Below are 223,789 nucleotides of genomic sequence, written 5' to 3' on the forward strand. Positions count from 1 at the left end.
GCCGGGTGGCCAATGGGCTCTTGGGGGGCCTGTGTGGCCCCCGCGCCGCGTCCGCCCGCAAATTGACCCCCCCCCCCCCGCGGCGGGCCGCGCCCCCGCAACCGGCCGCGCCCCGGCGGTCCGAGAAGGACCGCCGGGCCGCCGGACGGCAGGGGGAGGAGCGACCGCGATCAGCGGTAGTTCACGAACTGGATCGCGAAGTCGAGGTCCTTGCCCTTGAGGAGGGCCTGGACGGCCTGCAGGTCGTCACGGCTCTTGGAGCTGACGCGCAGCTCCTCGCCCTGGACCTGGGCCTTGACGCCCTTGGGACCCTCGTCCCGGATGATCTTCGCGACCTTCTTGGCGTTCTCCTGGGAGATGCCCTCCTCGATCGAGGCGAAGATCTTGTACTCCTTGCCGGACAGCTGCGGCTCGCCGGCGTCGAGCGCCTTCAGCGAGATACCGCGCTTGACCAGCTTGGTCTCGAACACGTCGAGGACGGCCTTGACGCGCTCCTCGGAGTTCGCCTCCATCAGGATCTTCTCGCCGGACCAGGCGATGGTGGCGCCGGTGCCCTTGAAGTCGTAGCGCTGCGAGAGTTCCTTGGCGGCCTGGTTGAGGGCGTTGTCGACCTCCTGCCGCTCGACCTTCGAGACGATGTCGAAACTGGAGTCGGCCATGTGCTGTGGCTCCTTGAAGTCGGCTGTCATTGCCCCGGAGGGCGCGGCCGGACATCCCCGGCCCGCTCGGCAAAGCCTAGCCACCGCGCCCGCCCCCGGTGCTGATCAATCCGGTGGCGAAGCACCCCCGAGCATCGGGTATCGTTTACGTCGTTGCCAGGGAGCACCGCCGAGAGGCGGAAAAATGGCAGCGATCATGGCGGTGTGCCCGAGTGGCCAAAGGGAGCAGACTGTAAATCTGCCGGCTCAGCCTACCCAGGTTCGAACCCTGGCGCCGCCACGCGAGTGAGACCCCCGTTACTGCGGAAGCGCAGTGGCGGGGGTCTTTTCGTACGGCCGCCGCATCGTCCGGCTCCCCTGTTCGTTCTCCGGACGTGAACTTCATTTCTGACACGCGCGGCAGGGTCGGCGGCGGAGTGCTCCTCGCCCTCCTCGGAGCCGGCATCCCGGCCCTGGTCGGCGCGGCACTCCACAGCCACGTGGGCCAGCCCTACCAGGAGACCACCCTCTACTTCGGCACCGAGCGCCCCGGCGGCCGGGCTCCCGTCGCGGAGCGGGATTTCATGGACTTCCTGGACCGGGAGATCACCCCCGCCTTCCCCGAGGGGCTCACCCTCCTGGACGGGCACGGCCAGTGGCAGCGCGCCGGCAAGGTCATCCGCGAGACCTCGTACGAGGTCGTGCTGCTCTACCCGGAGAAGGAGGCCGAGGAGCGCAGCGCGCGCATCGAGCGCATCCGGCAGGCCTACGAGGACCAGTACCAGCAGGACTCCGTCGGGCGCTCCGACGACAAGGTGACCGCCGAGTTCTGAACCTCAGTTGCCCGCGACGGCCTTGACGGCCACCTCGACCGGGGTCGACCCGTCGACCAGCTCCAGCGTCAGGCCGGCCGTCGCCGGGGTCTCGACCAGCTCCGCCAGCACGGCCGCCACGTCGTCCCGCGACACCGCTCCGCGGCCCGTCCGCGCCTCCAGCCGCACCTGCCCGCTCCCGGGGTCGTCGGTCAGCGAGCCGGGCCGCAGGACCGTCCACTCCAGGCCCAGCCGCGTCCGTACGTGGTCGTCCGCCTCACCCTTCGCCCGCAGGTAGAAATCGAAGACGTCGTCGCCCTCGTGATGCGCGTCCGCGCCCATCGAAGAGACCATCAGGAAGCGCCGCACCCGCGCCCGTTCGGCCGCGTCCGAGAACAGCACCGCCGCGCCCCGGTCGACGGTGTCCTTGCGCGCCACACCGCTGCCGGGGCCCGCGCCGGCCGCGAACACCGCCACGTCCGCGCCCTGCAGAATGCCCGCCACGTGCTCGACCGAAGCCGACTCCAGGTCGCAGAGCACCGGTTCGGCGCCCACCTCCCGCAGGTCGTCGCCCTGCTCCGGGTCGCGGATGATGCCCGCGACCTCGTACCCGCGCGCGGCGAGCAGCTGCTCCAGCCGCAGCGCGATCTGACCGTGTCCACCCGCGATGACGATGCGCATGCCCCGACCGTACGACGAGCCGGGCGCCCCCGCCCGCGATGGTGACCGCCACCGGCCCGGCGAAGGCTCAGGGGCCGGGCTCCACACGGCCCTGTCGGGGCAGGTCCAGGGCCACCGCGACCGCCGAGTCGCAGTACTCCCGTACGGCACTCGTCCGGGCTACCACCCGGCCGCGGTGGATCACGATCCGGCTGTACGCCAGGGACAGCACGCCCGCGATCCGGTCCCCCCGCACGGCCAGCAGCTCCGCCGGGAACCCGGCCTCCACCCGGACCTCCGGCAGGCCCATCGCCTCCCGGGCCGCGGCGCTGACCGAGGCGTAGGCCTCCGGCGCCCGCAGCCCGCCCTGGGAGGCCAGCAGGAAGGCGGCCTCGAGCGGGTCGCCCCGGCCGACCGGGTTCCCGGCGTCCCGCAGCGCCCCGCTCCCGGCCGCGACCCGGACCCCGGCGGCGCGCAGCAGCCGTACGGGCGCGGTGCGCAGGCCGCGCCGCTCCAGGGCCGCGCAGTCGCCCTGGGGCAGGCAGGTCACCTGTACGCCGGCCGCGGCCAGCTGGTCGGCGGCCCGGTGCGCCACGTCCAGCGGGAGCCGCGACAGGCCGCCGCAGGGGCCGATCGTCACCCCCGGGCGCAGCCCGCCGGCCATCGCGGCGAGCCGGGCCAGCCGGCCGGGGTCGTCACCGTCCGTGTGCAGGTCCACGGGGCAGCCGTGCTCGGCGGCGAGCTCCAGGACGGCTTCGAGGAAGCCCGTCGGGTCGGGGTCCAGGTCCGGGCAGCCGCCGATGACGGAGGCGCCCATCTTGACCGCGTCCCGCAGCATGGCGAGCCCGTCGGCGCCGGCCGCGCCGGTGAGGAGGCGGGGCACGGCGACGGCGGTCAGGTCGGTGAGCCCGCGCAGTGAGCGGCGGGCCTGGAGCACGGCCTCCAGGGGGCCCAGGCCGTGCACGTCGCCGATCCGGACGTGGGAGCGCACGGCCGTGGCTCCGTGCCCGAGCTGGAGCAGGGCGGCCTCGGTGGCCCGGCGCTGCACCTCGTCGGGGGTGTACGAGACGGGCCCCTCCCCGTCGGCCGTCAGGGCGGTGTCCCCGTGGGCGTGCGGTTCGGCGGGGGCGGGGAGCAGCAGGTAGCCGCCGAGGTCGACCCGGGCGAGCGCGGGGGAGGGCAGGCTGCCCGCGGTGCCGACGGCCTGGATCCGGCCGCCGCCGAGCCGGACGTCGACCGTGCGGCCGTCCGTGAGGCGGGCCCCGGCGAGCAGCAGCGTGGTGGACTCGGCGGCGGACGCGTTCGCCTTGCCGGGCGGGCGCCGGGGCCCGTGGCCGCCGCCCTCACCCCGGCCCCCCGGCGGGAAGGGGGACGGCTGCTGCGGCTGGCTGTCGGACATCGCGCTCCTGCGGTGGCTCGGGCGGTTCCTGGGCCGAGTGGCCGCGGCTCGCGGCCCAAGATCACGCAGCGTGCTCAGAGCCTAGGGCGCGGGGCTCCCCGCTTCGCGGAAGAGCGCAATAGTCGTACCGGTGTGGTGCCCGCGCGCCGCGGCGCCCGCCCGCGCGCCGGGCCGGGCGCGGGTGCTTCCTCGTCGCGAGCGCCGCTTCGGGCGGGATCGGGGTGCTCGGAGTGTCTCGCGGGGCCGCCGGGAATGTGAGCCCGGCCACAATCCGGCCCGAAATGGGCCCCGATGGCACCCGGGGGTCGATCGGGAAAGGCCGGGCCGCCCCCTCGGAGGCCAGTCGCCGCAAAGGATTTGGGCGATGGGCGGGCAACCGTGTAATGTCTTCATCGCTCGCCCCAATAGCTCAGTCGGTAGAGCGTCTCCATGGTAAGGAGAAGGTCTGCGGTTCGATTCCGCATTGGGGCTCTGGTGAGAGAGGTTCCCCACCCTCGGGTGGGGAGCTGATCACATCAAAGCGGCGTAGCTCAGTCGGTAGAGCAAGCGGCTCATAATCGCTGTGTCACCGGTTCAAGTCCGGTCGCCGCTACCCACAGTAGCCGATTGCGGGGTCGGTCTCCCGATCGGCTACTCTTTTATGCGTTCATCCGTCCCATAGTCCGTCAAGGAGCACTCACGTGGCTGCCACCGACGTCCGCCCGAAGATCACGCTGGCCTGCGTGGAGTGCAAGGAGCGGAACTACATCACCAAGAAGAACCGGCGTAACAACCCGGACCGCATGGAGATGAAGAAGCACTGCCCGCGCTGCAACTCGCACACCGCGCACCGCGAGACCCGCTGACCCCAGCGAAGTCTCGAATAACAGGCACCGTCATGAGGTCGTCCCCTTCTTTGGGGGGCGGCCTCGTGTCGTTTCCGTGATCGCCGGTCTGTGATCGTTTTCCTCATGTGACCGACTTTTTCCAACAGGAGGTAGGGAGCCATGGCGCTCGACCAGTCCTTCGTGGGTCGGAGCTACCCGCCCACCGATCCGTACGAGGTCGGCCGGGAGAAGATCCGCGAATTCGCGGTCGCGGTGGGTGACTCGAATCCCGTCTACACCGACCCCGATGTCGCCAAGGCGTTCGGCCACCTGGACGTGATCGCCCCGCCGACTTTCGTGTTCGCGATCACATTCGCGGCCGCGGGCCAGGTCGTGGAGGACCCGCAGCTGGGTCTGGACTACAGCCGCGTCGTGCACGGCGACCAGAAGTTCGCGTACTCGCGGCCCGTGCGGGCCGGTGACCGGCTGTCGGTGACCTCGACGATCGAGGCCGTGAAGTCGATGGCCGGCAACGACATCATCGACATCCGCGGCGAGGTCCACGACGAGACCGGCGAGCACGTGGTGACGGCGTGGACGAAGCTCGTCTCCCGCGCCCCCGAGGAGGCCTGAGATGACCGCGCAGATCAAGTACGCCGACGTCGAGGTCGGCACCGAGCTGCCGGCCGGCTCCTTCCCGGTGACGCGCGCCACGCTGGTGCGGTACGCCGGTGCCTCCGGTGACTTCAACCCGATCCACTGGAACGAGAAGTTCGCCAAGGAGGTCGGACTGCCGGACGTGATCGCGCACGGCATGTTCACGATGGCCGAGGCGATCCGCGTGGTCACCGACTGGGTCGGCGACCCGGGCGCGGTCGTCGAGTACGGGGTCCGCTTCACGAAGCCGGTCGTCGTCCCGAACGACGAGACGGGCGCGCTGATCGAGGTCACGGCCAAGGTCGCGGCGAAGCTGGACGACAACCGCGTACGGGTGGACCTGACGGCGATGAGCGCGGGTCAGAAGGTCCTGGGCATGTCCCGGGCCCTGGTGACCCTGGCCTGAGCCCGGCGCGCGCCGAGTCCGGCGCGTTGCCAAGTCCGGTGCAAGCCGGGTCCGGCGCATACGCCGGGCCCGGGCGCGTACGCCGGGTCCGGCGCGCGGCCGGGCCGGGCGTGAGCGGGACGCATCCCGCTCGCGCCCGCTCAGCGCGTGCCGATGCCGTGGGCGGTGCCCGCCGCGACGGCCCGGAGCTTGTCGGGGTTGGCGACGTTGTGGACGGCGGTGATGCGGCCGTCGGCGCCGAAGTCGAAGGTGACCGTGGCGACCACCCGGTCCGGTCCGCTGAACACCATGCCCGGGCCGCCGTTGATCTCGACGAGCTCGGCCTTCATGTCGGCCGGGTCGATGCCCTGGTAGGTGACCGTCCCGATGGCGGCGAACCAGGCGGCCACCGTCTGCGCGCCCACGACCGGGCGCATGGCCTGGCGGACCTTGCCGCCGCCGTCGGTCCACAGGGTGACGTCCGGGGACAGCACCTCCATCAGGGCGTTGACGTCCCCGCCGGTCGTGGCGGCGAAGAACCGCTCGGTCACCTCGCGCTGCCGCGACCGGTCGGCCGTGAAGCGCGGCCGCCGGGCCCGTACGTGCTCGCGGGCGCGGTGGGCGGCCTGCCGCACCGCCGCTTCGGAGCGTTCCAGCGCCTCCGCGATCTCGGCGTGGCTGAAGTCGAAGACCTCCTTCAGCACGAACACCGCACGCTCCAGCGGACTGAGCGTCTCCAGTACGACGAGCACGGCCATCGACACCGACTCGGCGTCCAGGACGCTCTCGGCGGTGTCACCCGTGGTCAGGATGGGCTCGGGCAGCCACGGACCGACGTAGGTCTCGCGCTGGTGCCGGGTGGACCGCAGCCGTGCCAGCGCCACGTTCGAGACGATCCGCGTCAGGTACGCCTTGGGCTCGGCCACCCGGGAGCGGTCGGCGGCCGACCACTTGATCCAGGCGTCCTGGACGGCGTCCTCCGCGTCGGCCGCGGTGCCCAGGATGCGGTAGGCCACCGAGAACAGCAGGTTCCGGTGCCGGTGGAACACCTGCTGGTCGGGGTCGGCGGACGGGCCCGTCATCGGAGCGCCCCGTTCCGGGTGAAGCGGCCGCCGCGGGGCCACAGGGCCCCCGAGGCGGGCATCTTCTTCATGCGGCCGTACGTCGGCCAGGGCGCGGCAGTCACCGTCTCCTTATACCGGGCCGCCACGCGGCCGGTCAGGTAGATGCGGCGCGGGCTGTCGTCGGGGCGGGTGAACTGCACCACCGCATCGTGCCGGCCCAGGCTCACCGGCGTGTGGTAGTAGCCGAAGCGGAACGGACGGGGCCGCTTGCCCTTCAGGGCACGGGCGATCGAGACCGCGGCGTGCACACCGGTCGGCATGCCGCTCTGGCAGGTGCCGTGCATGACGCCGTAGCCCTGGCGGATCGCCGCGGCGTCGCCCACGGCGTACACCTGCGGGTGCGAGACCGACCGCAGCGCGGTGTCGGTGACGATGCGACCGCGGTCGTCGACGGCCAGCCCGGCGGCGGCCGCCAGCGGCGACACCCGGGTACCGCCGGTCCACAGGAGCGCGTCGGCGGGCACCCGCTCGCCTCCCGCCAGCACGACCGCGTCGGGCAGCACCTTCACCACCTCGACCCCGCTGCGCACCGTCACGCCCAGGCGGTCGAGCGCGGCCCGCACATGGGCCCCGGCCTTCGGGGCCATGGCGGCGCCGGGCTCCTGCCGGCCCAGCAGGACGACGTTCAGCCGCGGGTGCCGCTCGGCGATCTCCGCGGCGGACTCGATGCCGGTCAGGCCGCTGCCCGCGACGACCACGCTGCCGCTGCCGCTGCCGCTGCCGCTGCCGCTGCCGCTGCCGCTGCCGCTGCCGAGCCACGCCAGCCGGTCGGCCAGCACCTCGGCGTCCTCGGCTCCGTTGAGGGTGTGGGCGTGCTCCTCGGCGCCCGGCACCGCCGCCAGGTCGGCCACACCGCCCAGCCCGTACACGAGCGTGTCGTAGTGCAGGACCCGGTCGTCATCGATCCGGACCGTCCGCGCGTCCGCGTCCACCGCCGTCACCCAGCCGCGGACGAACCGTACGCCCGTACCCTCCAGCAGCTCCGGGATGCTCAGTCCGGCGAGCTGCTGCCCGGTGGCCCTCATGTGCAGCCGCAGCCGCTCGGTGAACCGTTCCTGCGCGTTCACCAGGGTCACCTGCACGTCCCGGCGCCGCCCCACCCGTGCTCCGAGCTGGACGGCCGCGGACATCCCCGCGTAACCCGCCCCCAGGACCAGGACGCGGTGGGTGGCGGCCGCGCCGTCCGCTCCGTGCTGTGCGCTCATCGGTTCGCCTTCCTGCATTCGCTGTTGACGACCACGAGATGCAAGCTGCCGCCCGGTTCGTGACACAGGTCCGATGTGACGCGCGACACAGCGGCCCTCCCGGGGCGCCCGGCCGCCCGGGCCGCCCCGGGAGGGCCGTAGCCGGCCGCCCCGGGAGCACAGGGGGTTGACTCGGTTAGTGATTGAGCACTAACTTCGAACCATGGCAAGGATGAGTGCGGAAGAGCGGCGCGAGAGCGTCATCCGTGCGGCGATGCACGAGTTCGCCCGCGGCGGCTACCACGGGACCTCCACCGAGGCGATCGCCAAGCGCGTGGGCGTCTCCCAGCCGTACCTGTTCCGCCTCTTCCCCAACAAGTCGGCCATCTTCCTCGCCGCCGCCGAGCGCTGCCTGCGCGACACCCGCGAGGTGTTCGCTGCCGCCGCCGAGGGGCTGGAGGGCGAGGCGGCCGGGCTCGCCATGGCGAACGCCTACGCCCGACTCATCACCGAGGATCCGGACAAGCTCCAGATGCAGCTCCAGATGTACGTCACCGTCGGCGCCGCCGAGGCCGCCGGGGACCACGAGCTCGGCGAGCTCGTCCGCAAGGGCTGGATGGAGCTCTGGGACACCGTCCACGTCCCGCTCGGCGGCGATGTGAACGAGACCACGACCTTCATGGCCTACGGAATGCTGATCAACAACCTGGCCGCCATGGGCTTCCCGCCCGGGCACCGGGTCTGGGAGGGGCTGTACCCCTCCACCCGCGTCGGCGGCGAGGGCCGGCCGGGGGAGTGAGCCCCGGGTGTCCCGTACGGCCCATTTCCATGGGCGCGAAAGTTAGTCAGTGATAACTAACAAACTGTCCTCACCATCAGGGGGAATCGTGAACGGCACGCACGACCCACAAGACACCGCGCTCCGCGGCCCCGCCGTCTGGGCGCTCGTCCTCACCTCCGTCGCCGGCTTCATGGCCGCCCTCGACAACCTGGTCGTCACCACCGCCCTCCCCGCCATCCGCAAGGACCTCGGCGGCGCGCTGGAGGACCTGGAGTGGACGGTGAACGCGTACACGCTCACCTTCGCCGTCCTCCTCCTGTTCGGCGCGGCCCTCGGCGACCGCTTCGGACGGCGCCGCCTCTTCATGGCCGGCCTCGCGGTGTTCACCGGTGCCTCCGCCGTCGCCGCCCTCTCGCCCGGCATCAACGAACTCATCGCCGCCCGCGCCGTCCAGGGCGTCGGCGCCGCGGTCATGATGCCGCTCACCCTCACCCTGCTCACCGCCGCCGTCCCGCCCGCCCGCCGCGGCATGGCCCTCGGGATCTTCAGCGCCGTCGGCGGCCTTGCCGTCGCCAGCGGCCCGCTCGTCGGCGGCACCCTCACCGAGCACATCTCCTGGCAGTGGATCTTCTGGCTGAACGTCCCGATCGGGCTGGCCCTGATCCCGCTCGCCCGCCTCAAGCTGGCCGAGTCCACCGCCCCGAACGCCCGTCTCGACGTACCGGGAACGCTCCTCGTCAGCGGCGGCCTCTTCGGCATCGTCTACGCCCTCGTCAACGCCAACGCCCACGGCTGGACCAGCGCCCCCGTGCTCACCGGGCTCATCGCCGGCTCCGCGCTCGTCGCCGCCTTCGTCGTCCACGGCTTCCGCAGCGCGAACCCCATGCTGCCCATGCGCCTCTTCCTGAACCGCGGCTTCCTCGGGATCAACACGGCCAGCCTGCTGATGTACCTGGGCATGTTCGGCTCGATCTTCCTGCTCAGCCAGTTCCTCCAGGGCGTCGCCGGCTACTCGCCCACCCAGGCCGGCGTGCGCATGCTCCCCTGGACCGCCATGCCGATGGTCGTCGCCCCGATCGCGGGCATCCTCTCCGACCGGATCGGCGGCCGCCCCGTCGTCGCCGCCGGGCTCGCGCTGCAGGCCCTCGGCCTCGGCTGGTTCGCGATGATCCTGAGCACCGACGTCTCGTACGCCGCCCAGCTCCCCGCCCTGATCCTCAGCGGCATCGGCATGGCCCTGTACTTCGCCCCCGCCTCCAACATCCTGATGTCCACCGTGTCCGCCGCCGACCAGGGCAGGGCCTCCGGCGCCAACAACGCCCTGCGCGAGGTCGGCGGGGCCCTCGGTGTCGCGGTCCTGGCCTCGGTCTTCTCGGCCCAGGGCGGCTACGAGTCCCCGCAGGCCTTCACCGACGGGACCGTGCCCGCGCTGTGGATCGGCGCCGCCGCGGTGGCCGTCGCGGCGGCCTTCGCCCTCCTGGTCCCGGGCAAGCGGAACCGGAAGACCCCCGCACCGGTCGCCGTCGCGAACGCCTCCGACACCGGGTACGCGGCCCCCGCCAAGGTCCCCGCCACCCCCTGACCGCCCCGAACGGCCCCACCCCGTACGGCCCCACCGAAAGGAGCGCACACCGTGCCCGACGTGCCCTGGTCCACGCCCACCCCGCCCGCTCCCGGCGCCGAGGTCCACGTCATGGCCTCCCGCTTCGAGACCCGGACCCTCGCCGGCGCCTTCCGGTTCTTCCTCAGGTCGCCCGGCATCATCCTCCAGATCCGCAAGGCCCCCGGTGCCCACGGCGTCGCCCTGCGCGCCCGCGTCCTCGGCCGGACCTTCCTCACCCTCTCCGCCTGGGAGGACCGCGACGCGCTCTACCGCTTCGCCCGCAGCGAGCCGCACCGCTCCGGCTCCCGCGCCGCCGCGGCGTTCATGCGCGAATCGGTCTTCACCTTCTGGAGCGCCCCCGCCTCCGCCCTCCCCATCACCTGGGACGAAGCCGAGCGCCGGCTCGCGGAGGAGGCCGCGCGCTCGTGACGTACGGTCCGTGGCCCCGCAGGGATGCGAGGGGTACGGACCGTACTCTTGTCCACGTGCAGGAACTCCACGACGCCCCCCTCGCCCCCCTGACCACCTTCCGCCTCGGTGGCCCCGCCTCCCGTCTGGTCACCGCGACCACCGACGCCGAGGTGGTCGAGGCCGTCCGCGCCGCGGACGAGAGCGGCACCCCGCTCCTCGTCATCGGAGGCGGCAGCAACCTGGTCATCGGCGACCGCGGCTTCGAGGGCACCGCCCTGCGCATCGCGACCACCGGCTTCCACCTCGAGGGGACGCGGCTGGAGCTCGCCGCCGGCGAGAACTGGAGCGACGCCGTCGCCCGCAGCGTCGAGGCGGGCCTGGCCGGCATCGAGTGCCTCGCCGGGATCCCCGGCTCCGCCGGTGCCACCCCGATCCAGAACGTCGGGGCGTACGGCCAGGAGGTCTGCGACACCATCACCGAGGTCGTCGCCTACGACCGCACCACCGGCGAGACGGTCACCCTGACCGCCGCCGAGTGCGCCTTCCGGTACCGCAACAGCACCTTCAAGGACCAGCCCGAGCGCTACGTCGTCCTGCGCGTCCGCTTCGCCCTGGAGGACGCCGGCGGCCTCTCCGCGCCGATCAAGTACCCCGAGACCGCCCGCGCGCTCGGCGTCGAGGCCGGCGACCGGGTCCCGGCCGCCCGGGCCCGCGAGACCGTCCTGCGGCTGCGCGCCGGCAAGGGCATGGTCCTCGACCCCGCCGACCACGACACCTGGTCCGCCGGCTCCTTCTTCCACAACCCGATCCTGACCGACGAGGCGTACGCCGCCTTCCTCAGCCGCGTCCAGGACCGGCTCGGCCCGGAGACCGCCCCGCCCGCGTACCCCGCCGGCGAGGGCCGTACGAAGACCAGCGCGGCCTGGCTGATCGACAAGGCCGGTTTCACCAAGGGCTACGGCACCGGCCCCGCCCGGATCTCCACCAAGCACACCCTCGCGCTGACCAACCGCGGCGAGGCCACGACGGAGGACCTCCTCGCCCTGGCCCGCGAGGTCGTCGCGGGCGTCCACGCGGCCTTCGGCGTCACCCTGGTCAACGAGCCGGTGACGGTCGGCGTCAGCATCTGAGGAGTCCCGGCCGCCATGCTCTGTCCACTGCACGGGGCCGGTACGGACCCCACCCGCCTGGTGGGGCGCACGATCAGCAGGATCGTCGCGTCCTGGCACGTCTACGAGGGCGAACGCTCCGAGGCGCCGCTCGACGTCTGGCTGATCGACAGCGAGGGCGAGTCCACCAGGATCAGCACCGGGTCCGACTGGTGCCTCATCGTCGAGTCCGCCGTTCCGCACGAGCCGTACGACATGGGGGAGTGGGGCCGGATCGAGGTCGGCGAGGACCTCGGCGACCACCCCTTCCTGCGCCACCTCGGGGACACGGTGGCCTCCGTGGCCGAGTTCGCGGCGCCGGAGACCGGGCGCACGCAGCTGGAGATCGGCTTCCCCGACGGCGACCGGGTGCGGGCCGACTGCTGGGAGGGCGACCTGCGGCTCACGCGGTGAGTCCGCGACGGGAGTCTCAGGTGGCCAGCCAGTGGTCGATCCCCGCCAGCAGCTTGTCCTGCACGTCCTCGGGCGCGGCGCTCCCGCGCACGGACTGCCGGGCCAGCTCGGCGAGCTCCGCGTCCGTGAAGGCGTGGTGGCGGCGGGCGATCTCGTACTGCGCCGCCAGCCGGGACCCGAACAGCAGCGGGTCGTCCGCGCCGAGCGCCATCGGCACCCCGGCCTCGAAGAGGGTGCGCAGCGGGACGTCCTCGGGCCGCTCGTAGACCCCGAGGGCCACGTTCGACGCCGGGCAGACCTCGCAGGTGATCTGCCGGTCCGCGAGCCGCTTCAGCAGCCGCGGGTCCTCGGCGGCCCGTACGCCGTGGCCGATGCGGGAGGCGTGCAGATCGTCCAGGCAGTCGCGGACGGAGGCGGGGCCGGTGAGCTCACCGCCGTGCGGGGCCGCGAGGAGGCCGCCCTCGCGGGCGATGGCGAAGGCCCGGTCGAAATCGCGGGCCATGCCGCGGCGCTCGTCGTTGGAGAGGCCGAAGCCGACGATGCCGCGGTCGGCGTAGCGGACGGCCAGGCGGGCCAGGGTGCGGGCGTCGAGGGGGTGCTTCATGCGGTTGGCCGCGATCAGGACCCGCATGCCGAGGCCGGTCTCGCGGGAGGCCGCCTCGACGGCGTCGAGGATGATCTCGACGGCCGGGATCATGCCGCCGAGCAGGGGGGCGTAGGAGGTGGGATCCACCTGGATCTCCAGCCAGCCGCTGCCGTCCCGTACGTCCTCCTCGGCGGCCTCGCGGACCAGGCGGCGGATGTCGTCGGGCTCGCGGAGGCAGGAGCGGGCGGCGTCGTACAGCCGCTGGAAGCGGAACCAGCCGCGCTCGTCGGTGGCGCGGAGCTTGGGCGGCTCGCCGGCGGTCAGCGCGTCGGGCAGGCGCACGCCGTACTTGTCGGCGAGCTCCAGGAGGGTCGAGGGGCGCATCGACCCGGTGAAGTGCAGGTGGAGGTGGGCTTTCGGCAGAAGCGTGAGATCGCGTACGTGCTCCATCCGGTGATCCTGCCGTACTTGTCACCCGTTCGGCAGCCCGATTCCCTGAACGGGACCTTGCCCGAACGCAAAAACGACGGTGGGGGCGGTACCCGTTCGGGTACCGCCCCCACCGGCCGGACCTAGGCCTAGGCCTTCGCCTCGGCCAGGAGCTTCTGGATGCGGGACACGCCCTCGACCAGGTCCGCGTCGCCCAGGGCGTACGACAGGCGCAGGTAGCCGGGGGTGCCGAAGGCCTCGCCCGGGACGACCGCGACCTCGGCCTCGTCCAGGATCAGCGCGGCCAGCTCGACGGAGGTCTGCGGGCGCTTGCCGCGGATCTCCTTGCCGAGCAGTTCCTTGACCGACGGGTACGCGTAGAACGCGCCCTCGGGGGTCGGGCAGAAGACGCCGTCGATCTCGTTCAGCATCCGCACGATCAGCTGGCGGCGGCGGTCGAAGGCCGTGCGCATCTCGTGGACGGCGTCCAGGTTGCCGGAGACGGCGGCGAGCGCCGCGACCTGGGCCACGTTGGAGACGTTGGAGGTGGCGTGCGACTGCAGGTTGGTCGCGGCCTTCACCACGTCCTTCGGGCCGATGATCCAGCCCACGCGCCAGCCGGTCATCGCGTACGTCTTGGCCACGCCGTTGACGATGATGCACTTGTCGGCGAGCTCGGGGACGATCGCCGGCAGGGAGACGAACTTGGCCTCGCCGTAGACCAGGTGCTCGTAGATCTCGTCGGTCAGGACCCACAGGCCCTTGTCGGCGGCCCAGCGGCCGATGGCCTCCGCGTCGGCCTCGGAGTACACGGCGCCGGTCGGGTTCGAGGGGGAGACGAACAGGACGACCTTGGTGCGCTCGGTGCGGGCGGCCTCGAGCTGCTCCACGGAGACGCGGTAGCCGGTGGTCTCGTCGGCGACGACCTCGACCGGGACACCGCCGGCGAGGCGGATCGACTCGGGGTAGGTGGTCCAGTACGGAGCCGGGACGATGACCTCGTCACCCGGGTCCAGGATCGCGGCGAACGCCTCGTAGATCGCCTGCTTGCCGCCGTTGGTCACCAGGACCTGCGACGCGTCGACCTCGTAGCCCGAGTCGCGCAGCGTCTTCGCGGCGATCGCGCTCTTCAGCTCGGGAAGGCCGCCGGCCGGCGTGTAGCGGTGGTACTTCGGGTTGCGACAGGCCTCGACCGCCGCCTCGACGATGTAGTCGGGGGTCGGGAAGTCGGGCTCGCCGGCACCGAAGCCGATCACCGGGCGCCCGGCGGCCTTGAGGGCCTTGGCCTTGGCGTCCACGGCGAGGGTGGCGGACTCGGAAATGGCGCCGATGCGGGCGGAGACACGGCGCTCGGTGGAAGGCGTTTCAGAGGTCATGGGGCCAATCGTCCCAGACGCCTCAGAGGCCCCGCACGCCGTTTCAGTCATCGGACGGACCACTCGGGAATGTGCTCTGTTAGATGTCAGGTCCAGGGCTACGTTCGACGTCAGGTCCAGGAACACGTACACTCACCTGTCGTTGGCCCCTGCCGGTCACTCCAGAGCGTGAGCACTCCGTGCACTCGTCCGGATGCGGTAGGTTGGGGGACGCAACAAAGGGTCGTAGCTCAATTGGTAGAGCACTGGTCTCCAAAACCAGCGGTTGGGGGTTCGAGTCCCTCCGGCCCTGCTCCACACTCCTTCTCGGACGTGTGCGCAGGTACGTACTTCGATGCAACGCCGTGCGGCGCAACCGGGCGCGGCTACGGCCACGACCCGGATTCAGGTGAGAGACGTGACGGACGCCCTGGGCTCCATCGACATGCCTGACGCCGAGGATGACACCCGCGAGAAGAAGGCCCGCAAGGGCGGCAAGCGCGGGAAGAAGGGTCCTCTGGGTCGGCTCGCGCTGTTCTACCGCCAGATCATCGCGGAACTCCGCAAGGTCGTCTGGCCGACGCGCAATCAGCTCACGACGTACACCACCGTGGTGATTGTCTTCGTCGTCATCATGATCGGTCTGGTGACCGTGATTGACTATGGGTTCCAGGAAGCCATCAAGTTCGTCTTCGGCTGATCCCCGCGGAGGGCGGCGCCTTGATGGGTGCCGCCCGTTTTCGCATGTTCGACCACCTTTTGTATCCAGGAAGAAGCAGCCACCGTGTCTGACCCGAACCTGAACGCGAGCCCCGACTCCGTCGAGTCCGTCGAGGACGCGCTCGACATCGTCGAGGCGGCGGACGCTGTGGACCCCGACGAGGCCGAGCTGGCCGACGCCGAGGCCGGCGTCGCCGCCGAAGAGGCCGCGCTCCACGTCGAGGACGAGGCTGACGAGGTCGCGGACGACGCAGAGGCCGGCGAGGACGCCGACGAGGATGCCGTCACCGCCGAGGCCGGCGACGTCGAGGACGAGGTCGAGGCCGACGAGGACGCGGAGGAGGCCGAGGAGGCCGCCGACGCCGAGCCCGTGGACCCGATCCAGGCCCTGCGCGACGAGCTGCGCCTCCTGCCCGGCGAGTGGTACGTGATCCACACCTACGCGGGCTACGAGAAGCGCGTGAAGGCCAACCTGGAGCAGCGCGCCGTCTCGCTGAACGTCGAGGAGTTCATCTACCAGGCCGAGGTGCCCGAGGAAGAGATCGTCCAGATCAAGAACGGCGAGCGCAAGAACGTCCGGCAGAACAAGCTGCCCGGCTACGTTCTCGTCCGCATGGATCTGACGAACGAGTCCTGGGGCGTCGTCCGCAACACCCCCGGTGTCACCGGCTTCGTCGGCAACGCGTACGACCCGTACCCGCTGACGCTGGACGAGATCGTCAAGATGCTCGCCCCGGAGGCGCAGGAGAAGGCCGCCAAGCAGGCCGCCGAGGACGCCGGTCTGCCGGCCCCCGCGGTCAAGCGCACCATCGAGGTCCTGGACTTCGAGGTCGGCGACTCGGTCACCGTCACCGACGGCCCGTTCGCGACGCTGCAGGCGACCATCAACGAGATCAACCCCGACTCGAAGAAGGTCAAGGGCCTCGTCGAGATCTTCGGTCGCGAGACCCCGGTCGAGCTCAGCTTCGACCAGATCCAGAAGAACTGACGATCTTCTGAGCCAACGCTTCCGGACAGGTCAGATCGCCCCGTGAAGGGCGGTCTGACCTGCTCGGTTTTTAGCCCCGCTCCGATACCCGTTATCGTGGTGCGGTATGCCTCCATCCGGATGACCGGATTGGCGGCGAAAAACTCTCACTAGGACCCGGAGAGAGCAATGCCTCCCAAGAAGAAGAAGGTCACGGGGCTTATCAAGCTCCAGATCAAGGCCGGTGCGGCCAACCCGGCTCCGCCGGTCGGCCCCGCGCTCGGTCAGCACGGCGTCAACATCATGGAGTTCTGCAAGGCCTACAACGCCGCGACCGAGTCGCAGCGTGGCATGGTCGTGCCGGTGGAGATCACGGTCTACGAAGACCGCACCTTCACCTTCATCACCAAGACTCCGCCGGCCGCGCGCCTCATCCTGAAGGCCGCGGGCATCGAGAAGGGCTCCGGCGAGCCCCACAAGACCAAGGTCGCCAAGCTCACCGGCGCCCAGGTCCGCGAGATCGCCGAGCTGAAGATGCCCGACCTCAACGCCAACGACGTCGACGCCGCGATGAAGATCATCGCCGGCACCGCGCGCTCGATGGGCGTCACGGTCGAAGGCTGATCCAGCCACCCCCCAGCACCACCAGTGGTAGGACCAAGCGCTGGTCCGCACCACGACTCCATGCCTGAAGCCGAAATACAGGAGCAGAAGTGAAGCGCAGCAAGACTCTCCGCGCTGCGGACGCCAAGGTCGACCGGGAGAAGCTGTACGCCCCGCTCGAGGCCGTCCGTCTCGCCAAGGAGACCTCCACGACCAAGTTCGACGCCACCGTCGAGGTCGCCTTCCGCCTGGGTGTCGACCCGCGCAAGGCCGACCAGATGGTCCGTGGCACCGTGAACCTCCCGCACGGCACCGGTAAGACCGCCCGGGTCCTGGTCTTCGCGACCGGTGACCGTGCTGCGGCCGCGGAAGCCGCCGGCGCCGACATCGTCGGCGACGACGAGCTGATCAACGAGATCGCCAAGGGCAACCGCCTGAACGAGTTCGACGCGGTTGTCGCCACTCCGGACCTCATGGGCAAGGTCGGCCGCCTCGGCCGCGTGCTCGGTCCCCGTGGCCTGATGCCGAACCCGAAGACCGGCACCGTCACCATGGACGTTGCCAAGGCTGTCACCGAGATCAAGGGTGGCAAGATCGAGTTCCGTGTCGACAAGCACTCGAACCTGCACTTCATCATCGGCAAGGTCTCCTTCACCGATGAGCAGCTGGTCGAGAACTACGGTGCGGCCCTGGACGAGATCCTTCGTCTGAAGCCGTCCGCCGCGAAGGGCCGCTACGTCAAGAAGGCCGCCCTGAGCACCACGATGGGCCCCGGCATCCAGCTGGACTCGAACCGCACCCGGAACCTCCTCGTCGAGGAAGACCCGGCCGCTGTCTGAGCTCCGCTGAGCCCCCGGCTCACCTGAGTGGCTGAAACGGGCCCCTCGCCCCCTTCACAGGGCGGCGGGGGGCCCGTTTTCCGTGTTTCGGACCACATATTCCGAACTGGGCGGTAACCGGCGCGCGGCGGCCCGACGGGGGAACGTAGGGTCGGCGTGAAAACCAACGATCACACAGGGGTGGGGATCTCCATGTCTGCATACCGCGCTGCGTACCGGAAGAAGGCAGCCGGGGCGACGCTGGCCGCCGTACTGCTCGTGGGCGGGGCCACCGCGTGCGACAACGGCAAGAAGGAAGACTCCGGCAAGGCCGCCGGCGCGGCCTCCGCGCAGCCCTCCGCGCCCGTGGCGGCCGGTTCGGCCACCGAGGCCCTCACCGCGGCCTACAAGAAGACCTCGGCCGCCAAGTCGGCCAAGGTGCGCATGACGATGAAGATGTCCGGCGCGCTCGGCGGCGAGAGCATCGAGATGACGGGCGTCCAGGGGTGGGACCCGCAGGTCATGGACATCACCATGAAGGGCGGGCTCGGCACCACCGGCGTCGACTCCATGCGCATGGTCATGGCCAAGGACGTCATGTACATGGAGATGCCGACCGACTCCCCGCTGTCCGCGGGCATGGACGGCAAGCGCTGGATGAAGCTCGACATGAAGGCCGCGGCCGAGGCCTCGGGAGACGCCGAGGCGCTGAAGAAGCTCGGCGGCGTCGGCGGCATGGGCGGCATGAGCGGGATGGACCAGAACCAGGACCCCGCCAAGCAGCTGGCCCTGCTGCTCGCCTCGCCGAACGTGAAGCTGGTCGGCTCCGAGAAGGTCGAGGGCGCCGACGCCCAGCACTACAAGGGCACCCTGACCTTCGAGGAGATGCTCGCCGCGAACGAGGGCTCCAAGGCGCTGCCCGAGGCCGACCGCGCGAAGCTCACCGAGGCCATGAAGAAGGCCGGCATCAAGGGCTACGACATGGACGTCTGGGTGAACAAGGACGGCTACCCGGCCCGCATGAAGGTCGCCATCGGCACGCCCGGGGGCTCCCTCGACCTGGACGCCTCGTACTCGGACTACGCCGCGACGGCGACCGTCCAGACCCCGCCGGAGAACGAGACCCTCGACCTCTTCGCGATGCTCAAGGACCTCGGCGCCGACGGCGCCGGAGCGGGCATCTGAGCCCGACCGGCCGCGGGGCCTTTCGCAACACCAGAACTACCAGAACCACCAGAACCACCCATGGGGGAACACCGATGAACACGGCCGTACTGACCCGGGCCGGCGTCGCGGCGGCGGGGGCCGCACTGCTCGTGGGCGGCCTGACCGCCTGCGGGACCGACAAGGCCGAGGGGAAGGCCGACGCCAAGACGGCGGCGAAGGCGGAGACGCCGGCGGACGCGGTGAAGGCGTCCTACGCCAAGACGGTGGCCGCCAAGTTCGCCAAGTACGAGATGACCATCACCCCGAGCAGCGGCAAGGCCGAACAGCTCACGGGCACGAAGGGCTGGTACCCGTCGGCCACCGGCATCGACGCCAAGGGCGACGGCGCCAACCAGGTCATGATCGGCGACGTCATCTACACCCACTCGGACAAGCCCCTGGAGGGCAAGTCCTGGATGAAGATGAACCTGAACAAGGACGGCAAGCCCCGCTCCCGGTTCAACGACGACCCGGCCGACTACCTCGCCGTGCTCCTGGGCCAGCAGAAGCTGACGCTGGTCGGCACCGAGCAGATCGACGGCGCGGAGGCCAAGCACTTCAAGGCCGGCCTCACCAACGCCGACCTGCTCGCGGCGGACGAGTCCACCAAGGTGATGGAAGCGGCGAACCGGCAGTACCTCCACGAGGCGCTGAAGGAGTACACCACCCTGGACGTGGACCTGTGGATCGGCAAGGACGGCTACCCCGTCCGCGTCGAATCGGCGCAGGGCACCAAGGACGGCACGACGAAGCTCTCGGCGAAGTTCTCCGGCTTCGGCACGACCGCACCGGTCACCGCGCCGCCCGCCGACCAGGTGGCCGACTTCGACGACGTGATGAAGGGCATCGACGACAAGCTCAAGGGCGTCGACGACACGCTGAAGGAGGCCGACCAGACCCTGAAGGACGCGGGGCTGGGCGGTCTCGGCGGCTCCTGAGCCCCGGGGGAGCGCCCGGGATTCCCGGGCGCTCCCCCGGCTGCTCACCGGCCGCTTCCGAGGCGATTTGCCTCGGGTCGGCCGGTTCACGTACTCTTCCGGAGAAGCCAAAGACCGCTGGTCGTTGTCGTGCCCGTGAGGGTGCGACGGCCGAAGGATCCGCCAATTGCGGACGTCCTGCGCAGGTGACCTTGGATTGTTCCCGGAATTCATTCCGGTTGAGCTACGCCCTGGCGCCTGCGCCGGGGCGTTTCGTATGTCAGCCCCTTCTGAGCGGTCCTCATCACCCGGAAGGAGGCGAACGCACCATGCCGACGCCCAACAAGGCTGCATCGGTAGCCGAGCTCAAGGACGCGTTCCAGAGCTCGAACGCCGCCGTGCTGACCGAGTACCGGGGTCTCACCGTCGCGCAGCTCAAGACGCTGCGTCGCTCTCTCGGTGAGAACGCCCAGTACGCCGTGGTGAAGAACACGCTGACCAAGATTGCGGCCAACCAGGCCGGGATCACCGCGCTGGACGAGCACTTCGCTGGTCCGACCGCGGTCGCCTTCATCACCGGTGACCCGGTGGAGTCGGCGAAGAGCCTGCGTGACTTCGCCAAGGAAAACCCGAATCTCATCATCAAGGCGGGTGTCCTTGATGGCAAGGCGCTCACCGCCGATGAGATCAAGAAGCTTGCGGACCTCGAGTCCCGCGAGGTTCTGCTCAGCAAGCTGGCCGGCGCGTTCAAGGGCAAGCAGTCTCAGGCTGCCTCGCTCTTCCAGGCGCTGCCGTCGAAGTTCGTCCGCACCGCGGAAGCGCTTCGCGTCAAGCTCGCCGAGCAGGGCGGTGCCGAGTAATTCGGCTCGCGCACTGATCCACGCCGCCTAGTGCGTGGGTCGTAGCGGGCCGTTACGCCCGCCTCTATATACATCCGGCACCTGCCGAATTAGTGGAAGGATCGCCCATCATGGCGAAGCTCTCTCAGGACGACCTCCTCGCCCAGTTCGAGGAGATGACCCTCATCGAGCTCTCCGAGTTCGTGAAGGCCTTCGAGGAGAAGTTCGACGTCACCGCCGCCGCGGCCGTCGCCGTTGCCGCCCCGGGTCAGGGTGGTGGCGACGCCGCCGCCGCCGAGGAGGAGAAGGACGAGTTCGACGTCATCCTCACCGGTGCCGGCGACAAGAAGATCCAGGTCATCAAGGTCGTGCGCGAGCTGACCTCCCTGGGTCTGAAGGAGGCCAAGGACCTCGTTGACGGCGCCCCGAAGCCCGTCCTCGAGAAGGTTGCCAAGGACGCCGCCGAGAAGGCCGCCGAGGCCCTCAAGGGCGCCGGTGCGGCCGTCGAGGTCAAGTAACACCTCTGGGGCCCTCCTGAGGCCCCATCCAAGGGCGATCACCCGTAAGGGTGGTCGCCCTTTGGCGTACCCGCAGTGCCTGACTTGCCCTGGTCTCGTTGGGGAGTAGGGTGATCATCGTTGCCCCGCAGCCGGGTCCGGAGCTGATCCGCACGGAGCAGGGGGCCTTGACGAACGGCACGCGGCGCGCAATTCTCAGTCCCGTTGTGGGATCGATCGGACCCGTGCGGGACCGGTCGGAGATCCGCGGCACGGATCGAGGATCCGAGGCATGGATCGACTACGAAGAGGGCAGTACTGATACGCGCTCTGTGTGCGAGAGCCATGAGGGCCGCGTGTTGGACGCAGGGTCGCAGGGTTGGTTTAAACGACATGGGGAAGGCCTGTTGCCGGTTTCCGGAAACCTGGTCTGGACATCAGTGAGCCAAGTGGCTACACTGACCCTTTGCGCTGCCTGTTAGCTGCCCCCTGCCCGTCGCCAGGGGCATGCCCACGCTCGAGCACACTTGATCGATACGCCCTGACCAGGTCTTTTCGACCGAATCAGGCGGGCCGTCTTCTGTGTCAGCTGGGACCGGTACGCGCGTAGTGAGTCCGAGCCCTCGGAAGGACCCCCTCTTGGCCGCCTCGCGCAACGCCTCGACCAATACGAACACCGGTGCCAGCACCGCCCCGCTGCGCATCTCCTTTGCAAAGATCAAGGAGCCCCTCGAGGTTCCGAACCTCCTGGCGCTGCAGACCGAGAGCTTTGACTGGCTGCTCGGCAATGCAGCCTGGAAGTCTCGCGTCGAGTCGGCGCTCGAGAGTGGACAGGACGTTCCCACCAAGTCCGGTCTGGAAGAGATCTTCGAGGAGATCTCGCCGATCGAGGACTTCTCCGGTTCGATGTCGCTGACGTTCCGCGACCACCGGTTTGAGCCGGCGAAGAACTCCGTCGACGAGTGCAAGGAGCGCGACTTCACGTACGCGGCGCCGCTCTTCGTCACGGCCGAGTTCACGAACAACGAGACCGGTGAGATCAAGTCTCAGACGGTCTTCATGGGCGACTTCCCGCTCATGACCAACAAGGGCACCTTCGTCATCAACGGCACCGAGCGTGTCGTGGTGTCGCAGCTCGTCCGTTCCCCCGGTGTCTACTTCGACTCCTCCATCGACAAGACGTCCGACAAGGACATCTTCTCCGCCAAGATCATCCCGTCCCGGGGTGCCTGGCTGGAGATGGAGGTCGACAAGCGCGACATGGTCGGTGTCCGCATCGACCGCAAGCGCAAGCAGTCCGTCACCGTCCTCCTGAAGGCTCTCGGCTGGACCACCGAGCAGATCCTCGAGGAGTTCGGCGAGTACGAGTCCATGCGCGCCACCCTGGAGAAGGACCACACCCAGGGCCAGGACGACGCGCTGCTCGACATCTACCGCAAGCTGCGCCCGGGCGAGCCGCCGACCCGCGAGGCCGCTCAGACGCTGCTCGAGAACCTCTACTTCAACCCGAAGCGCTACGACCTCGCCAAGGTCGGCCGCTACAAGGTGAACAAGAAGCTCGGCGCCGACGAGCCGCTGGACGCCGGTGTGCTCACCACCGACGACATCATCGCGACGATCAAGTACCTCGTGAAGCTCCACGCGGGCGAGACCGAGACCACCGGTGAGTCGGGCCGTTCGATCGTCGTCGAGACCGACGACATCGACCACTTCGGCAACCGTCGTCTGCGCAACGTCGGCGAGCTCATCCAGAACCAGGTCCGCACGGGTCTGGCTCGTATGGAGCGCGTCGTCCGCGAGCGCATGACCACGCAGGACGTCGAGGCGATCACGCCGCAGACCCTGATCAACATCCGGCCGGTCGTCGCCTCCATCAAGGAGTTCTTCGGCACCAGCCAGCTGTCGCAGTTCATGGACCAGAACAACCCGCTGTCGGGTCTGACGCACAAGCGTCGTCTCTCGGCTCTGGGTCCCGGTGGTCTGTCCCGTGAGCGGGCCGGCTTCGAGGTCCGTGACGTGCACCCGTCGCACTACGGCCGCATGTGCCCGATCGAGACCCCTGAAGGCCCGAACATCGGTCTGATCGGCTCGCTCGCGTCCTACGGTCGCGTCAACGCGTTCGGTTTCGTCGAGACCCCGTACCGCAAGGTCGTCGAGGGCGTCGTCACCGACGAGGTCGACTACCTGACCGCCGACGAGGAAGACCGCTTCGTCATCGCCCAGGCCAACGCCGGCCTGAACGACGAGATGCGCTTCACCGAGAACCGCGTACTGGTCCGCCGTCGTGGCGGCGAGATCGACTACATCGCCGGCGACGACGTCGACTACATGGACGTCTCCCCGCGCCAGATGGTGTCCGTCGCGACCGCGATGATCCCCTTCCTCGAGCACGACGACGCCAACCGCGCCCTCATGGGCGCGAACATGATGCGCCAGGCCGTTCCGCTCATCAAGGCGGAGGCCCCGCTCGTCGGCACCGGCATGGAGTACCGCTGTGCGGTCGACGCCGGCGACTCGATCAAGGCGGAGAAGGACGGTGTCGTCCAGGAGGTCTCGGCCGACTACATCACCGTCGCCAACGACGACGGCACGTACACCACGTACCGCGTCGCCAAGTTCTCCCGCTCGAACCAGGGCACCTCGGTCAACCAGAAGGTCATCGTCAACGAGGGCGACCGGATCGTCGAGGCCCAGGTCCTCGCCGACGGCCCGGCCACCGAAGAGGGCGAAATGGCCCTCGGCAAGAACCTGCTCGTCGCGTTCATGCCGTGGGAAGGCCACAACTACGAGGACGCGATCATCCTGTCGCAGCGCCTCGTGCAGGACGACGTCCTCTCCTCGATCCACATCGAGGAGCACGAGGTCGACGCCCGTGACACCAAGCTGGGCCCCGAGGAGATCACCCGGGACATCCCGAACGTCTCCGAGGAGGTCCTCGCCGACCTCGACGAGCGCGGCATCATCCGCATCGGTGCGGACGTCGTCGCCGGCGACATCCTCGTCGGCAAGGTCACGCCCAAGGGTGAGACCGAGCTGACCCCCGAGGAGCGCCTGCTCCGCGCGATCTTCGGTGAGAAGGCCCGCGAGGTGCGTGACACCTCGCTCAAGGTCCCTCACGGTGAGATCGGCAAGGTCATCGGCGTCCGCGTCTTCGACCGCGAGGAGGGCGACGAGCTTCCCCCGGGCGTGAACCAGCTGGTCCGCGTCTACGTCGCCCAGAAGCGCAAGATCACCGACGGTGACAAGCTCGCCGGCCGCCACGGCAACAAGGGTGTCATCTCCAAGATCCTTCCGATCGAGGACATGCCCTTCCTTGAGGACGGCACGCCGGTCGACATCATCCTGAACCCGCTGGGTGTCCCGTCCCGAATGAACCCGGGACAGGTCCTGGAGATCCACCTCGGCTGGCTCGCCAGCCGCGGCTGGGACGTCTCCGGCCTGGCGGAGGAGTGGGCCGAGCGACTGAAGGCCATCGGCGCCGACCGCGTCGAGCCCGGCACCAACGTCGCCACCCCGGTGTTCGACGGTGCCCGCGAGGACGAGCTCGCCGGCCTGTTCGAGCACACGATCCCGAACCGCGACGGCGACCGCCTGGTCCTCCCGTCCGGCAAGGCGCGTCTGTTCGACGGCCGCTCCGGTGAGCCGTTCCCGGACCCGATCTCGGTCGGGTACATGTACATCCTCAAGCTCCACCACCTGGTCGACGACAAGCTCCACGCGCGGTCGACCGGTCCGTACTCGATGATCACGCAGCAGCCGCTGGGTGGTAAGGCGCAGTTCGGTGGCCAGCGCTTCGGTGAGATGGAGGTGTGGGCGCTCGAGGCTTATGGCGCCGCTTACGCCCTCCAGGAGCTGCTGACCATCAAGTCCGACGACGTCACCGGCCGAGTGAAGGTCTACGAGGCCATCGTCAAGGGCGAGAACATCCCCGAGCCGGGCATTCCCGAGTCCTTCAAGGTGCTCATCAAGGAAATGCAGTCGCTCTGCCTCAACGTGGAGGTGCTGTCCTCGGACGGCATGTCCATCGAGATGCGCGACACCGACGAGGACGTCTTCCGCGCGGCGGAGGAGCTCGGTATCGACCTGTCCCGGCGCGAGCCGAGCAGCGTCGAAGAGGTCTGACGGGCCTGACGGGGGGCTCGCTCAAGAGCCCCCCGTCATCCCCGGGACCGTTCAGACCATGATTGAGACTCGACCCCGAAAGAGGGATTGACGCACAGTGCTCGACGTCAACTTCTTCGACGAGCTGCGGATCGGCCTTGCCACCGCGGACGACATCCGAACCTGGTCGCACGGCGAGGTCAAGAAGCCGGAGACCATCAACTACCGCACCCTCAAGCCCGAGAAGGACGGACTCTTCTGCGAGAAGATCTTCGGTCCGACCCGGGACTGGGAGTGCTACTGCGGCAAGTACAAGCGTGTCCGCTTCAAGGGCATCATCTGTGAGCGCTGTGGCGTCGAAGTCACGCGCGCCAAGGTGCGTCGTGAGCGGATGGGCCACATCGAGCTTGCCGCTCCCGTCACCCACATCTGGTACTTCAAGGGCGTCCCGTCGCGCCTTGGCTACCTGCTGGACCTCGCGCCGAAGGACCTCGAGAAGGTCATCTACTTCGCCGCGTACATGATCACGTTCGTGGACGACGAGCGCCGCACCCGCGACCTCCCGTCGCTGGAGGCCCACGTCTCCGTCGAGCGCCAGCAGATCGAGAACCGCCGCGACGCGGACCTCGAAGGCCGTGCCAAGAAGCTCGAGACCGACCTGGCCGAGCTCGAGGCCGAGGGCGCCAAGGCCGACGTGCGCCGCAAGGTGCGCGAAGGCGCCGAGCGCGAGATGAAGCAGCTCCGTGACCGCGCCCAGCGCGAGATCGACCGTCTGGACGAGGTCTGGAACCGCTTCAAGAACCTCAAGGTCCAGGACCTCGAGGGCGACGAGCTGCTCTACCGCGAGCTGCGCGACCGCTTCGGTACGTACTTCGACGGTTCGATGGGTGCCGCGGCGCTGCAGAAGCGCCTGGAGTCCTTCGACCTCGAGGAGGAGGCCGAGCGCCTCCGCGAGATCATCCGTACCGGCAAGGGCCAGAAGAAGACCCGTGCGCTCAAGCGCCTCAAGGTCGTCTCCGCGTTCCTGCAGACCAGCAACAGCCCCAAGGGCATGGTGCTCGACTGCGTGCCGGTCATCCCGCCGGACCTGCGTCCGATGGTGCAGCTGGACGGTGGCCGCTTCGCGACCTCCGACCTGAACGACCTGTACCGCCGCGTGATCAACCGCAACAACCGCCTGAAGCGCCTTCTCGACCTCGGTGCCCCCGAGATCATCGTGAACAACGAGAAGCGCATGCTCCAGGAGGCGGTCGACGCCCTCTTCGACAACGGCCGTCGTGGTCGCCCGGTCACGGGCCCCGGCAACCGTCCGCTGAAGTCCCTGAGCGACATGCTCAAGGGCAAGCAGGGTCGATTCCGTCAGAACCTCCTCGGCAAGCGCGTGGACTACTCCGCGCGTTCCGTGATCGTCGTCGGTCCGCAGCTGAAGCTGCACCAGTGTGGTCTGCCCAAGGCCATGGCGCTGGAGCTCTTCAAGCCGTTCGTGATGAAGCGCCTGGTCGACCTGAACCACGCGCAGAACATCAAGTCGGCGAAGCGCATGGTCGAGCGCGGCCGCACGGTCGTGTACGACGTGCTCGAAGAGGTCATCGCCGAGCACCCGGTCCTGCTGAACCGTGCGCCCACGCTGCACCGCCTCGGCATCCAGGCCTTCGAGCCCCAGCTGGTCGAAGGCAAGGCCATCCAGATCCACCCGCTCGTCTGCACCGCGTTCAACGCGGACTTCGACGGTGACCAGATGGCCGTGCACCTGCCGCTCTCCGCGGAGGCGCAGGCCGAGGCCCGCATCCTGATGCTGTCCTCGAACAACATCCTCAAGCCGGCCGACGGCCGTCCGGTCACGATGCCGACCCAGGACATGGTCCTCGGTCTGTTCTTCCTGACCACCGACGGTGAGCTGCGTGACACCAAGGGCGAGGGCCGTGCGTTCGGCTCCACGGCCGAGGCGATCATGGCGTTCGACGCCGGCGAGCTCGCGCTGCAGTCGTCCGTCGACATCCGCTTCCCGGTGGGCACCATCCCGCCGCGCGGCTGGGTGCCGCCGGTCGCCGAAGAGGGCGAGCAGGAGTTCCAGCCGGGCGACAGCTTCCGTCTGAAGACCTCGCTGGGCCGTGCGCTCTTCAACGAGCTGCTGCCCGAGGACTACCCGTTCGTCGACTACTCGGTGGGCAAGAAGCAGCTCTCCGAGATCGTCAACGACCTGGCGGAGCGCTACCCCAAGGTCATCGTGGCGGCGACGCTCGACAACCTGAAGGCGGCCGGCTTCCACTGGGCGACCCGTTCGGGCGTCACCGTGGCCATCTCCGACGTCGTCGTGCCCGAGGCCAAGAAGGCCATCGTCGCGGGCTACGAGGCGATGGACGAGAAGGTCCAGAAGCAGTACGAGCGCGGTCTGATCACCAAGGACGAGCGCACGCAGGAGCTCATCGCGATCTGGACCAAGGCGACCAACGAGGTTGCCGAGGCGATGAACGCGAACTTCCCCAAGACGAACCCCATCTTCATGATGGTTGACTCGGGTGCCCGAGGAAACATGATGCAGATGCGACAGATCGCCGGTATGCGTGGTCTGGTGTCGAACGCGAAGAACGAGACCATCCCGCGTCCGATCAAGGCGTCCTTCCGTGAGGGCCTCACCGTTCTGGAGTACTTCATCTCCACGCACGGTGCCCGTAAGGGTCTGGCGGACACCGCCCTGCGTACCGCCGACTCGGGTTACCTGACCCGTCGTCTGGTGGACGTCTCGCAGGACGTGATCATCCGCGAGGAGGACTGCGGCACCGAGCGCGGCCTGAAGCTGAAGATCGCCGTTCGCGGCGAGGACGGCGTGCTGCGCAAGGCCGACGACGTCGAGACGTCCGTCTACGCCCGCATGCTGGCCGAGGACGTCGTCATCGACGGCAAGGTCATCGCGCCGGCCAACGTCGACCTCGGTGACGTCCTGATCGACGCCCTGGTCGCCAACGGCGTCGAGGAGGTCAAGACCCGCTCGGTCCTGACCTGTGAGTCCGCGGTCGGCACCTGTGCCTTCTGCTACGGACGCTCGCTCGCCACCGGCAAGCTGGTCGACATCGGCGAGGCGGTCGGCATCATCGCCGCCCAGTCCATCGGTGAGCCCGGTACCCAGCTGACGATGCGTACCTTCCACACCGGTGGTGTGGCCGGTGACGACATCACGCAGGGTCTGCCGCGTGTCGTCGAGCTCTTCGAGGCCCGTACCCCGAAGGGTGTCGCCCCGATCTCCGAGGCCGCCGGCCGCGTGCGGATCGAGGAGACCGAGAAGACGAAGAAGATCGTCATCACGCCCGACGACGGCAGCGACGAGACGGCGTTCCCGATCTCGAAGCGCGCCAAGGTCATCGTGCACGAGGGCGACCACGTCGAGGTGGGCCAGAAGCTCACCGCGGGTGCCACCAACCCGCACGACGTGCTGCGCATCCTCGGCCAGCGTGCCGTCCAGGTCCACCTGGTCGGCGAAGTCCAGAAGGTCTACAACTCGCAGGGCGTGTCGATCCACGACAAGCACATCGAGATCATCATCCGGCAGATGCTCCGCCGCGTGACGATCATCGAGTCCGGCGACGCGGAGCTCCTGCCGGGCGAGCTCGTCGAGCGCTCGAAGTTCGAGACCGAGAACCGTCGTGTGGTCACCGAGGGCGGTCACCCCGCCTCCGGCCGTCCGCAGCTGATGGGTATCACCAAGGCCTCGCTGGCGACGGAATCCTGGCTGTCGGCCGCCTCCTTCCAGGAGACGACCCGAGTCCTGACGGATGCGGCGATCAACGCCAAGTCCGACAGCCTCATCGGCCTCAAGGAGAACGTCATCATCGGTAAGCTCATCCCGGCCGGTACGGGCCTCGCCCGCTACCGCAACATCCGGGTCGAGCCCACCGAGGAGGCGAAGGCCGCGATGTACTCGGCCGTCGGCTACGACGACATCGACTACTCGCCCTTCGGCACCGGCTCCGGCCAGGCGGTCCCGCTGGAGGACTACGACTACGGCCCGTACAACGGCTGACAGCTCGTATGAGGAAGCCCCCCGCAGCTCCGAGAGGAGCGGCGGGGGGCTTCTTCGTGCTCCCGGGCCCCGGGGTTGCCCCGGGGCCGCGGGGGATGCCGTCAGGCGCGGCGCCGGCGGCGGAAGCCGGTGAGGGTGACCGAGGTGAGGGTCAGGAGGGCCAGGGCGGCGGCGGCCAGGCCGGGGGTGAGGCCCTTGGGGGTGAAGGTGCAGGAGACCTTGTCGGTGCCCGCGGGGAGGTCCACGGAGACCAGGCCGTGGAAGCTCTTCACCGGGGCCGTGCACTGCCAGCCCGGGACGTCGGTCATCGCGAAGACCGCGGTGCCGGTGGCGCCCTTCGGGAGGGTGGCCCCGATGGAGTGGCCGCCCGCGGTGACCTCGGTGGCGCCCGTGGACTTCAGGGAGGCGATCGCCGTGTCCAGTGCGGCCCGGTCCAGGCAGCCGACGGGGTGCTCGCCCGCCGTCGCGTCCTTGGTCCGGGTGTGGACCGTCACCGCCACCTTGCCGTCCGCGGGGACCTTGCCCAGGCGGATCACGCCCGTCATCCGGTCTTCCAGGGGGCGGGGCGTGCCGGCGTGGGTGAGGGTGCCGTAGAGCTCGGGGGAGTACCAGTAGGCCTCGGAGCCCGGGGTGCACTGGGCGGCGTACGTCTGCTCCGTGGCGGTGCCCCCGCGGGTGACCTGCGGGACCTGGTGGACGGTGGCGCCCAGGACGTTCTCCTGGCGGGCGTAGACGCTGTCCGCCGGGTTCGGGGAGGTGTAGGGGGCGCTGCGGACCGTGACCAGGGGAGGGGCCGCGAACCGCGCGGCCGTCCAGCTGTTCGGGGCGGCTCCCGGGCGGACCCGGGCACCGATCGAGAAGATCGCGTCGAGCACGGGGTCGTCGGCGCCGAAGAAGGTCCGGCCGTCGTTCTTGAACCCGTAGCCGAGGGGCTCCAGGGCCCGGTACGTGGCTTCCGGCAGGTAGCTGCTGTAGTACTGCGGGCCTTCCGCGCGCAGGGCGAGGGCGTCGTTGTACGAGCTCTGCGGCGCGCCGGAGTCGGTCCGGTACGCGGGCCAGCCGTCCACCTGCCGGACGGCGTCGAAGTGCGCGTCGATCGAGCGGTTCGAGGTGGCCACCGGCTTCGCCCAGCGTTCGCGGCTGCGGCGGGAGTCCGCGCCGGCGGCCGCCACCGTGGACTCGGCGAAGACCACGCCGACCATGAGGACCGCGGCCACCGGGATCAGGTACCGCCGCTTCTCGCCCAGTGCGAGGAGGACGAGGGCCAGCAGCGAGACGCCCCCGCCGACCAGCACGGCCGGCCAGGTCCAGCCGCCGAAGTCGTCGGCGCGGCGCAGTACGAAGGTGGCCGCCACCAGCAGGGCGGCCGTCAGCCCCAGGTGCAGCGGGCGGGGGCGGTGGGCCAGGGCCAGCCAGGCCAGGACCACCACCATGCCGCTGAAGACGAAGGCCTCGCGGTACGGATTGCCGTTCGGCACCGCCAGCCCGTGCCACACGTACTGGGTCGGCGGGAACTGGAACGAGGCGAGGACGAGCAGCGTGGCCGCGGCCCACACCAGGCGGGTCCGGCGGGCGATGGCGGCGTTGAACAGGAACGATCCGGCGAGGATCAGGCCGAGCGAGGCCACGTACAGCCGCGGCCGGCCGCCCCACAGGTGGGTGGCCGGGAGCATCCCGGCCAGGAAGAGCTCGATCCGTACGGGCTCGAAGGCCCCGGCCTGGGTGGGCTGGGCGGAGCCGCTGGAGAGGAACGACGGCAGGAGGAGCGGGAGGGTCAGCAGGATGCCCGTGCCGGCGGCCGTCGCGGCCCGCCACAGGGCGCGCAGCCTCTGCCGGCCGGTCATGTCCCGGGTGATCAGGCGGATGGCGAGCAGCACGCAGGCGGCCATCGTGGCCATCATCGCGGTGTAGAAGTTGCCGAACCAGGCGAGCGCGACGAACAGCGCCACCCCCGGCCAGCGGCGCTCCTCCAGGCACCACTCGACGGCGATGCCGAGCAGGGGGAGCGCGACCAGGCCCCACAGCCACATCGGGATGTACGAGGCGTCGCTGAGCGCCCAGCCGCAGAGCCCGTAGCAGGCGCCGAGGACCCCGCGCTGCCACCAGGGGCCGGGGTGGAGCTTGCCGAGGTAGACCGTCATGACGGCGGCGGCGGTGCCCATCGTGACCGGGGTGATCGCGAAGACGGCGAGGTCGACGTGGTCGCGCGGGACCAGGACGGCCAGCCAGGAGAACGGGTTGCCGAGGTAGGTGTAGTAGTCGGACAGGAACTGCTGGCCGAAGCCGCCGCGCCAGGTGAAGAGCACGTCACCGGCGGCCTGCCCGTGGACCAGGTCCCAGAGCGCGCGGTGGAAGGGCACGTACTGGTTGGCCTGGTCGTTGATGGCCCGGCCGGTGTTGCCGAAGGGGAAGGTGCCGCGGGCGGCCCAGGCCGAGCAGAACGCGGCCGAGGTGATCAGGAAGGCCAGCAGGGGCCCGTACAGGCGGCCGCGCAGCCGGGCGGGTCCGAGGACGAGCCGCAGGGGGCGGCGCCGGGGGGACGGAACGACCGGACGGTCCGTCGCCGTCGTCTCCGAGGTGACCGTCCGCAATGTCCCGCTCCCTGAGTGCTCGTGGATGCTTGTGGTTGCCCGTGGATGCCCGTGCCGTTTCGGGACGAATCAAGTGAATCGCTGGGGCAGTTTAGTTCGCGGGGGCGGCCGCTCCTTCCGGCGCCGCTTAGCACGCCTTTACCACATGCGCGCGTCGGCAGGGCCACACCGGGCTCTCGCCCAAGCGGCACATGACCGGCGGCGATTCGCGCTCGTCCCGCGCGGGCCTTTGTTTTGACCGGATGGGATGCGGTAGGTACGCTCAGACCTTGTGCCTGGGGTGTGCCTGGGCTCCTGTGCGTGTCCATCAACCGCATGAGAGCCGGATCAGCCACCGCGATCCATGCGTTTCCGTGCTTGCGCGGAGTCCCGCCGGATCCGACACACCCGACCGCGTGGGTCGGCAAAGTTCCAGGTTAGCTTCACTACACGGCACACAGAAACCGGAGAAGTAGTGCCTACGATCCAGCAGCTGGTCCGTAAGGGCCGGCAGGACAAGGTCGAGAAGACGAAGACGCCCGCGCTTGAGGCTTCGCCCCAGCGCCGCGGCGTCTGCACGCGTGTGTTCACGACCACCCCGAAGAAGCCGAACTCGGCGCTCCGTAAGGTCGCGCGTGTGCGTCTGACCTCCGGCATCGAGGTCACCGCTTACATTCCGGGTGAGGGACACAACCTGCAGGAGCACTCGATCGTGCTCGTGCGTGGTGGCCGTGTGAAGGACCTGCCGGGTGTTCGTTACAAGATCATCCGCGGTGCGCTTGACACCCAGGCTGTCAAGAACCGCAAGCAGGCCCGCAGCCGCTACGGCGCCAAGAAGGAGAAGTAAGAATGCCTCGTAAGGGCCCCGCCCCGAAGCGCCCGGTCATCATCGACCCGGTCTACGCATCTCCTCTGGTGACGTCGCTCATCAACAAGATCCTCCTGAACGGCAAGCGCTCCACCGCCGAGCGCATCGTTTACGGCGCCATGGAAGGCCTCCGCGAGAAGACCGGCAACGACCCGGTCATCACGCTGAAGCGCGCGCTGGAGAACGTCAAGCCGTCCCTCGAGGTCAAGTCCCGCCGTGTCGGTGGCGCGACCTACCAGGTCCCCGTCGAGGTCAAGCCGGGTCGCCAGTCGACCCTGGCCCTCCGCTGGCTCGTGGGTTACTCCCGCGCCCGTCGTGAGAAGACCATGACCGAGCGCCTCATGAACGAGCTGCTCGACGCCTCCAACGGTCTTGGCGCTGCCGTCAAGAAGCGCGAGGACACGCACAAGATGGCCGAGTCCAACAAGGCCTTCGCGCACTACCGCTGGTAGTCCCAACCCACATCGAGACCGAGAGAAGACTGAGCCGATATGGCTACCACTTCGCTTGACCTGGCCAAGGTGCGCAACATCGGCATCATGGCTCACATCGACGCGGGCAAGACGACCACCACCGAGCGCATCCTGTTCTACACCGGTGTGTCTTACAAGATCGGTGAAGTCCACGACGGCGCTGCCACGATGGACTGGATGGAGCAGGAGCAGGAGCGCGGCATCACGATCACGTCTGCCGCGACGACCTGCCACTGGCCGCTCGAGGACGTCGACCACACCATCAACATCATCGACACCCCGGGTCACGTGGACTTCACGGTCGAGGTGGAGCGTTCGCTCCGCGTCCTCGACGGTGCCGTCACCGTGTTCGACGGTGTCGCCGGTGTGGAGCCGCAGTCGGAGACGGTGTGGCGTCAGGCCGACCGTTACGGCGTGCCGCGCATCTGCTTCGTCAACAAGCTCGACCGCACCGGCGCCGAGTTCCACCGCTGCGTCGACATGATCAAGGACCGCCTCGGTGCGGTTCCGATCGTCATGCAGCTCCCCATCGGTGCCGAGGCCGACTTCCAGGGTGTCGTCGACCTCGTCACGATGAAGGCGTTCGTCTGGTCCGCCGAGGCGACCAAGGGCGAGATGTACGACATCGTCGACATCCCGGCCACGCACACCGAGGCTGCTGAAGAGTGGCGCGGCAAGCTGGTCGAGACCGTCGCCGAGAACGACGACGAGATCATGGAGCTCTTCCTGAACGGCGACGAGCCGTCCGTGGAGCAGCTGCACGCTGCCGTCCGTCGCATCATCCTCGGCTCCGGCAAGGGCAAGGGCGAGCCCACGATCACCGCGGTGTTCTGTGGCACGGCGTTCAAGAACAAGGGTGTTCAGCCCCTGCTCGACGCCGTCGTCCGCTACCTGCCGTCGCCGCTGGACATCGAGGCCATCGAGGGCCACGACGTCCGCGACGCCGAGGTTGTCGTGAAGCGCAAGCCGTCCGACGAGGAGCCCCTCGCGGCGCTGGCGTTCAAGATCATGAGCGACCCGCACCTCGGCAAGCTCACCTTCGTCCGGGTTTACTCGGGCCGCCTGGAGGCCGGCACCTCGGTGCTGAACTCCGTCAAGGGCAAGAAGGAGCGCATCGGCAAGATCTACCGCATGCACGCCAACAAGCGTGAAGAGATCGACGCGGTGGGCGCCGGTGACATCGTCGCCGTCATGGGCCTGAAGCAGACCACCACCGGTGAGACGCTGTGTGACGACAAGCAGCCCGTGATCCTGGAGTCCATGGACTTCCCGGCTCCGGTCATCCAGGTCGCCATCGAGCCCAAGTCCAAGGGTGACCAGGAGAAGCTGGGTGTCGCCATCCAGCGCCTGGCGGAGGAGGACCCCTCCTTCCACGTTCACTCGGACGAGGAGACGGGCCAGACCATCCTCGGCGGTATGGGCGAGCTGCACCTCGAGGTGCTGGTCGACCGTATGAAGCGCGAGTTCAAGGTCGAGGCCAACGTCGGCAAGCCGCAGGTCGCGTACCGCGAGACCATCCGCGGCACCGTGGAGCGTCACGACTACACCCACAAGAAGCAGACCGGTGGTACCGGTCAGTTCGCCAAGGTGCAGATCGCGATCGAGCCGATCACCGAGGCCGACGGCCCGGCGTACGAGTTCGTGAACAAGGTCACCGGTGGCCGCGTGCCGAAGGAGTACATCCCTTCGGTCGACGCCGGTGCGCAGGAGGCCATGCAGTTCGGCATCCTGGCCGGGTACGAGATGACGGGCGTCCGCGTCACGCTTCTCGACGGTGGCTACCACGAGGTCGACTCCTCCGAGCTCGCCTTCAAGATCGCCGGTTCGCAGGCCTTCAAGGAGGCCGCGCGCAAGGCGTCCCCCGTGCTCATGGAGCCGATGATGGCCGTCGAGGTCACCACGCCCGAGGACTACATGGGTGACGTCATCGGCGACATCAACTCCCGCCGTGGCCAGATCCAGGCCATGGAGGAGCGTCACGGCGCTCGCGTCGTGAAGGGCCTCGTGCCGCTTTCGGAGATGTTCGGCTACGTCGGCGACCTCCGCAGCAAGACCTCGGGTCGCGCCAGCTACTCGATGCAGTTCGACTCCTACGCCGAGGTTCCCCGGAACGTCGCCGAGGAGATCATCGCGAAGGCCAAGGGCGAGTAACTCTTCCGAGTACACGCTTTAGGCTTGTCACCGGCAGCCTCTGGGGCAACAGGATTCACTCCCGTTGCCCCGGGGACCGGCCGGCTTTCCAGCAAAGATCACCTGGCGCCGATCTGTAAGGCGTACAGAACCACTCTCCAGGAGGACCCCCGTGGCGAAGGCGAAGTTCGAGCGGACTAAGCCGCACGTCAACATCGGCACCATCGGTCACATTGACCACGGTAAGACGACCCTCACGGCCGCCATTACCAAGGTGCTGCACGACGCGTACCCGGACCTGAACGAGGCCTCGGCCTTCGACCAGATCGACAAGGCTCCTGAGGAGCGCCAGCGCGGTATCACCATCTCCATCGCGCACGTCGAGTACCAGACCGAGGCGCGTCACTACGCCCACGTCGACTGCCCGGGTCACGCGGACTACATCAAGAACATGATCACCGGTGCCGCGCAGATGGACGGCGCGATCCTCGTGGTCGCCGCCACCGACGGCCCGATGCCGCAGACCAAGGAGCACGTGCTCCTGGCCCGCCAGGTCGGCGTCCCCTACATCGTCGTCGCCCTGAACAAGGCCGACATGGTGGACGACGAGGAGATCCTGGAGCTCGTCGAGCTCGAGGTCCGTGAGCTGCTCTCCGAGTACGAGTTCCCGGGCGACGACCTGCCGGTCGTCCGCGTCTCCGCGCTGAAGGCCCTCGAGGGCGACAAGGAGTGGGGCGAGAAGCTCCTCGGCCTCATGTCCGCCGTCGACGAGGCCATCCCGACCCCGCCGCGTGACACCGAGAAGCCGTTCCTCATGCCCGTCGAGGACGTCTTCACGATCACCGGTCGCGGTACCGTCGTCACCGGCCGTATCGAGCGTGGTGTCCTGAAGGTCAACGAGACCGTCGACATCATCGGTATCAAGGAGACCAAGACCACCACCACGGTCACCGGTATCGAGATGTTCCGCAAGCTGCTCGACGAGGGCCAGGCCGGCGAGAACGTCGGTCTGCTCCTCCGTGGCATCAAGCGCGAGGACGTCGAGCGCGGCCAGGTCATCATCAAGCCCGGTTCGGTCACCCCGCACACCGAGTTCGAGGCCCAGGCCTACATCCTGTCGAAGGACGAGGGTGGTCGTCACACCCCGTTCTTCAACAACTACCGTCCGCAGTTCTACTTCCGTACCACGGACGTCACGGGTGTCGTCACCCTGCCGGCCGGCACGGAGATGGTCATGCCGGGCGACAACACCGAGATGACGGTCGCGCTGATCCAGCCGGTCGCCATGGAGGAGGGCCTGAAGTTCGCCATCCGTGAGGGTGGTCGTACGGTCGGCGCCGGCCAGGTCATCAAGATCACGAAGTAATTCGTGCTCTGACCTGGTAGCTCGCGCGAGCGGGCACCATGTTTGACAGAGGGGCCCCTTCCCCACCGCTTCGGCGGCGGGGGAGGGGCCCTTCGTCGTACGGACGACGTGCAGGACGTACGGCGTACGGGCGTACGGACGTGCAGGACGTACGGGCATCGGAAGAGGGCCGCACCCCCGATCACGGGGTGCGGCCCTCTCGTGCCCTGCGGGAAGGCGTCAGCCGGTCACGCGCAGGGACTCGGTGAACTCCTTGCAGGCGGCGTAGTCCGGCAGCAGGCCCGACTCGATCGCCTCGGCCAGCGTCGGCGCGGCCTCGTCGCGGGCGGACAGCAGCGGCACGTCCGCCGGCCACTCGATGCCCAGGTCCGCGTCGAGCGGGTGAACCGAGTGCTCGCCGGTCGGGTTGTACGTCTCCGAGCAGAGGTACGAAAGCGTGGCGTCGTCGCTCAGCGCGCAGAACCCGTGGCCCAGGCCCTCGGGGATGTAGACCGCGCGGCGGTCCACGTCGTCCAGGCGGACGCCCTCCCACTGGCCGAAGGTCGGGGAGCCGACCCGCAGGTCCACGATGACGTCGAGCACGGCACCGCGCACGCAGGTCACGTACTTGGCCTGGCCGCGCGGGACGTCCGCGAAGTGGATGCCGCGGACCACGCCGCGCGAGGACACCGAGAGGTTCGCCTGCGCCAGGTTCAGCGGGTGGCCGACGACCTCGGACAGCTTGTCGAAGCGGTACCACTCGGTGAACAGGCCGCGCGGGTCGCCGTGCAGCTGCGGGGTGATCTCGTAGGCGCCCTCTATCGAGAGCTGGCGGAACTTCACCGGGAGGACTCCTCTTCGAGCAGGCCGATCAGGTAGTCGCCGTAACCGCTCTTGAGCAGCGGCTGGGCCAGTTCGCGCAGCTGCGCGGAGTCGATCAGGCCGGCCCGCCAGGCCGCCTCCTCGATGCAGCCGATCTTGAAGCCCTGGCGCTCCTCGATCACGCGCACGAACTCCGAGGCCTGGACCATGGAGACGAAGGTCCCGGTGTCCAGCCAGGCGGTGCCGCGGTCGAGAATGGTGACATTCAGCTCACCGGCCTGGAGGTACGCGTCGTTGACCGCGGTGATCTCCAGTTCGCCGCGCGCGCTGGGCTTCAGGTTCCGGGCGATCTCCACGACGCGGTTGTCGTAGAAGTACAGACCCGGCACCGCGTAGCGGGACTTGGGCTTGACCGGCTTCTCCTCGATGGAGATGGCCTGGCCGTTCTCGTCGAACTCGACCACGCCGTACGCGGTCGGGTCGGCCACCGGGTACGCGAAGACCCGGCCGCCCTTGGAATCGGTGTGCTCCGCCAGGCGCGTGCCGAGGCCGCTGCCGTGGAAGATGTTGTCGCCGAGGATCAGGGCGACGGACTCGTCGCCGATGAAGTCGGCGCCGAGTACGAACGCCTGGGCGATGCCCTCGGGGCGCTCCTGGACCGCGTACTCCAGCCGGATGCCGAACTGGGAGCCGTCGCCGAGCAGTCGCTCGAACTGCGCACGGTCCTCCGGCGTGGTGATGACGAGAATCTCGCTGATTCCGGCCATGACCAGGGTGGAGAGCGGGTAGTAGATCATCGGCTTGTCGAAGACGGGGAGCAGCTGCTTCGAGACTGCCCGGGTCAGCGGCCAGAGTCGGGATCCGGTGCCACCGGCCAAGAGAATTCCACGCATGGGCCCAACCCTATGCGAGAGCGCGGGGGGCGCCGCGGGCCGGGCCGGGTGGGTGGTGTACGAGCGGCTAGACTCTTCGTATTATGCGCATCCTCGTGACCGGCGGCGCCGGCTTCATCGGTTCAGAATTCGTCCGGCAGCAGCTCGGTGCAGACGCATCGGCCCAGATCACGGTCTTCGACAAGCTGACCTACTCGGGCGTCGAGGCCAACCTCGCGCCCGTCGCCGGCCACTCCGGTTACAAGTTCGTCAAGGGCGACATCTGCGACGCCGAGGCCGTCGACCAGGTGATGCCCGGGCACGACGTGGTGGTGCACTTCGCGGCCGAGTCCCACGTGGACCGCTCGATCGCCGGCGCGGGCCCGTTCGTGATGACCAACGTCGTGGGTACGCAGGTGCTGCTGGACGCGGCCCGCAAGCACGGCGTCGGCCGCTTCGTCCACATCTCCACCGACGAGGTGTACGGCTCGATCAGCGAGGGCTCCTGGACCGAGGAGTGGCCGCTGGTGCCCAACTCCCCGTACTCCGCCTCCAAGGCCTCGTCCGACCTGCTGGCCCTGGCCTACGCCCGGACGCACGGCATGGACGTCGTGGTCACGCGCTGCTCCAACAACTACGGGCACTACCAGTTCCCGGAGAAGGTCATCCCACTGTTCGTCTCGAACCTGATGGACGGCAAGAAGGTCCCGCTGTACGGCAACGGCGGCAACGTGCGCGACTGGCTGCACGTCTCCGACCACTGCCGCGGCATCGACCTGGCGATGCGCAAGGGGCGCGCGGGCGAGGTCTACAACATCGGCGGCGGCACCGAGCTCACCAACAAGGAGCTCACCGGCGTCCTGCTGGAGGCCGCCGGCCTCGGCTGGGAGATGGTCGAGCAGGTCGAGGACCGCAAGGGCCACGACCTCCGCTACTCCATCGACATCAGCAAGATCGGCTCGGAGCTCGGCTACGCCCCGCAGGTCACCTTCGAGGACGGCATCAAGGCCACCATCGAGTGGTACCGCGAGAACCGTGCCTGGTGGGAGCCGCTGAAGGCGAAGGCGGCCCTGCAGAAGTGAGCGCGCACGGCACGAACTCCGCCGCGGGCCGCTGGGTCGTCACCGGCGCCGCCGGGATGCTCGGCCAGGACGTCCTGGCCGTCCTGAAGGACGCCGGGATCGAGGCCGAGGGCCTGCGCCGCGCCGACCTCGACATCACCGACCCGGCTTCCGTCCGGGCCGCTGTCGAGGGCGCCGCCGTCGTCGTGAACTGCGCCGCCTGGACCGACGTCGACGGCGCGGAGACGGCCGAGGAGGCCGCCACCGCCGTCAACGGCACGGGCGTGCGCGTCCTCGCCGAGGCCTGCGCCGCGGCCGGTGCGCGCCTGCTGCACGTCTCCACCGACTACGTGCTCCCCGGCGACGCCACGGAGCCCTACGCCGAGGACGCGGCCACCGGACCGCTCAACGCGTACGGGCGCTCCAAGCTGATCGGCGAGCGGGCCGTCGCCGAACTGCTGCCGCAGGACGGCTACGTCGTGCGCACCGCGTGGCTGTACGGCGAGCACGGACCGAACTTCGTCGCCACCATGCTCAAGCTGGCCGCCCAGCGCGACACCCTCGACGTGGTCGACGACCAGCACGGCCAGCCCACCTGGTCGTACGCGCTGGCCCGGCGCCTCGTCGAGCTGGGCCTGGCGGCACTGGCGGGCCGGGCGCCCGGCGGCGTCTACCACGGCACCGCGAGCGGCCGCACCACCTGGTGGGGGCTGGCCCGCGAGAGCTACCGGCTGAGCGGGCTCGACCCGGAGCGCATCCGGCCGACCACCTCCGCGGCCTTCGTCCGCCCGGCCGCCCGCCCCGCCTTCAGCGTGCTCGCGCACGACCGCTGGGCCGAGGCCGGCCTGGCCCCGCTCGCCGACTGGAGCGAGCAGCTCGCCGAGGCCCTGGCCGCCCCGGCGTTCTCCGCGCTGGGCGAAGCCGCCAGGAACCGCGCCGCGAACGGCAGTACGGGATGAAGTCCCTGCTGAGCAGGCTCACCGCGGCGCTGCCGCCGGGCACCGTCGCGGTGGCCGGCGGCACTGTCGTGCTCGGTGCGGCCTCGTACGTCCACCTGGGCGTGGCCGGCCACAGCCTGTCCACGGACGCCATGGCGAACGTCTCGGTGCTGTGGACGATCGTGATGGCGCTCGGCCTCGGCATCTTCTTCCCCATCGAGCAGGAGCTGACCCGGATCGTCGCCGCGCGCGTGGTGCACGGCCAGGGCGCGGCCCCCGTGCTGCGCCGGGCCACGCTCCTGACCGCCGGGATCCTCGGCTCGACCCTGCTCGTCCTCGCCGCCGGCGCGGGCCCCATCGCGGACCTGCTGTTCCGCGGGGACCGCGCTCTGGTGGCGGCGCTCGGCGGCGCGTTCACGGGCATGGCCGTCTGCTACCTGACCCGCGGGGTCCTGGCGGGCCTCGGCCGGTTCGGCGCGTACGGCACCCAACTCGCCGTCGACGGCGGGCTGCGCATCGCCCTCGCCTTCGGCTGCGCGGTCGCCGGGCTGCACTCGGCGCTCGCCTTCAGCCTGGTCCTCGCCGTCGCGCCGATCGCCGCGACGCTGGTCACCCTGCCGACGCTGCTGCGTGCCGTGGAGCCGGGCGAGGAGATCGCCTGGCGTGAACTGACCGCCGGGCTCGGCCTGCTGATCTGCTCGACCCTGCTGTCCCAGGTCGTCGTCAACGCCGCGGTGATGAGCACCAAGCTGCTCGCCCCCACCGACAGCGTGCTGATCGCGGCGCTGCTCAACGCACTGGTCCTGGCCCGGGTGCCGCTGTTCGTCTTCGGCTCGCTGCAGGCCTCGCTGCTCGGCGGGCTCACCGCCGCCTACACCGCCGGCGACCGGGCGGCGTTCTCCGCGATGCTGCGCCGGATCGGCGTGGTCGTCGGGGCGCTCGGGCTGCTCGGCGGCGTGCCCGCGACCGTGCTCGGCCCGTGGCTGATCAAGGTGCTGTTCGACGCCGGACCGGTACTGGGCCGAGTCGACTTCTTCCTTTTGTCCGCCGGCACCGTGGCGTACATGTTCGCGATGGTCCTGGGTCAGGCGCTGATGGTATTCAAGCGGCACAACCTGCAACTGCTCTGCTGGGCCGCCGGCACCGTCGTCCTGATCGGTGTCACCTTCGCACCGGGCGAAGTGGCCCTGCGCGTCATCCTGGCCTACGCTCTCGGCTCTCTCGCCACCGTGCTCGGTATGCTGGCGGTGTTGAGGCTGAGGTTCCCCGGAGCGGCTCCGGGCGCAACCGAAGGACCCGGGCACAAGGTCGCCGCAAGCCCCATGGGCGCCGGAGCGGTCGGGGAGTGACCATGCCGGCTTCCGACGTCCCACCGATCACCGAGCACGCGCACGTGCCACATTCCGCTGGAGCTACCGTGTCCCAATACGACGACGTCTGGCTGGTCATCCCGGCCTACAACGAGGGCCAGGTGATCGCCGATGTGGTCGAGGGAGCGCGCAAGACCTTCCCGAACATAGTCGTCGTCGACGACGGCAGCTCCGACAACTCGGCCGAGCACATCGCGACGACCGGCGCCCACCTGGTGCGCCACCCGGTCAACCTCGGCCAGGGCGCGGCCCTCCAGACCGGTCTCAAGTACGCCCTCGCGCAGCCCGGTGCCCGCTACTTCGCGACGTTCGACGCGGACGGCCAGCACCAGACGCACGACGTCGAGAAGATGGTCCGGGTGCTGCGCGACGACGAGGCCGACGTGGTCCTCGGCTCGCGCTTCATCGAGCAGAACGGCCAAGTGCCGTGGATCAAGCGCGTCGTGCTGCGCACGGCCGCGTCGGTCAGCCCGACCGCCCGCAAGCTGAAGCTCACCGACTCGCACAACGGCCTGCGCGTGCTCAGCCGCAAGGCCGCCGAGCAGCTGAACATCACCATGAACGGCATGGCGCACGCCTCGGAGATCGTCGGCTTCCTCGCCGGGTCCGGCCTGCGCGTCACCGAGGTCCCGGTGGACATCCTCTACACCGAGTACTCGCGCGCCAAGGGTCAGTCCCTGATCAACGGCGTCAACATCATCTTTGACATCACGATGCGGGAGCGAAGCCGCTGATGAAGTACTTCTGGATCCAGCTGCTGCTCATCGCGGGCTCGGTGTCGATGGCCCTCATGTTCATACGGACGTGGGGCCAGGCGAAGAACCGCGCCTGGAAGCGCATCGCGTTCTCCCTGTTCGTCATCGTCAACGTGTACGCCGTGCTCCGCCCGACGGACGTCACGTGGGTGGCGCACCAGCTCGGCGTCGGCCGCGGCACCGACCTCGTCCTGTACGTCATGGTGCTGGCGATGGGCTTCCTGACCCTCAACACCTTCCTCCGCTTCCGCTCGTTGGAGAAGAAGCTCACCGACCTGGCCCGGACCGTGGCCCTGGCCGAGGGAACACGCCACAACGACGCGCGCCTCGGTTCGCCGGCCGTCCCCGTCGTGGCGGAGGTCGTCGTCGCCGAGGTGAAGCCCGAGCCCGCCGACTCCGACTCCGTGAAGGCCTGACGTCCCGTGGTGACCTTCGACTTCATGCTCCCCTACTACGGGGACGTGCAGCTGATGCAGGACGCCGTCCGCAGCGTCCTGGCCCAGACGGACCCGGACTTCCGCCTCGTCGTCATCGACGACGGCAAGGAGCCGGAGGTCCCGGGCTGGTTCGAGGCCCTCGGCGACGAGCGGGTGCACTACAGCCGCAACGAGCAGAACCTCGGCATCACCAAGAACTTCCAGAAGTGCGTACGGCTCTCCGAGGCCGACTACGTCGTCATCATGGGCTGCGACGACCTGCTCCACCCGCACTACCTGGAGACCGTCCGCGGCCTCATCGCCGACAACCCGGGCATCGGCATGGTCCAGCCCGGCGTCGAGGTGATCGACGGCTCCGGCGCGGTCGCGTACGGGCTGGCCGACCAGACCAAGCGGCGGCTGTACGCACCGCAGGTCAAGGGCCGGCGCCTGATGGGCGGCGAGGAGCTGGCCACCAGCGTGCTGCGCGGGAACTGGCTGTACTTCCCGTCCATCTGCTGGCGCGGCGAGGCCCTGCGCGGGGTCAACTTCCGCGACGAGTACTCGGTGATCCAGGACCTGGCCCTGGTGGTCGACCTCCTCGAACTCGGCGAGCAGATGCTGATCGACGAGTCCACGACGGTCTTCAAGTACCGCCGCCACGCGGTCAGCGAGTCCTCGGTGCAGGCCTTCTCCGGCACCCGCTTCACCGAGGCCGAGCGGTACTTCTCCGCGGTGGCCGACCGGATGGACGCCCGGGGCTGGCCCAAGGCAGCGCGCGCCGCCCGCTTCCACAGCGCCTCCCGCTTCCACGCCATCACCATGCTCCCCGGCGCGCTGCTCCGCGGACACCGCGAAGGCCTTCGTACGCTCGCCAAGCACGCATTCACCGCGGGTCAGCGCGCCGACTGACCCCGGAGCACGACAGACAGCGGCCGACGGGCCCCGCCCCGCGGTGACACCCGCGACCGAATTGGACTGAGATGACACACCTGGCCCCCGAGGTCGTCGGAACATCCGGCACGGCGCACAGCCGGACCGGTACCGGGACCGCGGACGCCGGACCGGTCTCCTCTCCTTCGGGGGCCCGCCGCCCCTGGACCTCCCGGCGCCGCGTGCTCGCCGTCGCCGAGGGCGTCGTCAGCCTCACCGCGGCCCTCGGCTACATGCTGCTGAGCCGCCGCATCGACGTGAACCCGATCGTGCGCCTCGGCCAGGTCAGCGGCCTCGCCACGCTCCAGATGTACGCCGCGCTCATCGGGCTGCCGCTGCTCGGACTGCTGCTGTACACCGCCCACCGGGGCGCGGCCCGGCGCCACCAGCTGGTCAAGCGCCTGGTCTGCGCGGCCCTGGCCGGCCTGGCCACCGGCGTGATCGCCGGCGGAATCGTCGTCGCCCTGCACGGCACGCCCCACCCGCTCGGCGGCCAGGAGGGCGACCCGGGCGTCCTGATCGACATGGCCAACTCGTTCCTGCACCACGAGGGGATGTCGGGCATCTACCCGCCCGCCTTCCCGGCCCTGATGGCCCTCTGGGCGAAGATCCGCTACAACGGCCGCGGCGAGACCGGCTTCGCCCTGCACGACCTCCAGATCTTCTTCACCGCGGTGGCCGGCCCGATGGCCTACCTGGCCTGGCGGATACTGCTGCGGCCCTTCTGGGCGCTGCTGATCGCGGTCCCGGCCACGGTGCTCTTCCTCGACCCGATCCGCCCGTACAGCCACATCGTCATGATCGTGCTGCTGCCGCTGCTCGGTTACTGGCTGCGCGAGATGCGCCTGGCCGGCCGGCGCGCCACGCGGCACCTGGTGGTGCGCGGCATCGTCCTCGGCGTGACCTTCGGGGCGCTGTTCCTCTGGTACTCCGGCTGGTACATCTGGGCCGCGCCGGGCGCGCTGGTGGCCGCGCTGTGCTTCTTCCCGTGGCGCCAGGGCGCGGCCACGGCCAAGAAGGCGGGCGTGTACATAGGGGTCACGCTGCTGTCGGCCGGCATCGTCGGCGCCCCGCTGATCTACCAGATGGCCCGGCTGGGCTCGGAGAACCCCGACCGCTACGCCTTCCTCGCCGTGTACGCCGACCCCGGTTACGTCCTCGGCTGGGTCTCGGACCGCTCCGGGACCCTCACGTACCAGACCTGGCCGGTGGCCGGAGAGATGGCGGGCCAGAGCGGCTTCGCCCTGCTGCTGCTGTTCGCGGTGGGCCTCGGCCTCGGCCTCGGGCTGCGCAACATCATGGTGCGCACCGCGGCGGCGGTCCTGGCGGGTGCCTGGCTGGCCCGGTTCTGGTTCGCCGGGCACATGGCCCAGGACAAGGCCATCCAGCTCTACCCGCGCACCACGTGGATCATCATGTACTGCCTGATGATCCTGGCCGTGCTCGGCATGATGGCCGTGGTCGACCGGGGCACGGGGTGGATCGAGCGCACGCTGGGCCGCCGCGCTGCCGGAGCCGGTTCCGGTTCCGACTTCGCTTCCGTTTCCGGTTCCGCTTCCGCGGCCGGGCTCGCCCGGGTCATCCCGCCGCGGGTGGTCCGCCAGCTCGCCGCCGGGATGGTGTGCGTGGTCGCGCTGTTCGCGACCATGGGCGCGTCCTGGTCGGTCAACCGCTACATGCCCTCGTCCGACGTCGACACGATGGGCATCGACGCGTACCGCGCCCACGTCATCAAGCAGCGGGACGGCAGCTGCCCGCGCTTCTCGCCCCGCGAGAACTGCTGGGACATCGAGAAGGACGACTGGAAGCCCGGCCCCATCCAGGACTTCATCTGGTGCGCCGGCATCGTGGCCGACGACTGGCCCAGCGTCTGCGGGATGAAGGCGCCCAAGCGCGTGCGCTCGCGGGCGGACATCGAGCGTGACGCCGAGGCCGATCGGCAGGCCCGCAAGGAGGCCGACCGGACCGGCAAGGAAGTCCAGCAGAGGTGACGGCGGCGCGGTCCGGTGGCCCCGGGACGCCGCGTCGGCCGGTTCTTTCATGACCCCGCCTTTACCAACTGTCGGAACCGACCAGTAGCATCCGCCCCGACAGTCGTGTCGCATTGCGCGCAAGCCACAGGGGTGGGGAACAGACGTGAGACTGAGTCGTGTGCGCGGTACCGCTCTGGCGGCCGCGCTCGGCGCCGCAGCGGTGCTGGGCATTCAGGGAATGGCCGGGGGAGCCGAACTGGCTGCCCCGGGTGACGGGGGGACGGCGAAGCCGTACAGCGCCGGCGCCAAGGAGACCGGACCGGTCGAGGGCGAGGTGCACAAGCTCGCCCTCCAGCCCAAGGGCTCCGGCGAGGCCGTGCTCTCCCAGCGGGGAACGGAGCCCTTCGGCCTGCTGGGCGTGTCCTGGACGGACCCCGCGGCCGAGGTGAAGGGCACCATCGAGGCCCGCGCCCGCGACGCCAAGACCGGCGCGTGGTCGAAGTGGATCGCCCTCGACCCGGTGAAGCCGGGGATGGACGGCGTACGCCCCGGCGCACACGGCTCGACGGAGCCGGTGTGGGTCGGCGCCTCCGACGGTGCCGAGGTACGGATCAGCGGCGGCGGCGCACTGCCCGCGGGGCTGGAGCTGAACCTGGTGGACCCGGGCGGCTCGGCCGCCCCGGCGAAGCAGGGCGGCGCGAAGGCGAAGAAGAACGGCGCCCGGCAGAGCGGCGACGCGCGGACGGCCACCCTGAACGCGGCCCCGGCCGCCTCGGCCGCCACCACGGTCGACCCGGGCCCGGCTTCCACGGCCCCCCAGCCGAACGTGGTCTCCCGCGTCGCGTGGGGCGCCGACGAGTCGCTGAACAACGAGGGCCCGCTCTACCAGACCAGCGGCAGGATCAAGGCGGTCTTCGTCCACCACACCGCCGACACCCAGCCGTACGACTGCTCGCAGTCCGCGGCGATCGTCCGCGGCATCCACGTCTACCACGTGAAGACCAACGGGTGGCGGGACCTCGGCTACAACTTCCTCGTCGACAAGTGCGGCACGATCTTCGAGGGCCGCCAGGGCGGCATCGACCAGGCGATCCTGGGTGCGCACACGTACGGCTTCAACACCGATTCCGAGGGCATCGCCGTCCTCGGCGACTACAACGCCGGGGGCGCCTCGGCGGCCGCCCAGGACGCCATCTCCCGGATCGCGGCGTACAAGCTCGGCCAGTACGACGGCGACATGAACGGCACGACGACGCTGACCGCGGCCGTCGCGCAGACCAACTACTTCGGCACCGCGTTCGAGGCCGGCAAGCAGTACCCGTTCAGGACGGTCTCGGGCCACCGGGACGGCTTCAACACCGAGTGCCCGGGCAACCAGCTGTACGGCCAGCTCGACTCGATCCGCACCTCCGGTCCCGCCGCGCAGCTGAAGATCGGCACGGTCAACGGCGTCCCGGTCCAGTCGGGCGTCGACGCCACCTCCGACGGCGTCCTGACCGTCGGCTGGTCGACGAGCACGACGAGCGACCGGATCGGCTCGTTCGAGGTCCTGGTCGACGGGGTCCCGGCCGCGACGACCTCCGGTACGGCCCGTACGGCGACCTCGATCGTGACCAGCGGCACCCACCAGGTCCAGGTCAAGGCGAACGCGGTCAACGGCAAGACCTCCACCACCCTGCCCGTCAAGGTCGTCTCGGAGGTGAAGCCGGCCAAGTTCACCCCGGTCACCCCGAAGCGGCTGATGGACACCCGTGCGGGCCTCGGCGTGCCGCAGGCGAAGGTCGGTGCGGGCGGCGTCGTGACGCTGCCGGTGGCCGGTACGAACGGCGTCCCCGCGGCCGGTGTGACCGCCGTGGTCCTGAACGTGACCGCCACGAACCCCACCGAGCCGAGCTTCGTGTCGGTGTTCCCCAGCGGTACGACGCGTACGAGCGCCTCGAACCTGAACTTCACCCCCGGCCAGACGATCCCGAACCTGGTGGTCGTCCCGGTGGTGGACGGGAAGGTCAGCTTCTTCAACAACCAGGGCACCGTGGATATGATCGCGGACATCACGGGCTACTTCACCTCGGCCGGTGACGGGGCCTCGCACACGAACATCGGCCCGAAGCGGCTGATGGACACGCGTGCGGGTCTGGGTGTTCCGCAGGCGAAGGTCGGTGCGGGCGGCGTGGTGACGCTCCAGGTGGCGGGTACGAACGGCATCCCGGCGAGCGGGGTCACCGCGGTGGTCCTGAACGTGACGGCGACCAACCCGACGGAGCCGAGCTTCGTGTCGGTCTACCCGAGCGGTACGACGCGTACGAGCGCCTCGAACCTGAACTTCACCCCCGGCCTGACCATCCCGAACCTGGTCGTGGTCCCGGTGGTGGACGGGAAGGTCAGCTTCTTCAACAACCAGGGCACCGTGGACCTCATCGCGGACATCACGGGCTACTTCACCTCGGCCGGTGACGGGGCCTCGCACACGAACATCGGCCCGAAGCGGCTGATGGACACGCGTGCGGGTCTGGGTGTTCCGCAGGCGAAGGTCGGTGCGGGCGGTGTCGTGACGCTCCAGGTGGCGGGTACGAACGGCATCCCGGCGAGCGGGGTCACCGCGGTGGTCCTGAACGTGACGGCGACCAACCCGACGGAGCCGAGCTTCGTGTCCGTCTACCCGAGCGGCACGACCCGTACGAGCGCCTCGAACCTGAACTTCACCCCCGGCCAGACGATCCCGAACCTGGTGGTCGTCCCCGTGGTGGACGGGAAGGTCAGCTTCTTCAACAACCAGGGCACCGTGGACCTCATCGCGGACATCACCGGCTACTTCAGCAAGTAGCAGCAACGTTTCAGCGGGGCTCCCGGGACCTGGTCCCGGGGGCCCCGTCCTTTCAGGGGCGGGACATGGGACAGAACGACAACGACGGCAGACCGGAGCTCTCCGACGAGGAGTGGGCCCGGTTCATGGAGCAGGCCCGGGAGGGCGCCGGCCAGGCGCCGCAGGAGCCCTCGGCCCGGGCCCGCATGGTCACCGCGCGGCTGCGCGCCGAGTCCGCCGAGCCGCCCGGCTGGCGCACCGGCCCGGCCTGGCAGGAGATGCGGGCGCGGGGCAGGGGCAAGCGGCGGCTCAAGGCCGCGGCGGCGGTGGTCTTCATCGCGGCCCTCGCGCTGATCGCCGTACGCCCGGAGCTGGTCATCGACCGGGTCACCGGCAAGGCCGGGCGCGATGCGCAGGCCCGTGAGCCGCTGCCCGCCGAGACCGCCCGGCCCAGCGCCGCGCCCTCGGCCCTCGACCCCGACCGGCCGACGCTCAAGGAGCCCTTCAAGGGCTCCCCGGCCCTCCAGTGGGCCGACGGGGCGGCCGGCATCGAGCTCCCGGAGGCCCAGGCCGTCGGCGGGATGAGCAAGGAGCAGGTCGCCGACGCGCTGGAGAAGACCAAGCGGTTCCTGGTCGCGGCCAACCTGGACCCGGCGACCCTGCGCGGGGAGCGGCCCGCGGCGGCGCTGGAGCTGCTGGACCCGAAGCTGGCGGACGAGCTGAGCCGCGTGGAGGCCTCGCTGACGGCTCCGACGAAGGAGAACGACCCGCTGCACCTGTTCACCCGGGTCAAGCCGGCCGAGCTGAAGCCGGCGGGCGACGTGGTCAAGGTCCGCGGCCGGATGTGGGTGGAACCGGGCAAGGAGGCCGGCCAGGCCAACGTGCAGGCCGACTACACCTTCGTCTACCCGTTCGTGAAGGCGAAGCCGGGCGCGGAGGAGGTGGAGCGCACCATCGTGCGGCGCGAGATCACCTTCTCGATCGCCGACCCGCGCAAGTGGCAGGCCACCGTCGGCAGGATCTGGCTGGAGAAGTACAACGTCGACCTCGCCAACAGCGCCTGCGAGGTCCACGACGGATACCTGCACCCCGTCTTCTCCGACGACGCGCGCACCGGTCCCGCCCCCTCGGGCACGCCCGTGGACCCGTACGACCGGAGCAAGAGCATCGACTCCGGCGTGCCGGAGGGCTGCGGGAGTCTTTCGCGCACCTGAGGCGCGTGGGGCGGCCCGGGCGGACCCCAAGCGGGGCCCGGGCCGTTCCACTGCGTGGCGCGGTTTGACCACTCACCGGGGAGGGGTATTCTCTTCGGCCCGATTGGCGCAGTACGTGTCTTGTATGGCAGACTACTCAAGTTGCTCGGCTGAGTGCCGATGCTGCGCGCCTCCCGCCGGGAGGACCGGAAGCGAGTCCCACAGTACTCGTCGCCTTTATCTGCCTTTCGGGGCAGCAATGGGGCGGACGTACGGGAATCTTCTGGGAAGCGTCAGCACGGTGCCCGCCAGGCGCTCGGTGGGTGTTTCTCCCCCGAACCGCGGTCTTGGGACCGCACCCCCTTGGACGAGGGAATTTCCGTATGGGAATTTTCTGTAGAGGGAGTGCGACACGCCCGACCGCGTGGGTCGGAGAGAAGCGGTGGAGAGATCCACAGCCGCCCGAGGGCCAGAGCGTTTCCACAACAGACAGGACTACGGAGTAGCCATGGCGGGACAGAAGATCCGCATCCGGCTCAAGGCCTACGACCACGAGGTCATCGACTCCTCGGCGAAGAAGATCGTCGAGACGGTGACCCGCACTGGTGCGTCGGTCGCAGGCCCGGTGCCGCTGCCCACTGAGAAGAACGTGTACTGCGTCATCAAGTCGCCGCACAAGTACAAGGACTCGCGCGAGCACTTCGAGATGCGCACGCACAAGCGCCTGATCGACATCCTCGACCCGACGCCCAAGACCGTTGACTCGCTGATGCGCCTGGACCTTCCGGCCGGCGTTGACATCGAGATCAAGCTCTGAGAGGCGTCGAGAAGATGGCAAAGCAGATCAAGGGCGTCCTGGGCGAGAAGCTCGGCATGACCCAGGTCTGGGACGAGAACAACCGTGTCGTCCCGGTGACCGTCGTCAAGGCCGGGCCCTGCGTCGTTACCCAGGTCCGTACGAACGACATCGACGGCTACGAGTCGGTCCAGATCGCCTTCGGCGAGATCGACCCGCGCAAGGTGAACAAGCCCCTCAAGGGCCACTTCGCCAAGGCCGACGTGACCCCCCGCCGCCACCTGGTGGAGCTCCGCACCTCCGACGCCAGCGAGTACACGCTCGGCCAGGAGATCACTGCCGAGGTGTTCGAGTCCGGCGTCAAGGTTGACGTCACGGGCAACAGCAAGGGCAAGGGCTTCGCCGGTGTCATGAAGCGGCACAACTTCCGGGGCCTCGGCGCCGGTCACGGTGTGCAGCGCAAGCACCGCTCCCCCGGTTCGATCGGTGGCTGCGCCACCCCTGGGCGTGTCTTCAAGGGCATGCGCATGGCTGGTCGTATGGGCAACGAGCGCGTCACCACCCAGAACCTGACCATCCACGCGGTAGACGCGGAGAAGGGTCTGCTCCTCATCAAGGGCGCAGTCCCCGGTCCGAACGGCGGCCTCGTCCTGGTCCGTACCGCGGCCAAGGGGGCTTGAGGTTAATGAGCACCATTGACATCCTTTCGCCGGCAGGCGACAAGGCCGGTACCGTCGAGCTCCCCGCGGAGATCTTCGACGCGAAGACCAGCGTTCCGCTGATCCACCAGGTCGTCGTCGCTCAGCTGGCTGCTGCCCGTCAGGGCACGCACAAGACGAAGACCCGTGGCGAAGTCCGTGGTGGTGGCAAGAAGCCTTACCGCCAGAAGGGCACCGGCCGCGCCCGTCAGGGTTCGACCCGCGCTCCGCAGTTCGCCGGCGGTGGCGTCGTCCACGGCCCGCAGCCGCGTGACTACTCGCAGCGGACCCCCAAGAAGATGAAGGTCGCCGCCCTCCGCGGTGCCCTGTCGGACCGTGCGCGTCACTCCCGCATCCACGTCGTCACCGGCGTGGTCGAGGGTGCCGCCTCCACGAAGGCCGCCAAGACGCTGTTCGGCAAGATCTCGGAGCGCAAGAACCTGCTCCTGGTCGTCGAGCGCGCCGACGAGGCCGCGTGGCTGTCCGCCCGCAACCTGCCCCAGGTTCACATCCTGGAGCCGGGCCAGCTGAACACGTACGACGTGATCGTCTCTGACGACGTGGTCTTCACCCAGGCCGCGCTGGAGTCCTTCGTGTCTGGCCCCAAGGCCGACGAGACCGAAGGGAGCGACGCCTGATGTCTGAGGCGACCGTTACCAGCAAGACCTTCACTGACCCGCGCGACCTGCTGATCAAGCCGGTTGTCTCGGAGAAGAGCTACGCGCTGCTGGACGAGAACAAGTACACGTTCATCGTCGCGCCCGGCGCCAACAAGACCCAGATCAAGCAGGCCGTCGAGGCGGTCTTCTCGGTCAAGGTCACCGGGGTCAACACGATCAACCGTCAGGGTAAGCGCAAGCGCACCAAGACCGGTTTCGGCAAGCGCGCTGACACCAAGCGCGCCATCGTGACCCTCGCTGAGGGCGACCGTATCGACATCTTCGGCGGCCAGGCCTCCTAACGGAGGTCTAGTCGTCCGGAATCGGACGAGGACTGAGAAATGGGTATCCGCAAGTACAAGCCGACGACCCCGGGCCGTCGTGGCTCCAGCGTCGCCGACTTTGTCGAGATCACGCGGTCCACGCCGGAGAAGTCGCTGGTTCGCCCGCTGCACAGCAAGGGCGGCCGTAACAACACCGGTCGGATCACTGTTCGCCACCAGGGTGGTGGACACAAGCGCGCCTACCGCGTGATCGACTTCCGTCGTCACGACAAGGACGGCGTGCCGGCCAAGGTCGCGCACATCGAGTACGACCCCAACCGCACTGCGCGCATCGCGCTCCTGCACTACGCGGACGGCGAGAAGCGCTACATCATCGCTCCCCGCGGTCTGAACCAGGGCGACCGGATTGAGAACGGCCCCACGGCCGACATCAAGCCCGGCAACAACCTGGCCCTCCGCAACATCCCGGTCGGTACCACGATCCACGCGATCGAGCTCCGTCCCGGTGGTGGCGCCAAGTTCGCCCGTTCCGCGGGTGCCTCCGTGCAGCTGCTGGCGAAGGAGGGCACGATGGCCCACCTTCGTATGCCGTCCGGTGAGATCCGCCTGGTCGACGCGCGCTGCCGCGCGACGGTCGGCGAGGTCGGCAACGCCGAGCAGTCGAACATCAACTGGGGCAAGGCCGGCCGCATGCGCTGGAAGGGCGTTCGCCCCTCCGTCCGCGGTGTCGCGATGAACCCGGTTGACCACCCGCACGGTGGTGGTGAGGGCAAGACCAGCGGTGGTCGTCACCCGGTCTCCCCGTGGGGTCAGAAGGAGGGTCGTACTCGCTCGCCGAAGAAGGCTTCGAGCAAGTACATCGTCCGCCGCCGCAAGACGAACAAGAAGCGCTAGGAGCGGGTTTAGATGCCGCGCAGTCTCAAGAAGGGACCCTTCGTCGACGGACACCTCGTGAAGAAGGTGGACGCTCAGAACGAAGCTGGTACCAAGAACGTCATCAAGACCTGGTCCCGTCGCTCGATGATCATCCCGGCCATGCTGGGTCACACCATCGCGGTGCACAACGGCAAGACCCACGTCCCGGTGTTCGTCACCGAGTCGATGGTCGGCCACAAGCTCGGCGAGTTCTCGCCGACTCGCACCTTCCGCGGCCACGTCAAGGACGACCGGAAGTCGAAGCGCCGCTAAAGGCGGGGTGGTAACGACTATGACTTACACCGAAGGGACAACCATGGAAGCCAGGGCCCAGGCGCGGTACATCCGCGTCACGCCCATGAAGGCCCGCCGCGTGGTGGACCTTATCCGTGGCATGGATGCCACGGAGGCTCAGGCGGTCCTGCGTTTCGCCCCGCAGGCCGCGAGCGTGCCGGTCGGCAAGGTGCTGGACAGCGCCATTGCCAACGCCGCACACAACTACAACCACCCGGACGCCTCCACGCTGGTCATCAGCGAGGCGTACGTGGACGAGGGCCCGACCCTGAAGCGGTTCCGTCCGCGTGCCCAGGGCCGTGCCTACCGGATCCGCAAGCGGACCAGCCACATCACCGTGGTCGTCAGCAGCAAGGAAGGTTCCCGGTAATGGGCCAGAAGGTAAACCCGCACGGGTTCCGGCTCGGCATCACCACCGACTTCAAGTCGCGTTGGTACGCCGACAAGCTGTACAAGGACTACGTCAAGGAAGACGTCGCCATCCGTCGGATGATGACGTCCGGCATGGAGCGCGCCGGCATCTCGAAGGTTGAGATCGAGCGCACCCGTGACCGCGTGCGTGTGGACATCCACACCGCTCGTCCGGGCATCGTCATCGGCCGCCGTGGCGCCGAGGCCGACCGCATCCGCGGTGACCTCGAGAAGCTCACGGGCAAGCAGGTCCAGCTGAACATCCTCGAGGTCAAGAACCCCGAGCTCGACGCTCAGCTGGTTGCCCAGGCCGTTGCCGAGCAGCTCTCCTCCCGCGTCTCCTTCCGTCGTGCCATGCGCAAGAGCATGCAGGGCACGATGAAGGCCGGCGCCAAGGGCATCAAGATCCAGTGTGGCGGTCGCCTCGGCGGCGCCGAGATGTCCCGCTCCGAGTTCTACCGCGAGGGTCGTGTGCCGCTGCACACGCTGCGCGCGAACGTGGACTACGGCTTCTTCGAGGCCAAGACCACCTTCGGCCGTATCGGTGTGAAGGTCTGGATCTACAAGGGCGACGTCAAGAACATCGCCGAGGTTCGCGCCGAGAACGCTGCGGCCCGTGCGGGTAACCGCCCGGCCCGTGGTGCCGGCGCTGGCGACCGTCCCGCCGGCCGTGGTGGCCGTGGTGGCGAGCGCGGCGGCCGTGGTGGCCGCAAGCCGCAGCAGGCTGCTGGTGCCGAGGCCCCCAAGGCCGACGCTCCCGCCGCCGCTCCGGCCGAGAGCACCGGAACGGAGGCCTGACCGACATGCTGATCCCTCGTAGGGTCAAGCACCGCAAGCAGCACCACCCGAAGCGCAGCGGTATGGCCAAGGGCGGTACTGAGGTCTCGTTCGGCGAGTACGGCATCCAGGCGCTCACCCCCGCCTACGTGACGAACCGCCAGATCGAGGCGGCTCGTATCGCGATGACCCGTCACATCAAGCGTGGCGGCAAGGTCTGGATCAACATCTACCCGGACCGTCCGCTGACGAAGAAGCCGGCCGAAACCCGCATGGGTTCCGGTAAGGGTTCTCCTGAGTGGTGGATCGCGAACGTGCACCCGGGCCGGGTCATGTTCGAGCTGTCCTACCCGAACGAGAAGATTGCTCGTGAGGCGCTCACCCGCGCTGCTCACAAGCTTCCGATGAAGTGCCGGATTGTTCGGCGCGAGGCAGGTGAGTCGTGATGGCGACGGGAACCAAGGCGTCCGAGCTGCGTGAGCTCGGCAACGAGGAGCTCGTTGGCAAGCTGCGCGAGGCCAAGGAGGAGCTGTTCAAGCTCCGCTTCCAGGCGGCCACGGGTCAGCTGGAGAACAACGGCCGGCTCAAGTCCGTCCGTAAGGACATCGCTCGCATCTACACCCTGATGCACGAGCGTGAGCTCGGTATCGAGACGGTGGAGAGCGCCTGATGAGCGAGAAGAACGTGACTGAGACGAACGAGCGCGGCTTCCGCAAGACCCGTGAGGGTCTCGTCGTCAGCGACAAGATGGACAAGACCGTCGTCGTCGCCGTCGAGGACCGCGTCAAGCACGCGCTGTACGGCAAGGTCATCCGCCGTACGAACAAGCTCAAGGCTCACGACGAGCAGAACGCTGCCGGCGTCGGCGACCGCGTCCTCATCATGGAGACGCGTCCGCTGTCGGCGAGCAAGCGCTGGCGCATCGTCGAGATCCTCGAGAAGGCCAAGTAATCACCTGAGGGGTTTCCCTCAGGTCAGTTCCGCCAGGCTCGGCGAGGGGTTCCGGTGACGGACCCCTCGCCGGGAACCGGCAGACAAATCAGGAGATAGACGTGATCCAGCAGGAGTCGCGACTGCGTGTCGCCGACAACACTGGTGCCAAGGAGATCCTTTGCATCCGTGTTCTCGGTGGTTCGGGTCGCCGCTACGCGGGCATCGGTGACGTCATCGTCGCCACCGTCAAGGACGCGATCCCCGGTGGCAACGTGAAGAAGGGTGACGTCGTCAAGGCGGTCATCGTTCGCACCGTCAAGGAGCGCCGCCGCCAGGACGGCTCGTACATCCGCTTCGACGAGAACGCCGCTGTCATTCTCAAGAACGACGGCGACCCTCGTGGCACCCGTATCTTCGGCCCCGTGGGCCGTGAGCTGCGCGAGAAGAAGTTCATGAAGATCATCTCGCTCGCGCCGGAGGTGCTGTAAGCATGAAGATCAAGAAGGGCGACCTGGTCCAGGTCATCACCGGTAAGGACAAGGGCAAGCAGGGCAAGGTCATCGCGGCCATGCCCAGCGAGAACCGCGTCCTCGTCGAGGGTGTCAACCGGGTCAAGAAGCACACCAAGGCCGGTCAGACCGCTGGTGGTTCGCAGGCCGGTGGCATTGTGATCACCGAGGCCCCGATCCACGTCAGCAACGTTCAGCTGGTTGTGGAGAAGGACGGCCAGAAGGTCGTTACCCGCGTCGGTTTCCGCTTCGACGACGAGGGCAACAAGATCCGCGTTGCCAAGCGGACGGGTGAGGACATCTGATGGCTACCACTCCGCGTCTCAAGACGAAGTACCGCGAGGACATCGCGGGCAAGCTGCGTGAGGAGTTCTCCTACGAGAACGTCATGCAGATCCCCGGTCTCGTGAAGATCGTGGTCAACATGGGTGTGGGCGACGCCGCCCGCGACTCCAAGCTGATCGACGGCGCCATCCGCGACCTGACGACGATCACCGGTCAGAAGCCGGCCGTCACGAAGGCCCGCAAGTCCATCGCGCAGTTCAAGCTGCGTGAGGGTCAGCCGATCGGCTGCCACGTCACCCTCCGTGGTGACCGCATGTGGGAGTTCCTGGACCGTACGCTGTCGCTCGCGCTGCCGCGTATCCGTGACTTCCGTGGTCTGTCGCCGAAGCAGTTCGACGGCCGTGGCAACTACACCTTCGGTCTCACGGAGCAGGTCATGTTCCACGAGATCGACCAGGACAAGATCGACCGTACCCGGGGTATGGACATCACCGTGGTCACCACGGCGACCAACGACGCTGAGGGCCGCGCGCTCCTTCGTCACCTCGGCTTCCCCTTCAAGGAGGCGTAAGCGAGATGGCGAAGAAGGCTCTCATCGCGAAGGCTGCCCGCAAGCCCAAGTTCGGTGTGCGTGCGTACACCCGCTGCCAGCGCTGCGGTCGCCCCCACTCCGTGTACCGCAAGTTCGGCCTGTGCCGCGTCTGCCTTCGTGAGATGGCTCACCGTGGCGAGCTGCCGGGCGTGACCAAGAGCTCCTGGTAATTCCCGCAGGTCCGCAAGGACTTGGGAAGTTCCAGAGACTCTCGGTAAGCATCTGGTCGGTGGGTGCCCTGCTCCGCATGCCGTAGGCTTGTGGGGTTGGGCGTCCGCCGTCCATAACGACTTACTACGCCGTAGGTCCCCGCACCGCACCCGTCCCGCCACTGAGTGGGGAGAGGGATGGCGCATACAGGAAACCCCGGCGAGAGAGGCCGAAGGCCACTTCATGACCATGACTGACCCGATCGCAGACATGCTGACCCGTCTGCGTAACGCTAACTCGGCGTACCACGACACCGTCGTGATGCCGCACAGCAAGATCAAGTCGCACATCGCGGAGATCCTCAAGCAGGAGGGTTTCATCACCGGCTGGAAGGTCGAGGACGCCGAGGTCGGCAAGAACCTCGTCCTCGAGCTGAAGTTCGGGCCGAACCGTGAGCGCTCCATCGCGGGCATCAAGCGGATCTCGAAGCCCGGTCTGCGCGTGTACGCAAAGTCCACCAACCTGCCGAAGGTCCTCGGCGGCCTGGGCGTGGCGATCATCTCCACGTCCCACGGTCTCCTGACCGGCCAGCAGGCAGGCAAGAAGGGCGTAGGTGGGGAAGTCCTCGCCTACGTCTGGTAGTCGGGAACGGAGGAAAAGCAATGTCGCGAATCGGCAAGCTCCCCATCCAGGTTCCCGCCGGTGTGGACGTCACCATCGATGGCCGCACGGTCGCGGTGAAGGGCCCCAAGGGTCTCCTCTCGCACACCGTCGCCGCGCCGATCGAGATCGTCAAGGGTGAGGACGGCGTTCTGAACGTCACCCGCCCCAACGACGAGCGTCAGAACAAGGCCCTGCACGGCCTGTCCCGCACGCTGGTGGCGAACATGATCACCGGTGTGACCACGGGGTACGTCAAGGCTCTCGAGATCAGCGGTGTCGGTTACCGCGTCGCCGCGAAGGGCTCCGCTCTGGAGTTCCAGCTTGGTTACAGCCACCCGATCCTGATCGAGGCGCCCGAGGGCATCTCCTTCAAGGTCGAGTCGCCCACCAAGTTCTCGGTCGAGGGCATCGACAAGCAGAAGGTCGGCGAGGTCGCCGCCAACATCCGCAAGCTGCGGAAGCCCGACCCGTACAAGGCCAAGGGTGTCAAGTACGCCGGCGAGGTCATCCGCCGCAAGGTCGGAAAGGCTGGTAAGTAGCCATGGCATACGGTGTGAAGATCGCCAAGGGCGACGCGTACAAGCGCGCTGCCAAGGCTCGCCGCCACATCCGCATCCGCAAGAACGTCTCGGGTACGGCGGAGCGTCCGCGCCTCGTCGTGACGCGTTCCAACCGCAACATCGTTGCTCAGGTCATCGACGACCTCCAGGGTCACACCCTGGCGTCCGCGTCGACCCTGGACGCTTCGATCCGCGGTGGCGAAGGCGACAAGAGCTCGCAGGCCCAGGCTGTCGGCGCGCTCGTCGCCGAGCGTGCCAAGGCCGCGGGTGTCGAGACCGTCGTGTTCGACCGCGGTGGCAACCGATACGCCGGGCGCATTGCCGCTCTGGCTGACGCCGCCCGCGAAGCCGGGCTGAAGTTCTAAGCCCCGGTTCCGGGACTCACGGACGTAACAGAGAGAGGTAATCCAATGGCTGGACCCCAGCGCCGCGGAAGCGGTGCCGGTGGCGGCGAGCGGCGGGACCGGAAGGGTCGCGACGGTGGCCCTGCCGCCGAGAAGACCGCTTACGTTGAGCGCGTTGTCGCGATCAACCGCGTCGCCAAGGTTGTCAAGGGTGGTCGCCGCTTCAGCTTCACCGCGCTGGTCGTGGTGGGCGACGGTGACGGCACTGTAGGTGTCGGTTACGGCAAGGCCAAGGAAGTTCCCGCGGCCATCGCCAAGGGTGTCGAGGAAGCCAAGAAGAACTTCTTCAAGGTTCCCCGCATCCAGGGCACCATCCCGCACCCGATCCAGGGCGAGAAGGCGGCCGGCGTTGTCCTGCTGAAGCCTGCTTCCCCCGGTACCGGTGTTATCGCCGGTGGCCCGGTGCGCGCCGTTCTGGAGTGCGCCGGCGTTCACGACATCCTGTCGAAGTCGCTCGGCTCCGACAACGCGATCAACATCGTGCACGCGACCGTGGAGGCCCTCAAGGGCCTGCAGCGTCCCGAGGAGATCGCGGCTCGCCGTGGTCTGCCCCTCGAGGACGTCGCTCCCGCGGCTCTGCTCCGTGCGCGTGCGGGGGCGGGTGTCTAATGGCTCGCCTCAAGATCACGCAGACGAAGTCGTACATCGGTAGCAAGCAGAACCACCGCGACACGCTGCGTTCGCTCGGGCTCAAGCGCCTGAACGACGTGGTCGTCAAGGAGGACCGCCCCGAGTTCCGCGGAATGGTTCACACCGTCCGCCACCTCGTGACGGTTGAGGAGGTTGACTAATCATGGCTGAGAACAGCCCGCTGAAGGCCCACAACCTCCGTCCCGCCCCCGGCGCCAAGACCGCGAAGACCCGTGTCGGTCGTGGTGAGGCGTCGAAGGGTAAGACGGCCGGTCGTGGTACGAAGGGCCAGAAGGCCCGTTACCAGATCCCGCAGCGCTTCGAGGGTGGGCAGATGCCCCTCCACATGCGTCTGCCGAAGCTCAAGGGCTTCAAGAACCCGTTCCGCACCGAGTTCCAGGTTGTCAACCTGGACAAGCTCGGCGCTCTCTACCCCGAGGGTGGAGAGGTCACGGTGGCCGACCTGGTCGCCAAGGGCGCGGTGCGCAAGAACAGCCTCGTCAAGGTCCTGGGCCAGGGCGAGATCTCCGTGGCGCTGACGGTTTCGGTTGACGCCGTTTCCGCCTCCGCCAAGGAGAAGATTGCCGCTGCCGGCGGCACCGTCACCGAGCTCGTCTAAGACGACCTTTGTGACAAATAGCGAGTAAAACCCGACCGGGGATGCCTCACAAATGGGGCATCCCCGGTTGGTCGTTCCACGGGGGGCGCAGTCGCCGGTAAGGTGGCCTGCACCTTTGCTTGTACGTATTCGTCGATCCCTCAGACCGTCACCTCTGACGCAGTAGCGCGGGGGTCGCAGGAGGCACCGTGCTCACCGCGTTCGCCCGGGCGTTCAAGACGCCCGACCTGCGCAAGAAGCTGCTCTTCACGCTCGGCATCATCGTGCTGTTCCGGCTCGGGTCCCACATCCCGGTACCCGGCGTGAGCTACAAGAACGTTCAGATCTGTGTCGACCAGGCCGGGAGCAGCAACAGCCTCTTCGGTCTCGTCAACATGTTCAGCGGCGGTGCGCTGCTGCAGATCACGATCTTCGCGCTCGGCATCATGCCGTACATCACGGCGAGCATCATCCTGCAGCTGCTGACCGTGGTCATTCCGAAGCTGGAGAACCTCAAAAAAGAGGGTCAGTCCGGCACCGCGAAGATCACTCAGTACACGCGCTATCTGACGGTCGCACTCGCGATCCTGCAGGGCACCGGCCTCGTCGCCACCGCCCGCACTGGTGCCCTGTTCCAGGGTTGCCAGGTCGCCAGCCAGATCGTTCCGAACCGGTCGATCTTCACCACCATCGTCATGGTCGTCACCATGACCGCGGGTACCTGTGTCGTCATGTGGCTCGGTGAGCTCGTGACCGACCGCGGCATCGGCAACGGCATGTCGATCCTGATGTTCATCTCGATCGCCGCCGGCTTCATCGGCGCCCTGTGGCAGATCAAGCTCCAGGGCAAGATCGCCGACGGCTGGGTCGAGTTCGGCGTGGTCATCCTCGTCGGCCTGGCCATGGTCGCGCTCGTCGTCTTCGTCGAGCAGGCGCAGCGTCGGATTCCGGTCCAGTACGCGAAGCGCATGATCGGCCGCCGTGCGTACGGGGGCACCTCGACGTACATCCCGCTCAAGGTGAACCAGGCCGGTGTCATCCCGGTCATCTTCGCCTCGTCGCTGCTGTACATCCCGGCGCTGATCGTGCAGTTCAGCGGTTCGACCGCCGGCTGGGCCACCTGGATCCAGAAGCACTTCGTCAAGGGCGACCACCCGTACTACATCGCGGCCTACTTCCTCCTGATCGTCTTCTTCGCGTTCTTCTACGTGGCGATTTCTTTCAACCCCGAGGAAGTTGCAGACAACATGAAGAAGTATGGTGGGTTCATCCCGGGTATCCGCGCCGGTCGACCCACCGCCGAGTACCTGAGCTACGTGCTCAACCGGATCACCTGGCCGGGGTCGCTGTACCTGGGTCTCATCGCTCTTGTGCCGACGATGGCGTTGGCCGGCTTCGGAGCGAACCAGAACTTCCCGTTCGGCGGGACGAGCATCCTCATCATCGTGGGTGTGGGTCTGGAAACCGTGAAGCAGATCGAGAGCCAGCTCCAGCAGCGCAATTACGAAGGGTTCCTCCGCTGATGCGAATCGTCCTCGTCGGACCGCCCGGTGCGGGCAAGGGAACGCAGGCCGCGTTCCTTGCGAAGAACCTGTCGATCCCGCACATCTCCACGGGCGACCTCTTCCGGGCCAACATCAGCCAGAACACCGAGCTGGGCCAGCGCGCGAAGGCGTTCATGGACGCCGGTGACCTCGTCCCCGACGAGATCACCATCGGCATGGCCAAGGACCGGATGGAGCAGCCGGACGCCACGGGCGGCTTCCTGCTGGACGGCTTCCCGCGCAACGTCTCCCAGGCGGAGGCGCTGGACGAGATGCTGCAGGCCGCGAGCATGAAGCTGGACGCCGTCCTCGACCTGGAGGTCGAGGAGGACGAGGTCGTCAAGCGCATCGCCGGCCGCCGGATCTGCCGCAACGACTCGGCGCACGTCTTCCACGTCGTGTACGCGGCGCCGAAGGCCGAGGGCGTCTGCGACACCTGCGGCGGCGAGCTGTACCAGCGCGACGACGACTCCGAGGCGACCGTCCGCAACCGGCTCGAGGTCTACCACACGCAGACCGAGCCGATCATCGACTACTACAAGGCCCAGGGCCTGCTGGTGACGATCCCCGCCCTCGGCGAGGTCGCGGACGTCACGCAGCGTGCGATGGACGCGCTCAAGAAGTAGCGATCCTTGTGGTGAGCAGTAAGGCCGCGGTGTCCCCAGGACCCCGCGGCCTTACTGTTGAGACGACCGGCACGCCGGCATGAACGCAGTCCGAAGTCCGAAGGTGGAAGGCACTACCCATGGTCCAGATCAAGACCCCCGAGCAGATCGCGAAGATGCGCGAGGCAGGGCTGGTCGTCGCCGCCATCCACGCGGCGACCCGTGAGGCGGCCGTGCCGGGCGCCACGACGCGGGATCTGGACATGGTCGCGCGCAAGGTCATCGCGGACGCCGGGGCCAAGTCGAACTTCCTCGGCTACGGCGGCTTCCCCGCGACGATCTGCACGTCCGTGAACGAGGTCGTCGTCCACGGCATCCCGGACGACAAGACGGTCCTCAAGGACGGCGACGTCATCTCCATCGACGCCGGCGCGATCGTCGACGGCTGGCACGGCGACGCGGCGTACACGGCCTTCGTGGGCACCGGGCACGCTCCGGAGCTGATCGAGCTCTCCCGGGTGACCGAGGAGTCGATGTGGGCCGGCATCGCCGCGATGAAGCTCGGCAACCGCCTGGTGGACATCTCCAAGGCGATCGAGGGCTACATCCGCCGCCAGCCGCGGCCGGCGACCGGCAAGTACGGGATCATCGAGGACTACGGCGGCCACGGCATCGGTTCCGAGATGCACATGGACCCGCACCTGCTGAACTACGTCTCGCGCAAGCGGGGCAAGGGCATCAAGCTCGTCCCGGGCGTCTGCCTGGCCATCGAGCCGATGGTCTCCCTGGGCACCCCCCAGACGGAGGTCCTGGCGGACGACTGGACGGTCATCACCACGGACGGCACCTGGTCCTCGCACTGGGAGCACTCCATCGCCCTGACCGAGGCCGGGCCCATCGTCCTGACGAGCCCGGACTGCGGCAAGGCCAAGCTGGCCGAGTACGGCGTGACGACTGCGCCGGACCCGCTCGGTTAATGATCTACGCTGTGGGGCAAACTTTCCGGATTCGTCTTTCTGGGTGCCCTGACGTAGACTGACTCGTCGGCTCCTTTGCACCCGCATGTCCTCATGCGAAGCAGGGAGCTGATCAAGGTAGCCGATTCGAAGGGCGAAGCGTGGCCAAGAAGCAAGGTGCCATCGAAATCGAGGGCACCGTGATCGAGTCCCTCCCGAACGCGATGTTCAAGGTGGAACTGCAGAACGGTCACAAGGTCCTCGCGCACATCAGCGGCAAGATGCGTATGCACTACATCCGCATCCTCCCGGATGACCGGGTCGTTGTGGAGCTGTCTCCGTACGACCTCACGCGTGGCCGGATCGTCTACCGATACAAGTAGATCTTGTCCTCACTCCTGCCTGGGCGCACGTCCCGGTGCGGGTGGTGGCACTGACCCGGAGAACCTCACCAACATGAAGGTCAAGCCGAGCGTCAAGAAGATCTGCGACAAGTGCAAGGTGATCCGCCGTCACGGTCGGGTCATGGTCATCTGCGACAACCTGCGCCACAAGCAGCGCCAGGGCTGACGCACGCCGACCGACCTGCCTTCCGCAGTTCTTCGCGCGACGTAAGAAAACGTACATACGCAGAGCCCGCCCAGCCCTGAGAAGGGCCGGCGGCACCTCCGGCGGGGGCCGGGGACCCGGACGTACCACCACCCATCAGGTGTGGTCGGCGGTCGGGAGTGGTTCTGCGGAAGACCCCCGAACACACAGGAGCCATTGAATGGCACGCGTTTCCGGTGTTGACATCCCGCGCGAAAAGCGCGTGGAGATCGCACTCACCTACGTCTTCGGTATCGGGCGCACCCGGTCCAAGGAGATCCTCGCCTCCACCGGCGTGAACCCGAACACCCGCGTTCGTGACCTGGCCGAAGAGGACCTCGTCAAGATCCGCGAGTACGTGGACGCCAACCTCCGTACCGAGGGTGACCTCCGCCGCGAGATCCAGGGCGACATCCGCCGCAAGATCGAGATCCAGTGCTACCAGGGCATCCGCCACCGTCGTGGCCTGCCGGTGCACGGTCAGCGCACCAGCACGAACGCGCGTACCCGCAAGGGCCCGCGTCGCGCGATCGCCGGTAAGAAGAAGCCGGGCAAGAAGTAGTCCTGTTCAGCGGTCTTGCGCTGTAGGACCGACCACCTCCCGTAGGAGATTTAGATGCCCCCCAAGGGTCGTCAGGGCGCTGCCAAGAAGGTGCGCCGCAAGGAAAAGAAGAACGTCGCTCACGGGCACGCCCACATCAAGAGCACGTTCAACAACACGATCGTCTCGATCACGGACCCCTCGGGCAACGTGATCTCCTGGGCCTCCGCCGGCCACGTCGGCTTCAAGGGCTCGCGCAAGTCCACCCCCTTCGCCGCGCAGATGGCCGCCGAGTCGGCCGCCCGCCGCGCGCAGGAGCACGGCATGCGCAAGGTTGACGTCTTCGTCAAGGGTCCGGGCTCCGGCCGCGAGACCGCGATCCGCTCCCTCCAGGCCACCGGCCTCGAGGTCGGCTCGATCCAGGACGTCACCCCCACCCCGCACAACGGCTGCCGCCCGCCGAAGCGCCGCCGCGTCTGACGCAGCGGACGCACCTGTGCGTCTTTGAGTGTCCGGGCGGTGCGTTCCTCCTACGGGGGGACGCGCCGCCCGTACCCTTGCAGTACCTGGCTTTACCCGTCGGGCGTCAAATAGTGGGCGTCCACGACTGAAGGAACACACATGCTTATCGCTCAGCGTCCTTCGCTGACCGAAGAGGTCGTCGACGAGTACCGCTCGCGGTTCGTGATCGAGCCGCTCGAGCCGGGCTTCGGCTACACCCTCGGCAACTCGCTGCGCCGCACGCTCCTGTCCTCGATCCCGGGTGCCGCTGTCACCAGCATCCGCGTGGACGGCGTCCTGCACGAGTTCACCACCGTGCCCGGTGTCAAGGAAGACGTCACCGACATCATCCTCAACATCAAGCAGCTGGTCGTCTCCTCGGAGCACGACGAGCCGGTCGTGATGTACCTGCGCAAGCAGGGTCCCGGCCTGGTCACCGCTGCCGACATCGCGCCCCCGGCCGGTGTCGAGGTGCACAACCCGGACCTCGTCCTCGCCACGCTCAACGGCAAGGGCAAGCTGGAGATGGAGCTGACCGTCGAGCGCGGTCGCGGCTACGTCTCCGCCGTCCAGAACAAGCAGCTGGGCCAGGAGATCGGCCGCATCCCGGTCGACTCCATCTACAGCCCGGTCCTCAAGGTCACCTACAAGGTCGAGGCGACCCGAGTCGAGCAGCGCACCGACTTCGACAAGCTCATCGTCGACGTCGAGACCAAGCAGGCCATGCGCCCGCGCGACGCCATGGCGTCCGCCGGCAAGACCCTGGTCGAGCTGTTCGGTCTGGCGCGCGAGCTCAACATCGACGCCGAGGGCATCGACATGGGCCCGTCCCCGACGGACGCCGCCCTGGCCGCCGACCTGGCCCTGCCGATCGAGGAGCTCGAGCTCACCGTTCGGTCGTACAACTGCCTCAAGCGCGAGGGCATCCACTCCGTGGGTGAGCTCGTCGCCCGCTCCGAGGCCGACCTGCTCGACATCCGCAACTTCGGTGCGAAGTCGATCGACGAGGTCAAGGCGAAGCTGGCCGGCATGGGCCTGGCCCTCAAGGACAGCCCGCCCGGATTCGACCCGACCGCCGCCGCCGACGCCTTCGGCGCCGACGACGACGCGGACGCCGGTTTCGTCGAGACCGAGCAGTACTGAGCCTCCGGGCTCATCCCGTAGCACTTTCCCGGGGCAGCCGCCCCGGGGGAACTGACACCGGTACCTGACACGGCCGGTGCAGATATGAAGGAGTAACACCATGCCGCGTCCCGCAAAGGGTGCCCGTCTGGGCGGTTCCGCCGCGCACGAGAAGCACCTTCTCGCGAACCTCGCGAAGGCGCTCTTCGAGCACGGCCGCATCACCACCACCGAGGCCAAGGCCCGCCGCCTGCGTCCCTACGCCGAGCGTCTGGTCACCAAGGCCAAGAAGGGCGACATCCACAACCGTCGCCTGGTGCTGCAGACGATCACGGACAAGAGCATCGTGCACACGCTGTTCACCGAGATCGCCCCGCGCTACGAGAACCGCCCCGGTGGTTACACGCGCATCACCAAGATCGGCAACCGTCGTGGCGACAACGCCCCGATGGCCGTGATCGAGCTGGTCGAGGCCCTTACGGTCGCCCAGCAGGCCACTGGTGAGGCCGAGGCCGCCACCAAGCGCGCCGTGAAGGAGGCGGAGGCCGCCGAGGCTCCCGCCGCCGAGGAGACCAAGGAGGCCTGATCCCCTCCGGGATCACGCTGAACGGCTCTGAACGGGCCCGCCCCCTCCGGGGCGGGCCCGTTCTGCATTGGTTGGAAAGACGCAGCTGAGAGGATCGGTCACGTGAGTGACGAGGTGGAGCCCGGGCACGTCCGGGTACGGCTGGACCTGTCGTACGACGGGAAGGACTTCTCCGGCTGGGCGAAGCAGCGCGTGCTGCGGACCGTCCAGGGCGAGCTGGAGTCGGCCCTGCAGACCGTGATGCGGCTGCCGGACCCGGTCGAGCTGACCGTGGCCGGGCGGACCGACGCCGGCGTGCACGCGCGCGGGCAGGTCGCGCAGTTCGACGTGCGCGACGAGGTGTGGGCCGAGCACCACGACAAGCTGCTGCGCCGCCTCGCGGGCCGGCTGCCGCACGACGTACGGGTGTGGAAGGCCGCCGAGGCCCCCGAGGGCTTCAACGCCCGGTTCTCCGCCATCTGGCGCCGCTACGCCTACCGCGTCGGCGACCACCAGGGCGGCGTCGATCCGCTGCGCCGCGGGCACGTGCTGTGGCACCAGTGGCCGCTCGACGTGGACGCCATGAACGAGGCCGCCGCCGCGCTCCTCGGCGAGCACGACTTCGCCGCCTACTGCAAGAAGCGCGAGGGCGCCACGACCATCCGCACCCTCCAGCAGCTCAGCTGGGAGCGCGCCGAGGACGGGATCGTCACCGCGACCGTCCGCGCCGACGCCTTCTGCCACAACATGGTCCGCTCGCTGGTCGGCGCCCTGCTGCACGTCGGGGACGGCCACCGGCCGACCGACTGGCCGGGGAAGGTCCTGCGGGCCGCCGTACGGGACTCCTCGGTGCACGTGGTGAAGCCGCACGGGCTCACCCTGGAGGAGGTCGGCTACCCGGCGGACGAACTGCTGGCCGCCCGCAGCAAGGAAGCGCGCAACATGCGCACCCTCCCGGGCGCCGGCTGCTGCTGAGCACCGGGTAACCCGGTTGGGTGGATCGCCGCGCGACCGGGAGAATGCCCCGCATGGGACATCTCGAAGCCAGCCACCTGGAGTACTACCTTCCCGACGGGCGGGTCCTGCTCCCCGACGTCTCCTTCCGCGTGGGGGAGGGGTCGGTCGTCGCCCTCGTCGGGGCGAACGGCGCCGGCAAGTCCACCCTGCTGAAGCTGGTCTCCGGTGAGCTCCAGCCGCACGGCGGCGGGGTCACCGTCAGCGGCGGCCTCGGCGTGATGTCGCAGTTCGTGGGCTCCGTACGGGACGAGACGACCGTACGGGACCTGCTGGTCTCGGTGGCCCAGCCCCGGATCCGGGAGGCGGCGAAGGCCGTCGACCACGCCGAGCACCTGATCATGACGGTGGACGACGAGGCCGCCCAGATGGCGTACGCGCAGGCGCTCAGCGACTGGGCCGACGTCCAGGGCTACGAGGCCGAGACCCTGTGGGACGTCTGCACCATGGCCGCGCTGGCCATCCCGTACGACGCCGCCCAGTTCCGCGAGGTGCGCACGCTCTCGGGCGGCGAGCAGAAGCGGCTCGTACTGGAGGCGCTGCTGCGCGGGCCGGACGAGGTGCTGCTGCTCGACGAGCCGGACAACTACCTGGACGTCCCGGGCAAGCGGTGGCTGGAGGAGCAGCTGAAGGCCACCCGCAAGACGGTGCTCTTCGTCTCCCACGACCGGGAGCTGCTGTCCCGGGCCGCCGAGAAGATCATCAGCCTGGAGCCGAGCCCCACGGGCACGGACGTATGGGTGCACGGCTCGGGCTTCGACACCTACCACGAGGCCCGCAAGGAGCGCTTCGCGCGCTTCGAGGAGCTCAAGCGGCGCTGGGACGAGGAGCACGCCCGGCTGAAGGCGCTGGTCCTGCGGCTGCGCAACCAGGCGGCGAGCAGCCCCGACATGGCCTCGCGCTACCGGGCGATGCAGACGCGCTTCCAGAAGTTCGAGGAGGCCGGCCCGCCCCCGGAGCCGCCGCGCGAGCAGGACATCAAGATGCGGCTCAAGGGCGGCCGGACCGGCGTGCGGGCGCTGACCGTGGAGAACCTGGAGCTCACGGGGCTGATGAAGCCCTTCTCCCTGGAGGTCTTCTACGGGGAGCGGGTCGCGGTCCTCGGCTCGAACGGCTCCGGGAAGTCGCACTTCCTGCGGCTGCTGGCCGGCGAGGACGTCAAGCACACCGGTGATTTCAAGCTGGGCGCCCGGGTGGTCCCCGGTCACTTCGCGCAGACGCACGCCCACCCCGAGCTGTTCGGCCGCACGCTCGTCGACATCCTGTGGACGGAAGCCGCGAAGCCGCTCGGCCCCGCCATGGCCGTGCTGCGCCGGTACGAGCTGGAACGCCAGGGAGAGCAGCCGTTCGAGCGGCTGTCGGGCGGCCAGCAGGCGCGTTTCCAGATCCTGCTGCTGGAGCTGGCGGGCACCACGGCGCTGCTGCTGGACGAGCCGACGGACAACCTGGACCTGGAGTCCGCGGAGGCCCTCCAGGACGGTCTGGAGTCGTACGAGGGCACTGTGCTGTGCGTCACGCACGACCGGTGGTTCGCGCGGACATTTGACCGTTTCCTGGTCTTCGGTTCCGACGGTGTTGTGCGAGAGACTCAGGAACCCGTCTGGGACGAACGTAGGGTCGAGCGGAAGCGCTAGGGGGAGACCGCCCCCTCGGCCGGAGTGAGGGGGAGGCGTTGTGGGCCTGCGGCCTGGCATCTGGCTCATGAAGCGGGCGGACCTCCGTCTGGCCGACCGGCTGCTCGACTGGCTGCTGCGGCCCGCGTCCCGGCCCTGGCAGCTCCTCTCCCTCGCGGTGGTGCTGGGGGTCTGCGTCTCCACGAGCCTGCGGGAGAACTGGGGCTCCGACAACGCCTTCGTGGTCAAGGCGGCGCAGACGCTGTTGGCCGGCGGTTCGCCGTACGAGGACAAGCGCTTCCTGTACCTGCCCAGCGCGGTCCTCATGGCCGTTCCCGAGGCGCTGCTGCCGACGCCGGTGCTGCGCTGGAGCCTGCCGGTGGCGATGTCCGGGCTGCTGGGCATCGGGTGGCTGGCCGCGCTGCGGATGTTCTCGGTGCCGCTGCGCTCGCGCTTCGCGGTCGTCGGGTTCCCGCTGCTGGCCCTGGGCTACAAGCCGTACGTGAACCTCGTGCTGATCGGCAACTGGACGGCGATCTCGGCGGCCGCGCTGCCGGTGGCGCTGCTGCTCGCGCAGCGGCGGCGCTGGGGGGCGGCCGGGCTGGTGGTCGGGCTGGCGATCGCCTGCAAGCCGATGCTCGTGCCGGTCGGGCTGGTGTTCGTGATGGCGCGGCGGTGGCGGGGTCTGGCGGCGGCCGTGCTGGTGCCGCTGGGGCTCTCGCTGGCGGGCGCGCTGCTGATGCCGAGCCCGTCGTTGTTCTTCACCAAGACGCTGCCGTTCCTGCTCCAGGGGCAGGACGCGTACGCGCTGCCCTGGGACGCCTCGCCCATCGCGGTGCTGCCCCGGCTGGGGGTGCCGGAGCCGGTGGCGGTGCTGGTGGCCTTCGCGGGGGCCGGGGCCGGGCTGTGGGCCGCCTGGACGCGGTGGCGGCGCACGGGGGAGGAGACGGACGGGGGAGAGCTGCGGCTCGTGGAGACGGCCTGCATGGTGATGCTCACCGCATTCCTGGTCTCGCGGCCGTCCTTCGACCACTACCTGCTGGTGGTGCTCCCGCTGCTGCTGGCCTCGGCGGTGCGGCCGGGGTCGATGCCCCGCTCGCCCTGGTTCTGGCTGGCCTTGACGCCCCAGGTGGCGCTGGTGCCGTGGCCCTCCGAGCTGGCCCACAAACGGCGCGCGTTCAAGGACTGCGCCACCCTGTGCGGGCTCGCGATCCTGCTGGTGCGTCGTGCGGCGCGCTCGGTTCGGGTTACTCTGGAGCCCGTAACAACTGCGGGGTCCCCACCCAGGACCGAACCGGAGTGCGCCGCGACGCCAGCAGAATCGGCATCGCGGACCGCGTTTTGACCCGTACGGGTCTGCTTGGGTATCCTGCTGGTTTGTTATGCGTATTGGCTTTCTCATTCTCACGTGAAAGGCCTTACGCCGGTCCACCGGACCGATGACCAGCGGTTCACACGGGTTGCGTCCCCGATGTGAACGAGGGCTGTCGTGATCGTCCGTGGTGACCCTGTCAGGACCTTCCCGTGGGGGCTTGCGCCCTTGGGATACCACCACTGAAGAAGCGAAGGCATACGCGTGCGTACGTTCAGCCCCAAGCCCGGCGACATCTCGCGCCAGTGGCTCGTCATCGACGCCCAGGACGTTGTCCTCGGCCGTCTGGCGACCCAGGCAGCTGCCCTCCTGCGCGGCAAGCACAAGCCGACCTATGCGCCTCACATGGACATGGGCGACTTCGTCGTCATCATCAACGCCGACAAGGTTCACCTGTCCGGCAACAAGGCGTCCCAGAAGATGGCGTACCGCCACTCCGGCTTCCCGGGCGGTCTCCGCTCCGTGCGCTACGACGACCTCCTGGCGAACAACCCGGAGAAGGCCGTCGAGAAGGCCGTCAAGGGCATGCTCCCCAAGAACACCCTGGGCCGTCAGATGCTCTCGAAGCTGAAGGTCTACTCGGGCGACCAGCACCCGCACGCTGCCCAGCAGCCGGTGCCGTTCGAGATCACCCAGGTCGCGCAGTAGTTCCGGCCACCCCCTAAGACGTAGAAAATTCTGAGGAGCATCGTGGCCGAGACCACCGCCGAGACCCCCGTCGAAGAGTTCGAGGGCGTCGAGGAGTACACCACCGAGTCTGAGGTCGTCGTCGAGGGCGACTACACCTCCGAGTCCCTTGCCGGCCGCTTCGGCGACCCGCAGCCGGCCGCCGGCCTGGGCCGTCGCAAGAACGCCATCGCCCGCGTCCGGATCGTTCCGGGCACCGGCAAGTGGAAGATCAACGGTCGCACCCTTGAGGACTACTTCCCCAACAAGGTGCACCAGCAGGAAGTCAACGAGCCGTTCAAGCTCCTTGAGCTCGACGGTCGCTACGACATCATCGCCCGCATCGCGGGTGGCGGCGTCTCCGGTCAGGCCGGCGCCCTGCGCCTCGGCGTGGCCCGTGCCCTGAACGAGGCCGACGTCGACAACAACCGCCCGGCGCTGAAGAAGGCCGGCTTCCTCTCCCGCGACGACCGTGCGGTCGAGCGCAAGAAGGCCGGTCTCAAGAAGGCCCGTAAGGCTCCGCAGTACAGCAAGCGTTAATCTGCGCCTGCTGTTCAGCAACAACCGCCCCGGCAGCACTCTCCGTGCTGCCGGGGCGGTTCGTTTACCGCCACAAGCGGCAAATACATGTCACAAGCGGTCACAAACGAAGTGTGAACTCGGGAGGACAACAGTGGGACAACTCTTCGGGACGGACGGTGTACGCGGCGTCGCCAACGCGGATCTGACGGCTGAGCTCGCGCTCGGCCTCTCCGTGGCAGCTGCCCACGTACTCGCCGAGGCGGGCACCTTCGCGGGCCACCGCGCGACCGCGGTCGTCGGCCGCGACCCGCGGGCCTCCGGCGAATTCCTGGAGGCCGCGGTCGTCGCCGGCCTCGCGAGCGCGGGCGTGGACGTCCTGCGCGTCGGTGTGCTGCCCACCCCGGCGGTGGCGTATCTCACCGGTGCGCTGGGTGCCGACCTCGGCGTGATGCTCTCCGCCAGCCACAACGCGATGCCCGACAACGGCATCAAGTTCTTCGCCCGCGGCGGCCACAAGCTCGCCGACGAGCTCGAGGACCGGATCGAAGCCGTCTACGAGGAGCACCGCACCGGCGCCCCCTGGGACCGGCCCACCGGCGCCGGCGTCGGCCGTGTCTCCGACTACGACGAGGGCTTCGACAAGTACGTCGCGCACCTCATCGGGGTCCTCCCCAACCGCCTCGAAGGCCTCAAGATCGTCCTGGACGAGGCGCACGGCGCGGCCGCCCGCGTCTCGCCCGAGGCCTTCACCCGGGCGGGAGCCGAGATCGTCACCATCGGTGCCGAGCCCGACGGCCTCAACATCAACGACGGCTGCGGCTCCACCCACCTGGAACTCCTCAAGCAGGCCGTGGTCGAGCACTCCGCCGACTTCGGCATCGCGCACGACGGCGACGCGGACCGCTGCCTCGCGGTCGACGCCACCGGCGCCGAGATCGACGGCGACCAGATCCTCGCGGTGCTGGCCCTGGCCATGCGCGAGGCCGGGCAGCTGCGCGGCAACACCGTCGTCGGCACCGTGATGTCCAACCTCGGCTTCAAGCTGGCCATGGAGGGCGAAGGCATCGACGTCGTGCAGACCGGTGTCGGCGACCGGTACGTGCTGGAGTCGATGAAGGAGAACGGCTACGCGCTCGGCGGCGAGCAGTCGGGCCACGTGATCATCCTCGACCACGCGACGACCGGCGACGGCACGCTCACCGGCCTGCTGCTCGCGGCGCGCGTCGCGGCCACGGGCCGCTCGCTCGCCGAGCTCGCGGGCGTCATGCGGCGGCTGCCGCAGGTGCTGATCAACGTCCCGGACGTGGACAAGTCCCGGGTCGCGACCTCCGGCGAGCTGGCCGCGGCCGTCGCCGACGCCGAGCGCGAGCTGGGCACCACCGGGCGCGTGCTGCTCCGTCCGTCCGGTACCGAGCCGCTCGTACGGGTGATGGTCGAGGCCGCCGACATCGAGCAGGCCCGCGCGGTCGCCGGCCGGCTGGCGGACGCCGTGAAGTCGGCGCTCGGCTAGTCCTGTTCCACCGCTCGGCCCCGCCCCCTCGATCAGGGGGCGGGGCCGACGGCGTTCCCGGGACCGCTCAGGTGGTCTTGGGGCGGCGGGACCAGCGGCCGCGCTGGGTCCGCCACAGCGCCTTCTGTCCGTACAGGGTCAGGACACCGGCCAGCATGATCCCGCCCAGGTTGATCAGCAGCTGCTCGACCGATCCCCACATCTGGGCGAGGTCCCCGTAGCTGAGGGCCACGGCGGCGTTCGCGCCGGCCGGGACGGTGGTCACGGAGATGGCCACGCCGACCAGCGCCCCCGACTTGGCGGAGGTCAGGGACAGTACGCCCGCCATGCCCGCGAGCACCGACACCACGAAGGACAGCGGGTCCGGCTGCCAGATGAAGCCGGTGTTGGGGCGGGGCCGCTCCAGCATCTCCGCGTGGAACTGCCCGATCGCGTCCATCCCCAGGCTGAACACGGTGGTGGCGATGATCGCCGAGACGAAGCCGATCAGCAGCGCGCCCAGGGAGCGCAGGGCGTGCCGCGGCTCGCGCTGCACGACCGCGGTGCAGACGCCCGCGAGCGGCCCGAACTCGGGGCCGACCGCCATCGCACCCACGATCAGGACGGCGTTGTCCAGCACCACGCCGCAGGCCGCGATCATCGTCGCGAGGATCATGAACGCGGCGTACGTGATGCTGAGCGTGGACTCCTCGTGGGTGACCTCGGTCAGCTGCTCCCACAGCACCGCGTCGGCCGCCTCGCCCGGGGCCTCCTCCTCGGCCGCCTCGGCCCGCCGCGACAGGACGAGGTCGATGTTCTCGACGGCGATCGAGCCGTCCCGCTCGATGCTGAGCTCCCGCAGCTTGCGCAGCAGCTCGTCCCCCGCCTCCCGGGCGACGTCGCACAGCACCAGGTCGCCGCGGGGCTCGCGGGCGGCGCCCGGCAGGACGACCAGATGGGTGGTGCCGACCATCGACTCGATGGCCGAGACCACGGCGTCGGTCCGGTCGCCCGGCGTGATCAACCGCAGGTGCAGCATGGCCGCACCCTAGTGGCGAGGGGGTCAGAGCTTGCGGAGGCTGAGCTTCTGGACCTTGTGGTCAGGGCCCTTGCGGACGACGAGCGTGGCGCGGCCGCGGGTGGGCGCGACGTTCTCCAGCAGGTTGGGCTTGTTGATCGTGCGCCACATCGTCTGCGCGTACTCCATGGCCTCCTCCTCGGAGACCTGGGTGTACTTGCGGAAGTAGGAGAAAGGATTCTGGAACGCGGTCTCGCGCAGCTTCCGGAACCGGTTGAGGTACCAGCGCTCGATGTCCTCGGGCCGGGCGTCCACGTACACGCTGAAGTCGAAGTAGTCGGCGAGCGCGACGCGCGTGCGGCCGTCCTTGCCGGGCAGGGCCGGCTGCAGGACGTTGAGCCCCTCGACGATCAGGATGTCCGGGCGGCGCACGACGAGCTTCTCGCCGGGGACGATGTCGTAGATCAGGTGCGAGTAGACCGGGGCGCTGACCTCGTCCTTGCCCGCCTTGATGTCCGCGACGAAGCGGGTGAGCGCGCGCCGGTCGTAGGACTCCGGGAAGCCCTTGCGGGAGGTCAGCCCGCGCCGCTGGAGCTCCTTCATGGGGTAGAGGAAGCCGTCGGTGGTGACCAGCTCGACGCGCGGGTGCTCGGGCCAGCGGGCGAGCAGGGCCTGGAGCAGGCGGGCCACGGTGGACTTGCCGACGGCGACGGAGCCGGCGACCCCTATGACGAACGGGGTCCCCTGCTGGGCGCCGTGGCCGTTGCCGGCGTCGCCGAGGAAGGTGTTGAGGGTGCCGCGCAGGTTGCTCGTGGCGCCGACGTAGAGGTTGAGGAGGCGGGAGAGCGGCAGGTAGACGTCCCGGACCTCGTCGAGGTCGATGACGTCGCCGAGACCGCGCAGCCGCTCGACCTCCTCGGCGGTGAGGGGCAGCGGGGTCCGCTCGCGCAGCGCGCTCCACTCGTCGCGGGTGAGGTCGACGTACGGGGAGACCTCGGCCCGGCGGTGGGGTCGCTCGGGGCGTTCGGGGCGCTCCGTCGCGCTGTCCGGTTGCGTGCTTCGTGGCGGCGAAGTGATCACAGGGCCATTGTCGTGGCTCGGGGCCGGTTGTGGGTGGTGGGGTCGGTCACGTGGTGCGGGGCCGGGCGGGTGCGGAGGGTATCGCCCCGGTCACGATTGGCGGCATGCCGCGGAAAAGGCGCGGACCTTGATCGGATCGCCCCGTAGATTTGCCCGGGCGTTGCGGTCTTTTTGCAGGCCGCCGCCCTTTTCATTGGTGTGTTCTCTGGGGGAGATCCTTCGTGCGTAGCACCCTTGTCCGTCGTTCCGTCCTGACCGCTTCCGCGGTCTCCCTGGTCCTGCTGTCCACCGCCTGTGGTTCCGACAAGGCGGACGACAAGGTGGGCGGCGCCACGCCGACCCCCTCCGGCGCGGCGACGTCGGCGGCGCCGGCGGCGAAGGCGAAGACCGACGCCGAGCTGGTCGCGCTGCTGGTGACGCAGGCCGAGCTGCCGACCCACGCGGTCCGGGCGGCCACCCCGGCCGAACTCGCGGCGGCGGCGAGCGCCGGGAGCGACAAGCCCGAGTGCCTGCCGCTGGTCAAGGCGCAGTCCACGGCCCCGGTCGGCACCCCGGTGGGCAGGGCGGGCACCAAGGCGGTCGCCCTGCCGAAGTCCGCGGGCGACGTCCTGGGCGCCACCGTCACGTCCATCGCCCTCGCCTCGTACGAGGGCAAGGGCGCCGACGCGGCCTTCGCCTCCGTCAAGGCCGCGGCCACGGCCTGCGCCGGCGGTTACACCGGCAGCCAGGCCGGCGACTCCCTCAAGATCTCCAAGGTGGTCCCGGGCGCCGCGGTCACCGCGGGCGACGAGGCGCTCGCCTACACCGCCGTGGCGGACGTGGACGGCGAGAAGGCTTCCACGGAGCTCGTGGTCGTGCGCAAGGGCAACATCATCGCCACCTTCTCGGCCGTGAGCCCGAGCGGCTCCGCCGAGCAGCCGAAGGCCGTCGTCGAGATCCAGACCAAGAAGCTCGGCTGACCGTTCGAAACATGCGTCAACCCGCTCCGGCGCATTTCGCCGGGGCGGGTTTTTCGTCTTGTTCAGGTACGGGGCACGGAGCCGACATCCGCGTACGCTGCGCCGTATGTGCGGAATTGTGGGTTACGTGGGAGCGCAGTCGGCGCTCGATGTGGTCATCGCCGGACTGAAGCGGCTGGAGTACCGCGGCTACGACTCGGCGGGCGTCGCCGTGCTCGCCGACGGGGGGCTGGTCGCCGCCAAGAAGGCCGGAAAACTGGTCAATCTGGAGAAGGAGCTGGTCGGGCATCCGCTGCCGGCCGGTTCCACGGGACTCGGGCACACCCGCTGGGCCACCCACGGCGGGCCCACCGACGTCAACGCCCACCCCCACCTCGACAACGCGGGCAAGGTGGCCGTCGTCCACAACGGCATCATCGAGAACTTCGCCGCGCTGCGCGCCGAACTGGCCGAGCGCGGGCACCGGCTGGAGTCCGAGACGGACACCGAGGTCGTCGCGCACCTGCTGGCGGAGCGGTTCGGGGCCTGCGGGGACCTCGCGGAGGCCATGCGGCAGGTGTGCCGACGGCTGGAGGGCGCGTTCACGCTGGTCGCGGTGCACGCCGACGCGCCCGACGTGGTGGTCGGGGCCCGCCGGAACTCCCCCCTGGTGGTGGGCGTCGGGGAGGGGGAGAACTTCCTCGCCTCGGACGTGGCCGCGTTCATCGCCCACACCCGGTCGGCGATCGAGCTGGGCCAGGACCAGGTCGTCGAGCTCCGCCGCGACGGGGTCACGGTGACCGACTTCGCCGGCGCGCCCGCGGCCGTGCGGGCGTACCACGTGGACTGGGACGCCTCCGCGGCCGAGAAGGGGGGGTACGACTACTTCATGCTCAAGGAGATCGCCGAGCAGCCGAAGGCCGTCGCCGACACCCTCCTGGGCAGGATCGACGCGAGCGGCTCGCTGAGCCTGGACGAGGTGCGCATCCCCGTCTCGGTGCTCAGGGAGGTCGACAAGGTCGTGATCGTGGCCTGCGGTACGGCGTACCACGCGGGCATGATCGCGAAGCTGGCCATCGAGCACTGGACCCGCATCCCGTGCGAGACGGAGCTGGCGAGCGAGTTCCGCTACCGCGACCCGATCCTGGACCAGCGGACGCTGGTGGTCGCGATCTCGCAGAGCGGCGAGACCATGGACACCCTGATGGCGCTGCGGCACGCGCGCGAGCAGGGGGCCAAGGTGCTGGCCATCTGCAATACGAACGGGTCGACGATCCCGCGCGAATCGGACGCCGTGCTCTACACGCACGCCGGCCCCGAGGTGGCCGTCGCCTCGACCAAGGCCTTCCTGACGCAGCTGGTGGCCTGCTATCTCGTCGCGCTGTACCTCGGGCAGGTGCGGGGCACCAAGTGGGGCGACGAGATCGAGGCGGTGATCCGCGAGCTGTCCGACATCGCCGGGGCCGTGGACACCGTACTGGAGACCATGGAGCCGGTCCGGGAGCTGGCGCGCTCGCTGGCGGACAAGAACACCGTGCTGTTCCTCGGCCGGCACGTGGGCTACCCGGTGGCGCTGGAGGGCGCGCTCAAGCTCAAGGAGCTGGCGTACATGCACGCCGAGGGCTTCGCGGCGGGCGAGCTCAAGCACGGGCCGATCGCGCTGATCGAGAAGGACCTGCCGGTGGTCGTGGTCGTGCCGTCGCCGCGCGGGCGCTCCGTGCTGCACGACAAGATCGTGTCGAACATCCAGGAGATCCGGGCGCGCGGGGCCCGGACCATCGTCATCGCCGAGGAGGGCGACCAGGCGGTCGTCCCGTACGCCGACCACCTGATCCGGATCCCGGCGACGCCCACGCTGCTCCAGCCCCTGGTGGCGACGGTGCCGCTGCAGGTCTTCGCCTGCGAGCTCGCGACCGCGCGGGGCAACGAGGTGGACCAGCCGCGTAACCTCGCAAAGTCGGTAACGGTGGAGTGAGCGAAGCGGGTTGGCGTTGTGATCATCGGAGTGGGAATCGACGTTGCCGAGATCGAGCGGTTCGGTGAGTCGCTGGCCCGGACGCCGCAACTGGCGCGGCGGCTGTTCGTCGATTCCGAGTTGACGCTGCCGAGCGGCGAGCGGCGCGGGACCGCCTCCCTCGCCGCCCGGTTCGCAGCCAAGGAGGCCCTCGCCAAGGCGCTCGGCGCGCCCGGCGGGATGCTCTGGACCGACGCCGAGGTGTACGTCGAGGAGACCGGGCAGCCGCGGCTGCGGGTGTCCGGGACGGTCGAGGCCAGGGCGGTGGCGCTGGGCGTGAAGTCCTGGCACATCTCCCTGAGCCACGACGCGGGCATCGCCTCGGCCGTGGTGATCGCCGAGGGCTGAGCCCCCTTTTCGGGCAGGCTGGTGCCATGCGTACTGCTTACAGCGTGGAGACCGTACGGGCCGCCGAGCGCGAGCTGATGGCCCGGCTGCCCGAAGGCGCCCTGATGCAGCGCGCGGCGGCCGGGCTGGCCGCCGTCTGCGCCGGACTGCTGGGCCGGGTGTACGGGGCGCGCGTCGTGCTGCTCGTCGGCCCCGGGGACAACGGCGGCGACGCGCTCCACGCGGGCGCCCGGCTGGCCCGGCGCGGCGCGGGGGTGACGGCCGTCCCGATGGATCCGCAGCGGGTGCACGCGGGCGGGCTGCGGGCGCTGCTGGCCGCCGGGGGCCGCGTCGCGCAGGCCGTCCCCGGCCGGGCGGACCTCGTACTGGACGGGCTCGTCGGCATCGGCGGCCGGGGCGGGCTCCGGCCGGCCGCGGCGGCGCTGGTGGAGCGGATCCCGGCCGGAGCCGCCGTGGTGGCGGTGGACCTCCCGAGCGGGGTCGACGCGGACACCGGCGAGGTGGCCGGAGCGGCCGTCCGCGCCGATGTCACGGTGACCTTCGGGGCGTACAAGCCGGGGCTGCTCATCGACCCGGGGGCCTCGCGCACCGGGGCGCTGCGCCTGGTGGACATCGGCCTGTCGCTGCCGGACCCGGACGCCGAGGCCCTGCAGCACGCCGATGTCGCGGCGCTGCTGCCGGCCCCGACGGCGTCGAGCGACAAGTACCGCCGGGGTGTGGTCGGCATCGTCGCCGGGTCGGTGCAGTACCCGGGCGCGGCGGTGCTCGCCGTCGCGGGGGCGCTGCGCGGCGGCGCGGGCGCGGTGCGGTACGTCGGCCCGGCGGCCGACGCCGTGCTGGCGCGCTACCCGGAGACGCTGATCGGGCGGGGCCGGGTGCAGGCGTGGGTGGTCGGTCCGGGGCTGGGCGAGGGCCGGGCGGCGGAGGTCGCCGAGGCCCTGGCCGACCCGGTGCCGGTGCTGGTGGACGCGGACGGGCTGCGCGGGCTGGAGCCGGCGGTGCTGCGGGCCCGGCCGGCCGAGACCCTGCTGACCCCGCACGCGGGAGAGGCGGCGGCGCTGCTCGGGGTGGACCGGGAGGCGGTGGAGTCGGGCCGGCTGTCGTCCGTGCGCTCCCTGGCGGCGCGGTACGGGGCGACGGCCCTGCTGAAGGGCTCGACGACGCTGGTGGCGCGCCCGGGGGGCGGGCCGGTCCGGGTCAACCCGACGGGAACCCCCTGGCTGGCCACGGCCGGCAGCGGCGACGTCCTGTCGGGCCTCGCGGGATCCCTGCTCGCCTCGGGCCTGGCGGCGCAGGACGCCGCGTCGGCGGCGGCGTACGTGCACGGCCTGGCGGGGCGCCTGGCCGCCCGCGGGGCCCCGCTGCTCGCCGGGCGGATCGCGGAGTCGCTCCCGGAGGCCTGGCGCGACATCCGCGAGGAGGCCGACCGCCCTTGATACGTCATCAGGGGTGAAAAACATCCAATATGTCGCCGTGCGAACGGCGGTCGCGCAGGCCACGGCCTCGCTCTGAGAGACTGGGGGCGATGAACGAGACACCGACGCGCGTGTACGCCGAGATCGATCTTGACGCCGTACGGGCGAACGTACGCGCCCTGCGCGCGCGGGCACCCCGGGCCCAGCTGATGGCCGTCGTCAAGGCGGACGGCTACGGCCACGGCGCGATCCAGTGCGCCCGAGCGGCCCAGGACGCCGGTGCCACCTGGCTCGGAACCGCCACCCCCGAGGAGGCGCTCGCCCTGCGCGCCGCCGGGATCGAAGGACCGGTCCTGTGCTGGCTGTGGACCCCGGGCGGGCCCTGGCAGGCAGCCGTCGAGGCCGAGGTGGACATCTCCGTCAGCGGCGTCTGGGCCCTCGACGAGGCGCGCAAGGCCGCGCTCGCCGCCGGCCGCACCGCCCGGGTCCAGCTCAAGGCCGACACCGGCCTCGGCCGCGGCGGCTGCCAGCCCGCCGAGTGGACCGAGCTCGTCGGGGCGGCCGTCGCCGCCCAGGCCGAGGGCACCGTCAAGATCACCGGCGTCTGGTCCCACTTCGCCTGCGCCGACGAGCCGGGCCACCCCTCCATCGCGCTCCAGCTGGCCTCCTTCCGCGAGATGCTGGCGTACGCCGAGAAGGAGGGCCTGGAGCCCGAGGTCCGGCACATCGCCAACTCGCCCGCGACCCTGACCCTGCCCGAGAGCCACTTCGACCTCGTGCGCTGCGGCCTCGCCGTCTACGGCGTCTCCCCGGCCCCCGAGCTCGGCACCGCCGAGGAGCTGGGCCTGCGCCCCGCCATGACCCTCAAGGCCTCCGTGGCGCTGGTCAAGGCCGTGCCCGCCGGCCACGGGGTGAGCTACGGGCACCACTACGTCACCGAGGCCGAGACGAACCTCGCCCTCATCCCCGCCGGGTACGCCGACGGCATCCCCCGGCACGCCTCCGGCAGCGGACCCGTCCTCGTCGGCGGCAAGACCCGCCGTGTCGCGGGCCGCGTCGCCATGGACCAGTTCGTCGTCGACCTGGGCGATGACCTGGTGCGCGCCGGGGACGAGGCCGTCCTCTTCGGCCCCGGCGAGCACGGCGAGCCCACCGCCGAGGACTGGGCTCAAGCGGCACACACGATCGCCTATGAGATCGTCACCCGTATCGGGGTGCGCGTTCCCCGGGTCTACCGGGGCGGCTGAGGGCTGAGTGAGGACGGCGTGAGCGAGAACTGGCGCAAGGCGGGGTGGGCCGGCGCCGCGATCGGCGTGATAGCCGCAGGCGCGGCGGCCGGGGTCGCGGTCGAACGGATCACGGTCGGGCGCGGCATGCGCCGCAAGGCGCGCCTCGCGCTCGACGCCACCGGCGACTACGGCTCCCTGCGCGGGACCCCCGGAGCCTGCTACGCCGAGGACGGCACCGAGCTCTACTACGAGGTCGACGAGCCGCCCGAGGGACCCAAGAAGCGGGGCCGGCTGCGCCGCAAGGACCCGGCCGCGCCGACCGTCGTGTTCTGCCACGGCTACTGCCTCGCCCAGGACTCCTGGCACTTCCAGCGCTCCGCCCTGCGCGGACTGGTCCGGTCCGTGTACTGGGACCAGCGCAGCCACGGCCGCAGTGCGCGCGGCTTCGCCCAGGCCGACGGCGAGCGGGTGACCATCGACCAGCTCGGCCGCGACCTGAAGACCGTCATCGAAGCCGCCGCGCCCGAGGGCCCGCTGGTCCTCGTGGGCCACTCGATGGGCGGCATGACGATCATGGCGCTGGCCGAGCAGTTCCCCGAGCTGATCCGCGACCGGGTGATCGGCGTGGCCCTGGTCGGCACCTCCAGCGGCCACCTCGACCAGGTGACGTACGGGCTGCCCTCGGTCGGCATGGGCGCCGTGCGCCGCATCCTGCCGCCCGTGCTCAAGGCGCTCGGCTCGCAGGTGGAGCTCGTCGAGAAGGGCCGCCGGGCCACCGCCGACCTCTTCGCGGGCATGATCAAGATGTACTCGTTCGGGGCTCCGCGCGAGGTGGACCCGGGCGTCGCGCGCTTCGCCGAGCGGCTCATCGAGGCCACCCCGATCGACGTGGTCGCCGAGTTCTACCCGGCCTTCCAGATCCACGACAAGAGCGACGCCCTCCAGAGGTTCGCCGACATCCCCGTCACCGTCATCGCCGGCGACCGCGACATGGTCACCCCGGCCGCGCACAGCCAGGCCATCAAGGACGCGCTGCCGGCCGCCGAGCTCGTGGTCCTGGAGTCCGCCGGGCACCTGATGATGCTGGAGTACCCCGACACGGTGACCGGGCTGCTGACCGACCTGCTGGCGCGCACGGGTGCGGTGCCCGCAGCGACTAACGTTGGCGGGCATGGAAGAAGTACCGCTGGAAGCGCCACGAGCACCGCACCGTCAGGCACCGCAGCAGGCACCTGAGGCGGCCGACGCGCAGGCGCGCATCACCGTCGACTCGCCCGAGGCCATGCAGGAGCTGGGCCGCACCCTCGCCGGCCTGCTCCGCCCGGGCGACCTCGTCCTGCTGACCGGGGAGCTCGGCGCGGGCAAGACCACGCTGACCCGGGGCCTGGGCGAGGGGCTGGGCGTACGGGGCGCCGTGACCTCGCCGACCTTCGTGATCGCCCGCGTCCACCCCTCGCTGCGCGGCGGGCCGGCGCTGGTCCACGTGGACGCGTACCGCCTCGGCGGCGGCCTCGACGAGATGGAGGACCTGGACCTCGACGTCTCGCTGCCCGACTCCGTGGTCGTCGTGGAGTGGGGCGACGGCAAGGTCGAGGAGCTCTCCGACGACCGGCTGCACGTGGTGATCGCGCGGGCGGTCGGCCACGAGGAGGTCCTGGACGACGTACGGGAGGTTTCGGTGCGCGGGATCGGGGCGCGCTGGGCGGCGCCGGGCGCGCTGGCGGCTCTCTAGAGCCGTGTCCCGCCGGCCCGGAGGTGACGTCCCGGACCCGCGGCGGGGAAAAGGTACCGACAACTCGTCGGCAAGATATTGCGCCGATGGAGTCCGGCGTGGTCACATGGTACAGAGGGCTGGTTAGGTATACCTAAGTACGGGCCGCCCCGAGCCAGGAGGAGCCATGTCCGCAGCAGGAGTGCAGCGCGACCCCCGCCCGTCCGTCGTCTCCATGGGGGCGCTGCTCGCCGCGGGCGCGGCCGCCACCGCCGTCTCGACGCCTCCCGCGCGGGAGGACTCGGACGCGCCGGGCGCCGACCCGGTGGACGTACGCGAACAGGCCGCCCCGGAGTCCGAGGCGGCCTGAGGACCCGCGTGTCCCGTCTGCCGCGGTAGCCCGTACGGGTGAATCCGCGACCTCGGTCCGAGCACGTCGGTCAGGGGACGACGACGACCTTCGAGTTGATCGTCGCGAAGGCCCACATGGCATCGCCGTCGGCCCGGGCCATCCGGATGCCCCCGGTCTTCTTGCTCTGGTCGGGCTCCGGCATCTCGCCGTCGACCCGGGCGCTGAACCCGACCACGACCCCGTCCGCCGTGGCGAACCGTACGACGTGCTCGATCGGCACCCCGTCAGAGCCGGTGACGGCGCCCGAGCGCGAGTTCACCAGGTACGTGCCCGGCTTCGGGTGCGCCGTGCTGGGCTTGACCGGGAACGACTTCGGCTCCTGGCCGTTCTCGCCGACCAGCCACACCCGCTTCTGGCCAACCGAGTACACGACGCGCGAGCCGGTGCCCGACTCGGCCGGCACGGCCGCCGGCTTCGCCGCGTCGGCCGCCTGCGCGGACGGGGCGGGGGAGGGGGCCGCGGGCTGCTGGGCCGAGGCCTTCGGGGGATGCGCGGGCGCGGTCGCGGAGGCCTGGTAACCGAGGAAGCCGACGGCGGCGATCGCCACCACGGTGAGCCCGGCCACGATTCCCGAGCTGCTGCGTGCCACCTTGCTCCACCTCTCCCGTGCTTCCCCTGTGCCGAAATGCGCCCGCCGGGCGCTTGCGCGCGCCCCGGCCCGCGGCTCGGCCGATACCTGGGTCGAAGGTAGCAGCCGGGGTGCCCCGCGACCGGCCGCGAGGGCCCGGCCCCCCGGAGTCGTAGGCTGTTCGCGTGCTCTTGCTCGCTGTAGATACCGCCACGCCCGCCGTCACCGTCGCCCTGCACGACGGCGAGTCCGTCCTCGCCGAGTCGAACCAGGTCGACGCCCGCCGCCACGGGGAGCTCCTGCTGCCCTCCGTCGACAAGGTCCTCGCGGAGGCCGGGCTGAAGCTCGACGCCCTCACCGGCATCGTCGTCGGCGTCGGCCCCGGCCCCTACACCGGGCTGCGCGTCGGACTCGTCACCGCCTCCACCTTCGCCACCGTGCTCGGCATCCCCGTCCACGGCCTGTGCACCCTCGACGGCCTCGCGTACGCCGCGGGCGCCGCCGGGATCGAGGGCCCCTTCACCGTCGCCACCGACGCGCGGCGCAAGGAGGTCTACTGGGCCCGGTACGAGGACCCGCGCACGCGCGTCGGCGATCCCGCGGTCGACCGCCCGGCCGACATCGCCGAGCGGGTCGCCGGAGTGCCCGCGGTGGGCCAGGGCGCGCTGCTGTACCCGGACGTCTTCACGGACGCCCGCGCCCCCGAGCACCAGAGCGCCGCCGCGCTCGCCTCCCTGGCCGTGGAACGGCTCGCGGCGGGGGCCGGGTTCCTGCCTCCGACGCCGCTCTACCTGCGCCGCCCCGACGCGCAGGTGCCCAAGAACTACAAGGTGGTCACCCCGCAGTGACGGCACCGACAGCGGTACTGCGCGAGATGCGCTGGTGGGACATCGAGCCGGTGCTGGAGCTGGAGCGCGAGCTGTTCCCCGAGGACGCCTGGTCCGCGGGGATGTTCTGGTCCGAGCTCGCCCACGCCCGGGGCCCGCACGCCACCCGCCGCTACGTGGTCGCCGAGGTCTTCGCCGACGGCGACCCCGCCACGGGCGGCTCCGGCCGTCTCGTCGGCTACGCCGGGCTGGCCGCCGCCGGCGACCTGGCCGACGTACAGACCATCGCGGCCGCGCGGGACCAGTGGGGGACCGGGCTCGGCGCCCGGCTCCTCACCGACCTGCTGCGCGCCGCCACCGCCTTCGAGTGCGCCGAGGTGCTGCTGGAGGTACGGGTGGACAACACCCGGGCCCAGAAGCTCTACGAGCGCTTCGGCTTCGAGCCGATCGGCTTCCGGCGGGGCTACTACCAGCCCGGCAACGTGGACGCGCTCGTGATGCGCCTGACCGACCCCGCACAAGCGACGACTGAAAGCACTGAGAGCAATGGCTGACGAACCGCTCGTCCTCGGCATCGAGACCTCCTGCGACGAGACCGGCGTCGGCGTGGTCCGCGGTACGACCCTGCTGGCCGACGCGATCGCCTCCAGCGTCGACGAGCACGCCCGCTTCGGCGGCGTCGTGCCGGAGGTCGCCTCCCGGGCGCACCTGGAGGCGATGGTCCCGACCATCGACCGCGCGCTGAAGGAGGCCGGGGTCAGCGCCCGCGACCTCGACGGCATCGCCGTCACGGCGGGCCCCGGCCTCGCGGGGGCCCTGCTGGTGGGCGTCTCGGCGGCCAAGGCGTACGCGTACGCGCTCGGCAAGCCGCTGTACGGGGTGAACCACCTGGCCTCGCACATCTGCGTGGACCAGCTGGAGCACGGGCCGCTGCCGGAGCCGACCATGGCGCTGCTGGTGTCCGGCGGGCACTCCTCGCTGCTGCTGGCCCCGGACATCACCTCCGACGTACGGCCGCTGGGCGCGACCATCGACGACGCGGCGGGCGAAGCTTTCGACAAGATCGCGCGCGTGCTGCAGCTGGGCTTCCCCGGCGGCCCGGTCATCGACCGGCTCGCGCGCGAGGGCGACCCGAAGGCGATCAACTTCCCGCGCGGGCTCACGGGGCCGCGCGACGCCGCGTACGACTTCTCCTTCTCCGGGCTCAAGACGGCGGTCGCCCGCTGGATCGAGGCGAAGCGGAACGCGGGCGAGGAGGTGCCGGTGCGCGATGTGGCGGCGTCCTTCCAGGAGGCCGTGGTGGACGTGCTCACCCGCAAGGCGATCCGCGCCTGCAAGGACGAGGGCGTCGACCACCTGATGATCGGCGGCGGCGTGGCGGCCAATTCCCGGCTGCGCTCGCTGGCGCAGGAGCGCTGCGACGACGCGGGGATCATCCTTCGGGTGCCGCGGCCGAAGCTGTGCACGGACAACGGCGCGATGGTGGCGGCGCTGGGCGCGGAGATGGTCAAGCGGAACCGTCCGGCCTCGGACTGGGACCTGTCGGCCGACTCCTCGCTGCCGGTGACGGACCCGCACGTGCCGGGTACCTCGCAGGCGCACTCCCACGCCCATGCGCACTCCCACGATCACGACCACGTGCACGAGTTGAGCAAGGACAACCTGTACTGATGAGCACCGTCGCGCTGATGTGGGAGGCCCGGGCCGCCGCCGGGCGGGGCAACGAGCTGCTGGAGTGGGCCCGTTCGCAGGTGCTGGAGCGCGAGCCCGTGCGCCGCGAGCTGCTGCGGGCCCCGCAGGAGAGGGTGTTGGTCGTCACCTGGTGGGAGACGGCCGAGGGCGTGGCGGCGCAACTGCCCGAACTCCCGGAACCCGCGGCCGATCTGATCACCCGTCCGGTGCACCGCTGGCGGTTCGAGTCGGTGGAGACCAGCGGGACCTGACACACGAGGCGTGCTCCAGCGGCTCGTGAGCGGGACTCGGGTCCGCTGCCGTTATCGTCATGAGCATGCCTCGCCGTGACCTGCCGCCTCCACCGCCTCCGGCCCACTTGCGCGACTGGCTGGACGAGAACGCCGTACGCGCCGACCGCGCCCGTTTCCTGAAGGACCTCGGCCGGCGCAGCCTGGGCCTGGGGCGGCTGCTGCTGCTCTGGGCCGTCGCCGCCGTCTTCGCGCTCGGCTGGTCCTTCGTCGCGATGGCCCTGATGTCCTTCGAGACGCCGGGCGACCCGCTCTCGTACGTCTTCGGCCTGATCTTCGGCCTGCTCGGCGCGGGGGTGCTGATCCCGGCGGGGTTCTGGTTCGCCCGCGGCGCCCGGCGCGACCGGCTGGTCCACCAGCTGCTGTGCGCCTGGGCCGAATCGGACCGCGACCCCGCCGCGGACGCGCGCGTGCGCGCCCCGGGGCTGAGCCTGACCTGGCTGCTGGCCTCCTTCGCGCTCGGCGCGTTCGGGCTGTACGTGACCTTCGGCTCGGCGGCCGCGGCCCGCCCGGGCGTCACCACGTACGGGGAGGTCACGTACTACATGGGCCTCGGCATGATCCTGTGGATCACCGGCCTGCTGGGCCTCGGCAAGGCCGGCGCGCACTACCGGTGGGCGGTGCGCGCCTTCCGCGGCGGCGCCACGGCGCGCTGAGGGACGCTGCGGCGCGCTGAGCGCGCCGACGGGCGCTACGGCGCGGAGACGGGCGAGCCGATCAGCATCGACGGGGCTCCCGCGACCCGGGTCAGGAAGACGGTCGCGGAGTGCGGCCCCTGCGGCTTGACCTTCCTGCGCAGCTCCTCGGGCTCGATGGCCGACCCGCGCTTCTTGACGGTCAGGATGCCGACCCCGCGCTCGCGCAGCAGGGCCTTCAGCTTCTTGAGGCCGAACGGCAGCACGTCGGTGATCTCGTACGCGGTGGCGTACGGGGTCGCGCGCAGCTCGTCGGCGGTGACGTACGCGATGGTCGGGTCGATGAGCCGGCCGCCCAGCTGCTCGGCGACCTCGGCGACGAGGTGGGCGCGGATCACCGCGCCGTCGGGCTCGTAGAGGTAGCGGCCGACCGGGCCGGCCTCGGGATCGGGCAGCGGATCGGCGGTGTGCAGGGTGCGCGGGCCCGGCAGCAGGGTGGCCCGTACGGTGCCGGGCGCGGTCCCGAACCACAGCACGGCCTCCTTCACGTCCCCCTGGTCCGAGATCCACTCGGCCTCGGCCTCCGCCGGCACGGCCTCGTGCGGGATCCCGGGGGCGATCTTGACGGCGGCGTACTCGGCCGTACGGGCGGCCTCGACGGCCCACGACAGCGGCGGCGAGTAGCTCTCGGGGTCGAAGATCCGGCCGCGGCCCCCGCGCCGGGCCGGGTCGAGGAAGACGGCGTCGTACCCGGAGGTATCGACGTCGGTCACATCCGCCTCGCGGACCTCGATGAGCTCCGCCAGCCCCAGCGCCTCGGCATTGGCGCGGGCGACGGCGACGGTCAGCGGGTCGCGGTCCACGGCCAGGACGCGGATGCCGAGCCGGGCCAGGGCGAGGGCGTCCCCGCCGATGCCGCAGCAGAGGTCGGCCACGCTGCGCACCCCGAGGTCCGCGAGGCGTTCGGCGCGGTACGAGGCCACCGAGGCGCGGGTGGCCATCTCGCCGCCGCCGGGCGTGAAGAACATCCGGAACGCGTCCTCGGCCCCGAACTTCGCCACCGCGCGCTGCCGCAGCCGGGCCTGCCCGAGCGCGGCGGAGACCAGTGCGGCGGGGTGCTCGCGGCGCAGCCGGGTGGCGACGGCGATTTCCCGGGCCGGGTCGTAGTCGCGGATCGAGTCGAGGAGGGCGCGGCCCTCGGGGGTGAGGAGCGCGGCGAAGTCTTCGGGGGTCACGCCCCCATTGTCGGCTCCCTCGCCGGCGGCGGTGCCTGTGGGCCGGTCGGAGGAACGTGGCGGCGCGGTGCGCGGTGTCGTCCGCGTGGCGTGCGCGTCGGGTGCCAGGATGCGCTGCTATGCAGCTAGTCGGACAAACGGAACATAAGACGCTTCATGGTCACCGGTCCGCGGCGGGTCCGCGCGGCCGCGTCGGGGTGGCGCTGGCCGCACTGCTGGTCGCCGCCCTCGGAACGGGATGCGGCTCCGCCGCCGACACCGCGCCCGCCCGCAAGGGCGGCAAGGCCGCGGACGCGCCCGCGGGCGCGGCGGGTGCGGTCGCGAACCCCGCAGAGCAGCAGAAGGCCGCCCGGCAGGCCGTGATCGCCGCGGCGAAGAAGTGGAAGCTGGCCAAGCCGCCGCTGGCCGCACCGGCCGCCCCGACGACGAAGCCGGAGATCACCACCCGAGAGGGCTTCGAGGTCGAGGGCCAGGACGAACTCCCCCCCGTCTTCACCACCGTCCCCACGGAGGACAAGGTCGTCTTCCTGACGATCGACGACGGCGCGGAGAAGGACCCCGAGTTCCTGAAGATGATGCAGGAGCTGAAGATCCCGTACACGGCGTTCCTCAGCGACTACCTCGTCCGCGACAACTACCCCTACTTCAAGCAGATGCAGGCCGCCGGCGTCTCGCTGAACAACCACACGCTCAACCACCGCTACATGCCGGCGCTCTCCTACGAGGAGCAGCACGAGGAGATCTGCGGACAGCAGGACACGATCCAGAAGCAGTTCGGCAAACGGCCGACACTCTTCCGGCCGCCGTACGGCAACTACAACCAGGACACGCTGCGCGCGGCGAAGTCCTGCGGCATCAAGGCGGTCCCGCTGTGGAACGCGGAGGCCTTCGTGAACCGCATGGACTGGCGGGAATGGGACCGGGACCTCCACCCTGGAGACATCATCCTGACTCATTTCCGAGGGCGGGAGGACTGGAAGGGCACCATGCCTGACATGATCCGTCATGTCATGAAGACCGTCACGGACAAGGGGTACGCCGTGGCCCGCCTGGAGGACTACTTGTGAGGTACGCGCGCCGGTTGACAGCCGGAACGCTGGCGGCCGGCGCGCTCGCGCTGTCCCTGACGGGGTGCGGGGGCAGCGTGGACCCGGTCGAAAGACTGGGCACGAAGACACCGGAGGCGACACGGCCGACGACGACCGCGTCGCCCTCCCCGTCCGGCGTACCGGGGGACGAGGCCTACCGGAAATGGGGCCTGAAAGCCCCCCTGGAATTCGCCCCGAAGCCGGCCCAGAAGCCCGTCCTCCCCCCGGCGGCCCCGGGCAAGGCCCAGGTGGTGGACCGAATACCCGTCCCGCCCGCCGACAAGGTCGTCTTCCTGACCTTCGACGACGGCGCGGAGAAGGACCCCGAGTTCCTGAAGATGGCGGCCGACCTCAAGCTGCCGATCAGCATGTTCCTGACGGACAACATCGCCTCCTCGGACTACGGGCACTTCGAGAAGCTCCGCGACAACGGCTCCGGCAGCACGATCAACAACCACACCCTGACGCACCCGAACCTCCGGACCCTGCCCTTCGCGGCGCAGAAGAAGGAGATATGCGGCCAGCAGGAACACCTGGAGAAGCGCTTCGGCGCCAAACCGGTCCGCTTCCGCCCGCCGTACGGCAACTACAACGACGACACCCTGAAGGCCGCCGCCGAATGCGGCATCTCGCAGGTGGTCCTGTGGCGCGTGTCGATGCAGATCAACAACTTCCAGTACGCCGAGGGCTCCGCCCTCAAGCCGGGCGACATCATCCTGGCCCACTTCCGCGGCCCCTCCGAGCTCAAGGGCTCGACGGAGATCCAGATGACCACCCGCATGCTCCAGCGCATCCAGGAGCAGGGCTACCGCATAGGCCGCCTGGAGGACTACCTCTGACGGTCCTCAGCCGACGCGGCGCAGGGTCCAGCGGCGCGAGGGGTGGCTGTCGCAGTCGAACTGGACGAGCGGGTGGTTGTTGTCCGTGGTGGTCCCGCCGGCGACCGTGGCGCACTTGCCGGTCTGGGCGTTGACGAGTTGGTAGAAGCCTTCGGAGATCACGGCGGGCCCGTCGCGTGTGACCGCCTGTCCGGTGGCGGGGACGGGCAGCAGCAGGACTCCCGCTCCCGCGAGGACCGTCGTGGCATTCAGCAGACGTCGTATCCGGGCGTTCTTGCGCATGGCGTACTCCTCGTGCTGACTCCGCAGAGGCGGAGTGTCGTGGAGGAACGTCGAGGTGAGAGAGGAAGGCCCCGCCGGCGGACTGCCCGTCCGGCTCAGGGGCCCCTCCACTGTCGGAGCGGGTGCCCGACCCCGCAACCCGCCGCTGCCGCGCCTACCGCCGATCCCCGCCCGGCAGGGCGTTCTCGGGCTGTTGCGGTACGGCCATTGGAGTGATCGTCGTTTCCGCCGGGCCCCGGGCGTCTGCCTCGCGTTGGCGCTCCGCGCTGTCGCTGATGCGCAGGAGGAGCGCGATCATGATCCAGTTGGCCAGGAGGGACGAGCCGCCCTTCGCCAGGAACGGCAGCGCCTTGCCGGTCAGCGGGATCAGGCCCGTCACGCCGCCCGCCACCACGAAGACCTGGAGCGCCAGCGCCGCCGACAGGCCCACCGCCAGCAGCTTCCCGAACGGGTCCCGGGCGCCCAGCGCCATCCGCAGCCCGCGCTGGACCAGCAGCGCGTACATCAGCAGCACCGCCATGACCCCGGCCAGCCCGAGCTCCTCGCCCACCGTGGTCAGGATGAAGTCGCTGCGCCCCGCGAAGCCGATCAGCTCCGGGTGCCCCATCCCGAGCCCCGTCCCGGACATGCCGCCCGTGCCGAAGCTGAACAGCGCCTGGGCGGACTGGTCCGAGATGACCCCCGGCGGCCGCTCCTTCCAGTAGTACGACAGCGGCTCCAGCCAGGCGGCCACACGCCCCTTCACGTGCGGCTCCGTGGAGCCCACCACGAAGGCTCCGGCCCCCGCCATGAGCAGGCCCGTCACGATCCAGCTCGTGCGCTCGGTGGCCACGTACAGCATCACCACGAAGACACCGAAGAAGATCAGCGACGTGCCCAGGTCCCGCTCGAAGACCAGCACCAGCAGCGACACGATCCACACCGTGATGATCGGCCCGAGCTGGCGCATCGGCGGCAGCCGCATCCCCAGGAACTTCCGGCCCGTCAGGGCCAGCGAATCGCGGTGGATGACCAGATAGCCCGCGAAGAAGATCGAGATCATGATCTTCACGAACTCGCCCGGCTGGAGCGAGAACCCGAACAGGATGATCCAGCGCTTCGCGCCGTAGGTGTCCGCGCCGAAGAACGCCGGCGCGATCAGCAGCACCAGCGCGACCGCCATCGTGATGTAGATGAACCGCTGGAGCAGCCGGTGGTCGCGCAGCAGCGCCACCACCGCCAGGCACGCGGCCACGCCGATGACCGTCCACTGCAGCTGCCCCGGAGCGTTCGCCTCGCCGCCGTACCGCGCGATGTACGACTGGTCCAGCCGGTGCAGCAGCACCAGCCCCAGCCCCGAGAGCAGCATGGCGAGCGGGAAGATCAGCGGATCCGCGTACGCCGCGAACCGGCGCACGCCCAGGTGCCCCACCAGCGCCAGCAGCGTCATGCTGATCGTGAAGCCGGTGAGGTTGGCGGGCAGCTCGCCGTTCATCGCCAGGCCGGCGCTCGCGTGGCCGAAGACGGTGAGGGCGACGACGAAGACGAGGAGCAGCGCCTCGGTACGGCGGCGCGCGCCCGCCGTCGTCAGCGGTCTCAGTCCACGCACGGGATGCCGCCACCGTCGATGGCGGGGGCCGGGCCGTCCGCGCCCGCGCCGGACCCCGTGCCCGGGTCCGTGCTCGCCGAAGGAGGCGCCTGCGGTGCGTCGCTCGGGCTCGGAGCGGACGCGGAGGCGGAAGCCCCCGGTCCGATCTGCTCGGCAATGAGGCGCTTTATCTTCATATCGTCTACGACGTTTATGTCCTCGCCATGGTTCCTTCCGAACCGCTCGACGGGCAGTGTCGTGAACACCACCTTCCCGCCCGACAGGTTCTTGGCCTGCTTCACGAACGACAGCAGATCCCAGCCCTGGTCGGTCACGACGTCCTGTTTCGCGGTGTCGATCAGCTTCATCAGCTTGACCGGATCGGTGAAGGTCCCGGCCGAGTTCAGCTTCTGCGTGGCACCCGCCAGGAAGGCCTGCTGCCGCTTGGTGCGGTCCAGATCGCCCATGTCCAGGCCGTGCCGCTGGCGTACGAAGGCCAGGGACTGCCGGCCGTTCAGGGTCTGGCGGCCCGCCGGGAAATCGGCGCCCGAGTACGTGTCCCGCACAGGCTTCTTCAGGCACACCGGTACGCCGCCCAGAGCGTCCGCCAGGTGGTGGAAACCGGCCAGGTTGAGCTCGGCGAAGTGATCGATCGGGACGCCCAGGAAGTTCCGCACCGTCTCGATCTGCGCCTTGCGGCCCGCCTCCCGCCCCGCGCGCTCCAGCTGCCGCGGGTCCTTGACCCCCTGGGCCGAGAGCCGCTCCTCCTGCTTGGCCTTCGCCAGCCCGTACGCCTTCTTGATCTTGTCCTTGCCGGGGCCCGGCGCGCCCGGCCCGCCCGATATCTCGACGAAGTCGTCGCGCGGGACCGAGAAGGCCTTCGCCCGACTGCCGTCGCCGGGGACGTGGAGCAGGATCAGCGTGTTCGCGTTGTAGCCGCCGATGTCGGAGCTGCCGGCGTGCAGTTCGTCGAGGACCTCCTGCGGCAGTTTCTCGCCGTTCTGGTCGCGGCGGCTGTCCAGGCCCATCAGCAGGATGTTGGTGTCGCCGTACTTCGACTTCTCGGCGCCCTCCAGGGCCTTGGAGCTGCCGATGCTGCCGGCGAGGTCCCGGTACGCGTACCAGGCGCCGGCGGCGGCCATGACGGCCAGCGCGCAGACGGCGACGAGCAGGGTGCGGGCGACCCGGGCCCGGCGGGGCCGGGGGTGGCGGCGGGGCCGGCGGGCGGGTTGGCTGGACTTCCTCCGGTGCGCGCTCATGCCAGTCGATGGTGGGGGAGGGGGCCTGAAGGAGTCCTGAGAGTCCTGAAGGGCCGTTCAGGACCGGTCGGCCGCGGACCGGTCGGACGCCCCCTAGGGCCCGCCGGCCGGCACGCGCAGGACGAGGCGGATTCCCGAGCCGCCGCCACGCGAGGGCAGCGCACGCGCCTCGCCGCCGTGCGCCCGGGCGATCTCGCGGACGATGGCGAGGCCCAGGCCCGTGCCGCCGCCCGCGCGCCCGCGGTCCGGGTCCAGGCGGACGAACCGTTCGAAGACCCGGTCGCGGTCCGCCGCCGGTATGCCGGGCCCGTCGTCCTCGACCTCCAGCACCGCCCAGCCGCCGCCCGCACGGCCGTCGGCCGGCGGCGCCGACTCGGTGGCCGCCCGTACGACGACCCCCGTACGGGCGTGCCGCAGCGCGTTGTCCACCAGGTTGGCCAGCGCCCGCTCCAGCCGCGCCGGATCCCCGGCCGCCGGTACGGGCGCCTGCGCGTCGAGCCGGAGCGGGACCCGGGGGCCGGGGCGCCGGGCCAGGTCCTCCGCGGCCAGCAGCGCCAGGTCCACCGGCTCGGTCCGGGGTACGGGGCCGCCGTCGAGGCGGGCGAGGAGCAGCAGGTCCGCCGCGATGCGCTGGAGCCGCTCGGTATCGGCCAGCGCGGCCGCGACCGACTCCCGGTCGGGGTTGCCCTGGGCCAGCGCCACCTCCAGCCGGGACCGGACCGCGGCCAGCGGATTGCGCAGCTCGTGCGAGGCGTCCGCGGTGAACTGCCGCTGCCGGGCGTCGGACCGCTCCAGCCGGTCGAGCGTGTCGTTGACGGTCCGGGCCAGCCGGGCGATCTCGTCCGCCCCGCCGGGATCCGGAACGCGGCGGTCCAGCTCGCTGGCGGTGACCGCCGCGAGCTCGGTACGGATCGCGGTGACGGGGCGCAGCGCATGGCCCGTCACCCACCAGGCGAGTGCCGCCGCGAAGCCGATCAGCGGCGGTGCGCCGGCCAGCAGGCCGAGGGCGATGGCGCGGGTCGCGTCGTCCACGTCGCCGAGCACGGTGACGGCGTACACCTCGTACCCGCCCGGCGCCTCGACCGCGACCACCGCGCGCCGTTCCGCGCCGGGTCGCGCGGGCGGGAGCACGGCGGAGCGGGAGTCCTCGCCGGACGCGCCCGGCGCTCCGGGCCCCGGCGGGCGCAGGCCGCCCAGGTCGGGGGCGTCCCCGAGGTCCCCGGTGGAGGCGACGGTCCGCCCCTGCGCGTCCCGCACGAGGACCAGGTCCACCCCGCTCTCCGGCGCGGGCAGCCGCCCGCCGGGGGCGGCGTGGCCGTCGAGCTGGGCTGCGGCCTTGCGGGCGGCGAGCTCGGTGCGGCCGGTGGTGTTGTCGAGGAGGTTGGCCCGGAGCAGGGTGTAGAGCCACAGCCCGCCGGCGCCCAGGACGGCGGCCATGGCGAGCGCGGCGGCCAGTGCCGCCCGGCGCCGGAGCGGCCCGGGCCGTGTCTTTCGGATCATGCCGGGCCCGCGGCGCAGCCACCGTCGGGGGCCATGCGGTACCCGGTCCCGTGGACGGTGAGGATCGAGCGGCGGCCGAAGGGGGCGTCGATCTTCTTGCGCAGCGAGGAGACGTACACCTCGACGATGTTCGGGTCGATGGCGTGCGGGGCGTCCCAGACCTCGTCCAGGATGTCCTGCTTGGCGACGGCCCGGCCGGGCTGCTCCATGAGGCAGGCGAGGACGCCGAGTTCGCGGGCGGTGAGCTCGATGTCGTGCGTGCCGCGGCGGCAGCGGCGGCCGGCGGGTTCGAGGACGAGGTCGCCGGCCTGGAGGGTGTGGCGGGGGCCGGCGGCCCCGGCGGGCCCGGCCGCCCGGCGGGCGAGGGCGCGGAGCCGGGCGGCCAGCACCACGAACGAGAACGGCTTGGTGAGGTAGTCGTCGGCGCCGGAGTCGAGGCCCTCGGCCTCGTCGTACTCGCCGTCCTTGGCGGTCAGCATGAGGACGGGGGTCGGGTCGCCGTCGGCCCGCAGGCGGGCGCAGATCTCGTAGCCGCTCAGGCCGGGCAGCATCAGGTCGAGCAGGACGGCGTCGTACGAGCCGGTGCGGGCGAGCTCCAGCCCGCGGTGGCCGTCGTGGGCGATGTCGACCCAGTGGCCGTCGGCGCAGAGGCCGCGCCGCAGGGACTCGGCGAGGCCTTCTTCGTCTTCGACCACGAGAATGCGCACGCCCCCAACTGTCACATACCGCGCACCCGGGGCCTGGGGGCCCGGCCCCCGGGCGGGGCGTCGCGGGGGCGCGGGGACCCCCCGATCCGGACGACCCGGCGGAGCGTGTTGGCACTCCGCTTGACCGAGTGCTAATCGCCGGAATAGTCTCGCACCTGGCACTCGCCACCGGTGAGTGCCAACACAGCGACGGGCAGGTCCGGCACCCGCGACGACGGATCCACCTGGTCGCCACCTCAGACAGTTAGCCCCGTGAGATCTCCGAAGGGGGAGGTCGGATCGTGACGACCACCAGCTCCAAGGTTGCCATCAAGCCGCTCGAGGACCGCATCGTGGTCCAGCCGCTCGACGCCGAGCAGACCACGGCTTCCGGCCTGGTCATCCCGGACACCGCGAAGGAGAAGCCCCAGGAGGGCGTCGTCCTCGCCGTGGGCCCGGGCCGCTTCGAGGACGGCCAGCGTCTCCCGCTGGACGTCAGCGTCGGCGACATCGTGCTGTACAGCAAGTACGGCGGCACCGAAGTGAAGTACAGCGGCGAGGAGTACCTCGTCCTCTCGGCTCGCGACGTGCTCGCGATCATCGAGAAGTAATTCACCGAAGCATTGCTTTGAGCTGCGCCCCTGGTCACCCCGCTGATTGCCGGGCGGCAAGGGGCGCAGTTCGTTAAACCCGAGTTTTCGAGAGGGCTGAACCGCTCCCATGGCGAAGATCCTGAAGTTCGACGAGGACGCCCGTCGCGCCCTCGAGCGCGGCGTCAACAAGCTGGCCGACACGGTGAAGGTGACGATCGGCCCCAAGGGCCGCAACGTCGTCATCGACAAGAAGTTCGGCGCCCCCACCATCACCAACGACGGTGTCACCATCGCTCGCGAGGTCGAGCTGGACGACCCGTACGAGAACCTGGGCGCGCAGCTCGTGAAGGAGGTGGCGACCAAGACCAACGACATCGCGGGTGACGGCACCACCACCGCCACCGTGCTGGCCCAGGCGCTGGTCCGCGAGGGCCTGCGCAACGTCGCCGCCGGCGCCTCCCCGGCCGCCCTGAAGAAGGGCATCGACGCCGCGGTCAAGGCCGTGTCCGAGGAGCTCCTCGCGACCGCCCGCCCGATCGAGGATAAGTCCGACATCGCCGCCGTGGCCGCGCTCTCCGCGCAGGACCAGCAGGTCGGCGAGCTCATCGCCGAGGCGATGGACAAGGTCGGCAAGGACGGTGTCATCACCGTCGAGGAGTCCAACGCCTTCGGCCTGGAGCTGGAGTTCACCGAGGGCATGGCCTTCGACAAGGGCTACCTCTCGCCGTACATGGTCACCGACCAGGAGCGTATGGAGGCCGTCCTCGACGACCCGTACATCCTGATCAACCAGGGCAAGATCTCCTCCATCCAGGACCTCCTGCCGCTGCTCGAGAAGGTCATCCAGGCCGGCGCCTCGAAGCCGCTGCTGATCATCGCCGAGGACGTCGAGGGCGAGGCGCTCTCCACCCTCGTCGTCAACAAGATCCGCGGCACCTTCAACGCGGTCGCCGTCAAGGCCCCCGGCTTCGGCGACCGTCGCAAGGCGATGCTCCAGGACATGGCCACCCTCACCGGTGCCACCGTCATCGCCGAGGAGGTCGGCCTCAAGCTCGACCAGGCCGGTCTGGACGTGCTCGGTTCCGCGCGCCGCGTGACCATCTCCAAGGACGACACGACCATCGTCGACGGTGGCGGCAGCCACGACGAGGTCCTCGGCCGCGTCAACCAGATCAAGGCCGAGATCGAGTCCACCGACTCGGACTGGGACCGCGAGAAGCTGCAGGAGCGCCTGGCGAAGCTCGCCGGCGGCGTCTGCGTCATCAAGGTCGGCGCCGCCACCGAGGTGGAGCTCAAGGAGAAGAAGCACCGCCTCGAGGACGCCATCTCGGCGACCCGCGCCGCGGTCGAGGAGGGCATCGTCTCCGGCGGTGGCTCCGCGCTCGTCCACGCCGTGAAGGTGCTGGAGGGCAACCTGGGTCTGTCCGGCGACGAGGGCACGGGTGTCGCGGTCGTCCGCCGCGCCGCCGTCGAGCCGCTGCGCTGGATCGCCGAGAACGCCGGTCTCGAGGGTTACGTCATCACCTCGAAGGTCGCCGAGCTCGACAAGGGCCAGGGCTTCAACGCCGCCACCGGCGAGTACGGCGACCTGGTCAAGGCCGGCGTCATCGACCCGGTCAAGGTCACCCGCTCCGCGCTGGAGAACGCCGCTTCCATCGCCTCCCTGCTGCTCACGACCGAGACCCTGGTCGTCGAGAAGCCGGCCGAGGAAGAGGCCGACGCCGGTCACGGCCACGGTCACGGGCACAGCCACTGATCGCGCCCCACACTGAGAAGGCCCCGTTCCGCATCGGCGGAACGGGGCCTTCCCGTAGGCGGGGTGACGTCACATCGCGCCCAGTTCCCTCATCAGGCGCATGGCGTCGTAGTGCCACCAGCCTTCCTTGATCATTCCGTCCTCGCACCGGAAGACCGTCGTGCCGGTCATCGTGCAGTCCTTGCCGGTCGGGGCGATCCCCATGAACTCGCCCGTGTGCCGTCCCCGCCAGGTCCACATCGTGGTGACGTAGTCGTCCTGCGCCATCTGGGCGTCCTGGGTGAAGGTGAAGTCGAAGGCGGCGCGCCACATCCCGACGTCCTCGCGGATACCCTCGCGGCCGATCTTGTCCACGGGGTTGCTGATGTCGTGGTCCAGGTAGTCCGCCGCGAAGATCTCGTCCACGACGGACATGTCGCCCTTCACGGCGACCTCGTCGAACATGCGGCTCGCGAGCAGTGTGTTGAGGTGCTCGTCGCGGACGACGTCCAGGTTGGTGAACCGGGGCATCCCGTCGCAGAGGGCCATCATCTCCTGGAACATCGTGTCCGTCTCGGGGAGGTGAGAGTTCTTCATGGCCGCTTCGTACGACGGGAATTCGACGATGTCGAGGAAGTGGGTGTCGGATTCCCGGTCCCGGCCCACCACCGAGTGGGACACGGTGCGCTTGCCCTTCGTCTTCGCCAGGTACCGGTCGATGACCTCGTTGACGGCCTCGGGCTTGCTGGTCTCGTAATCGACTATTTGTACGAATGTCATGGCGTACTCCCGCGCTGGATGGGACACGTCCAGTTTAGGGAGATTTCACCCGCTCGGCCGGTTTCGAGAGCGGCCCAGCCGCCCGTCGCCCGGATTTCCGGGGATCCGCCGGGTGTCCACGGGGATCCGCCGGGCGTCTACTGGGGGCCGTACTTGCGGCCCGTGCGCGAGGACACCCCGCCCAGCAGCCCGCGCGGGGTCAGCTTCACGAGACCCATCAGCGCCTTGTATCGCGGGTCCGGGATCGAGACCGTCTTCCCGCGCGCCAGGTCCTCCAGCGCCGCCGCCACCAGCTTGTCCGCGTCCAGCCACATCCAGTTGGGGATGTTGTCCGTGCCCATGCCGGCGCGCTGGTGGAACTCGGTGCGGACGAAGCCGGGGCACAGTGCCATCAGCCGTACGCCCGATCCGGACAGGTCCCGCGCCGCGCCCTGCGTGAACTGGACGACCCAGGCCTTGCTCGCCCCGTACGTCCCGCGCGGCACGAAGGCCGCCACCGAGGCCACGTTGACGACGCCGCCGCGGCCGCGCGAGCGCATCGACTCGGTGGCCGCCGAGGTCAGCCGCAGGACGGCCTCGATGTGCACCTTCAGCATGGTCAGCTCGTCGGTCATGGAGACTTCGAGGTAGCGGCCCTTGTTGCCGAAGCCCGCATTGTTGACCAGCAGGTCCACCGGGTGCGTACGGTCGCCCAGGCGCCGCTCGACCGCCGCGATGCCCTCGTCGGTGGACAGGTCGGCGGCCAGCACCTCGGCCTCGATGCCGTGCCGGTCGTGCAGCTCGGTGGCCTGCTCGCCGAGCCGCGACACATCGCGGGCCACGAGCACGAGGTTGTGGCCCTGGGCGGCGAGCCGCCGGGCGAATGCGGCGCCGATGCCCGCCGTGGATCCCGTAATCAACGCAGTCGTCATAGGCGCAACCTAGCCGCCCCCGGCGACAGCTCAAGGGGAGCCCGCCGGGCGGTACACCTTCGTGATCGTCGGCGGCGCGCACCGTCGCTTCCCGCTGCGGAACCGCTACTTCCGGCTACGAAAGCCCCTGCTCGTGGCCGTGTGCGCCGCTACTTCCGTCCTACTGCCCGTACTTCTCCAGGTGGGCGAGGGCCATCTCGTGCCACTGCGGAGCCATCGCCGCGCCCGCCGCACGCGTGCGCGCGAGCAGCGACCGCTCGGTGGTGAAGGCCCGGAACCAGAGCTCCACCGTCACGTCGTGGTCCGGGCGGTGGACGATCTCGACGCGGTCGCCGGGGGAGACCGGCCCCTCCTGGACCACGCGCAGGTACGCACCCGGGCGCGCGGCCCGCGTGTACCGCTTGACCCAGCCCTTCTCGCCGAGGGCGCCCTGGAAGGTGCGGCACGGGATGCGGGCCGAGGCCACTTCGAGGACGAGCCCGCCCGAGCCGACCCGCCAGCGCTCGCCGAGGCGCGCGCCCGTCAGCTCCAGTCCCGAGGTGGTGAGGTTCTCGCCGAAGAGCCCGGCGGGCAGTTCGCGGTCCAGCTCGCCCTCCCACCAGTCGAGGTCCTCGCGCGCGTAGGCGTAGACGGCCTGGTGGTCCCCGCCGTGGTGGCGCAGGTCGCAGACGGCGTCGCCCTCGAGGCCGCTGGCGCCGATGCCCTTGGGCCCGGGCGGGAACACGTGGACCGGACCGGGGACGGGGCGCTTGCCGATGCCGGTCAGCCCGCCCTCCGCGTCGGTGTGGTCGACGGCCGTCGCACGGCCGAGGTTCACGGAGACGATGCGCGGGGCGGCAGCGGGCGCGCCGGGAGCAGTGGGGGCCATGCGGGCCACGGTAATCCAGCCTCCTCAAAGAGGCGAGGGAATATTCGCGCTTCGCTCAAAGCCTGGCTTATGCTCAAAGGATGATCGAGGCACGTCATCTCCGGGTGCTGCGCGCCGTCGCCGGCACCGGCTCCTTCTCCGCCGCCGCCCGCGAGCTCGGCTGCACCCAGCCCGCCGTCTCCCAGCAGATGAAGGCGCTGGAACAGTCGGCCGGCACCCCGCTGCTCGTCCGCGCCGGCCGCGAGATGCGGCTGACCCAGGCCGGTACGGCCCTGGTCCGGCACGCCGCCGGGATCCTCGCCGGGCTGACCGCCGCCGAGGAGGAGGTCGCCGCCATCGCCGGGCTGCGCGCGGGCCGGGTCCGGCTGGTGTCCTTCCCCAGCGGCAGTTCCACGCTGGTGCCGACCGCGCTGGCCGCGATGCGCGCCGAGCATCCCGGCACCCGGATCTCGCTGGTCGAGGCGGAGCCGCCGCGGTCGGTGGAGATGCTGCGCGAGGGCGACTGCGATCTGGCGCTGGCCTTCCGGTACGGCTCGGTGTCCCCGGCGGCCTCCGGTTCGGCCGCCGAGGGCGAGTGGGAGGACCTCGTGGTGCGGCCGCTGCTCACGGACCGGCTCGTCGGGCTGGTCCCCGAGGGGCACCGGCTGGCGGGGGCCGAGCGGGTGGGCATGGCGGAACTGGCCGACGAGCCCTGGATCGCGGGCTGTCCGCGCTGCCGCCGCCACCTGGTGGAGGTGTGCGAGGAGGTGGGCTTCACCCCGCGCATCGACTTCGCGACCGACGACTACCCGGCCGTGGTCGGCCTGGTCGGCGCCGGGCTCGGCGTCGCCGTGCTGCCGGAGCTGGCGGTGGAGTCCGTACGGGCCAAGGGCGTGAGCACGGTGGCCGTGGAGCCGGCGGTGGAGCGGGAGGTCGTGGCGCTGACCCTGCCCGACCTGGCGCGCGTACCGGCCGTGGCGGCGACCCTGGCCGAGCTGGAGCGGGCCGCCACGCGCTGACCGTACGGCGCACGGCGTCGACTCGACGTGGCGCGGTACGGCCGATCGCGTGACGTTCCCGGTCGGTTCGGCTCCGCGAGCAGGCTGGTGAAACGTTCCTTCGTACGTTTCGTCGCCTCGCGGATCAGTGCGGCGGAAGGGGTCCGATCGTGCTCGAAGCGGGGATCAGGCGGTGGCGCGCGCGTCCCATCAGCTCTTCGCGCTCATCCTCGGTGAGACCGCCCCACACCCCGTAGGGCTCGCGGACGGCCAGTGCGTGCGCGGCGCATTCCGAGCGCACCGGGCATCTCATGCAGACCTCTTTAGCCGAGGCCTCGCGCGCACTCCTCGCCGCGCCCCGCTCGCCTTCCGGGTGGAAGAAGAGGGAGCTGTCGACCCCCCGGCAGGCGGCCAGCAGCTGCCAGTCCCAGAGGTCGGCGTTCGGTCCGGGGAGGCGGGAGAAATCTGCCATGGGTAGTCCTCTTGGTGCCGGTACTGAGACGGATACGGTCCAAGTCTCCACACCTACTGTCGTAGTAGATGTAAATATGACTCATTGGGAATCTAGCCTCAGACACGTGCCAAACGGAAGAAAAGCCGCCAAATAGGGCATAGCTCCAGATGGAGGACACGCCGAGAGTGGCACCCGCGTCGTGATCGCTTCCTCACGTAGAGTGCCGAAGGTGTCCGTCCGACCCGTAACTCTTTCGAGTGACCATCGTTGAGAGTGCGAAGGCGGTTGAACCAAGAAGTTCTCGGACAGGTGTCCGGGGGCATCGACCGCACAGGTGACGATACGTACCAGCCTGGAGGCTCAAGGTGACGCGCATCAGCAGCTGCGGAGGGCGGTCATGACTTCCGTCCTCGTCTGCGACGACTCCCCGCTTGCCCGAGAGGCGCTCCGTCGCGCGGTTGCCACCGTGCCCGGCGTCGAGCGTGTGACGACGGCTGCCAACGGCGAGGAAGTCCTCCGCCGCTGGGGTGCCGACCGCTCCGACCTGATTTTGATGGATGTACGGATGCCGGGGCTGGGCGGTGTGGAGACGGTGCGCCGGCTGCTCTCGGCCGATCCGGGCGCCCGCATCATCATGCTGACGGTCGCCGAGGACCTGGACGGGGTGGCCCTCGCGGTCGCCGCCGGAGCCCGGGGCTATCTGCACAAGGACGCCTCGCGCGCCGAACTGCGGGCCACGGTCACCCAGGCCCTCGCCGACCCGACCTGGCGACTGGCCCCGCGCCGGCTCCGCTCGGCCGAGATGGGCGCCGCGCCCACGCTCACCGCGCGCGAGATCCAGGTGCTGGAGGGCATGAGTCACGGTCGGTCCAACGCGGAGATCGGGCGAGAGCTCTTCCTCTCCGAGGACACGGTCAAGACGCACGCCCGCCGGCTGTTCAAGAAGCTGGGCGCCTCGGACCGGGCGCACGCCGTGGCGCTCGGGTTCCGCTGGGGCCTGGTCCGCTGACCGCGAGGCCGCAGGCCGGACGCTGAGAGCGGTCCCGTCCGCCACCGGCGGGCGGGGCGGCGCGCGGTGCGCCCGGCCGCCTGCGGCCGTCCCCGGCCTTCCCCGCGCGTGCCCGTCGTGCGCCCGCCGCGGCGTCGTCCGATTCCGTCCCGCCGTACCCGGTGCGTACCCGGGGACGGGCGGGGCACAATCGGGGGACGTGTCGCTTCGCGCGCGATGCCGCATGCTTGAGGTGTGGCGCATTTTCTGGGATGGGGCCTCGGGGAGTATTCGGTCGAGCGGGAGGGGAGGGTGCAGTGACGAGCTCAGGCGCACCCGCTCATAACGCTTCGACGCACAACACGGGCCGTGGCGGCGCGAATGCTCCGGCGCCAAGGCACCATGGATTGATGCGCGACGACGAGGCCCAGGGGTCACCCACGGCCACAGGCTCCACCGGCGCCGCCAAAAGCGGCAGCGCCGGGGCCGTCAGCGCGCTCGTACGCCGAGCGGTCGAGGGTGACGAGCAGGCGACGCACGACCTGCTCGCCTTCGTGCACCCGCTCGCCATCCGCTACTGCAGAACCCGGCTCTCGCGGCTCCCGGGCGACGCCCGCCACTTCGTGGAGGACCTCGCGCAGGAGGTCTGCGTCGCCGTCCTGATGGCGCTGCCGCGCTACCGGGACACCGGCCGGCCCTTCGAGGCCTTCGTCTTCGCCATCGCCGCGCACAAGGTCGCCGACCTGCAGCGGGCCGCCATGCGCCATCCGGGCAGTACGGCCGTGCCCTCCGACGAGATGCCGGAGCGGCCGGACGACTCGCTGGGCCCGGAGGAGCGGGCGCTGCTGAGCAGCGACGCCGCCTGGGCCAAGAAGCTGCTGGCCAACCTTCCGGAGAACCAGCGCGAGCTCCTCGTCCTGCGGGTGGCGGTCGGCCTGACGGCCGAGGAGACCGGGCAGATGCTCGGGATGTCCCCCGGCGCGGTGCGGGTGGCGCAGCACCGCGCGCTCAGCCGGCTGCGCGCGCTCGCCGAGCAGTGAGATTCGTAGGAACAGACGAATCTTCTGCTTGACCTTGGTCGTGGAATGAGACGCGTCGGGATCCCGTTAGCATGGACATCCGCGCTGAGCAAGACCATTTGGGAAGGTGTCATGACCGCCGACGGAGTGCCCGACAAATTCGCCACGCTCGGACTGACCTACGACGACGTCCTGCTGCTGCCGGGCGCGTCGGACATGGCGCCCGACGAGATCGACACCTCTTCCCTCATCTCGCGCAACGTCCGCGTGAACGTCCCGCTGCTGTCCGCCGCCATGGACAAGGTCACCGAGGCCCGCATGGCCATCGCGATGGCCCGCCAAGGCGGCGTCGGCGTACTGCACCGCAACCTGTCGATCGCCGACCAGGCCAACCAGGTCGACCTGGTCAAGCGCTCCGAGTCCGGCATGGTCACCGACCCGATCACGGTGCACCCCGACGCGACGCTCCGCGAGGCCGACCAGCTCTGCGCGAAGTTCCGCATCTCCGGCGTCCCGGTCACCGACTCCGCGGGCAAGCTGCTCGGCATCGTCACCAACCGCGACATGGCCTTCGAGTCGGACCGCAGCCGCCAGGTGCGCGAGGTCATGACCCCGATGCCGCTGGTCACGGGCAAGGTCGGCATCTCCGGCGTGGACGCCATGGAGCTGCTGCGCCGCCACAAGATCGAGAAGCTGCCGCTGGTCGACGACGCGGGCATCCTCAAGGGCCTCATCACGGTCAAGGACTTCGTCAAGGCCGAGAAGTACCCGAACGCGGCCAAGGACAAGGACGGGCGCCTCCTGGTCGGCGCCGCCGTCGGCGTCGCCGGCGACGCGTACGACCGCGCCCAGGCGCTGATCGAGGCGGGCGCCGACTTCATCGTCGTCGACACCGCCCACGGCCACTCCCGCCTGGTCGGCGACATGGTCGCCAAGATCAAGTCGAACGCCTCCGTCGACGTCATCGGCGGCAACGTCGCCACCCGCGACGGCGCCCAGGCGCTGATCGACGCCGGCTGCGACGGCATCAAGGTCGGCGTCGGCCCCGGCTCCATCTGCACCACCCGCGTCGTCGCCGGCATCGGCGTCCCGCAGGTCACCGCCATCTACGAGGCCTCGCTCGCCGCGAAGGCGGCCGGCGTCCCGGTCATCGGCGACGGCGGCCTGCAGTACTCCGGCGACATCGCGAAGGCGCTCGTCGCGGGCGCCGACACGGTGATGCTCGGCTCGCTGCTCGCGGGCTGCGAGGAGTCCCCGGGCGAGCTGCTCTTCATCAACGGCAAGCAGTTCAAGTCCTACCGCGGCATGGGCTCGCTCGGCGCGATGCAGTCCCGCGGCGACCAGCGCTCCTTCTCCAAGGACCGCTACTTCCAGGAGGGCGTGGGCGGCGACGACAAGCTCATCCCCGAGGGCATCGAGGGCCAGGTCCCGTACCGCGGCCCGCTCTCCGCGGTCGTGCACCAGCTCGTCGGCGGCCTGCGCCAGTCGATGTTCTACGTCGGCGGCCGCACGGTGCCGGAGCTCCAGGACCGCGGCCGCTTCGTCCGCATCACCTCGGCGGGCCTCAAGGAGAGCCACCCGCACGACATCCAGATGACGGTCGAGGCGCCGAACTACAGCCGCAAGGGCTGAGCCCACAGCGAGCGAAGGGGGCGGGTCCGGCCGGACCCGCCCCCTTCGCGTTGCGTCCGTACAGCGGTCACCGGAACGCGGGGCGCCGGGGTTCGGGGATACTGGACGGGCAGACCCAGAGGAAAGGCCACCACACGTGACTGAGATCGAGATCGGGCGCGGCAAGCGCGGCCGCAGGGCGTACGCGTTCGACGACATCGCCATCGTCCCGAGCCGGCGTACGCGGGACCCGAAGGAGGTCTCGATCGCCTGGCAGATCGACGCCTACCGCTTCGAGCTCCCGTTCCTCGCCGCCCCCATGGACTCGGTCGTCTCCCCGCAGACCGCCATCCGCATCGGCGAGCTCGGCGGCCTCGGCGTGCTGAACCTCGAAGGCCTGTGGACCCGGTACGAGGACCCGCAGCCGCTGCTCGACGAGATCACGGAGCTGGACGAGGACGCCGCCACGCGCCGTCTCCAGGAGATCTACTCCGCCCCGATCCAGGCGGACCTGATCCGCCGGCGCATCAAGGAGGTCCGCGACTCCGGTGTCGTGACCGCCGCCGCGCTCTCCCCGCAGCGCACCGCCGAGTTCTCCAAGGCCGTCGTCGACGCGGGCGTGGACATCTTCGTGATCCGCGGCACCACCGTGTCCGCGGAGCACGTCTCCGGCGCCGCCGAGCCGCTGAACCTCAAGCAGTTCATCTACGAGCTCGACGTCCCGGTCATCGTCGGCGGCTGCGCCACCTACACCGCGGCCCTGCACCTGATGCGCACCGGCGCGGCCGGCGTCCTCGTCGGCTTCGGCGGCGGCGCCGCGCACACCACGCGCAACGTGCTCGGCATCCAGGTCCCGATGGCCACCGCCGTCGCGGACGTGGCCGCGGCCCGCCGCGACTACATGGACGAGTCCGGCGGCCGCTACGTGCACGTCATCGCCGACGGCGGCGTGGGCTGGTCCGGCGACCTCCCCAAGGCCGTCGCCTGCGGCGCCGACGCCGTGATGATGGGCTCCCCGCTGGCCCGTGCCACCGACGCGCCCGGCAAGGGCCACCACTGGGGCATGGAGGCCGTCCACGAGGACGTGCCGCGCGGCAAGAAGGTCGACCTGGGTACGGTCGGCACCACCGAGGAGATCCTCACCGGGCCGTCGCACACCCCGGACGGCTCGATGAACCTCTTCGGCGCGCTGCGCCGCTCGATGGCCACCACGGGCTACAGCGAGCTCAAGGAGTTCCAGCGGGTCGAGGTCACGATCGCGGACTCGCAGCACAGCCGCTGACCCGTACGCCGTACGTGCGCGAAGGGCCGGCTCCTCGGATCGGGAGCCGGCCCTTCGGCGTTCGGTTCAGTTCAGGCCCTGCTTGCGGCGGCGCACGAGGATGCTCCAGGGGATCACGAACACCGCCGAGAGGATCAGGCAAGCGAACAGGAAGCGCGCGTCCTCGGCGGGGATGCCTCCGTCCCCGGCGGTCCGGGTCGCCACGTAGGCGAGCAGCGCGGTGAAGCCGCCCACCAGGACCGCGGGGATGCCGAGGACCCACAGCAGCACGGTGAACCAGGTGTGCCGGGCCGTGCCGGGCTCGGCCTTCGGGGCGGTCTTGCGCGGCTGCGGGATGCGCTCCGGATCGCGCGGCGGCATGCGGACCACGGAGGCGGCCGGGACCACGCGGTCCAGCGCGGCGAGTTCGGCCGCGGTGACGTGGAACAGGGTCGGCTCGATGGTGAGGGTGAAGCCGTCGGCGCCCACGAGGTGGCGGGCGCCGTCGGGGTAGACCTGCATCAGCGTGCAGTCGGCGTACGGGATGGTGACCTGGCCCCGCGGCGCCACGAGGCTGATGCCCTCCCTCCCGAGGAGCAGGGAGCCGTTGCCCTCATTCACGGCGGAGTAGCGCCGTCCGGTGGCGATCCCGGCGGACTCGGTGGGCGCTGCCGCCAGGCCCGCCCAGTCCACGCCCCGGCCGGGCACCTGCATCAGGGCGTCGTCCCACACGGCGCGCGCGACCCGGTGGAGGTCGGCGACGGTGACCGCCTCGATCTCGGCCCTGGCCTCGGCGGCGGTGAGGTTGCGGTGGCGCAGCAGCAGGTTCATGGCGTGCCCGGGAAGCAGGCAGGCGGCGAGCTCCGGCGTGTCGAACTGCGCCAGCGCGGAGGCCCGTACGGCGTCCAGGTCGGCCTGGTCGATCCGGCCGGCCCGCAGCTTCGCGAACACGTCGATGAACGCGCCGACCAGGGCGTCCTGCTTCTGCGGGAGGGCGTCGGCCATCGCGGTGACGGTCGCGGAGTCGGTGTCGCGGGAGGAGTAGTCGGCGGTCGCGGTGTACGAGTAGCCGCTCTTCTGGCGCAGCTCGCGGAACAGCTCCTTGCCCAGGACCTCGGCGAACAGCCCCGCCTCGGTGGAGCGGGGCACGACGGCGGTCAGGACGACCCCGCCGTCGTCGCCCTGGAAGTAGGCGGGGGTGACGGGCAGCGCGGAGGTGGCGGCCGGGGCCGGGTGCCACGCGCCGGTCGGGAGCGTGAGGTCGAGGCCCTCGGGGACGCGGTCGCCGGTGATCCACAGGACGGCGTTCTCGGCGGTGAACCGGGTCCGCGCCCACGCGCGGACGTCGTCCGCGGTCAGGCGGTGCAGGCCCGCCTCGGCGTAGCCGACGAGTCCGTACGAGCGGGATCCGTAGCGCCACAGGGCGGCGGCCTGGCCCGGGCCGTGGCTCCTGCCGGCGGCCTCGGTGCGCAGGATCTCCTTCTCGGTCTCCAGCCGGTCCATCGGCAGGTCGCGCAGCGCCGCGCACACGCCGTTGAGGTACTCGACCACGTCGGCGGGGGTGCCGGTGACGTGGAAGTGGGTGTACGTGGCGGCGGTGGCCCCGTTGTAGTGCAGGTCGCCGAGGCCGTGCCGGTGCAGGGCGAGGTGCTCGACCAGATGGGTGATGCCGCTGGTGGCGAGGGTCTCGTCGGCGCGTCCGACGCGGAAGAGGAGCCCGGCGGTGAGCAGTCCCGAGCGGGGGGCGAGGACGGTGCGGATGCCGTCCACCGTGGTTTCGGTGATGCCGTCGGTGTCGGTCGCGGAGGCGGTTTCGTGCGTGGTCATGGTGTCCCTCGGCCCTTCGCCAGGGCGGTCTTGCGGTGGCGGACGAATTCGGCTTCGTGGTCGTAGCCGCCGAGGTAGCCCCACGGGAACTCGCTCGCACGGTCGCCGAGGGCGCGGAAGTGCGGAGCGGCCTCGGCGTGCCGGCCGGCCGCGCAGTGGGCGGCGGCGAACGCGCTGTGCGCGCCGACGAGCTGGAACGCGTCGGCGCGGGCGGCGGGGTGCAGGACCGAGCGGGCGGCGGCGTCGAGGAGGGCCTGGTGGGCGTCCGCACCGCGCAGATACGTTTCTGCGACCTTGTCGCCCTGCTTCTCCCGCAGCTCCAGGTAGTGCTCCATCTGCGCGATGGCGACCAGGGCGCCGTTCGGGCCGCCGGGCGGCGCGGCCTTCGCGCACTCCTCGGCGAAGCCGTGCGCGGACTCCCAGCTGCCGCCCCACTTGGGGCAGATCTGCTGGAGCAGCTGCTGCTGGCCGCTGTAGTGGTGCGGGTGGTGCTCGGCGAGCCGCTCGTAGCGGCGCCGGGTTTCGCCCGCGCCGAGTTGGAGGCCGCGCGAGGTGATGACGCGCAGGTACCAGGCGAGGGCGTGGTCGGGGTACTCGGCGCAGACGTCGATGAGCAGGATCTCGGCGCGCCGAAGGAAGGCGTGGAACTGCTGGAACTGCTCCCGCGAGACGTGCTGGGCCCGGTGGCCCGTGCGGATGCCCCAGCCGATCTGGATCAGCCGGTCGGCGAGCAGGGTCCGGGCGAGCGGATCGCGCGGGTCGCCGGCCATGGCCTGGTTGAGGAACGGCTCGGCGTTCTGCTGTTCGGCGACGACGCGGCAGGCGAGGGCACGGTCGTCCTCGTCGGTGAGCGCGGCGAAGGAGCCGGCGACGGCGTCCCAGTTCCGGCCGTGGACGTGGCCACGCAGGGTGGTGAGGGCGGGGATGCGGTCGGCGGGTTCGAACACGGGCCGGCCGAGCGGAGGATGAGCGGACACGCGGCGGATCATATGGCCGGTGATCAAGCCGTCAACAGGGGTTTGATCGCGATCGTGCCTGCTCAGCGCTGTGCGGCGGGCCGGCCGCACAGCCGGCCGACGGGCATGGCCGCGACGCCGGGCGGCCGCGCTGCGGCCGGTCCGGCGTCGTCGGTCGGGCGGAGCCTCAGTCGCTGGCCTTCTTCGCGGCGCCGAAGGCCACGAAGCCGCCGATGGCGAGGAAGACGTAGTCCATCGCGTCCGCGCCCTCCTGCCAGATGTCGTTCAGGCCGCCGACGCCCGCCTTGTCGAGGACCTCGCCGAGGCCGACGTTGCCGTAGTCGGCCAGGGCCAGCGCGATGAAGAACAGCTGGCCGAGGTAGACGGCGCCGAGGGAGAGGACCGCGCCGACCACGGGGAGCACCGGGTTCCGGCCGCCGAGCTTTCCGGCGGCGAAGCCGATCAGCAGGCCGACGCCGACCGCCGCGTAGCCGACCTGGCGGTCGATCGCGTTCATGATCCCGCCGTACGCGGCGGCCGCGACCAGGGCGGCGACCACGGCCGCGGCGATGCCCAGGCCGATGTTGCCCGTGCGGGCGGGCTCGGCGGGGTACGGGACGGCGGCGTCCGGGATCGCGGAGCCGGCGGCGGCGTCGGACTCGGGCGCGGGCGGCTGGATGTGCTGGCTCATGGTGGAAATCCCCCCCAGGGATTCGGGCATACGGGTGTCCGCGGAGGTCGGCCGGGGACGTATGGATGAGATAAGTCGCCGCAGGCTAGCAGGCGGCTCCGACATCCGCTGACGCCTTTTCCGGGCGGGGTCCGTCCCGGTCAGAGCCGGTGGGCCGCCCCCGCCGGGCTGGCCCCGCGGGTGTCGAGCAGCAACTGTGCCTTCACCGCGAGGCCTTGGAGGTCGTAGGTGCGGTGGTGCTGCAGCAGGATCGTCAGATCGGCGTTCGCGGCGGCCTCGTACAACGATTCGGCACGGGGCACGGGCCGGTCCCTGACGCGCCATCCGGCGACGTACGGGTCGTGGTAGCTGACCAGCGCCCCGAGGTCGAGCAGCCGGCTGGCGATCTCGCGGGCCGGCGAGCCCTCCTGGTCGCCGAGGTCCGGCTTGTACGTGACGCCGAGCAGCAGGACCCGGGCGCCGCGGGCCGATTTCCCGTGCTCGTTCAGCAGGGTGGCGGAGCGTTGGATGACGTACTGGGGCATCCGGCCGTTGATCTCCTGCGCCAGGCCGACCATGCGCAGGGGGTGGCCCGGGGTGCGGGTGGTGTGGGGGAGGTAGTTGGGGTCGAGGGGGACGCTGCGGCCGCCGACCCCCGGGCCGGGCCGGAAGGCCTGGAACCCGTACGGCTTGGTCTCGGCGCAGCGGATGACGTCCCAGAGGTCGACGCCGAGGTCGTGGCAGAGCACCGCCATCTCGTTCATGAGGGCGATGTTGACGTGCCGGTAGTTGGTCTCCAGCAGCTGCACGGTCTCGGCCTCGCGCAGGCCGCGCGCCCGGACCACCTTCTCTGTGAGGCGGGCGTAGAAGGCGTGCGCGGACTCGGTGCAGGCGGGGGTGAGGCCGCCGATCACCTTGGGGGTGTTGGCGATGCCGTGCGTCCGGTTGCCGGGGTCGAGGCGGCTGGGGGAGTAGGCGAGGTGGAAGTCCCGGCCGGCGCGCAGGCCGGAGCCCTCCTCCAGGACGGGGCGCAGGTAGTCCTCGGTGACCCCCGGGTGCGCGGCGGATTCGAGGATGACGGTGGTGTGCGGGCGCAGCCGGGCGGCGAGCGTGCGGCCCGCCTCGCCGACAGCGGAGAGGTCGAGCGCGCGGTCGGCACCGAGTTGGGTGGGGGCGCAGATGACGGCGGTGCGGACCCGGCCGAGTTCGGCGGGGTTGGTGGTGATCCGGAAGCCGGCGGCCGACATGCGGCGGATCTCGGCGGCGGTGAGGGTGGAGTCCGTGGCGGCGGCCGTGGCCCCGGTGGGTCCCGTGGCTGCGGCCGTCGCCGGACCGCTGTCGTAGCCGACCGTCTCGATTCCGGCGGCGACGGCCGCTTGGGCCAGCGGGAGGCCGAGGTGGCCGAGTCCGATGACGGCGAGATCTGCGGGCATGGGGTGCCGTCCCTTCCCTGACATGCATGAGGGGGCTGGGTGCGCAACTCCTGTGGACCGTGCAGGTGGAGTGTGGAGCTGGCGCGATGTCAGACTAGGCGTATATATGACCGATGTGTCGTATTACGGGGTGATGGTCACCGTTGTGTTGTCCACAGGCGGTGGCTGATGTCGGTACGGCGGGTCAGAATCGTGAGCGGGGGATGTGAGCGGGGTCACCCGCACCGAGCGGGAAGGACCTGCGCCGAGCGGGGACGACCCGCACCGAGCGGGGATGACCCGCACCGACGGGAGGCAGCCGTGAGGACAGCGACACTGGGGCCGATCCAGCGTGAAGAGGCGCTCGCCCGGATGGCCGAGCGGGAACTGGACGTGCTGGTGGTGGGCGCGGGCGTGGTCGGCGCCGGCACCGCGCTCGACGCCGCGACCAGAGGGCTCTCGACGGGGCTGGTGGAGGCCAGGGACTGGGCGTCCGGCACCTCCAGCCGGTCGAGCAAGCTGATCCACGGCGGCCTGCGCTATCTGGAGATGCTCGACTTCGCCCTCGTGCGGGAGGCCCTGAAGGAGCGCGGCCTGCTCCTGGAGCGGCTGGCTCCGCACCTGGTGAAGCCCGTGCCGTTCCTGTACCCGCTGCAGCACAAGGGCTGGGAGCGCCTCTACGCCGGATCGGGCGTCGCGCTGTACGACGCGATGTCGGTCTCCAGCGGGCACGGGCGGGGGCTGCCGGTGCACCGGCACCTCTCCCGCAAGCGCGCGCTGCGGGTCGCCCCCGCGCTGCGCAAGGACGCGCTGGTGGGGGCCCTGCAGTACTACGACGCCCAGATGGACGACGCGCGGTACGTGGCCACGCTGGTGCGGACGGCGGCGGCGTACGGGGCGCAGTGCGCCAACCGGGCGAGGGTGGTCGACTTCCTGCGCGAGGGCGAGCGGGTCGTCGGGGCGCGCGTGCGGGACGTGGAGGGCGGCGGCGAGTACGAGATCCGCGCGCGCCAGATCGTGAACGCGACAGGGGTGTGGACGGACGACACGCAGGCGCTGATCGGGGAGCGCGGGCAGTTCCACGTCCGGGCGTCGAAGGGCATCCATCTGGTCGTACCGAAGGACCGGATCCACTCCTCGACGGGGCTGATCCTGCGGACGGAGAAGTCCGTGCTGTTCGTCATCCCGTGGGGCCGCAGCTGGATCGTGGGGACCACGGACACGGACTGGGACCTGGACAAGGCCCATCCGGCGGCGTCGAGCGCGGACATCGACTACCTGCTGGAGCACGTGAACTCGGTGCTGGCGGTGCCGCTGACGCGGGACGACGTCCAGGGGGTGTACGCGGGCCTGCGGCCGCTGCTGGCCGGGGAATCGGACGCGACGAGCAAGCTCTCGCGCGAGCACACGGTGGCGCATCCCGTACCGGGGCTCGTGGTCGTGGCGGGCGGCAAGTACACGACGTACCGGGTGATGGCGAAGGACGCGGTGGACGAGGCGGTGCACGGGCTGGACCAGCGGGTCGCCGAGTGCGTGACGGAGGATGTGCCGCTGGTGGGGGCGGAGGGGTACCGGGCGCTGTGGAACGGGCGGGCCGGGATCGCGGCCCGGACGGGCCTTCATGTGGCGCGGGTGGAGCACCTGTTGAACCGGTACGGCTCGATGACGGACGAACTGCTGGACCTGATCGCGGCGGACCCGGGACTGGGGCAGCCGCTGGGCGGGGCGGACGACTACCTGCGGGCGGAAGTCGTGTACGCGGCCTCGCACGAGGGGGCGCGGCATCTGGACGACGTGCTGACGCGCCGGACGCGGATCTCGATCGAGACGTTCGACCGCGGGACGCGGTCCGCGCGGGAGTGCGCGGAGCTGATGGCTCCGGTTCTGGGGTGGGACAAGCAGCAGATCGAGAAGGAAGTGGAACACTACGAGAAGCGGGTGCAGGCGGAACGGGAATCGCAGCGCCAGCCGGACGACCAGACGGCGGATGCGGCGCGGTTGGGGGCGCCCGACATCGTTCCGTTGTAACTCCGGGACGCGGAGGGCGGAACCGCGGACCCGGGGCGCCCGTCCGTTGCGGAGTGAGGAACAATGAGGGTTCTGCCGGGGCGGGTTACCGCACGGGTTCTCCCGGAGCGGGCCACCGGGGTTCCCGGGGGCAGCAGGCGGCACGATCGCAGAGGGGACGCATGTCGAAGCCGGAGCACACCGAGTCGCCCGCCGAGTCGCCTGCGGCGAAGCAGGAGGCTGCGCGTGCGGCGAAGCCTGCCGTCTCGCCCGTGGCGGAGCCGGCCGTTCCGTCGGCGGTGAAGCCGGGCCCCGAGAAGCCTGACGCCGCGCCCGCGGCGGGCCCTGACGCGGCGAAGCCCGACCGGGACGAGTCCGCCGCGGCGACTGCCGGGTCGGCGGAACCGAAGGACGAGGAGCCGGCTGCGGCCAAGGCCGACCTGGCCAAGACCGGTGCGGGCAAGCCCGAGCCGGACAAGGCCGACATGGTCAAGCCCGATCCGGCCAAGGCCGAGCCGGCCAAGCCCGACCTGGCCAAGGCCGGTGCGGGCAAGGCCGAGCCGGACAAGGTCGACGTGGTCAAGGCAGACCTGGCCAAGGCCGGCGCCGCCGACTCGGTGGCCGGCGCGGGTAGAGCCGGGGAGTCCGCGTCCGAGGGCGGGAAGCGCGCGGCCGCGGCCGCGGCGAAGCCGGACCTCGGCAAGCCTGCCGCCGAGGCGGTGGAGGACAAGAGGCCCGCCGCGGGCAACTCCGTCGTCGAGAAGGCCGATGCCGTCGCCGCCGCCGTCAAGGCCGCCGCGGCCAAGGCCGCCGAGGGCGGGCAGGACGAGGGGCGCCTGCTCGCGCGGCGCTACCGGCTGCGCGAAGTGCTCGGCAAGGGCGGCATGGGCACCGTCTGGCGCGCCGAGGACGAGACCCTCGGCCGGACCGTCGCCGTCAAGGAACTCCGCTTCAGTACCGGTGTCGACGAGGACGAGAAGCGCCGCCTCATCACCCGTACCCTCCGCGAAGCCAAGGCCATCGCCCGGATCCGCAGCGGCGGCGCCGTCACCGTCTTCGACGTCGTCGACGAGGACGCGCGCCCGTGGATCGTGATGGAGCTCATCGAGGGCCCCTCGCTCGCCGAGTTCATCCGTGAGAACGGCCCGCTGACCCCCCACCGCGCCGCCGAGGTCGGCCTCGCCGTCCTCGACGTGCTCCGTGCCGCGCACGGCCAGGGCATCCTGCACCGGGACGTCAAGCCGTCCAACGTCCTCATCGCCCGCACCGGCCGGGTCGTGCTCACCGACTTCGGCATCGCCCAGGTCGAGGGAGACCCCTCCGTCACCTCCACCGGCATGCTCGTCGGCGCCCCCTCGTACATCTCCCCCGAGCGCGCCCGCGGCCAGAAGCCGGGCCCGCCCGCCGACATGTGGTCCCTCGGCGGACTGCTGTACGCCGCCGTCGAGGGCGTGCCCCCGTACGACAAGGGCTCCGCGCTCGCCACCCTCACCGCCGTGATGACCGAGCCGGTGGAGCCGCCCAAGAACGCCGGCCCGCTGACCGAGGTCATCTACGGCCTGCTGGCCAAGGACCCGGCCCGCCGTCTCGACGACGACCGCGCACGGGCGATGCTCACCGCCGTCGTCAACGCGCCGGAGCCGGTGGCCGCCCCGGTCCTCGCCCCGGCCGTCGAGGAGACCCGGCAGATCTCGCTGGCCGACGCCAAGGAGGCCGTGGCGAAGGCCGCCGCCGAGAAGGCGGCCGAACGGGCCGCGGAGAAGGCCGAGAAGGCGGAGAAGAAGGAGCGCGAGCGGCTCGAGCGCGAGCAGCGCGAACGGGCCCGCGCGGCGCTGAAGGCGACCCGCAAGGCCGCGGCCGCCGCGGCGGCGGCCACGGCGGCCACGGCCGCCGAGTCCCCCGTCCCCGCGCCGAAGCCGGGCCGGCCCTCGCCGGTGGCGGCGCCGCTCACCGACGTCATGTCCCGCCGTACGATCGCCCTCGCGATAGCGGGCGTGGTCGTCGCGCTCGCCGTGATCGGCTCGCTCATCGCCTACGCGTTCAGCGGTGACGACGCGCCGGACAAGAAGAAGGAAGAGGGCAAGGGCGGTCCGGCCACGACGGTCTCCGGCAGCCCGAACCCGTCCCCGTCCGCCAAGACCGGCGAGACCAACGCCACGACGGGCAAGGGCGGTACCGGCAGCGCAAGCGGCGAGCCGAGCCAGGGGCAGTCCCCGGGCGGGCAGCAGGGCCAGAGCCAGGGTCAGGGCCAGAACCAGAGCCAGGGCCAGGGCTCGGCTCCGGGCGGTCCCGGAGCCGGGCTCCCCGACGGCTACGCGAAGGTGACGGACCCCGGCTTCCACTTCTCGATGGCGATGCCTTCGGGCTTCAAGGTGACGGGCATAGCCGGCGAGAACTCCGGCGCCATATACAGCCGCGACGGCGGTTTCCCGCGCATCCAGGTCGACTACACCAACAGCCCCGGCAACGACGCCCGCGCCGCATGGGCCGAGGCGGTCGCCGGAACCGCGAGCTCCAGCACGAACTACCGGACGATCCGGATCGACCCGACGGAGTACAACGGCTACCCGACCGTCGCGGACTGGGAGTTCGAGCGGGAGCAGAAGGGCATCAAGGTCCGCGTGCTCAACCGCGGCTTCAAGGTGGACGCGAAGCACGGATACGCCATCATGATCAGCTGCCAGGCGGACCAATGGGACGCCCCGGAGTGCACGACGATGCGCAACACGGCGTTCCAGACGTTCCAGCCCCTGGGCTGAACCGCCCCGCCGGATCGACGGGTGACGCGCCGCCGCGTCCGCCGCGGTGGCGGCCCTCGCACTGACGGGTGACGAGCCTTTCCAGGCCCGGGACGCGGGCGGCCTGCGCGACGTATCGTGGCAGTGGGGCCATGGGGGACGTGCGCCCCGGCACTCGGGGGAGGCGAAGTGGAGGACTACGCGGGCCGGATCCTGGCCGGCCGCTACCGTCTGCCGCTGCCGCCGTCGGACGAGTACGAACTGGTCGAGACCCGCGCCTTCGACACGCGCAGCGGGCAGGAAGTCCTGGTACGGCAGGTGCCGTTACCGGAGATCGTGGACGCCGAGCTGCCGGACGGGCGGACGCCGGGGCCCCCGGCGGCCGCCGGGGGAGAACTCCCGGCCGTGCGCCGGGCGATCGCCGCCGCGCAGGCGGCCGCGTCCGTGCCGGACCATCCGCGGCTGGACCAGGTCTTCGACGTGTTCGCCGAGGGCGGGTCCCTGTGGATAGTGAGCGAGTTGGTCCCCGCGCGTCCGCTGGCCGCGCTGATCGCCGAGGAACCGCTGAGCCCGTACCGGGCGGCGGAGGTGGCGGCGGACGTGCTGACCGCCCTGCGGGTCCTGCACGCGCACGGGTGGACGCACCGGAACATCACGGTCCGGACCGTGTTGATATGCGATGACGGCCGGGTCGTTCTGACGGGCCTGGCGGCGGGCGCCGCGGAGGACGCCCTGTGCGGCTACGACCCGGTGCCCCCGGAGTCCGCGTCGGCCCCTGCCGAGGCCTGGGACGCCCCGTCGCCCCCGGTCAAGGGCTGGGTCCGGGAACCGAGTTCCGTTGCCGGTCCGGGCGGGGCCGGGGCCACGGCCACCGCGGGCGGTGCTCCGGGGCGGGACGCGGCGCCCGGGCCGGTACCGAACTCCGGCGGGGCCGCCCGGGACCGGGACGCGGCTCCCGGTGCGGGGCTCGCCGCACGGACCGGGTCGGCGGGCGACGGGGCGGAGGGCGCTCCGGGCGCGGGCGGTTACGCGCCGCTCGTGGCGCCCGGGTACGACACCGGCCCGCGGTACTCCGACCACATCACCCCCGGGTCGGCGCAGGAGCGGCCCGACCTGAAGGCCGCCGCCCGGGCCGGGGCCATCGCCGCGTACCGGGCCGGGGCGCAGGCCGCCGCCGCGCGCGTCACCGAGCAGCGCAGGGGCGGCTCCGAGCCGGCGCCGGAGCCGAGGCCGCAGGGGTCGAACCTCCCGCAGGGGTACTCGTACCCGTACGGAGGGCCGGCGGGCGGTACGAGTGCGCCGTGGCACGGGGCCACACCGCGTCGGCAGGCCGCACTGCCGCCGGCCGGGCCGTCGGAGCCGGCTCCGGAGCCCGTACCCGAACCGGCGCCCGTACCCGAGCCGGCACCGGACCCCGAGCCGCGGCCCGAGCCGTCGCCGCAGCCCGAGTCGCGGCCCGAGCAGGCGCCGGCCCGTCCCGCGCTGCCCGCACAACTGGCCCTGCCCGAGGGCTACCGCCAGGCCGAGGCCCCGGAACCGGCCGCGGCGCCGTACGCCCTGCCCGGGCAGCCCGGGCAGCCCGGGCAGCCCGGGCAGCCCGGGCCGCAGGGCGCCGAGGGCCCGACCATGGCCTCGTACCTGCCGTCCGGCGACCCCGGCCGGCCCCTGCCGAACGGCTACGGCACCCCGGGCCCGGCCCCGTACGTGCTCCCCGGGCGGCCGGATGACCGGCAGGGCCCCGGGCAGGGCGCGCCCCGGGGCGCCGGAGGCCCGGAAGCCCCGTCGGCCGACCAGGTCCGGCCCGGTCGGCCCGGTCGGCCCGGGGCGTCGGGCGAGGGGTGGGGCGGGGGCGAGGGCGAGGGCGGGCTTCGCGGGCTGGGGGCCGAGCGGGCCCGGCTGACCCGGATGGCCGTCGTCGGAGCCGTCACAGAGCGGTGGGCTCCCGAGCAGGCCGGGTCCGTCACCGGCCCCTGGCAGCTGGCCGCGCCCGTCGGGCCCGCCACCGACCTCTGGGGGCTCGGCGCGCTGCTGTACCGCGCCGTCCAGGGGCACGCCCCGTACCCCGAGGACAGCGTCACCGAGCTCGTCGACATGGTCTGCGCGGAATCCCCCGCCTTCGCCGAGGAGTGCGGCCCGCTGCGTCCCGTCGTGGAGTCGCTGCTGCGCCAGGACCCCACCGAGCGCCCCGACTTCGAGGAGCTGCGCGGCTGGCTGCGCTCGCTCGTACGGTCCGCCCCCGAGCCGGACGGCGGCTCCGGCGCGCTCCCGATGCCGGAACCCGATCCCGCGCGGCTGCCCGTCGTACGCCGGCGCGGCGACCTGCACGGCCGCCACCGCAATCCCGCCGCCTCCCGCAAGCCCCGCTCCCTGGGGCGCAGCCTGCTCCTGGGCGTCCTGGCCCTGCTCGCCGGAGCCGTCGCCTACGCCCTCCTCTTCCTGCCCGAGCGGTCCGAGCAGCAGCCCGCCGCCGCCAAGACCCCCACGCAGGCGCCGTCCGGGGCGCCTTCGCCCTCCGCGTCGCCGAAGCCCTCGCCCAGCCAGCCCCCGGCCGCCACCGCCGCACCCGCCTCCGCCCCGCCCGGTTACACCACCCAGCAGGACCCCGAGCACTTCGAGATCGCGGTCCCGAGCGGCTGGGAGCGGCGCGGGATGAACGAGGCGGGGCAGGTCCGGTACACCGACGGCCAGTACGTCCTGACCGTGGTCCCCGGCCGGGACAAGGTCGAGGGCAATCCCGACCCGGCGACGTACCAGAAGGACAAGGAGCCGGAGCTGGCCCCCTACCGGTCCTCCACCTGGGCCAGCGGCGGCGACGTCAAGACCACCAAGGTCGGCGACCAACTCCGCGTCACCGGACGCTATACGTGGATCGACGGCAACGGCCGCAGCGTCGTCGCCCGGAATTTCGTCGTGGCGCTCGGCGGCAGCTACCACGTGGTCATGGTGACCGGTCCGCAGGACGGGGAGGGCAAGGTCACCGAGGTCTTCGAAAAGGCCACGGGGAGTTACAAATCGGGCGGCTGAGGCCGACTGACGGTGACTCAGTACGGCGATTGCGTCACAGTGCTGCCGGAACCGCGCCTTCACGGTTCCAGGAGCCCCGGGCGCTCCGTAATCTGGCCCGAAGTGCACAGAGTGGCGGGGTTTCGTGGAACAGCAGACAGGTGCGGGCGCGGTGCTCGCTGGCCGGTACCGGCTCGTGGAGCCCATCGGCAGCGGCGGCATGGGCAAGGTGTGGCGCGCGCATGACGAGCTGCTGCACAGGACCGTCGCCGTCAAGGAACTGACGGCGGGTCTGTACGTGGCGCAGGCCGACCGGGAGGTGCTGCACGCCCGGACCCAGAAGGAGGCCCGGGCCGCGGCCAGGATCCAGCACCCGGCGGTCGTGGTGGTCCACGACGTACTGGAGCACGACGACCGGCCGTGGATCGTCATGGAGTACATCGACGGGCCCTCCCTCGCGGACGCGGCCAAGGCGGCCGGCCGCATCGAGCCCCCCGAGGCGGCCCGGATCGGCCTTCACGTCCTGGGTGCCCTGCGCGCCGCGCACGCGGTCGGCGTCCTGCACCGGGACGTCAAGCCCGGCAACGTGCTGCTCGCCAAGGACGGCCGGGTCCTGCTCACGGACTTCGGGATCGCCGCGATCGAGGGCGACTCCTCCATCACGCGGACCGGCGAGATCGTCGGCTCCATCGACTACCTGGCCCCGGAGCGGGTCACCGGCGGAACCCCCGGCACCGCGTCCGACCTGTGGTCGCTCGGCGCGACCCTGTACACGGCGGTCGAGGCGCGCTCGCCGTTCCGCCGCACCTCGCCCATCTCCAGCCTCCAGGCCGTCGTCAACGACGAGCCGCCGGCGCTGCGCCAGGCGGGTGCCCTGGGCCCGGTCATCACGGCGCTGCTGCGCAAGGACCCCGACGGGCGGCCCTCGGCGCAGGAGACCGAGCGGATGCTGATCGAGGCGATGGAGGGCCGGCAGCCGAAGGCGGCGCAGGCGTACGTGCCCACGCGCGCGGTGACCCCGGAGGAACTCGCCGACGCCTCCGACGCCGAGGAGGCGAAGCCGGAAGCGGCGCCCGCCCCGGCGCCCGCCCACGCTGCCGCGCCCGACTCGGCGCGCACCGCGGCTCTGCCCGAACAGCCCGGCCCCGCGCCAGCGGCCCCGGGCGGCGGCTGGATCAAGCGTGCCGCCGCCATCGCCCTCGTGGCGGCGCTGGTCGGCGGCGGCGCCGTCTTCGGCGTCCTGAAGTTCACCGGGGACGATGCGGGCAACGGCGGCGGCGACAAGAACGCGAGCGCCCCGGGCCGCCAGGACGGGGCCGACGAGCCCGCCCCGCCCGCCGGCTACACCAAGGTCGTCGACCCCCTGGCCGGCTTCACGCTGTTCGTCCCGGACGGCTGGACGCGCAAGGCGAACGGCGACCAGATCGACTACACCCCGGACGACGGGAAGCACTTCATCCGCATCGCCGCCGACCCCACCCCGGACTACCGGGACCCGTACGCGCACCTGCTCGACCTGGAGACGCAGGTGGCGAAGCGGATGGACTACAAGAAGGTGCGGCTGAACCAGAACACCTTCCGGGACAGCACCCGGGCCGCGCTCTGGGAGTTCACCTACACGGAGAAGCAGACCTACCCGGGTCCGCGCCGGGCGAAGGAGCAGATGTACATCGCCCCGGACGGCACCGAGTACGCGGTCTACATCTCAAGCCCGACCGCCGACTGGGCCACGATCGAGCAGCAGTTCGACGTGGCGCTCAGCGGCTGGAAGCCGCCCGCCGCGAAGCCCTGATTCCGCCACCCTGCCAGCGATCGCTGGCAGAAATGGCAAAATCCGGTTACCGACGGGTACCCAAAGCCCCCCGGGCGGAATACGCTCACCGCCATGACGGACTCGCAGGCCCCGGCCCCCCTCCGCAGCGCACCGCAGCCCACCAACCCGGTCGCCCCGGCCCCGGCCGGTGCCCGCACCGCCGCCGACGTGGTGACCCCCGACCTGGTCGCCCGGCTCACCCGCGGAGTGCTCGGCTCCGGCCGGACCGCCAACCACAGCCCCTTCACCGGGGCCAAGCTGGCGGACCTCCCCGAGGCCACCCCCGAGGACGTCGCCGAGGCCTTCGACCGGGCCCGCGCCGCACAGGGCGCCTGGGCCGCCGTACCCGTACGCAAGCGGGCCGCCGTACTGCTCCGCTTCCACGACCTGGTCCTGGCCCGCCAGGCCGAGGTGCTCGACCTCATCCAGCTGGAGACCGGCAAGGCCCGCCTGCACGCCCACGAGGAGGTGCAGGCCGTCGCCGTCGCCGCCCGCCACTACGGCCGCAAGGCCCCCTCGTACCTGCGCCCCAAGGGCCACACGGGCGCCATCCCGACCCTCACCAAGGTCACCGAGCTGCGCCAGCCGCGCGGGGTCGTCGGCCAGATCGCCCCCTGGAACTACCCCCTCGAGCTCTCCGTCGGCGACGCGCTGCCCGCCTTCGTCTCCGGCAACGCCGTCGTCATGAAGCCCGACACCGAGACCGCGCTCACCGCCCTGTGGGCCCGCGACCTGCTGATCGAGGCCGGACTGCCGGCCGAGGTCTTCCAGATCGTCCTCGGCGACGGACCCGTCGTCGGACCCGAGGTGGTCCGCCACGCCGACTACGTCTCCTTCACCGGCTCCACCCGCACCGGCCGCGAGGTCGCCCAGGGCGCGGCCGCCCGCCTGGTCGGGGTCACCCTCGAACTCGGCGGCAAGAACGCCATGCTCGTCCTCGCCGACGCCGACGTGGAGAAGGCCGCCGCGGGAGCCGTCCGCGCCTGCTTCTCCTCCGCAGGCCAGCTGTGCATCTCCATCGAGCGGCTGTACGTCCACGCCTCGATCGCCGACGCGTTCGTCGAGCGGTTCGCCGCCCGTACGAAGGCCATGCGGCTCGGCGCCTCCCTCGCGTACGGCGCCGACATGGGCTCGCTGGTCGGCGAGCGCCAGCTGGAGACCGTACAGCGGCACGTCGACGAGGCCGTCGCCAAGGGCGCCACCCTGGTCGCGGGCGGCACAGCCCGTCCCGACATCGGCCCGCTCTTCTACGAGCCCACCATCCTCGACGGGGTCGAGGCGCCGATGGCGGTCTGCGGCGAGGAAACCTTCGGGCCGGTCGTCTCCGTCTACCGGTTCACCGACGAGGACGAGGCGATCGCGCAGGCCAACTCCACCGCGTACGGCCTCAACTCCAGCGTCTGGACCAAGGACGCCCGCCGCGGCCACGCCGTCGCCGCCCGCCTGCGCACCGGCACGGTCAACATCAACGAGGGCTACGCCCCCGCCTACGGCAGCGCGCAGGCCCCCATGGGCGGCATGAAGGACTCCGGCCTCGGCCGCCGGCACGGCTCCGAGGGCATCCTCAAGTACACCGAGGCCCAGACCGTCGCCCACCAGCGGCTGCTCCCGATGGCGCCCTCGCTGGGCATGGACGACGAGAAGTACGCGGCGTTCATGACCCGCAGCCTCAAGGTCATGAAGACGCTCCGATTCCGTTAGGCACCACCGCTCGGGAGGCACCGCAGTGTCGGACAACACCGACGAGTACGACAGCGAGAACGCGTACGACTACGACGTCATCGTCATCGGATCGGGCTTCGGGGGATCGGTCTCGGCGCTGCGGCTGACCGAGAAGGGCTACCGGGTCGGCGTCCTGGAGGCCGGGCGCCGCTTCACCCGCGAGAGCCTGCCGCGCAACAGCTGGGACCTGCGCAACTACCTGTGGGCCCCGGCCCTCGGGCTGTACGGGATCCAGCGGATCCACCTGCTCGGCAACGTGATGGTGCTCGCGGGCGCCGGGGTGGGCGGCGGCTCGCTCAACTACGCCAACACCCTGTACGTGCCGCCCACCGCCTTCTTCGAGGACCGGCAGTGGGCGTCCATCACCGACTGGCGCGAGGAACTCGCCCCGTACTACGACCAGGCCAAGCGGATGCTCGGCGTACGCCTCAACCCGACGATGACCCCCTCCGACGTCCACCTGAAGGCCGCCGCCGAGAAGATGGGCGTCGGGGACTCCTTCCACATGGCCCCGGTCGGCGTCTTCTTCGGCGACGGCGCCGACGCGGAGGGCGGCCGCACGGCCCGCCCCGGCGAGGAGGTCCCCGACCCCTACTTCGGCGGCGCCGGCCCCACCCGCAAGGCCTGCACCGAGTGCGGCGAGTGCATGACCGGCTGCCGGCACGGCGCGAAGAACACCCTCAACGAGAACTACCTGCACCTCGCCGAGCGCGCGGGAGCCGTCATCCACCCGATGACCACCGTCACCGCGCTCGCCGAGCACCCCGAGGGCGGCTTCCGCGTCCGCACCGTCCCCACCGACGCCCGCCGCCGGGGCGTCACCAGGGAGCTGCGCGCCCGGTACGTGGTCGTCGCGGCGGGGACGTACGGCACCCAGACGCTGCTGCACACGATGAAGGACAACGGGCTGCTCCCGCGCCTCTCGGCCCGGCTCGGCGAGCTGACCCGGACCAACTCCGAGGGGCTGGTCGGCGCGCAGACCGACGACCGCCGCTACCGCAGGCGGCACGGGCACGGGAACGGCCCGGGCGGGGAACGGCGGGCCGACTTCACCCGCGGCGTCGCGATCACCTCGTCCGTGCACCCCGACGCCGACACCCACATCGAGCCCGTCCGCTACGGCAAGGGCTCCAACGCGATGGGGTTCATGACCGTCCTGCAGGTGCCGTACGCCAAGAACCGGGTACGGGCCTGGTTCGCCCGGACCGCCAAGCACCCGGTGCAGCTGGCGCGCTCGCTCTCCAACCGGCGCTGGTCGGAGCGGACGATCATCGGGCTCGTGATGCAGTCGCTGGACAACTCGCTGACGACGTACCGCAAGCCCGGCGGCCTCGGGAAGGGGCTGCTCACCGCCCGCCAGGGGCACGGCGCCCCGAACCCGGTGCAGATCAAGGAGGCCACCGAAGCCGCCACCCTGCTGGCCGAGGAGATCAACGGCTTCCCCGGCAGCAACATCGGCGAGCTGATGGGCACCCCGCTGACCGCGCACTTCCTCGGCGGCTGCCCGATCGGCGCCTCCGCGGAGGACGGCGTGGTGGACCCCTACCACCGGCTGTACGGACACCCGGGCATCTCGGTGGTGGACGGCTCCGCGGTCTCCGCGAACCTCGGCGTCAACCCGTCGCTGACGATCACGGCACAGGCGGAGCGGGCGATGTCGTACTGGCCGAACAAGGGGGAGCGGGACCCGCGGCCGGAGCAGGGCGCGGCCTACATCCGCCTGGCAGCGGTGGAACCGGCCCGTCCGGCGGTGCCCGAGGAGGCCTTCGGCGCCCTGCGGCTGCCGCTCCTGCTGCCGGTGCCGGAGGTTCCGAAGAAGGCCTGACGGCGGTCGGCCGGGGCCGCCCGACACATGTCGCGGCGGCGGGTTCTGCGCTCCCCCTCCGAGCGCAGAACCCGCCGCCGCGTACATAAGTGACAGGTGATCAGTCCGGATGGTTGCATGTGATGCCCGTCACCCTCCGAAGGGGGCAACCGAGACCCCTACTCGGCGGTCTCGATCTTCATGGACAAGCGCATCTCCCTTATGGCCGCTACGGGCTTGGCGGCGCTGAGCCTCGGCGCAGCCGCCCCCGCGCTCGCCGCGGAACCGGTCTTCCCCCTCGGCGGCCCCTCCGCCCTGGTGCTCCAGCCGTACCCGGACGCGGGCTCCCCGAAGGAGCGCAGCCTTCACTACCAGCTGGACTACGTGGGCCCCGGGAACAGCTTCCCGGGCGAGTTCACCGTCACCGTCGACCTGACCAAGGTCGCCGGGACGGCGTCGGTCCGGCTCGACCCGGCCAAGCCCCGGCCGAACTGCACGACGAGCGCCACCGCGATCGTCTGCAGGCAGCAGGGCCTGTCGGTCGCGAACGGCGTGAACGCCAACCGCTTCGACCTGCTCGTCTCGGCCGCCAACGGCAGCAAGAACGGCGCGAGCGGCGAGATCGCGGTCACCGCCCGGGTGGCGGGCGCGAGCGTCACGCCGGTCACCACCAAGCTGACCGTCGGCGGCCCCGACCTGCACCTGGGCGAGCTGCGTCTGGGGTCCGAGGTGACGGCCGGCCAGCAGCAGGACCTCCCGCTGGCCTTCGCGAACCGGGGCACGCTGCCCGCCAAGTCGGTGGCGCTCGAGCTGGACACCTCGGCCGGCGTGGAGCCGGCGGAGACGTACGACAACTGCCGGCGCCAGGACCACGGGGGCATGGGCGCCACCACGGTCTGCCGCGTCGAGGGCGAGTTCCTGCCGGGCGAGTCCTACCAGCTCGCCCCCGACTCCCCGCTGCACCTCAAGACGACCGAGCGCGCCTACCAGGACCGGCTGCACTACGGGGTCGTCCCCGACCCGGCGCCGGGCAAGGACGCGCCCGAGGGCAAGCCGGCCACCGGCAAGACGCTGAAGCTGGTCAAGGCCGCGGCCGCGGTGCCGGTCACGGACTCCAACGTGGACCCGAAGAACGCCCGCCGTGCCGAGGACACCGACCTCAACCCCGGTGACAACGAGCGCGGCTTCGAGTTCACCGCCCGGGGCGCCCGGGCCGACTTCGAGGCGGTCACCGCCTCGCCCTCGGGCAAGGCGGGCGACACGGTCGTGGCCGAGCTCGGCTTCCGCAACAAGGGCCCGGCCGTGATCAGCCACCTGCGCTCGGGCGAGAGCGTGGCCCGTACCGACATCGTGATCCCCGCCGGGGTGCAGGTCACGGACGTGCCCCGGAACTGCCGGGCGGTCAACGCCGACGGCAGCGACCGCGCGGAGCAGCAGGGCGCGCCGCGCTACTTCTGCGACGGCGGGGTGTTCGCGGACGCCCCGGGTACGTACACCAGCCGGTTCTCGATGAAGATCGAGAAGGCCGTGGCGGACGCCAAGGGCTCGGTCACCGTCGGCGAGCCGGTCGCGGGCGGCACCAGGCCGCTCTCCTTCGACCCGGTCGCGGCCAACGCCAAGGCCGTGTTCGCGGTCGAGGTCAAGGGCGGTACGAGCCCGAGCCCCTCCGGCTCGGCCTCCGCGTCGCCGTCCCCGTCGGCCTCCGCCTCGGCTTCGGCGTCGGCCTCGCCGAGCACGTCCGCGTCCGCCAACGGCGCCGCGGGCGGCAACCTGGCCTCGACCGGCAGCTCCGTCGGACCGATCGCGCTCGGCGCGCTGGGTGCGGTGGCCGTCGGCGGTGCGCTGTACGTGGGGGTGCGCCGCCGGTCCGGCGGGCACGCGTAAGCGGCCGGGACACACGGAACGGCCGGCTCGGGGCGTCCCCCGGGCCGGCCGTCCTTTTCGGGGTGACCGGGCTGCTGTCCCCTGCCGTCCGGTCACGCGAAGGAGCGAGGTCCCACGACGTACCTCCCGAGGGGCCGTACGTCTCATCGCTCCCGAAGAGCCACGCGTGGTGCTGCGGTCCCGCGCCTGGCTGACGCGGCCATCCACACCAACGAAGGGTGCCGGGGCCGGTCACGGTCCGGACGAGTGAAGAACAGGCGTGAGACCCGAAGGGGCCCCGGTCCCGGAACGGCCTCAGACCCGGCCGCGGCACAGCTCCAGCAGCGTCATCGCGAGGGTGGTGCCGGGCTTGCCGAGGGCGTCGCTCCAGTGCGCGAGCACCTCCATCTCCCGGGAGAGGTGCACCCGGCGGCCGCCCGAGGCGATCCGGGCCTGCTGGATGACGGTCGAGACGGCCATCCGCTCCTGGATCAGTCCGATGATCCGGTCGTCGATGGCGTCGATCCGCTCGCGGGACTCGGCGATCAGCTGCGCGGGGGTGGTGGTCACGGTCATTTCCTACTCCTGTGGTTCGTGCCGGCAGGAGCGGAAACGCCAGAGCGCCCCGGTCCTGTCGGACCGGGGCGCTCTGGGAAGTCAGCGGCTCAAGCGAGCATCACACGGACCCATGGCGACCGGACCGGCCGGTGCCATAGGTAAAGAGGAAGCTCAGCTGCTTGCGCATGGACAGGATTATGGCCGCCCGCCCCTTCCCGAGCCAACCCGGCCCGGATCGTGAGACGTGGGCCTCGGATGGTGCGACAAAGTGGCGGCCTGCGCCACCGGTAGAATCGACAAAACAGCCACCCTCTTCCGCCGGAAGGCCGCCCCGTGCCAGAAGCACCCTCCGCCGCCCACGACAGCGCCCCGGACACGGTTCTCGTCGTCGACTTCGGCGCCCAGTACGCCCAGCTCATCGCCCGCCGCGTCCGCGAGGCACGGGTCTACAGCGAGATCGTCCCCAGCACGATGCCGGTGGCCGAGATCCTCGCCAAGGACCCCAAGGCGATCATCCTCTCCGGCGGCCCGTCCTCCGTGTACGAGGAGGGTGCCCCGCGCCTGGACGACGCCCGCGCGCTCTTCGAGTCCGGCGTTCCCGTCTTCGGCATGTGCTACGGCTTCCAGCTGATGGCGACCACCCTCGGCGGCACCGTCGACAACACCGGCGCCCGTGAGTACGGCCGTACGCCGCTCGCCGTCTCCAAGGCCGGCTCCACCCTCTTCGAGGGCACCCCCGAGAACCAGTCGGTGTGGATGTCCCACGGCGACGCCTGCTCCGCCGCCCCCGAGGGCTTCACCGTCACCGCGTCGACGAACGTCGTCCCGGTCGCGGCCTTCGAGAACGACGAGAAGAAGCTGTACGGCGTGCAGTACCACCCCGAGGTGATGCACTCCACGCACGGCCAGCAGGTCCTGGAGCACTTCCTGTACCGCGGCGCCGGACTGGAGCCCACCTGGACCACCGGCAACATCGTCGAGGAGCAGGTCGCGGCCATCCGCGAGCAGGTCGGCGACAAGCGCGCCATCTGCGGCCTCTCCGGCGGCGTGGACTCCGCGGTCGCCGCGGCCCTCGTACAGAAGGCCATCGGTTCGCAGCTGACCTGCGTGTACGTCGACCACGGCCTGATGCGCAAGGGCGAGACCGAGCAGGTCGAGAAGGACTTCGTCGCCGCCACCGGCGTGCAGCTGAAGGTCGTCGACGCGCAGGAGCGCTTCCTGAACGCGCTGGCCGGGGTCTCCGACCCGGAGACCAAGCGGAAGATCATCGGCCGCGAGTTCATCCGCGTCTTCGAGCAGGCCCAGCTGGAGATCCTCCAGGAGGACGGCCCCGCGGTCGCCTTCCTGGTCCAGGGCACCCTGTACCCGGACGTCGTCGAGTCCGGCGGCGGCACCGGCACCGCGAACATCAAGTCCCACCACAACGTGGGCGGCCTGCCCGACGACATCGAGTTCGAGCTCGTCGAGCCGCTGCGCCAGCTGTTCAAGGACGAGGTCCGGATGGTCGGCCAGGAGCTCGGCCTGCCCGAGGAGATCGTCCAGCGCCAGCCCTTCCCCGGCCCGGGCCTGGGCATCCGCATCGTCGGCGAGGTCACCAAGGAGCGCCTGGACCTGCTCCGCGAGGCCGACGCCATCGCCCGCCACGAGCTGACCGCGGCCGGCCTGGACCGCGAGATCTGGCAGTGTCCGGTCGTCCTGCTCGCGGACGTCCGCAGCGTCGGCGTCCAGGGCGACGGCCGCACCTACGGCCACCCGATCGTGCTGCGCCCCGTCTCCTCCGAGGACGCGATGACCGCGGACTGGACGCGCATGCCGTACGAGGTGCTCGCGCGGATCTCCACCCGCATCACCAACGAGGTGCCGGACGTGAACCGCGTGGTCCTCGACTGCACGAGCAAGCCCCCGGGCACCATCGAGTGGGAGTAGTCCCCACCGTTCGCACGTACATGGTCGAAGCCGCCGCTCCCTCCGGGGAGCGGCGGCTTCGCCGCGTGTATGGCCACTTCGCGCGGCCGCCGGTACCTTGCGCGGCGAGCCGAAGGAGGGGGCCATGCCGGACCAGCCCGAACCCGTACCCGCACCGGTACGCGCACCCGCACCCGCACCCGTGCCGGTGGACCGGCTAGGGTTCGCGCTGCCGCCCGTCCACGCCGACCCTGCCGAGGAGCGCGCGTACCGCAAGGAGCGGCTCGCCGGGGCGCTGCGGCTGTTCGGCCGCCTCGGGTACGAGGACGGGGTCGCCGGGCACATCACGGTGCGGGACCCGGAGTTCGCGGACTGCCACTGGGTCAACCCGTTCGGGCAGGCCCTGTCCGCCCTCACCGCCGCCGACCTGCTGCTCGTCGACGGGGACGGGCGCGTGCGCGAGGGCGCGCGCCGGGTCAACGAGCTGGCCTTCGCCGTGCACGCCGCCGTGCACCGGGCCCGCCCCGACGCCGTGGCGGTGGTGCACGCGCACGCCCCGTACGGCAGGGCGCTCGCCGCGCTCGGCGAACTGCTCGCCCCGATCAGCGAGGAGGCTTGTGCCTTCTACGAGGACCACGCCCTCCTGGACGGGTTCGCCGGGCCGCAGGACGCCGGGCGGATCGCCCGCGCCCTGGGCCCGTACAAGGCGCTGGTCCTGCGCAACCGCGGGCTGCTCACCGTCGGCGACTCCGTGGACGCGGCGGCCTGGTGGTTCATCGCGGCGGAGCGCGCGGCGCAGGTGCAGCTGATCGCGCGGGCCGCCGGGAAGCCGGTCCCGGTCGACCACCGTGCGGCGCTCGCCGCGCGGGAGCGTTTCGGCTCGGATCTCGCCGCCTGGGTCAGCTACCAGCCGCTCTGGCAGACCGTCGCGCCCTGAAAGCACCGGGCCGGGCGGGTGGCGTCAACATCATGAACGGTTAATCACCTGCTCTGACATCGTGCGCAATCCGGAGCACTGTCGCAGTGGTGCACAATTCGCTGGCATTGCACCGTAGTTCAGAGAGGCGGCACGCACGTGGCTGTCCAAGAGATGTCCCGAAGCACCCACGGCGGCGGCTGCACCTGCGACGACTGCCCGCACGGCGCGCAGGAGGGGCACCGCCGCGCCGTCGCCGCGTTCACCGAGAAGCGGGACGAGTTCGCGGCCGGGCAGGGGCTGCCGGCCGCGGTGGCCCGCTCCGCCGGGGCGTCCCGGCAGTGGGTCTCCGACGAGCTGACCCTCTCCGCCCGTACGGTCGCCGACCGGGGCCGGGAGGCCGGCAACTCCTGGCTGTACCTGTTCTCGCGGCGGGCCGTCCTCGCCGTGTGGATCGCTGCCGGGGTGCTGCTGCTGGTGCAGGTCGGCACCGCGCTCGGCACCGGCTGGTCGACCGCCCGCACCGCCGGGCTGCTCGCGGCGGTGGTCCTGGCCGGGCTGCTCACGGTCGCCGCCCGCGCCCAGTCGCTGCGCGGCGGGCTGCTCGCCCCGCTGGTCGGCGAGGACAACCGGCTGTCCACCTCGAAGGCGGTGCCGAGCGCCTGGGTGGTGCTGACGGCGTTCGCCGCGCTGCTGCCCGCGCTGCGGCTGGCGGCCTCCCCGCCCGGCCCGCAGCGGCAGGCCCTGTACGCGGGGCTCGCGCTCGGACGCGCGCTGCCGCTGCTGGCGGTGGTCGCGCTGACCTCGGCCGTGGCGGTGCTGGTGCGCCGGGTGGTCACCGTACGGATCATGGGCCAGCGGATGCAGAAGCTGCCGGCGGACCGGCCGCGCGGGGTGGACCTGCTGACGGACGACGCGGGCCGGGGGAGCTTCCCGGACGCGCAGTACGTGCTGGTCTCCACGGTGGTGCTGGCCTTCGCGGCGGTGTCGATGGCCCGGTTCCCGGACCGGCTGCCGCGGCTGCCGTGGGCGCTGGCCATGCTGGTGGCCCTGTCGGCGGCGGTGTACCTGGCGGCGAAGTACGCGGAGGTCACCCGCCCGCTGATCCTGTCCGTGGTGCGCAGACGGGAGCCGGGCGACCTCGACGCGGCCATCCGGCCGGGCGACGACATCGAGATCCGCGGGGTGGGCTTCGTGCCGCCCGGGGCGCAGACCCCGGAGATGCTGGCCCGACTGGTCGTACGGGTCGGGGCGGTCCACGTGCACGTGCCGCTGGTGCCGGTCGCCGGCGGGTTCACCAACCCCTCGGACTCGGCCCTGACGGTGCCGGTCCCGGCGGAAGTGGAACCCGGGCGCATCGAGGTGCAGGTGGTGACGGCCGCCGGAGTGGAATCCAACCGCTGCACCATCGACGTGGCCGAGTGAACCGGGGTACACATGGGACGTGACCCGAACTGACGTCCCTTCCGCCGGTTCTTCCGGCGCTTCCGGTCCCGCCGGCCCTTCCGGCCCGTCCGGACTGCGGGAACAGGCCGCCCGGTACGCCCTGCTGCCGCTGCGGATCTTCCTCGGCGTGACCTTCGCCTACGCGGGACTGGACAAGCTGACCGACTCCGCGTTCCTGCACGCCTCCGGCGCGGGCTCCATCGGCGAGCAGATGCACGGCGTGCGCGACACCGCCGCGATCCCCGCCCTGGTGGACTGGGCGCTGCTCTCGCCCGTCGGGTTCGGGGCGGTGCTGGCCATCGGGGAACTCCTGGTGGGCCTCGGCGTGCTGGCCGGCCTGCTGACCCGGGTCGCGGCCACCGGCGGAGCGCTGATCTCGCTCAGCCTGTGGCTCACGGTGTCCTGGCAGGTGACCCCGTACTACTACGGCAACGACCTGGTGTACCTGATGGCCTGGATCCCGATGATCATGGCCGGAGCGCCCTATCTCTCACTGGACTCGCTGATCCGGTCCCGGCGGTCCCGCCGGATCGCATAGGTCACGATGCCCACCAGCGCGGCCAGGCAGAGCCCGCCCACGGTCATCGGGATGACCAGGAACCAGGGCAGGTCCGCCTCGCCGGTCGCGTCGAGCAGGTACAGCACGCCCGCCGCCACCAGGATCAGGCCGGCCAGCAGCCGCCCGGGCTGGAACTCATGACGCGGCACGGGCCACCTCCACCTGTCCGAAATCTGCGCTCAGGTCCAGCTCGATCGTCCCCCCGGCCTCGGTGCCGGCCGCGGGCTTCAAGGTCGCCTGTCGGGTTTCCCCGCCGCTCTTGATCCGTACGTCCTGGCTGGTCTCGCCGGGCATGTGGATGTCGCCCAGCTTCACCGAGACGTCCGCCTGCGCGGTGACCTCGCGGGGCACGATCACCTTGAGCCGGCCCGCCTCCACGGAGGCGCGGACGGACAGCGTGGTGCCCTTCGGCACGTCCAGCCGGCTGAGGTCCAGCGTGGCCAGCCCGGTACCCGCCGTGTAGACGGGTCTGACGTCGGCCACCGCGGCCGGCCGCCATTCCACGGACTTCCAGTCGGTGCCGATCTCGCGGGGCAGCGCGGAGGCGCCGGCCAGCAGCCCGGCCGTGATCACCGCCAGCAGGACGGTGCCGAAGCCGGTGCGGCCCCTGACCGAGCTGACCGCGAGGCCCATCCCGAACACGGCGAGCGCCGAGGCCAGGCCGATCTGCAGCGCGTGCGAAAGGGTGCTGCCCTGCCAGACCGCGGCCGTGGCGCCGCCCCCGGCCAGCAGGGCCAGGACGAACACCCGGCCGCCGATGCCGCCGCGCGGGGCCCTGGGGGCGGCGGACCGCTCGGAACCGTCCTCGACGCGGCCGCCCCCGATGTTCCGGGCGGCGTTGGCATCGGCCGAGTCGTCCGGCCCCCACAGGTACCCGGTGGATCCCACCGGGCCGGTCGTACCGTCCTTGACCAGCGGATCCCGCCACCAGGACGGGCTGCCGGGCACGGGCGGAGCCTGGGTCTCCGGCGGGGCGGGGGCCGGACGGTGCACCGCCTGCGGCTCCGCCTCGGGAGCGGCCGCCTTGCGGCGGCGCTGCGACCAGTACCCGGCCCCGCCGAGGGCCAGGATGACCAGGACGGAGAACACGGCCAGCCCGCCGTTGTCCAGCATCGACAGGAACAGCGCGCAGCCGACCAGGGCCGCGAACACGGCGGCGAGGGTGGCGCCCTCGACCCGGCCGGTCAGCAGCTTCTTCGCCTCGCTGTCCTCCTCGCCCTCCACCGGCAGCAGCAGCCAGGCGAAGCCGTAGAAGATCAGGCCGACCCCGCCGGTGACCGCGAGGACGCCGAGCACGATCCGGAAGATCACCGGGTCCAGGTCGAAGTACCGGCCGAGGCCGCCGCAGACGCCCGCGAGGACCTTGTCTCGCTTGCTGCGGCGCAGCGGCGGCCGCTCGGCGGCGCGGTCCGCGGGCCGGTCCGCGGGCCGGTCTGCGGGCCGGTCGCCGGGCGGCGGCGCGGTGGCACCGGCCGGCGAAGGCGGGGAGTCGTGCTTGGTCATGGCTCCATGGTGACAACCCGTCGCGCCCCGCGGCACCGGGCCCGACCCTGGCACAACCCTGATATCCCCCCGACGGAACTGGGGGGCTGCCCTGATGTCCCCCACCCCGCCCGCGTGTGACCATCAATGGCATGCCCGTCTCCGCCGCCCCCCGTCCCCCGCACACGACAGACGCCGACGAACCGCCGCAGCGCAAGCTCTACCGCAGCGCCGACGGCCGGATGCTCGGCGGTGTCGCGCGCGGTCTCGCCGGGCACCTCGGGCTGCCGGTCGTCTGGGTCCGGCTCGCCTTCCTCGGCCTGTTCATGTGGGGCGACGGGCTGGGCGTGCTGCTCTACGCCGCGTTCTGGGTCTTCGTACCGCTGGGCGTCGGCGGCCGCACCGGCCACCGCTCCTTCTTCGAGACCCTGGCCGACGGCAGCCGCCGCCTGCGCAAACCCGACCGGGGGCAGATCACCGCCCTCATCGCCCTGTGCATCGGCGCCGGCATCTTCATCTCCAAGGTCCAGCTCGGCGGCACCTCCGGCCGGTACGTGTGGCCGACGCTGCTGGTCGGCGCCGGCGTGGTCCTCGTATGGCGCCAGGCCGACAACGCCCGCCGCGCCCACTGGGGCGCCGCCGCCGGGCGCAACGCCCGCCTGCTCCAGATCGCCCGCGGCTTCGCCGGGGTCGCCCTGGTCGGCGTGGGCCTGACCGTCTTCATCGTCGTGCGCGGCTCGGCGGCCCAGCTCGGCAACGTACTGACCGCCGCCCTCGCCGTCCTGGTCGGCATAGCCCTGCTCGCCGGGCCCTGGCTGATCCGGATGACCCAGGACCTCTCCGAGGAGCGCCTCATGCGCATCCGGGCCCAGGAGCGCGCCGAGGTCGCCGCCCACGTGCACGACTCGGTGCTGCACACCCTGACCCTGATCCAGCGCAACGCCGAGGACGTGGGCGAGGTGCGCCGCCTCGCCCGCGCGCAGGAGCGGGAGCTGCGGAACTGGCTCTACAAGCCGGAGGGCACCGGCAAGGACGAGGCCGAGGAGCCCGCCACCCTCGCGGAGGCCGTCAAGAAGACGGCCGCCGAGGTCGAGGACCACCACGGGGTCCCGATCGAGGTCGTCGTGGTCGGCGACTGCCCGCTCGACGAGAGGCTGGGCGCACAGATCCAGGCCGCGCGCGAGGCGATGGTCAACGCCGCCAAGTACGGTGGCGAGGGCGGGCCGGTGCAGGTGTACGCCGAGGTGGAGGGGCAGACGGTGTTCGTGTCCGTACGGGACCGGGGGCCGGGCTTCGACATCGACGCGGTACCGGACGACCGCATGGGCGTACGAGAATCGATCATCGGCCGGATGCAGCGCAACGGCGGGACCGCACGACTGCGGTCCGCGCCCGACGGCGGCACGGAAGTCGAGCTGGAGATGGAGAGGGCGGCGAACGCAGCATGACCGAAGAGACGACCGGCAGCGCGGCAGTGGGCAGGCACGTCCGGGTGGTGCTCGTCGACGACCACCGGATGTTCCGCACGGGCGTGCAGGCGGAGATCGGCGAGACCGCCCGGACCGGGGTCGAGGTCGTCGGCGAGGCCGCCGATGTGGACCAGGCCGTCACCGTCATCACCGCCACCCGGCCCGAGGTGGTCCTGCTCGACGTGCACCTGCCGGGCGGCGGCGGGGTCGAGGTGCTGCGGCGCTGCGCCCCGCTGATGGCGGCCGCCGAGGACCCGGTGCGGTTCCTGGCCCTGTCGGTGTCGGACGCCGCCGAGGACGTCATCGGGGTCATCCGGGGCGGCGCCCGCGGGTACGTCACCAAGACCATCACCGGGACCGACCTGGTGAACTCGGTCTTCCGGGTGCAGGAGGGGGACGCGGTGTTCTCGCCGCGGCTGGCGGGCTTCGTGCTCGACGCCTTCGCCTCGACGGACGCGCCGCCGGTCGACGAGGACCTGGACCGCCTCACCCAGCGCGAGCGCGAGGTGCTCCGGCTGATCGCGCGCGGGTACGCGTACAAGGAGATCGCCAAGCAGCTCTTCATCTCGGTGAAGACCGTGGAGTCCCACGTCTCGGCGGTGCTCAGGAAGCTCCAGCTCTCCAACCGGCACGAGCTGACCCGCTGGGCGACGGCGCGCCGCCTGGTGTGAGCGCCGGTATGACGTCTGATCAGGCGTGATGCGCGCGCAGATGTGACCCACGCCGCAGGGGGAGGGGGCAACCGCGCGGCGCTGCGGCGCCCTCTTGGGTGGCGTGATGAGCTTGACGGGGTTCCCCCTGTTCGTGACGGCGATCGCCCTGACGGCGATCGCCGTTCTCCTGCCGCTGTTCGTGTGGAGCAAGGTGCGCGGCCCCGCCGTCGTACGCGTGTCCACCCGGGCCCTGATGGTGGTGTTCGCCCAGGTCACCGCCGTCGCCCTGGTGTTCATCTCGGTGAACCGCGAGGAGAACTTCTACGCCTCGTGGGGCGATCTGCTCGGCACCGGCAAGTACGTCACGGCCGCCCCCGACCTCGGCGCGGACGGGCTCGGCGGGAAGAAGGCGGCGGAGGTCAAGGCGGAGCCGAAGGTGCTCCAGGAGTTCCAGCCGGTCGAGGGCCTCGGCGGCCGGGTCAAGAAGACCGAGCTCGACGGCAAGATCTCCGGGGTCAAGGGCGACGTCATGGTGTGGCTCCCGCCGCAGTACGACGACCCGGCGTTCAAGAACAAGAAGTTCCCGGTGGTCGAGCTGATCCCGGGCATACCGGGGACGGGCAAGTCCTGGTTCCAGGGGCTCAAGGCGGCCGAGGTGCTGGAGCCGCTGATGAAGAGCGGCAAGGTGCAGCCGTTCATCCTGGTCTCGCCGCGCGCCATGCTGCTGGGCAACGGCGACACCGGATGCGCGAACATCCCGGGCAAGGTCAACGCGGACAGCTGGTTCAGCGTCGACGTCCGCAAGATGGTCACCGACAACTTCCGGGCCTCCGACGAGGCCCGCACCTGGGGCGTGGCCGGGTACTCGGCGGGCGCGTACTGCGCCGCCAAGCTGGCGATCCTGCACCCCGACCGCTACAGCGCGGCCGTCTCCCTCTCCGGCTACAACGACCCGGGCCAGGAGCCCACCTCGCTGGTCGCCCAGGACCCGGAGATGCGGCGCACCCACAACCTGAAGGCCCTGCTGAAGGCCGCGCCCACACCGCCGGCGGTCGCGCTGTGGATGTCGGGCGCCGAGCAGGACGGCTACCTGTCCGGCACGGACCTCAAGGCCATCGCGCAGAGCCCGACCACGGTGCACGCGGAGAAGGTCACCGGCGGGCACAACCTCGACTCCTGGTCGAAGCAGCTCCCGCAGGCCTTCGGCTGGCTGACCATGCAGGTCAAGGCGCCGTAGGGCTCTCGCGCCCCCGGCTCACGCCGGGCGGGAGGCGCCCGCCCAGGGCATGGAGTCGATCGGGGCCACCCGGACCGTCGACCCGGGGCGCGGGGCGTGGATCATCTGGCCGTTGCCGATGTACAGGCCGACATGGGTGACCCCGGAGTAGAAGAACACCAGGTCACCGGGGGCCAGCTGATCGCGGGAGACCCGCTGCCCGGCATTGATCTGGGTGTAGGTGGTGCGGGGGAGGGAGACCCCGGCCGAGCGCCAGGCCGCCTGGGTCAGTCCGGAGCAGTCGAAGGAGCCCGGTCCCGTCGCGCCCCAGACGTACGGCTTGCCGATCGCCCCGTACGCGAAGGCCACCGCCCGGGCCGCGCGCGTGCCGTCCGAAGGCGGCGCCGGGGTCGTGGTGCGCGGACCGGCCGGGGCCGCGCCGCCCGACTGGGCCTCGTACGCGGCCCGCTCCTCGGCGGTGAGCTTGGCCAGCAGCCGCTTGGCGGTGTCGAGCTTGGCCTCGACGGTGGCCTTGTACCCGGCGAGCTCGCCCTCGCGGGCGCGCAGGTCGGCGAGCCGGCCGGCGGCCTTGTCCCTGAGCTGCCCGACCTCGTCGAGCTGACGCCGTACGGAGGAGACCTCGGCGGCACTGCGGTCGCCGGTCCGGGTGAGGAACGAGGCCTGGTCCAGGTAGTCCTGCGGGTCCTCGGCCAGCGCCAGCCGCATGGCGGGCCCCAGGCCGCCCGTGCGGTACTGGCCGGCTGCCAGGGAACCGAGCGCCCGGCGGGCGGTGTTGAGCCGGTCGGTCTTGCGGGCGGTCTCGTCGCGCAGTGCGTCGAGCGCGCGCTGGGCCTCGTCGGCCTGCTCCTTCGCCCCGTTGTACCGCTCGGCGCTCTCCTCGGCCTCCTCGTAGAGCCGGTCCACCTCCGCCTTCACCTGGGAGGGCGTCTGCTGGGGGTCGGCCTGCGAGGTGCCTTCGAAGGCGGTGGCGGTGGCAGCGCCCGCGAGGGCGAGTGTCGCGGCGGTCCGCACGGTGCCGCGGGAGAGCGGGTGGAGCGGGCGCTGCCTGGGCTTTCGGTGACTGGCCACGAGGGCCTCACGTCCTTCCTCGCTCGGGGCTCGGTGCTTGGAGGAGGACGCTAGACCGGAAGGTAACGGCCGGATGACGAGATGATCGTAAGTGCCCCGACGTGAACTGATGTGGCCGGATGTGGCTGTTGTGGTTCGGTACCGGGATCAGTGCCAGAGGACGGCGATGAAGATATTGACCACGGTCAGCCCGCCGACCGCGCCGAACAGCGCCTTGTCCACGTGCTCCTCGTCCCGCTTCACGTAGACGAGCGCGAGGATCACGAAGAGGACGGCGAGCTTCACGCCGATCTTGATGTTGTTGACGTGGCCGCCGTCCATCTCGCGGAAGCCGACCAGCAGGACGCCCGTGACGAGCATCGTCAGCGCGCCGTGCAGCATCGCGGGCACGAAGCGGGCGGTGCCGGCGCTCATCGCCTTCATCTGTGTCAGGAAGCCGCCCAGGAGGGAGGCGATGCCGATGATGTGCAGGCCCACGAAGACACTGATGAGAACGTCCATGGCGTCGAGCGTACGGTGGCCGCCGGTCAGCCCAGGAAGCGGGTCAGCTCCCGTACGACCACCTCCGGCCGCTCCTCCGGGAGGTAGTGCCCGCTGCCGTCGACGCGGACCACCCGGGTGTCGGTGCCGAGGGCGGGGACGGCGGTCACGAGGCTGTCGTAATTGCCGTACTCGCCGCCCAGGGCCAGGATCGGCGCGGTCACCGGGGCGTACGTCGCCAGGTCGGCGATGTCCTGCGCGAAGGTCCGGTACCAGTCGTTCGCGGCGCGCACGGCCTCCGGTGCCTCGTAGGCGCGGGCGTACACCGCGCGGGCGTGCGCGTCGACGGAGGCGGGGTCGGTGGCGGCGTTCTCGAACAGCCAGTCCAGCAGGAGGTGGAAGCGGCCGGCGAGCAGCTGCTCGGGCAGGCCCTGGACCTGGTTGAAGGCGAACCACCACTTGTGCCGCTGCCCCTGCCGGGGAAGCAGGGTCTGCCGGGCCCAGCTCTCCTCGGGGTGGGACACGTCCAGGAGGGCGATCTTCCGGGTGGCCTCGGGGTGGTTGGCGGCGAAGGCGTAGGCCACCATCGCGCCGATGTCGTGGCCGACGACGTGCGCGGAGGCGATGCCGAGCCGGCCGAGCAGCGCGTGGACGTCGCGGGCGAGGGTCTTCTTGTCGTACCCGGAGGCGGGCTTGCCGGAGCCGCCCATGCCGCGCAGGTCGACGGCGATGACGCGGTACCGGGCGGCGAGGGCGGGCAGCACCTTGTGCCACTGCCACCAGGTCTGCGGCCAGCCGCCGAGCAGGACGAGCGGTTCGCCGCTGCCGCCCTCGACGTAGTGCAGCCGGGTGCCGTCGACGTCGGCGTGGTGGCTGGTGAAGCCGCCGTCGAGGGAGGCGGCGAGGGCGGCGTCGTCGAGCGGGGCCGTCGTGGGCGCGGTGGTGCCGGACATGGGAGGTCCCCCTGCTGCTGGTGCGGCGGTCGACCGTTCGAGGATTTCGTACGGTCGCGATGGAGAGACTGTACGAGATCTTCGAACGGTCTGGCAATGTCCGTACGAGATCTGCGTACAGTGAGGGCATGCCTGCCGCTGCCGAGCTGACCCACCCCCGCGCCGAGGACCTCGACCTGGCCGAGGTGCTCGCGGCCCTGGGGCATCCCGTCCGCCTCGAGATCGTCCGCAAGCTCGCCTCCGGCGAGGAGACCTTCTGCGGCGAAGTGGTCCCCGACCTGCCCCGATCCAGCGTCACGCACCACCTCAAGACGCTCCGCGAGGGCGGGGTGATCTGCCAGCGCCCGCAGGGCCGCAAGCTCTACCTCGCACTGCGCCGCGACGATCTGGAACTGCGCTTCCCCGGTCTCCTGGAACTCGTGCTGGCGTGTCGGTCCCGACCCCTAGACTCGGAAAGCGATGAGCAGCCTCTTTGACGACAGTTTCCTGGCGGACCTCACCCCCTCCGACGAGGTCCCCCCGCCGCCCGAGGATCACCCCGCCCCGGAGGAGGGCGCGGACGATCTCTTCGGGGGCCGGTTCGACGTGCCCATGAGCGGCGACGCGTACTACCGCGACGGCGCCCCCAAGCCCGTCATCGATCCGGCGACCCTCCTGGAGGGGCTGAACGAGCAGCAGGCGGCGGCCGTCGTGCACGCCGGCTCCCCGCTGCTCATCGTGGCCGGCGCCGGCTCCGGCAAGACCCGGGTGCTGACCCACCGCATCGGCCACCTGCTGGCCGCGCGGAACGTCCACCCCGGCCAGATCCTGGCGATCACCTTCACCAACAAGGCCGCCGGCGAGATGAAGGAGCGCGTCGAGGGCCTGGTCGGCCCGCGCGCGAACGCCATGTGGGTGTCCACCTTCCACAGCGCCTGCGTACGGATCCTGCGCCGCGAGTCGAAGCGCCTCGGCTTCACCTCGTCCTTCTCGATCTACGACGCGGCCGACTCGAAGCGCCTGATGGCGCTCGTCTGCCGCGATCTGGACCTGGACCCGAAGAAGTTCCCGCCGAAGGCCTTCAACGCCAAGATCTCGAACCTCAAGAACGAGCTCATCGACGAGGACGCCTTCGCCGGGCAGGCCGCCGACGGCTTCGAGAAGACGCTCGCCCAGGCGTACGCGATGTACCAGGGGCGGCTGCGCGAGGCCAACGCGCTCGACTTCGACGACATCATCATGACCACCGTCCACCTGCTCCAGGCGTTCCCGGACGTCGCCGAGCACTACCGGCGGCGCTTCCGCCACGTCCTGGTGGACGAGTACCAGGACACCAACCACGCCCAGTACACGCTGGTGCGCGAGCTCGTCGGCACCGGCTACCCGGACCTGCCGCCGGCCGAGCTGTGCGTGGTGGGTGACGCCGACCAGTCGATCTACGCCTTCCGCGGCGCGACCATCCGCAACATCCTCCAGTTCGAAGAGGACTACAAGGACGCGACGACGATCCTGCTGGAGCAGAACTACCGCTCCACGCAGACCATCCTCTCCGCCGCCAACGCGGTCATCGAGCGCAACGAGAACCGCCGCGCCAAGAACCTGTGGACCCAGGCCGGCACCGGCGCCGTCATCACCGGCTACGTCGCCGACACCGAGCACGACGAGGCGCAGTTCGTCGCCGACGAGATCGACCGGCTGACGGACGCCGGGGACGCCAAGGCGGGCGACGTCGCGATCTTCTACCGGACGAACGCGCAGTCGCGTGTGTTCGAGGAGATCTTCATCCGCGTCGGACTGCCCTACAAGGTCGTCGGCGGCGTCCGCTTCTACGAGCGCAAGGAGGTCCGCGACGTCCTCGCGTACCTGCGCGTGCTCGCGAACCCCGAGGACAACGTCCCCCTCCGCCGGATCCTGAACGTGCCCAAGCGCGGCATCGGCGAGCGCGCCGAAGCGATGATCGACGCGCTCGCGATGCGCGAGAAGATCACCTTCCCACAGGCGCTGCGGCGCGTGGACGAGGCGTTCGGCATGGCCGCCCGCTCGACCAACGCGGTGAAGCGGTTCAACGTGCTGATGGAGGAGCTCCGCACGATCGTCGAATCGGGCGCGGGCCCGGCGGTGGTGCTGGAGGCGGTGCTGGAGCGTACGGGCTACCTGGCCGAGCTCCAGGCCTCGACCGACCCGCAGGACGAGACGCGCATCGAGAACCTCCAGGAACTCGCGGCCGTGGCCCTGGAGTTCGAGCAGGCCCGCGGGGAGGACGCCGGGACACCGGCGGCTCCCGCCGCGGGCGGCACGCTCGCGGAGTTCCTGGAGCAGGTCGCGCTCGTCGCCGACTCCGACCAGATCCCGGACGAGGAGGAGGACGGCTCGGGCGTCATCACGCTGATGACCCTGCACACCGCCAAGGGCCTCGAATTCCCGGTGGTCTTCCTGACCGGCATGGAGGACGGGGTCTTCCCGCACATGCGCGCGCTGGGCCAGACCAAGGAGCTGGAGGAGGAGCGCCGCCTCGCGTACGTCGGCATCACGCGGGCGCGCGAGCGGCTGTACCTGACCCGCTCCGGCATGCGCAGCGCGTGGGGCACCCCCTCGTACAACCCGCCCTCGCGGTTCCTCGAGGAGATCCCGGCCGAGTACCTGCAGTGGAAGCGGACGGGCGCGGCGCAGAAGCCGGCGGGCCCGATGCGCGGTTCGGGGTACGGGTCCTCCGGCGCGGGCGGCGGCAAGGCCACGTTCGGGACCTCGCCGGAGGCCTTCCTGTCCTCGTCGCGTGCGAAGTCGGGGCCGTCCGGGTTCGCGACGCGCCGGGCCGCCGACAAGCCGGTCGTCGCGCTGGCGGTCGGGGACCGGGTCACGCACGACCAGTTCGGGCTGGGCACGGTCATGGAGGTCCGGGGCGCCGGCGCGGACGCGCAGGCCACCGTCGACTTCGGGGACGACAAGCCGAAGCGCCTGCTGCTGCGCTACGCGCCGGTGCAGAAGCTGTAACGGGGGGTGTGTGCGGGGCCCGGGCTCATGCCCGGGCCTTCACGCCGAAGGGGCTCAGGTCGGGTCGAGACCGTGGCTGCGGAGCCAGGGCAGGGGGTCGATCGCCGAGCCGCCGCCGGGCCGGACCTCGAAGTGGAGGTGCGGGCCGGTGGAGTTGCCGGAGTTGCCGGAGTAGGCGATGACGTCGCCCGCCTTGACCTTGCCGGACCGGATCTTGGTGCTGCTGAGGTGGCAGTACCAGGTCTCGGTGCCGTCGGGCGAGGTCACTATCGCCATGTTGCCGTAGGCGCTGTTCCACTGCGTGCGCACGGTGCCGTCGGTGGCGGACATGACCGGGGTGCCGTAGGAGACCGGGAAGTCGATGCCGGTGTGCACGGACATCCACATGCCGCCGGCCTGCCCGAAGCTGGCGCTGAGGCCGTGCTGTTCGACCGGGATCGCGAACTTGGGGCGGGCCGCTTCCTTGGCCGCCTCCTCCTCCGCCTTCCGCTTCTTCTCGTCCTCCTGGCGCTGGCGCAGGTCGATGCGCTCCTGCGTGCGGCTCGCGCGGTCCGCGAAGTCGCCCGCGTCGGCGCTGAGCGCCGTCAGCTGGGTGTCGAGCTTGCTGTTCGCCGCAACGGGCTTCACCGAGGCCGGGTCGGGCGCGGCCATCGTGGTGGTGTCTTCGGCGGGCTTGTCCGTGCCGGTGAGTCCGCCGACGGAGGCGGCCGCGACACCGGCGACACCCATCACGCAGGCGGAGGGAACGGCCACGGTCAGCAGGGCGGAACGCTTCGCCGGGGTGCGGCGGCGGGAGGCGGCGGCAGTGGTGGACGCCGACTTCGTCTTGGCACCGGCGCGGCGCGAGGCGCGGGGCGCCGGCGCGACGTCCGGGGTGACCGGCATGGCCTGGGTGGGCAGGTCGTGCACGGGTTCGGGCGCGGGGTCGAAGTCGGACCCGACGTTCTCGGCGCCCTCGGTGTCGAGGACTTCGAAGACGGCGGTCTCGCTGTACTCGGCGGCGGCCGGCGCCTCGTACGCGTAGGCCGTCTCCTGGTGCTGCTGCTGGTACTCGTACTGGTGGTGGTCGTACGAGAAGGTCTGGGTCTGCTGCTCGTGCTGGGGGACCGTGTTCCAGGCGGTGGCGTCGTACGCGCCGGTCTCGGTGCCCGTGGTGCCGTAACCCGGCATCGCCCACTGCCCGGTCTGCTCGTAGCCGAGGGCGGTGGCCTGGTAGTCGGCGGAGCCGCTCTGCTGGTTCCAGGCACTCGCGTCCCACTGCCCGGTGCCGGCGTCCTCGGGGATGCCGCCCTGGGCGGGGATGGTCGGCAGGTAGCCGCCGTCCTGCGCGTAACCGTCTTGTGCGGACCAGGCGGTGGAGTCGTATGCGCCGGTCTCGTACGAGGGGTAGGAGGAGGCGTAGTCGTACCCCTGGCCCTGCGTTTCATAGGAAACGTAGGTCGAATCACCAGCGAAAGTGGTGTTGGAAAGGCCGTCGTACCCGGAATCGGGGTACAGGCCCGACGAGGGGCGGTCGTTCACCAACTTCTCTTTCGCCTCGGCAGTGGGGGGCCTGGGTGGCCAGGGAACGGGAGGTTCCTTGGGGAGAGCAGTGGCGTGACTGTACCCGGCGGTTACTGGCAACGACAATCTTCCAGGGGTTTCGAGCTTTGCGGAACCGGGCATTCGGCCGTCTTTCGGTCGCGGCAAGGCCGAGCCTTGGCCTTGAGTTCGAAATCCGTTCGAGTTTCGGAGGGTTGGCGTTCACGCGACGGAAGCGGTGTCCCCGAGGCTCGGGAGGGCGGTCGGACCGGGCCCGTCGAGCGCGCGCCGGACCGCCGCCGTGACGGCGGGATGCGCGGGCAGGGCGAGGTGTCCGATGCCGGTGACCTGCACGTTCTCCGCTCGGAGGTCCGGGTGCTCGATACGGGCCGTCTCGATCGGGTCCATCAGCTCGTCGAACTCGCTCCAGAACGCCACGCATCGGGTCCGGCAGCCGGGCGCGGGCGCCCGCAGCTCGGCCATCACCTCGGAGTCCGGCCGTATCTGCCGGATCAGCGGATGGGCGTCCATGAAGGGGGCGACCCGCGTACCGGAATGCGGAGTGCCGAGCGTGACGAGCATGCGGACGCGGGCCTCGCCGCCGAGCCGCTGGACGTAGTACCGCCCGACCAGCCCGCCGAGGCTGTGCCCGACGAGGTCCACCCGCTCCTGCCCCGTGCGCTCGCACAGCTCCTCGACGCGCCGGGCGAGGTGGCGGGCGGTGACGCGCAGGTCGCGGGTGAAGGGGGAGTAGTTGTACGTCTCCACGTGCCGCAGCCCGCCGGCGGCGAGGGTGCGGCGCAGCAGGACGAAGACGGACCGGTTGTCGGTGAACCCGTGCAACAGCAGGACGGGCGTCCGCCCGAGGCGTTTCGCGTCCACGGCGGCGGGCTTCTCGGACCGGATCCCGGTCGGGTAGAGCAGCAGGTGGCCGCCGAGGACCACTGCCTCCAGCACGCCCGCCCGCAGCGCGGCCCCGGAAACGGGTACGGGTATGGACACCCCCATCGACGGCCCCCCTCAGCCTTCCGGGACGCGCCTGCGGAATGCGCCTTCGGAATGCCCCTGCGGACCTGCGGCCGGCCGCGCCACCGTGCCGTGCGGCTGTCGGTACGGTGACGCGGCGCCCCGGTGCGGCTCCCCTGGCGGTGAATCAACGCCGTCCCACGTGTGATTTCCCCCTCGTGGTTGACCGTGAAACGGGGGTGTGCGCGATGCTGTACTTAACGTTCGTTCACTCGGGAGGCAGTGCGATGGGTGTGACCGGTCCGATCCGTGTGGTGGTGGCCAAGCCGGGTCTCGACGGCCACGACCGCGGGGCCAAGGTGATCGCGCGTGCGCTGCGGGACGCGGGCATGGAGGTCATCTACACGGGCCTCCACCAGACCCCCGAGCAGATCGTGGACACCGCCATCCAGGAAGACGCCGACGCGATCGGCCTCTCGATCCTCTCGGGCGCCCACAACACGCTGTTCGCGCGTGTTCTGGAACTCCTCAAGGAGCGCGAGGCGGAGGACATCAAGGTCTTCGGCGGCGGCATCATCCCGGAGGACGACATCGCCCCCCTGAAGGCCAAGGGCGTGGCCGAGATCTTCACCCCGGGCGCCACGACGACCTCGATCGTCGACTGGGTCCGCGCCCACGTCCGCACCGCCTAGCCGCCGACGCGGGCCCGCCGGCCCCGGCCCCCGTGCCAGGGGCCGGCGGTCCCGGCGGCCGTCGGCGACGGGCGGGCGCGGGTCGGGCGGCGGTCAGGCGGGAGCCAGTTCCGACAGCATCGCGGCGCGCAGGCGCAGCGTGGCGACCAGGCGCTGGAAGGCCTCGGCCCAGTACGCGGACGCGCCGGAAGAGGCCTCCGCCGGGTCGGCGAAGCCCGCGCCCCGCGCCACCACCGCCTCCAGCCGCTCCGCCTCCGCGGGATCCAGGCAGCGTTCGGCCAGTCCCATCACCCCGCTGAAGCTCCACGGGTAGCTGCCCGCCTCCCGCGCGGCGTCCAGCGCGTCCACCACCGCCCGGCCCAGCGGCCCCGCCCACGGCACTACGCACACCCCGAGCAGCTGGAAGGCCTCCGAAAGGCCGTGGGCCCGTATGAACTCCGCGACCCACTCCGCCCGTTCCCCCTCCGGCAGGACCGACAGCAGCTTCGCCCGCTCCGCGAGCGACGCCGTGCCCGGGGCCGTCGCGGGCGGCGCCGACGCCGAGCCGAGGAGCGCCTTCGACCACTGCGGATCGCGCTGGCGCACCGCCGCCCGGCACCACGCCGCGTGCAGCTCCTCCCGCCAGCTCTCGCCCCCGGCCACCGGCAGCGCCACGATCTCCGCCGGGCCGAGCCCGCCGAACCGCTCGCGCCAGCAGGACAGCGGCGCGGCCTCCACGAGCTGGCCCAGCCACCAGGCCCGTTCCCCGCGCCCGGCGGGCGGCCGTTCGACCACCCCGTCGCGGAGCATCCCCGCATCGCATGCGGCCGGCGGAGCCACCCCCTCCGGCCCCACACAGGCCAGCGCCCGCTCCGCCATCCGTGCGGCCAACGCAGATTGCGGCAGTGCGGACAGCAACTCGGCGGCCGTCGAGCGGACATTGCGGCTCCGGTCGCCCAGGGCCGCCTCCAGGAAGGGTTCGTCCCCTCCGGTCAGCCCCACCCGCAGCGAGTCGAGGAACATCAGCCGGTCCTCGGCGCGTTCCGTGGCCCAGGTCGTCTCCAGCAGCCGCGTCGCGGCCGCCGCCTCGTGCGCGCGTACGGCGCCCAGGAGGGCCACGCGCTCCGCGAACAGCCCCTCCTGCCACAGCCGTTCCACCTCCACCCGGTCGTCGGGGTCGGGCGATTCCCCGGCGCCCGCCGCCCCGCCCCGCAGGGCGAACCGCCAGTCCGGATTCAGCCGGGCCAGCCACAGACCCCGGGCCCCGGCCAGGGCCAGGGCGGGGGCGCGCAGGTCCGTACGGGCCCGCGCCGCGTCCAGCAGCGCCGGCACCAGAGCGTGCGGCGCCCGGTACCCGTGCCGGCCGGCGGCGGCCAGCCACTGCGGCAGCAGCTCCGTCAGGTCCGGGGCGGCCCCGCGCCGCCCGCCGCCGCTGCCCGCGCCGGTCCGGCCGGCCAGCAGCTGCGCGAGCCGCCGCCGAGCCGCGGGCGGGGGAGCCGGGCGCGGATCCCGCGGCGCGGGATCCGGCCGTGGCCCCGCCTCGGCGGGCCGCAGCCCGGCCCGCCGCCGTACGGTCTGCACCGCCGCCGCGTCGAGCAGCGCCCCCGGACTCCCCTGCGACCGTCCGGTACCCAGCACCGCGACCCGGACCAACTCCTCCCAGTCGCCGTGACCGCTCCCCGCGGCCCCGCCCTCGCTCGTGTCCGTGGCCGTCTCCGCGGGCGCGGACCTGCCCGCGGCCGTCGAGCACGTACCCGCGGCCGTGTTCCTCGCCGTCTCCGTCGTGGTCACCGTGCCCCTCCCTCTCGTCCTGCAGTGCTCCGGTCCCGCCCCCTCCGCGGGACCGGAGCCGCTTCGTGCCCCGTCGGTCGACCCTTCAGCTTGCGTGGTTGTCGTTCACAAAAGCCCCCCGGCTTCGTCGTTCGTGCACGTCAGCGCCCCCGCGCTGACGTTTCCTCCCCTATGAGGCCCCCCGGCCCCGTCACCCCAGGGCGACCGGTTCCGGGCAGCCCGGATGCCACGCCGCCAACGGAGTGAATCCGCGGTGTCCGCATTCGCCGAACACCGTGACCGGGCCGCCGCCCGAGAGCGCGGCCAGCTGCCACAGCCCGGACCGGGGCCCGCCGCCACCGGCGACCGGCAGCGCGGAGCCGCCCTCCGCGTCGGCCAGTTGCCAGCCCGTTTCCCCCGGTATCGGGATCACCGGACCCAGCACCACCGGCCACGCGTCGAGCCACGGGTCCTCCCGCAGCGCCGCCCCGTACGCCTCCAGTGCCGCGTCCGTACCGACCCCGGCCGGGGCCCGGGTCGGTGCGGCCGCCGCGGACCTCTCCCCGAGATCCGCCCGCAGCCCCGCCGTACCGGGCCGGAAGCGGACTTCCGCCTCCACTACCAGCCCCACGGGCAGTGCCAGAGCCGGAGGCCGTCCCGGCGGTCCGAAGTCCAGTACCAGGGCCGGGCGACCGCTCCCCAGCCCCTGCATCCACGTCCGGCGGGTGGTGAGCCTGCCGTCCGGTGACACCGAGTCGTACTGGGCCAGCACCAGCCAGCGGTCCCGTACGACCTCCCCCTCCGCGGCGGAAACCGGTAGCCCCACCCGACTCCGGACCGTCGCGGCGAGCGGCTCCGGCAGGCCCGCCAAACCGAGCCAACCCCGGTTCAGCAGGTGCAGCAGCGCGCCCTCCTCCAGCATCCGGGCGGGCCATCCGGGACCGCAACCGGGTATCGTCCCCAACTCCCGCACCCGCGCCGCCAGTCCCGGCGCCTGGGCGTCGACCATCCGGGCGGCGGTCTCCTCCCAGGGCGCGTACCCGGCCTGCTGCTGGCCGGCCAGGCCGCCGCGCATCACGTCCTCCAGCCGCTGCTCCAGCTCGCCGACCCCCGCCCCGATCCGGGCCGCCCTCCGCTCGGCCCGGCGCTTCGCCGCCTCCCCGTCCGCCGGTCCGCCCGGCGCGGCCGCCGGGCCCGCGGTCCTCGCCGCCCGCCCTGCCGACCACTGCGCCGCCCAGTCCGGCGCCCCGGCGGGCTCGCCGAACCCCTCCGCCGACCAGAGCAGCAGCAGCCCGAGCGCGTGCTTGCACGGGAACTTCCGGCTCGGGCAGGAGCACATGTACGCCGGGCCCCCCACGTCCACGGCGGTCCGGTACGGCGTGCTGCCGCTGCCCTTGCACAGACCCCACACCAGACCGGAAGCGGAACCTCCGGTCTGCGACCACGGACCCGCCCTGCCCAGCCTGGCCCCCGACGTGCGCGACGCGCCGTCAGGAGCCAGGGCCAGTACCTGTTCCGCTGTCCAGCGGACCCCCTGCTCAGTCATGTGTTCCACCGTAGAGACCCCCACTGACAATCGCCCTGACCTGCAACAACGTTGTAGGGAAGGGGCGTTGTCAGTGCCGTGGTGCACGGTTGTTCCAGCGGCCGGGAACGGCTGCCGAGCATTGGAGGGGGACATGACCATGCCCGAGAACGACAAGGGCGCGGACGCGCTGCGCCAGCACGCAGAAGACGCCTTCGCGGAAGAACTGAAAGCCCTCGCGGCCGCCGACGACAAGCCGCGCCCGGCGCGCTGGAAGCTCTCCCCGTGGGCCGTCGCGACCTACCTCCTGGGCGGCACCCTCGCCGACGGCACCGTCATCACGCCCAAGTACGTCGGCCCGCGCCGCGTCGTCGAGGTCGCCGTCACCACCCTCGCCACCGACCGCGCGCTGCTCCTGCTCGGGGTTCCCGGCACCGCCAAGACCTGGGTGTCCGAGCACCTGGCCGCGGCCGTCAGCGGGGACTCCACCCTCCTCGTCCAGGGCACCGCCGGCACCCCCGAGGAGGCGCTGCGGTACGGCTGGAACTACGCCCGCCTCCTCGCCCACGGGCCCGGCCGCGAAGCCCTCGTGCCGAGCCCCGTCATGCGCGCCATGGCCGAGGGCTCGACCGCCCGCGTCGAGGAGCTCACCCGCATCCCGGCAGACGTCCAGGACACCCTCATCACCGTCCTCTCCGAGAAGACGCTCCCGATACCGGAGCTCGGCCAAGAGGTGCAGGCCGTGCGCGGCTTCAACCTCATCGCCACCGCCAACGACCGCGACCGCGGGGTCAACGAGCTCTCCAGCGCGCTGCGCCGTCGCTTCAACACCGTCGTCCTGCCGCTGCCCGCCACCGCCGACGCCGAGGTCGACATCGTCGCCCGCCGCGTCGACCAGATGGGCCGCTCCCTCGAACTGCCGGCCGTGCCCGAGGGCCTGGAGGAGATCCGCCGCGTCGTCACGGTCTTCCGCGAGCTGCGCGACGGGGTCACCGCCGACGGCCGTACGAAGGTGAAGTCGCCGAGCGGCACGCTGTCCACCGCCGAGGCCATATCGGTCGTCACCGGAGGGCTCGCGCTGGCCGCCCACTTCGGGGACGGCGTCCTGCGCCCCTCCGATGTGGCCGCCGGAATCCTCGGCGCCGTGGTCCGGGATCCGGTGGCCGACCAGGTCGTCTGGCAGGAGTACCTGGAGGCCGTGGTGCGCGAGCGGGACGGCTGGAAGGACTTCTACCGCGCCTGCCGGGAGGTGACGGCATGAGCGGGCCGCTCGCCGAGCGGCGGGGGCCGCTGCTGCTGGGCGTACGGCACCACGGGCCGGGCTCGGCCCGCGCGGTGCGGGCCGCCCTGGACGCGGTCCGGCCGGCGGCCGTGCTGATCGAGGGCCCGCCGGAGGGGGACGCGCTGCTTCCGCTGGCCGCCGACCCCGGAATGCGCCCGCCCGTCGCCCTGCTCGCGCACGCCGCCGACGATCCGGGCAGGGCCGCGTTCTGGCCGCTGGCCGCGTTCTCGCCGGAGTGGGTCGCCATCCGCTGGGCGCAGGAGCAGGAGGTGCCGGTTCCGGTCCGGTTCATCGACCTCCCGGCCGCGCACACGCTGGCCGCGCGGACCGCCGCCGTCCCGGACGAGGCCGACTCCGTACGGCTGGATCCCCTCGCGGCGCTGGCCGAGACCGCCGGGTACGACGACCCCGAACGCTGGTGGGAGGACGTGGTCGAACACCGCGGCCCGGGGGCGGCGGATCCGCTCGGCGCGTTCGAGGTGCTCGGGGAGGCCATGGCCGCCCTGCGCGAGGCGTACGGGGACGGCGGCCACGCCCGGGACCGGGTGCGCGAGGCGTACATGCGGCAGCGGATGCGCGCCGCCCGCCGGGAGTTCGGGGACGCGTACGCCGTGGTGTGCGGGGCCTGGCACGTGCCCGCGCTGAGCGCGAGGACCACGGCCGCCGCGGACCGGGCGCTGCTGACCGGGCTGCCGAAGGCCAAGGTGGAGACCGCGTGGGTCCCCTGGACCCACCGCCGGCTCGCCCGGGCCGGCGGGTACGGCGCGGGCATCACCTCGCCCGGCTGGTACGCGCACCTGTTCGCCGCCCGGGACCGGCCGGTGGAGCGCTGGCTGACCAAGGTCGCCGGGCTGCTCCGGGAGGAGGACCGGCAGGTCTCCCCGGCGCACGTCATCGAAGCGGTACGGCTGGCCGGGACGCTGGCCGCGCTGCGGGGAAGGCCGCTGCCCGGGCTGACGGAGACCCTGGAGGCGGCCCGGGCGGTGATGTGCGACGGCTCCGACGTGCCGCTCGCGCTGATCGAGGACCGCCTGGTCGTCGGGGACGTGCTCGGCGAGGTCCCCGACGGGGCCCCCGCCGTCCCGCTGCAGCGGGACCTGACCCGGCAGCAGCGCTCGCTGCGGCTCAAGGCCGAGGCGCGGGAGCGCGAGCTGGAGCTGGACCTGCGCAAGGAGACCGACGCGGCGAAGTCCGTGCTGCTGCACCGGCTCCGGCTGCTCGGCATCGACTGGGGAGCGCCGGCGGCCTCGCGGGGGAGTACGGGGACCTTCCGCGAGACCTGGCGGCTCCGCTGGGAGCCGGAGCTGTCGGTACGGGTCGCCGAAGCCGGGATCTGGGGCACCACGGTGGTGGCGGCCGCCACCGCCAAGGCCGAGTCGGACGCGGCGGGTGCGGCGGAGCTCGGCGAGGTGACGGAGCTGGCGGAGCGGTGCCTGCTGGCCGGGCTCCCCGACGCCTTGCCCGCCGTACTGCGGGCCCTGGCGGACCGGGCCGCCCTGGACACCGACGTGGCGCGGCTCGCCAAGGCCCTGCCGGCGCTGGCCCGTGCGCTGCGCTACGGGGACGTACGGGGGACGGACGCGTCCGCGCTGGCCACGGTCGCGGAAGGACTCGCGGAGCGGATATGCGTGGCGCTGCCGCCCGCGTGCGCGGCGGGTCTGGACGCGGACGCGGCGGCGCAGCTGCGGGGCCATGTGGACGCCGTGCACGGCGCGATCGGACTGCTGGACGGGGAGGGCCTGCGGGAGCGCTGGTCGGCGGTGCTGCGGGTGCTGGCCGGCCGGGAGAGGGTGCCGGGGACGATCCGCGGCCGGGCGGCCCGGCTGCTCCTGGACGAGGGACGCCTCCCGGCCGAGGAGGCGGCACGCCTGATGGGTCTGGCCCTGTCCCCGGCGGCGGCGCCGCCCGACGCGGCCGGCTGGATCGAGGGCTTCGCCGCGGACGGCACGCTCCTCGTCCACGACGAGCGGCTGCTCGCGCTGATCGACACCTGGCTGGCCGGAATCCCGGAGCAGGCCTTCACGGACGTGCTCCCGCTGCTGCGGCGGACGTTCGGGGCCTACGGGCCGGGCGTCAAGCGGAGCCTGGGCGAGCTGGTGCGCCGGGGCCGCTCGCCGCGTGCCGAACCGGGCGGGGCCCCCGAGGGCTTCGGCCCCGCCCTGGACCCGGCCCGCGCCGACGCGGTCCTCCCGGTCCTCGGCCTCCTCCTCTCCGGCCTCTCCGGCCCGCCGCCGTGACCGCCACGGGGGCCGGGGCGGCCGGGTCGGCGGCGGACGGCACGAAGCAGCGGAAGCGGATGCGGAAGGGGACGGGGAGATGACCGGTACAGGGGATTCGGCAGCGGCGGACGCCTCCGCGCAGGAGCGGCTGCGGAGGTGGCGGCTGGTGCTCGGCGGCGAGGAGGACGGCACCGGCTGCGCGCTCGGCGGGCGCGATGCCGGGATGGACGCCGCGCTCTCGGCGCTCTACGGGAAGGGCGGCCGGCGCGGTGCGGGGCTCGGCGGGTCCGCGCCGCACGTGGCCCGCTGGCTCGGGGACATCCGTACGTACTTCCCCGGCTCCGTCGTCCAGATCATGCAGCGCGACGCCATCGAGCGGCTCGGCCTCTCCTCCCTCCTCCTGGAGCCCGAGATGCTGGAGGCCCTCGAGCCCGACGTACACCTCGTCGGCACGCTCCTCTCCCTCAACAAGGCCATGCCCGAGACCACCCGCGAGACGGCCCGGGCGGTCGTCCGCAAGGTGGTGGAGCAATTGGAGAAGCGGCTCGCGTCCCGCACCCGGGCCACCCTCACCGGCGCCCTCGACCGCTCCGCGCGCACCAGCCGTCCCCGGCACGCGGACATCGACTGGAACCGGACCATCCGGGCGAACCTGAAGAACTACCTGCCCGAGCACCGGACCGTCGTTCCCGAGCGGCTCATCGGCCACGGGCGCACCGCCCGGGCGGTGCGGAAGGAGGTGATCCTCTGCATCGACCAGTCCGGCTCGATGGCGGCCTCCGTCGTCTACGCCTCCGTCTTCGGCGCGGTGCTCGCCTCGATGCGCGCGCTCGCGACCCGGCTCGTCGTCTTCGACACGGCCGTCGTGGACTTGACGGATCACCTGACGGATCCGGTCGACGTTCTCTTCGGCACGCGGCTCGGCGGCGGCACCGACATCAACCGCGCCCTCGCCCACTGCCAGTCCAAGATCACCCGTCCCGCCGACACGGTCGTCGTCCTCATCAGTGATCTCTACGAGGGCGGCATACGCAACGAGATGCTGGGCCGCGTCGCGGCGATGAAGGCCTCCGGCGTCGAGTTCGTGGCGCTGCTCGCGCTGTCCGACGAGGGGGCTCCCGCCTACGACCGCGAGCACGCCGCAGCCCTTGCGGCACTTGGGGCCCCCGCCTTCGCCTGCACCCCCGACCTGTTCCCGGAGGTGATGGCCGCGGCCCTGGAGAAGCGCCCCCTGCCGGTTCCCTGACCACCCCCCGGCCGCCCCGCCGGACCCCTCCCGCCGGGCCCCGCGTCCCGCCCCGCCGACCGGTCGCGACCCCTCCCGCGGCGGGGCCGGAATCCACCCCCGCCGGGCGCCGCGGCGCCTGGCGGATCGCACGAATATCCAGCTCAACCGTGAGGGGATCTGTGACAGGTATCACCGCTCAGGTGTGATCTGCGATTTAGGGACGCACGTCCCACGGGGATAACCTGCGGGACGGACATGCCGCGTCCACGGTCACCGTGTGCGCCTCCCTAGTGACAGCGCCGTCACGTTGCCCTCCGCGGCACGCCCACGCAGACAACCGCGAATCACTGCGAATCTTTGAAGACAAGGGACGGACGCGCGTGGACCTGTTCGAGTACCAGGCGAGGGACCTCTTCGCCAAGCACGGTGTACCGGTGCTGGCCGGTGAAGTCATCGACACGCCTGAGGCGGCTCGCGAGGCCACCGAGCGGCTGGGCGGCAAGTCGGTCGTCAAGGCGCAGGTGAAGGTCGGTGGCCGCGGCAAGGCCGGCGGCGTCAAGCTCGCCGCCACCCCGGACGAGGCCGTCGCCCGCGCGACGGACATCCTGGGCATGGACATCAAGGGCCACACGGTCCACAAGGTGATGATCGCCGAGACCGCTCCCGAGATCCTCGAGGAGTACTACGTCTCGTACCTGCTGGACCGTACCAACCGCACCTTCCTGGCCATGGCCTCGGTCGCGGGCGGCATGGACATCGAGCAGGTCGCCGAGGAGACCCCGGAGAAGCTCGCCAAGGTCCCGGTGAACGCCAACGAGGGCGTGACCATCGAGAAGGCCCGCGAGATCGTGGAGCTCGCGCAGTTCCCGGCCGAGGTCGCCGAGAAGGTCGCCGAGGTCCTCGTGACCCTGTGGGACACCTTCATCGCCGAGGACGCGCTCCTCGTCGAGGTCAACCCGCTCGCGAAGGTCGCCTCCGGTGACGTCATCGCCCTCGACGGCAAGGTCTCGCTCGACGAGAACGCCGAGTTCCGCCAGCCGGGCCACGAGGAGTTCGTGGACCACGCGGCCGCGAACCCGCTCGAGGCCGCCGCCAAGGCGAAGAACCTCAACTACGTGAAGCTCGAGGGCGAGGTCGGCATCATCGGCAACGGCGCGGGTCTCGTCATGAGCACCCTCGACGTCGTCGCGTACGCCGGCGAGAACCACGGCGGCGTCAAGCCCGCCAACTTCCTGGACATCGGCGGTGGCGCCTCCGCCGCCGTCATGGCCAACGGTCTCGAGATCATCCTCGGCGACCCGGACGTCAAGTCCGTCTTCGTCAACGTCTTCGGTGGCATCACCGCGTGCGACGAGGTCGCCAACGGCATCGTCCAGGCGCTGCAGCTGCTGAAGGACAAGGGCGAAGAGGTCACCAAGCCCCTCGTCGTCCGCCTCGACGGCAACAACGCCGAGCTGGGTCGCAAGATCCTCTCGGACGCCAACCACCCGCTGGTCCAGCGCGTGGACACCATGGACGGCGCGGCCGACAAGGCCGCCGAGCTCGCGGCTGCGAAGTAAGGGCAGAGGTCACAGACTCACATGGCTATCTTCCTCAACAAGGACAGCAAGGTCATCGTCCAGGGCATGACCGGTGCCACGGGCATGAAGCACACCAAGCTGATGCTGGCTGACGGCACCAACATCGTCGGCGGCGTGAACCCGCGCAAGGCCGGCACCACCGTCGACTTCGACGGCACCGAGGTCCCGGTCTTCGGCTCCGTCGCCGAGGCGATGAAGGAGACGGGCGCCAACGTCTCCGTCCTCTTCGTCCCGCCGGCCTTCGCCAAGGCCGCCGTGGTCGAGGCGATCGACGCCGAGATCCCGCTGGCCGTCGTCATCACCGAGGGCATCGCGGTGCACGACTCCGCCGCCTTCTGGGCGTACGCGACCGCCAAGGGCAACAAGACCCGGATCATCGGCCCGAACTGCCCGGGTCTGATCACCCCCGGCCAGTCCAACGCCGGCATCATCCCGGGCGACATCACCAAGCCCGGCAAGATCGGTCTCGTGTCCAAGTCCGGCACGCTGACCTACCAGATGATGTACGAGCTGCGCGACATCGGCTTCACCTCCGCCGTCGGCATCGGTGGCGACCCGGTCATCGGCACCACGCACATCGACGCCCTGGAGGCCTTCGAGGCCGACCCGGAGACCGAGCTCATCGTCATGATCGGCGAGATCGGCGGCGACGCCGAGGAGCGTGCGGCGGACTTCATCGCGAAGAACGTCACCAAGCCGGTCGTCGGCTACGTCGCGGGCTTCACCGCCCCCGAGGGCAAGACCATGGGCCACGCCGGCGCCATCGTCTCCGGCTCCTCCGGCACCGCGCAGGCCAAGAAGGAGGCCCTCGAGGCCGCCGGCGTCAAGGTCGGCAAGACGCCGACCGAGACGGCCAAGCTGGCGCGCGAGATCCTGAACGCCGCGAAGTAGCGCTTGCCGCTGCCGTACGCACGCGTGCGGTCGTACGGGCGTGGCCCGCATCCCCGAAGTGGGGTGCGGGCCACGCCCGTTTGCGCTGTCACTCCAGGCTGGGGGCGATCCGCTCGGGCCGGTGGGCCGGGTGCGAGCGGAGCTTTTCGCGCAGCTGCCGGGTCTCGTCGGTGAGCCGCTGGGGGCCAGCGAGCGGGGGGACCCCGGAGACGCTCGCGCCGGGCGCGATCGGGGGCTCGTACTGGCGGGGCGCGGTCGCGGTCGTGTACGCGGTCGCGACGGCGATCACGGCCGTCAGGCCGAGGAACACGCGGGTCCAGCGCGTGGCGCGGTACTCGGCGGCCATGCGTACGGTGACCGCGGGGCGGGGCTCCAGCGGGACGGCCGGAGTGACCGCGCCGAGCCGCTCGCGCAGCACCGCGGACTGCTTCTCGGGGGGCGCGGCGGCCAGTTCCGGGATGCGGTCGGCGAGGGCGCCGTGCGCGTGCAGCAGGCGGTTGCCGGCGGTGGGGGTGCTGGCCTCGGTCTCGGCGGCCGTGTCGGGGAGGTCGAGCCCGACGCCGTCGTAGAGCAGGACGGTACGGCGGTGGGCCGGCGGGAGCGCCAGCATGGCGTCCATCAGGATCCGGTCGGCGGGCGCGGCGGGGGCCTTGTCGGGGTGCTTGTGCGCGCGGCGGAACGCGTGCCAGGGGGAGAGGGCGTACTCGTACGCGGCCGCGCGCACCCAGCCCACCGGGTCGGGATCGGCCGCCACCTCGGGCCACCGGGCCCAGGCCTGCTGGAAGGCCCGCTCGACGGCCTCCTCGGCGAGCCGGCGGCGGCCGGTGAGCAGGTACGCCTGGCGCGCGAGCGCGGGTGCGGAGTACTGGTACAGGGCATCGAACACGGCCCCGGGTCCGGGCGCCGGCGCCGGCGCCGCGGCGGCCGCCTGCCCACCGGCTTCGCCGGACTCCGGCTCGGCCCCGCCGACTTCGCCGGCCGCGCCTTCGGCGGGTACCTGCCCGGCCGCCCCGCCGGGTGCGGGCCCGCCCTCCGGGCCGACCGGGTGTCCTTGGTGCCCGCCGGCCCCGGATGTGGTGGCTCCGGTGGGCGCCTGCCCGCCCGCCGGAGCGGACGCGTGCCCGTCGCCCGCCCGGGCCCGCGCTTCGGCGGGGGCGGTCGGCCAGGAGGTTCCGGGGCCGGGCGTGCCGATGGCCCGGGCGGCTGCCCGGACGGTGAACCCCGCCTCGTGCCGGGGCACGGCCACGGGCGGCGGCGGGGCCGGCCGTCCGTGCCCGCTCATGCCGAAGGGGCGCAGGGCCCCGAGCATCCACACCGCGGCCTCGCCCCGCGCGTCCGCCTCGGCACCCGGATCGGACGGGGCGTCACCCGGGTCGGCCGTCGAGTCCGCTCGGGCGGGTGCTGCGGCGTCCGGCGGGGCCGCGTCCGGTGCTGCGGCCTCCGGTGCTGCCGCGTCCGGCGCCGCGGCGTCCGTGCCTGTCGGACCGGCGGCGGGTGCCGGGGCCGCCAGGGAGCCCAGGAGAGCGGCGTAGGCATCGAGTTTGCTGCCCCGGGGGTGGGTGCGGCCCGATTCCCAGGAGCGGACCGTGTTGGCCCTGACGCCCACCGCCGTCGCGACGGCCTCGTACGTCAGACCCGCCGCCTCGCGCAGTCTGCGGCGTTCCTTGGGCGAGGGGAGCCTCGGCTCCTCGACGCTCTCTGTCATGCCACACTCCCCGTGACCTGCCGACAGACCTGGGCGGAAAAGTACATAAAACGTATATTGAGCGACACCACGGACATTCGCCTGTTACCCGCCCATAGCGCGTGTCGTTGGCACCATGGCGGGGTGACCCAAGTGACCGAACGCGGGACCCCGTTGCCGGCGGCCCCCCGGGCCGCCGCCGGGCGGCGCCGTTCGCCGGCCGCCGCCGCCTGCGTGCTGGGCGGGGCCGTCGCCGCCGGGCTCGGGCTCGGCTTCCTCGCCGTGCTCGTCATCGTGCTCTGGATCAGCTCCCCCTACCCCGACAGCGGCCCCGGCGGCGCCCTGCACCTGGCCGCCGGGCTCTGGCTGCTCGCCCACGGGACCGAGCTCGTCCGGTACGACACCCTCTCCGGGGTGCCGGCACCCGTCGGCGTGACCCCGCTGCTGCTCGTCGCGCTGCCCGCCCTGCTCATGCGCCGGGCGGCGCGGCTCGGCAGCGCCTCCGGGGATGGTGGCGACGGGGATGAAGTGCTGCCCGCCTCCGCCGTCTTTTCGGCCGTGACCTGCGGATATCTCTCCGTCGGCTCCCTGGCGACCGTCTACGCCGCCGCCGGTCCGATGCCCGCCGACCCCCTCAGCGCCGCCTGGCACGTACCGCTCGTCGCCGTGCTCGCCGCCGCCGGCGGGGTATGGGCGGCCAAGGGGCGCCCCGTCGGGCCGCTGCCGCAGTGGGTTCCGGGGGCCGTGCGCCGGGCCGCCGCCCGCCCCCGCTATCCCCTCGCGCTGCGCGCCGGAGCAGCCGGGGCCCTCGTACTGCTGGGCGGTGGCGCGCTGCTCGTCGGGGCCTCGCTGGCCTGGCACGCCGCCGAGGTGCAGGCGTCCTTCCTGGCGCTGACCGGGGTCTGGTCGGGCCGCTTCGCGGTCCTGCTCCTGTCCCTCGCGCTGCTCCCGAACGCCATGGTCTGGGGCGCCGCCTACGCCCTCGGCCCCGGCTTCGCCCTCGGCGCCGGCGCGACCGCGACCCCGCTCGGCTTCGCCGGCTCGCCCGCGCTCCCGAGGTTCCCGCTGCTGGCGGCGCTGCCGCCCGAGGGGCCCGGAACCCTGCTGACCTGTGCGACCACCGGGGTGGCGCTGCTGGCCGGGCTGGCAGTCGGGTGGTTCGCCGTACGCCGGGCGCGTGAAGTCTCGTACCGGGAAACCGCCCTGACGGCGGCTCTGGGCGCGCTGGTGTGCGCGCTGCTGCTGGCCGGGCTCGCGGCGGCCGCCTCGGGGCCGCTCGGCTCGCGGGGGCTGGCGAGCTTCGGCCCGGTGTGGTGGGCGACCGGAGCGGCGGCCTTCGCCTGGACCCTGCTCCCGGCGGTGCCGGTCGCGGTGGCGGTGCACTCCTGGCGGACCCGGCCCGCCCGGCAGGCGGATGCCCTCGCGCTGGACGCGGAGGACGAGTGGCACGACAGCGGCGTACGGGAACTGCGCTGGGAGGCCCTGCGCCGGGCGGCGGGCGCCCTCGTCCCGGACCTGGCCCAGGACCCGCCCCGGGTCCAGACCCCGGCCCCGGCCGATCCGGCCCCGGCCGCCGCACCCAAACCGCCCCGCCGGCTCACCGTCGTGACGGGGATTCACCTGAACCTGACGCCGGCTCCGGCCCCGGCTCCGGCTCCGGCCCCGGCTCCGGCCCCGGCTCCGGTTCTGGTCCCGCAACCGGCGGGGCCGGCGCAACCGGCGCAACCGGCGGGGCCGCCGGAGCCGGCGGAGCCGCCGCGCGCGGCGCCCCGGCCCCTCGTCCCGCCCGTGTCCGGCGCCCGCGTACTGCCCCGCCGCAAGCCGCAGGCCTGACCGGCGCCGCTGCGACTACTGCTGCACCTTCAGGATCTTGCCCAGCACGTTGTCCGGCAGCAGGTTGTTGCACTGGAGCTCCGCCGACTTCGTGAGGGCGTCCTCGCGGCAGACGTAGAAGTCCTTGTAGGCCAGCTGCAGGCCGTACGAGCTCAGCGCCAGCAGGATCGCCAGCGAGGCCGTCACCAGCCCGCCGATCGCGGCCGTCCGCTGCGGGCGCGCCGCCGGCCCCAGGGCCGCCAGGCCCCCCTGGGGCGCGGGGTCGGGGGCGGGAGCGCGGCCCGTCAGGGCGTCCACCGCGGCCGAGGAGGAGGACGCGGACGCGGCCGGCTTCCCGCGCAGTCCGCTGATCCCCCAGTACATGGCCAGCGCGCCGAGCAGCAGGCCCACCGACGGGATCCCGAAGATCCCGAAGAAGAAGCCCCACATGCCGGCCAGCAGCGCGTACCGGGCGCGCCGCTGGACCGGGTCCGTCGGGTCCCAGCGCGCCGGGCCGCCGGGGCCGGATCCGGGATCCCGGCCCGGGCCGCCGTCGCCACTGTCGCGCGGCTGCCACGGCTGGTCGGGCCGGCCCTCCGGGGGAGCCGCGAAGGGGTTGTCGTCGGTGGAGGAGTCGGGCTGGCGGCGATCCGGCATCGAGTGCGTTACTTCCCCTGTGTCGTGGACGTCCGAGGACGTCGTGGGCCTCTTGAGCGGCGTGCGTCGAAGGGCTGTTGACGTGCGGCACGGTGCTGCGCACCGCGCCGTATGCGGCTTGTATGCCAGACGCTACCCCTCGGCCGTCCCCCCGTCCCTCGGGGGCCGTCCGGTGTGCCGGTATCGTTGCAGGCGGTCGGCGGCTTCGTAGGGTCACCCGTATTCACGGGCACCCTGCTTTCGTCTGATCACACAAGATGTATGCCGTCGCGTGAGGGTGCGCGACGTGCGTATGGACGCATTCCCGCAGAAAGGGCCTCCCATGGCCGCCTCCCGCCTGGTCGTGCTGGTCTCCGGTTCCGGCACCAACCTCCAGGCCCTGCTCGACGCCATCGACGCCCATCCCGGCGGAGCCGAGGGCTTCGGCGCCGAAGTCGTCGCCGTGGGGGCCGACCGCGAGAACATCGCGGGCCTGGAGCGGGCCGAGAAGGCCGGGATCCCCACCTTCGTGTGCCCGGTCAAGGCCTACGCGACCCGCGAGGAGTGGGACACCGCACTCACCGAGGCGACCGCCGCCCACGCGCCGGACCTCGTCGTGTCCGCCGGGTTCATGAAGATCGTGGGCGCCTCGTTCATCGGCCGCTTCGGCGGCCGCTTCGTCAACACGCACCCCGCCCTCCTCCCGGCCTTCCCGGGGGCCCACGGCGTGCGCGACGCCCTCGCCTACGGCGCGAAGGTCACCGGCTGCACGGTCCACTTCGTGGACGCCGGCGTGGACACCGGTCCGATCATCGCCCAGGGTGTGGTCGAGGTCCGGGACGGGGAGGACGAAGCCGCTCTGCACGAGCGCATCAAGGAAGTCGAGCGCCAGCTGCTCGTCGACGTCGTGGGGCGCCTGGCCCGGCACGGCTACCGCATTGAGGGACGAAAGGTAACAATCCAGTGACCGCCGTAGAGAGCAGCACCACCTCGTCGAGCTCGTCGAAGCGACCGATCCGGCGCGCGCTCGTCAGTGTCTACGACAAGACGGGACTGGAGGAGCTGGCCCGCGGCCTGCACGAGGCGGGCGTCGCGCTCGTCTCCACCGGCTCCACCGCCTCCAGGATCGCCGCGGCCGGCGTGCCCGTCACCAAGGTCGAGGAGCTCACCGGCTTCCCCGAGTGCCTGGACGGCCGGGTCAAGACCCTGCACCCGCGCGTGCACGCCGGCATCCTCGCCGACCTGCGCCTGGAGGACCACGAGAACCAGCTCGCCGAGCTCGGCATCGAGCCCTTCGACCTGGTGATCGTCAACCTCTACCCCTTCCGGGAGACCGTCGCCTCCGGCGCCACCCCCGACGAGTGCGTCGAGCAGATCGACATCGGCGGTCCGTCGATGGTCCGCGCCGCCGCCAAGAACCACCCCTCGGTCGCCGTCGTCACCAGCCCCGCCCGGTACGCCGACGTCCTCGCCGCGGCCCAGGGCGGCGGCTTCGACCTCACCGCGCGCAAGCGGCTGGCCGCCGAGGCCTTCCAGCACACCGCCGCCTACGACGTCGCCGTGGCCTCCTGGTTCACGAATGCGTACGCCCCGGAGCCGGAGGCCGTGCTCCCCGAGTTCCTCGCCGGCGCCTGGGACCGCAAGTCCACCCTCCGCTACGGCGAGAACCCGCACCAGGCCGCCGCCCTGTACACCGACGGCCAGCCGGGCGGGCTCGCCAACGCCGAGCAGCTGCACGGCAAGGAGATGTCCTTCAACAACTACGTGGACACCGAGGCCGCCCGCCGCGCCGCGTACGACCACGAAGAGCCCTGCGTCGCGATCATCAAGCACGCCAACCCGTGCGGCATCGCCGTCGGCGCGGACGTCGCGGCCGCGCACCGCAAGGCGCACGCCTGCGACCCGCTGTCGGCCTTCGGCGGCGTCATCGCCGTCAACCGCCCGGTGACCGTCGAGCTCGCCGAGCAGGTCGCGGAGATCTTCACCGAGGTCATCGCCGCCCCGGCGTACGAGGACGGCGCGGTCGAGATCCTGGCCAAGAAGAAGAACATCCGCGTCCTCAAGGTCGACGGCACCCCGCACCAGCCCGGTGACCTGAAGCCGATCTCCGGCGGCGCGCTGCTCCAGCAGAGCGACCTCTTCCAGGCCGAGGGCGACGACCCAGCCAACTGGACCCTCGCCACCGGCGACGCCCTCTCCCCGGAGGAGCTCGCCGAGCTCGCCTTCGCGTGGAAGGCCTGCCGGGCCGTCAAGTCCAACGCGATCCTGCTCGCCAAGGACGGCGCCTCGGTCGGCGTCGGCATGGGCCAGGTCAACCGCGTCGACTCGGCGAAGCTGGCCGTGGAGCGGGCGGGCGCCGAGCGCGCGCAGGGCTCGTACGCCGCCTCGGACGCCTTCTTCCCGTTCCCGGACGGGCTGGAGATCCTGACCGCCGCCGGCATCAAGGCCGTGGTCCAGCCGGGCGGTTCGGTCCGTGACGAGCAGGTCGTCGAGGCCGCGAAGGCGGCCGGCGTGACCATGTACTTCACCGGGACCCGGCACTTCTTCCACTGAGTCCGGCTCCCCGAACACGGCGAAGGCCGCCACCCCTTGCGGGTGGCGGCCTTCGCCGTGGTGCGCTCCACGGCTCCCGGGAGCGTACGGGGATCAGTAGCGCGGGCGGTTGAACCAGGCCACCGAGTCCTTGTTGACCGCGGCGATCAGGATGACCACGCCGATGGCGAGGCCGATCACGCCGCCCGCCATCGAGGGGCCCGCGGCACCGTTGCTGCTCATCGTCGCGAAGTTGGACAGGCTGCTGAGCAGGAAGAGCACGGAGTACACGATCGTCGTGATCCGCGTGGCGTTGCCGCCCTTGCCGAACTTCACGCCCAGGACGATCGCCCACACGGCGAACGCGATGGCGATCAGCGCGATGACGGCGATCAGGCCGGCGGCCATCTGGCCCGAGTCGGTGCTGCCCAGGCCGCTGGCGGAATCGGCGCTGGAGAGGAAGGCCGCCCCCAGCAGGGCGAAGGCGCCGATGATCAGCTGAAGGCCCGCGATGATGAAGAGGAGCACGCGCGCGGTCTTCAGCAGACCCGGCATCTGCATGGGCATGCCCGGGTAGCCGCCGGGGCCGGCCGGGTAGGCCTGGTTCGGGTATCCGTAGCCGGGCTGGCCCTGCGGGGCCTGCTGCGGGTAGGCGTAGCCGCCCTGCGGCGGGATGCCCTGCGGGGCCTGCTGCGGGTAGCCGTAGCCGGGCTGGCCCTGGGGGGCCGGCGGCTGCTGCTGCCCGTACGGGTTGTTCGGGTCGCCGAAGCTCATCTTGGGGTGTTCCTCCGTGGAAGTGCGGGGACGCACGGCACGCACGGAGGAATCACTGCTGTGTGCGGTACGCCCCCCGGCACTGCCCGCGGCACTCTTTCCGTCATCGTGGTCCGCTCGGGCCGGAGTTGTCCAGCGACGGCGCGCCGGGCCGGTCACTTGTTGTGCAAGTGCAATGAACGGGTCAAGCCTGTGACAGAGTGCCCGCCGGACCCGTGACGGGGCGCCCGCCCGGGCCCCGCGACTGGAAGCGAAGCCGGTCCATCCGGGAGGATGGGTCCATGACCGCCCAGATTCTCGATGGCAAGGCCACCGCCGCCGCGATCAAGTCCGAACTGACCGCCCGCGTGGCGGCGCTCAAGGCCCGGGGCATCACCCCCGGCCTCGGCACCCTGCTGGTCGGCGACGACCCGGGCAGCCGCTGGTACGTCAACGGCAAGCACAAGGACTGCGCCGAGGTCGGCATCGCGTCCATCCAGCGCGAACTGCCCGCGACGGCCTCCCAGGAGGACATCGAGGCGGTCGTACGGGAACTCAACGCGAACCCGGAGTGCACCGGCTACATCGTCCAACTGCCGCTCCCCAAGGGCATCGACACCAACCGGGTGCTGGAGCTGATGGACCCGGCGAAGGACGCCGACGGCCTGCACCCGATGTCGCTCGGCCGGCTGGTGCTGAACGAGCCGGGACCGCTGCCCTGCACCCCGTACGGGATCGTGCAGCTGCTGCGCCACCACGGCATCGAGATCAACGGGGCGCACGTGGTGCTCCTCGGCCGCGGCATCACCGTCGGGCGCTCCATGGGCCTGCTGCTGACCCGCAAGTCGGAGAACGCCACCGTCACCCTGTGCCACACCGGCACCCGGGACCTGGCGGCCCAGCTGCGCCAGGCGGACATCATCGTGGCGGCCGCGGGCGTCCCGCACCTGGTCAAGCCCGAGGACGTGAAGCCTGGCGCGGCCGTGCTGGACGTGGGCGTCAGCCGCGACGAGAACGGCAAGATCGTCGGCGACGTGCACCCGGGCGTCGCCGAGGTGGCCGGCTGGATCTCCCCGAACCCGGGCGGTGTCGGCCCGATGACGCGGGCGCAGCTGCTCGTGAACGTCGTCGAGGCGGCGGAACGGACGTCGAACAGTGCGGGCTGAGCACGAAGCGGAAGCGGGGACCGGCGCGGAGCCCGGCGCCGGGACCTCGGCCGGCACGGCCGGAGCCGGGGCCTCGGCCGGCGCCGCCGGAGCCGGGGTCGGCGCCGGAGCCGGTGGTGAGGCCGCCGCCCCGGCCGCCCCCGACGCCGCCAAGTCGCGCCGCTTCCCCTCCATCACCAAGGACACCGCCCGCCCCGAGGGCCACGGTCGGGCCGCGCCCGGCGACGCCCTCGCGGCCCGCCAGTGGCCGATGCTCAGCGTGCTCGCCGCCACCGCGGTCGGACTGCTCCTGACCGCGCTGAACCACCCCCGCGCCGGTGTCCTGGTGATCGGCGTGGCCCTGATCGCGGCCTCCGTGCTGCGGCGCGTACTGCCGCAGGTGGGGATGCTCGCGGTGCGCTCCCGGTTCACCGACATGGTCACGTACGGGCTGCTGGGCGTGGCCATCACGCTGCTCGCGCTGGTGATGGAACCCAAACCGTGGCTGGACATCCCGTTCCTGGAGGACGCGGTCCGCTTCACGGTGCGCTGAGCCCGCCCGCCGCCGGAGTGCCCGGCGGGGCCGGGGCACCTGACGTACTCGCACCCCCTCGTACACCCGTCCGGCGGTGTCCGACGGTCGAAAAGAGCGGGGAAATCCCCCTCCGCGCCTTCGAACTCCCGGTCCGTGTGCCCTGCACCACACAGACCGGGGGATTGGGCCGCCGGAAGGTCGGATAGCCTGACGCCGGATGTCTCTTCACGTCAAGATTCGCAGGGGAGCGGCGTCCGCCAGCACATGGGGCAGCGACGCCCCACCGCCAGCTGTCTAACGGAGAAGGCCATGACCCGCACTCCCGTGAATGTCACCGTCACCGGCGCCGCCGGCCAGATCGGCTACGCGCTGCTCTTCCGCATCGCGTCCGGCCACCTGCTCGGCGCGGACGTGCCGGTCAAGCTCCGCCTCCTGGAGATCCCCCAGGGCATGAAGGCCGCCGAGGGCACCGCCATGGAGCTCGACGACTGCGCCTTCCCGCTGCTGAAGGGCATCGACATCTTCGACGACCCGAACGCGGGCTTCGAGGGTGCGAACGTCGCCCTGCTCGTGGGCGCCCGCCCGCGTACCAAGGGCATGGAGCGCGGCGACCTGCTCTCCGCCAACGGCGGCATCTTCAAGCCGCAGGGCAAGGCCATCAACGACCACGCCGCGGACGACATCAAGGTCCTCGTCGTCGGCAACCCGGCCAACACCAACGCGCTCATCGCGCAGGCCGCCGCCCCGGACGTACCGGCCGAGCGCTTCACCGCGATGACCCGCCTCGACCACAACCGCGCGATCTCGCAGCTGGCCGCCAAGACCGGTGCCGCCGTCTCCGACATCAAGCGCCTCACCATCTGGGGCAACCACTCGGCGACCCAGTACCCGGACATCTTCCACGCGGAGATCGCCGGCAAGAACGCCGCCGAGGTCGTCAGCGACGAGCTGTGGCTCGCCGACACCTTCATCCCGACCGTCGCCAAGCGCGGCGCCGCGATCATCGAGGCCCGCGGCGCGTCCTCGGCCGCCTCGGCCGCCAACGCCGCCATCGACCACGTCCACACGTGGGTCAACGGCACCGCCGCGGGCGACTGGACCTCCATGGGCATCCCGTCGGACGGCTCCTACGGCGTCCCGGAGGGCATCATCTCCTCCTTCCCCGTCACCACCAAGGACGGCAAGTACGAGATCGTCCAGGGCCTGGACATCAACGAGTTCTCCCGTGCGCGCATCGACGCGTCCGTGGCGGAGCTCGTCGAGGAGCGCGACGCGGTCCGCGAGCTCGGCCTGATCTGACCGGTCCGACGCGAACCGGCCGAGACCCCGAAGGGTCCGGCCGGCCCGGCCGATCCGATCCCGTGACACCTGAAAGGCCCCGGCGCACGCGCCGGGGCCTTTTGGCGTGAAGCGCCCTGTCCCGCGCCCCCCGCGCGCCGTACGGTTGCCCTCCTCCCGAGCGAGGAGAACACGTGAGTGGTACACCCGACGGCAGGGCCCCCGTGGACCCGACGGCGACGGAGGCGGGACGCCTGCTGTGCGCCGGCACCTACCTCGACCCCGCCTACCGCGACCGGGTGATCGAGGAGCTGTACGTCCACGAGGAACGGTTCCCCGCGCCCTCCTACGGGTTCGACGCCGCCCGCGTCCTCGCCCACGCCCTGCGCGCGCTGCGCACCGAAGTGGCCTGGTCGGCGGGGATCGTCGCGGTGTGGGTGCTCGGCCTCCTCCTCACCCGCGCGTTCTTCCTCTTCCTGCTCGTCCCCGCGCTGCTCCTGAGCGGGGCGGGCCACCTCAAGAAGCGCCGTGAGCGGACCGGCCGCGGCGTCCGGTTCTTCGAGTGGATCCTGCGCGCCTGCGCCGCCTACCTCCTCGGCCGGATCCTGTGGGGCGTGCTCCGCGGCTTCTTCTCGGACGACGCGGGCTTCGGGGGCTTCGGGGGCAACCCGGACCTGAGCTATCTCGGCCTGTACCTCGGGCACGTCCTGGAGGTCGATCCGCTCGGCGTCTTCACGGAGGTGCCCCGGATCGGCCAGGGCTACGGCGAGGCCTACTCGTGGACGGTCATCCTGATCGCGGTGCTGGTCACGCTGCTCGTCTACTTCCAGCGCGGGCACTTCGCGCACACCATCAACTCCAAGCTCAGCCGTGAGCACTACGCGGACTGGGAGGCCGACCCGGTCGGGGGCCCGCGCTTCCACCGGGCCCAGGACCGGATCCTGCGCCTGCAGCACGCCCAAGTGGTCCTGTATGACATCGACAACCCGTTCTGCGGGGCGGGCCAGCCCCGTCTGCCGTGGCAGCTGACGGTGGAGCTGCGCCCGCGCGCCGGAGCGGGGGCCCGCCGCCTCGACAACGCGGGGATCATCGAGCGGATCCGGCCCAGGCTGGAGGCCCTGCGGGTGCCCTCGCCGGGCGGCTCCGAAGATGCGGAGGCGAGCGTCCTGGACCGGCTGCGCGAGCTGGTCATCGACGAGTGCGTGTTCCTGCCAGCCGCCGGACTGCCCGACGTGGACGCGGCCGACGTGTCGCAGGAGGCCTTCGCCGAGCACCGCGCCGCGGCGGTCGAGGAGGGCGGGGAGCGGCGCCGGCACTTCCTGCGCGTCCGGATCGGCGGCTGGGACGAGAACCTCGTCATCACCGTCTTCATCCGGGTCCACACGCAGGGCGGCATGCTGATGCTGGAGGTCGCGCCGCACGTGCTGCTGCCGGTGCGGCCCGATTTCCAGCGGGCCGACGACATCGCCCGGCGCCACCGTCGCAACACCCCCGTCGCCAAGGCGCTGCTGGCCCTCAGCAACGCCCCCGGCTCGCTCGGCGTCGCCCTCGCCACCCTCGGCAGGGCCTGCCGGGTCCCGTGGCGGCTGGCGACCGCCGGGCACGGCGTCGCCTACGCGGCGGGACCGGCCGCGTCCGTACGCGAACTCGCCTCGAAGCAGGAGCCGTCGCTCTTCCAGCTGATGGACCTGGACCGGTACGTGAAGACGATCCAGGAGCGCATCGTCGGCGGGGTGACGCAGGCGCTCCACGACGCGGGCTGGCACACCGAGGAGTTCGCGGAGCGCGCGGTCAACGTCGCGGAGGGCGGGGTGTTCATCCAGTCGGTGAGCAACAGCGCCTTCGGCATCAACGGAGTGAGCCACAACAGCACGGTGAACCAGGGCAAGGACACGTCGGACCGCAAGGACGGGCGCGTGCGCGCGGGCAAGGAGAGCAGAAGTGGCCAATAGCGAAGGCGAAGGCGCCGGGCTGCCCTCGGTGCGGATCGGCGAGGTACGGGGAAGCGCCTTCAGCATCGGCGGTACGAACGTCGGCAACAGCACGGTCAACCACGCCGGTACGGGGGCGGACGCCGGCGCCGCCGGGCCGAGCGCCCAGGAGCTGCTGGAGGCCGTACGAGACCTGCGCGCGGCCCTCGTACGGCTGCCCCGCAGCGACGGGAGGACCGCCCTCGACGCCGAACTGGACTCGGCGGCCGAGGAGTTGGAGGCGGCGGGCGAGGAGGTCCGGCCGGGCCTGCCCGCCCGGCTGCGCGGGGCGCTGGAACGGTGGGCCCCGCTGGTGGAATCGGTGAGCGCGGCCACCGCGCTGGCCGCCCTGCTGACCTCGTTCGGGGGGTGATCAGTGGCCCCGGGGAGCGGCCCCGCCCGCTGGAACCCGCAGTCGCAGCAGTGGGAGCGCCCGCAGGGCCCGGAGCGGCCCCGCCGGGGGCGTCCGGAGCCCGGGGCCGGGCGTGCGGAGCCGCGTCGCGCGGAGCCCGGGCCCGGCGGGGGACCGGGGCTCCCGCCGATGCCGGCCTACCCGCCGGGCACCGAGCCTCCGGGCGGCCATCCGCCGGGCGCCGAGCCGCGCAGCCCGTGGGCCGCTCCGGAGGGCGGGGAGCCCCGGGACACCCCGCCCGCGCGGCGCGCGGGGCGCCGGTGGGGGCTGCGGCTGGGCATCGCCGTCGGCGTGGCGGTGGTCGTCGGCGGGGCCGCGCTGGCGGCCCCGTACCTGACGGCGGACCGGGCGGCCCCGCCCGACGGGTACAAGGTGCTGCGCAGCGCCGGGGCGGGCTTCCAGGTCGCGGTCCCGGACGACTGGCAGCTCAGCTCGTCGGAGAGCGGGACCGCGGCCGGCACGGTGTTCCGCCCCGAGACGGGCCGGGACAAGCTGCTCCAGGTCTTCCGGGTGACCGGCGGCCCCGACAACCCGTGCGAGGTCCTGGTCGAGGGCACCAAGGAGCTGAGCTCCCGGGACGGCTTCCGGCGGATCTCGCTCGAATCGAGGGACACCACCGGCTGCGAGATCGTCTACGAGCTCCCCGACGGGGGCCTGAACGAGACCATTCACGCCGTCGGGCGGCTGACCGTCGCGTCCGACGGCAGCCGCTGGGTGCTCATGGGCTTCGGCCCGGTGGCCGAGGCCAAGGCCGTCCGCACGCGCATGGCGGCGGCCCTGGGCTCGTTCCGGCCGGACTGACGGCGGCCGCCGGTCCGGCCGCGGCCACGCCGCCGGACCGGCCGCCGGCTACTTGAACATGCCCGGGGTGTAGTGGCCCGGGACCATGCGGGTGGTGACCGCGAAGCGGTTCCAGACGTTGATCGTCGAGATCACGGCGATCAGGTGGGCGAGTTCCTTCTCGCCGAAGTGCTTCGCCGCCTTCTCGTACACCTCGTCGGGAACGAATCCCTCGGTCAGGACGGTCACGGCCTCGGTCAGTTCGAGCGCGGCCACTTCCTTCTCGGTGTAGAAGTGGCGCGACTCCTCCAGGGCGCTGAGCTGGATGATCCGCTCGACGCTCTCGCCGGCGGCGAGAGCGTCCTTGGTGTGCATGTCCAGGCAGAACGCGCAGTGGTTGAGCTGCGAGGCGCGGATCTTGACCAGTTCGATCAGGGCCGGGTCCAGGCCCTTCCTCGCGGCCATCTCCAGGCTCACGATCGCCTTGTAGACCTCGGGTGCGTGCTTGGCCCAGCCCATGCGGGGGGTGTGCTCGGGTGCGTGTGCGGTGGTGTCTTCGTACGTGGTGGTCATGCGTCCACTTTAAGAAGCAGGCGGCCCGCCCGTATGGTCCATATCCATGAAGGAATCTTGGGCCAATTCCGATGCGGGGGCGAATGGCGCGGGCACCGGTCCCGCTGCCGATTTCGGCGCTGACCTGCACCTGGACCTCTCCGCCGGGCGCGGCCTGCGCGCCGGGCTCGTCGACGCGCTGCGCGAGGCCGCGCGCAGCGGGCGGCTGGCTCCCGGGACCAGGCTGCCGTCCTCGCGGACCTTCGCCGCGGACCTCGGGATCGCCCGGAACACCGTCGCGGAGGCGTACGCCGAGCTGGTCGCCGAGGGCTGGCTGACGGCCCGCCAGGGCTCGGGCACCCGGGTCGCGGAACGGGCCCGGCCGCTGCGGCCCGCGGGGTCCGCCCGGGTCCGCCACCCCGCACCCAAGCGGCACTCGTACAGCCTGGTGCCCGGCACCCCGGACCTGGGCGCCTTCCCGCGCGCGGCCTGGCTGACGGCGGCCCGCCGGGCCCTGGCGGAAGCGCCGAACGACGCCTTCGGGTACCAGGTCGACGCGCGCGGCCGGGTGGAGCTGAGGGAGGCGCTCGCCGGGTACCTGGCGCGGGCGCGCGGGGTGTACGCGGATCCGGAGCGGATCGTGCTGTGCGCGGGGTTCGCGCACGCGCTGATGCTGCTGGCGGGGGTGCTGCGGGCGCGCCGGGTCCGGGACGTGGCGGTGGAGGGGTACGGCCTCTACATGCACCGGGAGACCCTGACCAAGGCGGGGCTGCGGACCAGGCCGCTCCCGGTCGACGACGCGGGGGCGCGCACCCCGGACCTGTCGGGGCCGGTGGGCTCCGGCGCCGGGGCGGTGCTGCTGACGCCGGCGCACCAGTTCCCCACCGGGGCGGCGCTGACCCCGGCCCGCCGGGCGGCGGCGGTCGACTGGGCCCGGAGCACGGGCGGGATCATCGTGGAGGACGACTACGACGGGGAGTTCCGCTACGACGGCCAGTCGGTGGGCGCGCTCCAGGGGCTGGACCCGGACCGGGTGGTCTACCTGGGTACGGCGAGCAAGTCGCTCGCTCCGGGGCTGCGGATGGGGTGGATGGTGGTGCCGCCGGGGCTGCTGGACGAGGTGGTCGCGGCGAAGGGGCGGACCGACTGGACGTCGAGCGCGGTGGACCAGCTGACGCTGGCGGAGTTCATCCGGTCCGGGGCGTACGACCGGCACGTGCGCGGCATGCGGCTGCGGTACCGGCGGCGCCGCGACGAGCTGGTCGCGGCCGTCTCCGGCCGGGTGGCCGTGTCGGGCATCGCGGCGGGCCTGCACGCGGTGCTGGACCTCCCGGCGGGGACGGAGGCGGGGGTGCTGCGGTCCGCGGCCTGGCAGGACCTGGCGGTGGTGCCGCTGTCGTTCTTCGCCCACCCGGACGCGGAACTCCCGCGGCGGGAGGCCCTGGTGGTCGGCTACGGCACCCCGCCGACGAGCGCCTGGTCGGCGACGCTGACCGCCCTGCTGGCCGCTCTGCCCTAGGGCGTGTCCGCAAAGTCCCGCCTGCCCCGCGGCGTCCGGCACGCGCTCTCGGCGCACCGGGCGAAATCCCGAGTACGTCCAGTACACGGGCTTCCGCCCGGCACACCGAGAGCACGCACCGGACGCCGCGGGAGCGCCCTTCGGGCGCACGGCGCTACTTCGCGGACACCCCCTAGGGGTGTCCGCAAGGTCCCGCCTGCCCCGCGGGAGCGCCCTTCGGGCGCACGGCGCTGGTTTCCGGACACCCCCCAGGCGGTGCCTTCGGCGGGGCGGCTTCAGGCCGCGGCGGGGCCGGGGGCGGCGGGCGGGGCCGTCGCCGGCGGTTCGCCGAAGCGGGCCAGCGCCAGGGCACCGGCCACCGCCACCGCGAAGCCGAGGACCGCCAGCCAGGTCAGGCCCTCGCGGGTGCGGTCGCCGAGCCAGACCACGCCCACCACCGCCGGGCCGATCGTCTCGCCGAGCACCATGCCCGCCGTGGCCGCCGTCACCGAGCCGCGCTGGAGCGCCGAGGTGAGCAGCAGGAACCCGGCGCCCCCGCCCAGCAGCAGCGCGTACAGGGCCGGGTTCGCGAACGCCGCGAGCGAGACGTCGTCGATGAGGCGGACCGCCACCTCCACCACCCCGAAGCCCGTCCCCGACGCCAGGCCCAGGACCAGCGCCCGCGAGCGGTCCGGGAGCCCCCCGGCCACCGCCCCCACCAGCAGTACCAGCCCCGCCACCGCCAGCAGCCCCAGCTGCAGCGCGAACGACCCGGTCCCCGAGCCCTCCTCGCCCGAGGCCAGCCCCAGCATCGCCAGCCCCGCGCACACGGCCCCCACCGCGCCCCACTCGGCCCCGCTCAGCGGTACGTGCAGCAGCCGCGCCGAGACCACCGCCGTCACCGCGAGGCTGGCCGCCAGCGCCGCCCCCACCGTGTAGATCGGGATGTTCCGCAGCGCCACGATCTGGAGGAGGAATCCGGCCGCGTCCAGGCCCAGGCCCACCACGTACCGCCACTGCCGGGCCGCCCGCAGCAGCAGCGCCGCGTCCACCCCGGACCCGGTCCCCGGCTCCGCCGCCCGCGCGGCCATCGCCTGCAGCACCGACGCCGTACCGAAACAGACCGCCGCACCGAGTGCGCAAACCATCCCAAGGAGCACGAAAAGACTCTAGATCATGGAGGTCGTGAGGGGGTTTCGACGGCCGGATTCCATCGGTTCGCCGCCCCGTTCTAGTCTGTCCGCCATGGACGACAGCAGTACGGGCAGCAGAGCAGGCGACAACACCACCACCCGACGACGCATGCGCTCCGGCGGCGTCGCCCTCGGCGGCATGGGGCTGCTCGCCGCCGCCCTCGTGGCCTGCGGCAGCAGCAGCGAGCCCGACAAGCGCTGCGCGGACCGCGTCACCCTGGAGAAGCTGAACACCAAGGAGTGCAAGAGCGGCGGCCGCGGCTCGTACTACTACGGCGGCTCCGTCGCGAGCAACAACCGCGTCAGCGGCGGCAGCTTCGACAAGTCCGCCGTCACCCGCGGCGGCATCGGCGGCAGCCACAAGAGCTCCTCGGGCGGCTGATCCAGCGTGCAGCGCCACACCATCGAGCCGCGCCCCGACTGGCAGAAGACCGTCGAGGAACAGGGGCTGATCTATCCCCTCACCCGCTTCCCCGACGACTCCCTGCGCCCCTACTGGGACGAGAGCGCGTACTACTCCTTCTCGCTCCCCGAGGTGGAGGCGCTGGAGAACGTCGTCGAGGAGCTGCACGCCATGTGCCTGGCCGCGGCCGCGCACATCGTCGAGCACGACCGCTTCGCCGACCTAGGCATCACCGACCCGAAGCTGGCCGCCCTCATCGCCGAGTCCTGGCGCCGGCGCGCCGAACAGCCTTCCCTCTACGGCCGGTTCGACCTGCGCTACGACGGCGCCGGCGGCCCGGCCAAGATGCTGGAGTACAACGCCGACACCCCCACCTCCCTCGTGGAGGCGGCCAGTCCGCAGTGGTTCTGGATGGAGGAGCGCTTCCCGGGCGCCGACCAGTGGAACTCCCTCCACGAGCGGCTCGTCGAGGCCTGGCGCCGGCAGGCGGAGCTGCTGCCTCCCGGCCCGCTGCACTTCGCGCACTCCGAGACCGACGAGCTCGGCGAGGACCTGATGACCGTCGCCTACCTCCAGGAGACCGCCGAGCAGGCGGGCCTGGAGACCGAGGCGCTGTCCGTCGAACAGATCGGCTGGGACAGCCTGTCGGGCCGGTTCGTCGACCAGAAGCTCGGCTTCATCCGCAGCTGCTTCAAGCTCTACCCGTGGGAATGGCTGGCCACCGACGCCTTCGGCCCGCAGGTCCTCGGCACGTACGACCACGGCGGCGGCTCCGGGACCACCGCCTGGATCGAGCCGCTGTGGAAGATGCTGCTGTCCAACAAGGCGCTGCTGGCGATCCTCTGGGAGCTCTTCCCGGAGCACCCGAACCTGCTGCCCGCCTACCTCGACGGACCCCGCGAGCTCGCGGACACGACCGGGTACGCGGCGAAGCCGCTGCTGGGCCGCGAGGGCGCGGGGGTCACCCTGCACCCGGCCGGCGGCGCCGAGCCCTTCACCCCGGCCGAGGGGGAGACGTACGTCTTCCAGGGGCTGGCCCCGCTGCCCGACTTCGACGGCAACCGCGTGGTGCTCGGCGCGTGGGTGGTCGAGGAGGAGGCGGCGGGTCTGGGCATCCGCGAATCGGCGGGCCCGGTGACGGACGAGTACGCCCGCTTCCTGCCGCACGTCATCCTGTAGCGCCGCCGCCGCCGCCGCCGCGGGCCCGGCCGGACGGCCGGCCGGGCCCGCGGCGCACGCGTCAGCCCGCGGCCAGCACCTCGCGCAGCTGGTCCAGGCCCCAGTCCAGGTCCTCCTTGCCGATCACCAGCGGGGGCGCGATGCGGATCGTCGACCCGTGCGTGTCCTTGACCAGCACGCCCCGCTCCATCAGCGCCTCGGAGATCTCCCGGCCGGTGCCGTGCGCCGGGTCGATGTCGACGCCCGCCCACAGCCCGCGCCCGCGTACGGCCGTCACCGCGCCCCCGCCGACCAGCAGGTTCAGCTCCCGGTGCAGGTGGTCGCCGAGCTCGGCGGCGCGCTGCTGGTACTCGCCGGTGCGCAGCATCGCGATCACCTCCAGGGCGACCGCGCAGGCCAGCGGGTTGCCGCCGAAGGTGGAGCCGTGCTCGCCGGGCCGGAACACCCCGAGCACGTCCCGGTCGGCGACGACGGCCGAGACCGGGACCACGCCGCCGCCCAGCGCCTTGCCGAGGATGTACACGTCCGGGACGACGTCCTCGTGCTCGCACGCGAAGGTCTTCCCGGTCCGGCCGAGGCCCGACTGGATCTCGTCCGCCATGAACAGGACGTTCCGCTCGCGCGTGAGCTCCCGTACGCCCTGCAGGTAGCCGGCGGGCGGCACCAGCACCCCGGCCTCGCCCTGGATCGGCTCCAGCAGCACGGCCACGGTGTTCGCCGTGACGGCCGCCGCCAGCGCGGTGAGGTCCCCGTACGGAACGATCTCGAACCCGGGGGTGTAGGGCCCGTAGTGGTCGCGCGCCTCGTGGTCCGTCGAGAAGCTCACGATGGTCGTCGTACGGCCGTGGAAGTTGTTGGCCGCGACCACGATCTTGGCCTGGCCGTCCGGCACGCCCTTGACCTCGTAGCCCCACTTGCGAGCGGTCTTCACGGCCGTCTCCACGGCCTCCGCACCGGTGTTCATCGGCAGCACCATCTCCTTGCCGCACAGCGCGGCGAGTTCGCCGCAGAATTCGGCGAACCGGTCGTGGTGGAAGGCCCGCGAGGTGAGGGTGACCCGCTCCAGCTGCGCCTTGGCCGCATCGAGCAGACGGCGGTTGCCGTGGCCGAAGTTGAGCGCCGAGTAGCCCGCGAGCATGTCCAGGAACCGGCGGCCCTCCACGTCCGTCATCCACGCGCCCTCCGCGGTCGCCACGACGACGGGCAGCGGGTGGTAGTTGTGCGCGCTGTGCGCCTCGGCGGAACGCAGGGCTTCAGCAGTGGTCGACACGGGGTCTCCGATCGTCGGTGCGGGCGGGATGGAGGTGACGGGGGCGATGGAGGCGACGGGGGTGGCGTCACCGGCGTCACGTCACCTTGTATACGGCTATACGTCGCTCGTATACCGGACGGGGAAACCTTTCTTGTGGACCGCCCGCTAAGGTGAGCGGTACGCACGGCGACTGGCGTACGGAGAACCAACTCCGGGGGAGTCGTGCGCGCACGACCGCATACAGGGCCGCTCGCCTGGGCCTCGCGGGGACGAGAACTGACATCGACCCCGGAGGAGCCGCCATGAGTGCGAGCCGCCACCCCGCCCTGACCGCCGTCGACCCCGAGCTGGCGTCCTTCGTCGCCGCCGAGGAGACCCTGCAGGCGCAGACCCTGCGCCTGATCCCCAGCGAGAACTACGTGTCCGCCGCCGTGCTCGAAGCCTCCGGCACGGTGCTGCAGAACAAGTACAGCGAGGGCTACCCGGGCCGCCGCTACTACGAGGGCCAGCAGAACATCGACCGCGTCGAGGCGCTGGCCGTCGAGCGGGCCAAGGGCCTGTTCGGGGTGGACCACGCCAACGTCCAGCCGTACTCCGGCTCTCCGGCGAACCTCGCGGTGTACCTGGCCTTCGCGAAGCCGGGCGACACGGTGATGGGCATGGCCCTGCCGATGGGCGGGCACCTGACGCACGGCTGGGGGGTCTCGGCGACCGGGTCGTGGTTCCGGGGCGTGCAGTACGGGGTCTCGGCCGGGACGGGCCTGATCGACTACGACGCCGTGCGCGACCTCGCGCTGGCGGAGCGCCCGAAGATCATCTTCTGTGGCGGCACCGCGCTCCCGCGCACGATCGACTTCGAGGCGTTCTCCTCGATCGCCCGGGAGGCCGGCTCGGTCCTCGTCGCGGACGTGGCGCACATCGCCGGCCTGATCGCGGGCGGGGCGCACCCCTCGCCGGTCGGGCACGTGGACGTGGTCTCCACGACCACGCACAAGACGCTGCGCGGGCCCCGGGGCGCCATGCTGATGTGCAAGGAGGAGCACGCGAAGGCCATCGACAAGGCGGTCTTCCCGGGCCTCCAGGGCGGTCCGCACAACCAGACGACGGCGGGCATCGCGGTGGCCCTGCACGAGGCGGCGCAGCCGTCGTTCGTGACGTACGCGCACGCGGTGGTCGCCAATGCCAAGGCCCTGGCCACGGCCCTGCTGGCCCGGGGCTTCGACCTGGTGTCGGGCGGTACGGACAACCACCTGATCCTGATGGACCTCACCTCGCGCGGGGTGCCGGGGAAGGTGGCGGCCAAGGCGCTGGACCGCGCGGGGATCGTCGTGAACTACAACACGGTCCCCTTCGACCCCCGCAAGCCGTTCGACCCGTCGGGCATCCGCATCGGCACGCCGTCCCTGACCTCGCGGGGCCTGGGGACGGACCACATGCCGCTGGTGGCGGAGTGGATCTCCCGGGCCGTGGACGCGGCCGCGAAGTCGGACGAGCCGGCCCTCGCCGCGATCCGCGCGGAGGTCGCGGACCTGATGGCGGCCCACCCCGCCCCGGGTCTCCCGCTCTCCTGACCGGTCCCCTCCCCGGGGCCGCGGCCCCGGGGGGTTTCCGGACGGGTGAGGACCGGCGGGGCCGCCGTACCTGAGAGAATGAAGCCATGGCTTCTGATCGTCCTCGCGCGCTCTCCGGCATCCAGCCCACCTCCGGCTCGTTCCACCTCGGGAACTACCTCGGAGCCATCCGCCAGTACGTCGCCCTGCAGGAGACGCACGACGCGTTCTACATGGTCGTCGACCTGCACGCGATCACCATGCCGCAGGATCCGAAGGATCTGCGCGCCAATACCCGCCTCTCCGCGGCCCAGCTGCTCGCCGCCGGCCTCGACCCGGACCGCTGCACGCTCTTCATCCAGAGCCACGTCCCCGAGCACGCACAGCTCGGCTGGGTCATGAACTGCATCACCGGCTTCGGCGAGGCCAGCCGGATGACCCAGTTCAAGGACAAGTCGGCCAAGGGCGGTGTGAACAGCGCGAGCGTCGGCCTGTTCACGTACCCGATCCTCCAGGTCGCCGACATCCTGCTCTACCAGGCGAACGCCGTCCCGGTCGGCGAGGACCAGCGCCAGCACATCGAGCTGACCCGCGACCTGGCCGAGCGCTTCAACCAGCGCTACGGCCGGACCTTCACGCTCCCGGCCGCGCACATCGTCAAGGAGGTCGCGAAGATCTACGACCTCCAGGACCCGTCGATCAAGATGTCGAAGTCCGCGTCCTCGCCCAAGGGTCTGATCAACCTCCTCGACGAGCCCAAGGTCACCGAGAAGAAGATCAAGAGCGCGGTCACCGACACCGAGGCCGAGATCCGCTTCGACATCGAGAACAAGCCCGGCGTCAGCAACCTGCTCACGATCTACTCCACCCTCACGGGCGAGTCGATCCCGGCCCTGGAGGCCTCGTACGAGGGCAAGGGCTACGGCGCGCTGAAGACCGACCTGGCGGCCGTGATGGTCGATTTCGTCACACCCTTCAAGCAGCGCACCCAGGAGTTCCTGGACGACCCGGAGACCCTGGATTCCATCCTGGCCAAGGGCGCGGAGAAGGCCCGGGCGGTCGCCGCCGAGACCCTGGCACAGGCCTACGACCGCCTCGGTCTGGTGCCCGCGAAGCACTGACCGCCGGAGGCCCTGGCAATCCGGGGGGTGCTGGCCCCACACTGGGTCGGCAGGACCCGTACGCAACCCGTACGCGACCCGTACACACCAGAACGACGGAGGAGACATACGTGGGGACCGTAACGCTCGGCGTTTCGATCGCGGTCCCGGAGCCGTACGGCAGCCAGCTCCAGCAGCTGCGCGCCGGCTTCGGGGACGCTGCCGCGCACGGCATCCCCACGCACGTCACCCTCGTACCGCCCACCGAGGTGGAGGCGGACCGGCTGCCGGAGATCAGGGCCCACCTGGCCGAGGTCGCGGCCGCCTTCGGCCCCTTCGGGATGCGGCTGGAGGGGACGGGAACCTTCCGCCCGCTCTCGCCGGTCGTCTTCGTCCAGGTCGTCGAGGGCGGTACGGGCTGCACCCGGCTCCAGGGCCTGGTCCGCGACCCGGCCGGGCCGCTCAGCCGGGAGCTGGCGTTCCCGTACCACCCGCACGTCACGGTCGCCCACGGGATCTCCGAGGAGGCGATGGACCTGGCGTTCGCCACCCTCGCCGACTACGCGGCGCAGTGGACCTGCACCGGTTTCGCACTCTACGAGCAGGGCTCGGACGGGGTCTGGCGCAAGCTGCGTGAATACCCTTTCGGCACGGGCCCGATCGCCGGAGTCCCGGCGCAGCTGGGCTCACCGGTCGATGAGGCGGCGCCGGCCGCCGGGGCCGCGGGCGACGGCGCCGTACGCCGCTCCTGACGCAGGGGCCCGAGGGTCTTGCGGGCGTGGAAGCGGAGCGTACGTAGGACCAGAGTGGGGAATGAACAGCCCGTCGGAAGCACTTCGCGAAAAGTCACAATCGACGACCGTAGTGCCCAAACCCGGCAATCCCGGCTATTTCCGTCTCCTCATTTACCGTGACCCCATGGACTGGCTGACGAAACTCCCGGTGATCGGCCCGCTCGTGCTCCGCCTGATGCGGACCCACGCCTGGCACTCCTACGAACGCCTCGACCGGGTGCACTGGAGCCGGCTCGCCTCCGCGATCACCTTCATCAGCTTCCTCGCGCTCTTCCCGCTGCTCACCGTGGCCGCCGCCGTCGGCGCGAGCCTGCTCAGCAAGGAGCAGCTGGACCGGCTCCAGAAGAACCTCGCCGAACAGGTCCCCGGCATCTCCGACCAGCTCGACATCAACGGCCTCGTCGCCAACGCGGGCACGGTCGGGCTCGTCGCCGGCGCCCTGCTCCTCGTGACCGGCATCGGGTGGGTCGGCTCGATGCGGGACTGCCTGCGCGCGGTGTGGGAGAAGGACGACGAGGACCAGGGGAACCCCATCCTCCGCAAGGGGAAGGACGCGCTCGTCCTCTTCGGCCTGGGCGCCGTGGGCCTGGCCTCGGCGGCCGCCTCGATCCTCGGCTCCAGCGCGGTCGGCAAGTTCGGCTCCTGGCTGGGCGTGCCGCAGCAGGGCGCGGGCGGCGCGCTCCTGCGCAGCGGAGCCTTCCTCGTCGGCGTCCTCGCCGCCTTCCTGATGCTGCTGTACGTGCTGACCCTGCTGCCCGGCGTCGAACCGCCGCGCCGCCGCCTCGTCCAGGCCGCCCTCCTCGGCGCGGCCGGCTTCGAGCTGCTGAAACTGCTGCTCAGCGGCTATATGCGCGGGGTCGCCGCGAAGAGCATGTACGGGGCCTTCGGCGTGCCCGTCGCCCTGCTGATCTGGATCAACCTGATGGCGAAGCTGCTGCTGTTCTGCTCCGCCTGGACGGCCACCGGCGCCGACGCGGACGGCGACGGCGCGCAGGACGCGGAGGAGCCCGAGGCCCCCGCGAACACGGGGACCACGGGGACCACGGGGAAACCGGAGGCCACGGGGACCACGGAGGCCTAGGACACCTGGTCCCCGCCGCCGCCGGCGCCGCCGCTGCGGCGGCCGCGCGGACTGCGCGGCCAGCGCCGGTTAACCGCGTACGCCCCGCCCGCGATCACGGCCAGCGCCCCGCCCGCCACCCCGAGCGCGGTGCCGACACCTCCGCCCGCGCCCGCGCCGGCCGCCGACGAGTCGTGCTCGTGCGACTGGGCGGGGGAGCCCAGCGAGGAGGTGTCCGCGCTCTTCGGCGGGACCAGCTCGCCCACCGGCTTGACCTTGCCGATCGCCGCGAAGCCCCAGTCGAAGAGGTCGGCGGTCTCCTCGTAGACCGAGTTCAGCCCGCCCGCGGCCGGGTTCATCACCGTGACCAGGAGCTTCTTGTTGCCCTGCTGCGCCGCGCCGGTGAAGGTCGACCCGGCCATGGTCGTGTTGCCGTTCTTCACCCCCGCGATGCCCTTGTACGGGGAGAGCCCGCCGGAGCCCGTCATCAGCCGGTTGGTGTTCTGGATCTCGAAGTACTCCCGCGGCTTCCCGGCCTCCTGGCGTCCCGGGAACTTCGCCTCCGCCGTCCCGCAGTACTCCCGGAAGTCCTGCTTCTGCAGCCCGGAGCGGGCGATGAGGGTGAGGTCGTACGCGCTCGACACCTGCTCGGGGGCGTCGTACCCGTCCGGGGACACCACGTGCGTGTCGAGGGCCTGGAGCTCCTCGGCGTGCGCCTGCATGTCCTTGACGGTCTTGTCGATGCCGCCGTTCATGGCGGCCAGCACGTGCACGGCGTCGTTGCCGGAGCGCAGGAACACCCCGAGCCACAGGTCGTGCACCGAGTACTCGTGGTCCTCCTTGACGCCGACCAGGCTGGAGCCCGCGCCGACGCCCTCCATCTCCTGCTCGGTGACCTTGTGGACCTGGTCCTTCGGGAGGCTCGGCAGCACCGTGTCCGCGAAGAGCATCTTCAGGGTGGACGCCGGGGGCAGCCGCCAGTGCGCGTTGTTGGCGGCCAGCACCTCGCCGGTGTCGGCGTCGGCCACGATCCACGAACGCCCCGTCAGACTCGTCGGCAGGGCGGGGGCCCCGGCGAGCGGGTTGACCTGCACCCCCGGCTTGCCGAGGAGGCTCCCGCCGACGGTGGACATCGACGCCGGCGGCGCGGCCGCGGCCGGAGCCTTGGGCGGCTGTCCCTTCCCGTCCGGCGGCGGGGTGGGCGCGGCGTGCGCGGGCACCACGAGCATCGCGGGGACGAGCAGCCCGGCGGAAAGGACCGTCAGCGCGGTCTTCTTTGCAGACACGCAGGTGAAAGTACATCCCGATCGGCTCTCCGCCGCCAGGGACCGGCCAACATGGCCGAACCACCGCCGGTACAGCCCACCCCGACGCGTCCGTCCCGGGGACCGAACCGATACTTGGGGCATGAAACTCAGCCGCGCCGTCTCCTGGTTCCTGCTCGCCTTCGGAGTGTGGAGCTGGTTCATCTGGGCAACTTTCGTCCGGAACCTGTGGAAGGACGCCAGTGGTCTGGCATTCGACGCGGCGGGCGAGCCGACGGCCTACTTCTGGGTACACCTTCTCCTGGCCATCGCCTCCTTTCTCCTGGGGACGGCCGTTGGTGTGATCGGGTTGCGCGGAGTCCTCGCGCTGCGGCGTGAATCACGCCGGGGTCCGGACGCGTGAAGATCCTGCTCTTCGCGGTGATCGCGCTGGTGGTCCTGGCCCTGCTGGTGCTGGTCCACCGCTGGCTGTGGGTCCGCCTGGTCCGCGATACGACGGGTCCGGGCGGCACGGCGCGCCGCATCGGCACCACCCTCGCCTTCACGCTGCCGCTCCTCTCGCTGGCCGCCCTCGTCTCGGGCCGCGCGGGGGCCCCCTTCTGGCTCCAACAGTCGGTGGCCTGGCCGGGTTACATGTGGCTCGCGGTCCTGCTGTACCTGAGCCTGGCGATGCTCCTCGCGGAGCCCGTCCGGGCGTTCCTGCTCCGCCGGCAGCCGCGTACGGCGCATGCCAGCGCCCCTGCCCCGGCCGGCACCCCCGACACCCCCGTCCCGGCCGGCGCCCCTGCCCCGGCCGCCACGCCCGCCACCGACCCCGGCACCCCCGCCACCGACCCGGCCTCCCCGGCCGCGCCGACGCGGGCCCCGGCCGAAGCGGCCGAGCCGGACCGGGCCAACCCCGCCGGGGCGACCCGCCGCCAGTTCGTCGCGCGAGCGGTCGGCGGCGCGGCCGCCCTCGCGGCCACCGGCACCGTCGCCCACGGCACCTACGGGGTCCTCCGCGGCCCCCGCGTCAAGCGGGTCCACGTCCCGTTGGCGAAACTGCCCCGCGCGGCGCACGGCTTCCGCATCGCCGTCGTCAGCGACATCCACCTCGGCCCCGTCCTCGGCCGCGCCCACACCACCCGCATCGTCGAGACGATCAACCGCACGCAGCCCGACCTCATCGCCGTCGTCGGCGACCTCGTCGACGGCAGCGTCCACGACCTCGGCAGCGCCGCCGAGCCCCTGCGCCGGCTCTCCGCCCGCCACGGCTCGTACTTCGTCACCGGCAACCACGAGTACTTCTCCGGCGCCGGACAGTGGGTCGACCACGTCCGCGAGCTCGGCCTCACCCCCCTGGAGAACGCCCGCCGCTCCCTGCCGTACTTCGACCTCGCCGGCGTCAACGACGTGGCGGGCGAGACGGAGGGCCACGGCCCGGACTTCACGGCCGCCCTCGGGGACCGCGACCCGTCCCGCACCGCCGTGCTCATGGCCCACCAGCCGATCGTCATCCACGACGCGGTCCGCCACGGGGTCGACCTCCAGCTCTCGGGCCACACGCACGGCGGCCAGCTCTGGCCCGGCAACTACCTGGCCGAGCTCGCCAACCCCACCGTCGCCGGGCTGGAGCGCTACGGCGACACCCAGCTCTACGTCTCGCGCGGCGCCGGCGCCTGGGGGCCGCCGGTCCGGGTCGGGGCCCCGTCCGACATCACGGTCGTCGAACTCGCCTCATACCAGGCGTGACCGGGCGCAACCGGTAACGACCCGCCGTGAACCGGCCTTCCCGAGGCTGAAATTCCGTGATGGGATGACCGTTAATCGGACATGGGGATCCGGTGAGCGAGTCAAACCATGGCATTTTCATGGGTGGGGTGGGGTCAAGGGTGAAGTCTGTCCGCACGAAGGTCATCGCGGCGGGGCTGGTGATCGGCGCGGCCGGCGTCGGCGCCTGGCAGCTGCTTCCGGAGGAGGGCCGCGGCAGCGGGACCGCCCTGCGGGTCGGGACGAGCGACGTGGTCTCGTCCCTCGACCCCGCCGGGGCGTACGACGCGGGCTCCTGGGCCCTGTTCAGCAACGTCTACCAGTCGCTGCTGACCATCAAGACCGGCTCCGACACCCCGGTCCCGGACGCGGCCTCCGCCTGCAAGTTCACCGGCGCGCAGCTCACCACGTACCAGTGCGAGCTCCGCCCCGACCTGAAGTTCTCGAACGGGCGCGCCATCACCGCCGAGGACGTCAAGCACTCCTTCGACCGGATCAAGGCGATCAACTCCGACCAGGGACCGGCGCCCCTGTTCAACACGCTGCAGTCGGTCAAGGCGGACGGCCGCACCGTCACCTTCACGCTCTCCGCGCCCGACGCCACCTTCCCCTTCAAGATCGCGACGGGCGCCGCCTCGATCGTCGACAAGGAGAAGTACCCGGCGAACTCGCTCCGCCAGGACGGCAGGGTCGACGGCTCCGGCCCCTTCACCCTCGGCGCGTACCAGGCCGGCACCAGTGCCGAGCTGAAGCCCAACCCGGCCTACCGCGGCCAGTCCAAGCAGCCGGCCAAGACGGCCGTCACCGTCCGGTACTACAAGGACTCGGCGCAGCTCAACCAGGCCTGGACCGAGCACCAGGTCGAGGTCGCCCACCGCGACATGCCGCCGGAGGTGCTCGCGGGCCTCAATCCGGGCCTGAAGGACACCAAGTACCAGGCCTCCGGCGGTTCCGAGACCCGCAGCATGGTCTTCAACGTCCGCCCCGGGTCCACGACCGCGCCGCTCGCCGTGCGCCAGGCGATCGCCGCCGTCATCGACCGCTCCAAGGTGGCCGGCGAGATCCACCGCTCCACGGTGACCCCGCTCTACTCCCTCGTCCCGGCCGGCATCTCCTCGCACAGCACCCCGTTCTTCGACACGTACCCCTCGCCCAACGGCGCGGCCGCGAAGAAGCTGCTCAAGGACGCCGGGATCACCGCCCCGGTCTCCATCACCCTCGGCGTGAACACCCGCGGCCCGAACGTCGCGGAGGCCGACGAGATCGCGAAGCAGCTCACGGCCACCGGCCTCTTCCAGATCAAGATCAAGGCCGTCGACCAGTGGGCCGACTTCCAGAAGGCGTACGCGGCCGGCGAGTTCGACGCCTACACCATCGGCTGGATCGCCGACTTCCCGGACGCGGACAACTTCCTCGCCCCGCTCGTCGGCGCCGACTCCAGCATGAACAACGGCTTCTCCGACAAGGGGATCGACTCCCTCATCGCCCGGACCCAGTCCTTCTCGGACCGCGGCCAGGCCGCCGCCGACTTCCGCGAGCTCCAGAAGCTGGTCTCCCAGCACGTCCCGATGCTGCCCATCTGGCAGAAGAAGGACTACGTGATGTCCCGCGACGCCGTCTCCGGAGCCCAGTACCTCTCCGACGGGACCGGTGTCTGGCGCCTGTGGGAGCTCAACTGGCTGTAGCCGGTCCGCCCGCCGAGGGGTCGAAGTCGGCATCCGGGTCGGATGCCCGCTTCTTCTTCGACACCACCGTCTGCGCCATCCCCGGCAGGAAGTCCGCGAACAGCTCGTGGACCTCGCGCACCAGCGGCCGCAGCACCCGGAACCGGGCCAGGACGATGCCCCGCGTCGTCAGCTGCGCGCCGCGCTCGGCGAGCCGCCGCGTCTTCTCGCTGTTCGGGGACCGGTCGAAGACCCAGTACAGGACGAGTCCCATCTGCGAGAGCCACATCAGCTCCGGCAGTACGTCGGCCAGTTCGGCCGGGACCTTGGTCTTCGCGCCCGCCAGCACCTCGCGGTGCATGTCGATGGCCTGCTTGCGGGCCGGCTCCGACTCCGGGGAGAAGGGGCTGAGCGGACTCTCCGGGTCCGCGGCGTTCTTGAAGAACTGCGAGGCGAACTCGTGGTACGGCGCCGCGATGTCGAGCCAGCTCGTCAGCACGCCCGCGAGCCGCTTCTGCAGATCGGTCTCGCTGTCCAGGATCGGCCGGACCGCGGCCAGGTGCGCGGCGCCGATCCGGTCGTAGAACCCCTGGACCAGGTGTTCCTTCGACTCGAAGTAGTAGTAGGCGTTGCCGACCGAGACCCCTGCCTCCTTGGCGATGGCCCGCATGGTCGTCTTGTCGAAGCCGCGCTCCTGGAAGAGGCGGAGCGCGGTTTCGAGGATGAGCGTGCGGGTCTGCTCGCTCTTGGGAGCCTTCTGATCAGTCACGGTGTACGAGCCTAGCCGGGTACGGAGCAGTGGTCGCCACAGGCCGGGGTCTCCGGCTCCGCTTCGCTCTCCGCGCCGGGCTCGGTCCGCACGGCCTGGCGCCACGCGGAGGCCGTGTACATGGCCGCCCGGGCGAAGGGCCGGCCCGCCGCGGTGGCGAGCCAGTTCGCCTTCGGCCGGTGCTCCGCCAGCGCCCACAGACAGACGATGAAGGCGTCGGTCCCGGTCCACACCTGCCCCGCGTCCCCGATGACGGTGATCTCGCGGAGCGTCGACGCGTGGTCGAGCTGCGGGAACTTCCCCCGCGCCGCGAAGGACCCGGCCGGGATCAGCCGGAGCGGCACCAGCCAGCGCTGCCCGAGGAGCCAGTGCCGGATGTGGACGCAGAGCGGACAGTCGGCGTCGTAGAGCACGGTCAGGTGCCGGGTCGCCCGCGCCGTCGCGGCCGTGGTGGCCGTCGTGGCCGTCGTCATCGCTCAGGCCCCGGCCGGAGCGGTCCACCCCTGCGGGGCGACGGGCGGGGTCTGCTGGCGCTCCATGATCCCGCGGCGGCGCATCTTGTTCAGCACCCAGACGTTGCCGAGGTGCATGACGCCGAGGACGAGCAGGACGACGCCCAGCTTGACCGACAGGGCCTCGAAGAGTTGGCGGGCCGAGTCGATGCCGACGTCCGAGCGCAGGTAGAGCGTCACGAAGCCGATGTTGACGAGGTAGAACCCCACCACCAGGAGGTGGTTCACGGCGTCCGCGAGCTTCTCGTTCCCGTGCAGGACGTCGGCGATGAAGATGCGGCCGTTGCGGCTGAGCGTACGGGCGACCCAGACGGTCAGTCCGATGCTGATGAGCAGGTAGATGACGTATGCGACGACGGTGAGGTCCATTGCCTCTGCCCCCTTGAACGTGTTCAACTCGTTGGCAGGACTGACTGTAGACCTCTTTTTGAACAGGTTCAAGCCTTCTTGGTGCCGGTGGCCGCCGACGCCGGCGGAGCCGCTGCGGTCAGCAGGGCGGCCGGGGCCCCTCGCGGTCGGTGTGGTCGGGGTCGGCCGCGAGGATCGCGGCCTCGGGGCGGGGCAGGGGGCTGCCGTCGGGGTAGAGGAGGGGGCCGCGGTCCAGGGTGATGCCGGTGTCGGCGCCGCGGCGGGTGGTGTTGGCGGCGGTGACGCGGTTCAGGGGGGCCGGGGTGAGGGTCTGCGCCTCGCGGACGTAGGCCACGAAGCTCTCGAAGTCGCGCTGGTGGCGGTACGGGGCCTGGCAGTCGCTCAGTGCCCCGTAGCCGTCGTTCGCCAGGAAGGTGTACGAGGGGGCGGCGAGGCGGTAGGTGCCGGTGAGGTCGAGCGCGACGCCGTCGACGAACACCTCGGCCGGGTCCACCCGGTCGCCGACCCGGCCCAGGGTGTCGAAGGTGTAGCGGACGTTCCCGGAGACGGCCAGCGGCGCGAAGAGCAGTTCACCGCTGGCCGCGGTCGTCCACTGCTGCTCCAGCGCGTCGTGGATCTGCTGCCCGGTGACCGTGGCGCTGACGATCGGGTCGCCGAAGCCGACGGCCCTCCAGGCGCGGCCGAAGGTGACGGCGCCGCCCGAGGCGGCGTCCCGTACGAGATCGCCCGCGATCACGCTCACGCCGACGCGCGGGGCCGCGGCGACCAGGGCCAGCCGGGCCGGGACGTTGGGGTGGACGTTGGCGTCGTTCTCGGGATCGGTGGGCCTGCTGCCGGCCCACAGCGCCCAGTCGGCGGCGAGGTCGCCCATCGTGCTCTCGCCGGCGGCGTTGCGCGTACGGACGAACGAGCCGGTCTGCTTGCCGATCTTGGAGGTGTCGCGGGCCGCGGCCTGGCCGGCCCAGTAGTCCACGACCTCCTTGAGGGCGGGGTCGGGGGTGACGTCGCGGGTGTTGGGGTGGTTCGTGGAGACCGTCAGCTCGCGCACCACCTTGCCGGTGGCCGGGTCGAGGCGGAGGTTGATCTCGTTGATGAGCTGGCCGTAGCAGCCGGCCTCGACGAAGGGGCGCGGGACGCCGTTCGGGTCCGGGAGCATCATGTTGAACCGGGTGTGCCAGTGGCCGGTGACAATGGCGTCGATGTCGGGGGAGACGCGCAGCGCCAGGTCGAGGGCGGGCCCGGAGGGGTCGGTTCCGCTGTTGAAGTCGGCGCCGGCGACGGCCCCGTCGTGCATGCTGAGGACGATCGCGTTGACCCCCTGGGCCTTGAGCTCGGCCGCGCACCGGTCGGCGGTGGCGACCTCGGCGAGGGTCGCGAGGCCGGGCTGGTAGGAGCAGGGGAAGAGCTCGGTGCCGAGGGCGGTGAGGTGGATGAACCCGATCCGCAGCTCCTGGCCCGCGGCCGTCCGTACCGTCTCGATGTTGTAGGCGGGCAGGACGGTGCTGGTGCGGTCGGCGGAGCGCACCACGTTGGCGCTGTGGAAGCGGAACGCGGCGCCGTGGAAGCGGGTGCCGGAGGAGTCCGTGAACGTGGCGTCGCGCCCCTCGACGGGGAAGGCGACCCCCTGCTCCATGTGCCGCTGGAGGAAGGCCGGGGACTTGTCGAACTCGTGGTTCCCGGCGGTCGCGAAGTCGAGGCCCATCCGGTTCAGTGCCTCGATGGTGGGCTCGTCGGCGAAGGCGGCGGCGTCGAACTCCCAGCCGGAGAAGGCGTCTCCGGGGGTGAAGAAGAACGAGTTGGCGCGGCCGGCCCGGAGGCGGGCGAGGTGGGCGGCCATGTGGGCCACGCCCCCGACGGTGTACTTCTGTGAACCGTTCCCGCTGATGGTGGCGTTGGTGCCGGGGGCGGCCTGGAGGTAGCCGTGCAGGTCGGTGATGTTGAGGAGCTGGACGTCGACGTACTCGACGGCGGAGGCGGCGTCGCGCGCGTGCTCGGTGGCGTGGGCGGGGACCCCGGTGGCGAAGGTGGCCGCGGCGGTCCCCAGGGCGGTGAGGAAACCCCGCCGCCCGAGGTGAGGTGAACTCCGGTCCGGACAGTGGGTCGTGGAGTACGAGTGCCTCGTCACGGGGGCATGTTCCCGCGCCCGGGCCCCCCTGTCGACACGCCCCGCCGCCGCTTACCCGCCCTCGGTCTCCCGTGGCGTCCCGGGCTTCCCCGGCTGCGGCCGGCCGGCGGCCAGCAGCTCCCCGACGTCGAGCGTGACCTTGGCGCCGAGGCTGTCGGGCAGGCTGGCCAGCTCGCCGGCCGCGTACACGCGGTGGCTCCCGCACTCGCCCCCTGCCGGCTCGGTGAGCACGTGCACCCGCTGGTGCTTCCGGTTGACGATCACGTAGATCGGGATCATGGCCTGCGCGTACGCGCCGACCTTGAAGCGCAGGTCGGTGTTGAAATTGCTGGACGTCACCTCGAGGACGAGGCGGAACACGACCGGGTCGTAGCAGTTGTTCCTGACGAGGTGCCCGTCGCTGTCGGCATCGACGACGACGAGGTCGGGGATGGCGTAGTCCTCCGGCCCCTCCGGCAGCCACAGCCCGATCCCCTGATGCACCTCTGTCTCTCCGTCGTCCAGGCCCGCGGCGACGAGCGGTCGGGTGATCTTGTTCAGCACCCTGGAGTGGGGGATGTCCGCAGGCGGCGTCGCAGTGAGCTGGCCTCCGATGATCTCGACGCGGTAGCCAGGGTTCTGCTCGATGAGTCTGTTGGCCTCTTCGAGCAAGGTCAGCGGAGTTCCGTGTGGCGGGCGCCGGGGACGCGGTCGGGGAGGCCGGCGGCGAGGATGCGGAAGTCCTCGACGTCGTGGGCGCCGCCGATCACGAGGGTCGGGGCCGTGACCGCCCCGAGGTCGCTCTCGCGCTCCGGGAGTTCGTGGCCGGCGGCCGGGAGCCGGGCCGCCTCGAAGATCCGGCGCTGCATCGTGCGGACCGGCGCGGCCACCCGCTCCTGATGCCGCGACGCGATCCCGAGCGCGACGCGGCCACCGTAGGAGGACCCGACGAAGGCGGCCCGTCCGATGCCCAGGGAGTCCAGCAGGTCCAGTACGTCGTCCTCGTCGCGGTAGGGCGCGACGGCCGCCGGGCCGGCCAACGTCGTGCGCGAGGAGGGGGTTCACGGGGGCATGGTCAGATGCTGAGCGAGCGGGCGTAGTTGATCTGGTTCATGACCCAGGGGTACGTGCTCGCGTCGACCGCCGGGATCATCGTGGAGTGGTGCCGGCCGCCGCTGGTGACGGTGACCTGGACGTAGCCGGTGGTGGTCTTCTCCTTCATGAGGAGGAAGAGCAGACCGAGCAGGCAGAACAGGAAGAAGATCACCGCGAGCACGATGGCGTGGGCCGGGATCTTCGTCTCGGTGCGCGAGAGGTCCGAGGCGTTCCACATGGCGCCCTTGAGCGGCATCGGGCCCGAGGGGGTCATGATCTGGTCCCCGGCGATGGTGATGTCGCCGAGGGCGAACCCGGACCCGCCGCCGTACGCCTGGGGCTGCGCGGGCGGCATCACCGGGGGCAGCCCGGGGGCCGGAATGCCGGCGCCGCCGACGGTCGGCTGGTAACCGGGCGCGGGCGGAGTGGCCGGGTACCCGTAACCGGGAGCCCCCGGAGTCGCCGGATATCCCTGCGGATATCCATAACCCGGGCCCCCTGGGGCCCCGTTGTCACCTGAGTACGGATTCGGCTGCTGCTCGCTCATGCGCTCGATCTTTCCACAGCCACCCCCACCCGAGTACCCCGGTCGGAGCAGCCGCCTATTCGCTCTCGGGTTTGCGCCGCGCCGCCGCGAGGACGGCCTCGACGTCCAGGGTCACCTTGGCGCCGACCGACTCGGGCAGGGTGACGAGCTCCCCGGCGGCGTGGACGCGGTGGGTGGCGTACTCGTCCTGGACCGGATCGGTGAGGACGTGCAGGCGGTTGTGCCGGCGATCCACGATCACGTAAACGGGGACCTTGGCGTTGGCGTAGGCGGTGGCCTTGGTCCGCAAATCGGTCTGGTGGTTGCTGGAGGTGACCTCCAGGACCAGGCGGAAGGCGACGGGGTCGTAGCAGTTGTTCTGGACGAGGTGGTCCCGGAAGTCGGCGTCCACCAGGGAGAGATCGGGGATCGCATAGTCCTCACGACCGTCGGGGAGCCAAATGCCGACGGCCTGCACCACCCTCGACTCCGGGCCGTGCAGTCCCACCGTGAGGAACGGAACCATGAGGTCGGTCAGGGCCTCGGCGTGGTTGCCGTCTGCCGGTGGGGACACGAGGATCTGCCCTCCGATGATCTCGACTCGGTACCCCGGGCGCCGATCCACGATCTCGTTGGCCAGATCGATCAGTGGCCATTCACTGTGGGGACGCTCAGCGGGTGCTGCGGACATCACGTGCCTCCCGTGGGCTGCTGTCGAGAGCATCATCGTAGGACGGGTACGGGCCCCGCGGCCGGAAGCCGCGTGCTCACCCGAACGGGCGAGGGCCCCGCCCTCCGGTGGAAAACCGGGGAGCGGGGCCCTCGTACGAGCGCGGCCGCGTCGGGAATCAGAAGCGGCGCGTGATCAGGGCGCGCTTGACTTCCTGGATCGCCTTCGTGACCTCGATGCCGCGGGGGCACGCGTCGGTGCAGTTGAAGGTCGTGCGGCAGCGCCACACGCCGTCCTTGTCGTTCAGGATCTCCAGGCGCTGCTCGCCGGCCTCGTCACGCGAGTCGAAGATGAAGCGGTGCGCGTTGACGATCGCCGCCGGGCCGAAGTACTGCCCGTCGTTCCAGAACACCGGGCACGACGAGGTGCACGCCGCGCACAGGATGCACTTCGTGGTGTCGTCGAACCGCTCGCGGTCCTCCGCCGACTGCAGGCGCTCGCGCGTCGGCTCGTTCCCCTTGGTGACGAGGAACGGCATGACGTCGCGGTACGCCTGGAAGAAGGGCTCCATGTCGACGACAAGGTCCTTCATCACCGTGAGGCCCTTGATGGCCTCGACCGTGATCGGCTTCTCCGGGTTGATGTCCTTGATCAGCGTCTTGCAGGCGAGCCTGTTCTTGCCGTTGATCCGCATCGCGTCGGAGCCGCAGATGCCGTGCGCGCACGACCGGCGGAAGGTCAGCGTGCCGTCGAGGTCCCACTTGATCTTGTGGAGACCGTCGAGCACGCGCTCCTTCGGGTCGATCTCGATCTGGAAGTCCTGCCACTGCGCCTCGTCCGAGATCTCGGGGTTGAAGCGGCGGATCCGGAAGGTGACCGTGATGTACGGGGAGGCCGCGGCCGCCTCTTCCATCTTTTCCAGGGTGGGGGTAGCCATCAGTACTTACGCTCCATCGGCTGGTAGCGGGTCGTCACGACCGGCTTGTAGTCGAGCCGGACCGAGTCCGAGCCATCGGCTCCGACCTCGCGGTACGCCATGGTGTGGCGCATGAAGTTGACGTCGTCGCGGTTCGGGTAGTCCTCGCGGTAGTGACCGCCGCGGGACTCCTTGCGCGCGAGCGCGGACACGGCCATGACCTCGGCCAGGTCGAGCAGGTTGCCCAGCTCGATGGCTTCCAGCAGGTCCGTGTTGAAGCGCTTGCCCTTGTCCTGGACGGACACGTTCTTGTAGCGCTCGCGCAGCTCCGCGATCTTCTCGACCGCGGTCTTGATGGTCTGCTCCGTACGGAACACCATCACGCAGGCGTCCATCGTCTCCTGGAGCTCCAGGCGCAGGTCGGCGACCCGCTCCTTGCCCGTGGAGTTGCGCAGGTGCTCGACGAGGTCGATGACCTGCTGCGCCGGGTTCTCGGGGAGCTCGACGTAGTCGTTCTCCTGCGAGTACTTCGCCGCGGCGATGCCCGAGCGCTTGCCGAACACGTTGATGTCCAGCAGCGAGTTGGTGCCGAGGCGGTTGGCGCCGTGCACGGAGACGCAGGCGACCTCGCCGGCCGCGTACAGGCCCGGGACGACGGTGGTGTTGTCCGCCAGGACCTCACCCTCGACGTTCGTCGGGATGCCGCCCATGGCGTAGTGCGCGGTGGGCTGGATCGGGATCGGGTCCGTGTACGGCTCGATGCCCAGGTAGGTGCGCGCGAACTCGGTGATGTCCGGGAGCTTCGCGTCGAGCTGCTCCGGCGGAAGGTGCGTCAGGTCCAGGTACACGTGGTCGCCGGCCGGACCGCAGCCGCGGCCCTCGCGGATCTCGGTGTAGATGGAGCGCGAGACGACGTCACGGGACGCGAGGTCCTTCATGACCGGCGCGTACTTCTCCATGAAGCGCTCGCCGTCCTTGTTGCGGAGGATGCCGCCCTCACCGCGGGCGCCCTCCGTCAGCAGGATGCCCATGCGCCAGATGCCCGTCGGGTGGAACTGGAAGAACTCCATGTCCTCGAGCGGCAGGCCGCGGCGGTAGCAGGCCGCCTGGCCGTCACCCGTGAGGGTGTGCGCGTTGGAGGTCACCTTGAAGAACTTGCCGGTGCCGCCGGAGGCGTAGATGACGGCCTTCGCCTGGAACACGTGGATCTCGCCGGTGGCGAGCTCGTACGCGACCACACCGGCCGACTTCTTGACGCCGTCCTCCTCGACGAGGAGCTGGTCCAGGACGTAGAACTCGTTGAAGAACTCCACGCCCTCCTTGACGCAGTTCTGGTACAGCGTCTGGAGGATCATGTGGCCGGTGCGGTCCGCGGCGTAGCAGGACCGGCGGACCGGCGCCTCGCCGTGGTTGCGCGAGTGGCCGCCGAAGCGGCGCTGGTCGATGGTGCCGTCCGGGGTGCGGTTGAACGGCAGGCCCATCTTCTCCAGGTCGAGGACGGCGTCGATGGCCTCCTTCGCCAGGATCTCGGCGGCGTCCTGGTCGACCAGGTAGTCACCGCCCTTGACCGTGTCGAAGGTGTGCCACTCCCAGTTGTCCTCCTCCACGTTCGCCAGCGCGGCGGCCATGCCGCCCTGCGCGGCGCCCGTGTGGGAGCGGGTGGGGTACAGCTTCGTCAGCACGGCGGTGCGGCTGCGCTTCGTCGACTCGATGGCGGCACGCATGCCCGCGCCACCTGCGCCGACGATGACGGTGTCGTACTTGTGGATCTTCATCTTGTTTCGCCTCAGCCCCGTTGCCTAGCGGATGTTCGGGTCGAAGGTGAAGATCACCAGCGTGCCCAGAAGGATGGTGAACACCGTGGCGGTGTAGAGCAGGCCCTTCAGCCACAGCCGCGTGTTGGCGCGCTCCGCGTAGTCGTTGATGACCGTGCGCAGGCCGTTGGCCCCGTGCAGCATGGCGAGCCACAGCATCAGCAGGTCCCAGACCTGCCAGAACGGGGACGCCCAGCGGCCGGCCACGAAGGCGAAGCCGATCTTGGAGACGCCGCCGTCCAGCACCAGCTGGATCAGCAGGTGGCCGATGACGAGGACGACGAGCACGATGCCCGAGAGGCGCATGAACAGCCAGGCGGCCATCTCGAAGTTGCCGCGGGTCGAGCGGGGCGTCTTGCCCGTGCGCTTGCGCGGGGCCTCGATGTACGGCGCCGGGTTGTCGACGTCGTAGAGGCTTACGCCCTCCACGTCGCCGATGGCCTGGGCGGAAGAAGTGTCAGAAGACATGGGTGTCACTTCCCGAACAGTTCGGCAGCTGCGTGGCCCAGGACGGGGTACAGGGCCCCGATCATCAGGATGATCCAGACGATCACGACGCCCCAGAGCATCTGCTTCTGGAGGCGGGGGCCCTTGGACCAGAAGTCCACGGCGATCACACGGAGACCGTTCAGCGCGTGGAAGAGGATGGCGGCCACGAGGCCGTACTCCAGCAGCGCGACGATCGGAGTCTTGTAGGTAGCCACGACATCGTCGTACGCCTCGGGGGAGACGCGGACGAGAGCGGTGTCGAGGACGTGTACGAACAGGAAGAAGAAGATGAGGACGCCGGTGACTCGATGAGCCACCCAGGACCACATTCCTTCCCGGCCGCGGTACAACGTTCCAGCCGGCACGGAAAACCCTCCGGAAGCGGGGCGGGGGCCAGCCGGCTTCTTTGTCGGTCGGGCCCGGCCGGGTACGGTCCTCCGGCCCCGGACATCGTAGCGACGCTTTGTCGGTTCCCTTGCGCCGGGTCCATCGGTGTGATCAAACAGGCACGGACGGACTATCCCACAGGGGCGAATAGCCCTGAATCCTCGGTGTTTACCCCGTCCTGGGAGGTCAGCCAATATGTCAGGTCGGCGAGCCGCACCTGGGCGAGGCGGCGCAGCTCGTCCGCCGAGATCGACCGCTCCTCGTCCGCCTCCAGCTCCATCCGCCGCCGGATCGCCGCGAGCAGCTGGTCCGCCTGCTCCTCCGGGGGGTGCCCGTCCAGGCAGATCACGAAGACGTGGCCGAAGTTGCGCTCGTACTCGGCGTGCGCGGCGTCGAGCGCCAGGAGTGCGGCGTAGGAGGCCCCGTGGTCCAGCTCCACCGGGAACTCCGAGGCCAGCGCCTCGCTCAGGTCCGCCTGGGAGAGGTCGTACGAGGCCTCGTCGGCGGCGGCCAGCAGTGCGCCCGGATCCGGGTACGGTCGGTGCGCGGCCACCCGCTGCGCCCAGCGCCGGCTTCCGCAGCAGTGCAGCAGCACGGCCTCGGCGGCCTCGGGGGAGAGGGCGTTGAACCGCGCCAGTCCGGAGCCGTGGGAGGGATCGGAGCTGCCGCGGGCCTGTGCCGGAAGGTGGCTGGACAGCGGGGGGCTCCTCGGGGCGTGGCGCGGGTGTACCGCCACGCTAGCGACGCCGGGCCGGGTGTGTCGTACCGATCCGAGGTTTTCACCCGGAAGTGAGCCGAAAGGATGACGGGCGTGGCGCGGGAACGGCCGGGTGGGGGAGAGAGGAAGACGACCGAGGCCGCCACCCCCCACAGGAGAGGCCCCGGTCGCCGTCCGTACGGGCTCGTGCGACAAGCCCGTACCCCTGACAGCGCCGCGAGTGCGTTTTGTGTCACACCCCGCTTCGCGCACGATTGGTTGCTCCCCGTACAACTCGTGGACGAAGGTACTTGAAAGCCGTAACGTGCTGATTTGCGCCACAGGTACAGGACAGTGAAACGGTTGGGGACTTTGCTGGGGGACGACGCGGAGCTGACCGCCGCGGTGCTCGCGGCACAGGGCGGCGACGAGAGCGCGTTCCGTGCTGTGTACCGCGCCGTGCACCCGCGCCTGCTCGGTTACGTACGCACGCTCGTCGGAGACGGCGACGCGGAGGACGTGACCTCGGAGGCGTGGCTGCAGATCGCCCGCGACCTCGACTCCTTCACCGGCGACGCCGACCGCTTCCGCGGCTGGGCCGCCCGCATCGGGCGCAACCGTGCGCTCGACCACATCCGCATGCGCGGACGCCGTCCCGCCATCGGCGGGGACGAGACCGAGCTGACGGGCCGCGCCGCCGACAGCGACACCGCCGACCAGGCGATGGAGGCCCTGTCGACGGGCCAGGCCATGGCATTGATCGCCCGGCTTCCGCAGGACCAGGCCGAGGCCGTGGTGCTCCGGGTCGTGGTCGGCCTCGACGCGAAGAGCGCGGCCGAGACCCTGGGCAAGCGGCCCGGGGCCGTACGCACCGCTGCCCATCGGGGCCTGAAGAAACTGGCCGAGATGCTCGGCGCGGAGGGCGGCTTCGCGCCGGAGTCGGATCCGGGCGCGGACGCGGCGGAGCCGGTCGGCCATAATGCCGGTGGCCAGGCGCGGGACGGCGGGGGCGGGAGGGATCTCGACGCGGTGCCCGCGCAACGCGGCCGGGGCGCTGGTCTCGTACAGCAAACCGGTGTGACGCATTCACGTTGGCGGACGCAGAAGGACATGTGATGGCCGACGAGCGCAACAGGTGGCTGGACCGGGCCGCGGCGGAACGAGTGCTGAGCGGCGGCCAGGCCGTACCTGGCGGCGACCGGAGCGCCCGCGAAGCCGAGGCCCGGCTCAGGGCCGCCCTCGACATGCTGGCCGGACCGCAGCCCTGCGCCGGCGCGGAACTGCCCGGCGAGGCCGCCGCGGTGGCCGCGTTCCGTGCGGCGCGCGCCGGGGCCGGGGCTCCGGCGATGTCCGGCACGCCGGCGCTGTCCGGGATGTCCGCTCCGGTCGGCGGCGACACCTCCCCCCTCGTGGAACTCGGCAGGATCCTTCCGCTCGCCGCCCCCGTGTCCCCGGCCCGGCGCAGCCGCCCGGTGCGGTTCGGTCTCGTCGCCGCGCTGGCGGGCGTCGCCGTCGGCGGCCTGGCGGTCGCCGCGGGGGCCGGCCTGCTGGACCAGAACACCCACGATTCGGCGGGTCCCGTACCGGCGGTGTCCCTCAGCGCCGACGAGAACCCGACGCCGCCCGGCGACAACGGGGGCCCGACCCCGGGCCCGCAGCTGTGGCCCACCCCCTTCCGGGGCGCCGACGGAGTGCAGCCCTCCCCGGGCGGCGGGCAGGCGCCCGGCGGCCTGGACTCGGGCGCGCTGCAGGGGTTCGGGACCGGCACGGTGACGGGCCCCGACGCGGCGTCCGGCGGCGGCGCCGACAAGGACGGCCGGGACGGCGCGGGCACGAGGGACGGCAAGGACGCCCTCGCGGGCGGGACCACCTCGCTGAAGGACGGCGACAAGCAGACCCGCCTCAAGGCGGTGGACCTGTGCGAGGCCTACCGGTCGGGGGAGATGAACTCGGACCGCCGCGACAAGCTCTCGAAGCTGGCGAAGGGCCTCGCGCGCATCCCGCACTTCTGCGAGGAACTGCTCGACGGGCCGGCCAGGAGCACCACCCCGACCGTCCCGCGCGGTTCGGACATCGGGGGCGACGTGCTCAAGGCGCCGACGCTGACCCCGGCCAGCCCGGGGATGTCCGCGCCCGCCCGCCTGCCCTCGCGCTGATCACTCGGGGCCGATCACTCGGGGCCGAGCCCTCGGCGCTGAGGGCCGAGGGCGGTTTCCGGCCATCGTTCGGGTGGTCCGTACGGGCTCACCGGACAGGTTGCGCGCGACGTCATGAACGGGCTGTAACACTTTTCGAACCTGCGGCGCAGTACATATCGAGCCGACTGGTCATCGGCCGCGCATGAGCCGGGGTTCCCCCCGTACCCCTGGGCTCTGCGCACCCGGCGCGGGCGGGGTTCGTTCCCCCGGCCCTGCCCGCGCCCTCTACTTCACAGACCGGATCACCGGGGTCACCGGGATCACCGGCACCGCCCGGCCATCGGGGATCACCAGTAGACGACGACCTTGTCGCCGACCTGCACCTGCTCGAACAGCGACGCGAGCTTCCCCTTGTCCCGGACGTTCACGCAGCCGTGCGAGGCGCCGGCGTAGCCGCGGGCCGCGAAGTCGGCGGAGTAGTGCACCGCCTGGCCCTGGCTGAAGAACATCGAGTACGGCATCGGCGTGTGGTAGATCGTCGACGTCCAGTCCTTGGCCTTCCACTCCACCTTGAACTGGCCCTCACGGGTCGGGGTGTTCTCGGAGCCGAAACGGACGTCCATGGTGGAGATGATCTTTCCGTCGATCATCCAGGCGAGCGTGCGGCTCTCCTTGCTGATGCACATGACGCGGCCCGTCATGCAGCGCGGGTCCGGCGCGTCGACCTCGTTGACGGTCGGCGGGCGCAGCTCTTCGGCGGTGGGCTTCTTGCTGACGCTCTGGATCTTCTTCCAGGTGGCCTCGTCGACCGCGCCCGAGGCCGTCAGGGCGTTCTTCGACTGGAAGGACTTGACCGCGGCGGTCGTCTTCGAGCCGTAGAAGCCGGTCGGCGCGACCGTCATGTACTTGAGTTGCTTCAGGCGGGCCTGCAGCTCGCGCACCTGCTCGCTCTCGTCGCCGTTGGCCATGATGGCCTTGACCGTCGGCGAGGGGGACGCGGACGGCGAGGCCGACTGCGAGGCGGAAGCCGAGGCCGAGGGCGAGGCGTCGGCGGGCTTGTTGTCCGCGGACGGGGAGGTCTCGGGGGTGGAACCCGCCGCGGACGCGGACGGAACCTTCGAAGCGGAGCCGGCCGGCTCCGTCTTCTGGGGCCCGCAGGCGGTCGCGGCGAGCGCGACGGCGGTGGCCACCCCGAGCGTGCGGATTATGACTCTCTGGCGAAGCATTGCAGTCCCCCGATTTCTACGTCGTGTATGTAGGTGATGCCTGGCGGGCGTGGACAGTTGCAGACGATCCAGGGATGTTGCGCCATTGTGACCAGCGGCCGTCAGACGACAGCCGGAGCCGCCGCGGGGAGTTGTATCAGCCCCGAGCCCGTTTGCTCCATGGAGGGTTTGGTCACATGGCGAGTACCGAGAGCGGGATCCCGATCGAACCCGTGTACGGGCCGGGCGATCTGACGGGGTGGGATCCCGGGGTCAAACTGGGCGAACCAGGGGCGTATCCGTACACCCGAGGTGTCTACCCGACCATGTACACCGGCAAGCCGTGGACCATGCGGCAGTACGCCGGCTTCGGAACGGCGGCCGAGTCCAATGCCCGGTACCGGCAGCTCATCGCCGGCGGCGGCACCGGACTGTCGGTCGCCTTCGACCTCCCGACGCAGATGGGGCACGACTCCGACGCGCCCCTCGCCCACGGGGAGGTCGGCAAGGTCGGCGTCGCCATCGACTCCGTCGAGGACATGCGCGTGCTCTTCGACGGGATCCCGCTCGACCGGGTCTCCACGTCCATGACGATCAACGCCCCGGCGGCGCTGCTGCTCCTCATGTACCAGCTGGTCGCCGAGGAGCAGGGGATCGCGGGCGCGCAGCTGACCGGAACCGTGCAGAACGACGTGCTCAAGGAGTACATCGCGCGGGGCACGTACATCTTCCCGCCCGGGCCCTCGCTGCGGCTGACCGCCGACACCTTCCGGTACTGCAAGGCCGAGATCCCCCGCTGGAACACCATCTCCATCTCCGGCTACCACATGGCCGAGGCCGGGGCCTCGCCCGCGCAGGAGATCGCCTTCACGCTGGCGGACGGGATCGCGTACGTGCGGACCGCGCTGGCGGCCGGGATGGAGGTCGACGAGTTCGCCCCGCGCCTGTCCTTCTTCTTCGTCGCCCGCACCACGCTGCTGGAGGAGGTCGCGAAGTTCCGGGCCGCGCGCCGGATCTGGGCCCGCGTCATGCGCGAGGAGTTCGGGGCCCGGAACCCGAAGTCGCTGATGCTGCGCTTCCACACCCAGACGGCCGGGGTCCAGCTGACGGCTCAGCAGCCCGAGCTGAATCTCGTACGGGTGGCCGTGCAGGCGCTGGCGGCGGTACTGGGCGGCACCCAGTCGCTGCACACCAACTCCTTCGACGAGGCGATCGCCCTGCCGACGGAGAAATCGGCCCGCCTCGCGCTGCGCACCCAGCAGGTGCTCGCGTACGAGACGGACGTGCCGCACACCGTCGACCCCTTCGCCGGCTCGTACGCGGTGGAGCGGATGACGGACGAGGTCGAGGAGGCGGCGCTCGCTCTGATGCGGCGGGTCGAGGACCTGGGCGGGGCGGTGGCCGCGATCGAGGCCGGCTTCCAGAAGGGGGAGATCGAGCGGAACGCGTACCGCATCGCGCGGGAGACGGACGGCGGCGAGCGGGTGGTGGTCGGGGTCAACCGCTTCACGCTGGAGCAGGAGGAGCGGTACGAGCCGCTGCGCGTCGACCCGGAGATCGAGAACCGCCAGCGCGAGGCGCTGGCGGCGCTGCGCGCGGAGCGCGACAACGCTGCGGTGGCGGCGGCGCTGGGCGCCCTGCGGGAGGCGGCGGCCGGCACGGCGAACGTGCTCCATCCCATGAAGGAGGCCCTGCGCGCCCGCGCCACGGTGGGTGAGGTCTGCAACGCGCTGCGGGAGGTCTGGGGCACGTACGAACCGGCGGATTCCACATGGTGACGTACTTAATGGAAAGCGTAGGCCACGACAGGTGCGTCCCTATGGGACACTCCTGCCCATGCTGGGTGTCACCGATCTGCCGACCTACCTCGTCGGGCTCATACTGATCATTTTGCTGCCGGGTCCGAACTCGCTGTACGTGCTCTCCGTCGCGGCCCGCCGCGGGGTGCGGACCGGGTACAAGGCCGCCGCCGGGGTCTTCACCGGCGACGCCGTGCTGATGGTGCTCTCCGCCGCGGGCGCCGGGGCGCTGCTCCAGGCCAGCCCGGTGGCCTTCGGCATCGTCAAGCTGCTCGGCGCCGGGTACCTGACCTGGCTCGCCGTCGGGATGATGCGCGGGGCGTGGGCGCTGTGGCGCTCGCGGGCCGAGCGGGACGAACGGGCCGAGGCCCCCGCTGCCGCCGAGGCGGCCGAGGGGGAGCGGCCGTACCGCCGGGCGCTGCTGATCAGCCTGTTCAACCCGAAGGCGATCCTCTTCCTCGTCTCCTTCTTCGTGCAGTTCGTGGATCCCTCGTACGCCTACCCGGCGCTCTCGTTCCTGCTGCTGGGCGCGCTGCTCCAGCTCGGCAGCTTCCTGTACCTGACCCTGCTGATCTTCGGCGGGACCCGGCTGTCCGCCGCCTTCCGCCGCCGCAAGCGGCTCTCGGCCGGGGCCACCTCGGCGGCGGGCGTGCTCTTCCTCGGCTTCGCCGCCAAGCTCGCCGTCAGCTAGCGGTCGGCCCCGGGGCAGTGCCGGGTGCCGACCCGGGACTGCCCCGGCACGGCCTGCGGTCAGCTCAGGGCCCGGCGCAGGCGCGGGCCCAGCGGGCGCTCCACCGCGCGGTGGACCGCCCAGGCCAGCGCCAGCATGGCCGCCACCGTCAGCGCGAACACCGCCCCGGGCGGCAGTCCCGCCCGGCGGTGCAGGGCGGCGATGACCACCCAGCCCAGGTGCTCGTGGACCAGGTAGAAGGGGTACGTCAGTGCCCCGGCCACGGTCAGCCACCGCCACCCGGCCCGGCCGAGCCGGCCCAGCGCCACCAGGGCCACCGCCGCGAACCCGGCCGTGACCACCGCGATGATCACCACCGCACTGCGGTACGAGAAGAACCGCGGATCCGGCGCGTGCCACAGCCCCGCCACCGCGTAGTGCTGCCCGAGCAGCCAGCCGGCCCCGGCCACCGCCCAGGCGAGCCGGTCCCGCGGGTCCCGGTGCACCAGGTACAGGCCGATGCCGCCGATGAAGAACGGCGCGTACTCCGGCATCAGGGCCTGGGCGGGGAACCCCTTCCCGCCCGGGTCGGCCGCGTCCGCGAGGACCGCCGCCAGCATCCAGCCGGCGCAGAACAGCAGGGTCCGGCGGCGGCCCCCGCCCGGCAGCACGACACAGAGCGCGAAGAGCACGTAGAACCGCAGCTCCGCCCAGAGCGTCCAGCACACGCCGAGCACCCGGTCGGCCCCCAGCGGCTGCTGGAGCATCGTCAGGTTGACCAGGAAGTCCGACGGCGGCACGGCCCGGGCGCCCACCGCGACCAGGACCAGCGTGACCCAGTACGCGGGGTAGAGCCGGGCGGCGCGCGAGGCGGCGAAGGCGCGCACCGAGCGCCCCTCGGCGCTCAGGCAGATGACGAAACCGCTGATCACGAAGAAGACCTGCACCCCGAGGCAGCCGTACGCCAGCCAGGGCGCGGCGGCGGGGAACAGCTGCCGCGGCGAGGCGCCCCAGGCGTGGGAGATCTGCCCGCCGCGGCCACCGTAGTGGTACCCGGCGACCATCAGGGCGGCGAGCAGCCGCAGGCCGTCGAGGGCCCGCAGCCGTCCGGCCGCCCCGCACCCCGCCCCCGCCGCCCGCTCCCGGTCCCGGGCCCGGGGGGCGGGGACCGCGGCCGCGCCGGCGGTCCCCGTCACCGCGTGCGGGCCGCGCGCAGCCGCTTCAGCCGGCGCACGACGCGGCGCACGGCCGGGCTGTGCGGCAGGAAGGACAGCTGGGCCGGGATGCCGCCGGGCAGCCCGAGGGTGGTCAGCCGGCGGCGCTTGAAGTAGCGCCAGGTCCGGTCGTCCAGATGCGCGGCCAGGTAGCGCTCGGCCTCGGCGCGGCGCGGGGCCAGGATCTGCGGCTGCATGGTGAACCCGACGGCGGTGAGCAGCCCGGTGAGCCGGTCCCCGTTCTCCTCGGGGCCGGGCGTGCTCCAGCCGGCGACGGCCCCGGCGTCCGCGAGGGCGGGCAGGGTCGCGTCCACGATCGTGAGCGGGATCCGGTTGCTGTTCTGGTACGGGGTGAGGCGGGCCAGTATGGCCTCGGTCCCGGTGCGCGCGACGGGCAGCCCGTACAGGGTGGCGGCGGTCAGCAGCCCGGTCGAGAAGCAGCCGACGACGAGCGCCGGGCGCAGCCGCTGGTAGAGGGTCTCGGCCAGGACCGGGGTGGCCATGACGGTGAGTCGGGCGCCGAGCCGCTCGGCCTCGGCCTCGGCGCGGCGCGAGTACGCGGCGGGGGCGCTGGGGTGCGGTTTGAAGACGAGCTCGCGGTGGCCGAGGGCGCATGCGCCGCGGACCATCTCCACGTGGAGCTCCTCCTCTTCCTGCGGGGAGAGGAGTTCGAGCGCGGACAGGTACTGGCCGAGCAGCAGCGCCGGGGCCTCGCCGACCCCGTCGAGCTCGGGCCCGTACGAGGGGAGTTCGGCGAGCACCTTCAGGAAGTCGGGGGTCGGGACCAGCTCCGGGCGTACGTCGAACTCGGTGAGCAGCAGCGGTTCCAGACCCGGCACCAGGTCCAGGTGCAGGACGCGGCGCACCCGCATGCCGAGCTGCGGGTCGAGGCGGAAGCGGGTGGGTCCGTAGCTCATCAGCCCGTCGGCGTAGACGTCGACGGCGGCGCCGGGGAACAGCGTGCACAGGGTCCGGGCGGGCGGGACCTGGATCGATTCCACGATGATCTCGACGCGGTCCTCGCCCAGTCCCCAGATCGCCCGGAGCTGGCGCTCCCACAGCGGGACGTCCTCGGGGCGCGGGGCCCAGGCGCTCGGGTGCTGCGGGGCGATGGCGGCGTTCCAGTCGAGCACCTCGTCGAAGCGGGTGCTCAGCGCGGCGAAGCCCGGCATGTCGGCGAGGCCGGGGGAGACCTCGGCGGTGAGGGCGTGGTTGCTGGTGAGCAGGATGCGGCGGGTGGCGGGCGGGAAGCTGCCCGCGTCGATGCCGGCGGCGAGCGTGGCCGTCCCGTAGAGGGTGGAGGCCAGGAAGATCTGCGTGCAGGGGAGGCTGTCGTGAGCGGCCATCAGAGCGCGGCTCCCGCCCGTGCGGGCCGGCGGCGCAGGCGGCGGAGCACTCCGGCGCGGTCGGCGTCCATCGCGTTCAGGGCCTGGTCCAGTACGTCCTGGGGCATTCGTCCGAGCGCGGCCGTGCTCATCGAACGGAGTTTCTTGGCCACGACCGGCTCATACCTTTCGATGGTCCCGATATGGTGCGCGATAATTGCACAATATGTTCGGACGGCTTTCGGGAGCAGAAGATCACTTTCCCGGTCTTCGGCCGTATCGGCCAGAACCTGGTCGAAAGCCTTGATGAAATCGAGCTGGCGCTCGTCCTTGATCTGCGTGAGCGAGGTCGCGACACCGCGCCGGTAGAAGATCCCCGGCAGCCCGACCGCCGCGAACGAATCGGCCCCCCGGTGCAGCCGCCAGATCCACGGCCGGTCCTCCGCCGTCCGCAGCCCGTCGGTGAAGTGCAGCAGCCCGCGGTCCAGCAGCCGCCGGTGGTACATGCCGGCCCAGGCGTACGGGTAGTCGACCGAGGTGGCCCGGGAGGAGGGCAGGATCCCGGTGCGCGGATCGCCGACGACCAGCTGCGGACCGGAGGGGACGCGCTGCACGCTGCGGGCGCGGCCGGTCACCTGGACGTGGTCGTTTCGGACGAAGTCGCAGCTCAGGGCCTCTATGACGGCCAGTGTGCGGGCGAGGTGGCCGGGAGCCAGCCAGTCGTCGCCGTCCAGGAACGTGACGTACTCGCCGCGCGCCGCGTCCAGGCCGGTGTTCCGGGCGGTGGCCAGGCCGCCGTTCCGTTCGTGTCTGAGGAGCACCGCCCCCGGCAGCTCGCGCGCCGCCCGCTCCAGGAGTTCGGGCGTGCCGTCCGTCGAGCAGTCGTCGACGAGCAGGAACTCGAAATCGTCCCGGGCGTTCAGTTCGAGGCTTTTCAGGGCATCCGGTGCGTATGTCTGCACGTTGTAGAACGGCACGACAACAGAGAGCTTGAGCACCCGCGAGACATTAAGGCGTTGGTCGGCATTCACCATGGCCCGTATGCGGATTCCATGTGAACGAAGCGGGGCGGGCGCGTTAACCGGTGCGGTTTCGCATGGCGTAGACGGGTTGTTAACCCGCTGTTGTGCGCTCGTTGGGCCGATCACCGAAATTGCGGAATAGCTTCTGCCGGGTGCCAGCCAGTAATCGCGCAGCATCTCGTAGTCATCCCCGGACCGCCCTCCGCGTCGCCGTACTCGCCGATTCCGATACGCGATGGAAATGGGGCGCACTCACCGCCCGACGGCTTGCGCCGGAGCCGCACCTCACCGGATTCCTGCTCCGCGGCCGGGCCACCCCGACCGCGCGCCAGCTCGGCGAAGTGGGCGTCCGCGCGGACCGGCTCTCCGAGGTGACCTGCGCACAGTTCCTCGCGGAGATCGAGCGCGAGAAGTACGACGTCGTCGTCCTCGCCCTCGTCGGCGGGGCCGTCCAGGCCGTCCTGCACGGGGTCCGCGCACTGTGGCCCGAGCCGGCCGGGCGCCCGGTGCTCGTCACCGGGTACGTGGGCGTCGTATACGAGAAGCTCGCCGACGGGCTGCTGCTGCGCCACGGGGCCGACCTGGTCCTCGCCAACTCCCGCTACGACGCCGGACGCTTCCGCGCGGTCTACGCGGGAGTCGGCGCGGACGCCGCCGCCGTCACGCAGACGGCACTGCCCTTCCTGGACGGAGCGGCGTACGAGAAGGCCGGCAGCCGCGCGCACACCGTGGTCTTCGCCGTCCAGCCCTCGGTTCCCGAGAGCCGCGCCGACCGCTCCTACCTGCTGGAGCGGGCCGCCCGGCACGCCCGGCTGCACCCGGAGCGCGAGGTGCTCATCAAGCTGCGCAGCCGGCCCGGGGAGCACACCACGCACCTGGAGGAGCAGCCGTACCAGCGGCTCGCCGAGCGGATCCCCGGCGGACTGCCCGCCAACTGCCGCCTGGTGTACGGGAACATGGGCGAGGTCCTGGACGGCACCGACCTGCTGGTCACCGTCTCCTCCACGGCCGCCCTGGAGTCCTTGCACCGCGGGATCCCGACGGCGGTCCTCACCGACCTCGGCGTCCGCGAGGTGCTGGGCAACCACCACTTCCTCGGCTCGGGCTGCCTGGCCTCCTGGGACCAGCTCGACGCGGGCCTGCTCCCGCAGGGGGACCCGGAGTGGCTGGCCGACCAGGGCGTGACGGGGGCCTCCGGCGCTTCCGGCGCTTCCGGCGCTTCCGGCGCCTCCGGTGCTTCCGGCGCCTCCGGCGGCGAGGACCCCTTCACCGACGCCCGCGCCCGGCTCGGCGAACTGCTGGACCTCCCGGTGCTCCCCGCCGTCGCCCCCTACTACACGCAGGTCACCGCGCCCGGGTACCTCCCCGGGATCCTGGCCCGCCACCACCTCGCCCCCGACGGGACCCCGCTGCCCGGCGCCGTCCGCGAGAGCGGCGGGGAGTCCCGGCTGCGCCGCTGGCTCCGCTCGCACCTGCGCGAGGCCGCCCGCGGGGCGTACCGGCACGGAGTCCAGCGCGTGGCCCCGATGATCCGCCGGATGGGGGAGCTGTGACCCTCCACGCGAACACCGCAGCGAACACCGCAGCGAACGCCGCCGTGAACGCCGCCGTGAACGCCGCCGCGGACCCGGCGGCGGACTCCGCCGCCCGTCCCCGCGTACTGGCCGTGATCCCGGCCCGCGGCGGCTCCAAGGGAGTCCCGGGCAAGAACCTCGCCGAGGTGGCCGGAGTCCCGCTCGTCGTACGGGCCGTCGAGGCCTGCCGGGGCGCGGCCACCGTCACCGACGTCGTGGTCTCCACGGACGCCGACCCCATCGCCGAAGCCGCCCGCGCCGCCGGAGCCGATGCGATCCGCCGCCCCGCGGCGATCTCCGGGGACACCGCGAGCAGCGAAGCGGCCGTACTGCACGCGCTCGACTCCTTCGAGGAACTGCACTCCCTCACCGTGGACGTCGTCCTCCTCGTCCAGTGCACCAGCCCCTTCCTGACCTCCTCCGACGTCGAGTCGGTCGCCGCCGCCGTCGCCACCGGCGCGGCCGACTCGGCCCTGACCGTCGCCCCGTTCCACGGCTTCCTGTGGCGGGAGGCGGCCGACGGCAGCGGCGGGACCGGCGTCAACCACGACAAGGCCGTCCGCCCCCGCCGCCAGGACCGGCCCCAGGACCTGCTGGAGACCGGCGCCGCCTACGCCATGGACGCCGCGGGCTTCCGCGGCGCGCGGCACCGCTTCTTCGGACGCACCCTCCCCGTCGCCACCGACCCCGCACGGGTCCTGGAGATCGACGACCCGCACGACCTGGCGCGCGCCCGCCTCCTCGCCCCCCTCTTCACCTCCCCTCAGCACCCCCACGCACCGAACGAAGGACCTCAGCTGCCATGACCGTCGCCACCCCCAACTCCCGCCTGCGCACCTTCGGCTCCCGCACCGCCGGCCCCGGCCGCCCCGTGTACGTCGTCGGTGAGATCGGCATCAACCACAACGGCGACCTCGGCAACGCGTTCGCCCTCATCGACGCCGCCGCCGAAGCGGGCTGCGACGCGGTGAAGTTCCAGAAGCGCACCCCGGAGATCTGCACCCCGCGCGACCAGTGGGACATCGAGCGCGACACCCCCTGGGGCCGGATGACGTACATCGACTACCGCCACCGCGTGGAGTTCGGCGAGGCCGAGTACCGCTCCATCGACGAGTACTGCGCCAAGCGCGGCATCGACTGGTTCGCCTCCCCGTGGGACACCGAGGCCGTCGCCTTCCTGGAGAAGTTCGACGTCCCCGCCCACAAGGTTGCCTCCGCCTCCCTCACCGACGACGAGCTGCTGCGCGCCCTGCGCGCCACCGGCCGCACCGTCGTCCTCTCCACCGGCATGTCCACCCCGAAGCAGATCCGGCACGCGGTGGAGGTGCTCGGCAGCGACAACATCCTGCTCTGCCACGCCACGTCCACGTACCCGGCCAAGGCCGAGGAGCTCAACCTGCGGGTGATCAACACCCTGCAGGAGGAGTACCCCAACGTCCCGATCGGCTACTCCGGCCACGAGACCGGCCTGCAGACCACCCTCGCGGCCGTGGCCCTCGGCGCCACCTTCGTCGAGCGCCACATCACCCTCGACCGTGCCATGTGGGGCTCCGACCAGGCCGCCTCCGTGGAGCCCGGCGGCCTGACCCGCCTGGTCCGCGACATCCGCACCATCGAGACCGCCCTCGGCGACGGCATCAAGCGCGTCTACGACTCCGAGCTCGGCCCCATGAAGAAGCTCCGCCGGGTCCAGGGCGAGCTCGCCTCGGTCTGACCCCCTGCGGTCCGGCCGCGGTCCCACCCCGCGGCCCGCCCCGCTTTCCGTCCGGTACGACGCTCCGCCCCCGCCCCTGACGAGGAGTACGTGGTGACCCCCTCTGCCTCCAGCCTGGCTTTCGTCGAGAGTCCGGTCCAGCTCCTGAACGTGCTGGAGTGGGCGCACGCCGAAGCCGCGTCCGCACCGGGCGGTGCCCCGCTGCTCGACGCCGTCCCGAGCCAGCCCGGCCGGGCCGCCGCCCGCGGCGGCGCCGGTGCCGCCGCGGCCGCGACCGCCGGGAGCGCCGCCGCCCCCGCCCCCGACCGCTCGGCCGGGGCCGGGTCCTGGCTGCGGATCGTCGTACTGCCGCCCACCGACCCCATGTCCCGCGGCCAGCTGCGCCGGATGGCCGGGCTGGCCCGGGACGAGGGGTACGAGGTCGTCTGGCAGGAGGCCCGCGGCGGGCGGCTCGCCCCGATCAAGGCGCTCGCCGCGCTCGCCAGGGACGTGCGCGCGGCCCGCCGGGTCGTGGTCGGCGACCCCTTCTCCCGGTACGTGCAGCTCCTGCTCACCCTCGTACGGGCCGAAGAGCTCGTGGTGGTCGACGACGGCACCGCCACCATGGAGTTCGTCGCCCAGACCGCCCGCGGCGAGCGCCTCGTACGCTGGCACCGGGTCGGCGGCGGCGGCCTGCCCGGCCGGGTCCGCGAGCTGGCGTACGCGCCGGTCTCGGCCACCGCCCGGCGCCGCTTCACCCCGGCCGCGAACGCGGGCCGCCGCGTCGAGGTCTTCAGCTCGATGCCGGTCACCGTCCACGGCGCGATGACGCTGCGGGTCAACGAGTTCGCCTGGACCCGCTCCCGGTTCGGCCCGCCGCGCCTGACCAAGGGCACCGACCTCGTCGGCACCTCCCTCGTGGAGACCGGGGTCGTCGACCCGGCCCGCTACCTGGACGCCGTACGCGCCCTGACCTTGGAACACGGCGCCACCCGCTACTTCGCGCACCGCCGCGAGTCCGCGGAGAAGCTGCGCATGCTCAGCGAGGCGACCGGTCTGGAGATCGTCCGTCCGGACCTGCCGCTGGAGCTGATCGCCCGGCGCGGACCGGTCGGCCGGACGATCGTCAGCTTTCCGTCCACCGTCGTCCACACCCTGCCGTACGCGCTGACCGGAACCGGTGTGACCGTCGCCGTATGCGATGTCGACCCGGCCTGGCTCACCGGCTCCGCCTCGCCGCGGGCCCGCAGCTTCCTCGCCGGGGTCACCGAGACCGCGCGTGATGTGCGCAGACTGCCTGCCCAGACGGCCTCCGCGGCCGGATGAGGGCGCGAGTTTACCCCCGGGCGCATCCCGTCATGCGTCCAGAGGTCTGGTTTTTTTCCCCTAACGGCATGAACTTTTGGTGATCTCCGGCCAGTTGGGCCATTCGTGCGCCTACCCTTCAACGGGTGAACCAGTTGATGTCCCGCGAGTCCCAGACCGCCCTGCCCGGCACGCCTGACCGGCCCGAGCTGCCCGGCAAGATTCCGGACCACCTGCGTGCCGAACTGATCGAGTTCCGCCGGGACTTGCACATGCACCCCGAGCTAGGACACCAGGAGTTCCGCACCACGGCGGCGATCAAGGCCCGGCTGGAGAAAGCGGGACTGCGGCCCCGCGTGCTGAAGTCCGGAACCGGCCTGATCTGTGACGTGGGCACCTGGGACGGGGGCCGGCCGATGCTGGCCCTGCGCGCGGACATCGACGGCCTCCCCATTCCGGACACCAAGACGCACGTGGCGTACCGTTCGACCTCCCCCGACCGCGCCCACGCCTGCGGCCACGACGTGCACACCGCGGTCGTCCTCGGCGCCGGCCTGGTCCTCGCGGACCTCGACCGGCAGGGCCTGCTGCCCCGTCCGGTCCGGCTGCTGTTCCAGCCCGCCGAGGAGGTGCTCCCCGGCGGAGCCACCGATGCCATCGCCTCGGGCGTCCTGGACGGCGTGGGCCGGATCATCGCGGTGCACTGCGACCCGCGGGTCGACGCCGGGAAGATCGGACTGCGCACCGGCCCCATCACCTCCGCCTGCGACCGGCTGGAGATCACGTTGGCCGGTCCCGGCGGGCACACCGCCCGGCCGCACCTGACCACCGATCTGGTGACCGCCGCCGCCCGGGTGGCCGTCGACCTGCCGGCCGTGATGTCGCGCCGGATGGACGCCCGCTCGGGCATGTCGATCACCTGGGGCCGGATCGAGGCCGGGCACGCCTGCAACGTGATCCCGATGCACGCCGAGCTCTCCGGGACGATCCGCTGCCTGGACATCAACGCGTGGCACGAGGCGCCCGATCAGATCCACGCCGCGATCGACGAGATCGCCGGGATGCACCGCGCCAAGTCGGAGATCACGTACGTGCGCGGCGTGCCGCCGGTCGTGAACGACCCGGTGGTCACCGAGCTGCTGCGCGAGGCGATGGCGGCGCGGCTCGGCAAGGAGTCGATCGAGGACACCGAGCAGAGCCTCGGCGGCGAGGACTTCTCCTGGTACCTGGAGCACGTGCCCGGAGCGATGGCCCGGCTCGGCGTGCACACCCCCGGCGCGAGCGCCAAGAGGGACCTGCACCGGGGCGACTTCGACGTGGACGAGTCCGCGATCGGGGTCGGCGTGGAGTTCTTCACGGCCGCCGCCCTGCTCGACGGACGGCGTACCAGGCCCGTCGGGTAGCGATCGGGCAAAAATTTGTACAACATCTGAGCGCCTCCCGTCACACCTGTCCAGCCCTTGGTACACAAGGGCTGGACGCATGGGGAGTTACCGATCGGTCACTGTCCGATTCGCGACGATCCGATAACGACTCATGAACGGCCCTTTAACTGACATCTACGCGCGTTACGATCGCCGCGAAACCAGCGCCGGTCGTGGCGCTTCGGTCAGGTTTTGAAGGAGCCTCCCCTTGCGCCGGATCACCAGGATCGCCACCGTGGGCATCGCGTCCGCGGCGCTGGCCCTCTCGGCCACCGCCTGTGGCGGAAAGAAGTCTTCCGACTCCACCGCGTCCTCCTCGGAGTCCGCGTCGGGTTCGAAGTCCGCAGCCATCGCCTATGACATCGGCGGCCGCGGCGACCAGTCGTTCAACGACGCCGCCTTCGCCGGCCTGGAGAAGGCCGAGAAGGACCTGAAGGTCAAGGGCGCCGAGGCGGAGCCCACCGAGGGCGAGAGCGAGGCGGACAAGGTCCAGCGCCTCACCGAGCTCGCGCGCAAGGGCAACAACCCGGTCATCGGCGTCGGCTTCGCCTACGCCCCGGCCATCAAGAAGGTCGCCGAGAAGTTCCCGAAGACCACCTTCGGCCTCATCGACGACACCTCGGTGACCGCTCCGAACATCGCGAACCTGGTCTTCAACGAGGAGCAGGGCTCCTACCTGGCCGGCGTCGCCGCCGCCAAGGCCTCGAAGACCGGCACGGTCGGCTTCATCGGCGGTGTCGAGGTTCCGCTGATCAAGAAGTTCGAGGCGGGCTTCACCCAGGGCGTCAAGGACACCAACCCCAACGCCAAGGTGCTGTCGGCCTACCTGACCCAGCCGCCGGACTTCTCGGGCTTCGCCAAGCCCGACCTCGGCAAGGCCACCGCCAAGGGCCAGCTCGACGGCGGCGCCGACGTGATCTACTCCGCGGCCGGCCTCGCCGGTTCGGGTGCGATCGAGGCCACCGCCAACGCGGGCAAGTGGGCCATCGGCGTCGACTCCGACCAGTACAACCAGGCCGGTCTGTCGAAGTACAAGGACAAGATCCTGACCTCGGTCACCAAGGACGTTCCGGACGCGGTCTACAACCTGATCAAGTCGGTCGAGGACGGCAAGCCGCAGACCGGTGAGATCCGCTACGGCCTCGACAAGGACGGCGTCGGCCTGGCCGACTCCAACCCCGCCTACAAGCAGATGGCGGACGTCACCGCCGCGGTCGAGAAGGCCAAGGCCGACATCATCGCGAAGAAGATCACCGTCAAGACCGCCCCGTAAGGCCGTCTCTGACATGCAGTAGTGGTCTCCGGGGTCCGGGAAGCGGTCTCTACCGCTCCCGGACCCCGAGCCGTGTTCTGTGATCCTTGTGGCCACTTGGCCGCAAGTTTTCACTTTCGACAGTGCTACGCGCGTAGAGGCATCGTGGACGCGATACCTTCTCTCCCCGCCCTGTCCTCCTGCCAACTTGGCATTTCCAGCTCCTTCCGCGCCAAGGAGAGTGCGTCATCAACGCGTCCAGCCCCCCTCTCGCCGTAGAACTGAACGGCATTACCAAGCGCTTCCCCGGCGTCGTCGCCAACAAGGACATCGCGATCAGCGTCCGCAAGGGCACGGTCCACGCCCTCATCGGTGAGAACGGTGCCGGCAAGTCGACCCTGATGAAGATCCTCTACGGCATGCAGAAGCCGGACGAGGGCACCATCGCCGTCGACGGGGAGCAGGTCTCCTTCTCCAGCCCCGGCGATGCCATCGCCCGCGGCATCGGCATGGTGCACCAGCACTTCATGCTCGCCGACAACCTCACCGTCCTGGAGAACGTGGTTCTCGGCGGCGAGAAGCTCTACGGCATCGGCGCCAAGGCCCGCAAGAAGATCCTGGAGATCTCGGACGCGTACGGCCTGGGCGTGCGCCCGGACGCCCTCGTCGAGGACCTCGGTGTCGCCGACCGCCAGCGTGTGGAGATCCTCAAGGTCCTCTACCGCGGCGCCCGCACCCTCATCCTCGACGAGCCCACCGCGGTGCTCGTGCCGCAGGAGGTGGACGCGCTCTTCGACAACCTGCGCGAGCTCAAGGCCGAGGGCCTGACCGTCATCTTCATCTCGCACAAGCTGGGCGAGGTGCTGAAGGTCGCCGACGACATCACCGTCATCCGCCGCGGCACCACCGTCGGCACCGCCGACCCGAAGACCGCGACGACCAAGCAGCTCGCCGAGCTGATGGTCGGCAGCGAGCTGCCCACGCCCGAGACCCGCGAGTCGACGGTCACGGACGTCGCGATGCTCAAGGTCGAGGACCTGCGGCTGGCCGCCACCGACCCCGACGGAGTCGTGCGCGAGGTGCTCGCCGGCATCGGCTTCACCATCCACAAGGGCGAGGTCCTCGGCATCGCCGGTGTCGAGGGCAACGGCCAGACGGAGCTCATCGAGGCCCTCATGGGCATGAGCCTCCCGGACGGCGGCGCCATCACGCTGGACGGCAAGGACATCTCCACCACGCCGACGCGGGCGCGCCGCGAGGGCGGCATCGGCTACATCCCCGAGGACCGCCACCGCCACGCGCTGCTGCTGGAGTCCCCGCTCTGGGAGAACCGCATCCTCGGCCACGTCACCGAGGCGCCCAACTCCAAGCGCGGCATCCTCGACCCGAAGGCGGCCCGCAAGGACACCGAGCGGATCGTGCGCGAGTACGACGTCCGCACCCCCGGCATCGAGGTCACCGCGGCCTCCCTCTCCGGCGGCAACCAGCAGAAGCTGATCGTCGGCCGCGAGATGAGCCACAACCCGAAGTTCCTCATCGCCGCCCACCCCACCCGCGGTGTGGACGTCGGCGCGCAGGCGCAGATCTGGGACGCGATCCGCGAGGCCCGCCGCGAGGGCCTGGCCGTGCTCCTGATCTCCGCCGACCTGGACGAGCTGATCGGCCTGTCCGACACCCTGCGCGTCATCTACCGCGGCCGCCTGGTCGCGGACGCCGACCCGGCGACCATCACGCCCGAGGAGCTCGGCACCGCCATGACGGGTGCCGCCCGCGGCCACCTGGACGCCACCGACAACCCTTCCGCCGCTGCCGACGGTGACACGACGGAGGACGAGGCCCGATGAAGAAATTCGACAAGGACCGGCTGCTGCTCGCGGCGGCCGGACCCGTGCTCGCGCTGGTCAGCGCCTTCGTGCTGACCATGATCGTGCTGGCCGCCTCGGGCGTGGACCCGATCGACCCGCTGCGCATCATGATCGACCAGGCCGGTTACGAGGACGTCCAGGTCCTGATCGTCAACCAGGCCGGCATCTACTACCTGGCAGCCCTGGCCGTCGCCATCGGCTTCCGGATGAACCTCTTCAACATCGGCGTCGACGGCCAGTACCGCCTCGCGGCGATGATCTCGGCCGTGGTCGGTGCGAAGGTCGCACTGCCCGGTCCGCTGCACATCCTGCTGATCGTGCTCGTCGCCATGGCGACCGGTGCCTTCTGGGCCGGTATCGCGGGCATCCTGAAGGCCCGCCGCGGGGTGAGCGAGGTCGTCTCCACGATCATGCTCAACGCCATCGCGACCTCCGTGATCGCCTGGCTGCTGCTGCCGAAGAACCTCGGCGTCCAGCCGGCCGGCTCCAACGACCTGACCACCGGTGACATCCCCGACTCGGGCTGGTTCCCGGCCCTGTCCCTGCCCGGCGGCGACATCTACGGCTTCACCTTCGTGGCCTTCGCGCTCGGCATCGTCTACTGGTTCGTGCTGAACCGCACCCGCTTCGGCTTCGACCTGCGCGCCTCCGGCGCCAGCGAGTCCGCCGCGCAGGCCTCCGGTGTGGAGCCCAAGAAGATGATCATGACCGCGATGCTCATCTCGGGCGCGGTCGCCGGTCTGACGGGCATGCCGCTGCTGCTCGGCGAATCCCACACGTACAACCTGTCCTTCCCGCTGGGCATCGGCTTCACCGGCATCACCGTCGCGCTGCTCGGTCGCAACAACCCGCTCGGCATCCTCTTCTCGGCCTTCCTGATCGCCTTCATCGACAAGTCCTCGGCCGGCCTCGACCAGAACGGCTACGCCAAGGAAATCGGCACGATCATGCAGGGCCTGATCGTCATCGCCGTCGTCGTCAGCTACGAGCTCGTCCGCCGCTACGGCATCCGCCGCCAGCAGCAGAAGGTCGGCGAAGAGCTGGCCGCCGGCCACGCCCTCAAGACCGACAACAAGGAGGTCGCGGCGTGAGCACCAGCACCGTTTCCGCGACGAGCGCCGCTCCCAAGAAGGGCGGCGGCCGCCGCAAGGTCACCCTCCCCTGGATCCTGCTGATGATCGCGGGCGGCCTCGCCCTGATCTCCCTGGCCCGGGTCATCTCCGGCGCCGACGACCTGACCTCCGTCGGCCAGGTCTCCGGCGCCCTCCAGCTCGCTGTGCCGATCGGCCTCGCGGGCCTCGGCGGCCTGTGGGCCGAGCGCGCGGGCGTGGTCAACATCGGCCTCGAAGGCATGATGATCCTGGGCACCTGGTTCGGCGCCTGGGCGGGCTACCAGTGGGGTCCGTGGACCGGCGTCCTGATGGGCGTCATCGGCGGCGCCCTCGGCGGCCTGCTGCACGCGATCATCACGGTCACCTTCAACGTGAACCACATCGTCTCCGGTGTGGCGATCAACATCCTGGCCGTCGGCTTCACCCAGTACCTGTCGAACTTCACCTTCGACAAGGCCCCCGGCGGCTCCTCCAAGCAGTCCCCGCGCATCGACCCGATCACCGAGATCACGATCCCGGGGGTCTCGGACTGGCTGGCGACGCTCCAGGGCAAGCACTGGTTCCTGATCTCGGACCTCGCCGGCGTGCTCGGCGGCCTGGTCACCAACCTGTCGCTGCTCACGGTCGTGGCGGTGCTGCTGGTCCCGGCCACCTGGTGGGTGCTGTGGCGGACCTCCTTCGGTCTGCGCCTGCGCTCCTGCGGTGAGAACCCCGTCGCCGCCGAAACCCTCGGCGTCAACGTCTACAAGTACAAGTACATCGCCGTGATCGTCTCCGGTGCGATGGCCGGCCTCGGCGGCGCGTTCCTCGCGATCGTCTCCACGGGCATCTACCAGGAGGGCCAGACCGGCGGCCGCGGCTACATCGGTCTCGCCGCGATGATCTTCGGCAACTGGATGCCGGGCGGCATGGCCCTCGGCTCGGGCCTCTTCGGCTTCACCTACAGCCTCCGGCTGCGCGGCGGCTCCGAGAACGTCCACGCGATGCTGCTGCTCCTCGCGATCCTGCTCGTGATCGTCCTCGTGTGGCAGCTGTACAAGAAGAAGTACGTCCAGGGCGCGATCGCCGCGGCCTGCGCCGCCGGCCTGTTCCTCTGGTACGCGCTGACCGACTCCGTCCCGAGCCAGTTCGTCGACGCCGCCCCGTACGTCACCACGCTGCTGGTGCTCGCGCTGTCCGCCCAGCGCCTGCGGATGCCCAAGGCGGACGGCCTGCCGTACCGCAAGGGCCAGGGCAAGTGACGACGGCGATCCACCCCGACTGGGAGGCCCTGCGGGAGGCCGCCCGGGACGCCATGTCCCGGGCGTACGCCCCCTACTCGGACTTCCCCGTCGGGGTGGCGGCCCTCGTCGACGACGGCCGGATCGTCGTCGGCTGCAACGTGGAGAACGCCAGCTACGGCCTCAGCCTGTGCGCCGAGTGCGGGCTGGTCTCCTCCCTGCAGGCCACGGGCGGCGGCCGCCTGACACACTTCACCTGCGTCGACGGCAAGGGCGACATCCTCGTGCCGTGCGGCCGCTGCCGCCAGCTGCTCTTCGAGTTCGGCGGGCCGGAACTGCTGGTGGAGACCCCGAAGGGGATCCTTCCGCTGGCCGAGATGCTGCCGCAGGCCTTCGGGCCCGACCACCTGAGATAGCCGTGCCGACGGCCCTTCGCCCCACCGGGCGAGGGGCCGTCGCGATTCCCTCTTCTTCTCTTCTCTCTCCACCCTCTATGCGCGTAGAAGGAAGCACCACATGGACGTCATCTCCGTCATCCGAACGAAGCGGGATCGCGGCGAGCTGAGCCCCGAGCAGATCGACTGGGTCATCGACGCGTACACGCGCGGTGTCGTCGCCGACGAGCAGATGTCGGCGCTGGCGATGGCCATCCTGCTCAACGGAATGAACCGCGCCGAGATCAAGCGCTGGACCGCCGCGATGATCGCCTCGGGCGAGCGGATGAACTTCGACTCCCTCTCCCGCCCGACCGCCGACAAGCACTCCACCGGCGGCGTCGGCGACAAGATCACCCTGCCGCTGGCCCCGCTCGTCGCCGCCTGCGGCGCGGCGGTGCCGCAGCTCTCCGGCCGCGGCCTCGGCCACACCGGCGGCACCCTGGACAAGCTGGAGTCCATCCCCGGCTGGCGCGCGCTCCTCTCCAACGAGGAGATGCTGCACGTCCTGGACACCACGGGCGCGGTCATCTGCGCGGCGGGCGACGGCCTGGCCCCCGCCGACAAGAAGCTGTACGCGCTGCGCGACGTGACCGGCACCGTCGAGGCCATCCCGCTGATCGCCTCCTCGATCATGTCGAAGAAGATCGCCGAGGGCACGGGCTCGCTCGTCCTCGACGTGAAGGTCGGCACCGGCGCGTTCATGAAGAACATCGAGGACGCGCGCGAGCTCGCCTCCACGATGGTCGCCCTCGGCACGGACAGCGGCGTCAAGACGATCGCCCTGCTCACCGACATGTCCACCCCGCTCGGCCTGACGGCCGGCAACGCGCTGGAGATCCGCGAGTCGGTCGAGGTCCTGGCCGGCGGCGGTCCCTCCGACGTCGTCGAGCTGACCCTGGCCCTGGCCCGCGAGATGCTGGACGCGGCGGGCATCAAGGACGCCGACCCGGCCAAGGCCCTGGCCGACGGCTCCGCGATGGACGTCTGGCGCCGGATGATCTCCGCCCAGGGCGGCGACCCGGACGCGGCCCTGCCGGTGGCCCGCGAGCAGCACGTGGTCACCGCCCCCTCCTCGGGCGTCCTGACCCGCCTGGACGCGTACGGCGTCGGCGTGGGCGCCTGGCGCCTGGGCGCCGGCCGCGCGCGCAAGGAGGACCCGGTGCAGGCGGGCGCGGGCATCGAGCTCCACGCCAAGCCGGGCGACACGGTCACCGCCGGCCAGCCGCTGATGACCCTGCACACGGACACCCCGGAGAAGTTCGAGTACGCCCTGGCCTCCCTGGAGGGCACGTACGACATCGCCCCGGCCGGCACGGCGTTCTCCGCCACGCCGATCGTCCTGGACCGCATCGCCTGATCTGCGGCCCCCCCGAAACGCGTCGGCGCGGCTCCCCGTCCGGAGCCGCGCCGGCGTTTTTTTCACGCCCCCGGAGCCGGGTGCCCGAGCCTAGAGCCGGGGCAGGGCCTCGCCGGGCGCCGGCTCCCGGCGGTGCTCCAGCCAGAAGGCGTAGCCGCGCAGGTAGGCCTCCAGCCCGTCGTCGATGTACGCGACGAAGTCCCGGTGGCCGTCGGCGGCGTCGTGGTAGTGCGGGACGTACATCGGGTTCTCCGTGTAGGAGGACCACACCGCGGCCGCGGCCACCGCCCACTCCCGCACCCGCCCGCGCTCCCGCCACCACGCGCGGACGCCCTCGGGGGTCCAGTGGTCGTCGCCGTCCCAGCCGTAGTTGTTGTACAGCTCCCAGCCCGCGGCGGTCACCAGGGCCTCGGTCTCCCGCTCGTTCACCGGCTGGCGGAAGACGAACTCGTGCACCTCGTCGAAGGCGACGTGCTCCGGTGCGTGCTCCCGTCCGAAGTGCATGCAGTCGGTGTCGGCCCCGTAGAACGGACCCGGGACGTTGCGCCAGTTCCGGTCGGCCCACTCGCCCCGGAAGACGGGCGTGCCGAAGGTGGCGTAGGGCGAGCCGTCGAGCGAGACGAGGCGCCGCGCCGTGGGCAGGGGGTCCCAGTAAGGCGTGATCACCGGGCCCATTCTGCGCGGTGACCGATGACTTCGGTAAGGCCCGCAGGTCAACCCCTCGTGGAGACCATGCGACTTGTGCTGCCCGCGGACGGAGCCGACCGGCCGGATGCGGCCCGGCTCTGCGCCCGGCTGGCCCGGCTGTACGAGGACGGGGCCGCGGCCGTGGAGTGCGACGTCTCCGCCGTCACCGCGCCGGACCTCGCGGTCGTCGAGGCGCTGGCGCGGCTGCGGCTCGCCGCCCGCGGGCGGCCGCTGCGGGTGACCGGGGCCGGGCCCCGGCTACGGGAGCTGCTCGGCCTCGTCGGCCTCCTCCAGCTGCTCGGGGAGGCCGAAGAGCGGGAACCAGCGGGCGGTGTCCAGGAAGGCGTTGAGCCCGGTGATCCGCCCCTCTGAGACCTCCAGGACCTGGAGCGCCCACGGCACGTGACCCGGCTTCCCGTCCTCCCGCGGCCGGTACTGGCCGAAGGCCGGCAGGCCGTTCGCCGTGGTCGGGACCAGCCGGGAGCCCTTGCAGCCGATGCCCTGGTTCAGATGCCAGGCCGCGATGTCCGCGGGCCCCTGCAGCCACAGGTCGAACGGCGGCATCGACAGCACCGCGTCCTCGTGCAGCAGCGTGGTCAGGCGCGAGATGTCGTACGCCTCGAAGGCGGAGAGGTACTGCTCCAGCAGCTTCACCTGCTCCGCGTCCAGCGGGTCCGCCGTCTCGCTCGCGCGCATCCGGGTCGCCGAGAGCGTGGCCCGGGCCCGCTGGAGGGCGCTGTTGACCGAGGCCACCGTCGTGTCCAGCAGGGTCGCGACCTCGTCGGCCTTCCACGCCAGCACCTCGCGCAGGATCAGCACCGCCCGCTGCTTGGCCGGCAGGTGCTGCAGCGCCGCCACGAAGGCCAGCCGTACGGACTCCTTCGCCAGCGCCATCTCCGCCGGATCGGCGGTCTGCGGCAGCACCCGCCCGTCCGGCACCGGCTCCAGCCACGTCACCTCCGGCCGCTCGTTGAGCACCGCGGAAGCCTGGTGCTGCGGAGCGCTGAGGTCCATCGGGCGGGCCCGCTTCTTCCCCGCGCTCAGCAGGTCCAGGCAGACGTTCGTGGCGATCCGGTACAGCCACGAGCGCAGCGAGGACCGGCCCTCGAACTTCTCGAAGCTGCGCCAGGCGCGGACGTACGTGTCCTGCACCGCGTCCTCGGCGTCGAAGGAGGAGCCGAGCATGCGGTAGCAGTAGCCGGTGAGCTCGACCCGGTAGCGGTCCATCGCCGCGTCCAGGTCGGAATCGATACGCGTGGCGACGTCACTCATGGCTGTCTTCCCCCGGTAGGTCCGATACCCCGAAGCTACCCGAGGGGTCCGACAACGGCAGCCGGACGCCGTCCGCTACGTACCCGGCTTGCGGCCGTAGACGTACACGTCGTCCCCCTTGGCCAGCAGGTTCCAGTACGCCTTGGCGTCGGAAAGCCGCATGTTCACGCAGCCGCCCGACCCCGGCGGGTTCCACATGCTCTTCTCCACCGCGTGGAAGGCGATCCCGCCGTCGAAGAACTGCGCGTACGGCATCGACACGTCGTAGATCGTCGACCAGTGGTCGATGCTGCGCTGGTAGATCCGCTTCAGCCCGGTCCTGGTCTCGGTGCCGTCCTTGCCGGTGCGCACCGGCACCGGGCCGTACGCGAGGGCGGCGCCGTCCTGGACCCAGCTGAGCTGTCGGGTCAGGTCGACGCAGGCGATCCGGCCCAGGTTCACCGGGCACTTCCCGTCCTTGTTGGGGGTCGTGCCCGCCGCCCGCTGCGCCAGCATGGTGTTCATCGTCTGCCAGGTGAGCGGTCCGGCGTACCCCGCGGTCGGGGTGATCCCGTACTTCGCCTGGAACGCCTTGATCGCCTGGCAGTCGGCCGCGGACTGCCGGCCGTCGACCGGGCGCCCGAGGAACTGCTCCACCTCCCGCTGGTACGGCCCCGTGGTCACGTTGCACGAGCCGGCCGCCCGCGCCGCGCCGCCTCCGCCGAGCACCAGCGGGACCGAGAGCGCCACCGCCCCGCAGACCACCGCCGCCGCCCGCCGTGCCGTACGCATCCGCTCCGTACGCGTCCATCCCGTACGCATCCGCATCAATGTCACGTCGTACTCCCTCCCACCCCACTTCTTCCCGGCGGGGAGGGGCAACGCGCCGGAGCCCGGGGCGGCTTGCGCCTCCGGGCTCCGTAATTCCGCTCGTACCGATGCCGTATGCACCGGTCCCCGGGCTGCCGTATCAGCGTGCGGCGGCCAGCGAACCGTGGCGCCGCTCGGCGCGCGCCGCGTGCGATCCGTACAGGGTGATCGACACGACGCCGAGCACGGCCAACAGCGCGATGCCCACCGTCGCCGCCCAGCCCGCCGAGTGGTAGGCGAGCGCGCCGAGCGTGCCGCCCGCGCTGGAGCCCAGGTAGTACGCCGACTGGTACAGCGCCGAAGCCTGCGCCCGGCCCGACGTCGCGGTCCGGCTCACCGCCGCGGACGCCACCGCGTGGCCCGCGAAGAAGCCGGCGGTGATCAGGACCAGCCCGACCAGGATCGCGGCCAGGGAGTCCGCCAGGGACAGCAGCAGGCCCAGCGCGGTCGTGGTCACCGCCAGGTACAGCGCCCCGCGCCGACCCGCCCTGGCCACCAGCTGCCCGGCGGCCGCCGAGGAGACCGTACCGACCAGGTAGATCAGGAAGATCGAACCGATCACGCCCTGCCCGAGGGAGAACGGCTCGTCGACCAGCCGGTAGCCGATGACGGTGTAGACGGCCCCGAAGACGGTCATGAACAGGGCGCCGATCCCGTACAGGCGCAGCAGCAGCGGGTCCCGCAGGTGCCCGGCGACCGTACGGCCCACCGCGCGCGGGTTCAGCGAGGCCGGGCGGAAGAACCGGGCCCGGGGGAGCAGGACGAGGAACGCCGCCGCGCAGGCCGCCGCCACGACCCCGACGGCCAGCAGCCCGCCGCGCCAGCCCCACGCCTGGGCCGCCCAGCCGGTGACGAGGCGCCCGCTCATGCCGCCGATGGAGTTGCCCGCCACGAACAGGCCGATCGCGCCCACCAGCGCCTTCGGCTTGACCTCCTCCGCCAGGTACGCCATCGCGGAGGCCGGGATGCCGGCGATCGCCGCGCCCTGGACGGCGCGCAGCACCACCAGCCACTCCAGGTTCGGCGCGAACGGTACGAGGAGGCCGACGCCGACGGCGACCAGCATGGAGACCGTCATCATCCGGGTCCGCCCGAAGCGCTCCGAGAGCGCGCTGAGCGGCAGGACGAACAGGGCGAGGGCGCCGGTGGCCGCGGACACGGTCCAGCTGGCCTGACCCGCCGTCACCCCGAAGCCGTCGGAGATCGAGGGCAGCAGCGCCTGGGTGGAGTAGAGGAGGGCGAACGTCGCGAGGCCGGCGGCGAAGAGCGCGAGGCTCATCCGGCGGTAGCCGGGGCGGCCGGGGGCGTGGGCTTCCGGTGCGGCGGGGGACGACGGGGTGGAGGCACCCGTGGTGACAGGTGCCCCGGTATGAACGGGAGGCATGCAACGACCGTAGACCCGCCCCGTTTCATGCGTCCAATGCACAGAATCGCGATAATCAATCCACTCACGCATGACTGCAGCTCAGAGGGGTGCCTGTCAATGAACCGTTACGAAGAAGACATCGCGGTGACAGGATTGCTGGCCCCGCGACTGGCGTATTTCGCCGCCGTCGCCCGCCACGAGCACGTCACCCGCGCCGCGCACGAGCTGGGCGTCCCGCAGTCCACCCTCTCCCGTGCCATGGTCCGCCTCGAACAGGACCTCGGCGTCACGCTGTTCGCCCGCAAGGGCCGCACCGTCGCCCTCACCACGGCCGGCCGGACCTTCCTCGCCTCGGCCGAGCGGGCCCTGGCCGAGATCGCCCGCGCCGCCGAGTCGGTGCAGCTGGACGCCGATCCGGCCCTCGGCAAGGTGGCGTTCGGCTTCCTGCACACCCTCGGCCCCGAGACCGTACCCGGGCTGATCCGCGCCTTCCGCGCCGACCACCCGCGCGTGCGCTTCTCGCTGGTGCAGAACTACGGCGAGGCCATGCTGGAGAAGCTGCGGGCCGGCGAGCTCGACCTGTGCCTGACCTCGCCCCTCCCGGACGCCCCCGACCTGGTCGCCCGCCGCCTCGACGAGCAGCGGCTGCGCCTGGTCGTCCCCGACGACCACCGCCTCGCCGGCCGCAAGCGCATCCGCCTCGCCGAGGCCGCGGAGGAAACCTTCGTCACCCTGGAGGCCGGCTACGGCCTGCGCCGCATCACCGACGACCTGTGCGCGGAGGCCGGGTTCACCCCGCGGGTGGCCTTCGAGGGCGAGGAGGCCGAGACCCTGCGCGGCCTGGTCGCGGCGGGCCTCGGCGTGGCCCTGCTGCCGCCCCCGGCCGTGGCCCGCCCCGGGGTGGTCGAGCTGACGGTGACGGCCCCCCGCGCGGTCCGCGAGATCGGCGTGGCCTGGCTCGACGGCCACCCCGACACCCGGCCGGTCGCCGAATTCAAACGCTTCCTCCTCTCCCGCCGCGGCCGCCTCATCCCGGAGCTGCACGGCGGGCACCTCGGCCACCCCGTTCAGGATCCGGCGCCGCCCTCCGGGGGAGGGTCCGCCGCCTCCGGGGCGAGCAAGTAGCCCGCCTGGAAACGGGACTTGGCGCCCACCGCCCGCATGATCCCCGCGATGTGGCGCTGGCAGGTGCGCTCCGACATGCCCAGGCGGCGGGCGATCACCTTGTCCTCCAACCCCTCCGCGAGCAGCCGTACGATCAGCTGCCGCAGCTCGTCCGAGAGCGAGCGCGCCGCCTCCGGGCCCACCGTCGTCGGGAACGGCTCCGCCGCCACCCACGACCGCTCGAACGCCGCCGCCATGAAGTGCACCACCGCCGGCTCCCGCACCACCAGCGCCGCCCCGGCGCGGTCCGGCACCGACATCACCCCCGTCCGCCCGTCGAAGACCAGCATCCGCATCAGCCCGTCGCCCAGCGTCCGCACCTGCGCGCCCAGCGCCGTCACCCGCTCCACGTACGCCGCCGTGGGCCGCGAGTAGCGCGCCGTGTGCTGGTAGATCGTGCGCATCCGCACCCCGCGCGCCAGCAGCGACTCGTCCCGCCCGATCGCCTCCTCCAGCGTCTCCACCGGCCGGCCCCCGCCCGGCTGCGAGGCCAGCAGCTCCTGCCCGCAGCCCGCGACCAGCTCCGCGATCAGCCCGCGCACCGCCCCCAGGTCCGTGACCAGCTCCAGCTCGGCCGGCCCCGACCCGTTCCGTTCGAGGTGCGCCGCCCCCGCCTCGTACGCCGGGACCAGCGCCTCCAGCCGTCCGCGCAGCCGGTCCATCTCGTCGTGGGTCTCCCGTACGAGCAGGGCCAGCGGGGCCAGCGCCCGGGCCGCGGCCGCCCGCGGCGCGACCGCGCTCCACCGGTCCGGGCCGCCGCCGGGGGCCCGCTGCAGCAGGTGGGCGGCCGCCAGCTCGGTGATCGCCGCGGCCGCCCGCGCCCCGAGGTCCCCGGTCGCCTCGGC

General features: G+C 71.4%; 213 protein-coding genes, 4 tRNA genes, 1 pseudogene and 1 riboswitch (1 of these 219 cut by a window edge). Of the genes and pseudogenes, 152 read left to right on the top strand and 66 right to left on the bottom strand.

Annotation, left to right across the window (positions count from 1 at the left end; translation table 11 throughout):
• Positions 1–170: 170 nt before the first annotated feature.
• Positions 171–659: a YajQ family cyclic di-GMP-binding protein gene (locus ACFYZS_RS16340; RefSeq protein WP_030298135.1), complete on the bottom strand. Its 489-nt coding sequence runs from the start codon at positions 657–659 to the stop codon at positions 171–173.
• A 198-nt stretch (positions 660–857) separates the two neighbouring features.
• On the opposite strand from ACFYZS_RS16340, the gene ACFYZS_RS16345 reads away from it, so the two are divergent.
• A tRNA-Tyr gene (locus ACFYZS_RS16345) sits at positions 858–939 on the top strand.
• A 94-nt stretch (positions 940–1,033) separates the two neighbouring features.
• Entirely contained in the window at positions 1,034–1,471 is a 438-nt protein-coding gene (locus ACFYZS_RS16350) for a DUF3574 domain-containing protein (RefSeq protein ID WP_389012196.1), read from the top strand.
• 3 nt (positions 1,472–1,474) lie between these two features.
• Here ACFYZS_RS16350 and ACFYZS_RS16355 read toward each other — a convergent pair whose 3' ends face one another.
• Both ACFYZS_RS16355 and ACFYZS_RS16360 read right to left on the bottom strand, forming a co-directional pair.
• Positions 1,475–2,131, bottom strand: a complete 657-nt coding sequence (locus ACFYZS_RS16355; RefSeq protein ID WP_389012199.1) for an SDR family oxidoreductase — start codon at positions 2,129–2,131, stop codon at positions 1,475–1,477.
• A gap of 67 nt (positions 2,132–2,198) precedes the next feature.
• The gene (locus ACFYZS_RS16360) at positions 2,199–3,509 is read right to left on the bottom strand and encodes an amidohydrolase family protein (RefSeq protein WP_389012202.1); all 1,311 of its coding nucleotides are present in this window, start codon (positions 3,507–3,509) and stop codon (positions 2,199–2,201) included.
• 398 nt (positions 3,510–3,907) lie between these two features.
• On the opposite strand from ACFYZS_RS16360, the gene ACFYZS_RS16365 reads away from it, so the two are divergent.
• The 5 genes from ACFYZS_RS16365 to ACFYZS_RS16385 all read left to right on the top strand — a co-directional run bounded on the left by ACFYZS_RS16365 (position 3,908) and on the right by ACFYZS_RS16385 (position 5,378).
• Positions 3,908–3,980: transfer RNA gene (locus tag ACFYZS_RS16365), tRNA-Thr, on the top strand.
• Between the two features lie 48 nt (positions 3,981–4,028).
• Positions 4,029–4,101: transfer RNA gene (locus ACFYZS_RS16370), tRNA-Met, on the top strand.
• Positions 4,102–4,189: 88 nt separating this feature from the next.
• Complete coding sequence (gene rpmG, locus ACFYZS_RS16375; RefSeq protein ID WP_007265873.1) at positions 4,190–4,354, top strand: 50S ribosomal protein L33; 165 nt, start codon at positions 4,190–4,192, stop codon at positions 4,352–4,354.
• A gap of 141 nt (positions 4,355–4,495) precedes the next feature.
• Positions 4,496–4,948 carry a MaoC family dehydratase N-terminal domain-containing protein gene (locus ACFYZS_RS16380; RefSeq protein WP_389012205.1) on the top strand — a complete coding sequence of 151 codons (453 nt, stop codon included), beginning with the start codon at positions 4,496–4,498 and terminating at the stop codon, positions 4,946–4,948.
• Position 4,949: 1 nt separating this feature from the next.
• Positions 4,950–5,378, top strand: a complete 429-nt coding sequence (locus ACFYZS_RS16385) for a MaoC family dehydratase (RefSeq protein ID WP_389012208.1) — start codon at positions 4,950–4,952, stop codon at positions 5,376–5,378.
• A 140-nt stretch (positions 5,379–5,518) separates the two neighbouring features.
• Here ACFYZS_RS16385 and ACFYZS_RS16390 read toward each other — a convergent pair whose 3' ends face one another.
• Both ACFYZS_RS16390 and ACFYZS_RS16395 read right to left on the bottom strand, forming a co-directional pair.
• On the bottom strand, positions 5,519–6,439 hold the full coding sequence (locus tag ACFYZS_RS16390; protein ID WP_389012211.1) for an RNA polymerase sigma-70 factor: 921 nt from the start codon (positions 6,437–6,439) through the stop codon (positions 5,519–5,521).
• Entirely contained in the window at positions 6,436–7,686 is a 1,251-nt protein-coding gene (locus tag ACFYZS_RS16395) for an NAD(P)/FAD-dependent oxidoreductase (protein ID WP_389012214.1), read from the bottom strand. The genes ACFYZS_RS16390 and ACFYZS_RS16395 overlap by 4 nt, the downstream gene beginning before the upstream one ends.
• A 202-nt stretch (positions 7,687–7,888) precedes the next feature.
• On the opposite strand from ACFYZS_RS16395, the gene ACFYZS_RS16400 reads away from it, so the two are divergent.
• From ACFYZS_RS16400 to ACFYZS_RS16420, 5 genes are all read left to right on the top strand, one after another.
• Positions 7,889–8,464, top strand: a complete 576-nt coding sequence (locus tag ACFYZS_RS16400) for a TetR/AcrR family transcriptional regulator (RefSeq protein ID WP_389012217.1) — start codon at positions 7,889–7,891, stop codon at positions 8,462–8,464.
• 88 nt (positions 8,465–8,552) lie between these two features.
• Positions 8,553–10,028, top strand: coding sequence for a DHA2 family efflux MFS transporter permease subunit (locus ACFYZS_RS16405; RefSeq protein ID WP_389012220.1), 1,476 nt, complete (start codon positions 8,553–8,555; stop codon positions 10,026–10,028).
• 51 nt (positions 10,029–10,079) lie between these two features.
• Positions 10,080–10,478, top strand: coding sequence for a DUF3291 domain-containing protein (locus ACFYZS_RS16410; RefSeq protein ID WP_389012223.1), 399 nt, complete (start codon positions 10,080–10,082; stop codon positions 10,476–10,478).
• Positions 10,475–11,590, top strand: a complete 1,116-nt coding sequence (locus tag ACFYZS_RS16415; protein WP_389012226.1) for a UDP-N-acetylmuramate dehydrogenase — start codon at positions 10,475–10,477, stop codon at positions 11,588–11,590. The genes ACFYZS_RS16410 and ACFYZS_RS16415 overlap by 4 nt, the downstream gene beginning before the upstream one ends.
• Before the next feature lie 15 nt (positions 11,591–11,605).
• On the top strand, positions 11,606–12,022 hold the full coding sequence (locus tag ACFYZS_RS16420) for a hypothetical protein (protein ID WP_389012229.1): 417 nt from the start codon (positions 11,606–11,608) through the stop codon (positions 12,020–12,022).
• Positions 12,023–12,038: 16 nt separating this feature from the next.
• On the opposite strand, the gene ACFYZS_RS16425 is transcribed toward ACFYZS_RS16420, so the two are convergent.
• Together ACFYZS_RS16425 and ACFYZS_RS16430 are read right to left on the bottom strand one after the other, a co-directional pair.
• Positions 12,039–13,058, bottom strand: a complete 1,020-nt coding sequence (locus ACFYZS_RS16425) for an adenosine deaminase (protein ID WP_389012231.1) — start codon at positions 13,056–13,058, stop codon at positions 12,039–12,041.
• 128 nt (positions 13,059–13,186) lie between these two features.
• Positions 13,187–14,413 (bottom strand): pyridoxal phosphate-dependent aminotransferase, encoded by a 1,227-nt coding sequence (locus tag ACFYZS_RS16430; protein WP_384709465.1) that lies wholly within the window; start codon positions 14,411–14,413, stop codon positions 13,187–13,189.
• 219 nt (positions 14,414–14,632) lie between these two features.
• Here ACFYZS_RS16430 and ACFYZS_RS16435 point away from each other — a divergent pair.
• The 11 genes from ACFYZS_RS16435 to ACFYZS_RS16485 all read left to right on the top strand — a co-directional run bounded on the left by ACFYZS_RS16435 (position 14,633) and on the right by ACFYZS_RS16485 (position 29,078).
• Positions 14,633–14,705, top strand: a tRNA-Trp gene (locus ACFYZS_RS16435).
• A gap of 105 nt (positions 14,706–14,810) precedes the next feature.
• Complete coding sequence (secE, locus tag ACFYZS_RS16440) at positions 14,811–15,092, top strand: preprotein translocase subunit SecE (protein WP_030154653.1); 282 nt, start codon at positions 14,811–14,813, stop codon at positions 15,090–15,092.
• An 84-nt stretch (positions 15,093–15,176) separates the two neighbouring features.
• Complete coding sequence (nusG, locus tag ACFYZS_RS16445) at positions 15,177–16,100, top strand: transcription termination/antitermination protein NusG (protein WP_389012234.1); 924 nt, start codon at positions 15,177–15,179, stop codon at positions 16,098–16,100.
• Between the two features lie 168 nt (positions 16,101–16,268).
• A complete protein-coding gene (gene rplK / locus ACFYZS_RS16450) occupies positions 16,269–16,703 on the top strand; it encodes a 50S ribosomal protein L11 (RefSeq protein WP_030154660.1) in 435 nt (144 codons plus the stop codon).
• An 89-nt stretch (positions 16,704–16,792) separates the two neighbouring features.
• Entirely contained in the window at positions 16,793–17,521 is a 729-nt protein-coding gene (rplA, locus tag ACFYZS_RS16455; protein ID WP_030154662.1) for a 50S ribosomal protein L1, read from the top strand.
• Positions 17,522–17,713: 192 nt separating this feature from the next.
• A complete protein-coding gene (locus ACFYZS_RS16460) occupies positions 17,714–18,685 on the top strand; it encodes a hypothetical protein (RefSeq protein ID WP_389012237.1) in 972 nt (323 codons plus the stop codon).
• A 74-nt stretch (positions 18,686–18,759) separates the two neighbouring features.
• On the top strand, positions 18,760–19,644 hold the full coding sequence (locus tag ACFYZS_RS16465; protein WP_389012240.1) for a hypothetical protein: 885 nt from the start codon (positions 18,760–18,762) through the stop codon (positions 19,642–19,644).
• Between the two features lie 308 nt (positions 19,645–19,952).
• The gene (gene rplJ / locus ACFYZS_RS16470) at positions 19,953–20,483 is read left to right on the top strand and encodes a 50S ribosomal protein L10 (protein WP_099889951.1); all 531 of its coding nucleotides are present in this window, start codon (positions 19,953–19,955) and stop codon (positions 20,481–20,483) included.
• A 110-nt stretch (positions 20,484–20,593) separates the two neighbouring features.
• Entirely contained in the window at positions 20,594–20,980 is a 387-nt protein-coding gene (gene rplL / locus ACFYZS_RS16475; protein ID WP_048474779.1) for a 50S ribosomal protein L7/L12, read from the top strand.
• A 618-nt stretch (positions 20,981–21,598) separates the two neighbouring features.
• Positions 21,599–25,081, top strand: a complete 3,483-nt coding sequence (gene rpoB / locus ACFYZS_RS16480) for a DNA-directed RNA polymerase subunit beta (RefSeq protein WP_099889949.1) — start codon at positions 21,599–21,601, stop codon at positions 25,079–25,081.
• Positions 25,082–25,178: 97 nt separating this feature from the next.
• Entirely contained in the window at positions 25,179–29,078 is a 3,900-nt protein-coding gene (locus ACFYZS_RS16485) for a DNA-directed RNA polymerase subunit beta' (RefSeq protein WP_030154672.1), read from the top strand.
• Positions 29,079–29,179: 101 nt separating this feature from the next.
• On the opposite strand, the gene ACFYZS_RS16490 is transcribed toward ACFYZS_RS16485, so the two are convergent.
• Positions 29,180–31,669 carry a YfhO family protein gene (locus ACFYZS_RS16490; RefSeq protein WP_389012244.1) on the bottom strand — a complete coding sequence of 830 codons (2,490 nt, stop codon included), beginning with the start codon at positions 31,667–31,669 and terminating at the stop codon, positions 29,180–29,182.
• Positions 31,670–32,123: 454 nt separating this feature from the next.
• On the opposite strand from ACFYZS_RS16490, the gene rpsL reads away from it, so the two are divergent.
• The 4 genes from rpsL to tuf all read left to right on the top strand — a co-directional run bounded on the left by rpsL (position 32,124) and on the right by tuf (position 36,485).
• Positions 32,124–32,495 carry a 30S ribosomal protein S12 gene (gene rpsL / locus ACFYZS_RS16495; protein WP_007265893.1) on the top strand — a complete coding sequence of 124 codons (372 nt, stop codon included), beginning with the start codon at positions 32,124–32,126 and terminating at the stop codon, positions 32,493–32,495.
• Between the two features lie 2 nt (positions 32,496–32,497).
• Positions 32,498–32,968 carry a 30S ribosomal protein S7 gene (gene rpsG / locus ACFYZS_RS16500; protein WP_007265894.1) on the top strand — a complete coding sequence of 157 codons (471 nt, stop codon included), beginning with the start codon at positions 32,498–32,500 and terminating at the stop codon, positions 32,966–32,968.
• A gap of 39 nt (positions 32,969–33,007) precedes the next feature.
• The gene (gene fusA, locus ACFYZS_RS16505; RefSeq protein ID WP_030873555.1) at positions 33,008–35,140 is read left to right on the top strand and encodes an elongation factor G; all 2,133 of its coding nucleotides are present in this window, start codon (positions 33,008–33,010) and stop codon (positions 35,138–35,140) included.
• Positions 35,141–35,291: 151 nt separating this feature from the next.
• Positions 35,292–36,485 (top strand): elongation factor Tu, encoded by a 1,194-nt coding sequence (gene tuf, locus ACFYZS_RS16510; protein WP_053687966.1) that lies wholly within the window; start codon positions 35,292–35,294, stop codon positions 36,483–36,485.
• Positions 36,486–36,704: 219 nt separating this feature from the next.
• Here the strand turns inward: tuf and rfbC are convergent, their stop codons facing one another.
• Positions 36,705–37,307 (bottom strand): dTDP-4-dehydrorhamnose 3,5-epimerase, encoded by a 603-nt coding sequence (gene rfbC / locus ACFYZS_RS16515; RefSeq protein WP_386171010.1) that lies wholly within the window; start codon positions 37,305–37,307, stop codon positions 36,705–36,707.
• Positions 37,304–38,179 carry a glucose-1-phosphate thymidylyltransferase RfbA gene (gene rfbA, locus ACFYZS_RS16520; protein ID WP_099889939.1) on the bottom strand — a complete coding sequence of 292 codons (876 nt, stop codon included), beginning with the start codon at positions 38,177–38,179 and terminating at the stop codon, positions 37,304–37,306. The genes rfbC and rfbA overlap by 4 nt, the downstream gene beginning before the upstream one ends.
• An 83-nt stretch (positions 38,180–38,262) precedes the next feature.
• Here rfbA and rfbB point away from each other — a divergent pair, with 83 nt between their 5' ends.
• The 45 genes from rfbB to glmM all read left to right on the top strand — a co-directional run bounded on the left by rfbB (position 38,263) and on the right by glmM (position 72,877).
• Positions 38,263–39,240, top strand: a complete 978-nt coding sequence (gene rfbB, locus ACFYZS_RS16525) for a dTDP-glucose 4,6-dehydratase (protein ID WP_389012249.1) — start codon at positions 38,263–38,265, stop codon at positions 39,238–39,240.
• Positions 39,237–40,178: a dTDP-4-dehydrorhamnose reductase gene (gene rfbD / locus ACFYZS_RS16530; protein ID WP_389012252.1), complete on the top strand. Its 942-nt coding sequence runs from the start codon at positions 39,237–39,239 to the stop codon at positions 40,176–40,178. The genes rfbB and rfbD overlap by 4 nt, the downstream gene beginning before the upstream one ends.
• A complete protein-coding gene (locus ACFYZS_RS16535) occupies positions 40,175–41,506 on the top strand; it encodes a lipopolysaccharide biosynthesis protein (RefSeq protein ID WP_389012254.1) in 1,332 nt (443 codons plus the stop codon). The genes rfbD and ACFYZS_RS16535 overlap by 4 nt, the downstream gene beginning before the upstream one ends.
• A 68-nt stretch (positions 41,507–41,574) precedes the next feature.
• Entirely contained in the window at positions 41,575–42,261 is a 687-nt protein-coding gene (locus ACFYZS_RS16540; protein WP_389012257.1) for a glycosyltransferase family 2 protein, read from the top strand.
• A complete protein-coding gene (locus ACFYZS_RS16545; protein WP_389012259.1) occupies positions 42,261–42,698 on the top strand; it encodes a DUF2304 domain-containing protein in 438 nt (145 codons plus the stop codon). Before ACFYZS_RS16540 ends, ACFYZS_RS16545 begins: the two co-directional genes overlap by 1 nt.
• 9 nt (positions 42,699–42,707) lie before the next feature.
• Positions 42,708–43,610: a glycosyltransferase family 2 protein gene (locus tag ACFYZS_RS16550; RefSeq protein ID WP_389012262.1), complete on the top strand. Its 903-nt coding sequence runs from the start codon at positions 42,708–42,710 to the stop codon at positions 43,608–43,610.
• A 71-nt stretch (positions 43,611–43,681) separates the two neighbouring features.
• Complete coding sequence (locus ACFYZS_RS16555; RefSeq protein ID WP_389012265.1) at positions 43,682–45,622, top strand: hypothetical protein; 1,941 nt, start codon at positions 43,682–43,684, stop codon at positions 45,620–45,622.
• 160 nt (positions 45,623–45,782) lie between these two features.
• A complete protein-coding gene (locus tag ACFYZS_RS16560; protein WP_389012268.1) occupies positions 45,783–48,428 on the top strand; it encodes an N-acetylmuramoyl-L-alanine amidase in 2,646 nt (881 codons plus the stop codon).
• Between the two features lie 65 nt (positions 48,429–48,493).
• A complete protein-coding gene (locus ACFYZS_RS16565; protein WP_389012271.1) occupies positions 48,494–49,621 on the top strand; it encodes a hypothetical protein in 1,128 nt (375 codons plus the stop codon).
• 487 nt (positions 49,622–50,108) lie between these two features.
• Positions 50,109–50,417: a 30S ribosomal protein S10 gene (gene rpsJ / locus ACFYZS_RS16570; protein WP_003948644.1), complete on the top strand. Its 309-nt coding sequence runs from the start codon at positions 50,109–50,111 to the stop codon at positions 50,415–50,417.
• Positions 50,418–50,431: 14 nt separating this feature from the next.
• A complete protein-coding gene (gene rplC, locus ACFYZS_RS16575; protein WP_007265899.1) occupies positions 50,432–51,076 on the top strand; it encodes a 50S ribosomal protein L3 in 645 nt (214 codons plus the stop codon).
• Between the two features lie 5 nt (positions 51,077–51,081).
• On the top strand, positions 51,082–51,732 hold the full coding sequence (gene rplD, locus ACFYZS_RS16580; protein WP_030026322.1) for a 50S ribosomal protein L4: 651 nt from the start codon (positions 51,082–51,084) through the stop codon (positions 51,730–51,732).
• Positions 51,732–52,055, top strand: a complete 324-nt coding sequence (rplW, locus tag ACFYZS_RS16585; RefSeq protein ID WP_030298212.1) for a 50S ribosomal protein L23 — start codon at positions 51,732–51,734, stop codon at positions 52,053–52,055. The genes rplD and rplW overlap by 1 nt, the downstream gene beginning before the upstream one ends.
• Positions 52,056–52,094: 39 nt before the next feature.
• A complete protein-coding gene (gene rplB, locus ACFYZS_RS16590; RefSeq protein ID WP_030154695.1) occupies positions 52,095–52,931 on the top strand; it encodes a 50S ribosomal protein L2 in 837 nt (278 codons plus the stop codon).
• 12 nt (positions 52,932–52,943) lie between these two features.
• Positions 52,944–53,225 (top strand): 30S ribosomal protein S19, encoded by a 282-nt coding sequence (gene rpsS, locus ACFYZS_RS16595; protein WP_030154697.1) that lies wholly within the window; start codon positions 52,944–52,946, stop codon positions 53,223–53,225.
• A 43-nt stretch (positions 53,226–53,268) separates the two neighbouring features.
• Positions 53,269–53,616 (top strand): 50S ribosomal protein L22, encoded by a 348-nt coding sequence (rplV, locus tag ACFYZS_RS16600; RefSeq protein ID WP_007265904.1) that lies wholly within the window; start codon positions 53,269–53,271, stop codon positions 53,614–53,616.
• Entirely contained in the window at positions 53,616–54,455 is an 840-nt protein-coding gene (gene rpsC / locus ACFYZS_RS16605) for a 30S ribosomal protein S3 (protein ID WP_007265905.1), read from the top strand. Before rplV ends, rpsC begins: the two co-directional genes overlap by 1 nt.
• Before the next feature lie 5 nt (positions 54,456–54,460).
• Positions 54,461–54,880, top strand: coding sequence for a 50S ribosomal protein L16 (gene rplP / locus ACFYZS_RS16610; protein ID WP_112447745.1), 420 nt, complete (start codon positions 54,461–54,463; stop codon positions 54,878–54,880).
• A complete protein-coding gene (gene rpmC, locus ACFYZS_RS16615; protein ID WP_008739703.1) occupies positions 54,880–55,104 on the top strand; it encodes a 50S ribosomal protein L29 in 225 nt (74 codons plus the stop codon). The genes rplP and rpmC overlap by 1 nt, the downstream gene beginning before the upstream one ends.
• A complete protein-coding gene (gene rpsQ, locus ACFYZS_RS16620; protein WP_030026328.1) occupies positions 55,104–55,385 on the top strand; it encodes a 30S ribosomal protein S17 in 282 nt (93 codons plus the stop codon). The genes rpmC and rpsQ overlap by 1 nt, the downstream gene beginning before the upstream one ends.
• Positions 55,386–55,486: 101 nt before the next feature.
• Positions 55,487–55,855: a 50S ribosomal protein L14 gene (gene rplN, locus ACFYZS_RS16625; RefSeq protein ID WP_003956455.1), complete on the top strand. Its 369-nt coding sequence runs from the start codon at positions 55,487–55,489 to the stop codon at positions 55,853–55,855.
• Positions 55,856–55,857: 2 nt separating this feature from the next.
• Positions 55,858–56,181 carry a 50S ribosomal protein L24 gene (gene rplX / locus ACFYZS_RS16630; protein ID WP_030154701.1) on the top strand — a complete coding sequence of 108 codons (324 nt, stop codon included), beginning with the start codon at positions 55,858–55,860 and terminating at the stop codon, positions 56,179–56,181.
• On the top strand, positions 56,181–56,732 hold the full coding sequence (gene rplE, locus ACFYZS_RS16635; RefSeq protein WP_030154702.1) for a 50S ribosomal protein L5: 552 nt from the start codon (positions 56,181–56,183) through the stop codon (positions 56,730–56,732). Before rplX ends, rplE begins: the two co-directional genes overlap by 1 nt.
• 5 nt (positions 56,733–56,737) lie before the next feature.
• Positions 56,738–56,923 carry a type Z 30S ribosomal protein S14 gene (locus ACFYZS_RS16640; protein WP_003956452.1) on the top strand — a complete coding sequence of 62 codons (186 nt, stop codon included), beginning with the start codon at positions 56,738–56,740 and terminating at the stop codon, positions 56,921–56,923.
• A 223-nt stretch (positions 56,924–57,146) separates the two neighbouring features.
• Entirely contained in the window at positions 57,147–57,545 is a 399-nt protein-coding gene (gene rpsH / locus ACFYZS_RS16645; RefSeq protein ID WP_007265911.1) for a 30S ribosomal protein S8, read from the top strand.
• A 20-nt stretch (positions 57,546–57,565) separates the two neighbouring features.
• Positions 57,566–58,105 carry a 50S ribosomal protein L6 gene (rplF, locus tag ACFYZS_RS16650; protein ID WP_030154703.1) on the top strand — a complete coding sequence of 180 codons (540 nt, stop codon included), beginning with the start codon at positions 57,566–57,568 and terminating at the stop codon, positions 58,103–58,105.
• Between the two features lie 2 nt (positions 58,106–58,107).
• Entirely contained in the window at positions 58,108–58,491 is a 384-nt protein-coding gene (gene rplR, locus ACFYZS_RS16655; protein WP_030008471.1) for a 50S ribosomal protein L18, read from the top strand.
• A 45-nt stretch (positions 58,492–58,536) separates the two neighbouring features.
• Positions 58,537–59,139 (top strand): 30S ribosomal protein S5, encoded by a 603-nt coding sequence (gene rpsE, locus ACFYZS_RS16660; protein ID WP_048476518.1) that lies wholly within the window; start codon positions 58,537–58,539, stop codon positions 59,137–59,139.
• Positions 59,139–59,321 (top strand): 50S ribosomal protein L30, encoded by a 183-nt coding sequence (rpmD, locus tag ACFYZS_RS16665; RefSeq protein WP_005313525.1) that lies wholly within the window; start codon positions 59,139–59,141, stop codon positions 59,319–59,321. The genes rpsE and rpmD overlap by 1 nt, the downstream gene beginning before the upstream one ends.
• A gap of 2 nt (positions 59,322–59,323) precedes the next feature.
• The gene (rplO, locus tag ACFYZS_RS16670) at positions 59,324–59,779 is read left to right on the top strand and encodes a 50S ribosomal protein L15 (RefSeq protein ID WP_030154704.1); all 456 of its coding nucleotides are present in this window, start codon (positions 59,324–59,326) and stop codon (positions 59,777–59,779) included.
• A 188-nt stretch (positions 59,780–59,967) separates the two neighbouring features.
• Positions 59,968–61,281, top strand: coding sequence for a preprotein translocase subunit SecY (gene secY, locus ACFYZS_RS16675; protein ID WP_030298219.1), 1,314 nt, complete (start codon positions 59,968–59,970; stop codon positions 61,279–61,281).
• Positions 61,281–61,928 (top strand): adenylate kinase, encoded by a 648-nt coding sequence (locus tag ACFYZS_RS16680; RefSeq protein ID WP_389012281.1) that lies wholly within the window; start codon positions 61,281–61,283, stop codon positions 61,926–61,928. The genes secY and ACFYZS_RS16680 overlap by 1 nt, the downstream gene beginning before the upstream one ends.
• A gap of 119 nt (positions 61,929–62,047) precedes the next feature.
• A complete protein-coding gene (map, locus tag ACFYZS_RS16685) occupies positions 62,048–62,884 on the top strand; it encodes a type I methionyl aminopeptidase (protein ID WP_030154708.1) in 837 nt (278 codons plus the stop codon).
• A 140-nt stretch (positions 62,885–63,024) separates the two neighbouring features.
• Positions 63,025–63,246, top strand: coding sequence for a translation initiation factor IF-1 (infA, locus tag ACFYZS_RS16690; protein WP_003956442.1), 222 nt, complete (start codon positions 63,025–63,027; stop codon positions 63,244–63,246).
• Between the two features lie 73 nt (positions 63,247–63,319).
• On the top strand, positions 63,320–63,433 hold the full coding sequence (gene rpmJ, locus ACFYZS_RS16695; RefSeq protein ID WP_003956441.1) for a 50S ribosomal protein L36: 114 nt from the start codon (positions 63,320–63,322) through the stop codon (positions 63,431–63,433).
• A gap of 199 nt (positions 63,434–63,632) precedes the next feature.
• Entirely contained in the window at positions 63,633–64,013 is a 381-nt protein-coding gene (gene rpsM / locus ACFYZS_RS16700; protein ID WP_007265919.1) for a 30S ribosomal protein S13, read from the top strand.
• Between the two features lie 54 nt (positions 64,014–64,067).
• Positions 64,068–64,472, top strand: coding sequence for a 30S ribosomal protein S11 (rpsK, locus tag ACFYZS_RS16705; RefSeq protein WP_003956432.1), 405 nt, complete (start codon positions 64,068–64,070; stop codon positions 64,470–64,472).
• Between the two features lie 141 nt (positions 64,473–64,613).
• Positions 64,614–65,636 carry a DNA-directed RNA polymerase subunit alpha gene (locus ACFYZS_RS16710; protein WP_007265920.1) on the top strand — a complete coding sequence of 341 codons (1,023 nt, stop codon included), beginning with the start codon at positions 64,614–64,616 and terminating at the stop codon, positions 65,634–65,636.
• A 100-nt stretch (positions 65,637–65,736) separates the two neighbouring features.
• On the top strand, positions 65,737–66,201 hold the full coding sequence (rplQ, locus tag ACFYZS_RS16715; protein ID WP_215023458.1) for a 50S ribosomal protein L17: 465 nt from the start codon (positions 65,737–65,739) through the stop codon (positions 66,199–66,201).
• Positions 66,202–66,303: 102 nt separating this feature from the next.
• Complete coding sequence (gene truA, locus ACFYZS_RS16720) at positions 66,304–67,155, top strand: tRNA pseudouridine(38-40) synthase TruA (protein WP_030154712.1); 852 nt, start codon at positions 66,304–66,306, stop codon at positions 67,153–67,155.
• A gap of 53 nt (positions 67,156–67,208) precedes the next feature.
• The gene (locus ACFYZS_RS16725; protein WP_389012285.1) at positions 67,209–68,828 is read left to right on the top strand and encodes an ABC-F family ATP-binding cassette domain-containing protein; all 1,620 of its coding nucleotides are present in this window, start codon (positions 67,209–67,211) and stop codon (positions 68,826–68,828) included.
• 67 nt (positions 68,829–68,895) lie between these two features.
• The gene (locus ACFYZS_RS16730) at positions 68,896–70,152 is read left to right on the top strand and encodes a glycosyltransferase family 87 protein (protein ID WP_389012288.1); all 1,257 of its coding nucleotides are present in this window, start codon (positions 68,896–68,898) and stop codon (positions 70,150–70,152) included.
• A gap of 231 nt (positions 70,153–70,383) precedes the next feature.
• Complete coding sequence (gene rplM / locus ACFYZS_RS16735; protein WP_030154717.1) at positions 70,384–70,827, top strand: 50S ribosomal protein L13; 444 nt, start codon at positions 70,384–70,386, stop codon at positions 70,825–70,827.
• Between the two features lie 42 nt (positions 70,828–70,869).
• A complete protein-coding gene (gene rpsI, locus ACFYZS_RS16740; protein ID WP_030154718.1) occupies positions 70,870–71,385 on the top strand; it encodes a 30S ribosomal protein S9 in 516 nt (171 codons plus the stop codon).
• Positions 71,386–71,518: 133 nt separating this feature from the next.
• Entirely contained in the window at positions 71,519–72,877 is a 1,359-nt protein-coding gene (gene glmM, locus ACFYZS_RS16745) for a phosphoglucosamine mutase (RefSeq protein WP_389012292.1), read from the top strand.
• Between the two features lie 67 nt (positions 72,878–72,944).
• Here glmM and ACFYZS_RS16750 read toward each other — a convergent pair whose 3' ends face one another.
• Positions 72,945–73,895 (bottom strand): DUF389 domain-containing protein, encoded by a 951-nt coding sequence (locus ACFYZS_RS16750; RefSeq protein ID WP_389012295.1) that lies wholly within the window; start codon positions 73,893–73,895, stop codon positions 72,945–72,947.
• A gap of 24 nt (positions 73,896–73,919) precedes the next feature.
• Positions 73,920–74,954 (bottom strand): type I pantothenate kinase, encoded by a 1,035-nt coding sequence (gene coaA, locus ACFYZS_RS16755; protein WP_389012298.1) that lies wholly within the window; start codon positions 74,952–74,954, stop codon positions 73,920–73,922.
• Positions 74,955–75,175: 221 nt separating this feature from the next.
• Here coaA and ACFYZS_RS16760 point away from each other — a divergent pair, with 221 nt between their 5' ends.
• The 8 genes from ACFYZS_RS16760 (at position 75,176) to ACFYZS_RS16795 (ending at position 82,979) form a co-directional block, all read left to right on the top strand.
• Positions 75,176–75,913: a hypothetical protein gene (locus ACFYZS_RS16760; RefSeq protein WP_389012300.1), complete on the top strand. Its 738-nt coding sequence runs from the start codon at positions 75,176–75,178 to the stop codon at positions 75,911–75,913.
• Positions 75,914–76,019: 106 nt separating this feature from the next.
• A complete protein-coding gene (glmS, locus tag ACFYZS_RS16765; RefSeq protein WP_389012302.1) occupies positions 76,020–77,867 on the top strand; it encodes a glutamine--fructose-6-phosphate transaminase (isomerizing) in 1,848 nt (615 codons plus the stop codon).
• Positions 77,868–77,885: 18 nt separating this feature from the next.
• Complete coding sequence (locus tag ACFYZS_RS16770; protein WP_389012304.1) at positions 77,886–78,254, top strand: holo-ACP synthase; 369 nt, start codon at positions 77,886–77,888, stop codon at positions 78,252–78,254.
• 26 nt (positions 78,255–78,280) lie between these two features.
• On the top strand, positions 78,281–79,690 hold the full coding sequence (locus tag ACFYZS_RS16775; RefSeq protein WP_389012306.1) for an NAD(P)H-hydrate dehydratase: 1,410 nt from the start codon (positions 78,281–78,283) through the stop codon (positions 79,688–79,690).
• Positions 79,691–79,779: 89 nt separating this feature from the next.
• On the top strand, positions 79,780–80,916 hold the full coding sequence (gene alr, locus ACFYZS_RS16780; RefSeq protein ID WP_389012309.1) for an alanine racemase: 1,137 nt from the start codon (positions 79,780–79,782) through the stop codon (positions 80,914–80,916).
• 18 nt (positions 80,917–80,934) lie between these two features.
• Complete coding sequence (locus ACFYZS_RS16785) at positions 80,935–82,134, top strand: alpha/beta fold hydrolase (RefSeq protein ID WP_389012312.1); 1,200 nt, start codon at positions 80,935–80,937, stop codon at positions 82,132–82,134.
• The gene (tsaE, locus tag ACFYZS_RS16790; protein ID WP_389012315.1) at positions 82,070–82,630 is read left to right on the top strand and encodes a tRNA (adenosine(37)-N6)-threonylcarbamoyltransferase complex ATPase subunit type 1 TsaE; all 561 of its coding nucleotides are present in this window, start codon (positions 82,070–82,072) and stop codon (positions 82,628–82,630) included. Before ACFYZS_RS16785 ends, tsaE begins: the two co-directional genes overlap by 65 nt.
• 166 nt (positions 82,631–82,796) lie before the next feature.
• On the top strand, positions 82,797–82,979 hold the full coding sequence (locus ACFYZS_RS16795; protein ID WP_389012318.1) for a hypothetical protein: 183 nt from the start codon (positions 82,797–82,799) through the stop codon (positions 82,977–82,979).
• Between the two features lie 70 nt (positions 82,980–83,049).
• Here ACFYZS_RS16795 and ACFYZS_RS16800 read toward each other — a convergent pair whose 3' ends face one another.
• The gene (locus ACFYZS_RS16800; protein ID WP_389012321.1) at positions 83,050–83,610 is read right to left on the bottom strand and encodes a hypothetical protein; all 561 of its coding nucleotides are present in this window, start codon (positions 83,608–83,610) and stop codon (positions 83,050–83,052) included.
• 164 nt (positions 83,611–83,774) lie between these two features.
• Between ACFYZS_RS16800 and tsaB the strand changes: the two genes are divergently transcribed.
• The 5 genes from tsaB to ACFYZS_RS16825 all read left to right on the top strand — a co-directional run bounded on the left by tsaB (position 83,775) and on the right by ACFYZS_RS16825 (position 87,054).
• On the top strand, positions 83,775–84,437 hold the full coding sequence (tsaB, locus tag ACFYZS_RS16805) for a tRNA (adenosine(37)-N6)-threonylcarbamoyltransferase complex dimerization subunit type 1 TsaB (protein WP_389012323.1): 663 nt from the start codon (positions 83,775–83,777) through the stop codon (positions 84,435–84,437).
• The gene (rimI, locus tag ACFYZS_RS16810; protein ID WP_389012326.1) at positions 84,434–84,970 is read left to right on the top strand and encodes a ribosomal protein S18-alanine N-acetyltransferase; all 537 of its coding nucleotides are present in this window, start codon (positions 84,434–84,436) and stop codon (positions 84,968–84,970) included. Before tsaB ends, rimI begins: the two co-directional genes overlap by 4 nt.
• Positions 84,963–86,087 (top strand): tRNA (adenosine(37)-N6)-threonylcarbamoyltransferase complex transferase subunit TsaD, encoded by a 1,125-nt coding sequence (tsaD, locus tag ACFYZS_RS16815; protein WP_389012329.1) that lies wholly within the window; start codon positions 84,963–84,965, stop codon positions 86,085–86,087. The genes rimI and tsaD overlap by 8 nt, the downstream gene beginning before the upstream one ends.
• Positions 86,087–86,359 (top strand): hypothetical protein, encoded by a 273-nt coding sequence (locus tag ACFYZS_RS16820; RefSeq protein WP_389012331.1) that lies wholly within the window; start codon positions 86,087–86,089, stop codon positions 86,357–86,359. The genes tsaD and ACFYZS_RS16820 overlap by 1 nt, the downstream gene beginning before the upstream one ends.
• Before the next feature lie 65 nt (positions 86,360–86,424).
• Positions 86,425–87,054, top strand: coding sequence for a hypothetical protein (locus ACFYZS_RS16825; RefSeq protein ID WP_389012334.1), 630 nt, complete (start codon positions 86,425–86,427; stop codon positions 87,052–87,054).
• 35 nt (positions 87,055–87,089) lie between these two features.
• Here ACFYZS_RS16825 and ACFYZS_RS16830 read toward each other — a convergent pair whose 3' ends face one another.
• Complete coding sequence (locus ACFYZS_RS16830; protein WP_389012337.1) at positions 87,090–88,268, bottom strand: methyltransferase domain-containing protein; 1,179 nt, start codon at positions 88,266–88,268, stop codon at positions 87,090–87,092.
• Between the two features lie 119 nt (positions 88,269–88,387).
• Here ACFYZS_RS16830 and ACFYZS_RS16835 point away from each other — a divergent pair, with 119 nt between their 5' ends.
• Positions 88,388–89,335, top strand: coding sequence for a polysaccharide deacetylase family protein (locus tag ACFYZS_RS16835; protein WP_389012340.1), 948 nt, complete (start codon positions 88,388–88,390; stop codon positions 89,333–89,335).
• A 14-nt stretch (positions 89,336–89,349) separates the two neighbouring features.
• Entirely contained in the window at positions 89,350–90,195 is an 846-nt protein-coding gene (locus ACFYZS_RS16840) for a polysaccharide deacetylase family protein (RefSeq protein WP_389012343.1), read from the top strand.
• Between the two features lie 6 nt (positions 90,196–90,201).
• Here ACFYZS_RS16840 and ACFYZS_RS16845 read toward each other — a convergent pair whose 3' ends face one another.
• From ACFYZS_RS16845 to ACFYZS_RS16865, 5 genes are all read right to left on the bottom strand, one after another.
• Positions 90,202–90,477, bottom strand: coding sequence for an RICIN domain-containing protein (locus tag ACFYZS_RS16845; RefSeq protein ID WP_389012346.1), 276 nt, complete (start codon positions 90,475–90,477; stop codon positions 90,202–90,204).
• 154 nt (positions 90,478–90,631) lie between these two features.
• Positions 90,632–92,065, bottom strand: a complete 1,434-nt coding sequence (locus ACFYZS_RS16850) for an FtsW/RodA/SpoVE family cell cycle protein (RefSeq protein ID WP_389012349.1) — start codon at positions 92,063–92,065, stop codon at positions 90,632–90,634.
• On the bottom strand, positions 92,053–93,303 hold the full coding sequence (locus tag ACFYZS_RS16855; protein WP_389012352.1) for an LCP family protein: 1,251 nt from the start codon (positions 93,301–93,303) through the stop codon (positions 92,053–92,055). Before ACFYZS_RS16855 ends, ACFYZS_RS16850 begins: the two co-directional genes overlap by 13 nt.
• A 93-nt stretch (positions 93,304–93,396) precedes the next feature.
• The gene (locus ACFYZS_RS16860) at positions 93,397–94,803 is read right to left on the bottom strand and encodes a sensor histidine kinase (RefSeq protein ID WP_389012355.1); all 1,407 of its coding nucleotides are present in this window, start codon (positions 94,801–94,803) and stop codon (positions 93,397–93,399) included.
• Complete coding sequence (locus ACFYZS_RS16865) at positions 94,800–95,510, bottom strand: response regulator transcription factor (protein WP_389012358.1); 711 nt, start codon at positions 95,508–95,510, stop codon at positions 94,800–94,802. Before ACFYZS_RS16865 ends, ACFYZS_RS16860 begins: the two co-directional genes overlap by 4 nt.
• A 281-nt stretch (positions 95,511–95,791) precedes the next feature.
• Between ACFYZS_RS16865 and groES the strand changes: the two genes are divergently transcribed.
• Positions 95,792–96,100 carry a co-chaperone GroES gene (groES, locus tag ACFYZS_RS16870; protein WP_030154760.1) on the top strand — a complete coding sequence of 103 codons (309 nt, stop codon included), beginning with the start codon at positions 95,792–95,794 and terminating at the stop codon, positions 96,098–96,100.
• A 109-nt stretch (positions 96,101–96,209) separates the two neighbouring features.
• Positions 96,210–97,838 (top strand): chaperonin GroEL, encoded by a 1,629-nt coding sequence (groL, locus tag ACFYZS_RS16875; RefSeq protein WP_389012362.1) that lies wholly within the window; start codon positions 96,210–96,212, stop codon positions 97,836–97,838.
• 69 nt (positions 97,839–97,907) lie between these two features.
• On the opposite strand, the gene ACFYZS_RS16880 is transcribed toward groL, so the two are convergent.
• The 3 genes from ACFYZS_RS16880 to ACFYZS_RS16890 form a co-directional block, all read right to left on the bottom strand.
• Positions 97,908–98,597: an ester cyclase gene (locus ACFYZS_RS16880; RefSeq protein WP_389012365.1), complete on the bottom strand. Its 690-nt coding sequence runs from the start codon at positions 98,595–98,597 to the stop codon at positions 97,908–97,910.
• A 137-nt stretch (positions 98,598–98,734) separates the two neighbouring features.
• Positions 98,735–99,508: an SDR family NAD(P)-dependent oxidoreductase gene (locus ACFYZS_RS16885; RefSeq protein ID WP_389012368.1), complete on the bottom strand. Its 774-nt coding sequence runs from the start codon at positions 99,506–99,508 to the stop codon at positions 98,735–98,737.
• Positions 99,509–99,668: 160 nt separating this feature from the next.
• Positions 99,669–100,376, bottom strand: coding sequence for an MOSC domain-containing protein (locus ACFYZS_RS16890; protein WP_389012371.1), 708 nt, complete (start codon positions 100,374–100,376; stop codon positions 99,669–99,671).
• Between the two features lie 80 nt (positions 100,377–100,456).
• Between ACFYZS_RS16890 and ACFYZS_RS16895 the strand changes: the two genes are divergently transcribed.
• Positions 100,457–101,374, top strand: coding sequence for a LysR family transcriptional regulator (locus tag ACFYZS_RS16895; protein ID WP_389012374.1), 918 nt, complete (start codon positions 100,457–100,459; stop codon positions 101,372–101,374).
• A 124-nt stretch (positions 101,375–101,498) separates the two neighbouring features.
• Here the strand turns inward: ACFYZS_RS16895 and ACFYZS_RS16900 are convergent, their stop codons facing one another.
• Complete coding sequence (locus ACFYZS_RS16900) at positions 101,499–101,825, bottom strand: WhiB family transcriptional regulator (protein ID WP_030864318.1); 327 nt, start codon at positions 101,823–101,825, stop codon at positions 101,499–101,501.
• Positions 101,826–102,204: 379 nt separating this feature from the next.
• Between ACFYZS_RS16900 and ACFYZS_RS16905 the strand changes: the two genes are divergently transcribed.
• The 4 genes from ACFYZS_RS16905 to ACFYZS_RS16920 all read left to right on the top strand — a co-directional run bounded on the left by ACFYZS_RS16905 (position 102,205) and on the right by ACFYZS_RS16920 (position 106,707).
• Positions 102,205–102,816: a response regulator transcription factor gene (locus tag ACFYZS_RS16905; RefSeq protein WP_003948568.1), complete on the top strand. Its 612-nt coding sequence runs from the start codon at positions 102,205–102,207 to the stop codon at positions 102,814–102,816.
• A gap of 389 nt (positions 102,817–103,205) precedes the next feature.
• Positions 103,206–103,835, top strand: a complete 630-nt coding sequence (locus ACFYZS_RS16910) for a sigma-70 family RNA polymerase sigma factor (protein WP_030864315.1) — start codon at positions 103,206–103,208, stop codon at positions 103,833–103,835.
• A gap of 111 nt (positions 103,836–103,946) precedes the next feature.
• Positions 103,947–105,446 (top strand): IMP dehydrogenase, encoded by a 1,500-nt coding sequence (guaB, locus tag ACFYZS_RS16915; protein ID WP_389012377.1) that lies wholly within the window; start codon positions 103,947–103,949, stop codon positions 105,444–105,446.
• A 136-nt stretch (positions 105,447–105,582) separates the two neighbouring features.
• Positions 105,583–106,707 carry a GuaB3 family IMP dehydrogenase-related protein gene (locus ACFYZS_RS16920; protein WP_389012380.1) on the top strand — a complete coding sequence of 375 codons (1,125 nt, stop codon included), beginning with the start codon at positions 105,583–105,585 and terminating at the stop codon, positions 106,705–106,707.
• 66 nt (positions 106,708–106,773) lie between these two features.
• Here the strand turns inward: ACFYZS_RS16920 and ACFYZS_RS16925 are convergent, their stop codons facing one another.
• The 4 genes from ACFYZS_RS16925 to ACFYZS_RS16940 all read right to left on the bottom strand — a co-directional run bounded on the left by ACFYZS_RS16925 (position 106,774) and on the right by ACFYZS_RS16940 (position 111,572).
• The gene (locus tag ACFYZS_RS16925) at positions 106,774–108,513 is read right to left on the bottom strand and encodes a M16 family metallopeptidase (RefSeq protein ID WP_389012383.1); all 1,740 of its coding nucleotides are present in this window, start codon (positions 108,511–108,513) and stop codon (positions 106,774–106,776) included.
• The gene (locus ACFYZS_RS16930) at positions 108,510–109,490 is read right to left on the bottom strand and encodes a hypothetical protein (protein WP_389012385.1); all 981 of its coding nucleotides are present in this window, start codon (positions 109,488–109,490) and stop codon (positions 108,510–108,512) included. The genes ACFYZS_RS16925 and ACFYZS_RS16930 overlap by 4 nt, the downstream gene beginning before the upstream one ends.
• A 166-nt stretch (positions 109,491–109,656) precedes the next feature.
• Positions 109,657–110,160 carry a hypothetical protein gene (locus ACFYZS_RS16935; RefSeq protein WP_389012388.1) on the bottom strand — a complete coding sequence of 168 codons (504 nt, stop codon included), beginning with the start codon at positions 110,158–110,160 and terminating at the stop codon, positions 109,657–109,659.
• Between the two features lie 140 nt (positions 110,161–110,300).
• A complete protein-coding gene (locus ACFYZS_RS16940) occupies positions 110,301–111,572 on the bottom strand; it encodes a nucleotide sugar dehydrogenase (protein ID WP_389012391.1) in 1,272 nt (423 codons plus the stop codon).
• A 300-nt stretch (positions 111,573–111,872) separates the two neighbouring features.
• On the opposite strand from ACFYZS_RS16940, the gene ACFYZS_RS16945 reads away from it, so the two are divergent.
• From ACFYZS_RS16945 to ACFYZS_RS16975, 7 genes are all read left to right on the top strand, one after another.
• Positions 111,873–113,579: a glycerol-3-phosphate dehydrogenase/oxidase gene (locus ACFYZS_RS16945; protein WP_389012394.1), complete on the top strand. Its 1,707-nt coding sequence runs from the start codon at positions 111,873–111,875 to the stop codon at positions 113,577–113,579.
• 161 nt (positions 113,580–113,740) lie between these two features.
• On the top strand, positions 113,741–116,317 hold the full coding sequence (locus ACFYZS_RS16950) for a protein kinase (protein ID WP_389012397.1): 2,577 nt from the start codon (positions 113,741–113,743) through the stop codon (positions 116,315–116,317).
• A gap of 168 nt (positions 116,318–116,485) precedes the next feature.
• Positions 116,486–119,320 (top strand): serine/threonine protein kinase, encoded by a 2,835-nt coding sequence (locus tag ACFYZS_RS16955; RefSeq protein ID WP_389012399.1) that lies wholly within the window; start codon positions 116,486–116,488, stop codon positions 119,318–119,320.
• A gap of 124 nt (positions 119,321–119,444) precedes the next feature.
• Positions 119,445–121,091: a serine/threonine-protein kinase gene (locus ACFYZS_RS16960; protein ID WP_389012401.1), complete on the top strand. Its 1,647-nt coding sequence runs from the start codon at positions 119,445–119,447 to the stop codon at positions 121,089–121,091.
• 93 nt (positions 121,092–121,184) lie between these two features.
• Positions 121,185–122,813: a succinic semialdehyde dehydrogenase gene (locus tag ACFYZS_RS16965; RefSeq protein WP_389012403.1), complete on the top strand. Its 1,629-nt coding sequence runs from the start codon at positions 121,185–121,187 to the stop codon at positions 122,811–122,813.
• Between the two features lie 25 nt (positions 122,814–122,838).
• Positions 122,839–124,659: a GMC oxidoreductase gene (locus ACFYZS_RS16970; protein WP_389012404.1), complete on the top strand. Its 1,821-nt coding sequence runs from the start codon at positions 122,839–122,841 to the stop codon at positions 124,657–124,659.
• A 180-nt stretch (positions 124,660–124,839) separates the two neighbouring features.
• The gene (locus ACFYZS_RS16975; RefSeq protein ID WP_389012407.1) at positions 124,840–126,522 is read left to right on the top strand and encodes a peptidase; all 1,683 of its coding nucleotides are present in this window, start codon (positions 124,840–124,842) and stop codon (positions 126,520–126,522) included.
• Positions 126,523–126,816: 294 nt separating this feature from the next.
• On the opposite strand, the gene ACFYZS_RS16980 is transcribed toward ACFYZS_RS16975, so the two are convergent.
• Positions 126,817–127,077, bottom strand: a complete 261-nt coding sequence (locus ACFYZS_RS16980) for a chorismate mutase (RefSeq protein ID WP_389012410.1) — start codon at positions 127,075–127,077, stop codon at positions 126,817–126,819.
• Positions 127,078–127,392: 315 nt separating this feature from the next.
• On the opposite strand from ACFYZS_RS16980, the gene guaA reads away from it, so the two are divergent.
• From guaA to ACFYZS_RS17000, 4 genes are all read left to right on the top strand, one after another.
• A complete protein-coding gene (gene guaA / locus ACFYZS_RS16985) occupies positions 127,393–128,985 on the top strand; it encodes a glutamine-hydrolyzing GMP synthase (protein WP_389012413.1) in 1,593 nt (530 codons plus the stop codon).
• A 124-nt stretch (positions 128,986–129,109) separates the two neighbouring features.
• Positions 129,110–129,901 (top strand): class II aldolase/adducin family protein, encoded by a 792-nt coding sequence (locus ACFYZS_RS16990; protein WP_389012416.1) that lies wholly within the window; start codon positions 129,110–129,112, stop codon positions 129,899–129,901.
• 153 nt (positions 129,902–130,054) lie between these two features.
• Positions 130,055–131,305: a hypothetical protein gene (locus ACFYZS_RS16995; protein ID WP_389012419.1), complete on the top strand. Its 1,251-nt coding sequence runs from the start codon at positions 130,055–130,057 to the stop codon at positions 131,303–131,305.
• Positions 131,306–131,324: 19 nt separating this feature from the next.
• Positions 131,325–131,864, top strand: coding sequence for a TQO small subunit DoxD (locus tag ACFYZS_RS17000; RefSeq protein ID WP_389012422.1), 540 nt, complete (start codon positions 131,325–131,327; stop codon positions 131,862–131,864).
• Here the strand turns inward: ACFYZS_RS17000 and ACFYZS_RS17005 are convergent.
• Both ACFYZS_RS17005 and ACFYZS_RS17010 read right to left on the bottom strand, forming a co-directional pair.
• On the bottom strand, positions 131,810–132,034 hold the full coding sequence (locus ACFYZS_RS17005) for a hypothetical protein (RefSeq protein WP_389012425.1): 225 nt from the start codon (positions 132,032–132,034) through the stop codon (positions 131,810–131,812). The two genes, ACFYZS_RS17000 and ACFYZS_RS17005, sit on opposite strands and share 55 nt — an antisense overlap.
• Positions 132,021–133,388 carry a PspC domain-containing protein gene (locus tag ACFYZS_RS17010; protein WP_389012428.1) on the bottom strand — a complete coding sequence of 456 codons (1,368 nt, stop codon included), beginning with the start codon at positions 133,386–133,388 and terminating at the stop codon, positions 132,021–132,023. The genes ACFYZS_RS17005 and ACFYZS_RS17010 overlap by 14 nt, the downstream gene beginning before the upstream one ends.
• A 131-nt stretch (positions 133,389–133,519) precedes the next feature.
• Here ACFYZS_RS17010 and ACFYZS_RS17015 point away from each other — a divergent pair, with 131 nt between their 5' ends.
• The 3 genes from ACFYZS_RS17015 to ACFYZS_RS17025 all read left to right on the top strand — a co-directional run bounded on the left by ACFYZS_RS17015 (position 133,520) and on the right by ACFYZS_RS17025 (position 136,726).
• Complete coding sequence (locus tag ACFYZS_RS17015; protein WP_389012431.1) at positions 133,520–134,815, top strand: PspC domain-containing protein; 1,296 nt, start codon at positions 133,520–133,522, stop codon at positions 134,813–134,815.
• Positions 134,812–135,507: a LuxR C-terminal-related transcriptional regulator gene (locus ACFYZS_RS17020; protein WP_389012434.1), complete on the top strand. Its 696-nt coding sequence runs from the start codon at positions 134,812–134,814 to the stop codon at positions 135,505–135,507. The genes ACFYZS_RS17015 and ACFYZS_RS17020 overlap by 4 nt, the downstream gene beginning before the upstream one ends.
• Positions 135,508–135,613: 106 nt before the next feature.
• Positions 135,614–136,726 (top strand): alpha/beta hydrolase, encoded by a 1,113-nt coding sequence (locus tag ACFYZS_RS17025; RefSeq protein WP_389012438.1) that lies wholly within the window; start codon positions 135,614–135,616, stop codon positions 136,724–136,726.
• Positions 136,727–136,744: 18 nt separating this feature from the next.
• Here the strand turns inward: ACFYZS_RS17025 and ACFYZS_RS17030 are convergent, their stop codons facing one another.
• The 3 genes from ACFYZS_RS17030 to ACFYZS_RS17040 form a co-directional block, all read right to left on the bottom strand.
• On the bottom strand, positions 136,745–137,794 hold the full coding sequence (locus ACFYZS_RS17030; RefSeq protein WP_389012441.1) for an NlpC/P60 family protein: 1,050 nt from the start codon (positions 137,792–137,794) through the stop codon (positions 136,745–136,747).
• Between the two features lie 147 nt (positions 137,795–137,941).
• Complete coding sequence (locus ACFYZS_RS17035) at positions 137,942–138,295, bottom strand: hypothetical protein (protein WP_383340634.1); 354 nt, start codon at positions 138,293–138,295, stop codon at positions 137,942–137,944.
• A gap of 26 nt (positions 138,296–138,321) precedes the next feature.
• The gene (locus ACFYZS_RS17040; protein WP_389012444.1) at positions 138,322–139,227 is read right to left on the bottom strand and encodes an alpha/beta fold hydrolase; all 906 of its coding nucleotides are present in this window, start codon (positions 139,225–139,227) and stop codon (positions 138,322–138,324) included.
• A 128-nt stretch (positions 139,228–139,355) separates the two neighbouring features.
• Between ACFYZS_RS17040 and ACFYZS_RS17045 the strand changes: the two genes are divergently transcribed.
• Both ACFYZS_RS17045 and pcrA read left to right on the top strand, forming a co-directional pair.
• Positions 139,356–139,703 carry an ArsR/SmtB family transcription factor gene (locus ACFYZS_RS17045; protein WP_389012447.1) on the top strand — a complete coding sequence of 116 codons (348 nt, stop codon included), beginning with the start codon at positions 139,356–139,358 and terminating at the stop codon, positions 139,701–139,703.
• The gene (gene pcrA, locus ACFYZS_RS17050; RefSeq protein ID WP_389012449.1) at positions 139,687–142,197 is read left to right on the top strand and encodes a DNA helicase PcrA; all 2,511 of its coding nucleotides are present in this window, start codon (positions 139,687–139,689) and stop codon (positions 142,195–142,197) included. The genes ACFYZS_RS17045 and pcrA overlap by 17 nt, the downstream gene beginning before the upstream one ends.
• A 54-nt stretch (positions 142,198–142,251) precedes the next feature.
• Here pcrA and ACFYZS_RS17055 read toward each other — a convergent pair whose 3' ends face one another.
• Positions 142,252–143,862: a peptidoglycan DD-metalloendopeptidase family protein gene (locus ACFYZS_RS17055; protein ID WP_389012452.1), complete on the bottom strand. Its 1,611-nt coding sequence runs from the start codon at positions 143,860–143,862 to the stop codon at positions 142,252–142,254.
• 78 nt (positions 143,863–143,940) lie between these two features.
• Positions 143,941–144,726: an esterase/lipase family protein gene (locus ACFYZS_RS17060; protein WP_389012455.1), complete on the bottom strand. Its 786-nt coding sequence runs from the start codon at positions 144,724–144,726 to the stop codon at positions 143,941–143,943.
• A 245-nt stretch (positions 144,727–144,971) separates the two neighbouring features.
• Between ACFYZS_RS17060 and ACFYZS_RS17065 the strand changes: the two genes are divergently transcribed.
• Positions 144,972–145,376 (top strand): cobalamin B12-binding domain-containing protein, encoded by a 405-nt coding sequence (locus ACFYZS_RS17065; protein WP_030154817.1) that lies wholly within the window; start codon positions 144,972–144,974, stop codon positions 145,374–145,376.
• A gap of 93 nt (positions 145,377–145,469) precedes the next feature.
• Here ACFYZS_RS17065 and ACFYZS_RS17070 read toward each other — a convergent pair whose 3' ends face one another.
• Positions 145,470–147,146 (bottom strand): DUF5691 domain-containing protein, encoded by a 1,677-nt coding sequence (locus ACFYZS_RS17070; RefSeq protein ID WP_389012458.1) that lies wholly within the window; start codon positions 147,144–147,146, stop codon positions 145,470–145,472.
• Positions 147,147–147,336: 190 nt separating this feature from the next.
• Positions 147,337–148,671, bottom strand: coding sequence for an SWIM zinc finger family protein (locus ACFYZS_RS17075; RefSeq protein WP_389012461.1), 1,335 nt, complete (start codon positions 148,669–148,671; stop codon positions 147,337–147,339).
• A 133-nt stretch (positions 148,672–148,804) separates the two neighbouring features.
• Between ACFYZS_RS17075 and ACFYZS_RS17080 the strand changes: the two genes are divergently transcribed.
• From ACFYZS_RS17080 to sucD, 5 genes are all read left to right on the top strand, one after another.
• Positions 148,805–149,911 carry an AAA family ATPase gene (locus ACFYZS_RS17080; RefSeq protein ID WP_389012464.1) on the top strand — a complete coding sequence of 369 codons (1,107 nt, stop codon included), beginning with the start codon at positions 148,805–148,807 and terminating at the stop codon, positions 149,909–149,911.
• Positions 149,908–152,169 carry a DUF5682 family protein gene (locus ACFYZS_RS17085; RefSeq protein ID WP_389012467.1) on the top strand — a complete coding sequence of 754 codons (2,262 nt, stop codon included), beginning with the start codon at positions 149,908–149,910 and terminating at the stop codon, positions 152,167–152,169. Before ACFYZS_RS17080 ends, ACFYZS_RS17085 begins: the two co-directional genes overlap by 4 nt.
• 79 nt (positions 152,170–152,248) lie before the next feature.
• Positions 152,249–153,397, top strand: coding sequence for a VWA domain-containing protein (locus ACFYZS_RS17090; protein ID WP_389012470.1), 1,149 nt, complete (start codon positions 152,249–152,251; stop codon positions 153,395–153,397).
• Between the two features lie 362 nt (positions 153,398–153,759).
• A complete protein-coding gene (gene sucC, locus ACFYZS_RS17095) occupies positions 153,760–154,938 on the top strand; it encodes an ADP-forming succinate--CoA ligase subunit beta (protein WP_389012472.1) in 1,179 nt (392 codons plus the stop codon).
• Between the two features lie 21 nt (positions 154,939–154,959).
• Positions 154,960–155,850 (top strand): succinate--CoA ligase subunit alpha, encoded by an 891-nt coding sequence (gene sucD / locus ACFYZS_RS17100; protein WP_030864229.1) that lies wholly within the window; start codon positions 154,960–154,962, stop codon positions 155,848–155,850.
• A gap of 88 nt (positions 155,851–155,938) precedes the next feature.
• On the opposite strand, the gene ACFYZS_RS17105 is transcribed toward sucD, so the two are convergent.
• Positions 155,939–157,555 carry a helix-turn-helix domain-containing protein gene (locus ACFYZS_RS17105; protein ID WP_389012475.1) on the bottom strand — a complete coding sequence of 539 codons (1,617 nt, stop codon included), beginning with the start codon at positions 157,553–157,555 and terminating at the stop codon, positions 155,939–155,941.
• A gap of 123 nt (positions 157,556–157,678) precedes the next feature.
• On the opposite strand from ACFYZS_RS17105, the gene ACFYZS_RS17110 reads away from it, so the two are divergent.
• Positions 157,679–159,367, top strand: coding sequence for a DUF6350 family protein (locus ACFYZS_RS17110; protein WP_389012478.1), 1,689 nt, complete (start codon positions 157,679–157,681; stop codon positions 159,365–159,367).
• A 15-nt stretch (positions 159,368–159,382) separates the two neighbouring features.
• Here the strand turns inward: ACFYZS_RS17110 and ACFYZS_RS17115 are convergent, their stop codons facing one another.
• Positions 159,383–160,003: a hypothetical protein gene (locus ACFYZS_RS17115; protein ID WP_389012480.1), complete on the bottom strand. Its 621-nt coding sequence runs from the start codon at positions 160,001–160,003 to the stop codon at positions 159,383–159,385.
• A 322-nt stretch (positions 160,004–160,325) separates the two neighbouring features.
• On the opposite strand from ACFYZS_RS17115, the gene purN reads away from it, so the two are divergent.
• Positions 160,326–160,949, top strand: a complete 624-nt coding sequence (gene purN / locus ACFYZS_RS17120) for a phosphoribosylglycinamide formyltransferase (protein WP_389012483.1) — start codon at positions 160,326–160,328, stop codon at positions 160,947–160,949.
• Positions 160,946–162,535 (top strand): bifunctional phosphoribosylaminoimidazolecarboxamide formyltransferase/IMP cyclohydrolase, encoded by a 1,590-nt coding sequence (purH, locus tag ACFYZS_RS17125; RefSeq protein ID WP_389012486.1) that lies wholly within the window; start codon positions 160,946–160,948, stop codon positions 162,533–162,535. The genes purN and purH overlap by 4 nt, the downstream gene beginning before the upstream one ends.
• Positions 162,536–162,628: 93 nt before the next feature.
• Here the strand turns inward: purH and ACFYZS_RS17130 are convergent, their stop codons facing one another.
• On the bottom strand, positions 162,629–163,288 hold the full coding sequence (locus tag ACFYZS_RS17130) for a hypothetical protein (protein ID WP_389012489.1): 660 nt from the start codon (positions 163,286–163,288) through the stop codon (positions 162,629–162,631).
• Between the two features lie 281 nt (positions 163,289–163,569).
• Between ACFYZS_RS17130 and ACFYZS_RS17135 the strand changes: the two genes are divergently transcribed.
• From ACFYZS_RS17135 to ACFYZS_RS17160, 6 genes are all read left to right on the top strand, one after another.
• A complete protein-coding gene (locus ACFYZS_RS17135) occupies positions 163,570–164,433 on the top strand; it encodes a bifunctional methylenetetrahydrofolate dehydrogenase/methenyltetrahydrofolate cyclohydrolase (RefSeq protein WP_030154841.1) in 864 nt (287 codons plus the stop codon).
• Positions 164,423–164,965, top strand: coding sequence for a DUF3017 domain-containing protein (locus tag ACFYZS_RS17140; protein WP_389012492.1), 543 nt, complete (start codon positions 164,423–164,425; stop codon positions 164,963–164,965). Before ACFYZS_RS17135 ends, ACFYZS_RS17140 begins: the two co-directional genes overlap by 11 nt.
• 291 nt (positions 164,966–165,256) lie before the next feature.
• Entirely contained in the window at positions 165,257–166,246 is a 990-nt protein-coding gene (locus ACFYZS_RS17145; RefSeq protein WP_030154844.1) for a malate dehydrogenase, read from the top strand.
• A gap of 173 nt (positions 166,247–166,419) precedes the next feature.
• Positions 166,420–168,177, top strand: coding sequence for a hypothetical protein (locus ACFYZS_RS17150; RefSeq protein WP_389012495.1), 1,758 nt, complete (start codon positions 166,420–166,422; stop codon positions 168,175–168,177).
• Complete coding sequence (locus ACFYZS_RS17155) at positions 168,167–168,568, top strand: hypothetical protein (RefSeq protein WP_389012498.1); 402 nt, start codon at positions 168,167–168,169, stop codon at positions 168,566–168,568. Before ACFYZS_RS17150 ends, ACFYZS_RS17155 begins: the two co-directional genes overlap by 11 nt.
• A gap of 168 nt (positions 168,569–168,736) precedes the next feature.
• Entirely contained in the window at positions 168,737–169,408 is a 672-nt protein-coding gene (locus ACFYZS_RS17160; RefSeq protein ID WP_389012501.1) for a hypothetical protein, read from the top strand.
• A gap of 48 nt (positions 169,409–169,456) precedes the next feature.
• On the opposite strand, the gene ACFYZS_RS17165 is transcribed toward ACFYZS_RS17160, so the two are convergent.
• Positions 169,457–169,960 (bottom strand): carboxymuconolactone decarboxylase family protein, encoded by a 504-nt coding sequence (locus tag ACFYZS_RS17165; protein WP_389012504.1) that lies wholly within the window; start codon positions 169,958–169,960, stop codon positions 169,457–169,459.
• Between the two features lie 46 nt (positions 169,961–170,006).
• Between ACFYZS_RS17165 and ACFYZS_RS17170 the strand changes: the two genes are divergently transcribed.
• On the top strand, positions 170,007–171,458 hold the full coding sequence (locus ACFYZS_RS17170) for a PLP-dependent aminotransferase family protein (RefSeq protein ID WP_389012507.1): 1,452 nt from the start codon (positions 170,007–170,009) through the stop codon (positions 171,456–171,458).
• A gap of 275 nt (positions 171,459–171,733) precedes the next feature.
• Here ACFYZS_RS17170 and ACFYZS_RS17175 read toward each other — a convergent pair whose 3' ends face one another.
• Entirely contained in the window at positions 171,734–172,585 is an 852-nt protein-coding gene (locus ACFYZS_RS17175; protein ID WP_389012686.1) for a hypothetical protein, read from the bottom strand.
• A gap of 97 nt (positions 172,586–172,682) precedes the next feature.
• On the opposite strand from ACFYZS_RS17175, the gene ACFYZS_RS17180 reads away from it, so the two are divergent.
• Both ACFYZS_RS17180 and ACFYZS_RS17185 read left to right on the top strand, forming a co-directional pair.
• Positions 172,683–173,012: a hypothetical protein gene (locus tag ACFYZS_RS17180; RefSeq protein ID WP_389012510.1), complete on the top strand. Its 330-nt coding sequence runs from the start codon at positions 172,683–172,685 to the stop codon at positions 173,010–173,012.
• A gap of 6 nt (positions 173,013–173,018) precedes the next feature.
• On the top strand, positions 173,019–174,212 hold the full coding sequence (locus ACFYZS_RS17185; protein ID WP_389012513.1) for a glutathionylspermidine synthase family protein: 1,194 nt from the start codon (positions 173,019–173,021) through the stop codon (positions 174,210–174,212).
• Positions 174,213–174,273: 61 nt separating this feature from the next.
• Here the strand turns inward: ACFYZS_RS17185 and rocD are convergent, their stop codons facing one another.
• A complete protein-coding gene (rocD, locus tag ACFYZS_RS17190; RefSeq protein WP_389012516.1) occupies positions 174,274–175,482 on the bottom strand; it encodes an ornithine--oxo-acid transaminase in 1,209 nt (402 codons plus the stop codon).
• Positions 175,483–175,640: 158 nt separating this feature from the next.
• A riboswitch (ZMP/ZTP riboswitch) is annotated at positions 175,641–175,731 on the top strand.
• Positions 175,732–175,766: 35 nt separating this feature from the next.
• On the opposite strand from rocD, the gene glyA reads away from it, so the two are divergent.
• From glyA to ACFYZS_RS17210, 4 genes are all read left to right on the top strand, one after another.
• Positions 175,767–177,035 carry a serine hydroxymethyltransferase gene (gene glyA / locus ACFYZS_RS17195; protein WP_389012519.1) on the top strand — a complete coding sequence of 423 codons (1,269 nt, stop codon included), beginning with the start codon at positions 175,767–175,769 and terminating at the stop codon, positions 177,033–177,035.
• 86 nt (positions 177,036–177,121) lie between these two features.
• Positions 177,122–178,135 (top strand): tryptophan--tRNA ligase, encoded by a 1,014-nt coding sequence (gene trpS, locus ACFYZS_RS17200; RefSeq protein WP_389012522.1) that lies wholly within the window; start codon positions 177,122–177,124, stop codon positions 178,133–178,135.
• A 110-nt stretch (positions 178,136–178,245) separates the two neighbouring features.
• Positions 178,246–178,866, top strand: a complete 621-nt coding sequence (locus ACFYZS_RS17205; protein WP_389012525.1) for a 2'-5' RNA ligase family protein — start codon at positions 178,246–178,248, stop codon at positions 178,864–178,866.
• A gap of 166 nt (positions 178,867–179,032) precedes the next feature.
• Positions 179,033–179,989 (top strand): YihY/virulence factor BrkB family protein, encoded by a 957-nt coding sequence (locus ACFYZS_RS17210; protein ID WP_389012528.1) that lies wholly within the window; start codon positions 179,033–179,035, stop codon positions 179,987–179,989.
• On the opposite strand, the gene ACFYZS_RS17215 is transcribed toward ACFYZS_RS17210, so the two are convergent.
• Positions 179,986–181,254 (bottom strand): D-alanyl-D-alanine carboxypeptidase family protein, encoded by a 1,269-nt coding sequence (locus ACFYZS_RS17215; RefSeq protein WP_389012531.1) that lies wholly within the window; start codon positions 181,252–181,254, stop codon positions 179,986–179,988. The genes ACFYZS_RS17210 and ACFYZS_RS17215 overlap by 4 nt on opposite strands.
• A 121-nt stretch (positions 181,255–181,375) precedes the next feature.
• Between ACFYZS_RS17215 and ACFYZS_RS17220 the strand changes: the two genes are divergently transcribed.
• The 3 genes from ACFYZS_RS17220 to ACFYZS_RS17230 all read left to right on the top strand — a co-directional run bounded on the left by ACFYZS_RS17220 (position 181,376) and on the right by ACFYZS_RS17230 (position 184,667).
• Positions 181,376–181,636, top strand: coding sequence for an SCO4848 family membrane protein (locus ACFYZS_RS17220; RefSeq protein ID WP_030154873.1), 261 nt, complete (start codon positions 181,376–181,378; stop codon positions 181,634–181,636).
• A gap of 5 nt (positions 181,637–181,641) precedes the next feature.
• Complete coding sequence (locus ACFYZS_RS17225) at positions 181,642–182,964, top strand: metallophosphoesterase (RefSeq protein ID WP_389012689.1); 1,323 nt, start codon at positions 181,642–181,644, stop codon at positions 182,962–182,964.
• 140 nt (positions 182,965–183,104) lie between these two features.
• On the top strand, positions 183,105–184,667 hold the full coding sequence (locus ACFYZS_RS17230; protein ID WP_389012534.1) for an ABC transporter substrate-binding protein: 1,563 nt from the start codon (positions 183,105–183,107) through the stop codon (positions 184,665–184,667).
• On the opposite strand, the gene ACFYZS_RS17235 is transcribed toward ACFYZS_RS17230, so the two are convergent.
• The 13 genes from ACFYZS_RS17235 to ACFYZS_RS17295 all read right to left on the bottom strand — a co-directional run bounded on the left by ACFYZS_RS17235 (position 184,654) and on the right by ACFYZS_RS17295 (position 195,033).
• Positions 184,654–185,415: a TetR family transcriptional regulator gene (locus tag ACFYZS_RS17235; protein ID WP_389012537.1), complete on the bottom strand. Its 762-nt coding sequence runs from the start codon at positions 185,413–185,415 to the stop codon at positions 184,654–184,656. The two genes, ACFYZS_RS17230 and ACFYZS_RS17235, sit on opposite strands and share 14 nt — an antisense overlap.
• A gap of 11 nt (positions 185,416–185,426) precedes the next feature.
• Positions 185,427–185,888 carry a thiol-disulfide oxidoreductase DCC family protein gene (locus ACFYZS_RS17240; RefSeq protein ID WP_389012540.1) on the bottom strand — a complete coding sequence of 154 codons (462 nt, stop codon included), beginning with the start codon at positions 185,886–185,888 and terminating at the stop codon, positions 185,427–185,429.
• 3 nt (positions 185,889–185,891) lie between these two features.
• On the bottom strand, positions 185,892–186,296 hold the full coding sequence (locus ACFYZS_RS17245) for a hypothetical protein (protein WP_389012542.1): 405 nt from the start codon (positions 186,294–186,296) through the stop codon (positions 185,892–185,894).
• Positions 186,297–186,414: 118 nt separating this feature from the next.
• Entirely contained in the window at positions 186,415–188,421 is a 2,007-nt protein-coding gene (locus ACFYZS_RS17250) for a bifunctional metallophosphatase/5'-nucleotidase (RefSeq protein ID WP_389012545.1), read from the bottom strand.
• A 51-nt stretch (positions 188,422–188,472) separates the two neighbouring features.
• On the bottom strand, positions 188,473–189,072 hold the full coding sequence (locus ACFYZS_RS17255; RefSeq protein WP_389012548.1) for a Uma2 family endonuclease: 600 nt from the start codon (positions 189,070–189,072) through the stop codon (positions 188,473–188,475).
• Positions 189,073–189,074: 2 nt separating this feature from the next.
• Positions 189,075–189,440 carry an alpha/beta fold hydrolase gene (locus ACFYZS_RS17260; protein WP_389012551.1) on the bottom strand — a complete coding sequence of 122 codons (366 nt, stop codon included), beginning with the start codon at positions 189,438–189,440 and terminating at the stop codon, positions 189,075–189,077.
• Positions 189,441–189,475: 35 nt separating this feature from the next.
• Positions 189,476–190,042 (bottom strand): hypothetical protein, encoded by a 567-nt coding sequence (locus ACFYZS_RS17265; RefSeq protein ID WP_389012554.1) that lies wholly within the window; start codon positions 190,040–190,042, stop codon positions 189,476–189,478.
• Positions 190,043–190,097: 55 nt separating this feature from the next.
• Positions 190,098–190,712 carry a Uma2 family endonuclease gene (locus ACFYZS_RS17270; RefSeq protein WP_389012557.1) on the bottom strand — a complete coding sequence of 205 codons (615 nt, stop codon included), beginning with the start codon at positions 190,710–190,712 and terminating at the stop codon, positions 190,098–190,100.
• Between the two features lie 157 nt (positions 190,713–190,869).
• Positions 190,870–191,628: a succinate dehydrogenase iron-sulfur subunit gene (locus ACFYZS_RS17275; RefSeq protein ID WP_030865238.1), complete on the bottom strand. Its 759-nt coding sequence runs from the start codon at positions 191,626–191,628 to the stop codon at positions 190,870–190,872.
• The gene (gene sdhA / locus ACFYZS_RS17280) at positions 191,628–193,382 is read right to left on the bottom strand and encodes a succinate dehydrogenase flavoprotein subunit (protein ID WP_134071845.1); all 1,755 of its coding nucleotides are present in this window, start codon (positions 193,380–193,382) and stop codon (positions 191,628–191,630) included. Before sdhA ends, ACFYZS_RS17275 begins: the two co-directional genes overlap by 1 nt.
• A gap of 24 nt (positions 193,383–193,406) precedes the next feature.
• On the bottom strand, positions 193,407–193,889 hold the full coding sequence (locus tag ACFYZS_RS17285; protein ID WP_179177605.1) for a succinate dehydrogenase hydrophobic membrane anchor subunit: 483 nt from the start codon (positions 193,887–193,889) through the stop codon (positions 193,407–193,409).
• A 5-nt stretch (positions 193,890–193,894) separates the two neighbouring features.
• Complete coding sequence (gene sdhC, locus ACFYZS_RS17290) at positions 193,895–194,275, bottom strand: succinate dehydrogenase, cytochrome b556 subunit (protein ID WP_078864375.1); 381 nt, start codon at positions 194,273–194,275, stop codon at positions 193,895–193,897.
• A gap of 152 nt (positions 194,276–194,427) precedes the next feature.
• A complete protein-coding gene (locus ACFYZS_RS17295) occupies positions 194,428–195,033 on the bottom strand; it encodes a 2-oxo-4-hydroxy-4-carboxy-5-ureidoimidazoline decarboxylase (protein ID WP_389012563.1) in 606 nt (201 codons plus the stop codon).
• Positions 195,034–195,366: 333 nt separating this feature from the next.
• On the opposite strand from ACFYZS_RS17295, the gene ACFYZS_RS17300 reads away from it, so the two are divergent.
• Positions 195,367–196,110, top strand: a complete 744-nt coding sequence (locus ACFYZS_RS17300) for an RNA polymerase sigma factor (RefSeq protein ID WP_389012692.1) — start codon at positions 195,367–195,369, stop codon at positions 196,108–196,110.
• Positions 196,110–197,150: a hypothetical protein gene (locus tag ACFYZS_RS17305; protein ID WP_389012565.1), complete on the top strand. Its 1,041-nt coding sequence runs from the start codon at positions 196,110–196,112 to the stop codon at positions 197,148–197,150. Before ACFYZS_RS17300 ends, ACFYZS_RS17305 begins: the two co-directional genes overlap by 1 nt.
• A gap of 329 nt (positions 197,151–197,479) precedes the next feature.
• On the opposite strand, the gene ACFYZS_RS17310 is transcribed toward ACFYZS_RS17305, so the two are convergent.
• Complete coding sequence (locus tag ACFYZS_RS17310; protein WP_389012568.1) at positions 197,480–198,358, bottom strand: peptidoglycan-binding protein; 879 nt, start codon at positions 198,356–198,358, stop codon at positions 197,480–197,482.
• A gap of 176 nt (positions 198,359–198,534) precedes the next feature.
• Between ACFYZS_RS17310 and ACFYZS_RS17315 the strand changes: the two genes are divergently transcribed.
• Both ACFYZS_RS17315 and leuE read left to right on the top strand, forming a co-directional pair.
• Positions 198,535–200,115 (top strand): methylmalonyl-CoA mutase, encoded by a 1,581-nt coding sequence (locus tag ACFYZS_RS17315; RefSeq protein ID WP_389012571.1) that lies wholly within the window; start codon positions 198,535–198,537, stop codon positions 200,113–200,115.
• 58 nt (positions 200,116–200,173) lie between these two features.
• Positions 200,174–200,827: a leucine efflux protein LeuE gene (gene leuE, locus ACFYZS_RS17320; protein ID WP_389012574.1), complete on the top strand. Its 654-nt coding sequence runs from the start codon at positions 200,174–200,176 to the stop codon at positions 200,825–200,827.
• Positions 200,828–200,886: 59 nt separating this feature from the next.
• Here the strand turns inward: leuE and ACFYZS_RS17325 are convergent, their stop codons facing one another.
• From ACFYZS_RS17325 to ACFYZS_RS17335, 3 genes are read right to left on the bottom strand one after another with little or no spacing between them, the layout of a single operon-like run.
• On the bottom strand, positions 200,887–202,002 hold the full coding sequence (locus ACFYZS_RS17325; protein ID WP_389012577.1) for an acyltransferase family protein: 1,116 nt from the start codon (positions 202,000–202,002) through the stop codon (positions 200,887–200,889).
• The gene (locus ACFYZS_RS17330; protein ID WP_389012580.1) at positions 201,999–203,366 is read right to left on the bottom strand and encodes a polysialyltransferase family glycosyltransferase; all 1,368 of its coding nucleotides are present in this window, start codon (positions 203,364–203,366) and stop codon (positions 201,999–202,001) included. The genes ACFYZS_RS17325 and ACFYZS_RS17330 overlap by 4 nt, the downstream gene beginning before the upstream one ends.
• Entirely contained in the window at positions 203,366–204,343 is a 978-nt protein-coding gene (locus ACFYZS_RS17335; protein WP_389012695.1) for a glycosyltransferase family 2 protein, read from the bottom strand. Before ACFYZS_RS17335 ends, ACFYZS_RS17330 begins: the two co-directional genes overlap by 1 nt.
• 176 nt (positions 204,344–204,519) lie before the next feature.
• On the opposite strand from ACFYZS_RS17335, the gene ACFYZS_RS17340 reads away from it, so the two are divergent.
• The 11 genes and pseudogenes from ACFYZS_RS17340 (at position 204,520) to ACFYZS_RS17390 (ending at position 217,606) form a co-directional block, all read left to right on the top strand.
• On the top strand, positions 204,520–205,920 hold the full coding sequence (locus tag ACFYZS_RS17340; RefSeq protein WP_389012583.1) for a DUF6716 putative glycosyltransferase: 1,401 nt from the start codon (positions 204,520–204,522) through the stop codon (positions 205,918–205,920).
• A gap of 56 nt (positions 205,921–205,976) precedes the next feature.
• A pseudogene (locus ACFYZS_RS17345) lies at positions 205,977–206,723 on the top strand (cytidylyltransferase domain-containing protein); the annotation flags it as partial.
• A gap of 20 nt (positions 206,724–206,743) precedes the next feature.
• The gene (locus ACFYZS_RS17350) at positions 206,744–207,655 is read left to right on the top strand and encodes an N-acetylneuraminate synthase family protein (RefSeq protein ID WP_389012585.1); all 912 of its coding nucleotides are present in this window, start codon (positions 206,744–206,746) and stop codon (positions 207,653–207,655) included.
• Between the two features lie 93 nt (positions 207,656–207,748).
• Positions 207,749–208,960 carry a hypothetical protein gene (locus tag ACFYZS_RS17355; protein ID WP_389012588.1) on the top strand — a complete coding sequence of 404 codons (1,212 nt, stop codon included), beginning with the start codon at positions 207,749–207,751 and terminating at the stop codon, positions 208,958–208,960.
• A gap of 137 nt (positions 208,961–209,097) precedes the next feature.
• Entirely contained in the window at positions 209,098–210,342 is a 1,245-nt protein-coding gene (locus tag ACFYZS_RS17360) for an amidohydrolase (RefSeq protein ID WP_389012698.1), read from the top strand.
• Between the two features lie 229 nt (positions 210,343–210,571).
• Complete coding sequence (locus ACFYZS_RS17365) at positions 210,572–211,636, top strand: BMP family protein (protein ID WP_389012590.1); 1,065 nt, start codon at positions 210,572–210,574, stop codon at positions 211,634–211,636.
• Between the two features lie 260 nt (positions 211,637–211,896).
• The gene (locus ACFYZS_RS17370; protein WP_389012701.1) at positions 211,897–213,459 is read left to right on the top strand and encodes an ABC transporter ATP-binding protein; all 1,563 of its coding nucleotides are present in this window, start codon (positions 211,897–211,899) and stop codon (positions 213,457–213,459) included.
• Entirely contained in the window at positions 213,456–214,571 is a 1,116-nt protein-coding gene (locus tag ACFYZS_RS17375) for an ABC transporter permease (protein ID WP_389012593.1), read from the top strand. The genes ACFYZS_RS17370 and ACFYZS_RS17375 overlap by 4 nt, the downstream gene beginning before the upstream one ends.
• Positions 214,568–215,833 (top strand): ABC transporter permease, encoded by a 1,266-nt coding sequence (locus ACFYZS_RS17380; RefSeq protein WP_389012596.1) that lies wholly within the window; start codon positions 214,568–214,570, stop codon positions 215,831–215,833. Before ACFYZS_RS17375 ends, ACFYZS_RS17380 begins: the two co-directional genes overlap by 4 nt.
• A complete protein-coding gene (locus ACFYZS_RS17385) occupies positions 215,830–216,228 on the top strand; it encodes a cytidine deaminase (RefSeq protein ID WP_383341163.1) in 399 nt (132 codons plus the stop codon). Before ACFYZS_RS17380 ends, ACFYZS_RS17385 begins: the two co-directional genes overlap by 4 nt.
• Positions 216,229–216,328: 100 nt before the next feature.
• A complete protein-coding gene (locus ACFYZS_RS17390; RefSeq protein ID WP_359169775.1) occupies positions 216,329–217,606 on the top strand; it encodes a thymidine phosphorylase in 1,278 nt (425 codons plus the stop codon).
• 90 nt (positions 217,607–217,696) lie between these two features.
• Here ACFYZS_RS17390 and ACFYZS_RS17395 read toward each other — a convergent pair whose 3' ends face one another.
• Positions 217,697–218,272: a ferredoxin gene (locus ACFYZS_RS17395; RefSeq protein WP_389012601.1), complete on the bottom strand. Its 576-nt coding sequence runs from the start codon at positions 218,270–218,272 to the stop codon at positions 217,697–217,699.
• Positions 218,273–218,338: 66 nt separating this feature from the next.
• Between ACFYZS_RS17395 and ACFYZS_RS17400 the strand changes: the two genes are divergently transcribed.
• Positions 218,339–218,665 (top strand): STAS domain-containing protein, encoded by a 327-nt coding sequence (locus tag ACFYZS_RS17400; RefSeq protein WP_389012604.1) that lies wholly within the window; start codon positions 218,339–218,341, stop codon positions 218,663–218,665.
• On the opposite strand, the gene ACFYZS_RS17405 is transcribed toward ACFYZS_RS17400, so the two are convergent.
• From ACFYZS_RS17405 to ACFYZS_RS17415, 3 genes are all read right to left on the bottom strand, one after another.
• Positions 218,552–219,565, bottom strand: a complete 1,014-nt coding sequence (locus ACFYZS_RS17405; protein ID WP_389012607.1) for a sigma-70 family RNA polymerase sigma factor — start codon at positions 219,563–219,565, stop codon at positions 218,552–218,554. The genes ACFYZS_RS17400 and ACFYZS_RS17405 overlap by 114 nt on opposite strands.
• A 75-nt stretch (positions 219,566–219,640) precedes the next feature.
• Complete coding sequence (locus ACFYZS_RS17410) at positions 219,641–220,336, bottom strand: L,D-transpeptidase family protein (protein ID WP_389012704.1); 696 nt, start codon at positions 220,334–220,336, stop codon at positions 219,641–219,643.
• A 178-nt stretch (positions 220,337–220,514) separates the two neighbouring features.
• Positions 220,515–221,798, bottom strand: a complete 1,284-nt coding sequence (locus ACFYZS_RS17415; protein WP_389012610.1) for an MFS transporter — start codon at positions 221,796–221,798, stop codon at positions 220,515–220,517.
• Between the two features lie 99 nt (positions 221,799–221,897).
• On the opposite strand from ACFYZS_RS17415, the gene ACFYZS_RS17420 reads away from it, so the two are divergent.
• Positions 221,898–222,905, top strand: coding sequence for a LysR family transcriptional regulator (locus ACFYZS_RS17420; protein WP_389012613.1), 1,008 nt, complete (start codon positions 221,898–221,900; stop codon positions 222,903–222,905).
• Here the strand turns inward: ACFYZS_RS17420 and ACFYZS_RS17425 are convergent.
• Positions 222,848–223,789, bottom strand: the 3' portion of a protein-coding gene (locus ACFYZS_RS17425; RefSeq protein WP_389012616.1) for a LuxR C-terminal-related transcriptional regulator. 99 nt of this gene lie beyond the right edge of the window; 942 of the gene's 1,041 nt are visible here — the last part of the coding sequence; its start codon lies beyond the right edge, outside the window; it ends in the stop codon at positions 222,848–222,850. The genes ACFYZS_RS17420 and ACFYZS_RS17425 overlap by 58 nt on opposite strands.

Origin of the sequence: Streptomyces sp. NPDC001903 (assembly GCF_042891345.1) — a bacterium.
Lineage (GTDB): Bacteria > Actinomycetota > Actinomycetes > Streptomycetales > Streptomycetaceae > Streptomyces.

What these genes read in the sequence shown, in the direction of transcription:
- ACFYZS_RS16340 (WP_030298135.1), bottom strand. Translation starts at nt 659, where the DNA reads ATGGCCGACTCCAGTTTCGACATCGTCTCGAAGGTCGAGCGGCAGGAG.
- ACFYZS_RS16355 (WP_389012199.1), bottom strand. Translation starts at nt 2,131, where the DNA reads ATGCGCATCGTCATCGCGGGTGGACACGGTCAGATCGCGCTGCGGCTG.
- ACFYZS_RS16360 (WP_389012202.1), bottom strand. Translation starts at nt 3,509, where the DNA reads ATGTCCGACAGCCAGCCGCAGCAGCCGTCCCCCTTCCCGCCGGGGGGC.
- ACFYZS_RS16380 (WP_389012205.1), top strand. Translation starts at nt 4,496, where the DNA reads ATGGCGCTCGACCAGTCCTTCGTGGGTCGGAGCTACCCGCCCACCGAT.
- ACFYZS_RS16385 (WP_389012208.1), top strand. Translation starts at nt 4,950, where the DNA reads ATGACCGCGCAGATCAAGTACGCCGACGTCGAGGTCGGCACCGAGCTG.
- ACFYZS_RS16390 (WP_389012211.1), bottom strand. Translation starts at nt 6,439, where the DNA reads ATGACGGGCCCGTCCGCCGACCCCGACCAGCAGGTGTTCCACCGGCAC.
- ACFYZS_RS16395 (WP_389012214.1), bottom strand. Translation starts at nt 7,686, where the DNA reads ATGAGCGCACAGCACGGAGCGGACGGCGCGGCCGCCACCCACCGCGTC.
- ACFYZS_RS16400 (WP_389012217.1), top strand. Translation starts at nt 7,889, where the DNA reads ATGGCAAGGATGAGTGCGGAAGAGCGGCGCGAGAGCGTCATCCGTGCG.
- ACFYZS_RS16420 (WP_389012229.1), top strand. Translation starts at nt 11,606, where the DNA reads ATGCTCTGTCCACTGCACGGGGCCGGTACGGACCCCACCCGCCTGGTG.
- ACFYZS_RS16425 (WP_389012231.1), bottom strand. Translation starts at nt 13,058, where the DNA reads ATGGAGCACGTACGCGATCTCACGCTTCTGCCGAAAGCCCACCTCCAC.
- ACFYZS_RS16430 (WP_384709465.1), bottom strand. Translation starts at nt 14,413, where the DNA reads ATGACCTCTGAAACGCCTTCCACCGAGCGCCGTGTCTCCGCCCGCATC.
- rplK (WP_030154660.1), top strand. Translation starts at nt 16,269, where the DNA reads ATGCCTCCCAAGAAGAAGAAGGTCACGGGGCTTATCAAGCTCCAGATC.
- ACFYZS_RS16460 (WP_389012237.1), top strand. Translation starts at nt 17,714, where the DNA reads ATGTCTGCATACCGCGCTGCGTACCGGAAGAAGGCAGCCGGGGCGACG.
- ACFYZS_RS16465 (WP_389012240.1), top strand. Translation starts at nt 18,760, where the DNA reads ATGAACACGGCCGTACTGACCCGGGCCGGCGTCGCGGCGGCGGGGGCC.
- rplJ (WP_099889951.1), top strand. Translation starts at nt 19,953, where the DNA reads ATGCCGACGCCCAACAAGGCTGCATCGGTAGCCGAGCTCAAGGACGCG.
- rplL (WP_048474779.1), top strand. Translation starts at nt 20,594, where the DNA reads ATGGCGAAGCTCTCTCAGGACGACCTCCTCGCCCAGTTCGAGGAGATG.
- rpsG (WP_007265894.1), top strand. Translation starts at nt 32,498, where the DNA reads ATGCCTCGTAAGGGCCCCGCCCCGAAGCGCCCGGTCATCATCGACCCG.
- fusA (WP_030873555.1), top strand. Translation starts at nt 33,008, where the DNA reads ATGGCTACCACTTCGCTTGACCTGGCCAAGGTGCGCAACATCGGCATC.
- rfbA (WP_099889939.1), bottom strand. Translation starts at nt 38,179, where the DNA reads ATGCGTGGAATTCTCTTGGCCGGTGGCACCGGATCCCGACTCTGGCCG.
- rfbB (WP_389012249.1), top strand. Translation starts at nt 38,263, where the DNA reads ATGCGCATCCTCGTGACCGGCGGCGCCGGCTTCATCGGTTCAGAATTC.
- ACFYZS_RS16535 (WP_389012254.1), top strand. Translation starts at nt 40,175, where the DNA reads ATGAAGTCCCTGCTGAGCAGGCTCACCGCGGCGCTGCCGCCGGGCACC.
- ACFYZS_RS16545 (WP_389012259.1), top strand. Translation starts at nt 42,261, where the DNA reads ATGAAGTACTTCTGGATCCAGCTGCTGCTCATCGCGGGCTCGGTGTCG.
- ACFYZS_RS16555 (WP_389012265.1), top strand. Translation starts at nt 43,682, where the DNA reads ATGACACACCTGGCCCCCGAGGTCGTCGGAACATCCGGCACGGCGCAC.
- ACFYZS_RS16565 (WP_389012271.1), top strand. Translation starts at nt 48,494, where the DNA reads ATGGGACAGAACGACAACGACGGCAGACCGGAGCTCTCCGACGAGGAG.
- rpsJ (WP_003948644.1), top strand. Translation starts at nt 50,109, where the DNA reads ATGGCGGGACAGAAGATCCGCATCCGGCTCAAGGCCTACGACCACGAG.
- rplC (WP_007265899.1), top strand. Translation starts at nt 50,432, where the DNA reads ATGGCAAAGCAGATCAAGGGCGTCCTGGGCGAGAAGCTCGGCATGACC.
- rplD (WP_030026322.1), top strand. Translation starts at nt 51,082, where the DNA reads ATGAGCACCATTGACATCCTTTCGCCGGCAGGCGACAAGGCCGGTACC.
- rplW (WP_030298212.1), top strand. Translation starts at nt 51,732, where the DNA reads ATGTCTGAGGCGACCGTTACCAGCAAGACCTTCACTGACCCGCGCGAC.
- rplB (WP_030154695.1), top strand. Translation starts at nt 52,095, where the DNA reads ATGGGTATCCGCAAGTACAAGCCGACGACCCCGGGCCGTCGTGGCTCC.
- rpsS (WP_030154697.1), top strand. Translation starts at nt 52,944, where the DNA reads ATGCCGCGCAGTCTCAAGAAGGGACCCTTCGTCGACGGACACCTCGTG.
- rplV (WP_007265904.1), top strand. Translation starts at nt 53,269, where the DNA reads ATGGAAGCCAGGGCCCAGGCGCGGTACATCCGCGTCACGCCCATGAAG.
- rpsC (WP_007265905.1), top strand. Translation starts at nt 53,616, where the DNA reads ATGGGCCAGAAGGTAAACCCGCACGGGTTCCGGCTCGGCATCACCACC.
- rplP (WP_112447745.1), top strand. Translation starts at nt 54,461, where the DNA reads ATGCTGATCCCTCGTAGGGTCAAGCACCGCAAGCAGCACCACCCGAAG.
- rpmC (WP_008739703.1), top strand. Translation starts at nt 54,880, where the DNA reads ATGGCGACGGGAACCAAGGCGTCCGAGCTGCGTGAGCTCGGCAACGAG.
- rpsQ (WP_030026328.1), top strand. Translation starts at nt 55,104, where the DNA reads ATGAGCGAGAAGAACGTGACTGAGACGAACGAGCGCGGCTTCCGCAAG.
- rplX (WP_030154701.1), top strand. Translation starts at nt 55,858, where the DNA reads ATGAAGATCAAGAAGGGCGACCTGGTCCAGGTCATCACCGGTAAGGAC.
- rplE (WP_030154702.1), top strand. Translation starts at nt 56,181, where the DNA reads ATGGCTACCACTCCGCGTCTCAAGACGAAGTACCGCGAGGACATCGCG.
- ACFYZS_RS16640 (WP_003956452.1), top strand. Translation starts at nt 56,738, where the DNA reads ATGGCGAAGAAGGCTCTCATCGCGAAGGCTGCCCGCAAGCCCAAGTTC.
- rpsH (WP_007265911.1), top strand. Translation starts at nt 57,147, where the DNA reads ATGACCATGACTGACCCGATCGCAGACATGCTGACCCGTCTGCGTAAC.
- rplF (WP_030154703.1), top strand. Translation starts at nt 57,566, where the DNA reads ATGTCGCGAATCGGCAAGCTCCCCATCCAGGTTCCCGCCGGTGTGGAC.
- rplR (WP_030008471.1), top strand. Translation starts at nt 58,108, where the DNA reads ATGGCATACGGTGTGAAGATCGCCAAGGGCGACGCGTACAAGCGCGCT.
- rpsE (WP_048476518.1), top strand. Translation starts at nt 58,537, where the DNA reads ATGGCTGGACCCCAGCGCCGCGGAAGCGGTGCCGGTGGCGGCGAGCGG.
- rpmD (WP_005313525.1), top strand. Translation starts at nt 59,139, where the DNA reads ATGGCTCGCCTCAAGATCACGCAGACGAAGTCGTACATCGGTAGCAAG.
- rplO (WP_030154704.1), top strand. Translation starts at nt 59,324, where the DNA reads ATGGCTGAGAACAGCCCGCTGAAGGCCCACAACCTCCGTCCCGCCCCC.
- ACFYZS_RS16680 (WP_389012281.1), top strand. Translation starts at nt 61,281, where the DNA reads ATGCGAATCGTCCTCGTCGGACCGCCCGGTGCGGGCAAGGGAACGCAG.
- map (WP_030154708.1), top strand. Translation starts at nt 62,048, where the DNA reads ATGGTCCAGATCAAGACCCCCGAGCAGATCGCGAAGATGCGCGAGGCA.
- rpmJ (WP_003956441.1), top strand. Translation starts at nt 63,320, where the DNA reads ATGAAGGTCAAGCCGAGCGTCAAGAAGATCTGCGACAAGTGCAAGGTG.
- rpsM (WP_007265919.1), top strand. Translation starts at nt 63,633, where the DNA reads ATGGCACGCGTTTCCGGTGTTGACATCCCGCGCGAAAAGCGCGTGGAG.
- rpsK (WP_003956432.1), top strand. Translation starts at nt 64,068, where the DNA reads ATGCCCCCCAAGGGTCGTCAGGGCGCTGCCAAGAAGGTGCGCCGCAAG.
- ACFYZS_RS16710 (WP_007265920.1), top strand. Translation starts at nt 64,614, where the DNA reads ATGCTTATCGCTCAGCGTCCTTCGCTGACCGAAGAGGTCGTCGACGAG.
- rplQ (WP_215023458.1), top strand. Translation starts at nt 65,737, where the DNA reads ATGCCGCGTCCCGCAAAGGGTGCCCGTCTGGGCGGTTCCGCCGCGCAC.
- ACFYZS_RS16725 (WP_389012285.1), top strand. Translation starts at nt 67,209, where the DNA reads ATGGGACATCTCGAAGCCAGCCACCTGGAGTACTACCTTCCCGACGGG.
- ACFYZS_RS16730 (WP_389012288.1), top strand. Translation starts at nt 68,896, where the DNA reads ATGAAGCGGGCGGACCTCCGTCTGGCCGACCGGCTGCTCGACTGGCTG.
- ACFYZS_RS16750 (WP_389012295.1), bottom strand. Translation starts at nt 73,895, where the DNA reads ATGCTGCACCTGCGGTTGATCACGCCGGGCGACCGGACCGACGCCGTG.
- glmS (WP_389012302.1), top strand. Translation starts at nt 76,020, where the DNA reads ATGTGCGGAATTGTGGGTTACGTGGGAGCGCAGTCGGCGCTCGATGTG.
- ACFYZS_RS16775 (WP_389012306.1), top strand. Translation starts at nt 78,281, where the DNA reads ATGCGTACTGCTTACAGCGTGGAGACCGTACGGGCCGCCGAGCGCGAG.
- alr (WP_389012309.1), top strand. Translation starts at nt 79,780, where the DNA reads ATGAACGAGACACCGACGCGCGTGTACGCCGAGATCGATCTTGACGCC.
- tsaE (WP_389012315.1), top strand. Translation starts at nt 82,070, where the DNA reads ATGGAAGAAGTACCGCTGGAAGCGCCACGAGCACCGCACCGTCAGGCA.
- ACFYZS_RS16795 (WP_389012318.1), top strand. Translation starts at nt 82,797, where the DNA reads ATGTCCGCAGCAGGAGTGCAGCGCGACCCCCGCCCGTCCGTCGTCTCC.
- tsaD (WP_389012329.1), top strand. Translation starts at nt 84,963, where the DNA reads ATGGCTGACGAACCGCTCGTCCTCGGCATCGAGACCTCCTGCGACGAG.
- ACFYZS_RS16820 (WP_389012331.1), top strand. Translation starts at nt 86,087, where the DNA reads ATGAGCACCGTCGCGCTGATGTGGGAGGCCCGGGCCGCCGCCGGGCGG.
- ACFYZS_RS16825 (WP_389012334.1), top strand. Translation starts at nt 86,425, where the DNA reads ATGCCTCGCCGTGACCTGCCGCCTCCACCGCCTCCGGCCCACTTGCGC.
- ACFYZS_RS16835 (WP_389012340.1), top strand. Translation starts at nt 88,388, where the DNA reads ATGCAGCTAGTCGGACAAACGGAACATAAGACGCTTCATGGTCACCGG.
- ACFYZS_RS16845 (WP_389012346.1), bottom strand. Translation starts at nt 90,477, where the DNA reads ATGCGCAAGAACGCCCGGATACGACGTCTGCTGAATGCCACGACGGTC.
- ACFYZS_RS16855 (WP_389012352.1), bottom strand. Translation starts at nt 93,303, where the DNA reads ATGAGCGCGCACCGGAGGAAGTCCAGCCAACCCGCCCGCCGGCCCCGC.
- ACFYZS_RS16860 (WP_389012355.1), bottom strand. Translation starts at nt 94,803, where the DNA reads ATGATCCGAAAGACACGGCCCGGGCCGCTCCGGCGCCGGGCGGCACTG.
- groL (WP_389012362.1), top strand. Translation starts at nt 96,210, where the DNA reads ATGGCGAAGATCCTGAAGTTCGACGAGGACGCCCGTCGCGCCCTCGAG.
- ACFYZS_RS16880 (WP_389012365.1), bottom strand. Translation starts at nt 98,597, where the DNA reads ATGACATTCGTACAAATAGTCGATTACGAGACCAGCAAGCCCGAGGCC.
- ACFYZS_RS16885 (WP_389012368.1), bottom strand. Translation starts at nt 99,508, where the DNA reads ATGACGACTGCGTTGATTACGGGATCCACGGCGGGCATCGGCGCCGCA.
- ACFYZS_RS16890 (WP_389012371.1), bottom strand. Translation starts at nt 100,376, where the DNA reads ATGGCCCCCACTGCTCCCGGCGCGCCCGCTGCCGCCCCGCGCATCGTC.
- ACFYZS_RS16895 (WP_389012374.1), top strand. Translation starts at nt 100,457, where the DNA reads ATGATCGAGGCACGTCATCTCCGGGTGCTGCGCGCCGTCGCCGGCACC.
- ACFYZS_RS16900 (WP_030864318.1), bottom strand. Translation starts at nt 101,825, where the DNA reads ATGGCAGATTTCTCCCGCCTCCCCGGACCGAACGCCGACCTCTGGGAC.
- ACFYZS_RS16905 (WP_003948568.1), top strand. Translation starts at nt 102,205, where the DNA reads ATGACTTCCGTCCTCGTCTGCGACGACTCCCCGCTTGCCCGAGAGGCG.
- ACFYZS_RS16910 (WP_030864315.1), top strand. Translation starts at nt 103,206, where the DNA reads ATGCGCGACGACGAGGCCCAGGGGTCACCCACGGCCACAGGCTCCACC.
- guaB (WP_389012377.1), top strand. Translation starts at nt 103,947, where the DNA reads ATGACCGCCGACGGAGTGCCCGACAAATTCGCCACGCTCGGACTGACC.
- ACFYZS_RS16925 (WP_389012383.1), bottom strand. Translation starts at nt 108,513, where the DNA reads ATGACCACGCACGAAACCGCCTCCGCGACCGACACCGACGGCATCACC.
- ACFYZS_RS16935 (WP_389012388.1), bottom strand. Translation starts at nt 110,160, where the DNA reads ATGAGCCAGCACATCCAGCCGCCCGCGCCCGAGTCCGACGCCGCCGCC.
- ACFYZS_RS16940 (WP_389012391.1), bottom strand. Translation starts at nt 111,572, where the DNA reads ATGCCCGCAGATCTCGCCGTCATCGGACTCGGCCACCTCGGCCTCCCG.
- ACFYZS_RS16950 (WP_389012397.1), top strand. Translation starts at nt 113,741, where the DNA reads ATGTCGAAGCCGGAGCACACCGAGTCGCCCGCCGAGTCGCCTGCGGCG.
- ACFYZS_RS16965 (WP_389012403.1), top strand. Translation starts at nt 121,185, where the DNA reads ATGACGGACTCGCAGGCCCCGGCCCCCCTCCGCAGCGCACCGCAGCCC.
- ACFYZS_RS16975 (WP_389012407.1), top strand. Translation starts at nt 124,840, where the DNA reads ATGGACAAGCGCATCTCCCTTATGGCCGCTACGGGCTTGGCGGCGCTG.
- ACFYZS_RS16980 (WP_389012410.1), bottom strand. Translation starts at nt 127,077, where the DNA reads ATGACCGTGACCACCACCCCCGCGCAGCTGATCGCCGAGTCCCGCGAG.
- ACFYZS_RS16990 (WP_389012416.1), top strand. Translation starts at nt 129,110, where the DNA reads ATGCCGGACCAGCCCGAACCCGTACCCGCACCGGTACGCGCACCCGCA.
- ACFYZS_RS16995 (WP_389012419.1), top strand. Translation starts at nt 130,055, where the DNA reads ATGTCCCGAAGCACCCACGGCGGCGGCTGCACCTGCGACGACTGCCCG.
- ACFYZS_RS17010 (WP_389012428.1), bottom strand. Translation starts at nt 133,388, where the DNA reads ATGACCAAGCACGACTCCCCGCCTTCGCCGGCCGGTGCCACCGCGCCG.
- ACFYZS_RS17015 (WP_389012431.1), top strand. Translation starts at nt 133,520, where the DNA reads ATGCCCGTCTCCGCCGCCCCCCGTCCCCCGCACACGACAGACGCCGAC.
- ACFYZS_RS17020 (WP_389012434.1), top strand. Translation starts at nt 134,812, where the DNA reads ATGACCGAAGAGACGACCGGCAGCGCGGCAGTGGGCAGGCACGTCCGG.
- ACFYZS_RS17025 (WP_389012438.1), top strand. Translation starts at nt 135,614, where the DNA reads ATGAGCTTGACGGGGTTCCCCCTGTTCGTGACGGCGATCGCCCTGACG.
- ACFYZS_RS17035 (WP_383340634.1), bottom strand. Translation starts at nt 138,295, where the DNA reads ATGGACGTTCTCATCAGTGTCTTCGTGGGCCTGCACATCATCGGCATC.
- ACFYZS_RS17040 (WP_389012444.1), bottom strand. Translation starts at nt 139,227, where the DNA reads ATGTCCGGCACCACCGCGCCCACGACGGCCCCGCTCGACGACGCCGCC.
- ACFYZS_RS17045 (WP_389012447.1), top strand. Translation starts at nt 139,356, where the DNA reads ATGCCTGCCGCTGCCGAGCTGACCCACCCCCGCGCCGAGGACCTCGAC.
- pcrA (WP_389012449.1), top strand. Translation starts at nt 139,687, where the DNA reads ATGAGCAGCCTCTTTGACGACAGTTTCCTGGCGGACCTCACCCCCTCC.
- ACFYZS_RS17055 (WP_389012452.1), bottom strand. Translation starts at nt 143,862, where the DNA reads ATGCCCGGTTCCGCAAAGCTCGAAACCCCTGGAAGATTGTCGTTGCCA.
- ACFYZS_RS17060 (WP_389012455.1), bottom strand. Translation starts at nt 144,726, where the DNA reads ATGGGGGTGTCCATACCCGTACCCGTTTCCGGGGCCGCGCTGCGGGCG.
- ACFYZS_RS17065 (WP_030154817.1), top strand. Translation starts at nt 144,972, where the DNA reads ATGGGTGTGACCGGTCCGATCCGTGTGGTGGTGGCCAAGCCGGGTCTC.
- ACFYZS_RS17075 (WP_389012461.1), bottom strand. Translation starts at nt 148,671, where the DNA reads ATGACTGAGCAGGGGGTCCGCTGGACAGCGGAACAGGTACTGGCCCTG.
- ACFYZS_RS17080 (WP_389012464.1), top strand. Translation starts at nt 148,805, where the DNA reads ATGACCATGCCCGAGAACGACAAGGGCGCGGACGCGCTGCGCCAGCAC.
- ACFYZS_RS17085 (WP_389012467.1), top strand. Translation starts at nt 149,908, where the DNA reads ATGAGCGGGCCGCTCGCCGAGCGGCGGGGGCCGCTGCTGCTGGGCGTA.
- ACFYZS_RS17090 (WP_389012470.1), top strand. Translation starts at nt 152,249, where the DNA reads ATGACCGGTACAGGGGATTCGGCAGCGGCGGACGCCTCCGCGCAGGAG.
- sucD (WP_030864229.1), top strand. Translation starts at nt 154,960, where the DNA reads ATGGCTATCTTCCTCAACAAGGACAGCAAGGTCATCGTCCAGGGCATG.
- ACFYZS_RS17105 (WP_389012475.1), bottom strand. Translation starts at nt 157,555, where the DNA reads ATGACAGAGAGCGTCGAGGAGCCGAGGCTCCCCTCGCCCAAGGAACGC.
- ACFYZS_RS17115 (WP_389012480.1), bottom strand. Translation starts at nt 160,003, where the DNA reads ATGCCGGATCGCCGCCAGCCCGACTCCTCCACCGACGACAACCCCTTC.
- purN (WP_389012483.1), top strand. Translation starts at nt 160,326, where the DNA reads ATGGCCGCCTCCCGCCTGGTCGTGCTGGTCTCCGGTTCCGGCACCAAC.
- ACFYZS_RS17130 (WP_389012489.1), bottom strand. Translation starts at nt 163,288, where the DNA reads ATGAGCTTCGGCGACCCGAACAACCCGTACGGGCAGCAGCAGCCGCCG.
- ACFYZS_RS17135 (WP_030154841.1), top strand. Translation starts at nt 163,570, where the DNA reads ATGACCGCCCAGATTCTCGATGGCAAGGCCACCGCCGCCGCGATCAAG.
- ACFYZS_RS17145 (WP_030154844.1), top strand. Translation starts at nt 165,257, where the DNA reads ATGACCCGCACTCCCGTGAATGTCACCGTCACCGGCGCCGCCGGCCAG.
- ACFYZS_RS17160 (WP_389012501.1), top strand. Translation starts at nt 168,737, where the DNA reads ATGCCGGCCTACCCGCCGGGCACCGAGCCTCCGGGCGGCCATCCGCCG.
- ACFYZS_RS17165 (WP_389012504.1), bottom strand. Translation starts at nt 169,960, where the DNA reads ATGACCACCACGTACGAAGACACCACCGCACACGCACCCGAGCACACC.
- ACFYZS_RS17170 (WP_389012507.1), top strand. Translation starts at nt 170,007, where the DNA reads ATGAAGGAATCTTGGGCCAATTCCGATGCGGGGGCGAATGGCGCGGGC.
- ACFYZS_RS17175 (WP_389012686.1), bottom strand. Translation starts at nt 172,585, where the DNA reads ATGGTTTGCGCACTCGGTGCGGCGGTCTGTTTCGGTACGGCGTCGGTG.
- ACFYZS_RS17180 (WP_389012510.1), top strand. Translation starts at nt 172,683, where the DNA reads ATGGACGACAGCAGTACGGGCAGCAGAGCAGGCGACAACACCACCACC.
- glyA (WP_389012519.1), top strand. Translation starts at nt 175,767, where the DNA reads ATGAGTGCGAGCCGCCACCCCGCCCTGACCGCCGTCGACCCCGAGCTG.
- trpS (WP_389012522.1), top strand. Translation starts at nt 177,122, where the DNA reads ATGGCTTCTGATCGTCCTCGCGCGCTCTCCGGCATCCAGCCCACCTCC.
- ACFYZS_RS17210 (WP_389012528.1), top strand. Translation starts at nt 179,033, where the DNA reads ATGGACTGGCTGACGAAACTCCCGGTGATCGGCCCGCTCGTGCTCCGC.
- ACFYZS_RS17220 (WP_030154873.1), top strand. Translation starts at nt 181,376, where the DNA reads ATGAAACTCAGCCGCGCCGTCTCCTGGTTCCTGCTCGCCTTCGGAGTG.
- ACFYZS_RS17240 (WP_389012540.1), bottom strand. Translation starts at nt 185,888, where the DNA reads ATGACGACGGCCACGACGGCCACCACGGCCGCGACGGCGCGGGCGACC.
- ACFYZS_RS17245 (WP_389012542.1), bottom strand. Translation starts at nt 186,296, where the DNA reads ATGGACCTCACCGTCGTCGCATACGTCATCTACCTGCTCATCAGCATC.
- ACFYZS_RS17265 (WP_389012554.1), bottom strand. Translation starts at nt 190,042, where the DNA reads ATGAGCGAGCAGCAGCCGAATCCGTACTCAGGTGACAACGGGGCCCCA.
- ACFYZS_RS17270 (WP_389012557.1), bottom strand. Translation starts at nt 190,712, where the DNA reads ATGTCCGCAGCACCCGCTGAGCGTCCCCACAGTGAATGGCCACTGATC.
- ACFYZS_RS17275 (WP_030865238.1), bottom strand. Translation starts at nt 191,628, where the DNA reads ATGGCTACCCCCACCCTGGAAAAGATGGAAGAGGCGGCCGCGGCCTCC.
- sdhA (WP_134071845.1), bottom strand. Translation starts at nt 193,382, where the DNA reads ATGAAGATCCACAAGTACGACACCGTCATCGTCGGCGCAGGTGGCGCG.
- ACFYZS_RS17285 (WP_179177605.1), bottom strand. Translation starts at nt 193,889, where the DNA reads ATGTCTTCTGACACTTCTTCCGCCCAGGCCATCGGCGACGTGGAGGGC.
- ACFYZS_RS17305 (WP_389012565.1), top strand. Translation starts at nt 196,110, where the DNA reads ATGGCCGACGAGCGCAACAGGTGGCTGGACCGGGCCGCGGCGGAACGA.
- ACFYZS_RS17310 (WP_389012568.1), bottom strand. Translation starts at nt 198,358, where the DNA reads ATGCTTCGCCAGAGAGTCATAATCCGCACGCTCGGGGTGGCCACCGCC.
- ACFYZS_RS17315 (WP_389012571.1), top strand. Translation starts at nt 198,535, where the DNA reads ATGGCGAGTACCGAGAGCGGGATCCCGATCGAACCCGTGTACGGGCCG.
- leuE (WP_389012574.1), top strand. Translation starts at nt 200,174, where the DNA reads ATGCTGGGTGTCACCGATCTGCCGACCTACCTCGTCGGGCTCATACTG.
- ACFYZS_RS17330 (WP_389012580.1), bottom strand. Translation starts at nt 203,366, where the DNA reads ATGGCCGCTCACGACAGCCTCCCCTGCACGCAGATCTTCCTGGCCTCC.
- ACFYZS_RS17350 (WP_389012585.1), top strand. Translation starts at nt 206,744, where the DNA reads ATGACCGTCGCCACCCCCAACTCCCGCCTGCGCACCTTCGGCTCCCGC.
- ACFYZS_RS17360 (WP_389012698.1), top strand. Translation starts at nt 209,098, where the DNA reads ATGTCCCGCGAGTCCCAGACCGCCCTGCCCGGCACGCCTGACCGGCCC.
- ACFYZS_RS17375 (WP_389012593.1), top strand. Translation starts at nt 213,456, where the DNA reads ATGAAGAAATTCGACAAGGACCGGCTGCTGCTCGCGGCGGCCGGACCC.
- ACFYZS_RS17390 (WP_359169775.1), top strand. Translation starts at nt 216,329, where the DNA reads ATGGACGTCATCTCCGTCATCCGAACGAAGCGGGATCGCGGCGAGCTG.
- ACFYZS_RS17400 (WP_389012604.1), top strand. Translation starts at nt 218,339, where the DNA reads ATGCGACTTGTGCTGCCCGCGGACGGAGCCGACCGGCCGGATGCGGCC.
- ACFYZS_RS17405 (WP_389012607.1), bottom strand. Translation starts at nt 219,565, where the DNA reads ATGAGTGACGTCGCCACGCGTATCGATTCCGACCTGGACGCGGCGATG.
- ACFYZS_RS17410 (WP_389012704.1), bottom strand. Translation starts at nt 220,336, where the DNA reads ATGCGTACGGCACGGCGGGCGGCGGCGGTGGTCTGCGGGGCGGTGGCG.
- ACFYZS_RS17415 (WP_389012610.1), bottom strand. Translation starts at nt 221,798, where the DNA reads ATGCCTCCCGTTCATACCGGGGCACCTGTCACCACGGGTGCCTCCACC.
- ACFYZS_RS17420 (WP_389012613.1), top strand. Translation starts at nt 221,898, where the DNA reads ATGAACCGTTACGAAGAAGACATCGCGGTGACAGGATTGCTGGCCCCG.